Raw genomic sequence first — 227,211 nt, forward strand, 5'->3', positions numbered from 1 at the left:
CCCCGCCCCCGCGGGCGCACGCTCAAGCGCGCCCTGATCGGCGCCGCGCTCGCCCTCGGCCTCACGGCCGGCGGCGGCTACCTGTGGCTCGACGGCACCTCGGAGGTCAAGGTCACCGGCTCCGCCGCCTGCACGGCCGTCACCGCCACCGGCGCCGGGGGCGTGACGGGCGACCGCGACGCCGTCTGCGGCGTGCTGTCCTCGCTCGCCGGGGCCTGGGGCGCCGCCGACGCCGACGCGTACGGAGCCCACTTCACGCCGGACGCCACGTACACGACGTACGTCGGCACCCACTACCAGGGCCGCGGCGACATCACCGAGGCCCACCGGGCCCTCTTCGGCGGCTTCGTCAAGGGCACGAAGCTGGCCGACTCGATCCTGGGCATCCGCTTCCTCGGCCCGGACGCGGCCGTGGTCACCAGCCGCGGCGACACCTACGAGGGCGGGCGGCCGGCGGGAACTGTCGAAGGTCCAGACGTACACCCTGACCCGCGAGAGCGACGGACAATGGCGGATCGCCGCGTTCCAGAACACCCGGCGGCAGCCGGTCATGGAGCGGGCGTCCTTCCTCCTGTCGCCCGGCACGGTGCCCGGAGCCGAGAAGTGACGGCGCGCACCGCCCTGGTCACCGGGGCCAGTTCGGGTATCGGCCGGGCCTTCGCCCGCGAACTCGCGGCGGCCGGCTGGACCGTGACCCTCGTGGCCCGGGGCGAGGACCGGCTGCGCGCCCTCGTGGAAGAGCTCGGGCCCGGTCACCGCCGGCTGGCCGCCGACCTGTCCACTCCCGAGGGGCAGGGGCTGGTCGCCGCCGAGCTGCGCCGACACCCCGTCAACCTGCTGGTCAACAGCGCCGGCACCGCCCACCACGGGCCCTTCGCCGGGTCCGACCCGCGGGACGCCCTCGCCGCGACGCGCCTGGGCTGCGACGCCGTCGTCACGCTGGCGCACGCCTTCCTCTCCGGGGCCCGCCGCGGAGACGCCCTCGTCAACGTCTCCTCCACCCTCGGCGGCGCCCCGTCCCCCGGCCTCGCCGTCTACAGCGCCGGCAAGGCCTTCGTGACCGCCTTCTCCGAAGCCCTCTGGCACGAGCAACGCCCCCGCGGCGTCCACGTCATGGCCCTCTGCCCCGGCCCCACCGCCGCGGAGCCGGGGCCGCAGCCGGAGTCGACGCCCCCGGCCCAGGCCCCGGCCGGGCGGCACCAGGACGCTCCGGCCGCCCTGGTCCAGAGCCCGGAGGCCGTGGTGCGCGCCGCCCTGCGCGCCTTGGGCCGCCGCACCACCCGGCCGACCGTCGTCCCCGGACGTGCGAACTCCCTCTTCGTCCTCGCCGCCCGCCTGCTCCCGCGCCGCGCTCTGCTGGCGCTGCTCAGCCGCTAGGCCGTCTCTTTCGGATCTTGCCGGGCCCGCGACGCCTGGCACCGCCCCGGGACGCTCCGCTACTCCTCCTGCTCCTGGAAGGCCGGCAGGGCGAAGATCCGCTCCTTCCCCGCCTCCTCCATGAGCTCGACGAGGGGCAGCACCAGCTCCCACAGGTCCTGCTCGCCGACCTCCCGTACGAGCCCTTCGAGCTCCGTGTCGCCCAGCCCGGCGGCGGCATCGGCCACCACCTTGCGCGCCTCCTCGGGCAGTACGCCGACCAGCGGCAGGAAGGCGCCCCAGAGCGCGGTGGCCACGACGGCCCGTACCACTCCGGCCAGCACCAGCGGGTCCCGCAGGGACTCCAGCCGGGCCACCGCGAGCCGGTCCTCCTCGCCGAGCAGCGCCACGAGCGGGAGCAGGGACTCCCACAGGCCCTCGGCGTGCGTCACCCGTACGAGCGAGTCGAGTTCGGCGGCATCGAGGCGGGCGGTGAGCTCGGCGATCCGCAGCCGCTGGTCGCCGCCGACCATCGCGGCGACGCCGAGGGCCTCCTCCCAGAGCCCCTCGGCGGCAGCGGCCCGGACGACCGCGGCGAGCCGGTCGTCGCCCATGAGCTCCAGGATCCGGGGCAGCCGCTCGGGCAGGTCCACGTAGAAGCCGGCGCGCAGCACCGCCGCGTCGTCGACCTGGTCGAGGATCCGGCGGAGCACTTGGTCCCGCATGTGGCCGACGAACCGGCCCATGGTGAGGTGGTCGCGGTTCTCGGCGAGGGTGGTGGCGATGCGTACGACGAGCCCCTCGTCGAGGCGGTCGACGATCCCGGAGATCTTCCGGGGGTCCAGGTGTCCGCAGGCTTCGGCGGTGAAGGAGACGGGCAGTTTCTCGATGATGGCGGCGGCCCGGCCCGCCTCCAGCCGGCCGGCCACGCCGGCGGCCAGCCGGGGCCCGAGCGCCTTCTGCGAGATGGCGGCCGCGATGCCGGCGGGCACCAGTTTGGTCGCGGCGGCGATCCGGTCGAGCATCTCGGGGGCGCCGTCGTTCAGTACGCCGCTGACCTGCTCGCGGAACGCCCGTACGTCCTCGTCCGGCAGCCCGCGCAGGAAGCCGAGCTCTCCGGCGTCCGCGCCCACCAGCCGGGCGATCTTCTCCACTTCGGCGCGGCTCACCGGAACAGCACCTTGCGCACGGCCCCGCGCGCGAGGGCGGGGACCAGCCCCAGCGCCTCCTCGGCGGCCTGGTTCAGGCCTTCGGCTTGGCGCGCCCGCTCCGCTTTGAGCGCCTCGGCGAGCCGCGCGAGCTCTCCGGCGTCCAGCTCCGCGAACGACGCGGGAGGCCGGGCTCCGCCCAACTCCCCGCCCAAACGACCCATTTCCTCATCTGTACGCACGGGACGACCTCCCACACCAGAGACGACACGACGGCTCGCATCGAGCGTGGGCCTGAATTGACTAATAGTCAATACTCGCGGGTAGGGCTGGCGGGAGACATCAACTGCCGCCTCCGGCCAGCTCCTTGAGCACCAGGTCCAGCGGGGTGGCCCGTACGCCGAGCACGGCCTCGGTATCGGAGGCGTCGAGGCGCAGCGCCGCGTCGTACATGTACGCCATCTCCGGGATCTCGGCCATCACCGCGTCCCGGGCGACCTGCTCGGCCAGTTCCCCGGGCGTCATCCGCCGCAGCCGCGGCTCCGGCGCACCCGCGGTCTCGGCGAGCCGGTCGGCCAGTGCCCGCACGGACAGCTCCGAGGTGGACGGCACGTGCCAGGCCCGGCCCCAGGTGTCCTCCCGGCCGCCGACCGCGATGAGGGTGCGGGCCACGTCGTCCACGTAGGACCAGGCGTGCGCCTCGTCCAGGCCGACCGGGAGCAGGGCCTCCGTGCCCGCGAGCACGGCCGGGACGACCGTCCAGGTGAACAGCGAGAGCGCACGGTCCCCGAGGTAGTCACTGGCCCGGACCTCGGCGACGCGCACCCGCCCGGCCTCGTGGGCGGCCAGGGCCTCCTCCCAGATCGCGGCGCGCACCCGCCCCTTGTCCGAGGTCGGCCGCAGGGGCAGCCCGGGGGACAGCGGCCCGTCGACCGGTCCGTACCCGTAGACGTTCCCGAGCATCACGTAGTCCGTGCCGGCCCGCCCGGCGGCGGCGAGCAGGGAGGCCGCCAGGGGCGGGAAGGCGGTGCGCCAGTCCTGATAGGCGGGAGCGGCCGCGTTGTAGAGGGTGCGGGCGCCCCGGAGCAGCTCGGTGAGGCGGTCGCCGTCGGTGATGTCGGCGGCGACCCGCTCGACGAGCGGATGCTCGGGCCCGCCGCCGCCGCGGGTGACGACACGGACCCGTTCGCCGGACGCGGCGAGCAGGCGGGCGGTGGCGGTGCCGATCGGGCCGGCGCCGGTGACGACGTGCACGGACATGGCCGTACTCCCTTGCGGATGGCGCGAGTTGTTCACGCGATGGATCAACTCTCACCCCGGGCAGGCCCGTACAGTAGTGGCCCGAATGTCAGCCGTCCGGAGATTCGAGCCATGACGCCTCCTCGTGCGACCCACCGGCCCGCCCACCGGCCACACCGGGTCGTGGTCATCGCGGTCCCCCCGGTGACCACCTTCGACCTGTCGATCCCGGAGGTGGTCTTCGGCGCGACCCGCATCGGGGAGGACCCGGCCTACGAGGTGACGATCTGCACGCCCGCCCCCGGCATCGTCGAGGCGGCGATCGGCATCGACATCGTCGTGCGCCACGGCCTGGAGGCGATCGATCGGGCCGACACCGTGATCGTGACGGGGACCGGCGCCCGGGTCAGCGGCGACCCGCGGGTACTGGACGCCCTGCGGGCCGCCGCCGCGCGGGACGTGCGCATCGCGTCCATCTGCACGGGCGCGTTCGTCCTCGCGCAGGCCGGCCTCCTCGACTCACGGCGCGCCACGACCTTCTGGAGCATGTCGGAGGAGTTCAGAGAGCGCTTCCCCGCGGTCGACTTGGTGCCGGGCGTGCTGTTCGTCGAGGACGACGGGGTGGTGACCTCCGCGGGGCTCTCCGCGGGGATCGACCTGTGCCTGCACCTGGTGCGCGGCGACTACGGAGCCGCCGTGGCGAACGCCACGGCTCGTCTGGTGGTCGCGGCGCCCGCCCGGCCCGGCGGCCAGGCCCAGTTCATCGAGACCCCGCTCCCGGCCGACCGCGGCAGCTCCCTGGCCGCGACCCGCGCCTGGGCCCTGGCCCGCCTGCACGAACCGACGACCCTGGCCGAACTGGCCCGGCACGCGGGCCTGAGCGTGCGCACCCTGACCCGCCGCTTCCGCGCAGAAACCGCGCTCAGTCCCCTGCAGTGGCTCCTGCACCAGCGCCTCCACCGCGCCCGCGAGATCCTGGAAACGACCGCCCTGCCCGTGGACCAGGTGGCGGCACGCAGCGGTCTCGGCACCGCGGACTCCCTGCGCACCCACCTGGTCCGCTCCACGGGCCTCACCCCGACCGCCTACCGGGCCATGGCACGGGTGCGGCAGCCGTAGGCCCGCGGGCGGCGCGGGCCGGGCACGATCCGAAAGGGACGGCCTGCGGTGGCCGGCGGGCCCGGCGCGATCGGAAAGGGACGGCCTAACCGGTGAGGGCCGCTCCGGCGGCCCGCTCCAGCACCTCCAGCACGGTGTCCCGGAACAGGGTGGTCTTGTAGCCGGTCTGCGGCAGCGGCCGGCAGCGGGCGAGCACCGTGGCGGCCGCGGCCGCGAGCAGCTCGTGGGTGACCTCCCGGCCGATCAGGACGGTCTCCACCTCCGGCAGCCGCAGCGGAACCCGCGCCACGCCGCCCGCCGCGACGGCGGCGTGCGTGACGGTGGCTCCGTCCAGCGCGAGCCGGGCGGTGGCCTCGACCAGGGGCCATTCGCCGTGGGCCCGGCTGGTGGCCCGGTGGCAGGCGGCGCGCTCGCCCGGCAGGGTCGGCGGCAGCAGGACCGCGGTGAGGACGCGGTCCGGTGCCAGCAGGTGGTCGGCGCGGTGGAGCCGGTCGCCGTCCCCGTACAGATCGGCCACCGTGCGCGGTGATTCGCCGTGGATCTCGGCTCCCGCGTCGTAGGTGAGCAGGGCCATCGCGAGGGTCGACGGATGCGGGGCCACGCAGGGGCCGTCGCCGCTGACCACGCCGAAGTGGTGGTCGCCCTCGCGCGCGGGGCAGCCGGAGCCGCCCTTCTGGAGACAGCTGAAGTGCGGATTGCGGTAGTACCAGCAGCGGTTGCGCTGGAGCAGGTTGCCGCCCAGGGTGCCGGCGGAGCGGATCTGCGGGGTCGCCGCGGTCCCGGCGGACACCGCCAGGGCGGGCCAGCCGGAGCGCACCCGAGGGTCGGCGGCCAGCTCGGCGAGCGTGGTCAGGGCGCCGATCCGCAGCCCGCCGCCGGGCAGCGGCGTACAGCCGCGCAGGCTGCCGGCGCCGTCGAGGTCGGTGAACGGACCCGGGGCGATGCCCGCGCGGTACCGGGCGGTGGTGTCGGTGCCACCGGCGCGCAGCTCCCCGCCACGCGCGAGGACGGCGGCCGAGAGATCGGTGAGGGTGGGCTCGGTGCTCACGTACCCAGTCCTTCCAGGAGCCGGTCGGGGCGGATGGGCATGTCGTACGGGCGCCAGCCGGTGGCGTCGTGGACCGCGTTGGCCAGGGCGGCCGCGGTGGGCAGGGTGGAGATCTCCCCGAGGCCGACTCCGCCGCCGGGGACGTGGTCGAAGCCCTCTTGGTGGAAGTGGACGGTGATCTCGGGGGTGTCCCCGATGCCGGGGATGCGGTAGTCCTCCAGGTTGTCGGTCAGCACCCGCCCCGTGGCCGGGTCGGTGCGCCGCTCCTCGAACAGGGCGTAGCCGACGCCCTGGACGACGGCGCCCTCGCACTGGCTGCGGGCGAGCCGTTCCTCGTGGATGCGGCCCGCGGCGATGCCGCTCCACACGCGCAGCGGGCGGATCCGGCCGAGCCGGGTGTCCACCTCCACTTCGGCGACCTGCACCGATCCGGTGAAGCCGCGGCCGATCGCCACGCCGCCCATGGTCAGGTTGAGGGGGGTCACGAAGCCCCGCCGGTCGCGGGGGCGCCGGCCGGTGACCCGTACGCCGTTCGCCAGCCCCAACCGGGAGGCCACGTCGCCGTCGGCGGCGCCGAGCGCGTCGCGCAGCCGTTCGGCGGCGTCCACGGCCGCGGGCACGATCGAGGGCGTGGTGCGGCTGCCGCCGGAGGTGGGCCCGTGGACGGTGTCGCTGTGCCCGACCTCGGCACGCACCCTCTCCTCCGGTACGCCGAGCCCTTCGGCGACGGCCCGGCGCAGTACGGTGCGCGAGCCCGTGCCCATGTCCTGCACGGCGCAGCGGGCGACGACGATCCCGTCCTCGACGGTGAGCTCGACCTCGGTGACGGGGTCGAGGAAGTAGAGCCAGTTGGCCGCTGCCACCCCGACGCCCCGGCGGAACCGCCCGGTGCCGCCGCGGGTCCCCGACCAGGCCGGGAGCGCGGCGGCCAGGTCGTACAGGGCATGGCGTTTCGGATTGCCGTCCCAGCGGCGCCGCAGGGCGATCGGATCCTGCCCGAGCCGGTGGGCCATCTCGTCGACGGCCTGTTCCAGGGCCCAGCACATCGTGGGTCCGCCGGGTCCGCGGAAGGGGGCGCCCGGGGGCCGGTGGGTGACGGTGTCGAAGTCCCGTAGCCGGCGCGGGGCCTTGCCGTACATGAACCGGGCCAGCGCCGCGACGGTGCCGCCCACCGAGACCCCGCCGTCGGTGTCCGCGTCCATGGCCAGCGCGCTCAGCTCCCCGGAGGCGTCGGCGGCCATCGCCAGCCGGATCCGGGTCCCGGGCCGGTACCCGCCGTCGGTGAGCTCCTCGTCCCGGTCCAGCACCACCCGTACGGGGGCGCCGTGCAGCCGGGCCAGCTCCACCGCGGCCACGACGTCGGAGGTCAGCCCCATCTTGCAGCCGAAGCCTCCGCCCACGTGGACGGCCCGGGCCCGCACCCGTTCGACGGGCACGCCGAAGCGCTCGGCGGCGAGTACGGCGACCTGCCTCACCGACTGCGTGGACACCTCCAGGTGGAGGGTTCCGTCGTCCCACCGGGCCAGGCAGGCGTGCGGTTCGAGCGGGGTGTGGGTCTGCGCGGCGGTGGTGAACAACCCCTCGACCACGCGCTCGGGACTCTTCTCGCGCGCCTCGACGATCCGGCGCACGGCCGTGGCCGGCCGCTTGCTCATCGCGGACGGCCCGCGCCGGTTGCCGCGCCAGCGGGCGGGCGTCAGCTGCGGGGCCTCACCGGATCCGGGCGCCAGCTTCCGCGCCGCCTTGTCCTCGTAGACCAGCGGGCCCTCACCGGCCCGGGCCCGGCCCACGTCGAGGGCGGCCGGCAGCACCTCGTACTCCACCGTGACCCGCGCGGCGGCCGCCCGCGCGGAGGCCCGGTCCGCCGCCGCGACCGCCGCCACGGGCTGCCCGACGTACCGCACCACGCCGTCGGGCGGAAGCAGCGGCACCACGGCGACATCCCCGGCCTCAAGGGACCGTACGTACGCGTGCGCGTGCGGCGACCGGATGATCACCCCCTCCAGCAGCCCCTCGGCCCGCTGATCGGTGGTGTACCGCGCCGACCCGTCGACCTTCTCGGGAGCCTCGGCGCGCGGAACGGCGCCCGCCTCCCCGTCGTACTCCCCCGCGCATGCCGCCGCGACGGCACTGAAGATCCCCTCGTAGGCGCCACACCGGCACAGGTGCCCCGCCAGCGCCTCCGCGATCTCCTCCCGCCCCGGCCTGCGCCTTCCGTGCGCGGCCCGCCACCGTTCGAAGAACGCGGCCGCCTCGACCACGAACCCGGGCGTGCAGTAGCCGCACTGGAGCGCGTCCTCCCCGGCGAAGGCACGCCCGACCGGGTGACCGGCCAGCCCCTCCACGGTCGTCACCCGCCGCCCGCCCAGCCGCGCGGCCGGCGTCAGACAGGCCACCCGGGGCTCCCCGTCGACCTGGATCGTGCACGCCCCGCACACCCCGCCGGCGCAGACCACCTTGGTCCCGGTCAGCCCCAACTGCTCCCGCACCACCTCGACGGCGGCCGGATCACCGTCCACGTCCACCGCACACGGGACGCCATTGACCTCGAACTCCACGGGAAGCACTCCTCAGCGTGGGCGGCGGCGACCCCCACACCCACCGGGCTCGCCTTCACCCCCTTGATAACCCGCCCCCACGGTCCCCGCAGCTCGGCGCACCGCCCACCCCGACGAACCGACCCCACCCGGAACGCCACAACGCCCGCCACCCCTGGTCGGGGACGTGGCGGGCGTTGTGTCACCGTCCCTCACCTCACGCCGGGCCCAGCTTGAATCCAGCCCGGATCGTCTTGCCCACCCGCTCGTCGCGGATCTTGAACTCGTCCGCAAGCTCGGCCACCAGCCACAGCCCCCGGCCGCTCGGGGCACCGAGGCCGGGCTGCTGCACGACGGGAGAACCGGGGCCGCTGTCACGCACCTCGATCGCCACGATCTCTCCCTCCCACCCCAAACGCACGGAGAACTCCCGCCCCAGTGGGGCACCGTGCCGAACGGCATTCGTGGCGAGCTCGGACACGCAGAGCCGCATGTCGTCCCGCCGCTCGCACACGCCCCAATCGCCGAGCGTGTCACCTACGAACTGACGGGCCGCGCGCACCGAGGCACGGGCCCGAGGGAACCGCTGCTGCCGGGACAAGGACATAAGCACCCCACCGCCTTAACGCTGAGCTTCCAAGGCCACACAGAACGTATCGCTATTCGCGAAAACCAGCAAGGTTGCAGGCTGGGATCGCACGGAGGCGTCGCCTAACGTGGGCACCGGCAGAGCACGACGGACACTCAGGAGGCAGCGTGAACGGCAGCGGATGGACCAGCACGTCGATGCCGTACCTGACCCCGCGCGCCGACGGGGACTCGGACGCCTGGACCGCCGAGGTCGAGGTAGCAGGCCGTCGCGGCGCGCAGCGCATCCTGCGCGCCGGCGAGGCCGACCCCCCGGCCGAAGTCGCCAGGATGCTCGACCTCACCTCCGGCGAGACCGCCATCGTCCGCCGCCGGATCATCGAACTCGACGGCGAGCCGACCGAGTTGACCGACACCTATTACCCTGCCGATATCGCCGCAGGCACCCCGCTGGCCGGCACGGCAAAGATCCGGGGCGGCGCAGTGACCCTGCTGGCCACGCTGGGACACATCGGCGTACGGGCAGTAGAGAATGTCACGGCCCGGATGCCGGACCCCGAGGAACGGGAGCAACTGCGCCTCGGGCCGGTCGAGCCGATCCTCCGACTCACCCGGACCACTTACGACGCAGCGGGCCGGCCGATCCAGGCCGACGTGATGATCATGCCTGCCGGACGCCAGCAACTGCGGTACGAGATCGACATCGAGGTCGCATGACCCTGTCCCCTTCCGAAGCCGCAGGCCCCGACCCCCGGCCGCTCCACGCCCGCATCGCCGCCGATCTGCGGGACGAGATCATGAGCGGCGGCCTCGCACCCGGATCGAAGCTGCCTTCGACCGCGCGGCTGAAAGCCCGGTTCGATGCCTCCAACGCCACGATCCAGAAGGCCGTCCAACTCCTCAAGGACGAGGGACTGGCTCTTGGCCGTGCGGGCTCGGCCGTGACCGTACGGGACACCCGGCAACGGACCGTTCGCCCGGCCGGCTCCCTGACACCAGCTGTGGACGGGGCCGCCTACCCATGGCTCGCCGAAGCATCGGAACCGCCCCGCGCGGCTCACAGCACCCTGCTGGCGGTGGAAGAGGTCCCGGTCGTCGGCGACGTCGCTGCCGCGCTCGGCCTCGCGGTGGGCAGCCCCGCCGTGTGCAGGCACCAACTCCTGAGCATCGACGGGGAACCCGCCGAGCTGGTGAGCTCGTACTACCCGCCCGACCTCGCACGCGGCACCGCCCTGGCCGAGCCCCGCCGAATCCGTGGCGGTACTCCGACCCTCCTGGCCGAGCTCGGCTTCCCACCCCACCGCAGCGTGGACCGGCTCTCCGCCCGCGTCGCGACCCAGGAGCAGTACACCGCCCTACGGCTGCCCGGCGACCTGCCCGTCCTGCGGACCCTTCGTACGGTGTACGGAGCAGAGGCGCAGCCGATCGAGGTCACCGTGATGGTGAAGGCGGGCCACCTGTACGAGCTCCAGTACGAGTTCACGCCCGAAGCCTGACCGCCCCGGAACGCCACAACGCCCGCCACCCCTGGTCGGGGACGTGGCGGGCGTGGTGTCAGAGTCCCGTACACCGTTGTACGGACCGTATGAGGGGTCCCGGCCGGGGCCGGGGGTACCGCGGAGACCTCAGCCGCCACGGTGCGAGCACGGCGTCCGGAATCAGACGGTGATCGAGCGGTCCGTCGGCTTGACCGGGTACGGGAGGGCGCTGGTGCCGGTCAGGAAGCGGTCCACGCCGCGGGCGGCCGAGCGGCCTTCCGCGATGGCCCACACGATGAGCGACTGGCCGCGGCCTGCGTCGCCGGCGACGAAGACGCCGTCGACGTTGGTCGCGTAGGAGGCGTCGCGCTCGATGTTGCCGCGGGCGTCCATCGCCAGGCCGAACTGCGCCGTGAGGCCGTTCTCCTGGTCGGTGCCGGTGAAGCCCATCGCCAGGGTGACCAGCTGCGCGGGGAGGACGCGCTCGGTGCCGGGCTTCTGGACGAGCTTGCCGTCCTCGAAGGCGACCTCGACGAGGTGGAGGGCCTTGACGTTGCCGTCCTCGTCGCCCTCGAAGTGGGTGGTGGAGACGGAGTAGATCCGCTCGCCGCCCTCCTCGTGAGCAGAGGTGACCTTGTACAGCATGGGGAAGGTCGGCCAGGGCTGGCCGGCCGGCCGGTCCTCGGAGGGACGCGGCATGATCTCCAGCTGCGTGACCGAGGCCGCGCCTTGGCGGTGGGCGGTGCCCACGCAGTCCGCGCCGGTGTCGCCGCCGCCGATGACGACCACGTGCTTGCCCTCGGCCGTGATGGGGGGCGCCATGAAGTCGCCCTCCTGCACCTTGTTCGCGAGGGGGAGGTACTCCATCGCGAAGTGGATGCCGTTCAGGTCACGGCCCGGGACCGGGAGGTCGCGGGAGATCGTCGCGCCCGCCGCGATGACGACCGCGTCGAACCGCTTGCGCAGGTCGGTGGCGGTGATGTCGCGGCCGACCTCGACGCCGGTACGGAACTTGGTGCCCTCCGCGCGCATCTGCTCGATGCGGCGGTTGATGTGCACCTTCTCCATCTTGAACTCGGGGATGCCGTAGCGCAGCAGCCCGCCGATGCGGTCGGCGCGCTCGTACACCACCACGGTGTGGCCGGCCCGGGTCAGCTGCTGGGCCGCGGCGAGACCCGCCGGGCCGGAGCCGATGACCGCGGCGGTCTTGCCCGACAGGCGCTCGGGCGCCTGCGGGGTGACGTCGCCGTTGTCCCACGCCTTGTCGATGATCGAGACTTCGACGTTCTTGATGGTGACGGCCGGCTGGTTGATGCCGAGCACGCACGCCGACTCGCAGGGAGCCGGGCACAGCCGCCCGGTGAACTCCGGGAAGTTGTTCGTCGCGTGCAGACGCTCCGAAGCCGCGGTCCAGTCCTCGCGGTACGCGAAGTCGTTCCACTCGGGGATCAGGTTCCCGAGCGGGCAGCCGTTGTGGCAGAACGGGATGCCGCAGTCCATGCAGCGGCCGGCCTGCTTGCTGATGATCGGCAGCAGCGAGCCCGGAACGTAGACCTCGTTCCAGTCCTTGAGGCGCTCGGCCACAGGACGGGTGCAGGCGGTCTCGCGGGGGGTGGTGAGGAAGCCCTTCGGGTCAGCCATTGGTCGCCGCCTCCATCATCTTCTCCGTGGTCTCGGACTCGGAGAGTCCGGCGAGCTCAGCGGCGTCCTTGGCGGCGAGCACTGCCTTGTACGTGGTCGGGATGATCTTGCTGAAGCGGGCCGCCGAGGCGGTCCAGTCAGCCAGGAGCTTCGCGGCCACGGTCGAGCCGGTCTCCTCCTCGTGGCGGCGCACCACATCGTGCAGCCACTGGGAGTCGGTGTCGGAGAGGGCTTCGACCGCGCCCGTGTTGCCGACGTTGACGTTGGCCGGGTCCAGGTCGATGACGTACGCGACGCCGCCCGACATGCCCGCCGCGAAGTTGCGGCCCGTCTCGCCGAGGACGACCGCGGTGCCGCCGGTCATGTACTCGCAGCCGTGGTCGCCCACGCCTTCCGAGACGACCAGGGCGCCGGAGTTGCGGACGCAGAAGCGCTCGCCGGTGCGGCCGCGCAGGAACAGCTCGCCGCCGGTGGCGCCGTAGCCGATCGTGTTGCCCGCGATGGTCGAGTACTCGGCCAGGTGGTCGGCGCCGCGGTCCGGACGGACCACGACACGGCCGCCGGAGAGGCCCTTGCCGACGTAGTCGTTGGCGTCGCCCTCCAGGCGCAGGGTCACGCCCTTGGGGAGGAAGGCGCCGAAGGACTGGCCGGCGGAGCCGGTGAAGGTCAGGTCGATGGTGTTGTCGGGCAGGCCCGCGCCACCGAACCTCTTCGTGACCTCGTGGCCGAGCATGGTGCCGACCGTGCGGTTGATGTTGCGGATCGCGACCTGGGCGCGGACCGGCTGCGCGGTCTCGGCCGAGTCGGCGTTCAGCGCGTCCGCCGCGAGGCGGATGAGCTCGTTGTCGAGCGCCTTCTCCAGACCGTGGTCCTGCTCGATCAGGGCGTGGCGGACCGCGCCCTCGGGCAGCTCCGGCACGTAGAAGAGCGGCTCCAGGTCGAGACCCTGCGCCTTCCAGTGCGTGACGGCCTTGCTGGTGTCGAGGAGCTCGGCGTGGCCGACGGCCTCCTCGATGGTGCGGAAGCCCAGCTCGGCGAGGAGCTCGCGCACCTCCTCCGCGATGAACTCGAAGAAGTTGACGACGAACTCGGGCTTGCCGGAGAAGCGGTCGCGCAGGACCGGGTTCTGGGTGGCGATGCCGACCGGGCAGGTGTCCAGGTGACAGACGCGCATCATGACGCAGCCGGAGACGACGAGCGGCGCGGTCGCGAAACCGAACTCCTCCGCGCCGAGCAGCGCGGCGATGATGACGTCGCGGCCGGTCTTGAGCTGGCCGTCCGTCTGGACCACGATGCGGTCGCGCAGCCCGTTGAGCAGCAGGGTCTGCTGGGTCTCGGCGAGGCCGAGCTCCCAGGGACCGCCCGCGTGCTTCAGCGAGGTGAGCGGGGAGGCGCCCGTACCGCCGTCGTGGCCGGAGATCAGGACGACGTCCGCGTGGGCCTTGGAGACACCCGCCGCGACCGTACCCACGCCGACCTCGGAGACCAGCTTCACGTGGATGCGGGCGACCGGGTTGGCGTTCTTGAGGTCGTGGATCAGCTGAGCCAGGTCCTCGATGGAGTAGATGTCGTGGTGCGGCGGCGGGGAGATCAGGCCGACACCCGGGGTGGAGTGCCGGGTCTTGGCGACCCACGGGTAGACCTTGTGGCCGGGCAGCTGGCCGCCCTCGCCGGGCTTGGCACCCTGCGCCATCTTGATCTGGATGTCGTCCGCGTTGACCAGGTACTCGCTCGTGACACCGAAGCGGCCGGAGGCGACCTGCTTGATGGAGGAGCGGCGCGCCGGGTCGTACAGGCGGTCCGGGTCCTCGCCGCCCTCACCGGTGTTGGACTTGGCGCCCAACTGGTTCATGGCGATGGCGAGGGTCTCGTGCGCCTCCTTGGAGATGGAGCCGTACGACATGGCGCCGGTGGAGAAGCGCTTGACGATGTCGGCGACCGACTCGACCTCGTCGATGGAGATCGACGGACGTGCCGCCGGACCGTCCGTCTTGAAGCCGAAGAGCCCGCGGAGCGTCATCAGGCGCTCGGACTGCTCGTTCACCCGGTCCGTGTACTGCTTGAAGATGTCGTACCGGCGGTTGCGCGTGGCGTGCTGCAGGCGGAAGACCGTGTCCGGGTCGAACAGGTGCGGCTCGCCCTCGCGGCGCCACTGGTACTCGCCGCCGATCTCCAGCGCGCGGTGCGTGGCCGCGATGCCGGAGGCCGGGTACGCCTTGGTGTGGCGCGCGGCCACCTCCTTGGCGATGACGTCCAGGCCGGCGCCGCCGATCTTGGTGGCGGTGCCCGCGAAGTACGCGGCGACGAACTCCTCGTTCAGGCCGACGGCCTCGAAGACCTGCGCGCCGCGGTAGGAGGCGACGGTGGAGATGCCCATCTTGGACATGACCTTCAGGACGCCCTTGCCGAGCGCGTAGATCAGGTTCTTGATGGCCTGCTCCGGCTCCAGGCCGGACAGGAAGGTACCGGCGCTCAGGAGGTCCTCGACGGACTCCATGGCGAGGTACGGGTTGACCGCGGCGGCGCCGTAGCCGATGAGCAGCGCGACGTGGTGGACCTCGCGGACGTCGCCGGCCTCGATCAGCAGACCCACCTGGGTGCGCTGCTTGGTGGCGATGAGGTGGTGGTGCACGGCCGAGGTGAGCAGCAGCGACGGGATCGGCGCGTGCTCGGCGTCGGAGTGACGGTCCGAGAGGACGATCAGGTGAGCGCCGTTCGCGATGGCCGCGTCGACCTCGCCGCGGATCTCCTCGATGCGGGCGGCCAGCGCCGCGCCGCCGCCCGAGACCCGGTACAGGCCCGAGAGGGTGGCGGCCTTCATGCCCGGCATGTCGCCGTCGGCGTTGACGTGGATGAGCTTGGCCAGCTCGTCGTTGTCGATCACCGGGAACGGCAGCGTGACGCTGCGGCAGGAAGCGGCCGTCGGCTCCAGCAGGTTGCCCTGCGGGCCGAGCGAGGACAGCAGCGAGGTGACGAGCTCTTCGCGGATGGCGTCCAGCGGCGGGTTGGTGACCTGCGCGAAGAGCTGGGTGAAGTAGTCGAAGAGCAGCCGGGGGCGCTCGGACAGGGCCGCGATCGGGGAGTCCGTGCCCATGGAACCGAGCGGCTCGCCGGCGGTACGGGCCATCGGCGCGAGGATGACGCGGAGCTCTTCCTCGGTGTAGCCGAAGGTCTGCTGGCGGCGGGTGACCGAGGCGTGGGTGTGCACGACGTGCTCACGCTCGGGCAGGTCCGTCAGCTCGATCTCGCCCGTCTCCAGCCATTCGGCGTACGGGTGCTCGGCGGCCAGCGCGTCCTTGATCTCGTCGTCTTCGATGATCCGCTTCTGGGCGGTGTCGACGAGGAACATCTTGCCGGGCTGCAGGCGGCCCTTGCGGACGACCTTGGCCGGGTCGATGTCCAGGACGCCGACCTCGGAGGAGAGCACGACGAAGTCGTCGTCGGTGACCCAGTAGCGGCCGGGGCGCAGACCGTTGCGGTCGAGGACCGCGCCGACCTGGGTGCCGTCGGTGAAGGTGACGCAGGCGGGGCCGTCCCACGGCTCCATCTGCGTGGAGTGGTACTTGTAGAACGCGCGGCGGGCCGGCGACATGGAGGTGTGGTTCTCCCACGCCTCCGGGATCATCATCAGCACGCTGTGCGGCAGCGACCGGCCGCCGAGGTGGAGCAGCTCCAGGACCTCGTCGAAGGAGGCCGAGTCGGAGGCGTCCGGGGTGCAGATCGGGAAGATCCGCTCCAGGGCGCCCTCGCCGAAGAGGCCGGAGGCCAGCTGGGACTCGCGGGCCCGCATCCAGTTCCGGTTGCCCTTGACCGTGTTGATCTCGCCGTTGTGCGCGACGAAGCGGTACGGGTGGGCCAGCGGCCACGACGGGAAGGTGTTCGTCGAGAACCGGGAGTGGACCAGGGCGATCGCGGAGGCGAAGCGGCGGTCGGAGAGGTCCGGGAAGAAGGGCTCCAGCTGGCCGGTGGTCAGCATGCCCTTGTAGACGATCGTGCGGGCGGAGAGCGACGGGAAGTAGACCCCGGCCTCGCGCTCGGCGCGCTTGCGCAGCACGAAGGCCTTGCGGTCCAGCTCGATCCCGCTCGTCCCGTTGCTCACGAAGAGCTGCGAGAAGGCCGGCATGGTGGCGCGGGCGCCGTTGCCGAGCAGGTCGGGGGTGACCGGAACCTCGCGCCAGCCGAGAACGGTGAGGTTCTCCTCGGCGGCGATGGCCTCGATCTGCTCCACGGCGACGGCCTGTGCGGTGCCGTCGGCGGGGAGGAAGGCGATGCCGACGGCGTACGCGCCGGCCTCGGGAAGGTCGAAACCGGCCACGTCGCGCAGGAACGCGTCCGGGACCTGGGAGAGGATGCCGGCGCCGTCGCCCGAGTCGGGCTCGGATCCGGTGGCGCCTCGGTGCTCGAGGTTCCGCAATACGGTCAGCGCCTGCTCGACCAGCGTGTGGCTGGCCTCGCCGGTGAGGTTGGCCACAAAGCCGACGCCACAGGCGTCGTGCTCGTTGCGCGGGTCGTACATGCCCTGCTGGGCGGGGCGACCGTCCATGGGCGACCAGGCGGTGTTGCTGAGGCCGGTCGCGGAGTGCGTGGATGCGGAACGCATCGGCTCTCCCGTCGTCGTCGTGGCATATGTGCATAGCCGAGGGACGACGTTGGCCCTCTGCGAAATTTCGTGCAGATTACATGATGACGACAATCCCGAGAAGCGGATACGTCATTCCAGCATGCGGACACTGCACGGGGCAGGCAAGAGGGGACTTTCGCAGGTGCCCTGCCATCGGGACACGGGACGAAGGTCCCGGTACGGGGCGGGCCTCATTGCCCGGCGCCCAGGGTCTGATGCCCTGCGGTCACAGGATCGAAACCGCCGAGTAACTGACTACTTATGTTGCCTACTGCATAGTGTCTCACTCCCTGCACGGTCAGCCTACGGCTCCGCCGATCCAGGTTCCCAGGATGTACGTCACACCCGCGGCCGCGCCACCCAGGACGAGCTGACGCAGCCCGCTGTACCACCAGGACCGGGCCGTGACCCGGGAGACCACCGCGCCGCAGAGGAAGAGCCCCACCAGGGCCGCGAGCACCGCGGGCCACAGGACGCTCACGCCGAGCAGGTAGGGCAGCAGCGGGACGAGCGCGCCGAGCGCGAACGATCCGAAGGAGGACACGGCCGCGACCATCGGCGACGGCAGGTCGTCCGGGTCGATCCCGAGCTCCTCGCGGGCGTGGATCTCCAGCGCCTGCTCCGGGTCGCGGGACAGCTGCATGGCCACCTCGCGGGCCAGCGCCGGCTCGACGCCGCGCGAGACGTAGAGCTCGGCCAGCTCCTCCATCTCGTCGATGGGGTGCTTGTGCAACTGCTGGCGCTCTATGTCCAGTTCGGCGAGCACGAGCTCACGCTGCGAGGCGACCGAGGTGTACTCCCCCGCCGCCATGGAGAAGGCTCCGGCGGCGAGGCCGGCCAGGCCGGTGACCACGATGACGTGCGGGGCGACGGCGCCGCCGGCCACGCCCGTCATGAGCGCGAGGTTGGAGACGAGCCCGTCCATCGCACCGAAGACCGCCGGGCGCAGCCATCCGCCGTTGACGTCACGGTGGGTGTGGTTGTCGCGGTGGGCGGTGTGAAGCGGTGCTTCGATATCGATGATGGACATGTCGACGTATCTCCCCTTTTGTACGAATGGGTGCGCAGAGCTGTGCCATGGACGACGCGCGGACACCCACTCCCCCTGAACACCTCGAAACTACGCACGATTTTTGCCGCCCGCCAGCAAGGAAGGCCGTACTTACCTGGGGTTTTGGGGATCGGCGACCGGGTGACGGCGGTGCGCGGCGGGTGTTTCGCGACGAGCGACAAACCACATGCCATGGCACAAATCCCCCAAGGGCTCAATATGAGTCCCATCAAGTGGAGAGGCGCGCCATGGAGCTGATTGCATGCAATCCGCAGGTCCTCCTCGAACGGGCCCGGGGCGCTCTTCTCGGACTCGCGGTGGGTGACGCGCTGGGCGCCCCCGCGGAGAACATGAAGCCGTCGGAGATCCGGGCGAAGTGGGGCCGGATCGAGGGCTTCGTCTCGGACGACCCGGCGGGCACGGACGACACCGAGTACGCGATCTTCTCGGGGCTGCTGCTGGCCCGCCACGGATCGGCGCTGACGGTCGCGCACGTGGAACGGGCGTGGCACCACTGGATCGCGGACCTGGACGAAGGCCCGTTCCGCGGCGCGGGCTTCTCGGAACGCGGCACCCTGGAGAACCTCCGCCGGGGCCTGGCGGCCCCCATCTCCGCCCAGCACCGGCACGCCTGGTCGGACGGTCTGGCCATGCGGGCGGCCCCCTTCGGCGTCTTCGCGGCGGGCCGGCCCGCCGAGGCCGCCCGGCTGGTCGCCATCGACGGCTGCGTCAGCCACGACGGCGAGGGCATCTACGGCGGCCAGGCCGTCGCGGCGGGGGTCGCGGCGGCGATGGCCGGGGGCTCGGCGGCCTCCGTCATCTCGGCGGCCCTCTCGGTCATCCCCTCGGACTCCTGGACGGCCCGCTCCCTGCGCCGGGCCGTGACGGCCGCCCCGCGCGGCGAGCGGGCGGTGCGTTCGGCGGTGGTCATCGGCGGCTACCCCTGGACGGACCTGGCCCCGGAGGCGGTCGGCCTCGCCTTCGGCGCGTTCGCCGCGTGCGGCGGCGACTTCGCCTCCTCCGTCCTCATGGCGGTCAACATGGGCCGCGACGCGGACACCACGGCCGCCGTCGCGGGCGCGCTCGCCGGCGCGATGTCCGGCGCCCCCGCCATCCCGGCCGCCTGGTCCTCGGTGATCGGCCCGGTCCGCGGCAGCTGCCTCCCCTCGATGCGCGGCTACCACGTCCTGGACATCGCGGACCTCCTCACCCCGGAAACCGAGGCCCCCCGATGACCCTGACCCCGACGCCCCCGTCCACGAAGACCCCGCCCCAGGAACCCGGCCCCCTCACGAACCCACAGGGCCCGCCCCCACGGAACACCCCCGAGGCCGAGCACCCCCGAAAGGCCGACCCCCTGACCGGCCCCAACCCGGCCGAGGCACTGACCGGACCGGACCCGGCCGACACCCCCACCGAGCCGGACCCGGAGGGCGACACCCCTGCCGTGCCGAACCAGGCCGACGCTCTCAGCGGGCCGGACCCCGAGCGCGACACCCTGACCGGGCCCAACCCGGCCGACACCCCCACCGAGCCGGACCCGGCGCGCCACACCCTGACCGGGCCCAACCCGGCCGACACCCCCACCGGGCCGGACCCGGAGGGCCACACCTCGGCCGGGCCGAACCCGGCCAACGCCCCCACCGGACCGGGCCCGGAGGGCCACACCTCGGCCGGGGAGACCCCGCGAGGCGGCGCCCCGACCTGCTCGGCCCTGGGCCGGGGGGCCGCCGGCACGCCGGTGCCCGAGTTCCTCCGGTCCGCTCCCGCGGTACGGGGCCACGCCGCTCCCGGGGCGGCGGGGACGACGGCCGCCCCCGTCCGGGGGCCCGGGGGCCTGCCCCCGGTTTCGGGAAGGGGCGGGTACGGGGAGAGTCCCCCCGCCCCGGAGCCGGCCCCGGCCGGGCACGACGCCCCGCCGCGCACGCAGGCCCGTACCGCCGGCGCGGTGGACGCGCCCGGCCGGGGAACCACGGGCGGCACCCCGCCGCTGCGTGCCGCGACCGGGCCCGGACGGCCCCACACCGCCCCGGCCGAGGTCGCGGGCGGCCCGCTCACCGCCCCGTCGGGACCCGCACCGCGGGACGCGCAGCCCCGTACGGCCACGGCCAAGGCCACGGCCACGGCCCCCCGAACCGAGGCCGACCCCGTCGGCCCCCGCCGGATCGAAGGGCTCCTCCTCGGGCTCGCCGCCGGCGACGCCGCCGGCTGGCCCGCGGCCCGCCACCGCGCCAGCCGGATGCCCGAGTGGACCCGCCGCCTCACCCGCGAGCTCGACACCTTCGCCGAGCAGAACGCCACCACCACCCTCCCCGTCCCCATCGCCCTCAACCAGCCCCCGGAGCCGCTGCGCCTCGGCCCCTCCGACGACGCCGAATGGGCCGCCTTCGCCGCCGAGTCGGTCCTCACCGCCGCCGGGGTGCTGCTCAGCGACCTCTCCCGGTCCCGCCGCATGCGCGCGGCCATCGACCTCGCCTGGAACGCCCTGGCCAGCGAGGTCGCCGCGGCGGCGGAACGCGCGCCCGAGGTGGAGTCCGCCGTCCTGCCCCTCCGGGCCCGGATCTCCGTCCGGGCCGGCCTCGGCAACCTCGCCGCCGGCCTGCGTCCGCCCGCCACCGGACACGACAACCCGCACTACTTCGACGACGCCGCCTGCATCCGAGCCTGCGTCCTCGCCGTCGTGCATCCCGGGGACCCCGAAGCGGCCGCGGACCTCGCCGAGTTCGACGCCCGCTACACCCAGGACGGCGACGGGGTCCACGGCGCCCGCGCCATGGCCGCCGCCATCGCCACCGCCCTCGCGAGCACCGGGACCTGCACCGCGGCGGATACGGACGCCGCCGTCGACGCCGCCCTCGCGCAGCTCCCCGAATCCACCGAGATCGGCCGCAACGCCCGGCACGCGGTGAAACTCGCCCGCGCCGAGAGGGGCGCGGCCGGCGGGGCCTTCGCGATCGTCCCGCTCCTGGAGCACCAGATCGTCGACCACGTCTACAGCTACGGCATCGCCGCCGCGGAAACCGTCCCCGTGGCCCTGGCCCTCGCCACCGCCGCCCGCGGCCGGGTCGGCGAGGCGGTCCCGGCCGCCGCCTGCCTGTCGCGCGTCGCGGACTCCGCCCCCGCCCTCGCCGGCGCGCTGACCGGCGCGCTCGGCGGCGGCGACTCGCTCCCCGCCGCTTGGCGCGAAGCGTGCCGCGTCCTCTCCGGCTGCGCCCTCCCCCGCCTCGCGGGCACCGACCTCGTCGAATTGGCCGCGCTGCTCACCCGTACGGAACTCACCTCACCCAAGCCCCAAGGAAAGCCCCGCACATGACGACCCTGACCCCCGTGGACCCCACGCCCCACACCCACACCCCCTCCCCCACCCTGGACGACCGGATCACCGGCGCCCTCGTCGGCGCGGCCGTCGGCGACGCGCTGGGCGGCCCCGTGGAGGGCTGGACGCCGGAACAGATCGTGGAGCGGCACGGCGGCCGGGTGCGCGGCATCGTCGGCCCGTGGCACGAGGACTGGCGTACGGCCCGCCCGATCGCCCCGTACCACAAGGGCGACGGCCACGTCACCGACGACACCCTGATGACGCACGCGCTGGTCCGCGTCTACGAGGCCGTACGGGACCACCTGGACGCGTACGCGATCGCCGAGCACCTGGTCCCCGATCTGATGACGGTCCCCCGCTGGATCCCCGAACTGGAGGCGGACGCCCTCCCCCTCCAGCGGATCTTCCTCGCCGAGAAGTGGATCGTGACCCGGCTGCACTACGCGCACGCGGACCCGCGGGAGGCGGGCACCGGCAACATCGTCAACTGCGGCGCGGCGATGTACATGGCGCCGGTCGGCCTTGTCAACGCGGGCAATCCGGCCGGAGCGTACGCGGAGGCGCTGGACGTCACCGGCGCGCACCAGTCCTCGTACGGCCGGGAGGCTGCGGGGGTGTTCGCGGCGGCGGTCGCGGCGGCGTGCGTGCCGGGCGCGACGGCCACCTCGGTCATCGACACCGCCCTCTCCCTGGCCAAGGACGGCACCCGCGAGGCCATCGCGGCGGTCTGCGAAGTCGCGGCCCGCCACCGGGACTTCGAGTCGGCCCTGTCGCCGCTCCGGGCGGCGGTCGCCCCGTACGACTCGGTCGGCCCGGACTACCGCGCCCCGTCCCTGGGCGCGCGGCGCCCGTCCCGCCTCCACTCCATCGAGGAACTCCCCATCGCGCTCGGCATGCTGCTCGTGGCCGACGGCTGCTACGAGACCTCCGTGCTCGGCGCGGTCAACTACGGCCGGGACTGCGACTCCATCGCGACCATGGCCGGTGCGATCGCGGGCGCCCTGTCGGGCGAGGCGGCCGTCCCGCCCGCCTGGACGGACCGGGTCGCGGAGGCCAGCCGCCTGGACCTGCGCGCCCCGGCGATTTCGCTGGCCGCGATCACCCGGGAGGTCTTCGCCCGCGACGCCTCCCGGCGCCGCACCCACGAAGCCGCCTTCGCCACCCTGACGACCCCCCGATGACCCTCCCCGAGACGAGGGACGAGCGCCTGACCCCCGGGCACCCGGAGCGGTCCGCCCCGGGCGGCGGAACGGCCCCGCCGCCCGGCTCCGGGCACGGCGCGCCCGTCCGGCTGACCTGGGTGCAGCCCGAGGATCTGGTCGGCCACGAGTTCCGGCAGGCCGCCGAGGACGGCCGCGGGGAGGCCGCGGAGCCCCTGCTGCGGGTCTGGCTCGCGGCGGGCGGCCACCTCGCACCGGCCCGGGCGGGCGCCTCCCCCGCCCCGGCCCCGCCGGAACTCCGAGCCCTGGCCACCGACCTCCTGACGGCCCTGGCAGCCCTCCCCACCCCCACCGAACCGTCCCCGTGGCCCGCCCCCCAGAGCCACGGCCCCGCCCACCCCCCGGGGCCCGGGGGCGTGCCCGGAGCCGAGGCCGAGGCCGTGCCCGGAACCAAGAGCCTGCCCGGGGCCGAGGCCCCGGCCACGCCCCGGACCGGGGCCTCCACCGAGGCCGGGGCCGTGCCCCGGACCGGGGCCGGGGCGGCCGCTCCCGGCTCCGGGCTGCGCCGGAGGCTGGAGGCGGCCTGGGTCGGCCGGGCCGTCGGGTGCGTGCTCGGGAAGCCCGTGGAGAAGCTGCCCCTGCACGGGATCCGGGCCCTGGCCCGGGCCGCCGGGAACTGGCCCCTCGCCGACTGGTTCACCGAGCGCGGCGTACCACCGGAGGTGCTCGCCGCCCACCCCTGGAACCGCCGCTCCGCGCCCACCTCCCTCGCCGAGAACATCGACGGCACACCCGAGGACGACGACCTCAACTACCCCCTCCTCGGCCTGCTCCTCCTCCAGCGCCACGGCAAGGGCTTCACCACCGCCGACGTCGGCCGGCTCTGGCTCGACGAGCTCCCGGCCGGCCGGACCTTCACCGCCGAACGGGTCGCCTACCGCAATCTGCTCCAAGGGCTGGAGCCCCCCGCCACCGCCACCCACCACAACCCCTTCCGCGAGTGGATCGGCGCCCTGATCCGCGCGGACGTCCACGGCTGGACCAACCCGGGCGACCCGGCCGCCGCCGCGGCCCAGGCGCACCGGGACGCCGCGCTCACCCACACCGGCAACGGCGCCCACGCCGCCGCGTTCGTCGCCGCCGCCACCGCCACCGCGGCCACCGGCCGGGCCGACGTGCACACCGCGCTCCGGGCCGGCCTGGCCGTCGTACCGCCCCGCTCCCGCCTCGCCGAGGCCGTCGGCTACGGGATCCGGGCGGCCTCGGACGCACACCGCACCGGCGCCGACTTCGATACCGTCGTCGACCTGCTCCACGCCCGCTACGGCCACTACCACTGGGTCCACGCCATCCCCAACGCCGCCGTGATCGCCGCCGCCCTCACCCACGCCGACGGGGACTTCACCCGTTCCGTCTGCCGCGCGGTGTCCGGCGGCTGGGACACCGACTCCAACGGCGCCACCGCCGGCGCCCTCGCCGGACTGCTCGCCGGCTCCCCCGACGCCATCGCGCACCGCTGGACCGCCCCGTTGAAGAATCGCCTCGCCACCAGCGTCCCCGGCTTCGACGGCATCGGCTTCGACGCCCTCGCCCACCTCACCGCACAGGAGGCAGCCCGCTCATGACGGCCATCGCCGTGCTCGGCAGTACCAACATGGACCTCGTCGCCTACGTCTCCAAGGCCCCCCGCCTCGGGGAGACCGTCACCGGCCGCGACTTCCGCACCGTCCCCGGAGGCAAGGGCGCCAACCAGGCCGTCGCCGCCGCCCGCTGCGGCGCGGAGGTGGTGATGATCGGCGCGGTCGGGGCCGACGAGTTCGGCGTACGGCTGCGCTCCGCGCTCACCGGCGCCGGGGTCGGGACGGCGGCCCTGCGCACCGTCGAGGGCGCCAGCGGCACCGCGCACATCACCGTGGACGACGAGGGCGGCAACAGCATCATCGTCATCCCCGGCGCCAACGCCCTGGTCACCTCCCTGGAGCCCGGCGACGCCGCCCGGATCGGCGCCGCCGACTCCCTGCTCCTCCAGCTCGAACTGCCCCTGGAGGCCGTGCTCGCCGGCGCGCTGGCCGCCCGTGACCACGGCGTACGGACCATCCTCACGCCGGCCCCGGCCCAGCCGCTGCCCGCCGAACTCCTCGCCGCCACCGACCTGTTGGTGCCCAACGAGCACGAGGCCGCCGCCCTCACCGGGCTCACCGACGTGCACCTGGCCGCGGCCGCCCTGCTCCAGGACGTGCCGGAGGTGGTCATCACCCTCGGCGCGGCCGGGGTCCTGTACGCCGCCCGCGGCCGCGCGTCACTGACCGTGCCCGCGCCGCGCGTACGGGCCGTGGACACCACCGCCGCCGGGGACACCTTCGTCGGCGCGCTCGCCGTGGCCCTGGGCGAGGGCCGGCCGATGCCCGAGGCGCTGCGCTGGGCCTCGGCGGCCGCCGCCCTGTCCGTGCAGCGCCCCGGCGCCCAGGACTCGATGCCGACCCGCGACCAGACCGACGCCTTCGCCCGCTCCGGAGCCGCCTCATGACGCCCGCCGACCGGGACGCCGCCCCCGCCCCGCCCCTGCGAGGGCTCCGCGTCCTCGACCTCGCCACCCTCTTCGCCGGTCCCCTCGCCGCCACCCTGCTCGGCGACTTCGGCGCCGAGGTCGTGAAGGTGGAACACCCGACCCGGCCCGACCCCTCCCGCGGCCACGGCCCCGCCAAGGACGGCATCGGCCTCTGGTGGAAGCTGCTCGGCCGCAACAAGCGGACGATGACCCTCGATCTGTCCAGCCCCGGCGGCCGGGACACCCTGCTGCGCCTGGTCGCCACCGCCGACGTGGTGATCGAGAACTTCCGCCCGGGGACCCTGGAGCGCTGGGGCCTGGGCTGGCCCGAGCTGTCCGCCGCGAACCCGCGGCTGATCCTGACCCGCGTGACGGCCTTCGGCCAGGCGGGCCCGTACGCCCACCGCCCCGGCTTCGGCACCCTCGCGGAGGCGATGAGCGGCTTCGCGGCGATCACCGGGGAGCCGGAGGGGCCGCCGACCCTGCCGCCGTTCGGGCTCGCGGACTCCATCGCCGCGCTGACCACCGCGTACGCCGTGATGGCCGCGCTCGCCGGCCGCGACCGCACCGGGCACGGGCAGGTGGTGGACCTGGCGATCATCGAGCCGATCCTGACCGTCCTCGGGCCGCACCCGCTCTGGTACGACCAGCTCGGCTACGTCCAGCCGCGCACCGGCAACCGTTCCACCAACAACGCGCCCCGCAACACGTACCGCAGCCTGGACGGCCGCTGGCTGGCGGTCTCCACCTCCGCCCAGTCCATCGCCGAGCGGGTGATGCGGCTCGTGGGGCGGCCCGAGCTGATCGCCGAGCCGTGGTTCGCCACGGGCTCCGGGCGGGCCGGTCACGCGGACGTGCTCGACGAGGCGGTCGGCGGCTGGATCGCCCGCCACAAGGCGGACGAGGTGACGGCCGCCTTCGAGGAGGCCGAGGCCGCGGTCGCGCTGGTCTACGACGTACGGGACGTCATGGCCGATCCGCAGTACGCGGCCCTGGACACGATCACCGAGGTCGAGGACCCGGAGCTGGGCCCGATCCGCATGCAGAACGTCCTCTTCCGGCTCTCGGAAACCCCGGGCTCCATCCGCTGGGCGGGCCGCCCGCACGGCGCGGACACCGATGCCGTACTCGCCGAGATCGGCCTCACCCCGGCCGAGATCACCGCACTGCGCACGGAAGGGGCCCTGTGATCCTGACCTGGCTCTACGTACCCGGCGACCGCCCCGAGGTGGTGTCCAAGGCACTGCACGCCGGGGCCGACGCCGTGATCGTGGACCTGGAGGACGCGGTGTCGGCCTCCCGCAAGGAGTACGCCCGCGCCGCCACGGCCGAACTGCTCCGCGAACGGCACCCGGTCCCCGTCCATGTACGCGTCAACGCCCTGGACTCCCCCTGGGGCGGCGCCGACCTCAGCGCGCTGGGCGGGCTCCACGGCCTCGCCGGGCTGCGCCTGCCCAAGATCTCCTCCCCGGAGCAGATCGTCTCCACCGCCGACCGCGCCCCCGGGGTGGCCCTGTACGCCCTGCTGGAATCGGCGATCGGCGTGGAACGGGCCTACGACATCGCCCGCGCGCACCCCGCCCTGCGCGGGCTGTCCCTGGGCGAGGCGGACCTGCGGGCCGACCTCGGCGTCACCGCGGAGTCGGGCCTGGACTGGCCGCGCTCCCGGGTGGTGGTCGCGGCCCGCGCGGCCGGGCTGGCGCCGCCGGCCCAGTCGGTGTTCCCCGACATCCGGGACCTGGAGGCACTGGCGGCCTCCTGCGCCCGGGGCCGCGCCCTCGGCTTCCTGGGCCGCGCGGCGATCCACCCGCGCCAGCTCCCGGTGATCGAGCGGGCCTACCTGCCCGGCCCGGCGGAGGTCAGCGCCGCCGCGGAGATCGTGGCCGCGGCCCGCCGCACCCCGGGCGCGGTGGCCCTGCCCGACGGCCGCTTCGTCGACCCGGCGATGCTGGCGGGCGCGGAACGGGTGGTGGCCCTGTCCCGCAGGGTCGCGCCGGTCGCGCCGGTCCTCTCCTGACCCGCGGGGCGCCCGGCCCGCGCACGGGAGCCCGTACGCCCGCCCGCCGTACCGGTGGACGCGAGACGGGAGGGGCGCCGCGCGATGTGCGCGGCGCCCCTCCCGTTTCGACCGTCGCTCCGGTCAGAGCTTCTTGGCCCCGGGGACCTCGGCCTTGTCCTTGCCGTCGGCTTCGCCCTCGGCGTCCACCGGCTCGGCCCCGGCCCCGGCGTCGGCCGTGATGTCGTCCTCGGCCTCCGCGGTGACCTCGCCCGCGGGCTTGTCCCCGGCGTTGTCCTTGGACTTGGACTTGGCCTTGTCCTTGGTCTGGTCGCCCTCGGCGCCGGCCTCCCCGGCCGGGGTGTCCCCGTCCTTGGCGCCGGCCACGGCGTCAGCGTCGGCGTCCGGCTCGACGACCTCTTCGCGGCCCGGCCGCAGCTTCGCCGACAGCACCAGGTACACCACGGCGAGCACGAAGACGATGATCGAGGTCCAGACGTTGAGGCGCAGACCGAGGATGTGGTGGGCCTCGTCGACCCGCATGTACTCGATCCAGCCGCGCCCCACGCAGTACGCCGCGACGTACAGCGCGAACGCCCGCCCGTGTCCGAGCTTGAAGCGGCGGTCGGCCCAGATCACCAGCAGGGCGACACCGACGCACCACAGGGACTCGTAGAGGAAGGTCGGGTGGTAGGTCCCGGCGACCCGGTTCGGGCCGTCGCTGATCTTCACCGCCCACGGCAGATCGGTGGCGCGGCCGTACAGCTCCTGGTTGAACCAGTTGCCCCAGCGTCCGCAGGCCTGGGCCAGCGCGATGCCGGGGGCCAGGGCGTCGGCCCAGGCCGGCAGCGGGATGCCGCGGCGGCGGCAGCCGATCCAGGCACCGACCGCGCCCAGCGCGATGGCGCCCCAGATGCCGAGGCCGCCCTCCCAGATCTTGAAGGCGTCGACCCAGTCGCGGCCCTCGCCGAAGTAGAGCTGGTAGTCGGTGATCACGTGGTAGAGGCGACCGCCGACCAGGCCGAACGGCACCGCCCACACGGCGATGTCCGCGACCGTGCCCGGCTTACCGCCGCGCGCGATCCAGCGCTTGTTGCCGAGCCAGACGGCGACGAAGACGCCGATGATGATGCAGAACGCGTAGCCGCGCAGCGGGATCGGCCCGAGATGGAGCACGCCCGTCGACGGACTGGGAATGAAGGCAAGGTTCATGGCAAGAGCCGACGCTACCTTGCCGGACGGTGGTGACCGCAACCCGTCCGGCAAGCTGCTGCCGAATCGAGACGGCCGTCAGTGCCCCATGGGCATCCCGTCGTGGTCCGGGGAGGCGTCGGCGGAGCCCGAACCGCCCGTGCCCGACCGTCCCGCCGAGCGGGCCGAAGAGGACGGGGAGGCCTTCGCCGAGCCCGACGCGGAAGCGGAGGACGACGGCGATCCGGACTTCGACTTGGACTTGGATCCGGACGCCGACGCCGATGCCGACGCAGACGATGACGGCGACGCCGACGGCGAGCCCTTCACCCCGCCCGGGCCGCCCTTGCCGGCCGCCTCCACCTTCTCCTTCAGCTTCTGCGGGGTCAGCGGGTTGGCCTGGTCCGCGAAGATGTCCTTGCCGTCGAGCAGCACGGTCGGGGTCCCGCGGAACTTGCCCGCGCGGAAGGCGTCCTGCGACTTGTTCACCCAGCTGTCGTGCGTACCGTCCTCGACGCAGGTGCGGAACGCGGGGGTGTCCAGCCCGTCGACCTTCCCGGCCAGCTCCAGCAGCTTGGCGTTCTTGCCGTAGGCGTCGTTGGTCTCCTCGGGCTGATTGTCGAAGAGCACGTCGTGGTACGAGGAGAACTTCCCGGCGTCCTGCGCGCAGGCGGCGGCGTTGGCGCTCTTGAGCGAGCCGGTGCCGCCCATGTTCCCGTCGATCAGGGTGACGAGGTGGTACTCGACCTTGAGGAGGCCCTTGGCCTCCAGCTCGTGGACGGTGTCCCGGTAATTGGTCTCGAAGGCCTTGCAGGCCGGGCAGCGGAAGTCCTCCCACACGGTCAGCGTGGAGGGGGCCTCGTCCTTGCCGGCCTGGATGGCCAGCGCGTCCTTGCCCGTGGCCCCGGAGGGGGCCACCAGCGGGCCGCCCTTGGCGGAGGATCCGCCCTTGCCGGTGTTCGCCGCGATCAGGCCGACGACGGCCGCCAGCCCGAGTACGCCGACCACCGCCGCCGACACGACGAGGGTCCGCCGTCGCTTGTCCCTCGCCTTCTGCTTCTCGCGCTCCACCTGGAGTCGCTCGCGGGCCGATCGTTTCGTCGCATCGCGGTTCGCACCGTCGTTCATGTCGCTCACGTTCGGCCAAACGAAGCAGGGAGGCACTCTCGTGCCTCCCTGCCCCTACTTCCACCCGATCGGGCTACAGAACCCGCTCAGGGGTCCGGCCGCGCGATCGAACGCGCCGCCCGTCGGTGTCCCGCGTACGCCTCAGCTCCGGCGCACTCCCGCGGCGAGCTCGCCCGCCAGTGCCTCGACGGCGGCCAGCCCGGCGGTCAGGTCCGGCGCGTCGAGCAGCAGCTTCACGAAGGCCGAGCCGACGATGACGCCGTCGGCGAAGCCCGCGACCTCCTTGGCTTGGACGGCGTTGGAGACGCCCAGTCCGACGCAGACCGGCAGGTCGCTGGTGGCGCGGGTGCGGCGGACCAGGTCGGCCGCCTGGTTGCCGACCGACTCGCGGGTGCCGGTGACGCCCATGAGGGAGGCGGCGTAGACGAAGCCGGAGCCGGCCGCCGTGATGGTGGCGAGCCGCTCGTCCTTGCTGCTCGGCGCCACGACGAAGACGGTCGCCAGACCGTGCTTCTCGGCGTGCTCGCGCCACAGCGCGGACTCCTGGACCGGCAGGTCGGGCAGGATGCAGCCCGCGCCGCCGGCCTCTGCGAGCTCGGCGGTGAACCGCTCGACGCCGTAGCGGTCGATGGGGTTCCAGTAGGTCATGACGAGGATCGGGGCGCCCGTGGCCTCGTACGCCTCGCGGACGGTCCGCAGGGTGTCCGCGATCTTGACCCCGCCGCGCAGGGCGATGTCGTCGGCGGTCTGGATGATGGCGCCGTCCAGGACCGGGTCGCTGTGCGGGAGGCCGATCTCCACCACGTCCGCGCCGCCGGCGATGACGGCCTTGACGGCTTCGATGGCCCCGTCCACGGTCGGGAAGCCGGCCGGGAGGTAGGCGACGAGGGCCGCGCGGTCCTCGGACTTCGCCTTCGCGAGGGTGGCCGAGAGGAGTTCGATGGTGCCGCTCACTTGGTCTCCCCCTCGGAGGCGTCGTACAGGTCGAAGTAGCGGGCGGCGGTGTCCATGTCCTTGTCGCCGCGGCCGGACAGGTTGACGACGAGCAGCCCGTCCTTGCCGAGCTCCTTGCCGAGGTCCAGCGCGCCCGCGAGGGCGTGCGCCGACTCGATGGCCGGGATGATGCCCTCGGTGCGCGAGAGCAGCCGCAGGGCCTGCATCGCCTGGTCGTCGGTGATCGCGCGGTATTCGGCGCGGCCCGCGTCCTTGAGGTACGAGTGCTCCGGGCCGATGCCCGGGTAGTCCAGACCGGCCGAGATGGAGTAGGGCTCGGTGATCTGGCCCTCCTCGTCCTGCAGGACGTAGGAGCGCGATCCGTGCAGGATGCCGGGCTCGCCGGCGGTCAGCGTCGCCGCGTGCTCGCCGGTCTCCACACCGTGTCCGGCGGGCTCGAAGCCGACCAGGCGGACGTCGGCGTCCGGGATGAAGGCGTGGAACAGGCCGATGGCGTTCGAGCCGCCGCCCACGCACGCCGCGACGGCGTCGGGGAGGCGTCCGGCGCGCTCCAGGATCTGGCGGCGGGCCTCGACGCCGATCACGCGGTGGAAGTCGCGGACCATGGCGGGGAAGGGGTGGGGTCCCGCGACCGTGCCGAAGAGGTAGTGCGTGCGGTCCACGTTGGCGACCCAGTCGCGGAACGCCTCGTTGATGGCGTCCTTCAGCGTCCGGGAGCCGGACTTCACCGCGATGACCTCGGCGCCCAGGATGCGCATCCGGGCCACGTTCAGCGCCTGGCGCTGGGTGTCGATCTCGCCCATGTAGATCGTGCACTCGAGGCCGAAGAGCGCGCAGGCGGTGGCGGTGGCCACGCCGTGCTGACCGGCTCCGGTCTCCGCGATGACGCGGGTCTTGCCCATGCGCTTGGTGAGCAGCGCTTGGCCCAGCACGTTGTTGATCTTGTGCGAGCCGGTGTGGTTCAGGTCCTCGCGCTTGAGGAAGATCCGCGCCCCGCCCGCGTGCTCGGCGAACCGCGGCACCTCGGTGAGGGAGCTGGGACGGCCGGTGTAGTTGACCATCAGGTCGTCGAGCTCGGCCGCGAAGGCCGGGTCGCCCTTGGCCTTCTCGTACTCGACGGCGACCTCGTCCACGGCGGCGACGAGCGCCTCCGGGATGAACTTGCCGCCGAAGTCGCCGAAGTAGCCCTCGGCGTTGGGGATGTGACCCTCGGGGTCCGGGATGAAGAAACTGCTGGCGCTGGACATGCCCAGGTACTCCTACGGATGCGACGCGGATGTCTTCACCGTATTGCGCCGTCCGCCCCCGATGCGCACACCCCGCTGGGGCATGGGCGTACGAGGGTCCGGAGCGGCCCGTCCCGGAGCCGGCGGCTCGGGGGGCGGACCGTAAGAGGACGCCGACGGACGCGGGTGTACGACGTACACCGTCCGGCGGGCCTCGTTACGACGCGACTCCGGGTCGCCATCGCATGCCGTTGACCTGACCGGGCTCGGAGCCGATCACGTACCGGACCCGCCGCCCGCGCACGCGCCGGGCCGGGGCGCGGCAGCCGCGAGGGCGGCAGCCGCGCGCCAGGGGCGCGTGCGCCGTCGGCACGCCGGCCAGGCCGGAGCCCGGTCGGGTGCGGACGGAGGGGCGGTTTCGGGCCATGGGTGCGGGTCAGCTCCGCCCGTGGCGCAGGGCGGGGTGGGCTCCGGCGGCGACGAGGTCGGCCACGGCCGCCTTCGGGTCGCGGCCGGTCACCAGGGACTCCCCGACGAGGACGGCGTCCGCGCCCTCGTTCGCATAGGCGATCAGGTCGTGCGGCCCGCGGATGCCGGACTCGGCAACCTTCACGATGTGGGCCGGGATCTCGCCGACGATCCGCTCGAAGGTGGAGCGGTCGACCTTGAGGTCCTTCAGGTTGCGGGCGTTGACGCCGATGATCTTGGCGCCCGCCGCGACCGCACGCTCGATCTCCTCCTCGTCGTGGACCTCGACGAGCGGGGTGAGGCCGATGGACTCGGCCCGCTCGATGAGGGAGACGAGGGCCTCCTGCTCCAGGGCCGCGACGATCAGCAGCACGAGGTCGGCGCCGTAGGCGCGGGCCTCCCACAGCTGGTACGCCGTGACGATGAAGTCCTTGCGCAGGATCGGGATGTCCACGCGGGCGCGGACGGCCTCCAGGTCGGCCAGCGAGCCACCGAAACGACGCTGCTCGGTGAGGACGGAAATGACCGCCGCACCGCCCGCTTCGTAGTCGGCGGCGAGCCCGGCCGGATCGGCGATGGCGGCCAGCGCACCCTTAGAGGGGCTGGAACGCTTGACCTCGCAGATCACCTTGACGCTGTCGCCGCGCAGTGCAGCGACGCCGTCCTTGGCCTGGGGCGCCTTGGCGGCACGCTCCTTGAGCTCGTCGAGGCTGACGCGCGCCTGCCGTTCGGCAAGGTCTTCGCGGACCCCTTCGATGATCTCGTCGAGCACACTCACGCGAGCGGCCCCCTTCCGGGTCGATGACGGTCGGCCGCCTTGCAGACACGTACAACTGCAAGGTCAGCAGTTCAAATGGTATCCGCAGGACGCCTTGCCCTCCGCACGCGGTTGACGGCGTCCCATTAAATGGACATCCGGAATATTTACTTCAGCTATACCTCAGGGCGCCAGGAAAGAGCCCATGGGCAGGTTCCGGACAACGGAGAAGACCAGGGCCGCCCCACCGATCCCCCACCAGTACAGCGGCCTTACAACGAGCCTCGGAGCCCCTACCCCCCGATAGGCCCGAACCAGCCACAGGACCATGAAACCGGCGAAGAAGAAGTAGCCCGCGACCGCCAGGGCATTTGCCCCGATAGCCGTCACGAGATCGCCGTGGGCGAACGCGTGGGCACTGCGCAGCCCGCCGCAGCCGGGGCACAGGACCCCGGTCAGCCGGAAGAGCGGGCAGACCGGATAGTGGCCGGGCTCGTTCGGGTCCACGGTCCCCACGTACGCGAGGGCCGCGGCGGCCGCGGTCAGCGTGAGCGCCGGACGCACCAGCCGGCCGGCCCGGGACACGGGCGCGGGAGGCGGCGCGAGATCGGTCGTTCCAGAGGAGGCGTCCACCCGCTGATTCTCTCCGCTCATGACAAAAGGCGCAGCCCGACAGGGCCGCGCCTTTCGAAAACCGGCGTACCGGCTACCGCCCGGTCGGCCCGTCAGACCTTCGCGGCGACGCGGTTCGCGGCGATGACCTCGGCGAGGTCCTGGTGCGCGGACTTGGGCGCGCCCATGCCCGCGGCCTTCATCGCCATGCCCACGACACCGCCGATGACGACGACGACGAGACCCGCGTAGAAGCCCAGCGGGTTCGCCAGCACCATGAAGGCACCGGAGATGCAGAAACCGATGACCGCGATGATGACACCGGTCCAGGCGGCCGGGGTGTGTCCGTGGCTAGTGCCCGCCATGAGTTGCTCCTCGTACTCGGGTGTGCTCTGTCGCACGCCGCACATGCTGTGTGAACGGTGATGTGGTCAACGCTCGGTGGTCATTCTCCCGCACCGGGCCGCGACCTCGTTCACGGGGTCGGGTCCGGGTTCACGCGCCGGATCGCGGGTTCAGCGGGTCGGGTCCGGGCCGGTGGGGTCCTCGCCCCGGTCCAGAGCCTTCCACAGGTCCTCCGGCCGGTCCGGGTCCACCACGGCCGCCTTGCGCGGTCGCGGGCTGCCGTCGCGCTCGTAGCGGCCGCCCATCGCGGGCCAGGCGCTCCCGAAGCGCAGCGCGAGCAGTCCCGCCAGCAGGATCAGCGCCCCGCCGGCCGCCGTCACGTAGGGCCAGGCGGTGTGGGTCAGGCCGGCCACGCGGGCCGCGGCGTCGGCCGTCGTACGGGCCGCCTCCGCGTCCAGCGCGCCACGGCCGTCCGCGTTGGCCAGCGCGGCCAGCGCCGCGCCCAGGCCGCTCAGCGCGAGCAGCCCCGAGACCAGCAGGCGGCTGCGGCCGCGTACGGCGAAGACGGCGACCAGGGCGGCGAGCCCGACGATGGCCAGGGCGGCGGGCAGGCCGGTGACGGCCCGCCCGTCCGCGGTCACCGGCAGCGAGCCGCCGCCGACCGCGGCGACGCCCCGGGCCCAGACGCGGCCGGAGGCGAGCAGGACGACGGTGGCGCCGAGCGCGCCGAACAGCAGGGCGACGGCCACGCTGCGGCGGCCGCCGCGGCCCGAGGGGGCCTCGGGTTCGGCGGCGGCATCGGCGTGTTCGGTTCGGGGCGGGGGTACGGCACTCACGTACCCCACTATCCCCTACCGGCTCAGGCGCCGTGGAGGCGGTTCGCCGCCGCCACCGCGCGGAGCACCGCGGCGGCCTTGTTGCGGCACTCGGCGTCCTCCAGCTCGGGCACCGAGTCGGCGACGACACCGGCGCCGGCCTGCACGTACGCCTTCCCGTCGCGCAGCAGCGCGGTGCGGATGGCGATGGCGGTGTCGGAGTCCCCGGCGAAGTCGAGGTAGCCGACGCAGCCGCCGTAGAGCCCGCGGCGGGTGGGCTCCAGCTCCTCGATGATCTGCATGGCGCGCGGCTTGGGCGCACCGGACAGGGTGCCGGCCGGGAAGCAGGCGGTGAGCACGTCGAAGGCGGTCTTGCCCTCGGCGACGCGCCCGGTGACGGTGGAGACGATGTGCATGACGTGCGAGTACCGCTCGATGCTCATGAAGTCGACGACCTCCACCGATCCCGGCTCGCAGACCCGGCCGAGGTCGTTGCGGCCGAGGTCGACGAGCATGAGGTGCTCGGCGCGCTCCTTGGGGTCGGCGAGCAGCTCGTCGGCGAGCTCGTTGTCCAGCTGCGGGGTGGCGCCCCGGTGCCGGGTGCCGGCGATGGGGTGGACCATGGCCCGCCCGTCCTCGACCTTGACCAGCGCCTCGGGGCTGGACCCGACGACGTCGAAGCCGTTCTCGAAGCGGAAGAGGTACATGTACGGGGAGGGGTTGGTGGCCCGCAGGACCCGGTAGACGTCGAGCGCGGAGGCGCTGCACGGGGTCTCGAAACGCTGCGAGGGCACCACCTGGAAGGCCTCGCCGGCCCGGATCCGCTCCTTCACGTCCTCCACGGCGGCCTGGTACTTCTCGCCGCCCCACAGGGCCGAGTACTCCGGGAGCTGCGAGTCGGGCAGCGGCATCGGCGCGTACGGGGCGGGCCGCGCGAGGTCGGCCTCCATGGCGTCGAGGCGGGCCACGGCGTCCGCGTAGGCCTCGTCCACGCCCGCGGCGAGGTCGTTGTGGTTGATGGCGTTGGCGATGAGCTGGACGGTGCCGTCCCAGTGGTCCAGGACCGCCAGGTCGGAGGTGAGCAGCATGGTCAGCTCGGGCAGGTGCAGGTCGTCCTCGGTGTGCTCGCCGATGCGCTCCAGGCGGCGCACGATGTCGTAGCCGAGGTAGCCGACCATGCCGCCGGTGAAGGGAGGCATGCCGGAGGCGAGGTCCCGGGGGGTGTGCAGGGCCTCCACGGTCTGCCGCAGGGCCTCCAGGGGGTCGCCCGAGGTCGGGACGCCGACGGGCGGGGTTCCGATCCAGTGGGCCTGGCCGTCCTTGACCGTGAGCGTGGAGGCGCTGCGGACGCCGACGAAGGAGTAGCGCGACCAGGAGCGGCCGTTCTCGGCGGACTCCAGGAGGAACGTCCCGGGGCGTTCGGCGGCCAGCTTGCGGTAGAGCCCGACGGGCGTGTCACCGTCCGCGAGCAGCTTGCGGCTGACGGGGATGACGCGGCGGTCGGCCGCGAGCTTGCGGAACGTCTCAAGATCCATGGCGTGGGACCTTACTCGTGATCGGCTTCGGCTATTCGGCTTCGGCGGTGGGGCCGGAGGGACCGGCCAGAGGGAGGACGTCGGCGTCGAAACACGTCCGGGCACCGGTGTGGCAGGCCGCGCCGACCTGGTCCACCTGGACGAGCACGGTGTCGGCGTCGCAGTCGAGCGCGACGGACTTCACGTGCTGGAAGTGGCCGGAAGTGTCGCCCTTGACCCAGTACTCCTGACGGCTTCGCGACCAGTAGGTGCACCGGCCGGTGGTCAGGGTGAGGTGCAGGGCCTCGTCGTCCATCCAGCCGAGCATGAGCACCTCACCGGTGTCGTACTGCTGGGCGATGGCCGGGACCAGACCGTCGGCGGAGCGCTTGAGGCGGGCGGCGATGGCGGGATCGAGGGAGGACGTACTCATGGAGCCATTGTGCCGGGCCCAGGGGACGATCAAGGATCCCTGTCCGCCTGATGGGCAGGCACGGGGCGGGTTCCAGCCGTAGGCTGGCCCGCATGTCTACCCATGCGAAGCGTGAACGACTGCTGCTGGCCGATCTGTTGGAGTCGGCGGGCCCGGAGGCGCCGACGCTGTGCGAAGGCTGGCGGACGCGGGAGCTCGCCGCGCACGTGGTGGTCCGGGAGCGTCGCCCGGACGCGGCGGGCGGACTGCTGCTGAACGCGCTGAAGCCCCGCCTGGACAAGGCGATGGAGGAGTACGGGGCCAAGCCGTACGAGGAGCTCATCCAGCTGATCCGCACGGGCCCGCCGAAGATGTCCCTCTACTCGCTGAAGCAGATCGACGAGCTGGCGAACGCGGTGGAGTTCTACGTCCACTCCGAGGACGTCCGCCGCGCCCAGCCGGACTGGTCCCCGCGCGTCCTGGACCCGGTCTTCTCCGACTCCCTGTGGTCCCGCCTGGAGAAGCTGTCCCGCCTGACGGGCCGCCGCTCCCCGGTGGGCCTGGTCCTGCGCCGCCCGAACGGCCAGACGGCGGTGGCCCACAAGGGTGCGCCGGTGGTGACGGTCACGGGCGAGCCGGGAGAACTGACCCTGTTCTGCTTCGGCCGCCAGGACGCCGCCGCGGTGGAACTGGACGGCCCGAAGGAAGCCATCGCGAAGCTCACGGTGGCCCGTCTGGGGATGTGACCCCTCGGGAACCCCGCGGGGCCCGGCCCCTCAGGCGAAGGCCAGTTCCGCGCGGCGGACCGCGGGGGCCGAGGTCCCCACGATCGCGCCCGCCATGCTCACCGCCGCCCCCGCCAGGAAGACCGGGGTCACGCCCCACGCGTCCGCCGCGAAGCCGAAGACGGGATAGGCCAGCGGGGCCAGGCCGACCGCCGTGAAGGCCATCACGGAGCTGACCCGCCCCAGGTACGAGGGGTCCGTGGCCGTCTGGATGAGGGCGATGGCCAGGCCGCCGCAGACCCCGCAGACCAGGCCGGTCAGCACCGCCAGCGCCACCGCCAAGGGCAGGCTCGGGGCCAGCACCAGCCCGCCGATGCCCGCGGAGCCGATGATCAGGGTGAGGTTCTGGATCGCCCCGGCCCGGGGGAACCTAGGGATCAGGGTGAGCACCAGCGCGCTCGACGCCGCGCCCACACCCATTCCGCCGATGATCCAGCCGACCCCGGCGGGCCCCCAGCCGCGCTCCTCGGAGACGAGGATCAGTCCCAGCGTCATCGGCGCGGAGGTGCCGAGCTGGCTCAGCGCTCCCGACAGCACCAGGGGGCCTATCAGCCCGTGGCGCCGGATGTAGCCGAGCCCCGAGCGGAGCTGCCGCCAAGGGGTCTCGGGGGTGGAAGCCGCGACGGGTTCCGTGGGAGCCGGCAGCGGGGCGATCCGTACCGCCACCAGCAGCACCAGCGAGACCCCGAACAGCACCGACGCCACCGCGAAGGCCGACGCCGGCCCGCCCAGTCCCATCGCCAGCCCCGCCACCGGCGGCCCGGCGGTGTGCCCGACGCGTTCCGCGAGGCTGCGCAGCCCCTGGACCCGTACGAGCTGCCCGGGCCCCGCGATCCGCGGCGGCAGCGCGCCGACGGCCGGCATGAACAGGGCGTCCACGATGCCGAAGACCAGCGCGACGAGCACCAGGACCCACAGGCCCGGGGAGCCGAGGGCCAAGACGAGCGCCAGTCCCAGGACGACGGCGCAGCGCACCGCGTCGGAGGAGATGACCACCAGCCGGGGCCCGAAGCGGTCGGCGACCACCCCGCCGCCCAGCATGAGCAGCGCCCTCGGTATCGCGCCGACCGCCATGACCAGGCCGACCTCGGCCGGGCCGGCGCTCTGGGCGGCCGCCCAGCCGAGGGCGAGGAAGTAGACCCCGTCCCCGACGAGCGAAGCCCCGTAGGCGGCCAGCCAGCGCAGGACATTGGCGTCCCGCCAGACGTTCCCGTTCACGACCAGCCCCCCACGGGCGAAGCGAACCTCAGCGGACCGGGTGGCCCGCTTCCCTCAGCGCGTCCTTGACCTGCCCGATGCGCAGGTCTCCGAAGTGGAACACCGACGCCGCGAGCACCGCGTCGGCGCCCGCCGCGATCGCCGGCGGGAAGTGCGCGAGCTTGCCCGCGCCGCCCGAGGCGATCACCGGGACCGTGACGTGCTTGCGCACGGCCGCGATCATCTCGGTGTCGTAGCCGTCCTTGGTACCGTCCGCGTCCATCGAGTTCAACAGGATTTCCCCGGCGCCCAGTTCGGCCGCCCGGTGCGCCCACTCGACGGCGTCGATGCCGGCGCTCTGCCGGCCGCCGTGGGTGGTCACCTCGAAGGAGCCGGAGGCGGTGCGGCGGGCGTCGACGGACAGCACCAGCACCTGCCGGCCGAAGCGCTCGGCGATCTCCTGGATGAGCTCCGGCCGGGCGATGGCGGCGGTGTTCACGCCGACCTTGTCGGCGCCGGCCCGCAGCAGCTTGTCCACGTCGTCCGCGGTGCGGACGCCGCCGCCGACGGTCAGCGGGATGAAGACCTGCTCGGCGGTGCGGCGCACCACGTCGTAGGTGGTCTCCCGGTTGCCGGAGGACGCGGTGATGTCGAGGAAGGTCAGCTCGTCGGCGCCTTCGGCGTCGTAGAGCTTGGCCATCTCGACGGGGTCGCCGGCGTCGCGCAGGTTCTGGAAGTTGACGCCCTTGACGACCCGGCCGTTGTCCACGTCCAGGCAGGGGATCACCCGTACGGCGAGGGTCATGCGGAGCCTCCGGCGACGGGGCCGAAGGCCTCGACCTCCACCTCGACGACCATGCTCGGGTCCACGAACCCGTTGACGATGATCAGCGTCGAGGCGGGGCGGATCTTGTCGAAGAGCTCGCTGTGCGCGCGGCCGACCTCGTCCACGTCACGGGCGTGCGTGAGGTAGAGGCGGGTGCGGACCACGTGCTCGGGGCCGAGCCCGGCCTGCTCCAGCGCGTTGAAGGCCACGGAGAAGGCCTTCTTCGTCTGGTCGTACGGGCCGCCCGCGTCGGCCCCGGTGCAGCCGGAGACCAGGACCAGCCCGTTGGGGAGCTGGACGGCGCGGGAGTAGCCGAGCACGTCCTCGTAGGCGCCGCCGGAAGAGATGCGCCGGACGTCGGAACTGTTCGCGGACGTGTGCGCGGAACCGTTGTCGGAACTCATGCGGAGACCACCTTCAGGGCTTCTTCGAGCGTGAACGCCTTGGCGTACAGGGCCTTGCCTACGATGGCGCCCTCGACGCCGGCCCCGACGAGCCCGGCCAGTGCGCGCAGGTCGTCGAGGGAGGAGATGCCGCCGGAGGCCACGACGGGCCGGTCGGTGGCGGCGCAGACGTTCTTCAGCAGCTCCAGGTTGGGGCCGGTGAGGGTGCCGTCCTTGCCGATGTCGGTGACGACGTACCGGGCGCAGCCCTCGGAGTCCAGGCGCGCGAGGGTCTCGTAGAGGTCCCCGCCCTCGCTGGTCCAGCCGCGGCCCTTGAGGGTGGTGCCGCGTACGTCGAGGCCCACCGCGATCTTGTCGCCGTGCTCGGCGATGGCCTTGGCGGCCCACTCGGGGGTCTCCAGGGCGGCGGTGCCGAGGTTGACGCGGGTGCAGCCGGTGGCGAGGGCCGCGGCGAGCGTGGCGTCGTCGCGGATGCCGCCGGACAGTTCGACCTTGATGTCCATGGCGCCGGTGATCTCGGCGACGAGCGCGCGGTTGTCACCGGTGCCGAAGGCGGCGTCCAGGTCGACCAGGTGGAGCCATTCGGCGCCGGAGGACTGCCAGGCCAGGGCGGCCTGGAGCGGGGAGCCGTAGGAGGTCTCGCTGCCGGAGACGCCGTGCACGAGGCGGACGGCCTGGCCGTCGCGGACGTCGACGGCGGGGAGCAGTTCGAGCTTCTTCGACGTCGTCATCACAGGGTCTCGATCCAGTTGGTGAGGAGCTGGGCGCCGGCGTCCCCGGACTTCTCGGGGTGGAACTGCGTGGCCCACAGGGCCCCGTTCTCCACCGCCGCGACGAACCGCTCGCCGTGCGTGGCCCAGGTGACCTTGGGCGCCTTGATCAGCGGGTTGGTGACTTCCAGCGACCAGTCGTGGGCCGCGTAGGAGTGCACGAAGTAGAAGCGGGCGTCCTCGTCCAGGCCGGCGAAGGCCTGGCTGTCGGCCGGCGCGTCCACGGTGTTCCAGCCCATGTGGGGGACGATCGGGGCCTGCAGCGGGCCGACCGTGCCGGGCCACTCGTCGAGCCCTTCGGTCTCCACGCCGTGCTCGATGCCGCGCTCGAAGAGGATCTGCATGCCGACGCAGATGCCCATGACCGGACGGCCGCCGGAGAGCCGGCGGCCGATGATCCAGTCGCCGCGGGCGTCCTTGAGCCCCTGCATGCAGGCGGAGAATGCGCCGACACCGGGGACGAGGAGTCCGTCGGCGTCCATGGCCTTGTCGTAGTCGCGGGTGATCTCCACGTCCGCGCCGGCGCGCGCGAGGGCGCGCTCGGCGGAGCGGACGTTGCCGAAGCCGTAGTCGAAGACCACGACCTTCTTCGTGGGGGTCAAGGTGCTCACTCCCAAATTCCCTGGATCCGCAGCACTCCGGCGACCAGGCACATCACGGAGCCGATGGCGAGCAGGACGATGACCGAGGCCGGCATCTCCTGTTTCTTGAAGGAGTAGACGCCGCCGGCCAGAAACAGGCCGAGGACGATCAGGATCGTGTTGAGCCCGTTCACGCTAGAGGGCGCCCTTCGTGGAGGGCAGGATCCCGGCGGCGCGCGGGTCGAACTCGGCGGCGTAGCGCAGGGCCCTGGCCAGCGCCTTGAACTGGCACTCCACGATGTGGTGGGCGTTGCGGCCGTACGGCACGTGGATGTGCAGGGCGATCTGGGCCTGCGCGACGAAGGACTCGAAGATGTGCCGGGTCATCGTCGTGTCGTACGAGCCGATCATCGGCGCCATGTTCTCGGGCTCGGTGTGCACGAGGTACGGGCGGCCGGACAGGTCGACGGTCACCTGGGCGAGGGACTCGTCGAGCGGCACGGTGCAGTTGCCGAAGCGGTAGATGCCGACCTTGTCGCCGAGGGCCTGCTTGAAGGCGGCGCCCAGCGCGAGGGCGCTGTCCTCGATGGTGTGGTGGCTGTCGATGTGCAGGTCGCCCTCGGTCTTGACCGTGAGGTCGAAGAGGCCGTGGCGGCCGAGCTGGTCGAGCATGTGGTCGTAGAAGCCCACGCCCGTCGAGACGTCGACCTTGCCGGTGCCGTCGAGGTTTATCTCGACGAGGACCGAGGTCTCCTTGGTGGTCCGTTCGACCCGTCCGATGCGGCTCATGCGTGCTGCTCCTTGTTCAGTGCGCGAACCGCTTCCAGGAACGCGTCGTTCTCGGCCGGGGTGCCCGCGGTGACCCGCAGCCATCCCGGTACGCCGTTGTCCCGGACCAGGACGCCCTGGTCGAGGATCTTCTGCCAGGCGGTGTGGGAGTTTTCGAACCGGCCGAACTGTACGAAGTTCGAGTCGGAGTCGGTGACCTCGAAGCCGATCCCCCGCAGCTCGGTGACCAGGCGGTCGCGCTCGGCCTTGAGCTGCTCGACGTAGCCGAGCAGGGTGTCGGTGAACTCCAGGGCGGCCAGCGCGGTCGCCTGGGTGACGGCCGACAGGTGGTACGGCAGGCGTACGAGCTGTACGGCGTCCACCACGGCGGGGTGCGCGGCCAGGTAGCCCAGGCGCAGGCCCGCGGCGCCGAAGGCCTTGGACATGGTCCGGGAGACCACCATGTTCGGGCGGCCCTCGATGAGCGGCAGCAGCGAGTCGCGGTGGCTGAACTCCACGTAGGCCTCGTCCACGATGACGAGCGACGGCTTGGCCGCCTGCGCCGCCTCGTAGAGGGCCAGGACCGTCTCGGCCCCGACCGCGGTGCCCGTGGGGTTGTTGGGCGAGGTGATGAAGACGACGTCGGGGGCGTGCTCGGCGATGGCCTGCTCGGCCGCCGCCACGTCGATCGTGAAGTCCTCGTTCCGCGGGCCGGAGATCCAGTCGGTCCCGGTGCCGCGCGCGATCAGCGCGTGCATCGAGTACGAGGGCTCGAAGCCGATCGCGGTGCGGCCGGGCCCGCCGAAGGTCTGCAGCAGCTGCTGGAGTACCTCGTTGGAGCCGTTGGCGGCCCATACGTTCTCGCGCGCGACCGGGTGCTTGCCGGTACGGGTGAGGTAGGCGGCGAGCTCGGTGCGCAGCTCGACGGCGTCCCGGTCGGGGTACCGGTTGAGGGTGCGGGCGGCCTCGGCGACGCGCTCGGCGATGCGCGCGACGAGCGGCTCGGGCAGCCCGTACGGGTTCTCGTTGGTGTTGAGCTGGACGGGCACGTCCAGCTGCGGGGCGCCGTACGGGGTCTTGCCGCGCAGCTCGTCCCGGATGGGGAGGTCGTCGATGCCGATGGTGCGGGTCATGCCTGCGGAACCTTCCAACCGAATCGTGCCTTCAGAGCCGCGCCGTGCGCGGGCAGGTCCTCGGCCTCGGCCAGGGTCACCACGTGGTGGGTGACCTCGGCGAGGGCGTCGCGCGTGTAGTCGACGATGTGGATGCCGCGCAGGAAGGACTGCACGGACAGGCCCGAGGAGTGGCAGGCGCAGCCGCCGGTGGGCAGCACGTGGTTGGAGCCGGCGCAGTAGTCGCCGAGCGAGACCGGGGACCACGGGCCGACGAAGATCGCTCCGGCGTTGCGCACGCGGGCGGCCCAGGCGGCCGCGTCGGCCGTCTGGATCTCCAGGTGCTCGGCGCCGTACGCGTCGACGACCTTGAGGCCGTCCTCCAGGGTGTCGACCAGCACGATCGCGGACTGGCGGCCGGCCAGCGCGGGCTTGATCCGGTCCTCGATGTGCTTGGTGGCCGCGACCTGCGGCTCCAGCTCCTTCTCGACGGCGACCGCGAGCTCCTCGGAGTCCGTCACCAGGACGGCGGCGGCCAGCGGGTCGTGCTCGGCCTGGCTGATCAGGTCGGCGGCGACGTGCACCGGGTCGGCCGTGGAGTCCGCGAGGACCGCGATCTCCGTCGGGCCGGCCTCGGTGTCGATGCCGATCTTGCCGGTGAAGTAGCGCTTGGCGGCGGCGACCCAGATGTTGCCGGGGCCGGTCACCATGTTCGCCGGTGCGCACTCCTCGGTGCCGTACGCGAACATCGCGACGGCCTGGGCGCCGCCGGCCGCGTACACCTCGTCCACGCCGAGCAGCGCGCACGCGGCGAGGATCGTCGGGTGCGGCAGGCCGCCGAATTCCTTCTGCGGCGGGGACGCGAGCGCGATGGACTCGACGCCCGCCTCCTGGGCCGGGACCACGTTCATGACGACGGAGGACGGGTACACCGAACGGCCGCCCGGGGCATACAGCCCCACGCGCTCCACCGGCACCCACTTCTCGGTCACCGTGCCGCCGGGGACCACCTGGGTGACGTGCTCGGACCGGCGCTGGCTGCGGTGCACGATCCGGGCGCGCCGGATCGACTCCTCCAGGGCGGCGCGGACGGCCGGGTCGAGCTCGTCGAGGGCGGTCTTGAGCGCCTCGGCGGGCACCCTGACCTGCTCCAGCTCGACGCCGTCGAACTTCCGCGCGTACTCGATCAGCGCCGCCGTTCCACGATGGTGGACGTCCTCGCAGATGGGCCGCACCTTCTCCAGGGCGGCTTCCACGTCGAACTCGGCACGGGGCAGCAGATCGCGCAGGGCGCCACCCTCGGGGAGGGTGTTGCCGCGCAGGTCGATACGAGAGATCACCCGCCAATTCTCTCAGACCGTTTCACGCCGCCGTCCGTCCGTATCACTGGCTGATACAGGCCACGGACGTTTTCCGATGTCACAGCGGCCCTCTAGCGTGCGGGTAGGCGCGGTGGTCGTCCGCGCGGACGAGCGGAGGGGGGCCGCCATGGCCGAAGCACGCCCGGACGGGGAACCCGAGGATCTCACGGGCCCCGAGCGGCTCATGTGGGACGCGTACCGGACCGGCAGCGTCTGTGATCTCAGCACCCGCACCGCCGAGCGGGACGATCCGCACGCCGCCCGGGTCTGGGGCCCCGAGCGCAGCGTCCGCGCGGCCGTGGTGGCCCTGCTGCTGCTCCACGGGCCGGGCCCGGTACGGGGCCGGGTGGCCTCCCTGAAGCTGCGCGGCGTCCGGATCACGGGCCGCCTCGACCTCTCCGGGGGCACGGTCACCCCGTACGTGGAGCTCCAGTCCTGCCGCTTCGACGGCGAGGTGCAGCTCTCCGAGACCCGTTTCGGCACCCTGCGCCTGGTCAACTGCGCGATACCCCGGCTGGACGCGGCCCGGCTGCACACCGAGGGCGATCTGCACCTGGCGCGCTGCCGGGTGGCGCGCGGGATCCGGCTGACCGACGCGCAGATCGGCACCGACCTGCTGATCAGCGAGGCGGTGCTGCAGCGCGACGCCAAGGGCCGGGCCCTGGCCGCCGACGGCATGTCGGTGGCCCAGGACTTCCAGGGCGAGCTGCTCCAGACCTACGGGGAGCTGAGCCTGCGCGGCGCCAAGGTCGGCGTGTCGATGAGCCTGCGCGGGGCCCGCCTGAGCAATCCGGCCGGGAAGCGGGCGCTGAACGCGCCGCAGCTCACCGTCGAGCGCACGCTCTACCTGACCTCCATCGCCCTGGACTACGCCTCGGGCGGCTCCGGCTCCTCCACTCCCCCCTACGGGCTGGGCCACACCCCGCTGCGGGGCCGGCCCGCGCAGCACTTCGAGTGCCGGGGCGGCCTGCGGCTGGACGACGGCCGCTTCGGGGACGCCGTGGACTTCTACGGGGCCCGGTTCAGCCTCGCGGAGGACCAGGAGGTCTCGCTGCGCCGCATCCACACCCCGGAGCTGCGGTTCGTGGGCGAGCGCCCCGAGCGGGGGCGGGTGGTGCTGTCGGGCTCGCGGGTGGTCAAGCTCGTGGACACGGCCACCAGCTGGCCGGCCCGCCCGGGCGGGCTGTCCATCGAGGGCTTCGCCTACGAGAACCTCGCGCCCCGGGGCGACTTCCCGCCGGCCCGACGGCTGGAGTGGATCGAGGCGGCCACCCCCGAGTACTCCCCGGAACCGTACGAGCGGCTCGCCGCGGTCCTGCGGGCCTCCGGCGAGGACTCGGACGCCCGCGGGGTGCTGCTGGCCAAGCAGCGGCGCCGGCGGGCGACGCTGCCGCCGGCGCTGCGCGCGTGGGGCCACCTCCAGGACTGGACGGTGGTCTACGGCTACCGGCCGGGCCGCGCGGCGCTGTGGATGGCCGTGCTGTGGGCGGCCGGGGCCGTGCTCTTCGAGGTGCACGGCAAGCCCCCGCCGCTCAAGGCGGAGGAGCACCCGGACTGGAACCCGGTGCTGTTCGCCCTGGACCTGCTGCTGCCGGTGGTCGACCTGGGCCAGCAGGACCAGTGGATTCTGCGGGGCGCCTGGCAGTGGGGCACGGCCGCCCTGGTCATCCTGGGCTGGATCCTGGCCACCACGGTCGCGGCGGGCGCCTCACGCGTCCTGAGGCGGGGGTGACCACCCCCCGGCCCCGGCCATTACCCTGTGCCTCGTGACCACCGTTCGCCTGCCCCTCTTCCCGCTGAACTCGGTGCTGTTCCCGGGACTCGTCCTCCCGCTGAACATCTTCGAGGAGCGTTATCGCGCCATGATGCGCGAGCTGCTGAAGGCGGGAGAGGACGAGCCCCGCCGTTTCGCGGTCGTCGCGATCCGCGACGGCCGGGAGGTCGCCCCGACCGCGCCCGGCCTGCCCGACCAGACGGCCGTGCCCGAGCGCGGCCCGGCCGCCGGTTTCGGAGCGGACCCGGTCCAGGCCTTCCACCGGGTGGGCTGCATCGCGGACGCGGCCTCCATCCGGGAGCGGGAGGACGGCAGCTTCGAGGTGATGGCCACCGGCACGGTCCGGGTCCGGCTGCTGTCGGTCGACGCGTCCGGCCCGTTCCTCGTGGCGGAGCTGGAGGAGCTCCCGGAGGACGCGGGCGACGGCGCGGGCGCGCTGGCCGAGGGCGTGCTGCGGGCGTTCCGCACCTACCAGAAGCGCCTCGCAGGGGCCCGCGAACGGTCCCTGACGGGCATGGACCTCCCCGACGAGCCGTCGGTGGTCTCGTACCTGGTCGCGGCCGCCGCGGTGCTGGACATCCCGGCGAAGCAGCGCCTCCTCCAGGCCCCGGACACGGCGACCCGCCTCGCGGAGGAGCTGAAGCTGCTGCGCACCGAGACGGCCGTCATCCGCCACCTCCCCTCGCTCCCGGCCGTGGACCTCACCCGCGCCCCGACGAGCCCCAACTGACGAAGGACCCATGGCGAAGAAGAAGCCGGCGGGCACTCCGGCGATCGTGGCCCTGACGGCGGCCGGCGCCGATTTCACCGTGCACGCCTACGAGCACGACCCGGCCCACCCGTCCTACGGCGAGGAGGCGGCCCAGGCCCTCGGGGTCTCCCCCGCGCAGGTCTTCAAGACGCTCCTGGCCGACGTGGACGGCTCCCTGGTGGTCGCCGTGGTTCCGGTCTCGGGCAGCCTCGACCTGAAGACCCTGGCCGCCGCGGTGGGCGGGAAGCGCGCGGCGATGGCCGACCCGGCGCTGGCGGAACGCACCACGGGCTACGTCCTGGGCGGCATCTCCCCCCTGGGCCAGCGCAAGCGCCTGCGCACGGTCCTGGACGCCTCCGCTTCGGCCTTCCCCACGATCTGCGTCTCGGCGGGCCGCCGCGGCCTGGAGGTCGAACTCGCCCCGTCCACCCTGGCCGCCCTGACAACGGCCGAACTGTCCCCGATCGCCCGCGGGTAGCGCCGGCGAGGCCGAACTTTCCCGGCGGAGCCGGAAGATCCAGCCCGCCCGGCGTTTGAGGACCGGGTCCGGGCAGCGCCCGGGGAACGGTGGCAGGGCGGGTAGGGGACAGCCCCGCAGGGCCCGCCCCCAGCCGGGGCTACGGGCGCGGAGGCTCCGTACCGGACGGGTCCGAGAACGGGGCCGGGGCGGCGGAGTCCACCGGGGCCTGGTAATACCCGGAGGGCCACAGCGCGAGCTCCGGCGCCGGATCCCGCGTCCCCCACAGGGCGGTCAGCGCGAGGTGGACGACGACCGCGGCCATCGGCCACCCGAGCAGCGCGCCGTGCGCGAGCAGCTCCAGCGGAGCATCGAAGGGCACGCCCTTCCCCGCCTTCCGGGCGACCGCCACCAGGTCCGAGGACGGCCCCAGCCACAGACCCACCCGCCAGCCGACCAGCGCGGCGAAGACCGATCCCACCGCGAGCCCGACGACCTGCGCCGCGCCCCCGCTCCGGCGCCACAGGAACACGGCCACGGCGCTCAGCACGCCGAAGCCGACGGACAGCAGAAGGAAGGTTCCGTCCGCCCCGATCCGCGCCTCGCTCTCGGTGTCCCGCAGGAACACCGCCTCGCCGTTGGAGACGTACTGGACGCGCGGCGCGAGCCAGACCCACAACAGCCCGAGGAGCACGCCCGCCACGCCGAGCACGAGGGCGATGGCGGCCCCGTCGCGGATGTCGGACGGGGAGAAGGCGGGCTCGGACGCGGGCTCGGCGGCCGGGGCGGAAGACGACTCCGACGGCGGCTGGTCGGGCTTGTCATAGGGGGTCACGGCTTCGGTCACCCCCACATCGTGCCAGGAAGTGTTTGATTTAACGATCGGCGCCGCCCGGCCCCCGGCGGGGGTCAGCGGACCGCTGCCCGCCGGTAGGCCCAGGTCGCGACGGCGAGGGACAGCACGCCCACTCCCGCGCACACGCCGAGGTCGAGGAGGACCGCCGTCCAGTCGGGGTGCGGCTCGAAGGTCCGGGCGAACGCCTCCACGCCGTACGTGGACGGCAGCAGGTCCCGCGCCCAGACGATGACGTCCGGCATCCGCTCGGGCGGCAGCACGCCCAGCAGCAGGGCCGCCGACATGCCGAGCTGTCCGGCGAGGGTGGCCAGCTCCTGCCGGGGGGCGAGCAGGCCCAGCGCCGCGCCGAGCCCGGCGAGGGCGGCGCCGGCCAGCGGCACCACGGCGGCCAGGATCCACAGTCCGCCCATCGGCAGCCCGAACAGCACGCTGCCGAAGACGGCCGTCACCAGCGTGCCGGGCAGCGTGAAGGAGGCGTACGCGGCGGCCGCGCCCAGCACCACCGACGCGGGCGGCACGGGCAGGGTGGCGTAGTGGTCGAGCCCGCCGCTGGCCCGGAGCTGGCCGAAGTACTGGGCGAGCAGGTTCAGCGCGACGAAGGCGACGACCAGCACCGAGGAACCGGCGACGACGGCCCGCGCCTCGGAGCCCCCGTCGACCACGCCCCGCATCAGGATCATGATCCCGACGGACTGGAAGGTGGCCACAAACAGCAGCGGGATCCGCGAGACCCGCGCGCGGGACAGCTGGGCCCGGTAGACGGCGGCCAGCGCCGGGAAGAACCGGGCGCGGGGTGCCAGCGGCGCGAGGGCGAGTGGACGGACCGCGTGCGGCGAGGCGGCGCCCTGCCCGGCGGTCGCGGGCTCGGTCGGCACGCCGTGCGCGGGCGCGCCGACCATCGACGCGGCCCCGATCGGCGCGAAAGCGCCTGCCGGACGGTCGCTCACGACTTCACCAGCCCCTTCGTCTTTCCGCCCAGCGCGAGGTACACGTCCTCCAGGCTCGGCGTGGCCAGTGTGAAATCGTCAAGGGCGGCGAAGGCCGGGCCGCCCGTCACCGCGGCCACCGCGACCCGCGCCTCGTCGGGCCGGAGCCGCAGCACCCAACGCCGCCCCGTCTCCACTGCGAACTCGCGCAGCTCCGCGACCTCCGGAAAACCCAGCGGAGCGGACTCGCGCCAGACGAGTTCGAGCCGGACCTCGCCGGACACCCGCGCCTTGAGCCCGGCGGGGGTGTCGCAGGCGATGACCCGGCCCTGGTCGATGACGGCGACCCGGTCGAGGACGGTCTCGGCCTCGATGACGTTGTGGGTGACCAGCAGCACGGTGGCCCCGGTCTCGGCGCGGCGGCGGTCGACGGCGGCCCAGACGGCCCGCCGGGCCACCGGGTCCATGCCGGTCGTGGGCTCGTCGAGCACCAGGACGGGCCGCTCCCCCACCAGCGCGGCGGCGAAGCACGCGAGGCGCCGCTGCCCGCCGGACAGCTTCTTCAGGGGGCGTCCGGCGATGCCGGTCAGGCCGAGCTCTTCCAGTACGGAGTCCCGGGCGGCCCGGGCCTCGCGCAGGCCGAGGCCCCGCAGCCGGCCGGTCGTCTCGGCGGCCAGCGAGACCGTGAGCTCGTCGAGGGCGGTGGATTCCTGCCCCAGGTAGGAGAGCAGCCGGGCGGAGCGGTCGGGGTGGCGTACGAGGTCGTGGCCGAGCAGGGTCACCGAGCCGGAGTCGGGCCGCAGCAGGCCGGTCAGCTGGCGGACCAGGGTCGATTTGCCGGCGCCGTTGGGGCCGAGCAGCCCGAAGATCTCGCCGCGCCGCATGTCCAGGGAGATCCCGTCGGTGGCACGGGTCTCGGGCAGGGCCGGGGCCCCGCGCCGTCCTCGTACCGCGGGATACGTCTTGACCAGGTCGCGTACCGCGCAGACCACGTCGGAAGCCGTTCCCGCGGGCCCTGCCGTGTCCGTATCCGCCTGTGCTGTCCCCGTACTCACGAGGGAGCAGCCTACGGGGTTGCGGCCCCTACTCGGCTGCCGGGGCCGCCTGGGCCACCGCCACAGGGGCGGCCACGGGGGCCGCGGGAGCTCCGGGGGTGGCGGCCGGACCGCCGCCGGCCACGTGTTCCGCGGCCGCCCGTACGTCGATCTCGCGCCAGAAGCCGGCCCGGATGGCGTAGCGGTCGTGCTCGTCGATCTGGTCGTCCTTGTGCGCGAGGAGCCCGAAGCGGGCGGCGTAGCGCAGCAGCTCCCCGTCGATCCGGTGCGGGATCCGCGGGTACATGGTGGCGAGCTTCTGCAGGTGCACGGTCTCCGGGAGCCGTTCCATCCAGCGTCGGGCGAACACCTGGCCTACCTCGAAGGGGTCGCCGCCGACGGTGGTGATGTCCTCCTCGCGGTCCGCCCAGCGCTGCTCGGCGGAGGTGAGCTGGGCGAGGGTGGGCAGCGAGGCGGTCTCGGCGGGCTCGCCGAGCGGCCCGGCGCGGTCGACCCACCCTTTGTCGGAGGACCACCGCAGGGCGCTGCCCGCCGGGGGCCCGCCGAGGGCCTGGCCGGGTGCGGGGGCGGGTGCGGCGGCGCCGGGGGCGCGCAGGGCGCCCGCGAGGTCCTTGGGGGTGGGGACGGTCTTGCCGTTGGCGGTGGCGGCCCCGGAGGCAGCCGGTACGCCGCCCTCCTCGGGCTCCACGGGGGCCGCGGGCCGGGTTCCGTTGCCGCGGGCGGCCTCGGCGAGGGCGGCCTCGGGCAGCGGCGCGGAGAGGATGGCGGCGATCTCGGGGCGCGGGGCGGGCGCGGGGGCGCAGAGCCCGGTGAGGTCGCGGGCGCGGACGGCGCGGGTGATCCAGGTGCGGTCCAGGACCCGGCGTTCGTCGGCTTCGGCGACGAGGTCCTCGGACTGGTTGTAGTCCCCGTCGGCGGCCTGGACGGCCCACAGGTGGACGGCGACCCCGTGTTCCTTGGCGGACATCAGGCCGGGCAGCAGGTCTCCGTCGCCGGTGACGAGCACGACGTCCGAGCAGGCCCGGTTGCGGGCGAGCTCGGTGAGCTCGGCGTGCATGGCCGCGTCGACGCCCTTCTGGGCCCAGCGGCCGTCGCTGCGGGTCAGGGCGCCGAGGCGGACGGTGACGCGGGGCATGACGCGCAGTCGCCGGTGTTCGGGCTGGGGGACCCGGTCGGGTGCGCCGTCGAACCAGTAGATCCGCAGGAGCGGCTGTTCGGTGTCGGCTTCGGCGCGTTCGCGCAGGCCCTGGATGAGCGCCGCATGGTCGACGGTGATCCGGGAGCGGGACGGCTCTCCTGCGAGGAGGCTCGCGGCGGCGCCCAGCAGATAGCCGGCGTCCACCAGGACGACGCAGCGGTCCACGCGTACCACCCTCTTCCCCTGGGGGTCCTCTGTGTCTTTCGCGGTTTCCACGAGTCTGCCCGACGGCAACGGCCTTGACGGCCGGAACTCGATCATCGGCGTGGCGTATCTCCGGGAGTCCCCCGGCAGGAGCCCCGACTACGCGCGGTAATGATCCAAAATGCGCCGTTTACGGCGCTGTGTGAGTGTGAAGGCGGCCCTGGCCCCTACACCCCCCACGGAGGCATCCCATGGCCAAGAACAAGAACCGCCAGCAGCCCGCCAAGTCCGAAGAGCGCTCGGCCGCACAGGATCCGGCCAAGAGTTCGATGGACTCCTCGTCCTCGTCCTCGACCCCGGCGGCCCCGAGCCCGCTGCAGATGGCCGGCAAGAAGAGGGAAAAGAAGTTCGGCCACAACTGACGCCTCGCCCGGCGCCTCACCCGGCGCCGCTTCCTCATGCGCGAAGGCCCGCCCCCCGTCGACAGGGGCGGGCCTTCGCGCGTGGCCGCGCGACGGGCGTGGTGAACGTGCCTAGCCCGGTGACCGTGCCTAGCCCGCCAGGCAGGACGGGCCGAGCAGCACCTTGAGGTCGCCGAAGAGCGCCGGGTCCGGCTTGACCCGGTGCTTGTCGAGCCGGAGCACGGTGGTGGTGCGCGGCCCCTGGAGCTTGATGCGGACCTCGCTGTTGCCCTGGTGGTGGCGCAGGATCTCGCCGAGCCGGGTCACCATCGGCGGGGTGACCTTGACGGTGGGGATGGTGAGCACGACGGGTGCGTTGGTCCCGGCGTTCGAGACGTCGGGGACCATCATCTCCATGGCGACCAGCCGGGGGACGTCCTCGCGCTTGTCCAGGCGGCCCTTGACGAAGACGACGGTGTCCTCGACCAGCTGCGTGGAGATGAGCTGGTAGGTCGCGGGGAAGAACATGCACTCGATGGAGCCGGCCAGGTCCTCGACGGTGGCGATGGCCCAGGCGTTGCCCTGCTTGGTCATCTTGCGCTGGAGGCCCGAGATGATGCCGCCGATGGTGACGACCGCGCCGTCGCCGTGCTCCCCGCCGGTGAGCTGGGAGATGCCGGCGTCCGTCTTGTCGGACAGGACGTGTTCCAGGCCGAAGAGCGGGTGGTCGGAGACGTAGAGCCCGAGCATCTCGCGCTCCTGGGCGAGCAGGTAGGACTTCTCCCACTCGACGTCGGAGAACTCCACGTCGAGGCCGAAGCCGGGCTCGTCGCTCGCGTCCTCGTCACCCATTCCGCCGAAGAGGTCGAACTGGCCCTCGGCCTCCTTGCGCTTGACGGCGACCACGTTGTCGATCATCGGTTCGTGGTGGGCGACCAGGCCCTTGCGGGTGTGGCCCATCTCGTCGAAGGCGCCGGCCTTGATCAGGGACTCGACCGTGCGCTTGTTGCAGACGACGGCCTCGACCTTGTCCAGGAAGTCGGGGAAGGAGGAGTACTTCCCCTTCGCCTTCCTGCTCTTGATGATCGACTCCACGACGTTGGTGCCGACGTTGCGCACGGCCGTGAGGCCGAAGAGGATCACGTCGTCGCCCTGGGCGGCGAAGTTGGGCTCCGACTCGTTCACGTTCGGCGGGAGCACCTTGATGCCCATCCGGCGGCACTCGTTCAGGTAGATCGCGGACTTGTCCTTGTCGTCCTTGACCGAGGTGAGCAGGCCCGCCATGTACTCGGCCGGGAAATTGGCCTTGAGGTAGGCGGTCCAGTAGGAGACCAGGCCGTACGCGGCCGAGTGGGCCTTGTTGAAGGCGTAGCCGGCGAAGGGGACCAGGACGTCCCACAGCGCCTTGATCGCCTGGTCGCTGAAGCCCTTCTCCTTGGCGCCCGCCTCGAAGATGACGAAGTTCTTCGCCAGTTCGTCGGGCTTCTTCTTGCCCATCACGCGGCGCAGGATGTCGGCCTCGCCGAGCGAGTACCCGGCGATGATCTGGGCGGCCTTCTGGACCTGCTCCTGGTACACGATGAGGCCGTAGGTGACGCCGAGGATCTCCCTGAGCGGCTCCTCCAGCTCCGGGTGGATCGGGGTGATCTCCTGCTGCTTGTTCTTGCGCAGGGCGTAGTTCGTGTGCGAGTTCATGCCCATCGGGCCCGGCCGGTACAGGGCCGAGACGGCGGAGATGTCCTCGAAGTTGTCGGGCTTCATCAGGCGCAGCAGGGAGCGCATGGGCCCGCCGTCGAACTGGAAGACGCCGAGGGTGTCACCGCGGCCGAGCAGTTCGAAGGTCTTGGGGTCGTCGAGCGGCAGGCCGAGGAGATCGAGGTCGATCCCCTTGTTGGCCTTCACCATCTTGACGGCGTCGTCCATGATCGTGAGGTTGCGCAGGCCCAGGAAGTCCATCTTGATCAGGCCGAGGGACTCGCACTGCGGGTAGTCCCACTGCGTGATGGTCACGCCGTCCGTGTGCCGCACCCAGACCGGGGCGTGGTCGACGATCGGCTCGCTGGACATGATCACGCCGGCGGCGTGCACGCCCATCTGGCGGACCAGGCCCTCCACGCCGCGGGCGGTGTCGATGACCTTCTTCACGTCCGGCTCGTTCTCGTACATCGCCCGGATCTCGCCCGCCTCGCCGTAGCGCGGGTGCGAGGGGTCGGTGATGCCGTTGAGGTCGATGCCCTTGCCGAGGACGTCGGCGGGCATGGCCTTGGTGAGCCGGTCGCCCATGGCGTACGGGTAGCCGAGGACCCGGGCCGAGTCCTTGATGGCGTTCTTCGCCTTGATCTTTCCGTACGTGCCGATCATGGCGACCTTGTCGTCGCCGTACTTGTCGGTCACGTACCGGATCACTTCGACGCGCCTGCGCTCGTCGAAGTCGATGTCGACATCGGGCATGGAGACGCGCTCGGGGTTCAGGAACCGCTCGAAGATCAGGCCGTGGGTGATCGGGTCGAGGTCGGTGATGCCCATGGCGTACGCGACGATCGAGCCGGCGGCGGAGCCACGGCCGGGGCCCACGGCGATGCCCTGGTTCTTGGCCCACATGATGAAGTCGGCGACGACGAGGAAGTAGCCCGGGAACCCCATCTGGATGATGACGTCCAGCTCGTAGTCGGCCTGCCGCTGCCGGTCCTCGGGGACCCCTCCCGGGTAGCGGCGGGCCATGCCGCGCCGCACTTCCTCCTTGAACCAGGTGATCTCGGTGTAGCCGTCTTCGGGGATCTCGAACTTCGGCATGAGGTTCTTGGCCTCGAACATGCCGGTGGTGTCGATCTGCTCGGCCACCAGGAGGGTGTTGCGGCAGCCCTCCTGCCAGGCGTCCGAGGAGTCGACGGCGTACATCTCCTCCGTGGACTTCAGGTAGTAGCCGGTGCCGTCGAAGCGGAAGCGGTCCGGGTCCGAGAGGTTCTTGCCGGTCTGGATGCAGAGCAGGGCGTCGTGCGCGGCCGACTCGTGGGCGTACGTGTAGTGCGAGTCGTTCGTCACCAGCGGCGGGATGCCGAGCTTCTTGCCCACTTCCAGCAGTCCGTCGCGGACCCGGCGCTCGATCTCGATGCCGTGGTCCATCAGCTCCAGGAAGTACCGGTCCTTGCCGAAGATGTCCTGGTACTCGGAGGCGGCCTTCAGGGCCTCGTCGAACTGGCCGAGGCGCAGCCTGGTCTGCAGCTCGCCGGACGGGCAGCCGGTGGAGGCGATCAGGCCCTCCGACCACTGGGAGATGGTCTCCTTGTCCATGCGCGGCCACTTCGTCAGCCAGCCCTCGGCGTACGCGTCGGAGGACAGCCGGAAGAGGTTGTGCAGCCCGGTGGAGTTCGCCGCCCAGATCGTCTTGTGCGTGTAGCCGCCGGAACCGGACACGTCGTCGCGCTTCTGGTGGGGCTGGCCCCACTGGATGCGCCGCTTGTTGCGCCGGGACTCCGGAGCGACGTACGCCTCGATGCCGATGATCGGGGTGACCCCGGCCTTCTTCGCCGTGTGGAAGAAGTCATACGCCCCGTGCAGATTGCCGTGGTCGGACATGGCGATGTGCGTCATGCCCATCTCGTTGCACGCGTTGAACATGTCCTTCAGCCGCGCGGCACCGTCCAGCAGGGAGTACTGGGTGTGGACGTGCAGGTGCGTGAACGGCGTCTTGGTCACGGTGGGGGCCTCCGGGCGGGAGAGAGGGGCGGCAGCTATGAATCCTACGTGGCCCCAGTGACAGAACACGGGCACTGACGGGTACGGTCATGCGTTGCACGACCCAACGGCAGTGTCCGAAATGCGATCCACCCCGCACCACCTGGAGGCACCCGCCATGGCGGTTCCCGAGACGACCGACGAGCAGCGCGCCGAGCAGATACTCGACGTGTTCGACATCGCCTTCGGCGAGCTGATCACCGCCGACCCCGCGGCCTTCCGGGTCAAGTTCCGCAAGATGGCGGCCTCGGCCTTCGCCTTCTACCGGGGCACCGCCTGCCTCTTCTACGCCGACCTGGAGCGCGAGCGGCACGGCGGCCCGTACCTGGACGAACGCACCGGCCGGGTGTGGATCCACGGCGATCTGCACGCCGAGAACTTCGGCACCTACATGAACGCCCAGGGCCGGCTGGTCTTCAACGTCAACGACTTCGACGAGGCCTACGTCGGCCCCTTCACCTGGGACCTGAAGCGGTTCTCCGCCTCCGTCGCCCTGCTCGGCTACACCAAGGCGCTCAGCGACGACCAGATCAGCGAGCTGGTACGGATCTACGCGGCCGCCTACCGGGAGCGCATCCACGCGCTGGCCACCGGGGCGAAGAACGACGAGGTGCCCGCCTTCACCCTGGACACCGCCGAGGGGCCGCTGCTGGACGCCCTGCGCCACGCCCGCCGCCGTACCCGTTTCTCGCTCCTCGACTCGATGACCGAGATCCGTGACTTCGAGCGCCGCTTCTCCCCCGGCCCCGGCACCATCGAGCTGGACGCGGCCACCCGGTACAAGGTGCTCGCCGCCTTCGACGGGTACCTGGAGACCCTTCCCGACGAGTCCCTGGTCCGCCCGGACTCCTACCGGGTCAAGGACGTGGTGGGCCGCCGCGGCGTCGGGATCGGCTCGGCGGGCCTGCCCTCGTACAACATCCTGCTGGAGGGGCACAGCGACGCCCTGGAGAACGACGTCGTGATCTACCTCAAGCAGGCGCAGACCCCGGCCGTCTCCCGGCACATCACGGACCGGGCGGTGCGGGAGTACTTCCGGCACGAGGGGCACCGCACCGTGATCTCCCAGCGGGCCCTGCAGGCGCACGCCGACCCGTGGCTCGGCTGGACGGAGCTGGACGGGGCCGGGCAGCTCGTCGCGGAGGTCTCCCCGTACGCGGTGGACCTGGACTGGTCTGACCTGGACGACCCGGAGGAGATCGCGGCCGTGGTCGCGGACCTCGGCCGGGCCACGGCGACCATGCACGGAGCGGCGGACGAGCAGGAGAGCGGCCAGACGCTGGTCCCGTTCTCCACCGAGCGGGCCATCGACGCGGCCATCGCCGCCGACGAGGAGGGCTTCGCGGACCTGCTGGTGGACTTCGCCCACGCCTACGGCGCCCGGGCCCGCGCCGACCACCAGATCTTCGTGGACCTCTTCCGCAACGGCCGGATCCTCCCCTAGACAGGGACCTAGGGCCCGCTCTCACAGGGACGCGTGGCACACTCGCGACGATGGACATATCCGGGGTGGGTCTCCGAGGGCTACGGGCCGCGCTGTTCAGCGCGGTCGTCGTGCTGCTCTCGACCGGCTCGCACGTCCTGATGTCCCGGGCGCCGCTGCCTCCCGCCCTGGTGGGAGGGGCCTTCGCCGCGGTGTTCGCGATCGCCTTCGCCCTGGCCGGACGCGAGCGGGGCCTCGGTCACATCGCCGGGCTGCTCGTTCCCCTGGAGCTGGCCGCCGACACCGTCCTGACCTCCGGCCAGCACCTCTGCTACGGCCCCGCGGGCGGCCCCGTCTCGGGTCCGCTGCGCGCCATGGGGCTCGCCGACTTCTGTGGCGGCAGCCCGGTGGGCGCCGCGCTGGCCGAGGTCGGCGGGCCCGCCGGCCCGGCCGCGCTGCTGCCCGCACCCGGACCGTGGACGCCCTGGCTGCTGCTGGGCGCGCACGTATCGGTCGGGCTGCTCGCCTCGCTGTGGCTGCACCGCGGGGAGCGGGCGCTCGGCCGGCTGCTGCGCGCGGCGTCCGCCTGCGCCTTCCGCCCGCTGCGGATGGCCGGGGCCCGCGCCGCGCGGACCCTGGCTCCGGTACGGCTCTCGCCTCCGGCCGCCCTGCGGAGCACGGTGGCCCGTACCCGCTTCCCCGCGCACTCCGTGGGACGGCGGGGACCTCCTCGCGCACACGGCGCCTTCGCCGGCGCCTGACGTACGAGGACAGTCCCCCCTTCCAGCCGGCTCCACCGCGGAGCCACACCCCACGGAGACCATGATGAGCGCACGCAACAGCCAGGCGAACAAGGCGGCGGCCCGCGAGAAGCTGCGCGTCGAGCGCGAGCAGCAGGCCAAGAAGGCCAAGATCCGCCGGCAGGTGTTCGTGGCCGGCGGCGTCGTGGCCGCCCTCGCCCTGGCCGGCGGCGTCGGCTACGCCGTCGTCCAGTCGAGCAAGCCGAGCGCCTGGGAGAAGGCCGCCGACGCACCCCTGGTCGCGCCGAAGAACACCTCGGGCGAGAACAACACGACGGTGGTCATCGGCAAGGCCGACGCCAAGAAGACCCTGGAGCTGTACGAGGACGCGCGCTGCCCGGTCTGCGCGAGCTTCGAGCAGGCCGTCGGCCCGCAGGTCAAGAAGGACGTCGACGCCGGCAAGTACAAGATCCAGTTCATCGGCGCCACCTTCCTGGACAAGGGCTTCCCCGGCACCGGTTCGAAGAACGCCCTGAGCGCGCTGGGCGCGGCCCTCAACGTGAGCCCCGAGGCGTTCCTGGAGTACAAGACGGCCCTCTACTCCGCGGCGAACCACCCGGAGGAGAAGGACGACAAGTTCGCCAAGGACGACTACCTGCTCTCGGTCGCCGATCAGGTCCCGGCGCTCAAGGGGAACGCCGAGTTCAAGAAGGCGGTCGAGGACGGCACCTACGACCGGTGGGCGCTGGAGATGTCCAAGACCTTCGACAAGAGCGGCGTGACGGGCACGCCGACGCTCAAGATCGACGGCAAGAAGATCGACCCGCTGCCGCAGTCGCCCGAGGCGTTCACGACGGCGATCGACAAGGCCATCGCCGGCTGACCCCTCCTCCTCGCGGCACCCCCGACGGACGGGCGAACTCCCAGAGTTCGCCCGTCCGTTGCTTTCACGGGTCTGGAACGAACGCGATACCCGTCGGTAATATCATCGTCCGTGACCAGTCAACTCTCCCCTTCCGCCCAGGAATCGGCGACCGTGCCGACTCCCCGCCGCCGTACGGTCGTCCTGGCCGCGGCGGCCACGGCGGCACTCGTCCCGATCGCCGCGCTGGGCGCCGAAGCCGCCCACGCCGCCACCGGCGCCACCGGCGCCACCGAGGACGCCCCCTCCTTCCTGCACGGCGTCGCCTCGGGCGACCCGCTCCCCGACGGGGTCCTGCTGTGGACCCGCGTCACCCCGACCGCCGCGGCCGTACCGGGCTCCGGCGCGGGCCCGGCCGTCGCGGTGGGCTGGGAGGTCGCCGAGGACAAGGCCTTCTCCCTGATCGTCGCGAGCGGCACCGTCACCGCGAGCGCGGCCGGCGACCACACCGTCAAGGCCGATGTACGGGGCCTGCGGCCGCAGACGGCGTACTGGTACCGGTTCACCGCCGGCGCCGCCGTCTCTCCGGCCGGGCGCACCCGTACCGCCCCCGCCGCCACCACCGCTCCCGCCGGGGTCCGCTTCGGCGTGGTCTCCTGCGCCAACTGGGAGTCCGGTTACTTCTCCGCGTACCGCCACCTGGCCGCGCGGGCCGATCTGGACGCCGTCCTGCATCTGGGCGACTACATCTACGAGTACAAGAGCGGCGGCTACCCGGAGGCGAAGTACGTCGTACGGCAGCACGAGCCGCTCCACGAGATCCTCACCCTGGCCGACTACCGCACCCGGCACGGGAAGTACAAGACCGACCCCGACCTGCAGGCCCTGCACCAGGCCCACCCGGTCATCGCGATCTGGGACGACCACGAGATCGCCAACGACACCTGGTCCGGCGGAGCCGAGAACCACGACCCCGCCACCGAGGGCTCCTTCGCGGCCCGCGCGGCCGCCGCCCGCCAGGCGTACTTCGAGTGGATGCCGGTGCGCACCTCCACCGAGGGCACCGTCTACCGCAGGCTGCGCTTCGGCACCCTCGCCGACCTGCACCTGCTGGACCTGCGCACCTTCCGCTCACAGCAGGCGGGCATCGGCAGCGGCGCCGTGGACGACCCGGAGCGCAGCATCACCGGGCGCGCGCAGCTGGACTGGCTGAAGGCCGGGCTGGCCGGCTCGCAGGCCACCTGGAAGCTGGTGGGCACCTCGGTGATGATCTCGCCGGTGGCCTTCGGCTCGCTGCCCGCGCACCTGCTGGGGCCCCTCACCGAGCTGCTCGGACTGCCCGCGGGCGGCCTCGCGGTCAACGTGGACCAGTGGGACGGGTACACGGACGACCGCCGGGAGCTGCTGGGGCACCTGACGGACCGTTCCGTCCGCAACACCGTGTTCCTGACCGGCGACATCCACATGGCCTGGGCGAACGACGTCCCGGTGACGGCGGCCACCTACCCGTGGTCGCGGTCGGCGGGCGTGGAGTTCGTGGTGACGTCGGTGACCTCCGACAACATCGACGACCTGCTGCACGTGCCGGCGGACACGGCCTCACTGGTGGCCGAGACGGCGATCAAGGCGGCCAACCGGCACGTGAAGTGGCTGGACATGGACGCCCACGGCTACGGCGTGCTGGACGTGACGGCCGAGCGCTCCCAGATGGACTACTACGTGGTTTCGGACAAGCGCCGCCAGGACGCCACGGCCGCCTGGGCCCGCTCGTACCGCACGCTGAACGGGACCCAGAAGGTCGAGCGGGCGGACCGGCCGGTGCGCTGACATTCGGCCAGATTTCCCGTTTGGAGGGGCACTTGGCGTAGACCAGGTGCCCCTTCGTCATCAGAAGCAACAAATCTTTTACGTAGACCACTTGACCTGTTTATGACATGCGCACGTAAGATTCCCGCCAGCTGAGGAGATCCCTCCCGCTCAACCCCCCACTCGCGAGGAGCACACGTGCGCGCTCTTGCCCGCATATCCCCCCTTCTTCGCCGCCGCCTGATGGGTGCCGCCGTACTCACCGGCACCCTGGCCTTCACCCCGCTCGCCGCCCCCACCACGGTCGCGGCCGCCAAGACCGGCGCGGAGGTGTGCGCCGAGGACGCCTCCGGCGCCGCGGCCAACGCCCGTGTGGCGCGCCCGAAGGACCAGCACGCGGCCGAGCCGAACGAGGTCACCGAGGCCCAGTCGAAGGCCATGGACGCCGAGCTCAAGGCGAAGCTGGACAAGATCTCGAAGGAGCCCCGCAGCCTGCGCGCCGCCGAGGCCGCCACGAGCATCCCGGTGTACTTCCACGTCATCCACTCCGGCACCACCGGAAAGCTGACGGCCACCGACATCAGCAAGCAGCTGGCGGTCCTGAACGCGGCCTACGCCGGCCAGGGCACCGGAAACGTCGACACCACCTACCAGTTCACCCTGGCGGGCACCGACTACACGGACAACGCGAGCTGGTACAACCTGGCTTCCGGCTCCACGGCCGAGAAGACCATGAAGAACACCCTGCGCAAGGGCGGCAAGAACGCCCTCAACTTCTACACCGCCAACCTCTCCGGCGGGCTGCTGGGCTGGGCCACCTTCCCCAGCTCCTACGCCTCCCAGCCGAAGATGGACGGCGTGGTCGTCCTGGACACCTCGCTGCCGGGCGGCTCCGCCGCCAACTACAACGAGGGCGACACCGCGACCCACGAGGTCGGCCACTGGATGGGGCTCTACCACACCTTCCAGGGCGGCTGTAACGGCGCGGGCGACTCCGTCTCGGACACCCCGGCCGAGAAGAGCGCGGCCTTCGAGTGCCCGACGGGACGGGACACCTGCGCCAGCAAGGCGGGCGTCGACCCGATCCACAACTTCATGGACTACACGTACGACTCCTGCATGTACCAGTTCACCGCGGGCCAGGTGACCCGCATGAAGAGCATGTGGACGGCGTACCGCGCCTGACGCACCGGCGTTCCGGCACACGCATGACGAAGGGGCCCCGCGAGCGGGGCCCCTTCCGCGCGTCCGCGCCCGAATGCCGCCACGTACCGCTAGATACCGTCGAGGAAGGCGAGGGCGACCGCCCAGGCCTGCTCCGCGGCCTCGGCGTCGTAGTCGTCCAGCCCCGGGTCGGTGAACAGGTGCCCGGCCCCCGGATAGCCGTGGACCTCCACGTCGGCCCCGGCCTTGCGCATCCGCAGGTACCAGGCCGTCAGCCAGTCGTGCGGCTCGAAGGGGTCCGGGTCGGCGATGTGCAGCTGCACCGGCAGCTCGTCGACGTACGTGTTCTCCTCCAGGTCGGCCGTCCCGTGCAGGAGCAGCAGCCCGCGCGCCTTCTCGTCCGCGAGCGCCAGGTGCTGGGCGACGGAGCCGCCGAAGGAGAAGCCCGCGTAGACCAGGCCCTGGTCGGAATAGGGGGCCGAGGCCAGGACCGCCCGCTTGAGCAGCTCGTCGCGGCCGATCGCGTCCCGGTGGGCCATGCCCTCCTCGACGGTCTCGAAGGTGCGTCCCTCGAAGAGGTCCGGCACCTGGACCTGGTGCCCGGCCGCGCGCAGCCGGTCGGCCGCCTCCCGCACGGCGGGCCGCAGCCCGTAGGTCGAATGGAAAAGCATGATGTTCATGCCCCCATCGTGCCAGTTTCGGGCGACCCCCTCCGGTTACGTTGGCCTGCATGGACACGGACTCCTTCCTGCGCCCGATCGCGGCCGTCGCCGGCACCCTGGCCATCACCCTGCTCGCGGGCTGGCTGCTGGACCTGCTGCTGCGCCGCGCCGACGCCCGGCACAGCGAGACCCCGCTGTGGGGGCTGCTGCGCCGCTGCCGCCCGCCGTTCCTGGTGGTCCTCGCCGCGTCCCTGCTCCAGGCCGTGCGCCGGCGCGCGGACGGCCCCGGGCACGTGCTGACCCTGGTCCTGATCGCGGCGGCCGCGTGGCTGCTGATCCGGATCACGACGGCGATCGTGGACTCCACGTACGCCCGCTACGCCGCCGACGCCTCCGACCAGGCCCGGGTCCGCCGGGTCCGTACGCAGGTCACCCTCATCCAGCGGGTGGTCACGGCGGTGGTGATCGTGGTGGCCCTCGGCGCGATGCTCCTGACGTTCCCCGAGATGCGGACGGTCGGCACCTCGATGCTGGCCTCGGCGGGCGTACTCGGCATCGTGGCGGGCATCGCGGCGCAGGCCGCCCTCGGCAACCTCTTCGCCGGACTCCAGATCGCCTTCGGCGACACCGTCCGGATCGGGGACACGGTGGTGGTGGACAAGGAGTGGGGCACGGTCGAGGAGATCACCCTCACCTTCCTCACGGTCCGCACCTGGGACGAGCGCCGGATCACGATGCCGGTCTCGTACTTCACGAGCAAGCCCTACGAGAACTGGTCGCGCGGTGGCGCGCAGATGACGGGCACCGTGTTCTGGCACCTGGACCACAGCGCCCCGGTGGACCTGATGCGCGAGCAGCTCCAGCGGATCCTGAAGGACATCCCGGAATGGGACGGCCGCACCGGCTCCCTGGCCGTCACCGACACCACCCCGCACACCATCCAGGTCCGCGCGGTGGTCACGGCGAAGGACGGCGACGCCGTCTGGACCGTCCGCTGCGCGGTCCGCGAACGCCTGATCACCTGGCTCACGACCCACCACCCGTACGCCCTCCCCCACATCGCCACGACTCAGGCGGCGCTCCCGCCGGGCCCGTAGCCGCCGGGGGTCTTCTTTTCAGCCGTCCGGCGTTTGAGGACCGGGTCAGGGCCGGCCCTGGGAACGGTGGAAGGGCGGGTAGGGGAACTCCGCCCCGCAGGGCCGGGGCCCGCCACCCCTCAGCCCCTGGCCGCGAAGGTCAGCCGGAACAGCGCGCCCCCGCCGGGGGCGGCTTCGGCCACGAGCTCCGCCTCGTGCGCCCGCGCGATCTGCCGGGCCATCGCCAACCCGAGCCCGGACCCCGGCAGGGCCCGCGCCGCGCCGGCCCGGTAGAACCGGTCGAAGACGTACGGCAGATCCTCCTCCGAGATCCCCGGCCCGTGATCCCGTACCGTCACCTCCGCGGCCCCGTTCCGGACCGCCAGCCCGACCTCCACCTCCGCCCCACCGGGGCTGAACTTCGCCGCGTTGTCCAGCAGGTTCCCCAGCAGCCGGCTGAGCCGGGCCGGCACCCCCGCCACCACCACCGGCTCCTCCCCGGAAGGCCCCCGTACCCGGAACGCCACCCCCGGCCAGTGCGCCCGCGCGGCCCCCACGCAGTACTCCACCAGCGGAGCCAGCCGCACCTGTTCCACCAGCAGCTGCGGCTCCTCGTCGCGGGCCAGCTCGATCAGGTCGTTCACCAGCCCCGTCACCTCCCGCAGCTGCCTCCCGAGCGCCAGCGAGGCCCGTTCCCGCTGCTCCGCCGTCAGCCGGTCACCCCGCGCCAGCAGCTCCGCGTTCGTGCGCAGCGCGGTCAGCGGGGTCCGCAGCTCGTGCGAGGCGTCCGCGACGAGCCGCCGCTGCGCGGTGACGGACTGCTCCAGCTCGCCGAGCATGGTGTTGAAGCTCCCGGCCAGCCGGGTGATCTCGTCCTCGCGGCCGTGCCCGGGGGCCGGCAGTTCGATCCGGTGCCTCGGGTCCCGGGTGGCGGCGATCCGCTCGGCGGTGGCGGTGAGCCGGGTGACCGGCGCCAGACCCGTCCGCGCGACCCAGTACCCGAGCAGCGCGGCGAGCAGCACTCCGCCCGCGGCGGTGACGGCGAGCCGGCGGGCGGCCCGGTCGATGCCGGTCTCCACGGAGTCGGAGCGCACCGCGACCTGGAGGGCCCGGTCCTTGAGGAAGTCGGTGGTGAGCATCCGCGCGGGATGTCCCTCGACGACGATGTCCGTGTAGAAGGGGGCCCGTTCCCGCGCGGCCACCAGCCGGGTCGCCGGGGCCACCGGCATCCGGTAGGCGTTCTCCCCTCCCCGCGGGTCCTTGCGCGGGTCGACCGGGACGATCTGGACACAGGCGGGCGCCGCCAGGTACCGGCAGTCCCAGGCGGCGGTTCCGGGCGGGGAGTCCCCGTACTGCTTCGCGGCGAGCCGGGCGGCCTGGGTCAGGCTCAGGTCGAGCTGCTGGTAGAGCGCGGCCCGCCCTTCGAGGAAGGCGGCCGTGCACATGCCGAGGGCCACGAAGGCCACCGCGGCGGTGACGGCCAGCGCCAGCCGGGTCCGCAGCGGCCACCTGCGCCGCCACACCGCACCGGCCCCGGACCCCCCGCCAGGTCCCCCGCCGGATCCCCGCCCGCTCACGCGGCGTCCAGCCGGTAGCCGACCCCGTGCACGGTGTGCACCAGCCGGGGCTCGCCGCCCGCCTCCAGCTTGCGGCGCAGGTAGCCGACGTAGACGGCCAGGGAGTTGGAGTCCGGCCCGAAGTCCCGGCCCCACACCAGTTCCAGGACCAGCTCGCGCGGCAGCACCTGCCCGGGGTGGCGCAGCAGCAGTTCGAGGAGTGCCGACTCGGTGCGGCTGAACTCCAGCGGCCGTTCGCCGCGCCGCCCGGTGCGGGTGGCGGGGTCGAGGACGAGGTCCCCGTACGCGAGCACGGGCGCGCCCCCGGCCGGATCGTCGGGGGCGGCCCGCCTCAGGAGGGCCCGTACCCGGGCCACGAGCTCGTCGAGCGCGAACGGTTTGACCAGGTAGTCGTCGGCGCCCGCCTCCAGCCCGTCGACCCGGTCGCTCACCGCGTCCAGGGCCGTGAGGACGAGGACGGGCGTCCGGTCGCCCACCGCCCGCAGCTGCCGGCAGACGGCGAGCCCGTCCAGCACCGGCATCATCACGTCGAGGACCACCGCGTCCGGCTGCCAGAGGGCCACCTCGGACAGCGCGGCCAGCCCGTCGGCCGCGCCGCGCACCTCGTACCCCTCGACGGCGAGGCCGTCCTCGACGGCGGCCCGCACCTCGGGCTCGTCGTCCACCACCAGAATCCGCTGCATGCGGCAAAGCCTCCCAAATGCTCCGGGAGAACCTCTTAGAACCTTCTTAGGGCGCACCGGAAGTCTGCGTCCATGACCTCCTCATCCTCCCCCTCAGCGCTCTCCGTCGTGATCGGCGCGGGCGGCACCGGCGGCCACATCTATCCCGGCCTCGCCCTGGCGGAGGCGCTGCGCGCCGCCGTCCCGGGCGCGACGATCTCGTTCATCGGCACCGAACGCGGGCTGGAGACCGAGCTGATCCCGGCCGCCGGCTACCGCCTGCACACCGTGGACATGATCCCCTTCGACCCGGCGCTGGGCGCCAAGCGCTTCTTCCTCCCGGCGGCGCTGCTGCGCTCGGCCGGGCAGGCGCGGGCCGTGATCCGGGCCCAGGGCGCGCACGTGGCCGTCGGCATGGGCGGCTATCCGAGCGCGCCCGCCGTGCTCGGGGCCCGGCTGGCCGGACTGCCGGCGGTGATCCACGAGTCCAACGCGGTACCGGGCCGGGCGAACCAGTTCGCGGCCCGCCTCACCCCGCACATGGCGGTGGCCTTCGACCGCAGCCGGGAGCACCTGGCGGGCGGGGCGCGGGCGCTGACCACCGGAATGCCCATCTCCGCCGCGCTGTCGGGCCTGGCCGAGCTGTCCCGCCCCGAGCGGGCCGCCCTGCGCACGCGGGCCCGGCGGGAGCTCGGGGTGCCGGACGGTCGGCGGCTGGTGGTGTTCAACGGCGGCAGCCTGGGCGCCGTACGCCTGACCTCGGCCGCGGCCGGGCTGGCGGCCGCCTGGCAGGCGCGAGAGGACATACAGCTGCTGATCAAGACGGGTCCGGCGACGCTCGCGGACACGGTGGCCGCCCTGTCCGCCTCCGGCGGGGGGCGGATCGCACGGGCCGTGGCGTACCTGGACCGGATGGACCTGGTCTACGCGGCCGCCGATCTGGTGGTGTGCCGGGCGGGCTCGGCGACGGTGGCGGAGCTCGCCGCGACCGGGGTCCCCGCGGTCCTGGTCCCCTACCCGCACGCCCCGGGCGACCACCAGACGCACAACGCCCGGGTGCTGTCCGACGCGGGCGCCGGCCTGCTGCTGGCGGACGCCGAGGCCACGGCCGAGCGCCTCGCGGAGCTGCTCGCCCCGCTGCTGGCCGACCCGGCGCGGCTGGCGGCGATGGCCGGCGCCGCCGACCCGGGCCCGCACGCACGGGCCGCCGAGCTGCTGGCCTCGCAGGTCCTGCGGGTCGCCGGCTTCCCCTCCTTCTCCCCCACTCCCCTGGAGCTCGTATGACCACGCACACCCCCACGCCCGGGCCCACCCCCACGCACGCCCCCACGCCCGAGCCCACTCCCACGCTCGCCCTCACCCCGGCGCGCACTCCCGCCGACTGGAGCGGCCGTACGGTCCTGGTCACCGGCGCCGAGGGGTTCATCGGCTCCACGCTCGTCGACCTGCTGGTCGCGCGGGGCGCGAAGGTGCGCGCCTTCGTGCACTACAAGCCGTACGCCGAGAAGGGCCACCTGGCCCGGTACCTGGCCGACCCGGGCGGCCCGGTGGAGATCTGGGCCGGCGACGTCCGCGACGCGGGCCGGGTCAGCGACGCGGTGGCCGGCTGCGACACGGTCTTCCACCTGGCGGCGCTGATCGGGATCCCGTACAGCTACGCCTCGCCCGGCGCGTACGTCCAGACCAACGTCACCGGTACCGAGAACATGGCCGAGGCCTGCCGCCGCCACGGCGTGCGCCGGCTCGTCCACACCTCCACCAGCGAGGTCTACGGCACGGCCCTGACGGCTCCGATCTCCGAGAGCCACCCGCTCCAGCCGCAGTCCCCGTACTCCGCGTCGAAGATCGGCTCGGACATGATGGCGCTCTCCTTCCACCACGCCTTCGAGCTGCCGGTGACGGTGGTCCGGCCGTTCAACACCTACGGTCCCCGCCAGTCGGCCCGCGCGGTCATCCCCACCATCCTGGCCCAGCTCCACTCGGGCGCCCGCGAGGTCCGCCTCGGCTCCCTGACACCCACCCGGGACTTCACCTACGTCACCGACACCGCCGCGGGCTTCCTCGCCGTCGCGGAATGCGACCGGGCCCTGGGCGAGGTGGTCAACCTCGGCACCGGGGAGGAGATCTCCATCGGCGACCTGGCCCGCGCCCTGATCACGGCCTCGGGCCGGGACGCGGAGGTGGTCGTCGACCCGGCCCGGCTGCGTCCCGCGGGCAGCGAGGTGCAGCGGCTGCTGTCGGACAACACCCGGGCCCGCGACTGGGCCGGCTGGAAGCCCGAGGTCTCCCTCCAGGAGGGCCTGACCCGCACCTCGGAGTGGATAGCCGCCCACCTGCACCTCTTCGCCCCGGACCGCTACCAGGTCTAGGCCGTCCGGGCCGGCTCCCTCGGATCCCGCCGATCGGGCCCGGTCCCCGGACCGGGCCCGGTCGCGGAACCGGATGGCCGTCCTACGGGTTGCGCAGGCTGCGGACGTCCAGGTGCCGGAGCACCCGGTCGACGATCTCCGGATCGGCGCCCGGTTCGCTGCGCGCGGCCAGCACCTCGTGCCGGGCGGCGGACATCATCTCCCGCTGGATGCGCTGCACGTCGCGGATCCGCTCCACCCGCTTCGCGTACGCCTCCCGCCGCTCCTCGTCCACCATGTCCGGGCTGATCCTGGCGCCCACGTCGTAGGCCCTGCGGTAGAGCACCTCCACCAGGTCCTCGGGCAGGTCCTCCACTTCCTCGATCTCCTTCAGCCGCCGCTTCGCGGCCTTGGCCGCGCGGATGGCGAGCGCGCGGGCGATGTCCGCCTCCGCGTCCGTGTCGGCCTCCACGCCGAGCCGGCGCACCAGCCACGGCAGGGTCAGCCCCTGGACCACCAGGGTGCTCATGATCACGGCGAAGGCGATGAAGACGATCTCCTGCCGGGCGGGGAAGGGATCGCCCGCGTCCGTCTCGAAGGGGATGGCGAGCGCGAGCGCCACCGAGGCCACGCCCCGCATGCCGGCCCACCACATCACCACGGACTCCCGCCAGCTCAGCGGGATCTCCTCCTCGTAGTCGCGCCGCGAGTGGAGCCGTTTCGCGAGCCAGCCGGCCGGCAGCAGCCACACCAGACGTACGCCGACCACCACCGCGACCACGGCCGCCGCCCACCCGGCCATCTCCCAGCCCCGCCCCTGGGCCGCCCCGAACACGTGGTGCAGCTCCAGCCCGATGAGCCCGAAGGCCACACCGGTGACCAGCATGTCGACGACCTCCCAGAAGGTGTGCCCGGCGAGCCGGCCCAGCACGTCGTCGGCGTCGGTCGCGTACTCGGCGAGGAACAGCGCGGTGGTCAGCACGGCCAGCACGCCGGAGCCGTAGAACTCCTCGGCCACCACGTACGCCACGAACGGCACGAGCAGGGTCAGCCCGATCTGGAGCGTGGCATCGCCGAGCCGCCCCATGAGCCGGTTGGCGGCCCAGCCGAGCCCGAGCCCCACCGCGACGGCCACGACGGCCGACAGCACGAACTCCCCGAGCGCCCCGGGCCAGGAGAAGCTGCCGCTGACGGCGGCGGCGATGGCCACGTGGTAGAGCACGATGGCGGTGACGTCGTTGAAGAGCCCCTCGCCCTCCAGGATCGACACCATGCGCCGGGGCAGCCCGAGCGACCCGGCAACGGCGGTGGCGGCGACGGGGTCGGGCGGGGCGACGAGCGCCCCGAGCGCGACGGCCGCGGCGATCGAGAGCCCCGGCACGAGGGCGTGCGCGGTCCAGGCGACGGCCACGGTGGTCACGAAGACGAGGGCGACGGCCAGCAGCAGGATGGGCCGTACGTTGGCGGCGAACTGCCGCCAGGAGGTCCGCTGCACGGAGGCGTACAGCAGCGGGGGCAGCACGAGCGGCAGGATGTACTCGGGCGGGATGTCGACATTGGGCACCACGGGCACCAGGGCGAGCACCACCCCGGCGAGCGTCATCAACACCGGCGAGGGCAGCCCCAACCGGTCCCCGAGCGGCACCGTCACCACGGCCCCGAGCAACAACACGAACAACAGCAGGAGCTGATCCACTCCCACACACTGCCAGCCCGCCGGGCTTGGCGACGGGGTTGAGGCGGCGTGCCGCACCGTGTCCTGGGGCTCCGCCCCCACAGCCCGCGATCCGGGGCGGAGCCCCAGGGTCTTCTCAGCCCGTCCGGCGTTCGAGGACCGGGTCCGGGCCGAGCCCGGGGAACGGTGGAAGGGCGGGCAGGGAACGACCCCGCAGGGCTGCGTTCACCCAGCCGGCCAGGGGCAGGGCCGCGTTCGCCCACCCGGCCGGGGTCAGGGCTACGGCAGGGCTCGCCGCATGGACCGGTGCGGAATCCTCGCGTCCTCGAACTCCGGCCCGTAGGCCACGTACCCGAGCCGCTCGTAGAACCCCATCGCATGGGTCTGCGCCCCGAGGTCGACGGCCGCGAGACCGAGCCGAACCGCCTCCGCCTCGATCGCCCGCACCAGCGCGACCCCGACCCCCAGTCCGCGCGCGGACTTGCTGACGGCCAGCCGTCCGAGCGAGCCGACCTCCGGGGAGCCCGTCTTGCCCAGGGCCCGCGGCCCGTACAGCAGCCGGCCGGTGCCCAGCGGCGCCCCGTCCGGCCCCTCGGCCAGCACGTGCACCGCGATCTCGTCGTACGCGTCGTACTCGATCGACTCCGGCACCGACTGCTCGACCACGAACACCTCGGTCCGCACGGCGAAGCAGGCCTTCAGGTCCTCGTCCGTGACGACGACCCGTACGGCGACGCCGCCGGCGCCGCCGCCCGCGGTCACTCGCTCTCCTTGCGGATCACGTCCAGCGCGTTCTGCAGGTCCGCCGGGTAGGTGCTCGCGAACTCGACCCACTGGCCGTCCGAGGGGTGCTCGAACCCGAGCCGCACCGCGTGCAGCCACTGCCGGGTGAGCCCGAGGCGCTTGGCGACGGTCGGGTCGGCGCCGTAGGTCAGGTCGCCGACGCAGGGGTGCTTGTGCGCGGCCATGTGCACGCGGATCTGGTGCGTGCGGCCGGTCTCCAGCTTGATGTCCAGCAGCGAGGCGGCGCGGAAGGCCTCGATCAGGTCGTAGTGGGTGACGGAGGGCTTGCCCTCCTGGGTCACGGCCCACTTGTAGTCGGCGGTGGGGTGGCGCCCGATCGGCGCGTCGATCGTGCCGCTCATCGGGTCCGGGTGACCCTGCACCAGCGCGTGGTAGCGCTTGTCGACGACGCGCTCGCGGAACTGGTTCTTCAGCGAGGTGTACGCGCGCTCCGACTTCGCGACGGCCATCAGGCCGGAGGTGCCGACGTCGAGCCGGTGCACGATGCCCTGGCGCTCGGAGGCACCGGAGGTGGAGATGCGGTACCCGGCGGCGGCCAGGCCGCCGATGACGGTGGTGCCGGTCCAGCCGGGGCTGGGGTGCGCGGCGACGCCGACCGGCTTCATGATGACGACGATGTCGTCGTCATCATGGACGATCTCCATGCCGGGAACGGGCTCGGCGACGAGCTCGACCTTCCGCGGCGGTTCGGGCATCTCGACTTCGAGCCAGGCGCCACCGTGCACACGCTCGGACTTCCCGACGACACTGCCGTCGACCAGCACCTTTCCCGCGGCCGCGAGTTCGGCCGCCTTCGTCCGGGAAAAACCGAACATACGGGCGATGGCGGCGTCGACGCGCTCGCCCTCGAGGCCATCGGGAACGGGCAGGGTGCGGATCTCGGGAATCGTACTCACCTGTCGAGTATGCAGGACTCGACAGAAGACCATTCCCGCGATCAGTCCTTGTGGACGGTGCCGTCCGGGTCCAGGCCCTTGAAGGACAGCAGCACGATCAGGATCCCGCCGCACACGATCGCCGAGTCCGCGAGGTTGAAGACGGCGAAGTGGGCGGGTGCGATGAAGTCGACCACCGCTCCGCGGAAGACGCCCGGCGAGCGGAAGATCCGGTCGGTCAGGTTGCCCAGCGCCCCGCCCAGCAGCAGGCCCAGCGCGATCGCCCACGGCAGGCTGTACAGCTTCCGCGCGAGCCGCACGATCACCACGATGACGGTGGCGGCGATGCAGGTGAAGATGATCGTGAAGGCCTCGCCGAAGCCGAAGGCGGCTCCGGGGTTGCGGATCGCGTCGAACTTCAGCAGGTCTCCGATGACCTGGATCGACGGCTGGTGCTCCAGCTTCGCGACGACCAGCATCTTGCTGCCGAGGTCGACCAGGTAGGCGAGAAGCGCCACGACGAGCAGCGCGACGATCCGCCGCCGCCCCTTGGGCGCGGCGGATTCGGGCTGGGTGCCGTCTTCCCCGACCTCCGGCGTACCGATGATGCGCTCCGCCTCTGCCACGTGAGTCCCTCGAACTAGCTCGAACCAGGTTGTAGGACGGCACCGCGCCGACCGACACGAGAGTACGTCAGGGCACCCTTCCGCCGCCGCCCCGGCGTCCGCCCCGGCCGGACCCCTCCCCGAGCCCGCCGACGCGGGCCCGGGGCCCGTGACGCCCGCCCAGGGCCCTCCGGCGCCCGATCGGGGCCCGCCCGGCCCGCGCTCAGTGCCGCCGCTCCTGCTTCTGCTTGCAGTCCACGCACAGCGTGGCCCGCGGGAAGGCCTGCATCCGCGCCTTGCCGATGGGCTGTCCGCAGTTCTCGCAGAGGCCGTACGTGCCCGACTCCAGCCGTTCCAGCGCGCGCTCGGTCTGCTCCAGCATCGAATTGGCGTTCGCGGCGAGGGCGAGCTCGGACTCCCGGGTGATGTTCTTGGTCCCGGTGTCGGCCTGATCGTCGCCGGCGCCGTCGCCGGAGTCCCTCATCAGCCCGGAGATGGCCGCGTCGGAGGCCTGGAGCTCGGCGCGCAGCCGCAGCACCTCGCTCTCCAGCTCGGCCCGCGCGTCGGCGACCTCGTCCGGGGTCCAGGGATCCTCGCCCGGCCGTACGGCGAGCTCGCCGGGGGCCAGACCCGCGGTGCCCCGCGCCTTCGGCAGCCCGCTGGTCGCGGCCGTGGCCGTCTTCCTGGCCGTGCCGGTGCTCTTCTTGGCAACCACTTTCCGGGCTCCCGTCTCGTGCGCGGCCTGCGCCGCCCCCTCGGCCCCGGCCGTCTTGGCCGCGGCCTTCTTCGCGGCCGTCTTCGTCGTGGCCGTCTTCGTCGTGGCCGTCTTCGTCGTGGCGGTCTTCTTCGCGACCGTCTTCTTCGTGGCGGCCTTCTTCGTGGCGGCCGCCTTCTTCCCGGCGGCAGCACCTTCCACCGGTCCGGCCTCCGGATCCGGGGCCGCCACCTCCGTCACCGACTCCTGCGCCGGCTCCTCCGCAGCCTTCCCGACAGCCTTCTTGGCAGTACTCCCGGCGGTCTTCTTCGCCACCATGGCCGCGGCCCCTTCACATACTGTGATCATTGCTCGCGAATCGTGCCGGAACGATAAATCGGCTCCGGCCCCGCGGCAACGGGGCACGCGTCCATCGAGGTCAACCTGCATCCGTTGTGCCCAGCGGGGAGCCCGGTAATCCGCCCCACCCGCCCCGCCGCACCCCGGAGCGTCCCGTCGGCCCATTCGGGTCAATCGGCTCTCGGATCCGGGCCCGGTCCGGTCCCGGATCCGAGACCGGTGCCGGCCCCCGGCGAGGACCCCGGCGCGGACCCCGGCCCGGACCCCTGTCCGCGCCCCGCCCGGACCCCCGCGCCACGCCCCGTAAACCGGTCTGCCGAGCGGCCGCCCGGCCCGTACACTGGGCCCAGCGAGAGGCATGGATGGGGACGAGTAGCGTCGGACGCAGCCAGGAGCGACCCGGGGACGGTGAGAGCCCGGGGGCGAGCGCGATGCGAAGGATCACCCCGGAGCCGCCGGAAGAAAGCCCACCGGGATTCCCGTAGGGCGAGTAGAACCGGCTTCGCACCCCAATGAGGGGGCCGACGGACCACAGGTCCGCAGGCCAAGGAGGGTGGTACCGCGGGAGCAGCAGGTCCTTCGAAACGAGGGCGGCTCTCGTCCCTCCGGACGGAAGTGACACCCCGCCGGAGGAAGAGTTCAGCCTCATGACCACACCGCCGCAGTACCGCCCGGTACCCGCCCAGGTCGACCTGCCTGCCCTCGAGCACGCGGTCCTCGACTTCTGGCGCGAGAGCAAGACCTTCGCCAAGACCCTGGAGCAGTCCGAGGGACGCCCCGAGTGGGTCTTCTACGAGGGCCCGCCCACCGCGAACGGCATGCCCGGCGCGCACCACATCGAGGCCCGCGTCTTCAAGGACGTCTTCCCCCGGTTCCGCACCATGCGCGGCTACCACGTGGCCCGCAAGGCCGGCTGGGACTGCCACGGCCTGCCCGTCGAGCTCGCCGTCGAGAAGGAACTGGGCTTCAACGGCAAGAAGGACATCGAGGCGTACGGCATCGCCGAGTTCAACGCCAAGTGCCGCGAGTCGGTGACCCGCCACACCGACGCCTTCACCGAGCTCACGAACCGCATGGGCTACTGGGTCGACCTGGACGACGCCTACCGCACCATGGACCCCGAGTACGTCGAGTCCGTGTGGTGGTCGCTGAAGGAGATCTTCAACAAGGGCCTGCTCACCCAGGACCACCGCGTCGCCCCCTGGTGCCCCCGCTGCGGCACCGGCCTCTCGGACCACGAGCTGGCCCAGGGCTACGAGACGGTCGTCGACCCCTCGGTCTACGTCCGCTTCCCGCTGACCTCCGGCCCCCTCGCGGGCGAGGCGGCGCTCCTGGTCTGGACGACCACCCCCTGGACCCTGGTGTCCAACACGGCCGTGGCCGCGCACCCGGACGTCACGTACGTGGTGGCGCGCCGTACCGGCGTCGAGGACTCGGAGAAGGTGGTCGTCGCCCAGCCGCTGCTGGAGAAGTCCCTCGGCGAGGGCTGGGAGGCCACCGGCGAGTCCTTCACGGGCAAGGAGATGGAGCGCTGGACGTACCAGCGCCCCTTCGACCTGGTCGAGTTCCCCGCCCCCGCCCACTACGTCGTGAACGCCGAGTACGTCACGACCGAGGACGGCACCGGTCTGGTCCACCAGTCCCCCGCCTTCGGCGCCGACGACCTCGCGGTCTGCCGCGCGTACGGCCTGCCGGTCGTGAACCCGGTCCGCCCCGACGGCACCTTCGAGGAGGAGGTCCCGCTCGTCGGCGGCGTCTTCTTCAAGAAGGCCGACGAGAAGCTGACCGCCGACCTCGACGCGCGCGGCCTGCTCTTCAAGCACATCGCCTACGAGCACAGCTACCCGCACTGCTGGCGCTGCCACACCGCCCTGCTCTACTACGCGCAGCCGTCCTGGTACGTCCGCACCACCGCCGTCAAGGACGCGATGCTGCGGGAGAACGAGAAGACCAACTGGTTCCCGGACTCCGTCAAGCAGGGCCGCTTCGGCGACTGGCTGAACAACAACATCGACTGGGCGCTGTCCCGCAACCGCTACTGGGGCACCCCGCTGCCCATCTGGCGCTGCGAGGAGAACCACCTCACCTGCGTCGGCTCGCTGGCCGAGCTGAGCGACCTGACGGGCACGGACCAGTCGAACCTGGACCCGCACCGCCCGTACATCGACGAGGTCACCTTCCCCTGCACGGCCGAGGGCTGCGAGCTCACCTCCGTCCGCGTGCCGGAGGTCATCGACGCCTGGTACGACTCGGGTTCGATGCCGTTCGCACAGTGGGGTTACCCGCACAAGAACAAGGAGATCTTCGAGAAGCGCTACCCGGCGCAGTTCATCTCGGAGGCCATCGACCAGACGCGCGGGTGGTTCTACACGCTGATGGCGGTCGGCACCCTCGTCTTCGACAAGTCCTCCTACGAGAACGTGGTCTGCCTGGGCCACATCCTCGCCGAGGACGGCCGCAAGATGTCCAAGCACCTGGGCAACACCCTCGAACCGATCCAGCTGATGGACACTCACGGCGCGGACGCCGTGCGCTGGTTCATGGCGGCCGGCGGCTCCCCGTGGGCGGCGCGCCGCGTCGGCCACGGCACCATCCAGGAGGTCGTCCGCAAGACGCTCCTCACGTACTGGAACACGGTCGCCTTCCAGGCCCTGTACGCCCGCACGTCGAACTGGGCCCCCTCGGCCTCCGACCCGGCGCCCGCTGACCGCACGGTCCTGGACCGCTGGCTGCTCTCGGAGCTCCACACCCTCACGACCGAGGTCACCGAGGCGATGGAGTCGTACGACACCCAGCGCGCCGGCAAGCTGCTCTCCTCCTTCGTGGACGACCTCTCCAACTGGTACGTACGCCGCTCGCGGCGCCGCTTCTGGCAGGGCGACGCGGCCGCGCTGCGCACCCTGCACGAGGTGGTGGAGACGGTCACCCGCCTCCTCGCCCCCCTCACCCCCTTCATCACGGAGCGGGTCTGGCAGGACATGGTCGTCCCGGTCACCCCGGACGCCCCGGAGTCGGTGCACCTGACCACGTGGCCGGTCCCGGACGCCTCGGCGATCGACCCGGAGCTGTCCCGGCAGATGCTGCTGGTGCGCCGCCTCGTGGAGCTGGGCCGCGCGACGCGCGCCGAGTCGGGCGTGAAGACCCGCCAGCCGCTGTCCCGCGCGCTGGTCGCCGTATCGGGCTTCGAGACGCTCTCCCCCGAGCTGCACTCGCAGATCACGGAGGAGCTGAACGTCTCCTCGCTGGCCTCCCTCTCGGAGGTCGGCGGCTCCCTGGTCGACACCACGGCCAAGGCGAACTTCCGTGCGCTGGGCAAGCGGTTCGGCAAGGGCGTGCAGGACGTGGCGAAGGCGGTGGCCGCGGCCGACGCGGCGGCGCTGTCGCTGGCCCTGCGCTCCGGGGAGGCCTCGGTGGAGGTGAACGGCGAGACCGTCACCCTCACCCCCGAGGAGGTCATCATCACGGAGACCCCGCGCGAGGGCTGGTCGGTGGCCTCCGACTCCGGCGCGACGGTCGCCCTGGACCTGGAGATCACCCCGGAGCTCCGGCTGGCGGGCCTGGCCCGTGACGCGATCCGCCTGATCCAGGAGGCCCGGAAGAACTCCGGCCTGGACGTCGCGGACCGGATCGCCCTGCGCTGGTCCTCGTCGGACCCGGAGCTGGTGACGGCCCTGACGGACCACGCGACGCTGATCGCGGACGAGGTCCTGGCCACGGACTACGCCTCCGGCGAGGCGGACGCGTCGTACGGCGACCCGTTCACGGACGAGCCCCTCGGCCTCACCTTCCGCCTCCGCAAGGCGTAGCTTCTCCGGCCCGAGCGGCCCGCGCCCCCTCCCCGGGGGTGCGGGCCGCTTCGCGTTTCCCCTACCCGCCCTTCCACCGTTCCCCGGGCTCCGCCCGGACCCGGGCTGGATACATCCAGCCTCGCCGGCGTTTGAGGCGCGGGGTCTGGAGTGGAACCAACACCCTGGGTTCTACTCGGTAGCGGGCCGTTTCCGCAGGTCACAAAGGCTTTCGCATGTCTACGAGCACGCTCGCACGTTCTGCTAGGCAAGTTCTGCCCTCCCCGGAGGGTATGAACGAGACTACTGACGGGCTGTGCCCGTGCCACGGACGGCCGTGGGTTGACCTCTTGCTCCGCAAGTCCAAGGTTGTCCGCGAGGGCGAGCGTGCGCTGTCCATCCGGGCACAGGAGGAGCGGGGCCGGGCGTGGGCAGACGAGCACGGATATTGCGTGCGGAAAGTATGGCGCGAGAACCTGTCCGCCTGGTCGGACGTACAGCGCCCGAAGTACGACGCTGCCATGTCTGCCGTCCTTGCCGGCGAAGTGCCCGCACTCTGGGTGTACGCGCTCGACCGTTTCAGCCGCAAGGGTGCCGAAGCGGTAGTACCAATCCTCGGCAAGGCACGCGTCATCTTCGACTATGAGCGTCTTGACTCGCTGGACGAGCGGGATCGCCGTTGGATCATCGACCGGGCCGAGAACGCACGCGAGTACTCACAGCGGCTGTCTCACAACGTGCGTGGCACCAAAGCACGACAGCGCACCGAGGGCCGTTGGTTGTCCAAGGCTCCGTTCGGGTTGGTCGCGGTACCCGGTACGCGGAAGCTCGTCCCGGATCTGACCCCGTACATGTGCACCGTTGCCGACCGACGCGAGGTCACCCCGTGGGAGATCGTGCAGCGGGTATTCAAGGCCATTGCTGATGGTGTCTCCTCCCGCGCGCTGACCCGCCAACTCAACAGCGAGGGTCTGCGGACCGGGACGGGCGTCCCGTGGCGTGCCGATGCGGTCCGGGCGATCATCATTCACCCCGTGTATGAGGGGTGGCTCACGCACTGCCCCGGCGGGAAGGCTCACCGAGACCGTGTGCCGTTCCTGAACAGCGAGGGTGAGCGGATTCGTGTCGTCACGGACGAGACGCTGCCGAACATGATCCCGTCCGAGCTCGCCGAGCGTGCCCGCCGTGTGCTGTCCGGGAACCAGACCATCAGCAAGGCTGCCCCGACTCCGGGCCGCGCTGTCCGGGCACTGACGAGCCGCATGCGCTGCGCCACCTGCAAGAGCGCCATGACGCTGGAAGGGACGTCGTACGCGTGCAGCCGCTACGGCGACGGAGCCGAAGCGTGCGCCGATCCCGCGTTCGTCACCCGTAAGGCCATCGAGAAGTACGTAGTACGGGAGTGGTCGGAGCGGCTGCGGCACACGGACGACCATGACCCGTTGTTGGTCGCCGTGGCGGACCGGTGGCACGCACTGACCCGCCCCCAGGAGTCGCAGGAGATCGCCGACGCACGGGCCGAACTGAAAACCGCACAGGCCAAGCTCGACAAGTTCCACGCGGACGATGCAGCCGACTTCTACACGGGCCGCTCCGCCCGGTACCGCATCCCGCACAAGACTGCCGCAGAGTCCCGAATCGGCAAGGCGGAAAGGCGGCTCGCCGAACTGGTCGGCAACGGCGAACCCGTAAGCCTGTCGTTCCTGCTGAACGGCCACGGTGAGGCGTACTGGAAGACGGCCGAACCGCAGATGCAGCGGGATCTACTCGGGCTCGCCATAGACACCGTGACCGTGACCAAGTCTCCGGGGCAGGGAAAGCGCTTCAACGGGGACGCGCGCGTCACCATCGCATGGGCCACCCCCGAGGATGCCGAGCTCGATGCGGACAACTACAAGCAAGCCGCGTAGCGGCCCTGTACGGCTAGAACAGCCCCGGACGGTCCCCGTGACTGACCGGGGCTTTCTGGGTACCCCTCGCGGCCCGGTAGGCTCTCCGCACTCCGCACCGACATGGGTGTGCGGATAGGGCTGGTGCCTTACAGGTTCGTCCTGGAAGCAGTACGACCGGCCCGCCTCGCCCCGGTAGTCCCCTCGGACCGCCGGGGCTTTCCCATGCCCGCAGACGGGCGGACACAGCCTCGCTCGCCGGCTCCGACTCCGGAGCCTGGCCTGACTGCTCTACAGCGGGACGAGCTGTGTTGAAGTGACGGTTACAACCGGTTTTTTTAAAACACGTAAAAAAATATAGAAGAAGAGAGATAGCCGTCTCGTTCGGCACCGCATCACCAGACCGGCCGTAGGCAAGGGTTGCTCTCCCCATATACCGAGAGAGAAACCAGCTACCCCGTACAGGGGGCAGGCAAGGACTGCTCTCCCCATATACCGAGAGAGAAACCAGCTACCCCGCACACGGGGCAGGCAAGGACTGCTCTCCCCATATACCGAGAGCGGGATTACCGCGCACCCACCCAACGGGGGAATCGGGCGGACTGAGTGCCCGCTCTCGGATACAGCGTTGCCCGTGCTACACCGCATCCCGCGTTACCGGGGTGGCCAGGAGTCGACGTGTGGCAGCGCCTGCGGGGACCACACCGCCCATGAGTAACCCACCCTCCGGGGTGCGCCGAAAGGGGTTGTAAGCGCGTGTGGTCCCCCACTCGTCTGGACCGGTTCGCCGGCGAGGACATCGAGCACCAGGCGCACGGCGAGCACCAGGCCGTGTCAACCAAAACTGACGCTACCTGGTAGCGCGCTTTCCGCCCGCTGACCCAACGGCCAGAGGTGCGCGGTACCGGCCCCGTCGGGATATCGGCCGCAGAGTTCCCCGGTTCAAGTCCGGGGGCGGGCACGCAACAACAACGACCATCAGGGGGCAGCACATGCGCTGTATCGACTGCACTGAGCCTGCGACCCATCGGGGCCGCTGCAAGCCGCACCACGGGGCCTACGAGGACCGAGCCACGGTCCGCACCCGACGAGCCCGGAGCCGACACCGTGCGGCCCGCTATGACGCTGCTGCGAGGCTCCGCCGGCTCGTGACGGATCGGGGCTCGGGATGGTGCGACTGGTGCCTGAACGACTTCCCCGCGAACGGGGTGGACGTGGATCACGTGCGTCCGCTGTCTCTCGGTGGCGAGGACGTTGACGGGAACGTGCAAGTGCTGTGCCGCGAGTGTCACGGGCTCAAGACGCGTACAGAGTTTGGGGCCGCTGGTGCCCGTACCTGACGCGTACGGGGCCGCTCTCGCTGGTCTGCTGCCGGAAGGGTTCGCCCCTGCCGAGCACGCGACGAGCACCGCAGCGATGCGCCCCACTCAGGACTACCTAGAGCGGGTCCATGCTCGGCACCGTGCCGCATGGGAACCGATCCTTGCCGCTGCTGTGCGGTTCTGCGAGGGCACCCCTGCCCCTGGTGCTGGTGTCCCCCATGCCCCGTAAGCCCCGCCCCCCGTGCTCGGTACCCGGCTGCCCTGAGCTCACCCGAGCCGGCGGACGCTGTGCCGAGCATGAGCGCGAGGCGAACGCGGACCGTGCTTCACGTGGTGGCGCTGTCTATGACACGCGTTGGCAGCGCATACGACGTGCCTACCTCTACAAGCACCCGTGGTGCGTGTTGTGCGGCCGACTGGCCAACGTGGCCGACCACTTCCCGTTGTCCCGACGCGAGTTGATCGCACGGGGCGACGCGAACCCTGACGCTGCGGGTCATCTTCGTCCGCTGTGCGTCGCGTGCCACAACCGAGAGACAGCACGCAATCAACCGGGTGGGTTCGCTGCTGAGGCTCGTTCACGGCGCGAATCGCGCGAGCTCCCGCCGTTCTGACCAGGGGGAGGGGGTCAACCCCTCTCCTTCCCGAGCGGCAGGGAGGCAAAAAACTCCCATGGCTAATTAGACCGCTTTCGCGGAGGTGAATCCAAATGGCTGTCCCCGGACAGAAACCCAAACCGCATATTCAGGCTGTCCGGGAAGGCACGTTCCGCCCGGACCGCAATTCCGAGGGCGCCCGATTCGCCCCGACGGCTCCGGTTGAGCCTGACTGGTCGGACCGGTTGCCCGGTACCGGCTCCGCTGATGTGCGCCGCATGGCCGCTGATGTCTGGGCACGGACGATTCCGGCCCTGGTGCACTCAGCCGGCCTGACAGACCCACAGCGGGAAACCGCTATCGAGTATTGCGTGACAGCGGCTCGCCTATGGCAGGCAGAGCGGGAGCTGTCTCGTAACGGCCTAGTAGTCGAGACAGAGCGCGGGAATGTGAAAAGTCCATGGGTGACAATTGCCCACCAGTACCGGAGTCACTTCCGTTCGCTGGTCGGCGAGTTGGGGTTGAGCCCCGCATCGGCCACTCGGATCACCCCGCCGGAATTCAGCGGGGGCGACGATGACGGGATCTTTGACTGATGGGCTTCCTGTCCCCCTGGACGCGCTGTACGAGCTTGGGCTTACCGATGACGAGATAGCCGATGCACTGCGCTCCCGCCCACTCGTTACGGCCGTACAGGCCTCGCAGGCTCCGGGCGCGTTCTTTGACGTTGAGTCCGCCCGTCGAGCCATCGGCGCTATCCAGACGTTCAAGCACACAAAGGGCCGTTGGGGCTCTACACCGCTCAAGCTCTCGCCGTGGCAGGTCGTTTGGGTCATCGCTCCAATTTTCGGATGGCTCGCCTACTCGGAGGAGCTTGGCCGCGCTGTTCGCGTGGTCCGCTCGGCGTGGATTGAAGTGCCGCGTAAGAACGGTAAGTCCACTCTGTCCAGTGGTATCGGGCTGGTGTTGCTCCTCGCCGACCGCGAGATTGGCGCCGAGGTTTATGCGGCCGCTGGTTCCCTCCCGCAGGCCGAACGCGTCTTTGATGACGCGAAGCGCATGGCGCTCACTAGTAGAGCCGTACGGGGCCGCGTAGAGGTTCTCAGGGGCCTTATTCGCGTGCCGAGGACCGGCGGTGTCTTCCGGGCCCTTTCGAAGATTGCCGAGACCGCACACGGGCTGAACGTGTCCGGGGCCATCGTGGATGAAGTCCACGTGCATAAGCGGCGTGATCTTATCGACGCTATCGAGACCGGTACGGGTGCCCGTGATCAGCCGCTCGTCATCTTCATTACGACTGCCGATGAGGGTACCGAGGGCAGTATCTACGACGAGAAACACACGTACACCCGCAGGTGCGCTGACGGCGTCGTCGATGACCCCGGACACTACGGCGTCATTTGGGCTGCCGAGGAGTCCGACGACCCGTTCAGTGAAGACACATGGCGTAAAGCCAACCCTGGATTGGGTGCGTCTCCCTCGCTCGCCTACATGCGGCGTGAGGCTGCAAAGGCCAAGTCCACGCCGAGCTACTTCCCCACGTTCTGCCGGCTGTCCCTCAACCGTCGAATGCGTGCCGCCTCACGGTGGCTACCTATCGCGCTGTGGGACGAGAACGCCGGAGAGGTCAATGACAAAGCATTTCGATACCGGCGGGCATGGGGCGGCGTGGACCTTTCGGCGGTCTCTGACCTTTCCGCATGGGTCCTCGCTGTTGAGTCCCGCGTACCCGGGGTCGAGCTGGAACTAGTCGCCCGTTTCTGGCTGCCGGAAGAGCGCGTAGACGAGCTAGAGCAACAGCTACAGGTACCGCTGCGGCAATGGGTGGCGGACGGATTGCTCACGCTCACCGAGGGCGACGCAATCGACTATGACGCCATCGAGAGACAGATCATCGCCGACTGCCGCAGGCTGGACGTTCAGCGAATCAGCTATGACCGGATGTTCGCCGGACAGCTCGTCCAGCGCATCGAAGCGAAAACGCGCGGCGTTGACGTGGTGCCCATCGCTCAGACCTATCTAGGAATGTCGCCCGGCTCGAAAGAGCTTGAACGGCTACTGCGCGAGGGACAGATACGCCACGGCGGTAACCCTGTGCTCCGCTGGAATGCATCCGTTGTCGAAGTCTACCGAGACGGAAATGACAACCTTAGGCCCGTCAAGCCCGACCGGGGCAAGTCATCAGCTCGCATTGACGGCATTGCCGCTGCGGTCATGGCATTGGACGGGTACGTACGTAGACCGCTTAAGCGCCCTCGCGCTGCGAGTGCCTAATGCCCCGCTCGGGAACAGCCGGCCGGGGTTTCTTTATGCCCGAGGGGGGTTCATGGCGGAGACACCGCTACAGATGACAGAACGGCTGTACGCCAAAGTGCAGCGACGTAAGGCAGCCGCTAAGAAGTGGTCAGACGCCTACGAGGGTAAGCGGCCCCTCCTGTTTTCCTCGCCGGAGTTCAGCACGCAGACGGGCGGGCTCTTCGATGAGTTCTCCGATAACTGGTGCGCTGTGGTGCCGGATGCCACGGTTGAACGACTGGTGCCGATTGGGTTTCGGCTGGAAGACGGTTCGGTTGACGATGCCGCCGGTAAGGCGTGGCGCCGCTCGGAATGTGACGTAGAAATCGGTCTGGCACTACTTGAAGCCCTGATTACCGGGCGCTCGTATGCGCTGGTTTGGGGCAACGATGAGCGTTGAAATTACCTTTCAGCACGCGTCCAGCGCCGTTGTCGAGTACGTGCCGGGACGTCGCCGCGCCCGTTCAGCCGGCCTGATCACGTGGCGGGACTCCGATACGGAATTCTCAACGCTGTTCACGCCCAAGATGGTGTACCGGTGGCAGCGTCCGAACCGCGAGGGCGGGGCATGGACCGGGCGTACTGCGGGGCTTTCCCGTGGCGAGCCGAGCCATATCCCTAATCCGCTTGGTGTGGTGCCGCTGGTCGAGTTGCAGAACCGTTCTCGGCTGCATGGCTCGCCCCGCAGTGAGCTTGCAACGGTGCTGCCACTACAGGATGCGGTGAACACCCTTTGGGCTCACCTGATGACCGCGTCAGACGGTCTCGCTCTTCCCGCTCGCGCTGTGCTCGGAATGGATCGCCCCGTTCGGGAGATCACCGATGACACGGGCGAAGTGGTCGGCGAGGAAGATTTGCCGCTCGACAAGTTCCGGTCGGACCGTCTGCTGTGGCTAGAGAAGGAAGGCGCATCCATTGCCGAATTCTCCGCCGCTGATCTCGATAACTACTTGCGGGTTATTGATAAGGCGGTCGAGCACATCGCGGCGCAGACACGCACACCCGCTACGTACTTGACGGGTGCCCTGATTCAGGTGAGTGCCGATGCTCTCGCGGCAAGTGAGGCCGGTCTAGTCGCAAAGGTGACGGAGAGGCAGCGTCATTTTGGCTCCGCGCTCCGCGAGATCATGCGGCTTGAAGCTCTTGCGAACGGTGAGCCGGAACGGGCGGAGTCGCTTGCGCTCGGTGGTGTCATTTGGCGGGACCCGCAGTTCCGAAGCGATAGTCAGTATTCCGATGCGCTGGTCAAGATGAAGGCTATCGGGGTACCGGATGAGGCCCTTTGGGAGCGAATCCCTGGAGTTACGCCCGAAGTCATCAACCGATGGAAGAGCATGCGGGATGACCAGGCTTCGGCGATCCTCGGGGGCGGCATGGCCGATCTCTTCGGCCCCAAGCCGGACCAGGACCAGGCCGAGGGGCCGCCCGTAGAGGCTGCCTGATGGCCCTTGTAGACGATTTGGCAGGCGCACGGTACACCCAAGCCCAAAGCATTTCCCGAGCCGTCGTAGCGGCCATCCAAGGGCTTTGGCGGGAGGTGCCTGCGGACCGGATTCTGTCGGCCATGCAGGGTGAGACGGGAGCGCAGATTCTCCGCGCTGTCCTGGCGGGGCAACTCTCCGCAACTCAGGGCGCCCAACTATTCGTTGGCGCGTCTATGGCCGCTCAGGGGGCCGCAGCGGCACCCCTCGGAACGGTCAACCCTTCCGGCCTGGTCGGCATTGCGTCCGACGCTCGTCCGCTCGCCTCACTGCTGTACCTGCCGAGTATCACAACGGCGCAGAGTCTGGCAGCCGGCGAGAGCGCAGAAGTGGCCGCGCTACGGGGTCTTTCGCAGATGTCCATGATGGTGAGTACTCAGATTGCCGACACCGTGCGTGCTGCCAACTCCATAGCCATGGCTGCCCATCCACGCTGTGTGTCCTATGTTCGCGTGGTCAAGTTGCCCGCTTGTGCGCGGTGCATCATCCTCGCCGGTCGTCAGTACAGCTACAGCACAGGTTTCAAGCGTCATCCCAAATGCGACTGCGGCATGCAGCCGATGACCAATGACGAATGGAAGGCGAGCAAGAGCCCCGAGGACTTGTTCCGAGAGATGAGCCCCGAGGAGCAGCGCAAGCGGCTCGGCGAGGCAGGAGTCAAGGCACTTGCAGCCGGGGCGGATCTCGGGCAGATCATCAACGCTCGCCGAGGAATGGCCACCGCCCTAACTGGCCATGGCCGTATGGCAGTTACGACCGAGGGTGTAACGAAACGTGGGCTCGGGTCGCAGGCTATGCGCTCCGATTTTCAGAAGGTTCCGGGCAAGCGCTACGAGCGAGCCAAAGAGGCACGGCTCATGCCCGAAACGATATTCAAGCTCGCTGGTGAATCCCGCGAGCACCAAATAGCCATGCTCAAGAAACACGGCTACATCACCTAGGGGGACCTCATGGCGGATACGCCGAACACGAGCGCAGCGGACGAGCCGAAGATCGGCGAGGACGAGCACCAGGGCGCGAAGGCCGAGGGCGAACAGCCGGCCGAGGGTGCCGAGCCCAAGGAGCTGACTGCCGAGCGCACTGCCCGAGAGGCTGCCGAGAACCGCGCCACGGAGGCTGAGGCGGAAGCGGCTCGGCTGCGCCGCTCGAACGCTGCACAGAAGCCGGATGACGTGGCCGCTCTGCGAGCCGAGATCCGCGCAGAGTTCACGGTGCAGCTCGTCCGGGCGGAGATTCGAGCGGCTGCGGCGGGCCGACTGCGGGACCCTGCCGACGCGCTCGCCCTGGTCGACGCTGCCGCGCTCACCGGTAAGAGCGGGGAGGTCGACGTCAAGGCGGTATCGGCTGCCGTCGAAAAGCTGATCAAGGACAAGCCGTACCTTGCCGCCGCGCTGGACCCGAACCGACAGGCCCCGATGTGGGGCGACGTAGGCGCGGGTCAGCGCGAGTCTGCCGAGCCCGAGCCCGCTACCCCGCAGGACCGTTTGCGGCGTGCTTACCGCACGGACTGACCTTTCACCGCTTTACCCATTCCAGGGGACGCACTCAATCCGAGTGCCGTCCCTTTTTTCATGCCCAAAATCAGGGGGATTTACTAAATGGCACTGACCCTTCCCGAGGCTGCGAAGCTCTCGACCACGGATCTCCAGCGCGGAGTCATTGAGACTTTCGTGCAGGAATCCAGCATTCTGGACCGCATTCCGCTGCTGACCATTCAGGGCAACGCGTACGCCTACAACGAGGAAGGCACGCTTCCGGGCGTTCAGTTCCGAACGGTTAACGAGGCGTACGCCGAGAGCACGGGCACTGTGAACCAGAAGAGCGAGTCTCTCGTGATTCTGGGTGGTGACGCGGACGTGGATAAGTTCATTGTCCAGACGCGCGGCAATCTGAACGACCAGCGCGCTATTCAGACGCGCATGAAGATCAAGGCAGCGTCCTACAAGTTCGCCGATACCTTTTTCAACGGCGACACCGCGACGGACGCTAAGTCCTTTGACGGTCTGCGGAAGCGTCTGACCGGTGGGCAGGTACTGAGCGCGGGCACGAACGGTGCCCCGATTGTGGGCGCTGGTGCTGACGACTCCCACAAGTTCTTCGACCTTATGGATCAGCTCGTTGCACAGGTTCCGGGCCTGAACAGCACTAACGGAGCGCTGTACGCGAACCGTCAGGTGATCGCGAAGGTGCGTTCTGCGGCTCGCCGGATCGGCGGTTTCGAAATGGTTCGCGAGGCTCTTACCGGAAAGCTCGTAGCGACGTACAACGGCATTCCGATCCTTGACCCCGGCCAGACTGCGGCGGGTGCGGACATTCTTCCGCAGACGGAGACTCAGGGTTCGGCAGTCGACGCGTCTAGCATTTACGCCGTTCGCTTCGGTCAGTCTGAGGATGACCGCGCGGTTACCGGTCTGACCAACGGCGGAATTCAGGTCACGGACCTGGGCGAGCTTGAGACCAAGCCTTCTTACCGGACGCGAATCGAGTTTTACACCGGACTCGCGATCTTCGGCGGCCGTGGTGCCGCGCGTCTTAACGGCGTCCTCGCCAAGTAATCCGAAGGGGGTACGGAATGCCACCGCGTAAGCGGGCAGCGTCCGCCCCTCAGATTCCGCACACGGATTCTTGCGGTGCCCCGGAACGAGTCGAGTCCTTCCCGGTACTCGATTCCTCCGGGGCCCCGCGAACCGTGGCGCGGTGTCTGGCGTGCGGCGCTCAGACAGTTACATAGCAAGGGGAGGTAACGCGTAATGGCACTCCCCGCATTGGCCACAGTTGAAGAGCTCGCAGCGTGGATGCAGCGAGAGCCGGCCGAGATGCCCGGGGGCGCTGCCCTGGTGCTCGACACCGCGTCGGCCATCGTCCGCAGCGAGGCACGGCAGAGATTCACCAGGGGAACGAGCACGGTAGCCGTGGCCACACACGGCCAGTACGCCCCGCTACCCCAACGACCGGTTGTCTCGGTCCAGCGGGTACGGCGCGGGGGGACGGACCTGCCGCCCGAGGACTACCGGCTGTGGCGGGACGAGCTCCATTTCCGGCAGCTCGGGACCGGCCCCGTCTACGTCACCTACACACACGGATACGCGACCGTCCCGGCGGACGTACGAGCCATCGTGCTCACGCTCGCCGGCCGTGTGCTGACCAACCCAAGCGATCTACGGCAAGAGAGCGTCGGGTCCGTCTCGGTGACCTACGCGGCCGAGACCATCGGCGCTTCCCTCGCCCCCATCGAGCGTGACCAGCTCGCCCGGTACCGCCCTCGCGCTGCCGTGGTTGGTCTCGGGAAGGGGGCGCCCTGGTGACCCTCCACTACGGACAGACGGTCGTAATCCTCCGGGCGCCATTCGTGGTGGACCGGTACGGCAACGAGACGAGTGAGCGGGATTGGTCGAGCGCGACCCGCACCACGGTTCGCAGCGTGTCGGTACAGCCCGACTCCTCGACCGAGGAAGACGGGGACCGTCCCACCGTGACCAGTGGGCTCCGGCTGACGACCCGACGCGGGGTCGATATCGACCTAGTGCCCGGAGACCGCGTGATTGCCCTCGGTCGGCTCCGGGAGACAGACGGGGACGTTGCGCGATGGGTCGTCGGGGGGCGACTGCATCACGCCGAAGCGAGGCTAAAGGAGGTGATCGGCTGATGAGATTCCGGCCCAATCGGAGTGGCATTAACTCCCTGATGAAGACACCCGAGACCGGTCGGGAAGTCGAGCGGACGGCAGCCCGTATCGCTGCGGCAGCCGAAGGAGACTTCCGCACCGACTCCGCTCTAGGGGCTCGTCGTTGGCGTGCCGCAGTGATCGGCAACTACGCCAAGCACGGGGATGCTGCGGGCACCAGGGCCGCTCTGCTGAGGCATCTGCGGGGTGGCGGGTGAACCTGCCCGTGCTCGTCATGCCGGACGCTGTGGCGGTGGCTACGGGCTATCTCCGTACCGCCCTCGCGGCAGCCGGCGAGCCCGTACCCGTGGTCTCCCGCATCCCCTCTCCTCGCCCCGCGCGCTTCGTTCAGGTGCAACGGGTCGGGGGCACCAGGGCCACGCCGGTAAGCGACCGGGCCCGGCTCGACTTCCACGTGTGGGCCGTCTCGGAAGCGGCTGCGCATGACTTGTGCGCCCTGGTGCGCGGGCTCATCGGGGCCATGCCCGGAGTCCGTGGCGGGGTGACGGTCTACAGCGTGACCGAAGTAGGGGGCCCGCAGTGGCTACCCGACGAAAAGACCAGCTCGGCGCGGTTCGCGTACGCCGCTGACATCCATATGCGTGGCCGAGTGCTCGACACTTCGAAGCCCGCCTAGAAATCAAATCCATTTACGTTCAAGGGGACACCCATGCCACTTTCCGCTAATGCGGTTCGCGTTGCCATTACCGGCGCCGCGTATGTTGCACCACCTAAGACCGCTGGTCCGGTCGATGCGGTGGCCGCTTGGCCTGCCGCTTTCAAGGATATCGGCTGGATTTCTGATGACGGAATCACCGAATCCAACTCGACGGACACCACGGAAATTAAGGGCTGGCAGGGCGGGCAGACCGTCCGCAAGGTCATCAGTTCTTCCGAAGTGACGTTCTCCTTTACGGCCATCGAGTCGAACAAGACCGTTCTAGAGCTCTATCACAAGGGTTCCAAGGTCGTTACCACGACTGGCAAGTCGGTACTTGCGATTAAGGCACCCGGTCCAGACCGGCGCGCTTTCGGTTTCGATCTGGTTGACGGCGACGCACACATTCGCATCGTCATTCCGGACGGCGAGGTAACCGAAACCGGCGAAATCACTTACAAGTCTGACGAAGCGATTTCGTACGAGCTCACCATCACCGCTTACCCGGACGCTTCCGGCACGGTCGCAATCAAGTATTCCGATGACCCCGCGTGGGGCGTGTAGCAGAAACGTTCCGCCTGATCTATCAGCACAGCACAACCCACGGGGGAATTATCAATGAGCATGGCTTTTAATCTCGACCTTTGGGTCCGTGAGGCACGGCGCGAGCCTTTCCGTTTCACCCTTGCCGATACCGAATACACGATGCCGTCTGCGGGCGAGATCGACAAGAGCATTCTTGAAACCGTCAACGTCGTGAATCCGTCCACGGCGGATATTACGACGCTGCTGCGGACCGGTCTGGGCGACCAGTGGGAACGCTTTAACGCGCTGCCCCTGCCCCTTGCCGCTGTAGGCGAGCTGTTCCGTCAGTGGCAGAACTACGAGGGCGCTCCGCTGGGGGAATCTCCGGCCTCTGCCGACTCCTGAGTGAGCACGGGGAGGCCATAGAGAGCGATCTACAGCGCTACTACGCCACGGATATCCGGGACGTTCACCGCCCTGATTCGGGGCTCACGTGGCGGCGTGTACGGGCTCTGATTACCCATCTGCCTGCGGACTCCGCCCTTGCCCGGTCGATGGCCGGCCAGGACGCGGGTTGGTCCCTGGAAACGCATCTTCTCGCGGCAGTTCATGACCGTCTCGCCGAAGCGAATTGGCAGCGTGGCAACGCGGGCTCTAAGAGTCCGTCCCGTCGCCCCACTCCGATTCCCCGCCCTGGCCTAAGGCCCGATCGGATCGGCGGAACGCGTCGCACCCCGCAGGAAGTCGCAGAGTTCCTTGTCCGCCTGCAACCCGGGGCGGGTGACGAGTAATGGCCGTCGAAGTAGGCATGGGCTATGTGTCCATCGTCCCCGAAGTCGAAGGGTTCGCAGGCGAGCTTGACCGGGCGGTTACCGGGCCTGCGGAATCGGCTGGGCAGGAAGCTGGACAGACAGCCGGCGAGGGCTTCACGGGCAAGATGGGTGGCATTCTAAAGGGCGGCCTCGCTGCGGTCGGCATTGCTGCTGCGGCAGTCCTCGCCAAGGGCTTCATGGATGCGCTGGATCAGACCGCTATCAACGGAAAGATTCAGGCACAGCTCGGCTCGACCCCGGCGGAAGCGGCTCGCTACGGAAAAGCTGCCGGACAGCTCTATGCGCACGGTGTCGGGGAAAGCGTTGCGGAAGCTGCGGACGCGATATCCGGCGTTATGCGAGCGGGCATCCTCCCGCCGGATGCAACCAATGCCCAAATCGAAGCGATCACCGGGAAGGTCAAGAACCTTTCCGACACGTTCGAGCTCGACCTAGGCCAGACGAGCAATGCCGTTGGGCAGATGCTCAAGAACGGTCTAGCCAAGGATGGGGCGGAAGCGCTCGACATCCTGACTGCCGGAATGCAGAAAATGGGTCCGCGTGCCGATGACATGGCGGACACGTTCAACGAGTATTCCACGAAGTTCCGGGATCTCGGTCTGTCCGCTGCGGACGCCATGGGGCTCATGTCCCAAGGAATGCTTGCAGGTGCCCGAGACACGGACACCGTTGCCGACGCTCTGAAGGAATTTCAGATCAGGGCGACGGACGGCAGCAAGGCAAGTACCGATGCGTACGTAGCTATCGGACTCAATGCCGCTGAAATGACCAAGAAGATTGCGCGAGGCGGGCCCGAAGCCAAGGCCGGTTTGCAGCAAGTCCTAGACGGTCTCAAGGCCATTCAGGACCCTGCCGAGCGGAGTGCGGCAAGCGTCGGGCTTTTCGGTACGAAGTCCGAGGATCTCGGGCAGGCCCTTTACGCACTGGACCCCAAGACTGCCGTTAAGGCCATGGGGGACACTGCGGGTGCTGCCGACAAAATGGCGGACGCACTCCACAATAATGCGTCGGCCAGGATTGAGCAGTTCAAGCGCACAGCCGAAGTAGCGGTTACCAACTTCATTGGCGACAAGGTGTTGCCGCCGCTCATCAGCTTTGCAAGTACGGCAAAAGATGTTCTCGGTCCGGCGCTCGGAACGGCCCGCGACGTAGTCGGAGGATTTCTTTCGGCTTTCTCGTCCGGGGCCGGCGGCTCGTCCATTGCGACTTTCGGGCAAACTCTGCTCGGTCTCGGAACGACAATCCGTGACGCGGTATCCCCGAGTGTGAGCGCTCTGGTTACGCAGTTTCAGACCAGCGTACTTCCCGCCCTACAGGGTGTTTGGTCGGTTGTCTCAGGGCAGGTCATTCCCGCTTTCATGGCGTTCTACAGCGCTCTTTACAGTTCGCTGGCGCCCATCGTCACGCGGATAGTCCTGATCTTTACTGAGACCGTGATACCGGCCCTGATGCGGATATACGCGACCGTCTACGAGAAGGTGCAACCGGTCCTTGCGGCGCTTTCTGAGTTCATCACCTCGCGGGTTGTGCCTGCGGTGCAGATGATCGGCGGAAAGCTGCAAGAGCTGTTCGAGAAGGCGCAGCCGGTCATTTCGGTTGTCGTGACCGTGATCGAATGGCTTGCCAAGCTCGCCGCGAGCATCCTTAGTGTCGTCATTCCGGTCATTCTGCAACTCGCAGGGCCGATTTTTTCGGGGCTGTTCTCGGCAATCGGTACAGCCATCGGCTGGATTGGCAATGTCATTGGATGGCTCGGCAGTCTCGGACAGGCCTTTGTCGGGGCTGTCCGTTGGGTGGCCGACTTCGGCCGGAACGCGATAGCGAAGCTGGACGAGTTCGCGCGTTGGATGGACGGGCTAGGCCCGAGAATTCGCGACGGGCTGGGCGACTTCGGAAACTATCTCGTCGGCAAGGGCGCGGATTTGGTGCGGGGCCTTTGGTCGGGTGTTCAGAGTATGGGCGCCTGGCTCCGAGACAAGCTTATCGGCTGGGCTCGCAACACGATTCCCGGTCCCATTGCCGATGCGTTGGGTATTCATTCTCCTTCCCGTCTGATGCGGGACGAAATCGGCCGTTGGCTTCCCGCCGGTATTGCCGAGGGGATCGACGACGAACAAGCGTCTCTAGACGCACGCCTACAGGCAATGGTCAAGGTTCCCGATATCGGCTCGGTACGGGCAGCCGGCCCGGTTCGTCTCGCCAACGAGTCCAGCGCAAAGGACAGAGCCCTTGTGGCTGTCCTGCGGGCTCTGGAAGCGGACCAGGGCCGCGAGATCGTCGTCAGGGTCGGAGAGCAGGAGATAGCCCGCGCAGTGGAGTACGGGCAGCGTCAGCTAGCTAGGAGGTGACATTTTGAGTTTGTGGATCGGGCGCCTGGGTGCGCTACGTGAGATCACTGATGGTGCTGAAATGGACCGGAGCCCCGAGCTAGGGGTGAAGGAATTCCGTTCGCTCGGCGGTGGCGTGACCACCTGGGCGCCCCCCACACAGCCGCGCCGGCTGTCCCTCTCATGGGACGCAATGCAGTCCGAGGACGCGTATCACGTCGATCGTCTCGCACGTCGCGTAGACGGTCCGGGACCCATTCACGTGGTGGACCCGGGCTCGGACAACTGGCTCACTGCCACACAGGGTGCGGGTCGAATCATGCTGTCCACACAGGATGAATGGGTTCATGATCCGGCCGTGATCTTCCCTCCGGCCTCGCTGGATTGGGACATCCTCAGGATTTCCATGCCGGTATCCGGCGGCAGCATGCGCATTCAGTACAAGAGACCGGACGGGACATCGTATCCGGTAGCCCCGGGAATGCAGGTCAGCTTTTGGGTCCCCGGCATGGTCGGAGCGGCCAACGAATGGCGCTACTACTTTCAGACCACTACCGGAGCGAGTGTTTCTTCAACGGGCAGCACCAGCGCGAGAATTGACCGTCCGTTCATTGCTACAGCCCCGGAGGGAGCCGCGTATGTCGTACCCGTGATGTGGTTCAACAAGCCGTTTGTAGACCTCCCCATGACCGGGGCGGTACTGCGCGAGGCACACCCCGAGGACGTGACTGCTCGTACGGTCAAGCGGCAGGGATTCAGTACGGCCGTACAGGGGGGTACGGCACCGGTCGGGGACTTCACCCCGGGGACTGGAGTCACGCTGTCCGTGAGCGGCGGTAAGACGATGCTCGTCAGCTCGGGCGCGAATTCAAGTCTGAGCTTTGGTACGGCCACCCGCTTCGCGGTCAACCCGGGCGAGCTGGTGAGTCTGACGCACGTGGTACCCGGAGCGACCACAAGCGCACTGCTCTGGACGGACAGTGACGGAGCGATCGTCAGTCAGTCCCGGGATACCACCATTGGCAGGGCCCCCGCCGGAGCGTCCTACGTGTGGCCACGGGTCGAGCTCGGGGCAGTCACTCCGGCTACAGCCATCGGGGCCGCTTCGCTGGAGATCTACGCGGCTCCGAGCGTGCCCCCGGGCGAGGCAATGCGGCCCTACTCGGTCACGGGCTACTCGCAGAGCTCGGCGGCCGGCTCGGCAGACCTGCGGTCCGTCTCGCTTGAGCTGGTCGAGGTGACCACATGAAGATGACGATGCCGCTCGTCACGGCCGCGCTGTCCGAGGGCGAGCGCACCGCTTCGCACTCTGTTCGCCTCGCCGGTCGTGAGCTCGGGCCGCAGGTACGCAACTGGTCGTTGGACCGGGCGTACGCAACCGACTTGCCGGCGAGCATGCGGGCTTTCAGCGGGAGCTCGTCCGCACAGCTCGACGTGACGCTGTCCGGGGCCGCAGGAAAGCCCGCACCCGCTCTCTACGGCCCGTGGGCTCCGAGGGCTACCGGGGACATCGTCCGCCCGAGTCAGTCAGTGGTGCACGCGTGGGGAGTCGGTGGATATCCGCTCGACACGTTCCGGGGCACCGTACGCACTCGCTCGGGAAGTTCGGGCGAGGATGCAGTCAGGGTCTCTGCACTGGACGGAGCCGAACGGCTGCGCTTTCCTGCCCGACTTCCGCGCCCTGACAGAGTGCTCGCGAACGAGCTGACTTTCGGAGTGGCTACGAGTTGGGCCGCTTCCCCTGTGTGGGTTGTGGACCATCTGCTACGGCTCGGCGGTATTCACACCTGTCCGCCCCCGCGCTCTACGGCGATTCTCTATGCCTCGCTGCATGGCGGAGTCGCCCCGAACATCGGCTACTTGGAGGACACTTCGGGGCTGTGGGCCTATTGGACCGACTATAAAGCACCCTGGGAATCAGCCGCACTCGGCGATGACCGCATATCGGATGCGGACTATATTCCGCGAACCAAACCCGTAAACCGGCGCTCCGATGGGCTGTGGCTTGAACACTGGCTCGACACCACGGGGAACACGACGTCCGATGAGGGCATTGCCCGCATCCATACAACATGGATCGCCAATGGCCTATACCGCTGCTATGTCACCATGGAAGCAAATTTCCAGTCGGGGAAACTCACCGTCTGGAACGGGACGAACGCCGACTACAACGCTAACCAAGCTCTTCAATGGACGTTCGACCAGCTAAAGGCCCCGGGGCTCTGGCACATCGGATGGTGGCTTTCCTGGTCTACCACTGGAGTGCCCACCCTTTCGCCGGTAGTGACCAATCAAATCGGCGTAGCGCAGACATTCAGCGATGCGGTATTGAGCGCTACGCCGGTACCGCCCGCAAATCTGGATCAGGTCCGACTGTCCATAAAGCAGATACGGGCTGAATGCTTCCAAGTTTCACAGCAGACCAGCCGGCCCAACTCGCCTGCCGAATTCAGTCAGGCCGGAACGTGGAAGCGCGGGGCCTCTCTCAGTAAGCCCCGGTTCCCACTGGAGAATATTCCACGAGTCGAAGGAAGCGCGTGGGATGTCATCACACAGATAGCCAAGACCACACTTGCGACGGCCGAATTCGACAGTAACGGATTCTTCCGATGGCGAGACCATACGCGATGGGAAACAGTCCCGACGCAACCCGCTCTAACCGTATCGTCCACTCGCGAATTGGCATCGCTTACGGTGGGCGAGGAGATCGACGCTTGCCGGAACTATGTGGCCGTGAAATGGTCCAACTGGGGGCGCGTTAAAGGTGACCAGCTAACCCCGGTAGCCGAAGCGCGCACGGGCACGGCAATTGCAGCCGGAGCCACGTTGACGCGAGTATTGCCAATCGGCGAGGACCAATGGGACCCGCGCACGCCCAATGTCTATGTGGACCGGCTGCCTGACTGTGTTTCGATCAAGGCGACGGCAGACAGTGACTCTGCGGGGGTGTACGGCGCGGTAGAGGTGACGCTTACCCGCGACGGTGGACAGGTCACCCTGTCTATGCGCAATAGAGCCTCGTACACGGTGTATTACCACGGTGTCAGTGCCTTTGCCCGGACCACTTCGTCAGACAGTCCAGCCGGCCCAACGGACACGCTGACTACGGTACAAAGCTCAGCCTCACAGCGGGCTTACGGCGTGCAGGTCTACGAGCACCAGGGCACGGAATGGGTGCAGTACCGGGACTCTGCCGCTGAACTGGCGAGCGCCATTCTGGCAGCCGGACAGTACCCGATTCCATCGCTGCAATCCGTCGAAATTCTCGCCGACCCTCGCCTAGAACTAGGTGACGTGGTGCGAGTTGTGGACCGCACGGGGGCAGCACTCGACACCCTCGCATGGGTCGTCGGAATCAAAACCAACGGGGGCGACGACGGACGCGTAACGCAAATTCTTACGCTCCGGGGAACCAAAGCCAACGGGATTCCGGCCGATACAGGGCTCGTACCTGATCCGCCGACCAACCCGAACGCGCCCCCGCCATAACCAGGGGGATGAATGGCAGAGCGTGAAGCGGAAAACCGGCTCGGCGTAGTCGAGATCGGCGCGCGAGAAATCTATGACGAAGTGGTCGGGCTCCGCGAGGACATGCGATCCGTTGCCGAAAAGGGCGAAGAGCTGCGGGCCGACGTGGACGACCACGAAACCCGAATCCGGGACCTTGAACGGTGGCGGTACGCGCTGCCCGTTGCCGCAGCCTCCGGAGTCGTAGCCGCTGGTGTGGCCGTAGCAAAGGCCACCGGCAAGGCTTAACCAAACAGCAGTACATCGAGCCCCGTTCCGGGGATACCGGGCGGGGCTTTTTCATGCCAAAAAATCAGGGGGAACTGTGGGAACCGTAGACGCGATGATTAGTGCCGCAACGGCTGCACTCGGATACAAGGAAGGACGCAACAACGACACGACTTATGGCCGCTGGTACGGGCTGAACTACAACCCGTGGTGTGACATGGCGGTTTCGAAGTGGGCCGAGGAGAGCGGTAACGCGGGTACGGTCGGCCACTTCGCCTACTGCCCGAGCCACGTGAATTGGTTCAAGGCGCGCGGCCAGTGGACCGGCAAGAACAGCCCCGCGAAGCGCGGAGACATCGTGTTCTTCACGTGGGACGGGGGCCCGGTCGCCGATCACGTCGGCGTGGTCACCGAGGACTCCGCCCCGGGCTCGACGGTTCGCAGCATCGAGGGCAACACCAGCTCGGGCGCTGCGGGCTCGCAGGACAACGGGGACGGCGTATACCGGCGTACCCGGAATCGGTCCGTGATCCTCGGGTTCGGCCGGCCCGTGTACGACCAGCCGCGCGGGCTCGCTCCGTTCCCGGGAGCCGCGTGGTTCAAGGCCTCGCCCCGTAGCCCGCTGGTCACTGCCATGGGTATTCGGCTCGCTGCCGAGGGATGCGGTCGGTACACGTCCGGTCCCGGTCCGCAGTGGACCGACGCGGACCGACAGAGCTACGCGGCATGGCAGCGCAAGCGGGGCTACAGCGGCTCCGACGCGGACGGCTGGCCCGGTCGCACCACGTGGGACGCGCTCCGCGTTCCTGCGGTCTAAGTCATCACACCCCGTAGCGGAACGGGGGTTCGTATGTCCGATCCGGGCGATTCCGCAGCTGGCTGCAGCCCGGTCGGTACTCACTTTCGGCAACAACTAGGGGGATTTTCAATGCAGTTCGTCAAGGCTCATCCGGCCCGGATCTACGCGGTACTCGTTGCCGCGCTCGCCCTGGTCGTCCACTACGTTCCGGCGCTGCCGTCGGCCCTGATTCTTGGTCTCGCTGCGGCGGTGCTCGGTATCGGCGAGGCGGTGCAGCGGACCGAGGACGGTAAGACCGCCGTAGCCGGCGAGCTCGGCGAGCACCAGGCCGTGACCGAGGAGTGAGCTACAGGCATGTAGCCCTGATGGGTCGGGCGGGGGCCGGGAAGGATGCGGCTGCCGCCCGGCTCGTTCAGCGCTACCAGTTCACGCGGGTGGCCTTTGCCGATCCGCTGCGGAATGCCGCACTCGGGCTTGACCCGATCATCGGCAGCGAGCCGACCGGTTACGGCCCGATCCCGCTCCGCCTGTCTGACGCTGTACGGCGTCATGGGTGGGACCGGGCCAAGGGGGCCCCGGAAGTTCGGCGGACGTTGCAGCGGCTCGGGGAGTCAATCCGGGCCCATGACCCCGAGCACTGGATTCGCCTCGCCCTCGCCAAAATCGACGTGGCGGATAGGTGGGGACTGCCCGTGGTCATCACGGACGTACGGCACGACAACGAAGCTCGGGCGCTTACTCGCCGGGGCTTCCTGCTCGTCCGTGTGGTCCGTCCCGGGCACCAGGGTCCAGCCGGCGAGGACCAGCGGCAGCACGTGAGTGAGACCGCCCTAGACGGCTTTCTCGCCGATGCCGAGCTCGTCAACGGCGGGACGCTCGCCGAGCTGCACAGCGCAGCCGACCGCCTCGCGGTACGGCGCTGATCTACCAGCGTTACGGGGTGGCGAGAGTGACCCTTCTTCCCCTTCTTTCTTATTTTTTCTTGTGATTCAAAAAATAGGAAAGAACCGTCACTCTGCCACCCCTCCCAACCCACTAACCCCCGAGGGGATACCTATGCCCGGACAGATCCGGACTATCAAGCGCAGTGGCTCGCGCTACTACATCAGCCCTGAGACCGCCGAAAAGGTCCCCGGAGTCACTTCCGTTGTCGGCATGCTCCCAAAGCCCTTCTTGACCTTCTGGGCGGCTCGCATGACCGCAGAGACGGCAGTTGAGAACCTGGACGCCGTACGCGCTATCGCTGAACGCGACCCTGCCGGAGCAATCGACTTCCTGCGGAACTCCCACACCCGGTACACCAGCCTGCGGGCAAAGGTTGGATCGGACGCGCACGATCTCTTTGAGCGCATGATCCGGCTGGAGGAGATCGGGCGGGTGCATCCGGACCTTGAACCGTATCGGCTCGGCTTCGCTGAATTTTTGCTCGCTGTGCGTCCGCAGCTTATTCGGGCCGAGGACGTGTGTTGGTCCGACGAGCACGCTTATGCGGGCTCCTTTGACGCGATCATCCGTGTCCGGCTCGGCGAGGACGGAAAGCCCGATCACGAAAACGGCGAGTGGCACACGCTGCTAGTGGACTGGAAGACGTCCAAGTCTGCTTACCCGGATGTGGCGCTACAGCTTTCCGCGTACGCCCATGCTGACCGGATTGTTTCGCCCGACGGAACTTCGGAGCCTATGCCGAGGGTGGACGGTGCGGCAGTTCTCCACATCACTCCGGAGGGTTGGGTGTTCAAGCCCGTCCGGATTGACGAAGAGATCTTCAATGTCTTTCTGACGCTGCGGCATGTTTTCCAGTGGGACCGTGAGATTTCCAAGACGGTGTTCGGCAGCCCGATTGCGCAGAGCGTCCGCCGGCTCATCACTGGCACACAGCGCCGAGCGAGCTAACACCCGCAGTACCCGACACCAGGCGACCCGCGAAGAACGCGGCTCGTCTTTTTTCATGCCCAAAATCAGGGGGATTTCAACACATGGCAATTCGCATTTTCGAGACCGACCCGAACGCCAAGCCCAAGGGTTCGTTTTCGGATGACACCGTTGGCCGCTTCCACGGTGGAAAGCAGACGGACGGCATTCCCGTTGCGCTGTCCGAGTGGCGTGTGACTACCGGAGATCCGGAAGTTGCCGACGCTATCGCACAGCTCATGGGCGGACAGGCGGTAGAGACCGATTCCACGTCGGAAAACTTCATCGAGGTTCTGACGACCACCAATAAGGTCAAGGTCGTTCTCTCCGGCCCGGCCGCTGTTACGTCCGATCTCAAGCTGTGGAACGGCTCGCAGCTTATCCACCACTGCGACGGGGTGGAGTTCCTTTCCCCGGATGAGGATCGGGGTATGCCGTGCCGCTGCCCCGCTCTGATGGAGGACCGGAAGGCCGCTGCAAAGACGAAGCGGGGTCCGTCTCCGTCGATCTCGGTTCTGTTCCGCCTCGCCGAAGATTACGATCTCGGGCTGTTCCGATTCCAGACGGGCTCTTGGAAGCTCGCGGAAGTTCTGCACGAGGTTGAGAACGCGCTCGAAAAGGTCGGGGGCGAGGCCCTGGCGACCATTGAGCTTGAGCTCGTCGAGTACACCACAAAGACGGGCCGGGACGTTTCGTACCGGAAGCCCGTAATCAAGGTTCTCAAGTCCTGGTCGGACGCTGTGGCCGAGCCGACTTTCTAGCCGGCCGAGGGGTCCCGGCTGACCCCCGGGGCCCCTCTACGAACGAGGGGGAAGCGCAATTCCGATCCTGGAACTCTGCGCGGGATACGGGGGGATCGGCCGAGCCGTTGAGGCTCTGACCGGGGACAGGATCAGGTACGTAGCGGAAGTAGACCCGTACGCGTCCCTGATCCTGGCAACCCGATATCCGCACGCGCCGAACATCGGCGACATTACACAATTCGATTGGTCCACGCTGAAAGATCAGGTGGACGTCATTACGGCAGGTTTTCCCTGCCAGGACATCAGCAATGCGGGGAAGCGGGCGGGGATTCATGGCGAGAGGTCGGGTATTTGGGAAAGCGTCCTCGGGGCCGTTCGCGTTCTTCGACCACGGCTCGTTTTCTTGGAGAACGTATCCGCCATCCGAAACCGAGGCTTGGCGCACGTACTCGGGGGCTTGGCCGAGAGCGGGTATGACGCGCGCTGGTGTTGCTTCCGAGCGTCCGCTACTGGAGCCCCCCACATGCGAGATCGCTGGTTCTGCATCGCCACCCCTATTGCCGACTCCGACAGCCTCCGACGCATCGCGCGGACCTGATTTCGCAAAAGCGGACCGGGCCGGAGCCGGCGGGGACGATCTGGTTACCGCAGTGGCCCGGATCTTCGACAAGGACCGGGCGCACAAGTTGTTCAAGACTCCTACGGCGAATCTCGGATCGAACGGGGCGGCACAGCATCCCGATAAGCGGCGTGCGGGTGGGCACGGACCGAATCTCGATGACGAGGTTTCGTTCTTGCTTCCTGTCGATCCCGAGATTGCGGAAGAGACCCCGGGGGCCTTTCACAGCCCGCCGGAATGGTGGGCAGAGTTCGCACCCGCTGTGCACCGTTGGGAAACCCTGATGGGCACTCCGGCACCCATTCCAGTCGAGTTCGGGCCCCGTGGTGGACGTCGTCTCGCTTCGGTATTCGCCGAATGGCTGATGGGACTTCCCCGGGGGTGGGTCACCCATATTCCGGGACTCAATCGAGCGAGGCAGCTTAAGGCGGCCGGTAACGGCGTCGTATCACAGCAGGCTTTTACGGCCTATCTGCATCTACTGAACTACAAGGGGGATACGAACAATGGCTAAGAGGGGTGTAGTCACTGACTATGCGGGCGAGGAGCTTTACAAGGGTGACCTAGTCGCCTATGCGGCTCGGCAGGCCAATCGAGTGCGTATGGCTGACGCAATCGTGGACAAGGTAACCGCGCGTCTTGTTGACGGGCGTCTCCGGCCGATGCTGCGAATCAGCCCGACCGGCACAGAGTCCGGATTCGCGAAGCGGCGCACGCTCCGAAAGGAATGGATCGGCTCGGAACACGTGCGGCTGATCATTCCGGGCGAGCGAAACCAGTAAGAGGACTACGAGAGGGCCGGAGAAACCTTACGGGGTGACTCCGGCCCTTTCGCATGGGGGGGGGACATGAAGCTTGCAGTAACAGAACACCAGGCACCCGCACTCGGTGAAATCCGGGCACTCAAGTCCGGGGATGAGCTGCACCTGTTTACGGGGTGGAAGCAGCGTAAGGACTGGATTCGCATCCTCGCTGCGGCAGCACACGCGATGGCACGGGGCGCGCAGATTCGTCAGGGGGCCGACCATGGCTAACCCCAACAAGCAGCGTGGCACCGCGTGGGAGAGCGCCGTAAGAGACCACCTAAACCGATTCCTCGGGCTCGTGGACGGCTCCGGGGCGTTCCTTGACCCGTTCCATCCGGGCAACGTGCGCAGGGCCGCACAAGAGGGCGCTAAGGACGTTGGGGACGTTCACGCACCGCCGTTCATCCTGGAATGCAAGGACGTGAAAAGTCCGGCCGTCCCCGCGTGGATTCGACAGGCAGAGATTGAAGCGGTGCACGCGGGATTCCCGTATGGGCTCGCGGTGCGGAAGGTTCGGGGGGCGAGCGTCGAAATGGGACGTGTTCATGTGTCGGTTAGGACGTGGACGCGTATCCGCCTCGCCCTTGGAATGCCGACGAACGAGTTTGCGGCGCTGTACGGCTGGTCTGTCTCGCTGCGGGGCCACGACTCCGGCCGCTGGTACATGACGACGACAGTGCGCGAGCTCGGGCACCTGATCGGCGACTACCGCCGGAACGTCACCGAGCCGGGGGTGTTCCGTGATCTTCGCTGACCTACTCAAACGCTTCACGGAGGTAAGCGAGGAGGCCGACGGAGGGTACGCCGCACGATGCCCCGCACATCCCGACTCCCGCCCGTCTCTCCGTATCTGGCGGGGTACCAACAACAAAGTTCGGATCACGTGCCGCGCGGGCTGTGAGACCGCCGACGTGATTGCAGCGGTCCGGCTCACGTGGGGCGACCTTTTCGACGTGAGCGGCCCCGGGGCCGTAGTGCCCGCTGAACGCCCCAAGCTCGTTCCCGTCGCGCTGACTGCTGCTCTTGCTGCCTACGCGGACCGGGCCTCGCTCGCCCTCGCAGACTTTGCCGGCGACTGGCCGCAGCGAGCTCGTACCTACCTCGCAGACCGCTTCGGGCTCGACCTAGAGACTGCTGCGGATCTCGGGCTCGGCGTGGACCACGGACACCAGGCCGAGGGCTTCCCGTACGTGTCCCGTGCCTACCAGGCCTACCCCCGTCTTACGGTCCCGCTGGTCGGATTCGACGGAGTGACCAGGGGCCTACAGGGACGGGACCTGACAGGCGAGTGTCCGGGCCGATGGCTGTCCCTCGCCAACCCTCGCGGGCACAGGTGGGCCACCTATGGCGTGATGCGGGGGCAGGGCGGTTACAGCACGGTCCTGATCACCGAGGGGCCCGGAGACGCACTAACGGCCGTGGCGGTCGGCTATGACGCGGTGGCCGTGCGCGGTGCCTCGCTCGCCGGCTCGCCCGAGCTGGTTGCCGAGCTCGCCGAGGGTCTGCGCGGACAGCTCGTCATCATCTGCGGTGACAACGACAACGCCGGATCGGGATTCTCTACCCGCCTCGCCGAGGGACTAGCCGCACACGGCGTAGACGCGCTCAAGCTCCAAATACCTGTGCCCGATTGGGACTTGACCGACTGGCGCGAATCGGCTCCCGAGCGGTTCGCCGCTGATCTACACCGTGCGGTCAAGGCAGCTCGTCCCGTGCGGGATACCGCAGAGCGAGAGAGGGAAGCACGCTCCGCCGAGCTTGCCGACCGCACCGGAGCCGACACCGTGACGCGGGACCAGGGCGCGGAAGCGGCAGAGATCCTGTCCAAGCTCGTATCCACGCTCGGTGAGTCCGACGCGATGAACGCACACGCGTTGGTCGCGTGGTCCGGGGGCCGAATCCGCTACGCATCCGGGCTCGGATTCCACACGTGGGACGGACGGGTTTGGGTCCGCTCCGACATGCGCGTACGGCAGGAAATCCATCGTATGGGGGCCGCGCTCGTCCTCGCCGGACAGAACCAGCTCGCACGCGGTTTCACCATGACGTCGCGCATCGACGCTCTTCTAACCGAGCTCTGTTCGGTCCCCAACGTCAGCATCGAAGCCACGGACTTTGATGACCGCCCCGACGTACTCAACTTCCGTAACGGGACAGTCGATTTGAAGACGGGCCGGCTGGACCCGCACGACCAGGCGGACCTACTGACGTACACGCTTGACGTGGATTACGTCCCTGATGCTCAGTGCCCCCGCTGGGAATCCTTCCTCGCCGAAGTCTTTCCCGACATGCCAGAGATGCCCGCCTACATTCAGCGGCTCATCGGCTACGGGATTACCGGGCACACCACAGAACAAGGATTCGGAGTGCTCTGGGGGAAGGGGGCGAACGGTAAAAGCGTGCTCGTGGACACCATAACGTCAGTGTTCCGCAGCATCACCCGCACGACTCCGTTCAGTACGTTTGAAGAGCGGAAGAGCGGCGGCATTCCCAACGATGTTGCCGCACTACGCGGATCGCGTCTTGTCATGGCATCCGAGGGCGAATCGGGCAAGGCCATGTCGGAATCAATCATCAAGCGGGTCACCGGTAAGGACATGATCGCAGCGAGATTCCTGCGGCAAGAATATTTCGAATTCAAGCCCTCGTTCCTACTGTTGCTCGCAACGAATCACAAGCCAAAATTCCGGTCGCAGGACGAGGGGTTGTGGCGAAGGGTCAAGCTGATTCCGTTCAAGCGCTGGTTTGCGCCGCACGAGCGGGACCCTGACTTGGACGCAAAGCTACTGCGCGAGGCTGAGGGTATTGCGGCATGGGCCGTGCGCGGGGCTGTGGATTGGTACCGGGGCGGGCTCCGGGACCCACAGCTCATCACGAGCGCAAGCCAGGAGTACCGCGAGACGTCAGACCCGCTCGCCGGCTTCCTACCCGGAGTGCTTGATTGGGCAGACGAGTCCGCTGTCATGAACGGCACTGACGCGTTCAACTTCTATTTGGACTGGTGCCAGGAAGAGAACTTGCCCGCAAAGGAACAGTGGACCCGCCGCGCCTTTTACGACGCCATGGAAGAGCGCGGAGCCGTGCGCAAGCGCACCAACAAGGGAATCTCACTAGCGGGACTCCGCCTTGCCGATGCGAGTCCCGAGGCGATCGGGCCGGGAATTTTCGGCAAATAGACACAGCACAAGGGGGCTGCTCACCTTAACCGGTGGGCGGCCCCCTTTTTCGTTTCACGGGGGAGACATGATCACCTATCGACACCAGCTAGCCGGCGAGCCTGTCACGGTCCGCGTACCCGAGACAACGGAGGATCTTGGAGAATTCTGGGAGTGGTTCTACCAGGCACGGGCGCGCGGCCCTATCGCCGTAGATACAGAGACCACAGGTCTCGACGTATTTAGTCCATCGTTTCGGCTCCGCACGGTGCAATTTGGCGACGAGCGGGACGCTTGGGTACTTCTGTACGAGTGGGGCGGATATCACGAGTCGTATGCACGTGATGCCCTCTTGCGTGCCCGAGAAATCCTGATTCACAACGCGTCTTATGACTGGCTCGTCCTCGGACAGTGCGCGGGAATCCCGCTGGAAGAGCTCGCACCGCACACCACGGATACTCGCATCCTCGCGGCCCTTTGCGACCCTAGGCAGCCGCAAGAGGGCGGCATAGGAACCGCGTTGAAGCCGCTTTCGGCGAAGTGGGTAGACCCTGCCGCCCCGGACACTCAGGGCGGGCTCACGGCGGTATTTAGGTCCCTCGGACTGACCAAAGAGACGGGATGGGCGGGAATCCCGCTGACCAACCCAACCTATCTGCTGTATGCGGGACTTGACGTACTGCTGACAGCTCGACTCGCTCCAGTCCTGCGGCGGGAGCTCGCGCGGCTCGGAGTACGTGACGAGCTGGTGACGTACGAGCACCAGATAGCCGAGCTGTGCGCGGTCATGCAGCGGACGGGACTACTCGTTGACCAGGACTATGCGGCCCCGCTCGCTCGCCGGCTCGCCGAGGAGGCAGCCGAGCACAGCACCATAGCGGCCCGGTACGGCGTGTCCGCAGTGGGCAGCCCCGCACAGGTAGCCGAAGCGCTACAGGGCATGGGGGAAACGCTCACCGAGCGAACCGACTCCGGGGCGCTCAAAGTGGATAAGGCCGTACTGCTGCCCCTGGCGGACCTTGACCGGGACTGGCAGCGGATCGGCGCGCGGACCCCAAATCCGGTGGCGCATGCGGTACTTCACGCGAAGCGTGCCAACAAGTGGGGCACGTCGTACGCCGAGCGGTTCATGTCCAAGCTCGATGCTGCGGGACGAATCCACCCGGTGATTTCGCCTCTCGCTGCACGCACTGGCCGCATGTCTGTCACGGACGGGCTGCACCAGCTCCCGAGCTCGGACCATGTGATTCGCCGCGCCATTCTCGCCGAGCCCGGACACGTCATGATCTCGACTGATTTTCAAGCAATTGAGATGCGCGTGTTGGCGGCCCTCGCCGACGTCAAGGCCATGAAATCCGGATTCATCAACGGTGGCGACGAGTTCGATATCCACGCCTACACCGCACACCTGATTAAGGGCGACGCGGCCACCCCGAAGGATCGGAAGGTGTTCAAGGGGGCTGGATTCGGCAAGGTTTACGGGGGTGGAGTCGCCACCATTGCGCGGCAAACGGGCGCCCCGGAATCGGAGATTGCGCAAGCGGTCGCCGCCTACGACCGGGCCTTTCCAGAGATCAAACGGTCGTCCGCGCGGTGGCAGCGGCAGGCATTCCAGAACCGCATGGTGTTCATTTCTGCGACCGGTCGAAGGCTTCCACTGGACCGGGACCGCACTTACGCCGTGGTCAATTATGCCTGCCAAAGTGCGGCCCGGGATGTCCTCGGAATGGCCATGCTGAATGTGCAGTCGGCTGGTCTGCTCGACTACTGCCGCCTGCCGATTCACGACGAACTGTTGGCATCAGCACCAGCCGGCGAGGCCAAAGAGATTGCCCGAGAGTTCGAGCGGTGCATGACCTTTCCCCTGTACGGCGTACCCATCGTGGCGAGCGCCGAGGTTGGCGGACGGTCCTGGGGCTCGCTGTACGGAGCGGACTACTAGCCCGTTACCTGCACGTGATCTTTGGTCGCACATGTCATCCCCAAGGAGGAGACGACGTGTAGGCCACTCCTCCCCAAGGGCGACCGTCGCTACCTCAGCGCTACCAAGCGAGAAACGGCCATTGATTGGATAAAAGACAAGCAGTCTTATTGCAAATGTGAGTCGTGGCTGTCACCCGCTTTTCGAACTTGAGTGGTGCGCAGCAACGACGAAAGGCAATGCGCAAGCCCCGTCCTGCTAATCCGGGACGGGGCATTTTTGTGCCCTTTTTTAAGCGCATTGATTAACGACCGCCGCCCCTTTGGCGACCTCGCACGCCCCGTTCCGGGCAAGCCCTGCTCTCCCCAGAGAGCAAAGCCACCCGAAACCGGAGCGATGCTCAATGACGTACCTGACCACGGAACAAATAGCCGCCGCGAAGGAAAACAACCTTGACGCGGTGACGGCCGTAATTGCCGAAACGGAAACTCTCGTAGTTCAGCGATCCGAGCACTACGCCACTCGCGGCGGACATCTGGATGCCGATTTGGCCGAGGATCTCGCGCAGGCCGGACGAATTCGGGTCTGGGAATCCCTCTCGGCTTTCGAGGGGGAGAGCTTCGGTGAATTCATGCGGTACATGGACAGGGCCCTTCACTCGGCCATGAGCGAGCACCGCCGGCAGGTTCTGCATCCTGGTGTTACCGCGACGGCCGCTAAGGACTTCGAGCGCGCTTTGGCCCTTGCCTCTGGTGATCCGTACGAAGCGGTTCGAATGGCGAGCACTGCCGAAATGGGACCCCGCAAGATGAGCCCCGAGCACGCTAGCGCCGCATTGCTTGCCTGGCTTGGGACGGACTCCTTTGACCGCCCGCTGAATGACGACATGTACGGCGAGGCAATCACCCTGGGCGATGTGATTGCAGGCCAGTGCGGCATTCCAGTTGATCTACTCGACCCGAGCGACTACGCGAGCGCCAGGCGCAAGACCATCCGTGATCAAGTGCACCGCACGCTAGGCCTGTTGGGCGAGCGACAGCGGCACGTCCTCAAAGCAGACCACGGGGTTTCCCCGGTACAGGACTACGGCCGCTACGAGTCAGACGTCGAGCTCGCCGAGGACATGGAAGCCACCCCAAAGCAGATTCAGGAAGCACGGAGCAAGGGGCAGAAACGATTCCGCGAGCTCTACCAGGCTGGTGCACGCACGTGGTGACCCTGCCGACCCGCGAGGGCGGGACAGTCGAGATCACCCGCGTTGGCGCACTAGTCGACGTTCACGTCAAGGATGCCGAAGGTCGGAGCGTCGCAACCGTGACCCGCGCAGCCTGCGATCCGCTGCTAGCCCTCGCTGCGCCGTACCATCTGATCAGGTAGCCCCACAAAGAAGCCCCCGCCAATGGCGGGGGCCTTTTTGCGTTTAAGTGGCCTGTCATCGGTCCTTCTCGCGTTCCTGGCGTGCTTGCTCGGACGTAGTCCACCAAATGGCTAGCTGGAACTCGGTAGTTGTGTTCGTCGCTGCATACAGAGCGTTCCGGTCCGCGTAGAGCGTCGACACGGAGACATCGAGCTCGGCAGCGATGGCTTTGATGTTCCTGCCCTCGGACAGCCGCCGAAGCATGCGCCGGCTACGTGGCGTGGTGATCAGGTCCGCAGGCCGGGGCTCGCCCGTCCACGGCTCGGCTCGATCCCACTGCTGCCAGAAGACGTTTACGAAGAGCTTGACCAGACTCGGGTGCGTGACCATCAGGGCCGGTACGCGCTTCGGGTCCCCGAGATGGTCTGAGAGAAAGGCGATGCGCTCGTCAGCGATGATCATGCGCTCGAAGCCCGGCAGCGCTGTACGGATCTGCGCACCGGCTGCTGTCATCGCGGCCGCGTAGCCTTGCTCGGGCAACCGACTCCGCGCGTTGTCCAGATAGATCGTGCGGAAAGTTACCCCGCGTGCCAGCATCGCGAGGTCTGTAGGTAGAGCACGGTCCAACGTGTCTTGCTTTCGGATTTTCGGGTGAGCTGTGAGGACGCTGAACTTAGCTGAGCCCGCGACCCGTCCGAGCGCAACGGTCACTTCGCGGGTGTCTTCGATGACCTGTACGCCACCGTCGCCCGCGCCCCCTTCGATCGTCCGCAGATCATCGGCAAACGCGTGCATGGACTCGATGCGGTGCAGTGCTGACCGAATCTCCTGAGCCATGTTCTGCGTGTACGCACGCTCGGCATCCCGAGGGTCCGTAGCGATGTATGCCGCCGCGAGCGTGCTCCACTTGGCTAGGCCAAGGGGGAGCAACTCGTCAAGGGCGGGCTCGTCCTTGCACACGGCGCGGCCCCCGTGCATCTCTCGGAGCAGATCACGCGCTCGATCCGATATGAACGGTTTCCGGTGCCCCTCATTCGAGATGTCCACTTTTACCCCCCTGAAAATTTTTCGGCTGCGAAGCCTCCACCCTCATTCGCTTGCCGCGTCGTACCCGCACCCGGCAAGCTACACATAGTGATTCGAAGGCATATGCGAATCGCATATGCCAGGACACTTGAGCAGGTCAAAGGGTTGCACTGCTGATGCGTTGGGGATCGCCGTTCAGCAGTCTGATCACGTTAAGTCATGTGAACGATTTGTCAAGGGAGTGCCTTATGAAAAGATTTCAACCACGCTTCCACGTACGGAAGTTGATAGCCGCCGTGGTCGGTAGCGCGGTTCTTGTCCTCGGCGGTGCAGCATTCGCCAGTGCGGACACCCGATGGGATGCCGTGCCCACCTCGCCGACTCCTGCGGAGACAGTTGCCCCGCAAGACACTCAGTGGGACTAAGCCACTGACTGACACACCACGGGGCCGGACTTGCACGGGAGGTAGGTTCGGCCCCTTCTGTCTGGCCGGGGGGTTGGAATGGAGCACATAGCGGTACCTACCGCACTGCTAGCGGTACAAGTTTTTGTTCCACGGGGCGCTAGGTGGGAATGGCGCCCGGTTGGGCCGTACATGGCAGACACGCACGACTACATCACCAGCGGGGCGCAGCTACTTCGCGCACTCTGCACGTACACGACGATGGCCGCGCGCTTGCTCAAAGGTCACCGGGCGCAGAGGTTTCGGGTCCTCGTTCGGGCCGTGCCTTCGGGTGAGCTCATCGGCCACTACGAGTGGGCGCAGTCGCAGGAATCCGGCAGGTTCATCCCGACTAGCGAGCCGTGGACGCATTGGCCGGCGGACGTGCCCACGGTGGCCGCGTAGCAAAGAAGCCCGACCAGGACACTTGCGATGCCCTGGTCGGGCGTTCTTGCACAGGTTGCCAGACAGGTTCAAAGGGATACAGGGGGTAAGGGTGGACCTACACCAAAGCGAAACCGAAAGTTCGCATCGCGAGACTGAGGCTCCCCGGCGTGTGTTCGTCATCGGGCACCAGGAGCGGGACTCTGCCACGGCGGACATGTTCAGGCTCGCCGCTTTGCTCGTCCGTGCGGGAGTCACCGAGCGGTACGGCGTCAGCACGCGCCGGATCGTTGGCAGCCGTGGCGATGACGGTTGGGGCGTGTACCTCACGGACCGAGCCCCCGACCAGGCTCCGCCGGCTGGTCTGTCGTTCGTCTCGCGCGCTGCCTGACACAGCAAAGCCCCGCCGCTCCGAAGGGGGTGGAGTGGCGGGGCCTGGTGCGCGAAGTGGCGGGACGGGGTCAGATGGTGCCGACGTCGCCACGCTTGACGCCATCCACAAACGCGGAGAAGGCGGCGGCAGAGAAATCGAGCACGGGACCGGTGAGGGACTTGGAGTCTCGGACCGGGACCACACCGTGCGAGCCGGCGAGGCTCGTGGCGACCTCGATGCACGCGCCGCCGTTGTTGCTGTAGGAGGACTTGAACCAACGGGGGGTCTCGGTCACGACGTGCCCTCTCGTATCTGTTTGATCATGGCTGCGGAGTCCGGTTGTGACAACGCATCAGCCTGCAACTGATAGTAGGTCCCCAGTATGGGCGCAACGAGCATCCCATCGCGCTGTAGATGTCCCTGGGTGGCAGACTCGGCGTAAGCCACGATGGAACGATCTGGCATCGTCAGGATGTACAGCGGTAGGTCGACGGTACGGCGTACGCCCATGCTGAACGGGGCAATTTGGAGCACAGTGTGAGGCTGCTCGGCGAACTCCAGCAACCGGGATAGCTGCGCGCTCCACTCTGCGGCGGTGCCGATGGGACGCCGGACACAGCTCTCATCCAGCACAGCCATGATCAAAGGAGCGGGTGTGCGCCGCAGAGCCTTTTGACGCTCCGCAACAACGGCCGTTCGCTCGCGTGCCTGATCTGCGGTGATAGAGCCTCGCCGGAGCGCACTCTCTGCCAGCGCTCCCGCGTAGGCCTCGGTCTGTAGCAAGCCCGGAATGATGCCTGTTTCGAAGTAGCGAACCTCTACCGCCTTGCCCTCGGAGGCGACGTACTCAGGGAAGCCTTCCAACAGGGAACCGCTCCTGATCCGCTGCACGTCATTCGTGAGCGTCCCGTCCGTTCCGTCGAGCCCAAACGCTAGGTCAGCACGTTTCGCAAATTTGGGAGTTGCAGCGCGGGTAGCATTTTCAACCCCGGAAATATGCGAGGCGGAGTATTCGGTTCGCGCCGCAAGATCGTCCAGAGTCCAGCCTCGGTCATCGCGCAGCCTGCGTAAACGCACGCCGAACGCTGCACCCGGGCCCGCGTCGGGGTCTAGCTCGTTCCTGTACATCGGGGCTTCCCTCAACTCTCAGTCAGCGAACGGGAAGTTGATACCTCCGCGAGCCTAGGTCACGCTGTGGCTCCCCGGTAGTGAAACGGCTACGGAGAGGCAGCCATGCGCCCGACCCTCGCACCGCACGTCCCGGTACGCCTCGCCCTCGCTGTGGGGGCCGCAGAAACCCGCTTGCACCAGCACTTCCCCCGGATCATGCGGACGCTCATCCGGTTCTCGCCGGCTCGGGCCGCTCCGTTCGCGGAACTCCAGCGGCTGGAGACAGACCCCGCGTTCCGCGCGCTGTTCCGGGCCGAGCTGTCCGCCTGCATCGTCCAGAACGCGGAAGCGGCAGTGACCGAGCTGCAACACGCAATCCGACCCGACTCCGAGGAGCGTGCGGCGTGAGGCGGGTGTTCGGACTGGTGAACCACCGCATCCGTAGGCACCCCGGGACGGTCCCGCTCGTCGGGGCACGCTGTGTCGCTCTGGACTGCGGATGGCTGACGCGACCGGGGCTTACCGAGGCTGAGTGCGACCTCGCGTGTATCGGGCACTCGGGCACTTCGAAGCATCGGAGCTTTCAGCGGACGTTCACGGACATGGCCGTTGTGGAGCGCGTCCAGTGAGCGACGACAACGAGCACCAGGCGCACGCACAGCACACCCGCGCAAGCGTCACTCTGACGGTTGTCGGAACGGCAATTTGGGTCACCACGGTAGCTCTGGTGGTTGCTCGCGGGTGGGGCGCGTGACCGTGGTGGATCTCCCCTAGATTCCCGCTCTCGCCGAGTTGATACCGCTCGCCCCCTAGCGGCAGTCCTCGGCGAGGGCGGGGCACGATCCCTGTCCGTTGCTCGGGCAGGTCTGCACTGTCCCTCGTACATCCGACACAAGGAGACAAGCAAATGACCGCTGTAGCGAATGATCTGCGGACCGGCCGGAGCCTGGTCGAGCCCGAGCTGTTCGACAGCATCACTCAGTTCGTGCTCGACCACTTCGGCGAGACCGAGCGTGACCGCGCCGAACGGATCACGGACCAGGCGATTGCGTTCCTGGCCACGGTCGGCACGGCCACGGTCAAGATGGTGCCCTCGGACGACGTGGACAAGGGAGTGCACGCGTTCACCCTGCACACCCGGGACATCGACGCGTTCGCCGAGATCCACGCGGGCGGCAGGCTGCACCACAACCCGCGCCCCGGTGGCGGACCCCGCACCCTGGAGGACGTACAGGGCACCGCGCACGCCATGAAGTCGGCAGGGTTCATGGTCATGGATGACGTGTGGACCGTGAACGGCGAGAACGCCGCTCAGTGCGACTCGGATTGTGGCCGGGACTACCGGGCCAACTGACGGCACCCGCCCCACCTGTGAGACCTGCGGAGCCGGCTGCCGGGCCTGGTAGTCGGCTCCGCCATAGGAGGACCAACCCATGTCAACCCCAACCCGACCGCGCGAGCTGCCCCCCGAAGTACTGGACGTGGTCACCCCGCACACACAGCGGCTCGTACTCAACCGCCGAGGATCAACGGTCTGGCACATCGAAACCGAGGACCCCGAGACCGGAAAGACTGCCGCCTACGCGGTCAAGCTCGGCTACATCAGCGAATCGCACGCCTGGACGGCCGACGCTCCGGGCCGCGAGGCGTACGTGTTGCGGACCCTCCGCCCCGAGCCGATCCACTCCGGCGAATGGGGCCAAGGGACGTGGAACATTCAGCCGTGGCACTCGGGCCCGAGCCTGTACGAGAAATGGGAGCCGTACCGGGCCCCGGAAAGCTCGGCGCTGCCGGATGCTGTGGATGCTCTGTCCTGTGCCGAGGCTCTGTCCGCGCTGCACCGCACGGGTTGGGTCCACGGGGACGTTCAGCCCGCGCACCTGATCATGGGCGATCCGGGTGTGACGTTGATCGACCTTGCGTTGGCCCGAGGGCGCAGTGTCCCCGAACGGTACGACTTTGCCTATAGGGGCTGCCTGGTGCACTACGAAGCGCCCGAGATCTCCCGCAGCGTTCTGGAGTCCGGGACCGCCGTACCGACGCGCGAGTCGGACGTGTACGCGCTCGGGGCCTCGCTGATGATCAGCGCGACCGGTTGGCGTCACGTCGCCTATCCGGACGACGCCCCGCGCGACGTTCAGCGGCAAGCAATCGTGGACGGGCCGCACCGTCCGGTCACGATTCCTGGTGAGCTTGGCCAGTTGGTCAACGCCATGTTGATGCCCTCGCCGGCGGACCGGCCTACGGCTGCCGAAGCCTGCGAAGCGCTCTGTCTCGCGCTCTGACCACAGCGGCCCCGTCCGTTCCGGCGTCCTCCTCCTCCGGACCGGGCGGGGCTCTGCTGTTCCCAGACAAGGAGCATCACGTGTTGCAGTGCACTGCCATAGCCCGGATTCCCACACGGGATGCGCTTGTTGCCCTCACGCAAATGGAGCACGGTCCCGACAACGCGGCGCTGTGGCTCTACGAGCTCGGCGAGTACCAGTTGTGCGAGCTCGCTGGCGACGGGCACGCCGAGCACGCATCCATGCTGTGCAACGACGATGCGCGGCCCCCGCAAGACCTGTGGCTCCTCTGGACCGGCGAGGACGAACCCCGGAAAACCCGTATTGCGGAACTGCCCGCATGCCCCGCAGCCATCAACCGGGGCCGCACGAATGCTTGGCACTGCATCCTGTTCGCCGAGCACCCCGCCGTGCACTCATGGGAGATCTCAGACCCGCTCGGGGACCTGATCAAACAGCAAGCCAAAGAAGAGGCCTACCGCCGATTCGACCAGCCCGACCAGGACCCGGACTAGTCGCCCTGGTGCTCGCGCTCGCCGGAGCCGGCGGGGTCCACTACGCGGCTTCCCTTGCCCCACTCGGTGACGACGAGCCCGCGTTCCCGAAGCACAGCCACAGCTCGGCGTGCGGTCATCCGGGCAACCCCGTGCGTCTCGCAGAGTTCAGCCTCGCTCGGCAGCCGAGCCCCCGCAGGAAGCTTCCCCGAGCGCATGTCGGCTAGGAGCGCGTCCAGTACCCGCATGTACGGCGCGTATGGGCGGGACGGGTCGGGCGAGCTCTGCGGCATGGGGGAGAGCGTAGACAACGGGCCAAAGGTAGGCGACTTAGACAGGCAGATGACTTAGACAGGTAGACGAGTTAGACGTGTTGCCTTAGCGTGATTCCGCGAACACGAAAACGCCCCGGAAGACCGCTGTAACGGTCCGCCGGGGCTCCGCCGAACCAGCTATCAGAGAGCTGAAACGACATGCGCGAGCTTATCGCCCCCATGGTGCTCGGACTCACGTCCCTCACTGCCCTACTCCTCGTACTACTGCCGAGCCGGCAAGCCCCCGGAAAACACTCCAGCGGCTACCGCCCCGAGCCTGCCCCCGCCGTAAGCGTGAGCCCGTGGTCTCGCCCGTGGACCGGGCCTAGCAGTTCAGACGCGCTCAGGATCTTCCGGCCCGAGACCGACGCGGAAAGCACCCTCGAACTCTCCCCGGTCCAACGGGAGCGACGCTATGCGGCAGAGTTCGCAGCCATCGGCGTGGACTACCCGTACACGTACAAGGGGGCACCCTTCCCGCGCTCCGCGTTCGCCGCATCGGGGATGAACGCATGACCACCAAGGAGCCGTTCCCGCTCGTCCTGCCCGAGCGCGTCGCGCTGTGCATCCTCTGCAAGACGCTCACCAGCGCCCCCGTAGCGGTACGTGAGATCCACAGCTCCAGCGGCCCCGGAACGACGCTGTGGGCCTGTCCCGAGCACGCCGTAACCCTTGGAGCGGGACCGACGTCGGAAGACGTGCACCGTGCCAGCTAGGCGGTCAAAGCACGTGATAGGTATGAGCGATCTTGCAAGACAAGTGGGGGGAACCACCATGGAACGTAAGACGTGGATCATCGTTGGTGCGGCAGTACTCGCGTTCGGCGGAGTGCTGTCCCTCTTTGAGGACGAGCCCGCCACGGCCAAGCCCGAGAGCAAGCCGAGCGCCACAGCGGCAGCCAAGCCCACAGACAGGCCGAGCCCGGAAGCGTCAAAGCCCGCTGCGATCCCGTCGCCCGACGCTGCGCAGACGGCAGCCTTGATAGCCGCTCTGCGGGCCGTAGACCCCGGTCTAGTGGCCAAGGAAGACAAAGCCGTTGATCGGGCGCGGAACGTCTGCCAGGAGATCAAGGCGGACAAGCCCGCTGCGACCGTCCAGACCAACGCAAAGGCGCGGTTCGCAGGGGGCACCGTGCCGAGCCTCACGGACGACCAGGCGGCAGCCATCGTGACCGCCGTGAAGTCCTCGTTCTGCGGCTGATCACCCCGCAGGCACGGCATTCTTGCTTGCACCATCGGATGTGACACGGAAGGGAGGGGCCGACGATGGCCCTTGCATCACGCGAGCGGCAGTACCTGCACCAGGAACTCACCGAGGAAGTATCGGCGACGTACGCGGACATCCTGTGTGACGCGTGGGGGCTGTTCCTCCGCTCGGAGCGGGACAACAAGCCCGCCCAACACAAGACGGTGCGGCAGACCGTTGCGGGCATGGAACGCGCGGCCCTCTTGGCGCTCAAGCGGGCGGAGTACCTGGAAGACGACATGGCCCCGGAGAAGCGTCTCAAGCGCGACAGGGAGCGCTACGAAAAGGCGTGGCGAGCGGATCAGGCAGACATCGACACTGCCCTGTAGCCGAGCCTCAGACAGTACGACGAGCCCCGTCCGACCACGTGTCGGGCGGGGCTTTTCGCATACCCGGACCTGGTGTTTTTCTAGGTCCCGGGGTGTAGGGTCCACCGGGGCGGAGCCCCAGGGAACGGTGGAAGGGCGGGTAGGGACCTCGCCCCGCGCAGCGGCACACCCGCAGCCGGGCCCGGGTACGGAAAACGGGCCGGGCCCGGTGCCCCCGAAGGGGAACCGGGCCCGGCCCGTGCCGTCTGCCGACGGATACCGCTTAGTTGTCGTCCTCGTCGATCAGGAAGCCCCGCATGGGAGACGGCGCCTGCTGCATCGGCTGCGGAGCAGCCGGCCGCACCGGAGCCATCGGCTGCGTCATCGCCGGGGACATCTGCTGCTGGCCGCCACCGTAGGAGGGGGCCATCGGGGACGGACCACCCATCGGGGAGGGGCCGCCACCCATGGACGGACCGCCCATGGAGTGCATCGCACCGGCCGGAGCCATCGACGGGGTCGGCGACGGCGGCAGCGCGGGACCGGCGGGGTTCCGCGGCGGAGCCAGCGAGTCGTCGGCCTGCGTCTCCAGCTGGCGCAGCTGCGATTCCAGGTAGGACTTCAGACGGGTGCGGTACTCACGCTCGAAGCCCCGCAGGTCCTCGACCTTGCGCTCCAGCGTGGCGCGGGCGGACTCCAGGGAGCCCATCGCGACGCGGTGCTTCTCCTGCGCGTCCCGCTCCAGCGCGTCGGCCTTGGCGCGGGCGTCCCGCTCCAGGCCCTCGGCGCGCGACCGGGCCTCGCCGACGATCTTGTTGGCCTCGGAGCGGGCCTCCGCGATCGCCTGGTCCGCGGTCTGCTGCGCGAGCGACAGGACGCGGGCGGCGCTGTCGCCACCGGGACCCTGCTGCGGGAGCTGCTGCGGCTGCTGGTGCATCTGCTGGCCCATCGGCTGCATCTGCTGCCCCATGGGCTGCATCTGCTGGCCCATCGGCTGGCCCATCTGCTGGCCGAGCGGGTTCTGGCCACCCATGGACTGCTGCTGCTGTCCCTGCATCGGGCCGCCCATCAGGCCGGGGCCCTGCTGGCCCATGCCCTGCTGACCCATCTGCTGCTGGCCCATCTGCTGCTGCCCACCCATGGTGTGCTGCTGCATCGGGTTGCCCATCGGGCCGGGGCCCTGCTGGCCGTGCCCACCGGGGCCGGCCGGAAGCTGGGGCGGGCCGCCCGGAAGCTGCGGCTGACCCATCTGGGGCTGCTGCTGCGGGGGGCCGGATATGGCCGCGGGCACAGGGGCGCCGGGGCCGCGCTGGCCTCCACCGTCCTGGGGGTCCGGCTTGCGCATGCCCTGCTGCTGGTTCTGCGCGGCGGCACGCGTGGCGGCCGCCAGCTTGGCGCGCAGGTCCTCGTTCTCGCGCAGCAGGCGCGTCAGTTCGGACTCGACCTCGTCGAGGAAGGCGTCGACCTCGTCCTCGTCATAGCCCTCTCGCAGGCGGACGGTCGTGAACTGCTTGTTCCGCACGTCCTCGGGAGTCAGCGGCATGTCTTCTTCACCTCTACGTAGTCGTCGGCAGTCGGCAGGACCGTATCGGGACTGTCCCCGCGCCTGCGGGGAAGCTCATCGTTCACACGCTTCTCGCAGCGGTGCTCACGAAACTGATGAGGATGTAAACGATGATCATCAGAACGAAGAAGGACAGGTCGAGTGCCACGCCCCCGAGACGCAACGGCGGGATGAGCCGCCGAAGGAGCTTGAGCGGTGGATCGGTGACAGTGTAGGTGGCCTCCAGAACGACCACCATCGCCTTGCCGGGTGTCCATGAACGTGCGAACTGGAACACGTAGTCCATGACCAGTCGGAAGATCAGCACGATGAGGAAGCACATCAGCGCGATGTAAACCACTTCGAGTGCGACGCCCATCCCGCGCTTCCCTCTCCCCTGCTTCCGCCCTGTACCCGGTCCCGTTTCTGACGGATCGGTCTAGCTTTGGTTGAAGAACCCGCCCTCCGCGATGCGGGCCTTGTCCTCCGCCGTGACATCGACGTTAGCAGGAGACAGCAGGAACACCTTCTGTGTCACGCGTTCAATGCTGCCGTGCAGACCGAAGACAAGACCGGCGGCGAAGTCCACCAGACGCTTCGCGTCGGTGTCGTCCATCTCCGTGAGATTCATGATCACCGGAGTGCCCTCACGGAAGTGTTCCCCGATGGTACGGGCCTCGTTGTAGGTCCGGGGGTGCAGCGTCGTGATGCGGTACGGCTCCCGCTCGGAGACGACCTTGGGCATGATCACGGGGGCGTTCTTCTCCAGATTCGAGCGATCGGGTGTGATGGACGCCACGGGGGCGATTCGCGCAGGACGTCCGTTTTCAACCGGCATTGAGAGGGGTTCTCTTGGCGCCGGAGGCTGGGCAACTCGTACCGGTTCGTCCGATACGGGCGTTTGATGCGAAACGGGCTGCTGCCGGCGGTCCCGCTCGCGCGGCCGCTCCGGCTCCGGCTCGGGTTCGAACTCGTCGTCGGGGTCGTACCCCGGGTTGTCGTACCGGTCGTCCTCCACGAGGCCGAGGTAGACCGCCATCTTGCGCATCGCGCCGGCCATTCTCTGAGTCCTCCGCTCTGTGGTGGATCGCCCTGTCGCAGGTGTCTCGCCGTGTCACGAATGTCACCAACTGCCCGCGATCCACGTGGCCTGTCCGCTCATCAGCGGAAATGACCATATTTTCTGCTGTGGTCCGACTTTCTTCGCGACGTTACCCGAGCCGGGGTCTCGCGCCGAGTACCGCAGTGCCGACGCGTACATGTGTCGCACCGGCCGCAACGGCCTGTTCCAGGTCTGCGCTCATCCCGGCCGAGACCATCGTGGCAGTCGGATGGTCCGCGCGCAGGCGGGATGACAATTCCACCAGCCGCTCGAAGGCCGCTTGTTCGCGTCCCGCGTAGTGCCCGGCCAGCGGAGCGACCGTCATGAGGCCCTCGATGCGCAGTCCGGGGGCCGCCGCCACGAGGTCCGCCAACTCGGCGAGCTGCTCGGGCGCCACTCCGCCGCGGGCCCCCCGTTCGCCCGACTCGGCGTCGAGGGCGATCTGCACCAGGCAGCCCAGTTCCCGTCCGGCGCCCTCCGCGGCCGCCGAGAGGGCGGTGACGAGCTTGGGGCGGTCGACGGACTGCACGAGGTGCGCGTATCCCGCCACCGAACGGACTTTGTTCGTCTGCAACTGGCCGACGAAGTGCCAGGTGAGGGGCAGATCCGCACAGGCCGCGGCCTTGGGGGCCGCATCCTGGTCCCGGTTTTCCGCCACGTGACGGACACCCAGGTCCGCCAGCAGTCGTACGTCGCTCGCCGGGTAGGTCTTGGTGACCACGATGAGGGTCACTTCTTCCCGCTTGCGGCCGGCGGCCGCGCAGGCGGCCCCGATCCGCCCCTCCACCCGCGCGAGGTTCTCGGCGAGCTCGGACTTACGATCCGTCATTCTTCAGTCCAACCAGACATATCCGGCAAGCCGCCCGGTCATCCGGTCGCGGCGGTACGAGAAGTGGTCCCGCGACTCCAGTGTGCAGAACGGGGAACGGCCCAGGTCGGCCACCCCCGCCTCCGCGAGCTGCGCGTGCACCCCGGCCACCACGTCGACGGCCGGTGTTCCCCAGCTCGTCTCGGCGTACGCGGCCGGCACCACCTCGGCGACCGCCTCCCGCATCTCGGCGGGAACCTCGTAACAGCGTCCGCACACCGCCGGCCCGGTTCGGGCCACCATGCGCGCGGGGTCGGCTCCGAGCGAGACCATCGCCTCGACGGCGGCGCCCACGACTCCGGCGACCAGTCCGGGCCGCCCGGCGTGGGCGGCTCCCGCGATGCCGGCGACGGGGTCGGCCAGCAGGACGGGCGTGCAGTCGGCGGTGAGGACCGCGAGGGGGAGCCCCCGACGGGCTGTCACCACGGCGTCCACCGCGGGGACCGGCAGGTCCGGCCCCCACGGGCCGTCGACCACGGCCACGTCCCTGCCGTGCACCTGGTTCATCCAGACCACCCGGTCCGGCGCGATGTCCAGCGCCTTCGCCGCGGCGGCCCGGTTCGCACGAACGGCGGCCGGGTCGTCTCCGACCGCGCCGCCGAGATTGAGCTCCTCGTACGGAACGGCGCTCACCCCGCCCCACCGGTCGGTGAAGGCGAAGTGGGCGCCGCTCTCGCTGTACTGCTCCAGGGTCACTTCAAGAAGTCCGGGACGTCCAGTTCCTCGGCCGGGCTGTCCTGGTACGGCCGGGCCGTCGGGACCTGCGGGGCCGGAGCCTCCGCGACCGGGACCGGCTCGCTGCGGACCGGCTCCTCGCGCGGGGTGACCGAGCCGAGTCCGCCGAAGGCCGGACGGGCCGGCTCGGCGGAACGGACCGGAGCCGGGGCCGGCTCCTCGCGCTTGGTGGAGGCCGCGCCGATGACGTTGTCGCGGCGGGCCGGGGGCTGTCCGCCGTCGAACCCGGCCGCGATGACGGTGACCCGTACCTCGTCGCCGAGCGCGTCGTCGATGACGGCTCCGAAGATGATGTTCGCCTCGGGGTGCGCGGCCTCGCTCACCAGCTGCGCGGCCTCGTTGATCTCGAAGAGACCGAGGTCCGAGCCACCGGAGATGGAGAGCAGCACGCCGCGGGCGCCGTCGATGGACGCCTCCAGCAGCGGCGAGGAGATCGCCATCTCGGCGGCGGCCACCGCGCGGTCGTCGCCGCGGGCCGAGCCGATGCCCATCAGGGCCGAGCCCGCCTCGGACATCACGGACTTGACGTCCGCGAAGTCGAGGTTGATCAGACCCGGGGTCGTGATGAGGTCGGTGATGCCCTGGACGCCGGACAGCAGGACCTGGTCCGCCGACTTGAAGGCGTCGAGCACGCTGACCTGGCGGTCCGAGATGGACAGCAGGCGGTCGTTGGGGATGACGATGAGGGTGTCGACCTGCTCACGGAGCTGGGCGATGCCGTCCTCGGCCTGGTTCGCGCGGCGTCGGCCCTCGAAGGTGAACGGCCGGGTGACCACACCGATCGTCAGGGCGCCCAGCGAACGCGCGATGTTGGCGACGACGGGTGCGCCGCCGGTTCCGGTGCCGCCGCCTTCACCGGCGGTGACGAAGACCATGTCGGCCCCCTTGAGGACCTCCTCGATCTCCTCGCGGTGGTCCTCCGCGGCCTTGCGGCCGACATCGGGGTTGGCGCCTGCGCCAAGGCCCCGGGTGAGTTCGCGGCCGACGTCGAGCTTGACGTCGGCGTCGCTCATCAACAGCGCCTGGGCGTCTGTGTTGATGGCGATGAACTCGACGCCCTTGAGACCGACCTCGATCATTCGGTTGATGGCATTGACACCACCGCCGCCGACACCGATGACCTTGATGACTGCGAGGTAGTTCTGCGGTGCTGCCACGTCGAAGGCCTCTCGCCTCGAGTTACGTGTCGTTCGCCTCGCGGGCCTGCGGTGCGACGACTGATGCCGAAATTGGGACGGTTCGTACACGCCGACCCGAACCCTAACCCTGAAGTTTAGGGTTATGAGTGTGTCTGTTCCTTGGACTCTTCCGAACAGGACACTAAGTCGACAAGTAGCGCGTGTTCAACGAACACGCCGAACCTCCCGTTTTTCTTTTCACCCTATGTGATCACCCGTATCGGTGGCCAACCAGGGTGCGACGCTGTTCGACCGGACGTCAACTACCGGACACCGCCGGGGCGGTGGGGACGCTCACGTCGAATCGGTCAGCCTTGGGCGAGGCCTTCAGGAGCGCTGTCAGCGCGCGGCCCTTCGCCTCGCCCTGTTCGCCGCTCCCCCACACCACCGACCGGCCGCCGCTCAACTCCAGTACCACCGAGTCGTAGGACCGGACCTTGACCTGCGCGGTCTCCTTGCGGACGGATTCCGGGAGGACTCCGGCGATCTGGACGGCCTCGCGCAGCAGCCGTTCCTCGTCGAAACGGCGGCCGCTCGGAGACTGCTTGGAGCTCAGTTCGAGGAGCGGAACACCCGCCGGCGCCTGTCCGACCGTGTCGAATCGCACACCGGAAGCGTCCACTTCCACGAACTGTGCGCCCTTCTTGATGAGCAGAACAGGTTTGCGTTCCGTCACCTTCAAACCGATTCCGTGCGGCCAGGCCCGCACCACATCGACCGAATCGATGCGGGGCAGGCGGCCGCGGAGCCGGGCTTCGATCTCATCGGTGTCCACGGACACCAGGGGGGCGCCGACGGGGACGGCCGCCGCCGCCAGCACCTGCTCCCGGGTCAGGACCTCGGCGCCGGTGGCGGTGACCTTCTCGACCCGGAGCCAGGAGGAGCCGTAGAGCACCCAGGTGCAGCCGGCGGCCAGGAGCAGGGCGAGGAGCACCCCGGCGACCACGAGGGGCCCCCGGCGCAGCCCTCCCGGGAGCCCGCCGGGGCGCGGCCCGCGGGGTCCCCCGGGGCCGGAGCCCTTGGGCGGCTTCGGCGGCTTGGGGGCCTTGGGGGTCCCCAGCCGCTTGAGGGGGCCGGAGCCCTTCCCGGCGGCTCCCGGACCGCCACGCTGCGCGGTGCTCGCTCCGGCCACTCCTGTGCCTCCTGCGTCGGTGCTTCCCGCGTCAGCGGGCTCTGTTGGCTGCGATCGCCTCGTACACCATGCCGACGAGCAGCTCGTCGGCGTCCCGCCGGCCGAACTCGGCGGCGGCGCGGGACATCTCGTACAGCCGGTGCGGGTCGGCGAGCACCGGGAGGACCTGGCTGAGCACCCACTGGGGCGTCAGTTCCGCGTCGTCCACGAGCAGGCCGCCGCCGGCCTTGACCACCGGCTGGGCGTTGAGCCGCTGTTCGCCGTTGCCGATCGGCAGCGGGACGTAGGCGGCGGGCAGCCCGACGGCGGACAGTTCGGCGACGGTCATCGCGCCCGCGCGGCAGAGCATCATGTCGGCGGCGGCGTACGCGAGATCCATCCGGTCCACGTACGGTACCGGCACATAAGGCGGCATCCCGGGCATGTTGTCGACACGCGGCAGTTCGTTCTTCGGGCCGACCGCGTGCAGGATCTGGACCCCGGAGCGCTGGAGGGTCGGCGCGACCTGCTCGATCACCTCGTTGAGGCGCCGGGCGCCCTGCGAGCCGCCGGAGACCAGCAGCGTCGGCAGGTTGGGGTCCAGGCCGAAGGCGGCGCGCGCCTCCGGGCGGACCAGCGCCCGGTCGAGGGTGGAGATGGAGCGGCGCAGCGGGATGCCCACGTAGCGGGCGCCGCGGAGCTTGCTGTCGGGCGTGGAGACCGCGACGGCGAAGGCGTACCGGGAGCCGATCTTGTTGGCCAGTCCGGGCCGGGCATTGGCCTCGTGGACGATGATCGGCACCCCGAGGCGCTTGGCCGCGAGGTAGCCGGGCAGGGCCACGTAGCCGCCGAAGCCGACGACGCAGTCGGCCTTGGTGCGGATCAGGATCTCCTCCGCGGCCTTGATGGTGCCGCGCAGCCGTCCTGGGACGGTGATCAGCTCGGGCGTGGGCCTACGGGGCAACGGAACGGCCGGGATGAGTCCCAGCTCGTAGCCGCGCTCGGGCACCAGGCGGGTTTCGAGTCCGCGTTCGGTGCCGAGGGCGGTGATGCCCACGGAAGGGTCCTGCCTGCGCAGGGCGTCCGCGAGGGCCAGCGCCGGCTCGATGTGGCCGGCGGTCCCCCCACCGGCGAGTACGACATGCACCGAAATTCACCGCTCTCCGGACGGACGCTTCTTGACGCGCCGTCTCATCGACTTCCATCTCTGCCCGGTCCGCGGCCGGCCGTTCTTGGGCCTTCGCATCGCGAGCGCCGCCCGTGCCGCCGGCTCCTCACGCGCGAAGGCGATGAGCAGTCCGACCGCGAACATGGTCGGCAGCAAGGCTGACCCACCGTAGGAGAACAGCGGGAGCGGGACACCGGCGATCGGCAGCAGGCCGAGCACCGCACCGATGTTGATCACGGCTTGCGCCGTGATCCAGGTGGTCACGCCTCCCGCGGCAAACCGTACGAAGGGGTCCTCCGTGCGTCCGGCCACGCGGATACCCGCATAGCCTAGGGCCGCGAACAGGGCGAGCACCGACAGAGTCCCCGCCAGCCCCAGTTCCTCGCCGGTGATGGCGAAGATGAAGTCGGTATGGGCCTCTGGCAGTTGCCCCCATTTTTCCACACTGGCACCCAGTCCGGAACCGAACCATCCGCCCGATGCGAGGGCGTAGATTCCGTGGACGGCCTGCCAGCACAGCCCGTTGTCGGGCAGTTCGGAGACTCCGATGCACTGGAGCCGGTCCATGCGGTGCGGGCTGGTCTTGATCAGCAGGGCCACGAGCACGCCCACGAAGGCCAGGACCGCCGCGAACATCCGCGTCGGGGCCCCGGCCAGCCACAACAGCCCGAACAGGATGGCACCGAGGATCATCGCGGTGCCCATGTCCCCGCCGAGCATGATCAGCCCGAGCAGCAGGAAGGTGACCGGGACCAGCGGCACCAGCAGGTGTTTCCACTGGCTCAGCAGGTCCTTGTCGCCCTTGCGCGCCAGCAGGTCGGCGCCCCAGAGGATGAGGGCCAGTTTGCCGAACTCACTGGGCTGCAGCATGAACGGACCGCCAAGGGAGATCCAATTCTGGTTGCCGTTGATCGACACTCCTATCCCGGGGACCTGGACCAGGACCATCAGGAACAGCGTGCCGGTGAGCACCGGATAGGACAGGGCCCGGTGGAGCTTGACGGGCATCCGGGAGGCGATCAGCAGCAGTCCGGTGCCGATCGTGGCCGCCAGGAACTGCTTCTTGAAGAAGTACGCGTCGCCCAGCCCGAGCTGGAGCGCCTTGATCATGGAGGCCGAGTAGACCATCACCAGGCCGAGCACGGTGATGAGCAGCGCGCTGCCGAAGATCAGGTAATACGCCGTGAGGGGCCGGTCCCAGGCCCGGCGCAATTGCCGTTGCGTACGCCGCAGCCGGGTCAGCGGCCCGCCCCCGGCGGGCCTCCCGGGACGCGCCGCGGGGCGCCCCCGGCCCAGCACTCCCCGGCCGGCCCTGAGCGCCCTCGGCGCACCGGCTTTGGCGCCCCTGCCCTCTTTGGCGGTCTGGGCGGTCCTGGCCGTCTTGTCCGCGGACGGCCGCCGCCCCGGCAGCACTTGCTTGGCCGGCATCTGTGATCTTCCCCTCCAACTCGTACGAGGCGAGCAGCCGGTCGGCCGGAGGGAACCTGCCCTGGATCGAGCCGGACCTAGGCCTGCTCGGCGGCCAGTTCGCGCACCGCGTCGGCGAACGCGTCCCCACGCTTGCTGTAGTTCGCGAACATGTCCATCGAGGCACAGGCGGGGGCCAGCAGAACCGTGTCGCCGGTTTCCGCGAGCCGGGCCGCTTCCCGGACCGCCGCGAGCATCGCCCCAGTGTCGGTCCGTGCGAGGTCCACGACCGGGACCTCCGGGGCGTGTCGCGCCAGCGCCTCGGCGATCAGGGCCCGGTCGGCGCCGATCAGGACGACGCCCCGCAGGCGCTTCGCGGCCTTCTGCACGAGCTCGTCGAAGGTCGCGCCCTTGGCGAGGCCGCCGGCGATCCAGACCACCGGTTCGAAGGCCGCCAGGGAGGCTTCCGCGGCGTGGGTGTTGGTGGCCTTGGAGTCGTCCACGTACGTGACCCCGGCGACCTCGTCCACGTGGCTGACCCGATGGGCGTCCGGCCGGAAGTCGCGCAGTCCGTCGCGGACGGCGCGCGGCTCCACGCCGAAGGCGCGGGCCAGGGCCGCGGCCGCGAGGGCGTTGGCGATGTTGTGCGGGGCCGGCGGGTTGACGTCCGCGACCTCGGCGAGCTCCTGGGCGTTCTTCTGCCGGTTCTCCACGAAGGCCCGGTCGACGAGGATCCCGTCGACGACGCCGAACATGGAGGGGCCGGGGGCGCCGAGGGTGAAGCCGATGGCCCGGCAGCCCTCTTCCACGTCCGCCTCGACGACCAGGTCCTCGGTGGCCTTGTCCGCGGCGTTGTAGACGCAGGCGACCGTGTTGCCCTCGTAGATCCGGCCCTTGTCGGCGGCGTACGCCTCCATGGAGCCGTGCCAGTCGAGGTGGTCCGGGGCCAGGTTCAGGACGGCCGCGGAGTGCGGGCGCACCGAGGGCGCCCAGTGCAGCTGGTAGCTGGAGAGCTCGACGGCGAGGACGTCGTACCGCTCCTCGCCGAGCACCACGTCGATGATCGGGGTGCCGATGTTGCCGACGGCCGCGGTCTTGAGGCCGGCGGCCTTCAGGATCGAGGCGAGCATCTGGGTGGTGGTGGTCTTGCCGTTGGTGCCGGTGATCGCCAGCCAGGGGGCCGGCTCCCTGCGGGGCTCACCGGACCGGGCGGCGCGCAGGTCCTCGGCGATCTCGCGCAGGAGCCAGGCGATCTCGACGTCGCCGACCACGTCCACGCCGGCCGCGGCGGCTGCCGCGAACAGCGGGCTGTCGGGCTTCCAGCCGGGCGAGGTGACCACGAGGTCGGTGCCCTCGGGCACGGTGTCGCCCGCCCGTACGCCGCCGTCCAGGAGGCCGAGACGGACCTCGATGCCCTGCTCCGCCAGTTCGGCGGCCCGGGCGCGCAGCGCGTCGCCGTCGCCGTTGTCGACGACGGTCACCCGCGCGCCGAGCCCGGCCAGGGCCTTCGCCGCACTGATGCCGCTCACGCCGAGGCCGGCGACGGTGATGTTCTTGCCGTGCCAGGCGGTCACTTGTCGGCTGCCCATCCCGCGTAGAAGACTCCGAGGCCCACGATCACGCACATGCCCTGGATGATCCAGAACCGGACGACGACCAGGACTTCCGACCACCCCTTGAGTTCGAAGTGGTGCTGTAGCGGTGCCATCCGGAAGACGCGCTTGCCGGTCAGCTTGAAGGAGCCGACCTGGATGACGACCGACATGGTGATGAGGACGAAGAGGCCGCCGAGGAGCGCCATCAGGAACTCCGTGCGGGAGCAGATCGCCAGACCGGCGAGCGCGCCGCCGAGGGCCAGCGAACCGGTGTCGCCCATGAAGATCTTGGCGGGCGAGGTGTTCCACCAGAGGAAGCCGAAGCAGGCGCCCATCAGGGCGGCCGCGACGACCGCGAGGTCCAGTGGGTCTCGCACTTCGAAACAGGCGTTCGGGTTGGTCAGGGTCTGCGCGTTGGCGCAGGACTCCTGGTACTGCCAGACGCCGATGAAGGTGTAGGCACCGAAGACCATCACGGCGGCGCCGGTGGCCAGACCGTCGAGGCCGTCGGTGAGGTTCACGCCGTTGGACATCGCCAGGATCATGAACAGCGCCCAAACCACGAACAGCACCGGGCCGATCGACCAGCCGAAGTCCGTGACGAACGACAGCTTGGTGGAGGCCGGGGCGAGCCCGCGCGCGTCCTTGAACTGCAGGGAGAGCACCGCGAAGGCGATGCCGACGATGAGCTGGCCGGCCATCTTGGCCTTGGCCCGCAGACCGAGCGACCGCTGCTTGACGATCTTGATGTAGTCGTCGAGGAAACCGACCACGCCCATGCCCGCCATCAGGAAGAGCACGAGGAGGCCCGAGAAGGTCGGCTGGCTTCCGGTGATCACCTTGGTCAGGGCGTACGCGATCAGCGTGGCCAGGATGAAGGAGATGCCACCCATGGTGGGCGTGCCCTTCTTCCCGGCGTGACCGCGCGGCCCGTCGTCCCGGATGAACTGGCCGTAGCCCTTGCGGGCCAGACCCTTGATCAGCAGCGGGGTGCCGATGAGCGTGAGGAAGAGTCCGATGACTCCGGAGAACAGGATCTGCCTCATCGGCCGGCGACCTCGCCGTCGAGCAGGGCCTGGGCCACCCGCTCCAGGCCGGCTGACCTGGAAGCCTTCACCAGCACGACGTCACCCGGGCGCAGTTCACTGCGCAACAGGTCGACCGCCGCCTGTGCGTCGGACACGAGCACCGACTCCTCACCCCACGAACCCTCGTTATATGCGCCCAGTTGCAGCCAGGAGGCTTCCCTGCCCCCGACCGCGACCAGCTTGCTCACGTTGAGCCGGACGACAAGCCGCCCGACCGCGTCGTGCTCGGCGAGCGCGTCGTCTCCGAGCTCGGCCATCGGGCCGAGCACCGCCCACGTGCGACCCCCGTTCGCCTTGGCGCCGCCGCCCATCGCGGCAAGTGCGCGCAGTGCGGCCCGCATGGACTCGGGGTTTGCGTTGTAGGCGTCGTTGACGATCGTCACGCCGTCCGCCCGCTCGGTGACCTCCATCCGCCACCGGGACAGGCTGCCCGCCCCGGAGAGCGCGATGGCGATCTCCTCGGCGGACATGCCCAGCACGTGGGCGACGGCGGCCGCGGCGAGCGCGTTCGACACGTGGTGCTCACCGTACAGCCGCAAGGTCACGTCGCTGCACCCGGTCGGTGTTCGCAATGTGAAGGAAGGCTGTCCCCTGTCCGTCATCCGGACCTCGGTGGCCCGGATGTCGGCGTCCTCGGCCTCGCCGAACAGCACCGTACGGGCCTTCGTGCGCCCGGTCATGGCACGTACCAGCAGGTCATCGGCGTTGAGGACGGCGATGCCGCCCTCCGCCTCGGACGGCAGGGACTCGACGAGTTCGCCCTTGGCCTGCGCGATCTGCTCCCGGCCGCCGAACTCCCCGATGTGCGCGGTGCCGACGTTGAGGACCACGCCGATCCGCGGGGGCGTCAGTCCGGTGAGGTAGGCGATGTGGCCGATGCCGCGGGCGCCCATCTCCAGGACCAGGTGCTGCGTCTCCTCGGTGACCCGCAGCGTCGTGATCGGCAGGCCGATCTCGTTGTTGAGGTTCCCGGGGGTCCACACGGTCGGCGCGTGGTGCTGGAGGACCTGGGCGATCAGGTCCTTGGTGGAGGTCTTCCCGGCGGAACCGGTGAGGGCCACGACGTCGGTGCCGAGGCGTTCGACGACGGACCGGGCGAGCGCGCCGAGGGCGGCCACCACGTCGGGGACGACGATGGCCGGGACGCCGACGGGCCGGGTCGCGAGGACGCCCACGGCCCCGGCGGCCAGGGCGCGTTCCGCGTAGTCGTGGCCGTCCACGCGCTCCCCGACGAAGGCGGCGAACAGGCTGCCGGCCTGGACCTCGCGGGAGTCGTAGACGACGGGACCGGTGACCGTGACGGACGGATCCGGTATGTCGTGGGGCTGCCCGCCGGTGATCTCGGCGATCTCGGCGAGGGAAAGGGCGATCACTGGTTCACCTCGGCCTGTCGGGGACGCTGGCGTGCTTGGGTCTCGATGGCCGCGCGCAGGACCGCCCGGTCGTCGAAGGGGCGTACGACGCCCGCGATGTCCTGGCCCTGCTCGTGGCCCTTGCCGGCCACCAGCACGGTGTCTCCCGCCTCGGCGCGCGCGACGGCGGTGGCGATGGCCGCCGCCCGGTCGGCGTCGACGAGGACGGTGCCCCGCTCGGCGGGCGGCACGGACACGGCGCCGCGGAACATCGCGGCGAGGATCCCGAGGGGGTCCTCGGAGCGGGGGTTGTCGGAGGTCAGTACGGCGGTGTCGGCGAACCGGGCGGCCGCCGCGCCCATCGGGGCCCGCTTGGTGGTGTCGCGGTCGCCGCCGCAGCCCAGTACGACGTGCAGCTTGCCGGTGGTGACCTCGCGCAGGGCCCGCAGGACCGATTCGACGGCGTCCGTCTTGTGCGCGTAGTCCACGACGGCCAGGTACGGCTGTCCCGCGTCGACCCGCTCCAGGCGGCCGGGCACCCCGGGGACCGCGGCGACGCCGTCGGCGGCGGTCTGCGGGTCGAGGCCGGCGGCGGCGAGCGTGACGACGGCGGCCACGGTGTTGGCCACGTTGAACGGGCCGGGCAGCGGGGCGGTGGCCCGGACCCGCTCGCCCGCGGGACCCACCAGGGTCAGGGTCGAGTCCATGTGGCGCGAGACCACGTCCTCGGCCCGCCAGTCGGCGGCCGGGTCGCCCGCGGCGGAGAAGGTGACGACCGGGATCGGCGACTCCTTGGCGAGGCGACGGCCGTACTCGTCGTCGATGTTGACCACACCGAGGCGGGCGCGGCGCTCGGTGAAGAGCTGCGCCTTGGCCTGGAAGTAGTCCTCCATGTCGGAGTGGAACTCCATGTGCTCCGGGCTCAGGTTGTTGAAGACGGCCACGTCGAAGACGCAGCCGTCGACCCGGCCGAGCACCAGGGCGTGGCTGGAGACCTCCATGGCGACGGCCTCGACGCCGCGTTCGCGCATGACCGCGAAGAGCGCCTGCAGGTCGGTGGCCTCGGGGGTGGTGCGCTCGGACTTGATGCGCTCGTCGCCGACGCGCATCTCGACGGTGCCGATGAGCCCCGTCTTGCGTCCGCCGCCGCGCAGGCCGCCCTCGACGAGGTACGCCGTGGTGGTCTTGCCGGAGGTGCCGGTGATGCCGATCTGGAGCAGGTCCTCGCCCGGCCGTCCGTAGACCGCGGCGGCCAGGGCGCCCATCCGGCCGCGCGGGTCGGCGACGGCGAGGACCGGGAGTCCGGTGGCCGCGGCGCGCTCGGCGCCGGCCGGATCGGTCAGCACCGCGGCGGCGCCGAGGGCGGCCGCCTGCGCGGCGAAGTCCGCGCCGTGCAGCTTGGCGCCCGGCAGGGCCGCGTACAGGTCTCCGGGGCGCACGGCACGCGAATCGTGCGTGATGCCGGTGATCCGCGTCTGCGCGCCGGGGACTTCCACCCCCAGCAGCTCCGCCAGCTCGCCCAGAGGGGTCGGGCGGACGGACAGGGGACGTGGCGCTCCCGGCGGCGCTGCCGGTGCGTCGTTCTGGGTGGTTCTGGGCTGATCAGCGTGGGGCACGGCGGTGAGCGTACCGGGCGCGGCGGGCCGCTCGCGAAGCGAGGGCCCGGCCTGGGGCTCGACGGACGCGTGGTTCCCGGATTCGGGGGTGATCGTTGTCACTGATGGTGCCTCACGCTTTTCTGGGGCTGGCCGTCCGGGCGTCGGTCACTGACCCGGCTGCGGGCTCGGCTGGGAGCCGGGCCGCGCGCCGGGTTCGTAGGTGACCGGGAGTCCGGCGGGGGCGGTTCCGGTGGGAGCGATCTGGAGGGTTTTAAGGGCGAACTCCATGACCTTCTTGTAGATGGGCCCGCAGATCTGGCCACCGAAGTAACTGCCCTTGGTGGGGTTCTGGATGGCGCAGTAGACGGTGATGCGGGGGTTGTCCGCGGGTGCGAATCCCGCGAACGAGGCGGTGTAGCCCTTGTAGCGGCCGGTGGCCGGATCCACCCGGTTGGAGGTGCCGGTCTTGCCGCCGACCCGGTAGCCGGGAATGCGGGCCTTGGTGCCGGTGCCCTCCTGGTCGTCGACCACCGACTCCAGCATTTCCGCGAGGGTCTTGGCGGTCTCCTCGCTGACCACGCGGTTCTTCGCGGGCGCGGGCGCCGGGGTGAAGCGGCCGTCGGGGCCCTTGGTGCCGCGGACCAGGGTCGGGGCGACGCGCACCCCGCCGTTGGCGATGGTCGAGTACACGGAGGCCGCCTGCATGGCGTTGAGGGACAGGCCCTGGCCGAAGGGGATCGTGTACTGCTGGGAAGTGGACCACTTCTCCGGCGGGGCGAGGATGCCGCGGGACTCGCCCGGGTAGTTCAGGCCGGTGGGCCGGCCGATGCCGAACTTGTCCAGGTACGAGAACAGGACCTTGTTGGACTCGGGCTGCGTCGGGCCGAGCTGGCCGGTGGCCAGGATGGTGCCGATGTTGGAGGACTTGGCCAGGACCCCGTTGAGGGTCAGGTACCAGGTCGGGTGGTCGATGTCGTCCTTGAAGAGCCGGTCGCCGCGGTGCAGCCGGTTGGGGACCTCGACGTGGGTGTCGGGCTTGGCCTTCTTCTCCTCCAGGACGGCCGCCATCGACATGACCTTGGCGGTGGAGCCGGGCTCGTACACGTCCTGGAGCGCGGCGTTGCCCATGGCGGCGGAGCTGGCCTTGGAGAGGTCGTTGGGGTCGAAGCCGGGGGCGTTGGCCATGGCGAGGACCTCGCCGGTGGCCGTGTCCTGGACGATGACGTACCCGCGGTCGGCCTCCGACTTGGCGACCTGCTCGGTGATGGCGCTCTGCGCGGCCCACTGGATGTCGCGGTCGATGGTCAGTTCGATGTCCTCGCCGGGCACGGCGGGCTTCTCGCTGGACCCCGCGGTCGGCACGCGGCGGCCGCCCGACTGGGCGTACGTGAGCTCGCCGTCCTTGCCGGACAGCTTCTTGTCGAGGGAGGACTCCAGGCCGCCGCCGCCCTTGCCCTCGGCGTTGACGTAACCCAGTATCCCGGCGGCGAGGTCGCCGTTCGGGTACACGCGCTTGCTGCTGTTCTCGTTGAACACGCCGGCCAGGACGTTGGCGCCGGGGCCGTTGTTCTTCTTGTCCGCGGACGCCTTCTCGGCGAAGACCTTCTTGAGGCCCTTGATCTGGTTCCAGACCTGGGGGGTCTGGCGGCGGGCGAGGACCACGTAGCGGGTGTTCTTCGTCTTCAGGCGAGCGGTGAGCTCCTTGGCGTCCTTGCCGAGGATCGGCGCGAGGAGGGCCGCGGCCTGCTCGGGGGCGTCGGGAGCCTTGCTCTCCTGCACGGTGAACATGTGCGGGTCCGCGGTGATGTCGTACGCGTCCACGCTGGTGGCGAGCGCCACGCCCTTGCGGTCGGTGATCTCCCCGCGCTCGGCGGCCAGGGTGTAGCTGGCGAAGCGGTTCTCGGAGGCCTTGGCGGAGTACGCGGACGCGTCGACGGCCTGCACCTGGAGCAGCCGTACGACGAACACCAGCATCACCATCGTCAGGCCGACGCTGACCAGCCGCAGCCGGGGCTTGGGGGCGCCGAGCCGGATCGTGTGCGGTTTCCTCGCGGGGGCGGGGCGTCGGGTGGCGGGCCTGGCGGCGGGCCGCGCCGCGCCCCGCGCCCGTTCCGCCCCGGGCCGTGGCCGCCCGGGCCCGGGCACCCGCCGCCGCGGCGGCTCCTGGGGGCTCATGCCCGGCCTGCCGGCGCCGACGGGACCGACTCCGGCCGGGGGTCACCCCAGCCGGAGGTCGGGGGATGGTGGAAGGGCGGGTAGGGGACCAGCCCCGCAGGGGTACGCGTCACTACGTCACCGTCCAGGGGTCTGGGAGGGCTGAGCGGCTCCGCCCGGCGGGGCGGCGGGGGCGGCGGGGGCCTGGCCCGAGGGGGCCGGGGCGGCGCCGCCCGAGGGGGCGGCGGCCGGGGAGCCGGCCGGGCTCGGCACGGCCCCGCCGGGGGACGCCGAAACGGGCGGCGCGGCGGACACCGGCGCGGCCGGCGGCGACGGGGGCGGCGGCTCGGCGGCCGGTGAGGCGGTCCCGGCGACCTTGCCGTCGGGGCCGATGAAGACCGGGCTGCCACCGGGGACCAGACCCAGCTCGTGCGCCCGCCGCTGCAACGCGTCGGGCGCCGAGTAGCCGTCCACGTCCCGCTGCAGCGCCTGTTCCTCGTCCGTGACCGCGGTCGTCTCCCGCTTCAGCTTGCTCAGCTGGAAGGAGCCCTGGTTCAGCGCCGAATTCAGCAGCAGCAGGCTGATCAGCCCGCCGCCGAGCAGCGCCACGACCAGCAGGACGAACGGGGTCCGCGCCGCCTGTCCGGCGACCGGCCCCCCCAGCACCCGCCCCAGGCGTTTCACAGCCGCGCCTCCCGGATGCGCTCCACCCCGCGGCAGCGGGCCGGCGCCGCACGCCGGTTCTCCGCGATCTCCTCCTCCGTCGGCAGCTCGGCGCCGCGCGTCAGGAGCTTCAGCTTCGGCTGGTACTTCTCCGGTACGACCGGCAGCCCGGGCGGGGCCGTCGAGGTCGCGCCGGCGGCGAAGGCCTGCTTGACGAGGCGGTCCTCCAGCGACTGGTACGAAAGCACCACGATCCGGCCGCCGACCGCGATCCGGTCCACGGCCGCGGGGATCGCCCGCTCCAGTCCGGACAGCTCGCCGTTGACCTCGATGCGCAGGGCCTGGAAGGTGCGCTTGGCCGGGTTGCCGCCGGTCCGCTTGGCCGCCTGCGGCAGGGAGTCGCGGATCAGTTCGACGAGGCGCGCGCTGTTGGTGAAGGGGTCCTTGTCCCGCTCGCGCACCACCGCGGACACGATCCGCTTGGCCTGCTTCTCCTCGCCGTACTGGCGCAGGATGCGGACCAGCTCGCCGGGCGCGTAGGTGTTGAGGACCTCGGCCGCGCTGATGCCCGTCGTCTGGTCCATCCGCATGTCGAGCGGGGCGTCCTGCGCGTAGGCGAAGCCGCGGTCGGCCTCGTCCAGCTGCATGGAGGAGACGCCGAGGTCGAAGAGGATGCCCTGCACGGCGGGGATGCGCAGGCCGTCCAGTACCTCGGCCAGGTCGGCGTAGATGGCGTGGACGAGGGTGACCCGGTCCCCGAAGGGCGCGAGGCGCTCCCCGGAGAGGCGCAGGGCTTCCTTGTCGCGGTCCAGGCCGATCAGGTGGGCCTCGGGGAACCGGGTGAGCAGGGCCTCGCTGTGCCCGCCGAGGCCGAGGGTGCAGTCGACGACGACGGCCCCGGGCCTCTCCAGGGCCGGGGCCAACAGGTCCAGGCACCGCTGGAGCATCACCGGGACGTGTCGGGACTCGCTAGTCAAAGCGCCCTCTCAGATAACGGCGCGGCAGGCATACGCCGCGCCGCGCACGCGGAGTCTTACCAAAGGGCCGGGCGGCCGGTCAGGGCCGGGCTCCGGCCGGTTCGCGTCACTTTAGTGCAACGGTCGCCGCGGTCAACGAACCGCCCCGCGCGCCGTGCGCCCCGGTGCGACCGAAGCCGCAAAAGCCGCGAATCACTCGGACGGCCGCGTGCGCCTCACCCCTGTGGGTTAGCTCACAACTTGATCAGGTGACCTTCTTTGTCCAGCCTCACTCGATGCCCACACGGCCTGTGACCACTAACGTCGTATCCATGACGACTTCCGTACCCCTGCCCGCCGCCTCCGCGCCCCAGGCCGCCGAGGAGCTCTCCGTCACCGACCGCCTGGTCGACTCGAACCGCGCCTACGCCGCCAAGTTCGCCGACCCCGGCATGGACGCCCGTCCGGTCCTCCAGGTGGCCGTCGTGGCCTGTATGGACGCCCGCCTCGACCTGCACGCCGCCCTCGGCCTGGAGCTGGGCGACTGTCACACGATCCGCAATGCCGGCGGGGTGGTCACCGACGACACCATCCGCTCCCTCACCATCAGCCAGCGGGCGCTCGGCACCCGCACGGTGATACTCATCCACCACACCGGATGTGGTCTCGAAAGCCTGACCGAGGACTTCCGGCACGAGCTGGAGGACGAGGTCGGTCAGCGTCCCGCCTGGGCCGTCGAGGCCTTCCGTGACGTGGACCAAGACGTCCGCCAGTCCATGCAGCGGGTCCGTACGAACCCCTTCCTGCCCCACAAGGACGATGTGCGAGGCTTCGTCTTCGACGTGCACACCGGGCTCCTGCGGGAGATCGATCCCACCTCTTGAGTGACACCAGGGCCAAGGGCCGTCAAGAATGCGGGGAGACGTCACCCGGAAGAGGTTTCCGGGCCGGTGATCGCGACGTTCTTGATTGCTCTTGATTTCTGAGGTGTTTCGGGGTGGGCCGGTCATGCGCGATGGTGCGCCGGCCCTGGGAAAGGGTCGAGGAGAACCAGGTGACCACGTATGACGACCGAGCGAGCCTCGCGGATCTGACCAGCACGGCGCAGCAGGTGCGGGAATCGATCGAGAGCGTGATCGAGGGCAAGCCGGAAGTGGTCCGCCTCGCGCTGACCGTCCTGCTCGCCGAGGGCCACCTGCTGATCGAGGACGTTCCCGGCGTCGGCAAGACGATGCTGGCCAAGGCACTCGCCAAGTCCATCGACTGTTCGGTCCAGCGGATCCAGTTCACCCCGGACCTGCTGCCCTCGGACATCACCGGCGTGAGCATCTACGACCAGCAGCGCCGGGAGTTCGAGTTCAAGCCGGGCGCGATCTTCGCGCAGATCGTCATCGGCGACGAGATCAACCGCGCCTCCCCCAAGACCCAGTCCGCGCTGCTGGAGTCGATGGAGGAGCGCCAGGTCACCATTGACGGCACCACCTACACGCTGCCGAGCCCCTTCATGGTCGTCGCCACCCAGAACCCGGTGGAGATGGAGGGCACCTATCCCCTCCCCGAGGCCCAGCGCGACCGCTTCATGGCCCGGGTCTCGGTGGGGTACCCCAGCCCCGAGGCCGAACTGCGGATGCTCGACGTGCACGGCGGGCTCTCCCCGCTCGACGACCTGACGGCCGTCGCGCACGCCCACGACATCGGCAAGCTCATCGAAGCCGTCCGCGAGGTGTACGTGGCCGCGCCCGTCCGGCGCTACGTCGTCGACCTGGTCTCCGCCACCCGCAGCCACCCCGACCTGCGCCTGGGCGCCTCGCCCCGCGCCACCCTGCACCTGCTGCGCGCCGTCAAGGCCTCCGCCGCCCTCTCCGGGCGGGACTACGTCCTGCCCGACGACGTCCAGGCCCTGGCCGGACCGGTGCTCGCGCACCGGCTGCTGCCCACCGCGCAGGCCCAGCTGAGCCGGCGCACCGCCGAGCAGGTCGTCGCCGACATCCTCCAGCGCACCCCCGTACCGGCCGCCCCCTCGCGCGGCGAGATCCCGCCCGGCGCGGGCATCCGGGGCTTCTGATGAGCGCCGGCGCCCCGCACGGCGCGGGCGGCCGGAGTCCGCAGGAGGGTGGCGGGCTGCGCGCCTCGCTGGCCGGCCTGACCACCCGCGGCCGCTCCTTCCTGGCCGCCGGGATCGCCGCCGGGCTGTGCGCGTACGTACTGGGCCAGTCCGAACTGCTCCGGGTCGGACTGCTGCTCGCCGTGCTCCCGCTGCTCTGCGTCCTGGCCCTGCACCGCACCCGCCACCGCGTCTCCGGCAATCGCCGGCTGACCCCGGTGCGGGTGCCCGCCGGCTCCGAGGCCCGGGTGCAGCTGCGGCTCGACAACACCTCCCGGATGCCGACCGGGCTGCTGATGCTCCAGGACCGGGTGCCGTACGTGCTGGGGCCCCGGCCGCGCTTCGTCCTGGACCGGGTGGAGCCGGGCGGCCGCCGCGAGGTCTCGTACCGGGTCCGCTCCGATCTGCGCGGCCGCTACCCGCTGGGCCCGCTCCAGCTGCGGCTCACCGACCCCTTCGGGCTGGTCGAGCTGACCCGCTCCTTCTCCGCCTACGACACCCTCACCGTCATCCCGCGCACCGAGGCGCTGCCCTTGGTGCGCTTCACCGGCGAGTCCTCCGGCTACGGCGACGGCAGCCGCCGCTCGCTGGCCCTGGCCGGCGAGGACGACGTGATCCCGCGCGGCTACCGGCGCGGCGACGACCTGCGCCGCGTGCACTGGCGCTCCACCGCCCGCTACGGCGAGCTGATGGTGCGCCGCGAGGAGCAGCCGCAGCGCAGCCGGGCCACCGTGCTGCTGGACACCCGGCGCCTCGCCTACGAGGGCGCCGGCCCCGACTCCGCCTTCGAGTGGGCCGTCTCCGCCGCCGCGTCGACCCTGGTGCACCTGCTGGAGCAGGGCTTCTCGGTGCGCCTGCTGACCGACACCGGGGACTGCGTGCCCCGCGAGGGCGGCGGCTTCACCTCCGGCGGGCAGGACTCCGCGGAGGCGGCGGGGCTCCTGATGGACACCCTCGCGGTGATCGGACACTCCGACGGCGCGGGCCTCTCGCGGGCCTGCGACGCGGTACGCAGCAACGGCACCGGCAGCGGCTTCGGCGGAGCGGGCGGCGACGGGCTCCTCATCGCCTTCTTCGGAGACCTGGACGACGTACAGACGGGACTGGCGGCCAAGATGTGCCGGCGCGGCGGAGGGGCCGTGGCGTTCGTACTGGACTCCTCGGACTGGTCCGGGCGGCCCCAGGGCCTGGCTTCGGTGATGTCGGCGATGTCGGGGGGAGCGCCCCCGCTGGAGGAGCGCCTGGCCGGGCTGCGCGACGCGGGCTGGACGGCGCTGGCCGCCCCGCCCGGGGTGGCCTTCGGGGAACTGTGGCGGCAGGCGGGCAACGCGCCGATCGGCGCGGCGGGCGGTTCGGGTTCGGCGGGGGGCTGGGGATGAGCGGACGGGCGAGACTGACGGTCTTCGCGGCCCTGGCGACGCTGTTCACCGCCTGGTCGCTGAACCCGCTGGTGGAATCGGGCGGCTGGCTGCCGCAGGCGGCGCTGCTGCTGGCGCTGCAGAGCGCGGTGGGCGCGGGCGCGCGGCGGGTGCCGCTGGCCCGGACGCTGACCGTGGCCTCGCAGGTCCTCGTATCGCTGCTGGCACTGATGCTGGTGTTCGGCGGCAAGATGCCGTCCGCCGCCGGCGAGGGGCTCCTGGACTACCTCGTCACCGACTTCGGCGCGCTGTTCCGCCAAGGCGTGCAGGACGTGAACGAGTTCGCGATGCCGGCCCCCCTGACGGACGGGATCCGGCTGCTGCTGGTGTCCGGGGTGCTCCTGATCGGGCTGTTGGTGGACCTGCTGGCGGTGACCGTACGCACGGCCGCCGCGGCCGGGCTCCCGCTGCTCGCGCTGTACTCGGTCGCGGCGGGCCTGTCGGGCGCGGCCACCGGCTCGGGCGGCGCCTCCTGGACCGCCTTCCTGCTGGCGGGCTGCGGCTACCTGCTGCTCCTGCTCGCCGAGGGCCGCGACCGGCTCGCGCAGTGGGGCCGGGTCTTCGGCGCCGCTCCGCGCGGCAAGGTGGCGGCCGGATACGCGGGCGGCGGCCAGGCCCTCGCCCCGGTCCGCACCGGGCGGCGGATCGGCGCGGTCGCGCTGGGTCTGGCGCTGGCGGTGCCCGTGGTGCTGCCCTCCATGGGCAGCGGACTCCTGGGCACGGGCGGCGGCGTGGGCGACGGCGAGGGCAACGGCCTCGGCCCGTCGATCCAGGCGGTCAACCCGCTGGTCTCCCTGCAGAGCAGCCTGAACACCCAGGACAACCGGGTCGTGCTGCGCTACCGCACGGACAGCCCGCAGCTCGGCGAGCAGTACCTGCGGATCCTGGCCCTGGACGAGTTCAACGGCGTCAAGTGGGAGGCGTCGGGGCGGGCCCTGACGGACGTCCCCAAGCGGATGCCGAACCCTCCCGGGGTGAGCGAGAGCGTGCTGAACGGCGCGACCGAGGTGCAGACCTTCATCTCCTCGGCGCAGACGTACGCCCAGCGCTACCTGCCGATGCCCTATCCCGCGACGGGGGTGGACATCGCCGGGAAGTGGCGGTTCGAGCCGGCCGGGCGCACGCTCGTCGGGGACCAGCTGGGCAAGGACAAGTTCCAGAACGCCCAGGGCGTGCAGTACTCGGTGCGGAGCCTGTTGCTGAACCCGACGGCGGAGCAGTTGCGCCGCGCGCCGGCGGCGGATCCCGAGATCGCGGCCGAGTACACGAAGGTGCCGGACAACCTGCCGGCGGTCGTCGTCCAGACGGCCCGCGAGGTCACCCGCGGCACCAAGGACGACTACTCGGCGGCGGTCAAGCTCCAGGACTACTTCGCGGTGAGCGGCGGTTTCCGCTACGACACGAAGGTCTCCTCCGGTACGGGTGCGCAGGCCATCGCCAAGTTCCTCGCCGACAAGGAGGGCTTCTGCGTCCACTTCGCCTTCTCGATGGCCTCGATGGCGCGCACCCTCGGGATCCCGGCGCGGGTCGCGGTCGGGTTCACGCCCGGGGTGAAGCAGGCCGACGGCGTCGTCAACGTCTCGATGCGGGACGCGCACGCCTGGCCCGAGCTGTACTTCGAGGGCGTGGGCTGGACCCGCTTCGAGCCGACGCCCCGGTCGGGCATCACGGTGCCGGAGTACAGCCGGCCCGCCACCCCGCAGACCCAGCCGAGCGCGCCGACGGCGGCCCCGTCCGCGAGTGCGGCGCAGCCGTCCGCCGGGCCCTCGACGGCGGACGACTGCCCGCCGGACCAGAAGAAGCTGGGCGAGTGCGGTCCGGCCGCGGGGCAGCGGAACGCGGGCGCGGGCGGCGACGGCCCCTCCGCTGCCACGGTCCTGGCCTGGACGGCCGCGGGCATCCTGCTGCTGGCCCTGCCTCTGCTGCCGTTCCTGTGGCGCGGCCGGCTGCGGGCCCGGCGGCTCGGCTCGGGGCGGGTCCTGACCGCCTGGCGGGAGCTGGGCGACGCCGCGTGGGACGTCGGGATCCTCCCGGACGAGGCACTGTCCCCGCGGGGGGCGGCGGACCGGGTGGTGTCCCTGGGCCGGCTGGACGCCTCGGCGGCCGATGCCGTACGCCGGGTCGCGGGCGCGGTGGAGCGGGAACTGTACGCACCGCCGGGCGCGGCGCCCCCTGACGCGGAGCTGGCCGAGGACGTCCTGCTGGCCCGCGCCGGGCTCCTCGCCGGGGTGTCCCGCCGGTCCCGGCTGCGCGCGGTGCTCTTCCCCCGCTCGGCGGCGCGGGTCGGCTGGGCCGCCTCGGCCCGCTGGGCTTCGCTGACCGGCCGCCTGGCCGACGCCGCCGCCCGGGCCCGGACCCGAATCCCACTGCGCGGCCGCGGCTGACGCCGGGTCGGGTCCCGCGCGGCGGCGAAGGTGGGGCAGGGCCCGGGGCGGGACACGGCTGAGGCCGGGGCTCGATCCCCCCGAGCCCCGGCCTCAGCCTTGTTCCCACCCCGTCGGCCGGAGAGACCCGGTCCGCACCTGCCGCCCCGTGTCGGCGGTGCGCGCCGGGTCCCTGTCCGTCGCCCCCAGTCTGGCGTGCCGACATCCCGCACCCCATCCGCGCAGGTACTCATTTCCGCGCCTAGGTACGGATACTCACCCGCCCCACCAGTTCTACGCGGCCCCGCCGCCCCCGCGGCACCGCCGATCGGGGGTCACCCGCCACCGGCCCCGCGTCAGCGGTTCCCGCTCACCCTGCCCCGCAGCAGCAGCGACAGCGCCGAGTGCACGTCGTCCAGCGACCGCTCGCTCTGGAAGGACTGCCAGTCCAGCGCCGCGACGAGCACCATTCCCACCATCGCCGCGGCCGTCAGCGGCACGTCGATCTCCGCGCTGAGCTCGCCCCGTTCCACGCCCTCGCGCAGCACCGTTTCCACGACGGCGACGGCCTCCCGCCGGACGACCATCAGCGTGGACTGCCAGGTCCGGTTGGTGCGCCACAGCTCGGCGACGTAGAGCTGGGTGAAGGCCGGGTAGCGGTCGATGAAGACCAGTCCGGCCCGGATCATCTCGTCGAGCGCCTCGACCCGGGTCCCGCCCCTGGCCTCGGTGGATTCCGCCGCCGTGCGCAGGGACTCGGTCAGGAGTCCGACCCCGTGCCGCAGCAGCTCCTCGAAGAGGTCGTTCTTGCTGGCGAAGTTGTAGTAGACGGTGCCCTTCGCCACGCCCGCCCGCTCGGCGATCTCCTCGACCGTCGTCGCGGAGAAGCCCTGCTCCGCTATGAGGGTGACGGCTGCTTCGTAGAGCTTCTGCCGTGTGGCCGCGCGGCGGCCGCCGCCCCCGGCCGTACCGGTGCTGCTGCTTTCCATGGCGCTGATTCTCACAGGTCAACCTGTCCGTCCGGGCTACAGGCTCAGTTCCGGGCGCAGCCGGTCCATCGTCCACACCTGCTTGCCGCGGGCGGCGAGGGCGGTGAGGGCGAGGGCTCCCGCCGTGAAGGCGGTGAGGACCAGGCAGCCCTGCCAGACCGGGGCGAGGTCGCCGCCGGTGATGAGCCGGCGCAGGCTCTCGACCACGTAGGACATCGGCAGGTAGGGGTGGATGGCGTTGAAGAAGCCGGGGCTGGTCTGGACGGGATAGGTGCCGCCGGCGGAGGTGAGCTGGAGCATCAGGACGGCCAGGACCAGGATCCGCCCGGCGGCGCCGAACTTGGCGTTGAGCCACTGGACGATCGCGGCGAAGCAGGCGGTGACCAGGACCAGGAAGCCGACGGTGAGCGCCGGCCGGGCCATCTGCAGGCCGAGTCCCCAGTGCAGTACGGACATCAGTGCGCCCACCTGCGCGGCGCCGATCCCCACCACGGGCAGCCAGCCCGCGAGGGCGATCCGCCAGGGCGAGGCTCCGGTGGCGAGCGCGCGCCGGTTCAGCGGCGCGATCAGCATGTAGGCGACCATCGCGCCGACCCAGAGGGAGAGCGGGATGAAGTACGGGGCGAAGCCGGTGCCGTAGTTGGGCGCCTTGTGCAGGGACTGGTTGGCGAGGCGGACCGGGTCGGCCATGACCTCGGTGCGGGCGTCGCGCTGCTGCTGGTCGTAGGCCGGGATCTTGCCCGCGCCGTCGTGCAGGCCGCCGGCGAGGTCGCCGTTGCCGTCGACGAGCTTGACCAGGCCGCCGTCGAGGTCGTGCGCGCCGGCGCCGAGCTTGCCGACGCCCGCGCCGAGCGCGCCGGAGCCCTCGGTGGCGGAGCCGATGCCGGTGTGCAGCTTGACCATGCCGGCGGAGACCTTGTGGGCACCGTCGTTGAGCGCGTTCACCTGGGTGACCGCGGATTCCAGGTCCGCGGAGAGGCCGGGGGCCTTCGTGACGAGGAGGCGGGCTTCGCGCTCCAGGTCCGCGAGCTGCTTGTGGAGGGTGGCCAGGTCCCCCTTCGAGTTCCCCAGCAGGGTGTCCACGTCACCGGCGAGTTCGGCGGCCTCGGCCGCGTCGTCCTTGAGCCGCTTCAGCTGCGGGCAGGTCTCGGGGAGCGGCTTGGCGCCGGTGGTGCAGGTCTTCGCGTAGACGTCGGCGGCGCCGGTGGAGACGCGCTGGGTGACGGTCGCGGCGGCCGGGGCCGCCTTGGCGAAGGCTTCGAGGTGCTTGTTGACCACCTGGGCGGTGTCGGCGACGAGTTCGGCGCTGTCCGCGAGGCTCTTGGGGTCCTTGAGGAAGGGGCGGGCCTTGTCGGCGACTCCCCCGACCTTGTCGGCGAGCGTCTGGGTGCCGGCCGCGACGCCCTTCGCACCCGTTTCCAGCTGTCCGGCGGCCTCGTTCAGCTTCTTCAGTCCGCCGGTGAGCTCGCCGTTCTTCTGCTTCGCCGTGTCCAGGCCGTCGGCGAGGTCCTTGGCGCCCTTCTGCGCCTTGCCCGCACCGTCCGTGAGCTTGTCGGCTCCGTCGGCGGCCTGGGCGGTCTTGTCGTGGAGGTCGGAGAAGTTGACGAAGATCTTGTCGAGGAAACCGCGGGAGGCGTTGGTGGACGCCGCCGAGCGGACCTCGGAGAAGACGGTGCGCGAGATCGAGCCGACGATGTAGTTGTTCGCGTCGTTGGTGCGGACCTGGAGCGCTCCGGTGGCGGGGTCCTCACCGGAGCTGGAGGCGATCTTCGTGCTGAAGTCGGCGGGCATGGTGAGGGAGAGGTAGTACGTGCCGTTCTCCAGCCCCTCGGCCGCCTCCTCGGCGCTGACCTCGCGCCAGTCGAAGGTCTTGCTGTCGTGCAGCTTGCGGGTGATCTCGTCGCCGGCGTCGATCCGCTTCCCGTCGACGGTGGCGCCGCTGTCGGAGTTGACGAGGGCGACCGGCACCTTGTCGAGGCGGCTGTAGGGGTCCCAGAAGGACCACAGGTACAGGGCTCCGTAGAGGAGCGGCAGCAGGAGCAGCGCGACGAGGGCGGCCCGGGGCAGCTTCCCCCGCCCGAACCGCTTCAGCTCAAGCGCGGCCAGCTTCGGCGAGCGCATCGTCGTCCCCCTTCGTGTCGTGCGGGTCGTCCTGGGCGGCGGCCGGGATGCCGGCGCCGTCGGAGTCGGTGGTCTCTTCGGAGCCGGTGGTGTCGTCCGAGTTGGTGGTCTCGTCGGTGCCGTCGGAGTCGTGCGGGGTGGTGGCCCGGCCGCCCCAGCTGACCTTGGAGTCCATGGGCCGGGGCACCGGGGCGGAGCCCGCGGCCGGTGTGGCGGCCGGGTCGGTGGTGGCCGCGGCCGCCACCGGGACCGTGCGCACGACCGTCACGTCGGACGGGGCCTCGCTGCACACCGCGAGGACCGTGGTCCCGCGGGCGGCGAGGGAGCGCAGCAGGTCCCAGGCTTCGGCGCGTTCGGCGTCCGAGAGCTTGAGGTCCAGGTCGTCCAGGGCGAGCAGGCGGGGCGCGCCGAGCAGCGCGATGGCCACCGACAGCCGTACGGATTCCAGCCGTTCCAGGTCCCGTACGGAGGTGCGCGGACCCTTCGGCAGGGTCCCGAGGTCGAGTCCGGCGGCGGCCAGCGCGGCGTCGATCCGGGCCGCCGTGGAGGTGCGGCGCTCGGCGCGCGGGCGGAGCAGGGCGCGGACGGGGCCGTCGTAGCGGCGCTGGAGCAGGGCGCCCTCGCGCAGTTGCTCGGCGACGGTGAGGGCCTGGTCGAGGTCGTTGACCCCGGGCACCGGGCCGAGGGCCGCGATGCGGCGGACCGCGGCCATCTTCTTCGGCAGCCGGTGGCGGCCGATCTCGGCGTGGCCCTCGGTGGCCTTCATCCGGCCCGTGAGGGCCAGCAGCAGGCAGGTCCGGCCGCTCCCGGAGGGGCCTTCGACCGCGATGAGCGAGCCGGGCGCCGCGTCGATCCCGATCCCCCGGAAGACCCAGCCTCGCGGGCCCTTCACTCCGAAGTCCTCGGCTTTGACGGCCGCGCCGTGCGGGCTGTCCACGCCGTCCCCCTCCTTTTGAACTGACCGGTCAGTTCAAAAACTAGCATCCCCGGCGGCATCCACGGCGCGCGGGGCGGCAGTTGCCCGGACGCGATCCCGAGTTCGGGGACGAACCCGCAGGTCAGCGCGATTGTCAGTGGGGGCCGTCACGATGGGGACACGCAAGAACAGCTCGACCCGTAGGAGCTCGACCAGGCAGCGCGATGCGCACGCGATGACAGGAGGTTCGTCATGGCCACACCGTCCCCGTCCCCTGTCCACCCCGTCCCCCGGAAGTCGGCGGCTCCACCCGCCGCCCTCGACCTGCTCACCAAGGCCCACGAGGGCCTGGCCGAAGCCGCCTTGCTGACCCGGCCCAACGAGCGGTACGCCACCGCCCATCTCGCCGCGCTGCGCGCCGCCGCGGCCGTGCTCGCCGCGCGCGGGCGGCCCGAGCCGGTGCACCCCCGGCGCAGGCCGCGGATCCGCAGCGCGTGGGAGGTGCTCCCGGAGATAGCGCCCGAACTGGCCGAGTGGAGCGCGCTCTTCGCCTCCGGCGCGGCCCGCCGGGCGCGGGCGGAGGCCGGCATAGCGGGAGCGGCCACCGGCCGGGACGCGGACGATCTGGTGCGTGCCGTCGCGATGTTCCTGCGTTTGGTGGAGCGGATGCTCTCGCTCCACCCGCCGGCGGCGGCCGCCCCGGCGCAGGCCCTGCCGCCACCGCGTACGGGGCGTCCGGACGTGGGATGACCTGCCCGGCAGCCCGAGGCCATAGGGTGGGCAGCGACCACTCACCAACGCGCCGAGGAGCCATCAGCCGTGTCGGACACTTCCCGCCCCCGCGCCTCCCTCCGCACCGCCGTGGTGTGGGAGGTCCTCAAGGAGGCGCTCGACCGCCGGGTGAAGGCGACCGGGCGGGACGTGCTGGACGTGCTGGACACGGGTGGCGGTACGGGCAAGTTCGCGGTGCCGGTGGCCCACCTCGGCCACCGGGTCACCGTGGTGGACCCGAGCCCCAACGCGCTGTTCGGTCTGGAGCGACGCGTCGCCGAGGCCGGCGTGGCCGATCTGGTCCGCGGGGTGCAGGGCGACGCCCAGGGTCTGCTCGATGTCGTCGAGCGCGATTCCTACGACGTGGTGATCTGCCACGGCGTGCTGGAGTACGTGGACGACCCGGCCGAGGGCGTCGCCAACGCGGTGGCCGCCCTGCGCCCCGGCGGCATCCTCAGCCTGCTCGGCGCCGGACTCGGCGGGGCCGTCCTGGCCCGCGCCCTGGCCGGGCACTTCACGGAGGCCCGTACGGCCCTGACCGACCCGGCCGGCCGCTGGGGCACGGGCGATCCGGTTCCGCGCCGCTTCACCGCCGAGCAGCTCTCCGCGCTGGTCTCCGAGGCGGGTCTGACCGTGGGCGCGGTGCACGGCGTCCGGATCTTCGCCGACCTCGTCCCGGGCGTCCTGGTCGACACCGAGCCGGGTGCCGTCGAGGCCCTGCTGCGGCTGGAGGAGGCCGCGGCCGAGCTCCCGGCGTTCCACGCGGTCGCCACGCAGTTGCACGTCCTGGGCGAGAAGCCCGCCTGATCTGCGGAGCTTCGGGGCACGCGGTGCGCCACTCACCCTCCGAACCGGCGTCGTGACCCGTATGATCGGGGTCAGCGCCCGGCATGACGAGCGGACCTCTGGGGAATAACGCCCTCAGTGAGCCGTTCAAGACGGCGCTGAGCATTCCCCAAGCGGTACTTTTTACGGGCAGTGTTTTTTTAGAACGTGGCGTAGAGGGCGGGTATCACGGGGGCGATTCCCCGCCTATCCTGAAGGGGACCCCTGGTCGCTACCCCCCGCGACCGACGGATGAGGAGGACTCCCGTGCCGCTCTCGGAGCACGAGCAGCGAATGCTCGAGCAGATGGAGCGAGCGCTGTACGCCGAAGATCCCAAATTCGCTACAGCGCTTGAGGGAAGCGGACTGCGCACGTACACCCGGCGACGGGTCTACCAGGCAGTCGCAGGCATTGTGGTGGGTATCGCGCTCCTCATGACCGGTGTGATCGTGCCGAACGTACTGTGGATCAGCGTGGTGGGATTCCTCGTCATGCTGGGCTGTACGGTGCTCGTGGTCACCGGTTGGCGCAAGGCACCCAAGCCTGGTGAGCAACCCGCCTCCGGAAGTGCAGGCGGTTCGCCCCAAGGGCAGAACCGGCAGCGTCGGTCGATGATGGGCCGCATCGAGGAACGGTGGCAGCGCCGCCGTGACGAACAGGGGCAGTAGACCGGCCCCACAGACAGACTCGGGTGAGGGGACGGCCGCCGGAAGGCGGCCGTCCCCTCACTGCTGTGCCGCGCCGGTCGGCCCCCGGATCCGCTCATCTCCCGATTCCGCGCCGGATCGCGGCTTCTGGGCCATGATGACCAGATGAGTGTGCTCCCCCTGGTCTTCACCAGCGGCTGGGCCAGTGGGATCAACGCATACGCCGTGGTCCTCCTGCTCGGCATCTTCGGCCGGACCGGACTGACCGATGAGGTCCCCGCGTCCCTGCAACGCACCGACGTGCTCATCGTCGCGGCCGTCCTCTTCCTCTGCGAGGCCGTCGCCGACAAGATCCCGTACGTGGACTCCCTCTGGGACACCGTGCACACCGTGATCCGCCCGGTGTCCGGAGCGGTGGTCGGCGCACTGCTGGCCGGGCAGAGCGGCTCCCTCTCCGACATCGCCGCCGGCGCGGTCGGCGGCACCACCGCCCTGGCCAGCCATTTCGTCAAAGCCGGCACCCGCATGGCGATCAACACCTCGCCCGAACCCTTCAGCAACGTCGCGATGAGCACCGCCGAGGACCTCGGGGTGGGCGGCATCGTCACCTTCGCGATGTTCAATCCGGAGGCCGCCGCGATCATCTGCGCCGTCCTGCTGATCATCGGACTCGCCCTGCTGATCTACCTCTGGGCCAAGATCCGCCGCTACCTGCGCCGCCGCGCCCAGCGCCGCGAGGAGAAGAGGCTCGCCGACGAGGTGGCCCGGGTCGCTCGATAGGCTCAGCCGCATGGCACGAATTGCGGTGATCGGCGCCGGGATGGGCGCGATGGCTACGGCGGCACGGCTGGCCGTGGCCGGACATCAGGTGACGGTCTACGAGCGCGGGGCGACCTACGGCGGAGCCGTCGGCCGGTACGCCCGCGACGGCTTCGTCTTCGACACCGGCCCCGGGCTGGTGCACCTTCCCGCCGTCTACCGCGATCTGTTCGTCAAGACCGGCAAGCGCCCCCTGGAGGAGTGCGCGGAGCTGGTCCAGATCGACCCCGCCGTCCGCTACGTCCTCCCGGACGGCCGTACGCTCACCTTCCCCGGTGGCTCGCACGGCGGCGCCGCCGCCGCCGTCGACGCGGCCTTCGGACCCGGCTCCGGGGACCGCTGGAGCGCGGTCCTGGGCCGTGCCCGGGACGCCTGGGACGCCACCCGCCGGCCGCTCCTGGAGGAGCCGCTGAAGCAGGACCCGTCCGCCCTGGGCCGCGACCCGTACCCCGCGCTGCGCGGGAGCGGACTGCTGCGCCGCCGCCCGCCGACCCTGGCCGAGGTGGCCGCCCGCGAGCTCGGCGGCGGCGGCTTCGACGAGCTGCTCACCGCGCGGGTACGGGCGTACGGGGTCGATCCGGCGACCGCGCCCGCCTCGGCGGCGGTGCTTCCCTACATGGAGCAGACCTTCGGCAGCTGGTACGTGCGCGGCGGGGTCCGCGAGCTGGCCACCGCCGTGTACGAGCGGTGCCTGGAGCGGAAGGTCGCCTTCGAGTTCGGCGCCGAGGTGCGGGAGGTCCTCGTACGGGAGGGCCGGGCGGCCGGGCTGGTGACGGCCGACGGCGCCGAGGTCGCGGCCGACCACGTGGTGTGCGCCGCCGACCCCGGCGGGCTGCGGATCCCGCTCGCCCCGGACTCCGCGTCCACCCGTACGGCGGAACCCGCCCGCTGGTACACCCTGTTCGCCGCGCTGCGCGGGGCCCGGGACGCCGAGGCCGCGCACCGCACGCTGGTGGGCCCGGTCACCGTGCTGCGCCCCGACGACCCCGCCACCCGGCCGGACGCGGAGCACGAGGCGGTCACCGTGCACGCGGTGCTGACCGGGGGGGCGGAGCCCGCCCCGTCCGCCGAGGACCTGCTGACGGCGGCCGAGCGGGCCGTCCCCGGACTGCGCGGGCGGCTGCTGTGGCACGAGCTGCGCACCCCGGCCGACGTCGAGGCGGCCACGGGTGCGGCGGGCGGCCGGGTGCCCGCGCCCGCGCTGGCCGGGGCCGGGGGCCGGTTGCTGCGCCCGGCGAACACCACCGCGGTGCCCGGGCTGTACCTGGCGGGCGGCTGGGCGCACCCGGGCGGCGGACTGGCGCACGCCGGGATGACGGGGGCCCTGGTGGCCGGGCTGATCGTGGAGGGCGCGGACTTCCGCGGCTCCCGCTAGCCCGGCGGGCGGCCGGGGAGACGGCCTAGTAGCGGTACTGCTCGTACTCGCCCGTGCCCTGGTACGGATACGGGTACGGCTGCTGCTGCGGCTCCTCCGCCGGGTAGGGCTGGTTCACGTCGCGCTGCTGCGGGACCCAGACCCCGCCGGGCGGGGTGTCCATGGAGTACTGCTCCTGCTGCCCGGCCGCGTACGGGTCCGGGGCGTAGCCGCCGTAGGTGTCCGGGTAGCCGTACGGCTGCTGCGGGGCGACGGCTCCGCCGGTGCCGATGTACGGATCCGAGTAGGCGGCGTAGACCTGCTGCTCGCCCGGGGCCGGATAGCCGGTGGTGTAGTCGTAGCCGCCCTGGCCCTGCGGGTCGTAGTACGCCGCGTACTGGTGGGCGTCCTGCTCGGCGGCCGGGGCGAACCCGGTGAACGGGGAGGCGAAGGAGTCGCTCTCGCCGGGGCCCCCGTACGGACCGGTCGCGCCGGAGGCCGGCTGCGCGGGGTAGAACCCCTGGACCTGTTCGCGCACGGCGCCCCCGCTGAACGCGCCGGAGTCCTCGTCCGCTTCCTCGGCGTACGCGTCGTCCCCGGCCGGGTCGGGCCCGTACTCCAGGGCCGTGACCTCGAGGGCCGGCTCCGGGCGCGGTGCGCCCCCGGCCCGCCGGCGCCGGCTCTGCGGGAGCTCGGGCTCGGGGGCCTTGCCCCGGCGCAGCGCCCAGCCGGACACGAAGCCCTTGCGGAAGGAGAGGGTCACCAACGTCTGGCCGACCGCGAACGCGACGGCTCCGGCCCCGATGACGAGCACCGAGGGCAGCACGACACCGGCGACCACGCCGACGAACCCGGCGAACGCGAGCAGGCGCCAGCGCAGCCGGGCCTTGTACTGCATCAGGACCTCGGCAAGCAGCCACAGCGCGACGAAACCGAACGCGATGTAGAGGACCGTCATTCCCATGCGGGGCACCTCTCGGTACGGCCGCCCGCGCGGGGGAACGGTACGGCCGGTCAGGCCCGCTGGTGCAGGCCCAAGTTCTCGTAGATCTCCAGCGTCGCCGTGGAATTGTTCAGCGTGATGAAGTGCAGCCCCGGGACACCCTCGGACAGCAGCCGCGCGCAGAACTCCGTGGCGAACTCGATGCCAATGGAGCGTACAGCGGCCGCGTCGTCCTTGACCGCGAGCATGCGCTCTTTCACGGCCGCGGGGAAGACCGCGTTGCTGAGTTGCGGGAGCCGGTCGAGCTGCTTGATGTTCACAACAGGCATGACCTCGGGGATGATCGGGGTCTCGCAGCCCGCCTTCTCGACGCTGTCGCGCATCCGGAGGTAGTGCTCCGGATCGAAGAACATCTGTGTGATCGCATAGTCGGCGCCCGCGCGGCACTTGTCCACGAAGTGCCGGATGTCCGTGTCCCAGTCCGAGGAGCGCGGGTGCATCTCGGGGAAGGCCGCGACGCCGACGCAGAAGTCGCCGGACTCCTTGACCAGCCGGACCAGGTCCGCCGCGTAGTGCACGCCCTCGGGGTGCGGCACCCACTCGCCCATGGGGTTGCCCGGCGGGTCTCCGCGCACGACGAGCATGTTCCGGATGCCCGCGTCGGCGAACTGTCCGATGACGTTGCGCAGCTCGGCGATCGAGTGGTCGACGGCGGTGAGGTGCGCGACCGGGGTCAGCGTGGTGTCCGCGGCGATCTGCTCGGTGGCCCGGACGGTGCCGCCCCGGGTGGAGCCGCCGGCCCCGTAGGTGACGGAGACGAAGCTCGGGGCCACCGCCTCGACCCGGCGGAGCGCGTTCCAGAGGTTGCGCTCGCCCTTCTCCGTCTTGGGGGCCCAGAACTCGAAGGAGTACGAGCGCCCGGACGCGATGAGGTCGCGGACCGTGTGTGCACGGTCCGACCAGGTGGAAGAGGTACCAAGGGCCATACGGGGAGGTTAGACGCGGTCCGGTGTCCGTCGAAGCGTTGTCCACGGATTGGACGCGGAAATGAGACGGCGGGGCGGCGCGAGCGCGGGCGGCCGGGGGGCGGCCGCTGCCGGCCGCTGCCCTCGAGGGGCCCGCTAGCCGAGCCGGGCGCGGACCCGCTTGGCGAGGTCGGAGGCGGCGGCGCCGGGGTCGGAGGCCTCCGTGAGCGCCCGTACGACCACGACGCGGGAGGCACCGGCGTCCAGGACCTCGTCCAGGTTCCCGGCGTCGATCCCGCCGATGGCGAACCAGGGCCGGTCCTGGGCGAGGGAGGCCGCGTGCCGGACGAGGCCGAGGCCGGGGGCGAACCGGCCGGGCTTGGTGGGGGTGGGCCAGCAGGGGCCGGTGCAGAAGTAGTCCACGCCGGGCTCGGCGGCGGCCGCGTCGACCTCCGCCTCGGAGTGGCAGGAGCGGCCGATCAGGATCTCCCTGCCCAGGATGGCGCGGGCGGCGGGCACCGGGATGTCGCCCTGGCCGAGGTGCAGCACGTCCGAGCCGATGGCGTGCGCGACGTCGGCCCGGTCGTTGACGGCGAGCAGCTTGCCGTGGCGGCGGGCCGCTTCGGCGAAGACCTGGAGGTGCTCCAGCTCCTCGCCCGCCTCCATGCCCTTGTCGCGGAGCTGGACGATGTCCACGCCGCCGGCGAGGACGGCGTCCAGGAACTCGGGGAGGTCGCCCTGCCGCTTGCGGGCGTCCGTGCACAGGTAGAGCCGGGCATCGGACAGCTGGGCGGCGATGGCGGACATGGGTACCCCCGGGGTGGTGTGTCGTACGGACGTCCGGACGCACGTACGCGGTGTGCGGGACCCGGACGGGCCCGCACACCGCGCGTACGGCGGATTCAGGTCAGATGGCGAGCGCCTGAGCGCGGCGCTTCACCTCCGTGCCGCGATTCTCGCTCAGTGCCTGCACGGGGGTGCCGGGCAGGGTCTCGTCGGCGGTGAAGAGCCACTCCAGGATCTCCGCGTCGGTGAAGCGGTCGTCGCGGAGCACGGTCAGCAGACCGACCAGCCCCTTGACGATCTTGTCCCCGTCGAGGAAGGCCGCGGGGACCTGGAGGGAGCGGTTCTCGCCGCGGCGCACCGCGAGCAGCTGCCCCTCCTTGACCAGCTGGCGAACCTTGGTCACTTCGATGTCGAGCATCTCCGCGATGTCGGGGAGGTACAGCCAGGCGGGAACAAGGGCATCGATCTTTGCGTCAATCTCGGTCACGAGCACAAGCCTGCCATCTCGGACTGCCCGCCGGTACCCGAGCGACCCCGTCCGGGGCGGGGGCCCCGTAGCCGGGGCCGGAAACGGGGCCGGAAACGGGACCGGCCACGGGGCCCGAGCGGACCGGAAACAGGACCCCGGGCCCGGGGTCCCGGGGGCGCAGCTCCGGGACGGGCCCGGGACGGACGCCCGCGGGTCAGGCCAGGAGGGCCGACTTCAGTGCGGTCCCCGGGTCCGCGACCTTCGCCGGGTCGACCGGGGCGCCCGACTCGATGAGCCGGCGCCCCTGCGCCAGATCGCGCGGCCGGCCCACCGCGAGGACCGCGGCCAGCCGGCCTTCGCGCAGCCAGCACACCGACCAGGTGTCGTCCGCCGGGTCGCCGCGCCACACCATCGCGTCCGCGGAGCCGTGGTGTCCCGCGTACTGCACGAAGCGGCCGAACTGCTCCGACCAGAAGTACGGGACCGGGTCGTAGACCTGCTCCCCGGAGCCCCCGGCGAGGATGTCCGCCGCGACCACCCGGGGCCCCTGGAGCGCGTTGTCCCAGTGGTGCACCAGCAGCCGCGACCCGTAGCGCCCCGACGGGAACGAGGCGCAGTCCCCCACCGCGTACACCGCGGGCACCGAGGTGCGCAGCCACTCGTCGGCGGCCACCGCCCCGTCCGCACCGAGTTCCACGCCGGATCCCGCCAGCCATCCGGTGGCCGGGCGGGCGCCGATGCCCACCACCACCGCCCCGGCCGGCAGCTCCCGCCCGTCGGCCAGCAGGACCCGGCCCGGCTCCACGGAGGCCACCCGCGCGCCGGTCAGCAGCTCGGCGCCCGCCTGGGCGTACCAGCGCCCCATCGGCTCGGCGACCTCGGCGGGCAGCGCGCCCGCCAGTACCCGGTCGGCCGCCTCGACCACCGTCACCGCGCAGCCCGCCTCGCGGGCGGCGGTGGCGAACTCGGCGCCGATCCACCCGGCCCCGACCACCACCACCGCGGTACCGGCCGCCAGGACGGGCCGCAGCCGGGCCGCGTCGTCCAGGGTGCGCAGCAGGTGCACCCCCGGGACGCCCTCCGCGCCGGGCAGGGTCAGCGGGAGGGCGCCGGTCGCCAGCACGAGGACCTCGTACGGGACCGGGCCCGCCTCGGTGTCCACCTCCCGGTCGGCGGCCCGCAGCCCGGTGACCTCGACCCCCAGGCGGAGCTCGATGCCGAGCTCCTCGAAGTCGACGTCGAAGGCCGAGTCCTCCGCCTTGCCGAGGAGCACCGCCTTGGACAGCGGGGGCCGGTCGTAGGGCTGGTGGGGTTCGGCTCCCAGCAGGGTGACGGGGCCGGTCCAGCCCTGCTCCCGGAGGGCGACCGCGGTCTGGACCCCGGCCATTCCGGCGCCGACGATCACCACGCCGCGCCGAGTGTCTTCCGCCTGTTGCGTCTGCTGTTGCGTCTGCTCGCTCACGCGGCCCAGCCTAATCAACTGACGGTCCGTCAGGAATAGCGGGATGGCGACCGGCCGGGATCCGGGCGGACACCGGCACGACACCGCCTCCGGGGAGGCAGCCTTACCGGCCGTCCGCCTCACCGTTACTCTGGCACGGAACCTATCGCGGGAGTCCGGGCGTACCGGGCTGAGAGGGAGGCTGGCCGGCCTCCGACCGTACGAACCTGATCCGGGTCATGCCGGCGAAGGGAGGGGCTGGACGCCCATGCATTCATCCAGGAACAGCCGGAGTCCCGGCTACGACGTCCTCGTCATCGGGGGCGGCATCATCGGCCTGGTCACCGCCTGGCGGGTGGCCCGGCGCGGGCTGCGCACCGCGCTGGCCGATCCGGCCCCCGGCGGCGGCGCCGCCCAGGTCGCGGCCGGCATGCTGGCCGCCGTCACCGAGCTGCACTACGGCGAGGAGACCCTGCTCGGGCTCAACCTCGCCTCCGCCGCCCGCTACCCCGAGTTCGCCGCCGAGCTCGCCGAAGCCAGCGGCGGCATGGACATCGGCTACCGCGCCTGCGGCACCCTCGCCGTCGCCCTCGACGCCGACGACCGGCTGCACCTGCGCGAACTGCACGCCCTCCAGCGCCGCTGCGGCCTGGAGTCCGAGTGGCTGACCGGCCGCGAGTGCCGCCGCCTGGAGCCGATGCTGGCTCCGGGCGTCCGCGGCGGCCTGCGCGTGGACGGCGACCACCAGGTCGACCCCCGCCGCCTCGCGGCCGCCCTGCTGGCCGCCTGCGAACGGGCCGGCGTCGCCCTGCACCGCGCCGGTGCGGCCCGGCTGCTGACCGCCGCCGACCGGGCCTGCGGCGCGGTCCTCGACGACGCGGACGGTACGGAGCTGCGCGCCGACCAGGTGGTACTGGCCGCGGGCTCGCTCAGCGGCCGGCTGGACGGCGTACCGCCCGAGGCCGTGGCCCCCGTACGGCCGGTCAAGGGCCAGGTCCTGCGCCTCGCGGTGCCGCCTTCGTACGCCCCGTTCCTGTCGCGGACCGTACGGGCCGTGGTGCGCGGCAGCCACGTCTACCTCGTCCCCCGCGAGAACGGCGAACTCGTCCTCGGCGCCACCAGCGAGGAACTCGGCTGGGACACCACGGTCACCGCGGGCGGGGTCTACGAACTCCTGCGCGACGCCCACGAACTGGTCCCCGGGATCACCGAACTCCCCCTGGTCGAGACCCGGGCCGGACTGCGGCCCGGGTCGCCGGACAACGCCCCCCTCCTCGGCCCGACCGAACTCCCGGGGCTGCACCTGGCCACCGGGCACTACCGCAACGGCGTCCTGCTGACCCCGCTGACCGGGGACGTGATGGCGGACCTGCTGACCACCGGCGAACTCCCGGAGATCGCCCGCCCCTTCACCCCACGCCGCTTCACCCCCACCTCCACCGCCACGTCCCCCCTCACGCGACAGGAGTCGTTCGCATGACCATTTCCGTCAACGGCGAGCCGCACGAGATCGCGGACGGGACCATGCTCGCCACCGTGATCGCCACCCTCACCGAGGCCACCAAGGGGGTCGCGGCCGCCCTCAACGAGACCGTGGTGCCGCGCGGCCAGTGGCCCTACACCTCCGTGACCGACGGCGACCGCGTCGAGGTCCTCACCGCGGTCCAGGGGGGCTGAACACCATGGCGGACACCTCCGACGACGTATTCACCCTCGCCGGCCGGACCTTCTCCTCGCGCCTGATCATGGGCACCGGCGGGGCCCCGAGCCTGGACATCCTGGAACGGGCGCTGGTCGCGTCCGGCACCGAACTCACCACGGTCGCGATGCGGCGCCTCGACCCGACGGTCCAGGGCTCGGTCCTGTCCGTCCTGAACCGCCTGGGCATCGCGGTCCTCCCCAACACCGCGGGCTGCTTCACGGCGGGCGAGGCCGTACTGACGGCCCGGCTGGCCCGGGAGGCCCTCGGGACGGACTGGATCAAACTGGAGGTCGTCGCGGACGAGCGCACCCTCCTGCCGGACGGCGTTGAACTCCTCGACGCGGCAGAGATCCTGGTCGACGAGGGCTTCACGGTCCTCCCGTACACGAACGACGACCCGGTCCTCGCCCGCAAACTGGAGGACGTGGGCTGCGCGGCGATCATGCCGCTCGGGTCCCCGATCGGCTCCGGCATGGGCATCCGCAACCCGCACAACTTCGAGCTGATCACCGAGCGGGCCGGGGTCCCGGTCATCCTGGACGCGGGAGCCGGAACGGCCTCGGACGTGGCCCTGGCCATGGAACTGGGCTGCGCGGCGGTCATGCTCGCCTCGGCGGTGACCCGGGCGCAGCTCCCCGTCCTGATGGCCGCGGCCATGCGGGACGCGGTATCGGCGGGCCGCCTGGCCCACCGCGCGGGCCGCATCCCCCAACGCCGCTTCGCGGAAGCCTCCTCCCCGGTGGAAGGCCGGGCCACCCTGGACCCGGAACGCCCGGCGTTCTGAGGAGACGGTACGGGGCCCTGCGCGCGCGGCCCCCGACACCGGCGCGGCTCAGCGGCCGGCCGCCGCCCGGACCTCCCTCGTCATGAACGCGCTGTTGGGGTCGGGCCGGTAGTCGGCGAACGGGGCGCAGGGGACGAACCCGAACTTCTCGTACAAGCTCCTGGCCGGCAGGAAGAACGCGGCCGAGCCGGTCTCCAGGCTCAGCCGCGTGAACCCCATGCGCGCGGCCTCGGCGATGATGTGCTCCAGCAGCAGGGACGCGATGCCGCTCCGCTTGCGTATCGGCGCGGTGCGCATGGACTTCAGCTCCGCGTGGCCCGGATCCAGCCTCTTGATCGCACCGCAACCCACCAGGACGTCGCCGTCCCTCACCGACCAGAACGTGATCCCGGGCTTGCGGAGGGCATCGAGATCGAGGGCGTGCTTGCTCTCCAGAGGCGTGATGGACCGCATCTGCTGGACGTGCTCGTCCAAGAACACGGCGATCTCAGGGCCGGAGAGGTCGTCCACCACGATCTTCACTGCGCTCGTCCTCCATCTGGTCACTCGAAACCGCGGGGTGCCCGACGAGTCTGTCACCCTCGAACAGCGCACCCGCGCGGACAGGGTCACGTCATCCGGCCGATCGGGCCCGGCCCCGCTCCCCGCCCGAAGGGGCGAGGGCCCCGCCCACGTCACAGCTGGGCTGCAACCCCCCACCACCCGGGACGGGGGCGCGGGCGGCCCTCGTAGAATCGGCGGGTGGACACGACCCTGGATGACCCCCTCGTCGGGCAGACGCTCGACGGCCGCTACCGCGTGGACGCCCGTATCGCGGCCGGCGGCATGGCCACGGTCTACCGGGCCGTCGACACCCGGCTGGACCGGGTCCTCGCGCTGAAGGTGATGCACCCGGCCCTCGCCGCCGACCCCGGCTTCGTCGACCGGTTCATCCGTGAGGCGAAGTCCGTGGCCCGCCTGGCGCACCCCAACGTCGTGGCCGTCTTCGACCAGGGCACCCACGGCCCGTACACGTACCTCGCCATGGAGTACGTGTCCGGCTGCACCCTGCGCGACGTGCTCCGGGAGCGCGGCGCGCTCCAGCCCCGCGCGGCCCTCGACATCCTCGAACCCGTGCTCGCCGCCCTCGGCGCCGCGCACCGCGCCGGTTTCGTACACCGGGACATGAAGCCCGAGAACGTGCTGATCGGGGACGACGGCCGGGTCAAGGTGGCCGACTTCGGGCTGGTGCGGTCCGTGGACTCCGTGACCAACACCACCGGATCCGTCCTCGGCACCGTCTCCTACCTCGCCCCCGAGCAGATCGAGAACGGCGTCACCGACACCCGCGTGGACGTCTACGCCTGCGGGGTCGTGTTCTACGAGATGCTCACCGGCTCCAAGCCGCACACCGGCTCCAATCCCGCGCAGGTGATCTTCCAGCACCTCAACGAGGACGTCCCGCCGCCGTCGGCCGCCGTCCCCGGGCTGCCCGCCGCGCTCGACGAGCTCGTCGCCCAGGCCACCGCGCGCAACCCCGATCTGCGCCCCTACGACGCGGCCGCCCTCCTCGGGCTGGCCATAGAGGCCCGCGTCCAGCTCGCCGACTCCGAGCTGGACGCCGTCCCGCCGCAGGCGCGGGCCGCGGAGCGGACCGCCGCCGAGGACCGCACCAGCGTGATCCCCCGCCCGGTGACCACCCCGGCCGCACACGCCTCGCGCTCCTCACACGTCACGCACGCCTCGCACGCCGAGCCCATGTCCCACACCTCCCGGCTCGCTGCCCCGCCGCTACCCCCGACATCGGCATCGGCGCCGCCCGCCGCGCGGATCCGGCGCCCCGGACCGCTGCTCGTCGTGATCGGGGTCCTGCTCTTCCTCGGCCTCGGTACGGGCGTCTGGTACATCAGCTCCGGGCAGTTCACGAAGGTCCCCAACCTGCTCGGCAAGACCGAGGCGGAGGCCAAGGCCCAGCTGTCGGCGTCCGGGCTCGGGGTGAAGCGGGTCGACCGGAAGTTCAGCGCGGCCTTCGACAAGGGCACCGTGATGAACACCGACCCCGCCGGCGGCAAGCGCATCCGCGGCAACGGCGCCGTGACGCTCACCATCTCGCGCGGGCCCGAGGTCGTCGTGGTTCCCGACCTCAAGGGCAAGCCCCTGGAGGCCGCGAAGGCCGAGCTGACCTCGGCCGGGCTGACGCCGGGGGCCGTCACGCAGGCCTTCAGCCAGGACGTCGCGCAGGGCTCGGTGATCAGCACGAACCCGGGCGGCGGCCAGAAGAGGTCCCTCGACACCGTGGTCGCGATGGTGGTCAGCAAGGGCCGTGCGGTGCCGGTCCCGCGCGTCACGGGCATCTCCCTCGACCAGGCCCGTTCCACCCTGGAGGGCCTCGGCCTGAAGGTGGAGACGGCCCCCGAGGAGGTCAACTCCCCCTCCCCCGCCGGTACGGTCGCCAACCAGTCGATCGGCGCCGGAAGCCAGGCCGCCGCAGGCGACACCGTCACCCTCACCGTGTCCAAGGGCCCCCGCCAGATCCCGGTCCCGGACGTCACCGGCCAGGAGGCCGACGCGGCCCGCGCGACCCTGGAGGGACTGGGCTTCAAGGTCAAGGTCGACAAGCCCTTCCTCTCCTTCAGCAACACCGTCGACTCCCAGTCGGTCCCCGCGGGCCAGAACGCCGCCGAGGGCAGCACGATCACCATCAGGACCAAGGGGCTGTAACCGCACGCCATGAACAACGACTCGATGAGCCGCAATCCAGTGGGCGGGCACGTGCCCGTCGCGGGCGGGCTCGCCTCGGTCGGGCTGACGTACGCCCGCGAGATGGGCGCCGAGGCCGTGCAGGTCTTCGTCGCCAATCCGCGCGGCTGGGCCACTCCGGTCGGCAATCCGGCCCAGGACGAGCTGTTCCGCGAGGCCTGCGCGGCGGAGGGGATCCCGGCGTACGTCCACGCGCCCTACCTGATCAACTTCGGCTCGCACACCGAGGCCACCGTGGAGAAGTCCGTGGAATCGCTGCGGCACTCGCTGCGCCGGGCCCGGGCGATCGGGGCGCTCGGGGTGGTCGTGCACACCGGCTCGGCGACCGGGGGCCGGCCGCGCGAAGCGGCGTACGCGCAGGTCAGGGAGCACATGCTGCCGCTGCTGGACGAGCTGACGCACGACGACGACCCCTTCCTGCTGCTGGAGTCCACGGCCGGGCAGGGGTCCTCGCTGTGCTCGACCGCCGAGGAGTTCGGCCCGTACTTCGACGCCCTCGACCGGCATCCGATGCTCGGGATCTGCCTCGACACCTGCCACGTCTTCGCGGCCGGGCACGACCTGGCCGAGCCGGGCGGCACGAAGCGGACGCTGGACCTGCTGGTGGACACGGTGGGCGAGGGCCGGCTGAAGCTGGTGCACGCCAACGACTCCAAGGAGGGCGTGGGCGCGCACAAGGACCGGCACGCGAACATCGGGCAGGGCCACATCGGCCGGGACGCCTTCGCGGAACTGTTCACGCATCCGGCGATGGAGGGCGTCCCCCTGATCACCGAGACGCCGGGCGGCAAGGATGGGCATGCCGCGGACGTGGCGCTGCTGAAGGAGCTGCGCGAGCTCGGATGATCCGTTGAGGAATACCCCTGGGGGGTATACGGTTCTGTCATATCGACCGACAGAGCCGCTATCCGGCGTTCCTCGCCAGGGGGTTGTCATGGAACACCCGCACGAGCAGCAGCACGAGCACCACCACGAGCACGCCCACGGCCCCCACCACACCGCCGCCGGCGGAAAGGTCACCTGGGCCGCCGCCGCACGGGCCACGCTCCACTGCCTCACCGGGTGCGCCATCGGCGAGGTGCTCGGCATGGTCATCGGCACCGCGCTCGGCTGGGGGAACGGCCCGACGATGGCCCTCGCGATCGCCCTCGCGTTCTTCTTCGGCTACGCGCTCACCCTGCGCGGGATCCGCGCCGCCGGCCTGGACTTCCGTACGGCCATTCGGGTGGCGTTGGCGGCGGACACCCTTTCCATCGCCGTCATGGAACTGATCGACAACGGGGTGATCCTGCTCTGGCCCGGAGCCATGGACGCGACGCTGTCGGACGCGCTCTTCTGGACGGCGCTCGGGATCGCGTTGGCGGTGGCCTTCGTCGTCACGACGCCGGTCAACAAGTGGATGATCGGCCGCGGCAAGGGTCACGCGGTGGTCCACCGGTACCACCACTGAGCCATCGAACCGATGAGCTACAGCTCGGGGCCGTCGCCCGGCTCCTCCTGGTACGAGTAGCGCTGCTCGCGCCAGGGGTCGCCGATGTTGTGGTAGCCGCGCTCCTCCCAGAAGCCGCGGCGGTCGGCGGTCATGTACTCGACGCCGCGGACCCACTTGGGGCCCTTCCACGCGTAGAGGTGCGGTACGACCAGCCGGAGCGGGAAACCGTGCTCGGCGGTGAGCAGTTCACCACCTTGGTGGGTGGCGAAGACGGTCCGCTCGGAGGCGAAGTCCGCGAGGCGCATGTTGGAGCTGAAGCCGTACTCGGCCCACACCATCACGTGCGTGACCTGCGGGGACGGCGGAGCGAGGGCGAGGACCCTACGGGCGAGCACGCCGCCCCATTCGGCGCCGGTCATGCTGAACTTCGTCACGCAGTGCAGGTCCGCCTCGACGGAGTCGAACGGCAGGGCCGCGAACTCCTCGTGGTTCCAGCAGTGCTTCTCGCCGTCGGCGGTCGCGCCGAAGACGCGGAACTCCCAGCGCTCGGGCTTGAACTTGGGTACCGGCCCGTAGTGGGTGACCGGCCAGCCTCGCTGCAACCGCTGCCCCGGGGGAAGCTCCAGTTGCTCTGATCCCGGAGATTCCCGGCTTTCCGGCTGACCCATGTCTCCATGGTGACAGACTTGGCGGGGTGGTCATGACCAGCTTCGCCCGGATTCGGGCAAGTCACGGCAACTCCCACTAAGGAGGCACTTACTGGACGGCCTCCGGCGGCGGTGCAAGGATGCGCGCACCTGCCCCGTCACATTGCTGTGACATTGCTTTGGAAGGAGCCTCTGCGATGCAGGGCGACCCCGAGGTCCTTGAATTCCTCAACGAGCAGCTGACCGGCGAGCTCACGGCGATCAACCAGTACTGGCTCCACTACCGGATCCAGGACAACAAGGGTTGGACCAAGCTCGCCAAGTACACCCGCGAAGAGTCCATCGATGAGATGAAGCACGCGGACAAGATCACCGAGCGCATCCTGATGCTCGACGGTCTGCCGAACTACCAGCGCCTCTTCCACGTCCGCGTGGGCCAGACGCTGACGGAGATGTTCCAGGCGGACCGGCAGGTCGAGGTCGAGGCGATCGACCGCCTCAAGCGCGGCATCGAGGTCATGCGCGGCAAGGGTGACGTCACCTCGGCGCGGCTCTTCGAGGAGATCCTGGAGGACGAGGAGCACCACATCGACTACCTCGACACCCAGCTGGAGCTCATCGAGTCCATCGGCGAGGCGCTCTACATCGCGCAGCTCATCGAGCAGCCGAGCTAGTTCGCGGCCTTACTCAGTACTCCGTACGGGGGAGTCCCGCGCGGGAGTCCTACGCGGCTTCGGCGAGCTCCGCGCCCGCGGGTACCAGCGGGTCCGCGGCGAGCACGGCGGCGGCGTTGCCCTTGTCCATCAGCTCACGGCGCGGGCATGCCCCGCGGCCCAGGAGCCCCTGGATGGTCCGCACGCAGGAACCGCAGTCGGTGCCGGCCTTCGTGGCCGAGGCGATCTGGCGGGGAGTACAGGCCCCGGCAGCCGCGTGGTCCTTGACCTGCTTGTCGGTGATCCCGAAACAAGAGCAGACGTACACGCGGTTCACCTCCCTGACAGGAACGGTTCGGCCAGCCATCCCCTATTCGGTGAGGCTTACCTAACCCTACCCAAACTTAGGGTTCCCTAAAAGAGCTGGGAACGACGATGGGGCGCGGATCACATTCGATCCGCGCCCCATCGTCATGAAGTGCTCACACTGCGCTGTGCGCCGGCGTTCCTACTGGTCGCGGTACATCTCCGCGACGAGGAACGCCAGGTCCAGGGACTGGCTGCGGTTGAGGCGCGGGTCGCAGGCCGTCTCGTAGCGCTGGTGCAGGTCGTCGACGAAGATCTCGTCGCCGCCGCCCACGCACTCGGTGACATCGTCACCGGTGAGCTCGACGTGGATGCCGCCCGGGTGGGTGCCGAGGCCCTTGTGGACCTCGAAGAAGCCCTTGACCTCGTCGAGCACGTCGTCGAAGCGGCGCGTCTTGTGGCCGGAGGCCGCCTCGAAGGTGTTGCCGTGCATCGGGTCGGTGACCCAGGCGACGGTCGCGCCGGAGGCGGTGACCTTCTCGACGAGCTCGGGGAGCTTGTCGCGGACCTTGTCGGCGCCCATGCGGACGACGAAGGTCAGCCGGCCCGGCTCGCGGTCGGGGTCGAGGCGGTCGATGTAGGTGAGCGCCTCGTCCACCGTGGTGGTGGGGCCGAGCTTGATGCCGATCGGGTTGGCGATCTGCGAGCAGAACTCGATGTGCGCGTGGTCGAGCTGGCGGGTGCGCTCACCGATCCAGACCATGTGGCCCGAGGTGTCGTACAGCCGGCCCGTGCGGGAGTCCGTACGGGTGAGGGCTCCCTCGTAGTCGAGGAGGAGCGCCTCGTGGGAGGCGTAGAACTCGACGGCCTTGAACTCCGCCGGGTCGGTGCCACAGGCCTTCATGAAGTTCAGGGCGTTGTCGATCTCCCGCGCGAGCTGCTCGTAGCGCTGCCCGGACGGGGAGTTCTTGACGAAGTCCTGGTTCCAGGCGTGCACCTGGCGCAGGTCGGCGTAGCCGCCGGTGGTGAAGGCGCGCACCAGGTTCAGCGTGGAGGCCGACGCGTGGTACATGCGCTTGAGGCGCTCGGGGTCCGGGACGCGGGACTCCTCCGTGAAGGCGAAGCCGTTCACGGAGTCGCCGCGGTAGGTCGGCAGGGTGATGCCGTCGCGGGTCTCGGTGTCCTTGGAGCGGGGCTTGGAGTACTGGCCGGCGATGCGGCCGACCTTCACGACGGGCACGGAGGCCGCGTACGTCAGGACGGCGCTCATCTGGAGCAGCGTCTTCAGCTTGGCGCGGATGTGGTCGGCGGAGACCGCATCGAAGGCCTCGGCGCAGTCGCCACCCTGCAGCAGGAACGCCTCGCCCTTGGCGACGGCTCCCAGGCGGGCGCGCAGCTGGTCGCATTCGCCCGCGAAAACGAGGGGAGGATACGACTCGAGGTCCGCGACAACAGCGCGCAGGGCCTCGGCATCGGGGTACGAAGGCTGCTGCGCCGCGGGAAGGTCTCGCCAGGTCGCCTTGGAGGCGGGGGCTTGGGTTTCAGCGTTCACGGTCACCCCACACACATTACGTCGTCACACCGCGCCTCCCGATCGACGACCACTACGTGAGACGGAAGTCTCTCGCTGTGTTACTCACCCGTTCGGTTCACCATTCGCCGGCCCTCCGCCTGACCGGTGGGCTAGGGTCGGAGCATGTACGCGCACTCGAACCAGAACTGGTGGTGGCCCGCTCCCGGCGGCCCACTTCTCGCGCGTACCTGAAGACACGAGCGAAACGAAGGCCGCCCCGAGGGGCGGCCTTCCGCGTTCTGCGAGGCAACACAGTCGCTGGACATACGGGCCGCCCCACCCTCCGAAACCGGATAGGACGCCCACTCCATGCACGCCCACGCGAATCCGCTCCCGCAAACGCCCCCGCACGCGCACCCGCTCCTGAGCCGCCTGCTCGACGACTCCTGCCCGCCCTTCGCGCTGCTGCGCCGCCGCACGCCCGGCCGCGACCACGACACCGTCGAGCTGCTGATCGGCCCGGTCCACGAGGCCGAGCACCTGGCCGACCTGCCCGTCGGCGAACGGCCCGCCCTGGCGCTCGTCCCCTTCCGCCAGATCCGGGAGCGCGGGTTCGACGTGCGCGACGACGGCACGCCGCTGAGCGTGCTGGTCGCCGAGGAGACGTACGAGATTCCGCTCGCCGAGGCGCTGGCCGCGCTGCCGGCCCACGCCGTACGGGTCGACGACGGCGGCTTCGACGTCCCCGACGAGGAGTACGCGGACACCGTCCGTCGGGTCATCGAGGACGAGATCGGCCGGGGCGAGGGGGCGAACTTCGTCATCCGCCGCACCTACCGGGGCCGGATCGACGGCTTCGGCCGCGCCGACGCCCTCGCGCTGTTCCGGCGACTGCTGGAGGGCGAGCGGGGCGCGTACTGGACGTACGTGGTCCACACCGGGGACCGCACCCTCGTCGGGGCCAGCCCCGAAGTACACGTACGGATGACCGGCGGCACGGTCGTGATGAACCCGATCAGCGGTACGTACCGCTACCCGGCCGGGGGGCCGACGGCCGACTCCCTCCTCTCCTTCCTCGGGGACCGCAAGGAGACCGAGGAGCTGTCCATGGTGGTGGACGAGGAGCTCAAGATGATGTGCACGGTCGGGGACATGGGCGGGGTGGTCGTCGGCCCCCGCCTCAAGGAGATGGCGCACCTCGCGCACACCGAGTACGAGCTGCGCGGCCGGTCCTCGCTGGACGTGCGCGAGGTGCTGAGGGAGACGATGTTCGCGGCGACGGTGACCGGATCGCCGGTGCAGAACGCCTGCCGGGTCATCGAGCGCTACGAGCCCCTCGGGCAGGACGGGGTCGGCCGCGGCTACTACGCGGGGGCGCTGGCCCTGCTGGGCCTGGACGCCTCGGGCGCGCAGACCCTCGACTCCCCCATCCTCATCCGGACGGCGGACATCGGGCCGGACGGCGCGCTGCGGGTGCCCGTCGGGGCCACCCTCGTACGGCACTCCGACCCGGCGGGCGAGGTGGCGGAGACGCACGCGAAGGCGGCCGGGGTGCTGGCGGCGCTGGGCGTGCGCCCGGCGGCGGTGCGGCCCTCCTTCTCCGGTCCGCGACTGACCGACGACCCCCGGGTCCAGGCGGCCCTGGCCGCACGCCGCGAGGACCTGGCGCCGTTCTGGCTGCGGATGCAGGAGCGGCCGGCCGAGGTGACGGGCCACGCGCTGGTGCTGGACGGGGAGGACACCTTCACCTCGATGCTGGGCCACGTCCTGCGGGTGGCCGGGCTGGAGGTGACCGTACGCCGCTACGACGACCCGGGGCTGCGGGCGGCCGCCCTGGCCTGGGACGGGCCGATCGTGCTCGGCCCGGGCCCCGGCGACCCGGCGGACTTCGGCGACCCGAAGATCCGGATCATGCGCGAGCTGGCGGCGGAGCTCCTGGCCTCGCACCGGGGCGGACTGCTCGGGGTGTGCCTCAGCCACCAGCTGCTCGCCGCCGAGCTGGGGCTCCCGCTGGTCCGCAAGGCGGAGCCGGCGCAGGGGGCGCAGACGCGGATCCCGCTGTTCGGGGCCGAGGAGGTCGTCGGCTTCTACAACACGTACGCGGCGCACTGCTCGGCGGAGCGGGAGCGGTCCCTGGCCCTGCGGGGCATCGAGGTCTCCCGTGATCCCGCCACGGGCGAGGTGCACGCCCTGCGCTCCGCCTCCGGCGGCTTCGCGGGGGTCCAGTTCCACCCGGAGTCGGTCCTGACCCTCCGGGGCGCGGAGCTGGTCCGCGACCTGATCGCCGGAATCCGCACGACCGCCGTCCGCGGCTAGCCGCGGGACCGCTGCGCGGGGAAGCCCGCGCAGCGGTGCGAGGGATGCGAGGGATGCGAGGGGCGCATCAAGCAGGGCCCGGCACCAGGGTGTTCTCCGAGCGTCGGCCCGCCAGGTAGTCCGCGACGTTGGCGACGGTGGTGTCGATGATCTGGCCCACCGCGTCGTGGGTGTAGTACGCCTGGTGGGACGTGACGACCACGTTCGGGAAGGTGATCAGTCGGGCCAGGGTGTCGTCCTCGACGACCACCAGGGACTTGTCCAGGAAGAAGAGCCCAGCCTCGGCCTCGTACACGTCCAGGCCCACCCCCGCGAAGCGGCCCGTCCGCAACTCCGTGACCAGCGCGTCCGTGTCGATCAGGCCGCCGCGGCTGGAGTTCACCAGGATGGCGTCGTCCTTCATCAGCTTCAGCGCCTCGGCGCCGATGATGTGGTGCGTGGAGTCCAGCAGCGGAACGTGCAGGCTGATCAGGTCCGAGGAGGCGAACAGCGTGTCCTTGTCCACGTACTTCATGCCCAGCTCCACGCACGCCGGGTTCTGCGCCACGTCCCAGCCCAGCAGGTTCATCCCGAAGCCGTGGGCGATCCGGGTGAACGCCTCCCCGATCTTGCCGGTGCCGAGCACGCCCACCGTGCGGCCGCGCATGTCGCGGCCCATCAGGCCGTTCAGCCGGAAGTCGAAGTCCCGCGTGCGGTTCGAGGCCCGGACGATCCGCCGGTTCACGGCCATGGCCAGGGTCCACGCGAACTCGGCCACCGAGTACGGGGAGTAGTACGAGACCCGCCCGACCGTCAGGCCGAGCTGCCGCGCGACCTCCAGGTCGATGTTGTTGAAGCCCGTGGAGCGCTGGGCGATCATCTTCGTCCCGCCCGCCGCCAGGGTGCGCAGCACCCGGCCGTTCAGGTCCGCGTTGACGCTCGACGAGACGATCTCGTACCCGGCCGCGATGGGGGCGGTGTCCTCGCTGAGGAAGACGTCCAGGCAGCGCACCTCGTGCTGGCCCGCGAAGGCCTTCTCGATGAGCGGCTTCTCGTCGGCCGTCACCCCGAATGCCAGGATCTCCACGTTTACTCCCGTACTGCGCCAAAGGATCGGACCATGGGTCGTTTGTCACCTTACGACCCATGCCCCGCGCCCGCGCCGCGGCTCAGCCACTCAGCCGAAGAACACTCCGGCCTCCTCGTACAGCGCCGGATCCACCGTCTTCAGCTTCGCCGTCGCCTCGGCGATCGGCACCCGCACGATGTCCGTCCCCTTCAGCGCGACCATCTTCCCGAAGTCCCCGTCGCGCACCGCGTCGATCGCGTGCAGTCCGAAGCGGGTGGCCAGCCACCGGTCGAACGCGCTCGGGGTGCCGCCCCGCTGGATGTGCCCGAGTACGGTCGTACGGGCCTCCTTGCCGGTCCGCGCCTCGATCTCCTTGGCCAGCCACTCGCCCACGCCGGACAGCCGCACGTGCCCGAAGGAGTCCTTGGTCGCGTCCTTCAGCACCATGTCCCCGTCCTTGGGCATCGCACCCTCGGCGACGCACACGATCGGCGCGTAGCTCGCCTTGAAGCGCGAGCTCACCCAGGCGCAGACCTGGTCCACGTCGAAGCGCTGCTCCGGGATGAGGATGACGTTGGCGCCGCCCGCGAGGCCCGAGTGCAGGGCGATCCAGCCGGCGTGCCGGCCCATCACCTCGACGACCAGGACCCGCATGTGGGATTCGGCGGTGGTGTGCAGCCGGTCGATGGCCTCGGTCGCGATACCGACGGCGGTGTCGAAGCCGAAGGTGTAGTCGGTGGCCGACAGGTCGTTGTCGATGGTCTTCGGAACCCCGACGCAGGGGATGCCGTACTCCTCGTAGAGCTTCGCGGCCACGCCGAGGGTGTCCTCGCCGCCGATCGCGACGAGGGCGTCGACCTCGTACTTGGCGAGGTTCTCCTTGATCCGGCGGACCCCGTCGTCCAGCTTGAACGGGTTGGTGCGCGAGGAGCCGAGGATGGTCCCGCCGCGGGGCAGGATCCCGCGGACGGCGGGGATGTCGAGCGGGACGGTGCGGCCTTCGACCGTTCCGCGCCAGCCGTCCTTGAAACCGATGAACTCGTAGTCGTACTCCTGGACGCCCTTGCGCACGACACTGCGGATCACCGCGTTGAGCCCGGGGCAGTCGCCGCCGCCCGTCAGCACTCCGACCTTCATGGAATTTCCCTTCGCCACAGGGCCCGCTGAGGCCGCGGGGCCCGCATGACGGTCACGCTAGTGGTGACTCAGGTCACAGCAAGATGCCGGGAAGGGTCAATTCCGGGGGAATTGCGGGGCGTTGCATCCGCCCGTTCACTCGTACGAGCGGTGGCCTCGCCCCTCGTCGGCCTTACGCGTCGTCGAGGCCGCGCTCGATCGCGTACCGGACGAGCTCCACGCGGTTGTGCAACTGGAGCTTGCCCAGGGTGTTCTGCACGTGGTTCTGCACCGTGCGGTGGGAGATCACGAGCCGTTCCGCGATCTGCTTGTACGAGAGCCCCTTGGCCACCAGCCGCAGCACCTCGGTCTCCCGGTCGGTGAGCTGCGGGGCCTTCGGCTCGTCGGAGGCGGCGGGCGCCGGATCGGTGGCGAGGCGCCGGTACTCGCCGAGGACCAGGCCGGCCAGGCCCGGGGTGAAGACGGGGTCGCCGGCCGCCGTGCGGCGCACGGCGTCGATGAGCTCTTGGGCGCCCGCGGACTTCAGCAGGTAGCCGGTCGCGCCGGACTTCACGGCTTCCAGGACGTCGGCGTGCTCGCCGCTCGCGGAGAGCACGAGGACCCGCAGGGCCGGGTTGGCTCCGACCAGTTCCTTGCAGACCTGCACGCCGGGCATGCCGGGGAGGTTGAGGTCGAGGACCAGGACGTGCGGGGCCGCGGCGTGGGCCCTGCGCACCGCCTCGGGCCCGTCGCCCGCGGTGGCCACCAGGTCGAAGCCGGCCGCGGCGAGGTCGCGGGCGACCGCGTCCCGCCACATCGGGTGGTCGTCGACGACCATGACCTTGATGCCGCCGAGGCCGTTCTGGCCGTTCTGGTCGCCCGGCCCGTTCTGCCCGTGACCGCTCGGCTGGTTCGACTCGTTCACTTGGTGCTCCCCCTCGGTACTTTCAGTTCCACTTCGGTGCCCTGCCCCGGGACGGACACCAGCTCGGCGCTGCCGCCGAGGTCGCGGAGGCGGCCCCGGATGGACAGTGCCACTCCCATCCGGCCCTCACCCTCGGCCTGGTCGAGCCGGCCGGCCGGGATGCCCGGACCGTCGTCCCGGACGGTCACGATCACCTCGTCGCCCCAGTCCTCGACCAGGATCCAGGCGCTGGCCCCCTCGCCCGCGTGCTTGCGCACGTTGTCGAGGGCGGCGCCGACCGCCGCGGCCAGCTCCCTCGCGGCGGGCACGGGCAACGGCACCGGGGTGCCCGGTTCGGCGAAGCTCACCCGCGAGCCGGCGTGCGGGGCCAGGAGGGCCCGCAGATCGAGCTCGCCCTCCTCCTCGCCGGGTTCCTCCACCTCGAAGGCGGCCACGATCGCGCCGAGCGCCTCGTCGCGGGAGATCCGGGAGGGGCGCGCCAGTCCGCTGGAGACCAGGGTGCGCAGCGCGACCTCCTGCTCCCCCGCCATCCGGCCGAGCTCGGCGGCCTCCCCGCCCAGTTCGGTGCCGCGCCGCTGGACCATGGCGAGGACCTGGAGGACCCCGTCGTGGATGTCGCGGGCGAGGCGTTCGCGCTCGCGGGTGGCGGCCTCGATCTCCAGGGCGCGGGCGAGGGTGGCCTCACTGGCCCGGGCGACCTCGACGACGTAGCCGATGGCGACGGAGGCCACCCAGACCAGGAGCACGTTGTGCAGGGTGTCCCGGGTGGGCTCGCCGCGCTGTACGAGGTTGGCGGCGGCGACGAAGGTGGAGGCGAAACAGGCCCAGCGCCAGCCGCCCTTGATGGCGAAGGCGAGGACCGCGCCCGCGGTCCATATGGAGGGGAGGGTGGGACCGCCGCCCGTGACCCGTGCGTGGCTGTCCGCGAGCGGGGTGAGCAGGATCCCGACGCAGGCGACGGTGAGGTCGGCGCACAGGAACCGCTTGGTGCAACTGGCGGCGTTGGCCACCTTGGGGAGGGTGACCAGGGTCCAGCCGGCCAGGAAGGCCAGGTAGGAGGCCGCGATCCAGGGGCGGTCGAACTTCTTGTAGGCGGAGGCGAACAGCAGGGCCGCGTAGACCATGGTGAGCAGCCGGTAGGCCGTCAGGGCACGCCACAGCGGCTGCTCGACCGACATGCGTACGACGCGCTCGCGCTTCGCCATCTCCCCCACCCCGTACGGGCGGTCCCGCCCGTGTGCTGCTACTTGTCGGTGTCCGAGACGGCCGGTTCGGCCTTCTCGCTCCTCGCGGCGGCCTTCTCCGCGTCCGCGATCTGGCGCTTGGCGGCCGTCGCGTAGATGTCGACGTACTCCTGGCCGGAGAGCTTCATGATCTCGTACATGACCTCGTCGGTCACCGAGCGGAGGATGAAGCGGTCCCCCTCCATCCCGTGGTAGCGGCTGAAGTCCAGCGGCTTGCCGATCCGGATGCCCGGGCGCATCAGCTTGGGCACCACCTTTCCCGGCGGCTGGATCTTCTCCGTGTCGATCATCGCGACGGGGATCACGGGCGCTCCGGTGGCCAGGGCCACCCGGGCCAGACCGCCGGGCTTCCCACGGTAGAGCCGACCGTCGGGTGAACGCGTCCCTTCGGGGTAAATACCGAACAGCTCTCCGCGTTCGATGACGTCGATGCCGCTCTTGATGGCGGCCTCGCCGGCCCCGCGCGCACCGGAACGGTCCACCGGGAGCTGGCCGACGCCCTTGAAGAAGGCGGCCGTCAGCTTGCCCTTGACGCCCGGGGAGGTGAAGTACTCCGCCTTCGCGATGAAGGTCACCTTGCGGTCCAGCACGGCCGGGAGGAAGAAGGAGTCGGAGAAGGACAGGTGGTTGCTCGCGAGGATCGCCGGCCCCTCTGCGGGAATGTTCTCGAGGCCCTCCACCCACGGCCTGAAGGCGAGCTTCAGGGAACCGCCGATCGAGAACTTCATTGCGCCGTAGATCAACTCGAAAGCCTTCCTGTGTCTGTCGAACAGACCTTATCCCCTGGTCGTACCGGGAGCCGTCCGACGACCCTGGTCGGTGCCACCCCCGTCGCGTACGGTGAAGTCACACAGCGCTACGCACCCCACACCCCCCTCGAAGGAGACCCTGGTGCCCGTCCTCCCTGGAGCCGAGCCGTTCCGCCACGAGGGCGGAAAGGTCGGCGTCCTCCTCTGCCACGGCTTCACCGGTTCCCCCCAGTCGATGCGGCCCTGGGCCGAGCATCTGGCCGCGCAGGGACTGACGGTGTCGCTGCCCCTGCTCCCCGGGCACGGGACGCGCTGGCAGGACATGCAGCTCACCGGCTGGCAGGACTGGTACGCCGAGGTCGACCGCGCGCTGCGGGAGCTGCAGGGCAGCTGCGAGCAGGTGTTCGTCTTCGGGCTGTCGATGGGCGGCGCGCTGACCCTGCGGCTGGCGGCGAAGCACGGGGACGGTATCAGCGGCATCGTCCTCGTCAACCCGGTCAACAAGATCCACGACCCGCTGGCCGTGGCCCTGCCGGTCGTCAAGCACTTCGTCCGCTCGACGCCGGGCATCGCGAGCGACATCGCCAAGCCGGGCGCGGTCGAGGTCGGCTACGACCGGGTCCCGACCCGGGCCGCGCACTCGCTGCGCACGTTCCTGCAGATGCTGGACACCGAACTGCCGCAGGTGACGCAGCCGCTGCTGCTGTTGCACAGCCCGCAGGACCACGTGGTGCGGCCGGCGGACTCGACGCGGATCCTGGCGCGGGTGTCCTCCACGGACGTCACCGAGACGCTGCTGGAACAGAGTTACCACGTCGCGACGTTGGACCATGACGCGGAGCGGATCTTCGCGGACAGCTACGCGTTCGTCGGCCGGCTGTCGGAGAGCTTGGGCAGGGAGGGGGCGGCCAGCGGTGGCTGAGCACGAGGAGTCTTCGGGGGGTGTCCCCCCGCTGGACGAGGAAGCGGCGTGGGCGGCGATCGTGGCCGGCTACGGGCAGGAGCCCGCGGACCCGCCGGGCGCGAGACCGTTCCGGCCGATCGAGAACCTCCTCCTGCCGGAGGAGGACGTGAAACCGGCCGGCCCCGCGCCGACGGCCGACCCGGCGAGCCCGGCGGCCCCGGCCGGCCCGGCCTCCCCGGAGCCGCCGTCGGCGGCCCTGGGCAGCTCGGTGGTGTTCGCCCCGGGCGTGGGCGGCGCGGTCGGGCCGGGTCCCCGGGACCACTCCCTGGCCGAGCCCGACGACTCCCCCGGGGCCGCGAAGGACGAGGGGCACTTCGTACCCCCCGAGCCGGAGCTGCCGGAGGCGGACGCGACGTCGAAGTTCGCCTGGCTGGCGGTGGTGGGCGGACCGGTCCTGCTGCTCCTGGCGGTGCTGCTGCAGTGGGAGATGACCTGGTGGCTGACGACGCTGGGCGTCGGCGGCTTCCTGGGCGGCTTCGCGACGCTGGTCGCGCGGATGTCCACGGACGAGGACGATGACGACGACCCCGGTCGGGGCGCGGTGGTGTAGCCCGCGGCCCTGACGGCTCCGCCGTCGTGGTGGGCCGTCGGTGGGCGGGTGCGGGTGGCTTTGCCCTGCGGGCGAAGCCACCCACCCTCCCCCAGACTCCGTCCGGGGGAGGACCCCCGGTTCCACCGTTCCCAGGGCTCCGCCCTGACCCGTCGGGCCCCGCGCCTCACACGCCGGCGCGGCCGGATGTGCGCAGCGGTGCGCGGAGTGCGTCAGGAGGGTGCTGCCGGCAGCCTGAGGGTGGCCAGGACCGGGAGGTGGTCCGTGGCGGCGGCCAGGTCCTCGGGGGTGACTCCCGGGAGCCCCTCGGGAACGCCGCAGGCGAGGACCTGCACCCCCGCGCTGGCGAAGACCGCGTCGATCCGCCGCGGCGGCGACGACCGCACCCACGTGTGCTCCCCACCCCACGGCGCCGCCACCCGGCAGTCCTGCAGGGCCCCCGCCAGCCGGCGGAAGGCGGGCCCCGAGGGGCCCTCGTTGATGTCCCCCGCGGCGATCGCGTACGGCACGTCCATCCCGGCGAGCCGGTCCAGGAGCAGTTCCGCCTGGGCGAGGCGTTCCGGGCCGTCCAGGGAGAGGTGCGTGCTCAGGACCCCGACCCGGACCCCTCCCAGCCGTACGACCGCCGTGGCGAAGCCCCGCCGGTGGCGGCCCGGGGTCAGCGGCAGCAGGACGTCCTCGGTCCGCTCCACGAAGGCCCGTAGGGAACACAGGAGCAGCGGGCCCGCCGCCGTCGCACCGCCCGACAGGACCACCAGGTCGCACTTCGAGGCCAGTCGCGCCGCGTGCTTGCGCCACCGGAAGAACCGCGGCGCCTCCTGGACGCACACCAGGTCCGGTGCGCACGCGCGGATGACCCGTGCCAGCGCGTCCTCGTCGTCGCGCAGGGAGCGGACGTTGTAGGAGAGCACCCGGATCACGGCGGAACCATCGGCTTCGGTAAGGGAGTTCGGCAGCTCGGCGGGTTCGTGTTCCATACCCGGCAACATAACGAGACTGCCCGCCGCGCCCCAGGGGGCGCGGCGGGCAGTTCCACCGATACGGGTTCCCGCGGGGCGGGCTTCAGCCCTGGCGGGCCAGGTCCGCCGCGCCGACCAGGCCGGCCTTGCCGCCGAGCTGCGCCGCGAGCACCTGCGCGTGCGGGCGCCACGCGCCGCCGATCAGCCAGCGCTTGAAGGACTTGCGGATCGGGTCGAGGACCAGGTCGCCCTCGTCCGAGACGCCGCCGCCGACGATGAACGCCGACGGGTCGAAGAGCGAGGCCAGGTCCGCGAGGCCGGCGCCCGCCCAACGGGCCAGCTCGCGGAAGGAGTCGATGGCCACCAGGTCGCCGGCGCGGGCCGCCTCGCTGATGTGCTTGCCCTCGATGCCGTCGGGGGTGCCGTCGCCGAGCGCGAGGAGTGCCTTCGCGTTCTCGGGGGTGGCGTTGGCGCGCTGCTTGGCGTACCGGACGAGCGCGCGCCCGGAGGCGTACTGCTCCCAGCAGCCCTGGCTGCCACAGCCGCACAGCAGGCCGTCCGGGACCACCCGGATGTGGCCGAACTCCGCGGCCACGCCGAAGCGTCCGCGCCGGAGCTTGTTGCCGATGATGATGCCGCCGCCCAGGCCCGTGCCGAGCGTGATGCAGATGACGTCCTCGTGGCCCTGGCCGGCGCCGAAGCGGTACTCGCCCCAGGCGGCGCAGTTCGCGTCGTTCTCGACGACCACGGGCAGGCCGATGCGCTGCTCGACCTTGTCCTTGAGCGGCTCGTGCCGCCAGTTGATGTTCGGCGCGAAGAGTACGGTCGCGCGCTTGTCGTCGACGTATCCGGCGGCGCCGATGCCGACCGCGTCGATGGTGTGGCTGGCGCTGACCTCGGAGACGGCGGCGCAGATCGCGTCCGTCACGCCGTCCGGGGTCGGCGGCGTGGGCACCTTGTACGTCTCAAGGATGGTGCCGTCTTCGTCGACCACGCCGGCCGCGATCTTCGTGCCGCCGATGTCGACGCCGATGGTGAGTCCCATTAGTCCCTCGGTTTCCGGTCAAACCCCGCCGCTGTCAACCGTACCCGAGGGAGGGCGGGGTTCAGTCGAGATCGATCCGCTCGGTCGGGCCGTCGCCGTCCTCGTCACGGGGGTCCTTCGCGTTTCCGGCGGCGTTGCCGGTGGGGTCGGCGCCGGTCCCGCCGCCCCGTCCGGGGGCCGGTTCGTCGCGCGTCCAGCGGCGCTCGTGGCCCTCGACCGCGGAACGGTAGGCGGCGAGCAGCTCCGAGCCGGCCGCCGCCAGGTGGTCGAAAACCTCGGGGTTGCGCTCGACGACGGGTTTGGCGGCGGTCTTCGCCTGGTTGACGAACTGCCGTACGGCGCCCTGCGCGGCCACGCCGAACAGCGGGTTGTTCAGCGCGGAGACCTTGTCGGACACCTTGTCCGCGACGGCCTCGAAGAGCTTGAACAGCTCCTCTGCGGCGGTCCCGGTGCCCGCGCTCCCGGAGGCGCCCTGCTCGGACCTGCGGCGCTCCCGCTCGGAGGCGAGGTCCTCGGCGCAGGCCTCGGCCCAGGCGTCGTCCCGGGAGGAGGGATCGGTGGGGCGGTCGGTGGCCTCGCTCATGGCGGACTCTCCTGCTGCGGCGGGCGTGCGGTGCGGATTCCTGCTCCTACTCCCTCCGACGGTACCCGAACGGCGGTACGCCCCCCAGGCCGCCGGGACCTCCGGGACCGCCCGCTACGCCTTTCCCCCGCTCCGGGGCCACAGCTCCGGGTCCGGGGTGAAGCGGATGCGGAGCTCGTCGTCGGCGAGGGCGGCGCCGGAGACGGTGCAGCGGCGCAGCGCGGCGGGCAGCGGAACGATCCTGCGGTACGGGCCCACCGTGAGCAGCAGCTCGTCACCGCGCCGGACCAGGCCGAGCTCGCGCTTCTCCGCACGGGGCAGCGGGACCCGCCACAGCAGCACCCCGTCCTCGGCGATCCGGTCCTCGACGGTCCAGGCCGGGCGGGGCGCGGTCGCCGGGGCGGGTGCCGGGGCCAGCTCCGCGAGGTCCTCGGGACCGTGCGGGTCCCGGCCCAGGTGGGGCACGGGGAGCACCGGGAGGCTCTCGTCGCCGGCCCACTGGGCGGCGTACTTCTCCTGCTGGGCGGCGAGCCCCGCCAGCCAGGGGTCGGGGGATCCGGCGGGCAGCATCCGGTTGGCGACGAGCGCCGAGACGGGCAGCCGGTACAGGGCGAGCCCGAGCATGCCCAGGCGCAGCGCGGCGTCGGCGCCGGGTCCCGGCTCGGCGACGAGCCGTACGGAGGTGGTGGGGGCCTCCAGCACGTCCTGGACGGCCGCCAGGTCCTCGTCCCAGCGGGCGGCGGCCTCGTACAGCCACTGTGCGGGCATGGGGACGCCGGCGAGCTGGGCCAGTACGGGGCGCAGGGCGCGGGCCGCCTGGCGCTCCGCGGGGAGCAGCCGGGCGAGGTAGCGGCGGAGCTGCGCGGGGAGGGCGAGGGTGGTGATCGCCTGGTGCAGCGGGGGCAGGTCGACCACCACGAGGTCGGTGCCGGGCTCGTCCGCGGCCCGGCGCAGGGCGCGGAGCAGGGCGAACTGCTCGGCGCCGGGCAGTTCGGTGATCTCGTCGGTGTGCAGCGGGCGGGCGCCGAGCATCCCGAGGACCGCGGAGCCGCGCTCCTGGAGCTCGACGAGCTCGCGCCGGAACTCCTCGCCGGAGTCGACGCGGGCCACCCTGAGCGTGCCCTGCGGGGTGACCGGCGGATCGGCGGGGCCGGCGCAGAGCAGGAGCACCCGGTGCCCCTGGCGTGCGGCGGCGAGTGCGGTGGCCGCCGCGACGGTGCTCCGCCCGGCGCCGCCGGGGCCGGTGACGAGAAGGGTGTGCATGCTGCTCCTAGCTCCGCGGGTGCCTGGCCCCGGATCCCGGTGGGACCGCAGGCCGGCCGCTGCCAGCCTCGCACGCCCCCGGGACCCACCCGGGCCCCGGTCCCCACCGCCGGACGCGGTCCGGCGCAGCGGCGCGTCAGGAGGCTTCAGGCTCCGGGTGGCTTTCCACGCGCTTCTTCAGGCCTGCCAGGGCCCGGTCGATGATGACCTTCTCCGCCTTGCGCTTGATCATCCCGAGCATCGGGATCTTGACGTCCACCGTCAGCGAGTACGTCACCTCGGTGCGCGCACCGCCCGCGACCGGCGCCAGCTGGTAGGACCCGTCCAGCTGCCGCAGCATCTGGGACTTGTCCAGGGTCCAGCTGACCGTGTTCTCCGCCGGCCAGGTGTAGGCCAGCGTGTGGTCGTCCTTGATCGCGCCCGCGTCCAGCAGCAGCCGGACGCGCGAGGCCCGGCCGGCGTCGTCCTTCGCCAGTACCTCGGCCTCCTTCACCTCGCCGGTCCACTCCGGGTAGCGGGCGAAGTCGGCGATCACGGCCATGACGTCGGCCGGGGACGCCTCGATCATGATGCTCGAGCTGGTGTGTTCCGCCATCGCGGTCGCTCCTCCGGGGGGAGTTCGAGGAAAGTGCGGACGGCCTGGGCCGCCGCGTGAAGGCTATCGCGCGTCAGGAGCTCACCACTCCAGGGCCCACGGCCTTCCGGTGGCGGCGAAGTGCCCGACGTTCACGCACTCGGTGGCGCCGATCCGCATCCGCCGGGCGAGCGGCTGGTGCACGTGGCCGAAGAGCGCGTACCGGGGCCGTACCCGGCGGATCGCGGCGAGCAGGGCCCCGCTCCCCCGCTCGAAGCGCCGCGCCACGGTGTCGTAGCAGAGCTCCGGGACATCCGGCGGGATGTGCGAGCAGAGCACGTCGACCTCGCCCAGCGCCTCCACCTTGGCCGCGTACTCCTCCTCGGGCACCTCGTAGGGCGTGCGCATCGGCGAGGGCAGTCCGCCGCCGACGAAGCCGAAGACCCGGCCGCCGATCTCGGCGCGCTGCCCGTCGAGCACGGTCAGGCCCGGGCCCGCGTACTCGGGCCAGAGCCCGGGGATGTCGACATTGCCGTACGTGGCGTACGTGGGCCGGGGGAAGGCGGCGAACATCTCGGCGTACTGGCGCCGGACCGCGCCCTCGACGAGCCGTTCCCGGTCCAGCCCGGCCCACAGCCCGCGGGCGAAGTCCCGGGCCTCCTCGAAACGGCGGGCGGTGCGCAGCTCCACGATGTGATCGGCGTTCTCGACGCCGAAGAGGTCGGGGAAGATGCCGCGCGAGTGGTCGGCGTAGTCGAGGAAGAGAACCAGGTCACCGAGGCAGATCAGCGCGTCGGCGCCCTCCCCGGCCCGCGCCAGGGCCTCGGTGTTGCCGTGGACGTCGCTGACGACGTGGACGCGTGTCCGGTTCTTCGTGCCACCCATAGAGCCACCCATGCGGCCACCCTAGGCGCGCTTGGGCACCGCAGGGAGGGAATCGGCTCAGGCGGCCGGACCTGCGGTTACTTCCGAGTCGCAAACCGGGTCGACTAATGTCGGCAGGACACGGCCGCGACATGTGACGCAGGGAACATCTGGCCGGTTCCCTCTATCCGGAACCCCCTACCGGTGGGTAACGTCCGGTCGGTCCACATGGTGGCGATGGCGCCCAGAGGAGCAGCAGTCTTGCGCGAGTTCAGCCTTCCGGCCCTGTACGAGGTCCCGTCGGACGGGAACCTGACGGATCTCATCCGCCGCAACGCCGCTCAGCATCCCGACACCGCCGTCATGGCCCGCAAGGTCGGCGGCGCGTGGCAGGACGTCACCGCGACCGAGTTCCTCGCCGAGGTCCGCAGCGCGGCGAAGGGCCTGATCGCGGCCGGCATCAAGCCCGGCGACCGGGTCGCCCTGATCTCCCGCACCCGCTACGAGTGGGTGCTGATCGACTTCGCGATCTGGAGCGCGGGCGCCGTCACGGTCCCCGTGTACGAGACCAGCTCCCCCGAGCAGATCCAGTGGATCCTCGGCGACTCCGGCGCCGTCGCCGTCGTCGTGGAGTCCCCCGCGCACGCCGCGTCCGTGGCCGCCCTGCGCGACCGGCTGCCGGAGCTGCGCGAGGTCTGGGAGATCGAGCAGGGCGCTCTGGAGACGCTGCGGGCCGCCGGCGCCGGGATCTCCGACGCCGAGGTCGACGAGCGCAGCGCGCTGGCGGGCGCCGACGACCCGGCCACCATCGTCTACACCTCCGGCACCACCGGCCGCCCCAAGGGCTGCGTGCTGACCCACCGCAGCTTCTTCGCCGAGGTCGGCAACATCGTGGCCCGGCTGCACCCGCTCTTCCGGACCGGCGAGTGCTCCGTGCTGCTCTTCCTGCCGGCCGCGCACGTCTTCGGCCGCCTGGTGGAGGTGGCGGCCGTGCTGGCGCCGATCCGGCTGGGCTGCGTACCGGACATCAAGAACCTCACCGACGAGCTGCAGTCCTTCCGGCCCACGCTGATCCTCGGCGTGCCGCGCGTCTTCGAGAAGGTCTACAACTCGGCCCGCGCCAAGGCCCAGGCCGACGGCAAGGGCAAGATCTTCGACGCGGCGGCCGAGACGGCGATCGCGTACAGCCGCGCGCTGGACCTGCCCGGCGGGCCGTCCCTCAAGCTGAGGCTGAAGCACAAGCTCTTCTCCAAGCTGGTCTACAGCAAGCTCCACGCGGTCCTCGGCGGGCGCGGCGAGTACGCGATCTCCGGCGGGGCCCCGCTGGGCGAGCGGCTCGGCCACTTCTTCCGCGGCATCGGCTTCACGGTGCTGGAGGGCTACGGCCTGACCGAGTCCTGCGCCGCCACGGCCTTCAACCCGTGGGACAAGACGAAGATCGGTACGGTCGGCCAGCCGCTCCCCGGCTCCGTGGTGCGCATCGCCGACGACGGCGAGGTGCTGCTGCACGGCGAGCACATCTTCAAGGAGTACTGGAACAACCCGACGGCCACCGCCGACGCGCTGACCGACGGCTGGTTCCACACCGGCGACGTCGGCACCCTCGACGAGGACGGCTACCTGGCGATCACCGGGCGCAAGAAGGAGCTCATCGTCACGGCGGGCGGCAAGAACGTCGCCCCCGCCGTGATCGAGGACCGGATCCGGGCGCACGCGCTGGTCGCGGAGTGCATGGTGGTCGGCGACGCGCGGCCGTTCGTGGCCGCGCTGGTCACCATCGACGAGGAGTTCCTGGGCCGGTGGGCCGCGGAGAACGGCAAGCCGGCCGGCGTGACGGCGGCCCAGCTGCGCGAGGACGCGGATCTCGTCGCCGCCGTCCAGAAAGCCGTGGACGACGGCAACGCGGCGGTTTCCAAGGCGGAATCGGTGCGGAAATTCCGCATTCTGCCCTCCCAGTTCACGGAGGAGTCCGGGCACATCACGCCTTCGCTGAAGCTGAAGCGGAATGTGGTGGCGAAGGACTTCGCGGACGAGATCGAAGCCCTCTACCGGGGCTGACGGGTCTAGCGCCCCCCCGCCGGAGGCCGCTGATTAGCGCGGGTCCTCTGCGAGGACCCGCGCCATGTTCCGTTCCGCGAGCGCGGTGACGGTCACGAAGGGGTTCACCCCGAGCGATCCGGGGATCAGCGAGCTGTCGGTGACGTAGAGGCCCTGGTAGCCCTTGACGCGGCCGAAGTCGTCGGTCGCGTCCCCGAGGACGCAGCCGCCCAGCGGGTGGTAGGTGAAGTTGTCGGCGAAGTTCTTGTTGTCGCCGAACAGGTCGTAGCGGTAAATGGTGAAGTTGGCCCGGTTGATCCGGTCGAAGAGGCGCTTGGCCGCCTGGACGGACGGGGTGTTCTGGTCCCGGGTCCACTGGAGCTTCGCCGAGTCGCTGGCGGCGTCGTAGGTGAAGTGCCCGCGCTCCGGGTTCTTGGTGATGGCCAGGTACATCGAGATCCAGTGCTCGAACCCCATCGGGAGCGGGGCGATCTCGGCGAAGACCGGGTTCGAGGCGTTGTCCCAGTCGTCGATGCCGAGGGCCGGCATGGTGGCCTGGTGCGCGCCGACCGTGTCCCAGAGGTGGTTGGCCCGGGCGGTCATGACGTTGCCGTTGTGGCCCCAGCCGAGGCCCACCTTGTCGTTGAGCGCGGGCAGGGTGCCGGTCTCCCGGGCGCGCAGCAGGATCTCGGTGGTGCCGAGGCTGCCGGCGCCGAGGAAGAGCTGCTTGCAGCCCAGTTCGCGGACCTGGGTGACCCGGCCGGTGAGGTCGCTGGTCTGGACGGTCAGGACGTAGCCGCCCGCCGGGTCCTGCCGTACGCCGACCACGCGCTGCATGGTCTCGATGGTGACGTTCCCGGTGCCCAGGGCGGCGGCGAGGTAGGTCTTGTCCACGCTCTTCTTGCCGTGGTTGTTGCCGTAGATGACCTCTCCGGCGAGCGCGGACTTGGTGGCGGTCCCGGCGGCCTCGCGCTTCATGTACTCGAAGTCGTAGACGTTGGGGACGAAGGTGGTCTTCAGCCCGGTCTTCTGGGCGTGCTTTCGGGAGATCCGGGCGAAGCGGTACCACTCCGTGGACTCGAACCAGGCCGGGTCGATGTCGTTGACCCCGAGCATGGCGCGGGCCCGGGGGTAGTAGGTGCCGTACATCTCGTCGGCGTCGACCCGGGGCAGGATCTCGGTGAAGTACGAGCGCTTCGGGGTGGGCGCCATACCGCCGTTGACCAGGGAGCCGCCGCCGACGCCGCGACCCACGTACACCGACATGTCCCCGTAGTTCACCCGGTCCAGGACGCCGGGGTACGGGCTGATGTTGCGGTTGACCACGTCCAGCCAGAGGAACTGGGCGAGCGGGGCCTCGGTCCGGTTGCGGAACCACATCGAGCGCTGGTCGGGGGCGGAGGTGGAGGGGAAGACCTTCCCGTCGGCTCCCGGGGTGTCCCAGAGCCGTCCCATCTCCAGGACGACGGTGCGCACGCCGGCCTGCCCGAGGCGGAGCGCGGCGACGGCGGATCCGTAGCCGGAGCCGACGACGATGGCCGGGGCGTACGTGGCCGCCGCGGGCTCGGCGGCGGCCGCGGACTGCAGCCCGATCCGGGTGAAACCGAGGGCCGCCGCGGTCTGCAGGGCGCCGAGGCCGAGAACATGACGACGTGTCAGGTTTGGTGTCATGGCCGCATCATGAGCGGATTCCGCCCAACCAGCCATAACCCGGACTGACACGCTTCTGAGTAACAGTCAGACATGGCTCGACCGTAGGCGGGCCCCTCCCCGGCCCGAGCGGTTTGATCGACTCTGCCCGGTCTCTTTCGGATCTTGCCGATCGGGCAAGATCCGAAAGGTACGGCCTACAGCAGCTCGCGCAGGCGCTCCGCCAGCGAATCCCAGCGCCACTTCTCCTCGACCCAGGCGCGGCCGCGCTCGCCCATGCGCGCGCGCAGGGCCGGGTCCCGGAGCAGGGCGACGACGCGCTCGGCGGTCTCGGCCGGGGCGCCTCCGGGCACCACCCAGCCCGTCTCCCCGTCCAGTACGGCGTCGGGGGCGCCGCCGGAGTCACCGGCGATGACCGGGAGGCCGGTGGCGGAGGCCTCCAGGTAGACGATGCCGAGGCCCTCCACGTCGAGCCCGCCGCGACGGGTGCGGCAGGGCATCGCGAAGACGTCCCCGGCCCCGTAGTGGGCGGGGAGTTCGGCCCACGGGACCGCGCCCGTGAACACGACGGACTCCGCGACCCCGGCCTTGCCGGCCAGTGCCCGCAGGTCGGCCTCGTAGGGGCCGCCGCCCACGATCAGCAGGACGGCGTCCGGCACCCCCGCCAGGATCCGCGGCATCGCCTCGATCAGCGTGTCCTGCCCCTTGCGGGGGACGAGCCGCGAGACGCAGACGACCACCGGCCGGTCCGTCAGCCCCAGCTTCGCCCGGACCTCCGCACCGCCCGACGCCGGGTGGAAGGTCTTCTCGTCCACGCCCGGCGGGAGCTGCGTCATGCGCGCCGCGGCCCGCTCCGTCAGCGCCGGGGCGATCCGCGAACGGGTGTACTCCCCCAGGTAGGTCAGGGTGTCCGTACCCTCGCCGATGCGCCGCAGCAGTTGGCGCGCGACCGGCAGCTGCGCCCAGCCCGCCTCGTGCCCGTGCGTGGTCGCCACGATCCGGCGCGCGCCGGCCCGGCGCAGCGCGGGTCCCATCAGCCCCAGCGGGGCCGCCGCGCCGAACCACACCGACGAGCAGCCGTGTTCGCGCAGCAGGCCGACGGCCCGGCGGGTGACCCGGGGGGTCGGCAGCAGCATCGTGGTGCGGTCGCGGATCACCTGGAAGGGCTGCTCCGCGTCGAAGGCGGCGGTGGCGGCCCGTCCCTCGGCGGAGCGCTTCCAGGTGGAGGCGTAGACCACGACTTGGTCGGGGTCGAGTCGCAGCGCCATGTTGTGCAGGAAGGCCTGGATGCCCCCCGGCCGCGGCGGGAAGTCGTTGGTCACGATCAGCGTCTTGTCCATCGCCTGCCGACCCTACCGGAGGCCCGGGAAAGCGCCCCGCGGGGCAGGAACGTACGGGACGAAGAGTCCCCCGCTCCGCCCTTTTGCCGCGGCGCGTCCCGGCTTCCCCGCTGCGACCCGCACCGCTGCGCGGGGCGAAGTCCCCTGCTGCCACCGTTGCCGCGGCGCGGGGCAGAGTTCCCCGCTGCGGTCCTTTGCCGCTGCGCGGGGCCGAGAGTTCCTTGCCGCGACCTTGCCGCTGCGCGGAGTTCCCCTACCCGCCCTTCCACCGTTCCCAGGGCGCTGCCCTGACCCGGTCCTCAAACGCCGGACGGGCTGGAAGGGATACCGGGCTGCGCCCGGACCCCCTGGGGCTCCGCCCCGGACCCCGGTCCTCAAACGCCGGACGGCTGGGAGAGGCAAGGGTCCCGGGCTGCGCCCGGAGCCCCCAGGGCTGCGCCCCAGACCCCGCGCCTCAAACGCCGGACCGGCTGGGAAAGGCAAGGATCCCGGGCTACGCCCGGACCCCCCGGGGCTGCGCCCCAGACCCCGCGCCTCAAACGCCGGACCGGCTGGGAAAGGCAAGGATCCCGGGCTTCGCCCGGACCCCCCGGGGCTCCGCCCCAGACCCCGCGCCTCAAACGCCGGACCGGCTGGAGTGGCGCGGGGCGGGCCGGAAAGGGGTCCCGGGCTTCGCCCGGACCCCTGGGGCTCCGCCCCAGACCCCGGTCCTCAAACGCCGGACGGCTGGAGTGGCGCGGGCGGGCCGGAAAGCCCATCCCCGACCAACTGAAAGCAGCCCGGCCGGGTCTGAACGTCCCCCCAGCCCCGGTCGGAGGCTGCGTACCGGGGTCGGTGCCGGGGGCGGGGTGGGGTGTTGGCCTGGACGTAAAACGTGATTTGTGGCGCTAGAACACGCCGCACCCTGTCGGAGTAGGAGGCAGGGCGCCTAAATCATGCAGTCCAGGCCAACACCCCACCCCGCCCCCGGCACCGACCCCCACCCGCAGCAAGCCCCACGCCGGGGCTCCGGCTAGCGGAACTCCCGGGCCAGATCCTCTCGCCAGGCCCGGGTCAGCCCGGCGGCATCCGTCCCGAGGGTGTCCGCCAGCGCCGCGGGCAGGGAGTCCCGGCCGGAGCTCTCGTACAGCGAGAGCAGCGCCGCCTCCCCCCACCGCCGGGCGATCAGCCGGCAGGCCAGCCAGGAGCCCTCGTAGGCCCGCGCCAGCGCCTCCGCGTCCCCACCGAAGGCGAAGGCGGCGGCCGTGGGGAGTTCCCCCGGCAGATCGCCCCGCCGCACCGCGCGGGCGAGGGCCGGGGCGACCTCGGCCGGGGTGCGGTCGCTCTCGCGGTACGCGGCCCAGTCCGCGAAGCCCTCGGAGAGCCAGAGCGGGGTCCGGGAGGTGGTCGCCGCCCGGGTGGCCACGTGGGTGTTCTCGTGGGTCAGGATCACCTGGCGGCCCTCCGCCGAGAGCTGTCCGTACCCCTCCGGGTTGACCACGACCCGGTCCGCGGGGGCGGGACCCGCGCCGGTCCGCCCGGTGGTGACGGCGCCCAGGCCCCGGTACTCGTCCGCGGGCCGCCCCAGCAGCGCGGCCATCGCGTCCAGCGAGGCCGGCACCAGCACCACCACCCGGCCCGCCCACGGCCGCGGCCAGGCCGCGCTCGCCGCGGGCACCGCTTTGTCCGCCTCGGCGGCGATCGCGGAGAGGGAGCCGGAGCTCTGGCCGGAGCCGCCGAGCACCAGTGCGTGCTCCCCGCGCTCCACGGACACCGGGCCCTGGTCCCACAGCTGGGGCAGCGCTCCGGGGGCGGGCCGGTCGGCGGTCACCGCCCAGGAGCCGCCGGCCCGGGTGAGCTCCACCTCGCGGGCGGAGCCGGCCGGGGCGGCGTCGTAGCCGGTGAGCCGGTAGCGCAGCTGGGCGCGCGCGAAGGCCCGTACGCCGTCCACCCGGACCGCGGAGACCTCGTACGACCAGCCCTCCAGCGGGATCGCCGCGAGGGCCGCGGGCGGGGCCGCCGACCAGTCGGCGACCGCCCGCCGGACGTCCCGTGCCACGGGATCCGCCGAACCCGAAGCCGAAGCCGAGGGGGCCACGGATCCGGCAACGTCCCCGGCCCCGCACCCCGCGAGCGGCACGCACAGCAGCAGCAGGCAGAGCAGCACCGACGCGCGCGAGCGCCGACGCGCGGTACCGCCCAGAACCGGGAACATCACCCGATCGTACGCAGCGCCGCCCTCAGGGCCGGGTCACCGAGGACACCGGCATCATCCCGACGGGGTCGTACCGCACCCGCGCCCCCGGGTACGGGGCGTGCACCACCTGGCCGTTGCCGACGTACATGCCGACGTGGCTGGCGTCCGAGCGGTACGTCACCAGGTCCCCCGGGCGCGCCTCCGACAGGGAGACCCGCCGGCCGGCGTGCCGCTGCGCCTGCGAGGTGCGCGGCAGGGCGACGCCCGCCTGCCGGTACGACCACACCATCAGCCCGGAGCAGTCGAAGCCGGAGGGACCGGTGGACCCCCAGACGTAGGGCCGCCCGACGGCCGACCGGGCCGCCATCACGGCGGTCATCGCGCGCCCGGACGAGGGCCCGGAGGCTGCGGCGTCGGGGAGGTCGGGCAGGGCGTCGGGGCGGCCGCCGGAGCGCGAGGCCCGGTCGAAGTCGGCGCGCTCCTGGGTGGGCATCGCGTTCAGCAGCCGGCGCGCGGCGGCGAGCTTGGCGGTGACGGCGCGCTTCTCCCTCGCCACGTCGGCGCGCAGGGCGTCGAGTTCGGAGAGCTTGCGGGAGGCTTCCCGGCGTTCCTGGCCGAGCCGGCCCTGCTCGAAGCGCAGTTCCTCGAGCTGGCGGGCCTGGCGGCCGGACAGCCGGGTGAGGGCGGAGGCCTTGGCGAGGTAGTCGTCCGGGTCGTCGGAGAGCATCAGCTCGACGGCGGGGTCCATGCCACCGGCCCGGTACTGGGCTCCGGCGTAGGCGCCGAGCACCCCGCGCATGGTGTTGATGCGGTCCTGTCCGCGGGCCACCGCGTCCTGGATCCGGTCGACTTCGGTGCGGAGCCGGCCGGCCCGCTCGCCCGCCTGGTTGAAGCGCTCGGTGGCCTGCTCGGCCTCTTCGAAGAGCCGGTCGACCTGGGCGCGGGTGCCCGCGGAGGGCTCCTGCGGGAGGCCGGGGGCCGCACCGGCGGGTGCGCCCGACATGACGACCGCCGCTCCCGCCGCCGCGGCGGTCAGGACGGTGACCTTGGTGTTCCGGTCGAGGGCGCTGGGCCCGGACCGGCGATGGGACGCCACGTGAAACCGCTCCCTCCTGCTGAGCGGGACCCGGGTCCGCCCTCCGTGGACGGCCGTGTGCCGGGGTTCCGCGCTGGCAGACAGTAGCCGCGCGGAAGGGCACCGGCCAACGACCGCCGGTGGGCACGCACAGTGACGCCCCGTCGGAGACGCAGGTCACCGGCGGGGCGTGTGGTCAGAGCGGGGCTTCGTAATTCGCCCGGATGGGCGGTGTTCGGCGCGTCCGGTCGGACCCTGTGTGGCGGAGGGGGCGTCAGCCGACGCGCACGCCGAACTGGAACGGCATGTTGTCGATCGATTCGTACTTGACGCCGCTGCGCGGGTTCGAGGCGTGCAGCACCGTGTTGCCGCCCGCGTACAGGCCGACGTGGTGCAGGTCGCCGTAGAAGAACACCAGGTCGCCCGGCTGGAGCTGGCTCCTGCCGATCCGGGTGCCGTCGTTGATCTGCGTGAAGGTGGTGCGCGATATCGACACGTTGGCCTGCTTGTACGCCCACTGGGTCAGACCCGAGCAGTCGAACGTGTTCGGGCCTTCGTGCCCGGATATGTACGCACTGCCGATCTTGGTCTTCGCAGCGGCGAGGGCGGCTCCGGCCCGGCCGGAAGGCTTCACGTTGCCGAGGTTGGGAACGCGTTGGCCGGCGCCGCGGCTGGCGCGCGAGTCCTCGTCCTTGATCTGCGCCCGCTCCTGGGCGGTCAGGGTGTTGAGGAGCGCCTGGGCCTCGGCGAGCTTGTCCTGGGAGGCCTTCTTCTTGTCGCCGAGCTCCTTGCGGGTGGCGTCGAGGTCGGTGAGCTTGCCCGCGGCCTCCTGGCGCTGCTGCGCGAGGGTGCGCTGCTTGGCCTGGATCTTGTGGACCGCGTCGACCTGCTGACCGCTCAGCTGCTCCAGGGTGGAGGCCTTGTCGAGGTAGCTGTCCGGGTCCGCCGAGAGGAAGAGCGCGAGGGACTGGTCGATGCCACCGCTGCGGTACTGGGCGCTGGCCATCGAACCGAGCGTGCCGCGCAGGGTGTTGAGGTCGGCCTGGCCGCGGGCGACCTGGTCCTGGAGCTGCCCGATCTCGGTTTCGAGCTTGTCCTGGTGTTCCTTGGCCGCGTTGAACTTCTCGGTGGCCTGCTCCGCCTCTTCGTAGAGGGCGTCGACCTTGGCCTTGACCTCGTCCTTGGTCGGCTTGGCGGGGGCGGCGTTGGCGGCCTGCCCCGAGAGGACCACGGCGGCTGCCGCGGTGACGCCGAGCACGGTCGTGCGCATGCGGGTCGGCTGCTTGGGTCGACGGTGGGACGCCACGAAGGCGAGCTCCTTCTTCCTAGAGCCGCCGAAGAACGCAATCCGTCCAAGAAAAACTCGGCGACACCTTCGCCATCACCCCGAATGAGTGAACTACCGCACGAAGGTTTGACTGACCCTAGTGACCCTTCTGTGATCAGTTCAAATCCTGTCGGCAAAAAAATCGCTCTCCGACCAGGTTCTTTACCTACAGTACACGCTCCGTGTCGGCGACTTGACGGTCCGTCCCCCCGATCACATGCCAATTCCGGCATATGCGCCAGCAGTTACGAAACGCGCGAAAGCCGCTTCAGCAGCAAGGCGGACGCCACGGGCCGGGCCCCGACCTTGGCCACCCCGTCGGCGACTTCCCGGTCCGTGGAGACCACGACCACCGGACGGCCGGACGGTTCGGCGCGCACCAGCTGGCGGATCAGCTCGTCCGCCGTCACCCCCGCCTTCGAGAACAGCACCCGCACTCCGCGCGGCGGTGCGAGCAGCACGGGGGCCGCCAGCTCGGCCCCGTCGAAGACACAGGTCATCTCGGCGCCCGTCTGCGCGGCGAGCATGGACAACCCGCCCAGCAGCCGCAGCCGCTGCTTCTCCAGCGGCATCGTCGGGTAGCCGGTCTTGGTGACGTTGTAGCCGTCCACCACCAGATGGGCCTGCGGGAGCGCCAGCAGCTGGTCCAGCAGCGCCGGGTCGGTCTCCGACAGGGCGCGCGCCGCGATGTCCTTGGGGGTCATCCGGCCCGGCTCCACCGCCTCCACCGTGTCGGCGGGCCGGGTGGAGACCGGCGGCAGCGCGAGCTCCCGGCGCAGTCCCGCGGCCGCGTCCAGCACGGTGTCCAGCAGCAGCCGCAGCCGCATGTCCTCGATGCTGCGCCCCTCGCGGGTGGCCCGGCGGGAGGTCTCCAGCGCCGATTCCACCTCCGCGAGGCGGGACTTGAGCCGCCGGGTCTCGCTCTCGGCGGTGGTCACCTGGGCGGCCGCCTCGGCGCGGATGCCGTCGACCTCCGCGTTGATCTTGCGCAGGGCGGCGTCGCCCCGCTTGACGTCGCTCAGGGCGCTGCGCAGCTTGCGCTGAAGCGATTCCGCTTCCTTGCGCGCCGCGTCCAGCTCGGCCCGCACCTGGTCGACACCCGTGCGCTGCAGTTCCCGTACGTGGGCCAGCTCCTCGCGGAGCCGCCCCATCTCGCGGCGGGCCTCCTCGTCGACCCGCTCGGCGTCGGCGCGCTGCGCCTCCTCGCCCGCGGCGGCGACCAGCTTGACCCAGCCGGCCGGCCGCAGCACGTACGCGGCGGCCGCCACGTCCAGCGGATCGGCGGCGGCGGGCGGGGCGCCCGTGTCCAGCGCGGAGGCCAGGTCGGCCTGCGCCTCGCGGAACTTCTCGGCGACCCGGCCCCGGAAGACGGGGTCGCTCTCCACGGCCGCGGCCATGGCGTTGCCCGCGAACTTGGCGCGCCGGGACGGGGTGAAACGGGCGTACTGGCGCAGCTGCGCCGGGAGGTCCGCGACCGTCAGCCCGCCGAAGGCGTCCGAGACGAGCGCGACGACCCGGCGCCGCACGCCTTCCGGCAGCGGGCGGTCGAGCACCTCGGCGGCGTCACCGGCCGCGTCGGCCGGCTCAGCGCCGCTTGCTGGCTCCACAATCCGTCACCCCTACCGTCATTCACCTGCGGGCGGGGCTCCTTCAGGAGTCCGCGCCCGGCCTGTCCACGAGCTCGATCTGGTCCACCGCGTTGCACCAGCGGCAGCGCACCGACTCGATGGTCTCATTGACCACCTCGCGCTCCTCGACCTTGGGCTCCCCGGCGAGGTCCAGGTGGACGTACTCCACGACCTTCGACGAACGGGTGACGTCGAAACGCGTGAGGTTGCCGCACAGGGTGCAGCGCCACCGGGTGGTGTCGGTCGGCAGGGGAACCGTCATCAGGCCGCTCTCTCCTTCTATCCTTCTATCGCTTACACGAACGCGCGCGGTACACCCGCCCGTGTCGTCACGGGTACGTGCGTGCGTGCGTAGCTCGTAACCCTACGGCCTGCCGCACCCGCCGGTGGGCCCGGCTGGGTCATGCTCGGTCGCATGATCGTAAGGTGGCAGGCCGTACGCGAGGCCGCCCGGGGCCCGGTGATCACCCATGCGCTGATCGCGGGCTGCTGCGTGGTGTTCATCCTGAGCCCGGCGTCGGGGCTGAACCCGGTCTACGGGACGGGCGACCAGCTGCTCGCCAACGGGACGGCGTACTTCCGGCGCTGGGGCGTGGTCCCCGACGAGCTGTTCACCGGCTCGGGCCGGGCGGCGCTCACTCCCCTGACGGCCCTGTTCGTGCACGGGAGCTGGCTGCACCTGCTGGGCAACATGCTCTTCCTCTACGTCTTCGGGGCGATGACGGAGCGACGCATGGGCCGGGCGGTGTTCCTCTGCTTCTACGTCTGTACGGGCTACCTGGCCCTGGCGGCGTACGCGGCGGCCTACGCCTCCTCCGACCAGACCCTGGTCGGGGCCTCCGGGGCGATCTCCGCGGTCCTGGGGGCCTTCCTGTACCTCTTCCCCAAGGCACGCGTGACGAGCCTGTTCCCGTTCCTGTTCTTCCTGCCGCTGCGCTTCCCCGCGTGGATCGTGCTGATGTTCTGGTTCGGCCTGCAGTGGCTGGCGGCGCACCGGGCGGCGAGCGGGCCCGGAGTCGCCTATCTGGCCCACGTCGTGGGCTTCTCGGTGGGCTTCCTCTACGCGTGGGTCCGCTACCGGGGTGGGACTAGAGTGGGCCGACCAGTGACTGCCGTCGAGGGAGACAGCCAACCGTGATCACCGCACTCGTGCTCATCAAGACCAGCGTGGACCGGATCCCCGAGATCGCCGAGGCCATCGCCGCGCTGGAAAACGTCAGCGAGGTCTACTCCGTCACGGGTACGTACGACCTCATCGCGCTGGTCCGGGTGTCCCGCCACGAGGACCTGGCCGACATCATCCCCGGCCGCATCAGCAAGATCCCGGGCGTGGAGGCCACGGACACGCACGTGGCGTTCCGCACCTACTCCCAGCACGACCTGGAAGCGGCGTTCGCGATCGGCCTGGACGCCTAGTTACCCGGCCGGCCGGGGACCATCGGCAGGGCCCGGGCCACCGCCCCGGGCTTCGGCCGGCACCGGGCCCGGGCGCGCCTATCCATCCGGCCCCGGGGCCCGTCAGACGGCCGGGACGCAGCGGCCCTCTTCGGTGCGGTACTGCCACTTGGCGCCGTCCGCGACGAGCTCCTTGACCGCGCGGACGAAGCGCTCGACGTGCTCGTCGGGGGTGCCGGCGCCGAAGCTGACGCGGATCGCGTTGAGCGAGCGCTCCCCCGGGGCCGCCTCCGGGGCTCCGCACTCGCCCTGGGCCTGCGGCTCGCTGCCGAGCAGGGTGCGGACCAGCGGGTGGGCGCAGAACAGGCCGTCGCGGACGCCGATGCCGTACTCGGCGGACAGCGCGGCGGCGAAGTGCGAGCTGTTCCAGCCGTCGACGACGAAGGAGATGACGCCGACGCGGGGGGCGTCGTCGCCGAAGAGGGACAGGACGCGGACCGCCGGCACCTCGGCGAGGCCTTCGCGGACCGTGGCGATGAGGTGCTGCTCGCGGGCGACGAGGTTCTCGAAGCCGGCCTCGTTCAGCGCCTTGCAGGCGGAGGCGATGGAGTAGACGCCGATGACGTTCGGGGAGCCGGCCTCGTGGCGGGCGGCGGTGGTGTGCCACTCGACGTCCACGCCGCCGTCCTCGCGGCGGGCCACCTTGCGGGAGGCGCCGCCGCCCGCGAGGTACGGCTCGGCCTCCTGCAGCCAGTCCGCGCGGCCTGCGAGCACGCCCGAGCCGAAGGGCGCGTAGAGCTTGTGGCCGGAGAAGGCGACCCAGTCCACGTCGAGGTCCTGGACCGAGACGGGGTGGTGCGGGGCGAGCTGGGCGGCGTCCAGGACGATCCGGGCGCCGTGGGCGTGCGCGGCGGCGGCGAGCTCCTTGACGGGCCACAGCTCGCCGGTGACGTTGGAGGCTCCGGTGACGCAGACCAGCGCGGGGCCGTAGGGGTCGCGGTCTGCCAGGGCGCGCTCCAGGGTGGCGACGGCCTCGTCCGGGGTGCGGGGGGCGTTGAGGTAGGTGACCTGCGCGTTCGTCCACGGGAGCAGCGAGGCGTGGTGCTCGGTCTCGAAGACGAAGACCTGGCAGCCGGCCGGGAGCACGGCGGCGAGCAGGTTGAGCGAGTCGGTGGTGGACCGGGTGAAGACCACCTGGTCGGAGGGCCGGCAGTCGAGGAACTCGGCGACGGTGACCCGGCTCTGCTCGAACAGGTCGGTGGAGAGCTGCGAGAGGTAGCCGGCGCCGCGGTGGACGCTGCCGTAGTACGGGGCGTACGCGGCCACGTCGTCCCAGACCCGCTGCAGCGCCGGGGCACTGGCCGCGTAGTCGAGGGCGGCGTAGGTGACCTCGCCGCCGGTGACGAGCGGGACGGTGACGTCACGGCCGAGGACCGCGAGCGGCTCGGCACAGCCAGGGCCCTCGGCCGGAGAGGTGACGGTGGCGGCGGTGACGGTGGCGGCGTTCAGGGTTGCGGACATGGCGGAATCTCCCGGCAGGCAGGTGTGAATGGCTTCGGTGGGCCCGTCCGCCGACACGGCTCTGCGGCCGTTCGGGGTACGGGAGTGCCCCGGAACGCGGATCGGCCGGCGTAGGCGGCAGCTGGGCTGCGGGTACGCGGAAGTGACCCTGTTCCGAGGGGTGAAGAAGGGGCGGATTCGCCCTATCGCATTCGCTTGCTCACGGAAAACGCTCCTCAGAAGACCAGGACCCCTGGTGTTCGAGGGATCCGCGCTTGCCGTAGACCTCACTGCCTACGACCTGGTCATCACCCGGGGCACCCCGCCACGGAAGGAGGGTTGCCGGACAGCAAGCCGGGGCCTAAACGCTGTCACTCGTGACCTGAGGAGCATCCTGCCACACGATCATCCGAACGCAAGACCCCGGTCCACATGGCGGACCGGGGTCGTGCTGGATCTTGGCCGGATCCCGTCGGAACGGCCCGGACCCGTATCCGCTAGGCGTTGCTCGCCGCCACCCAGCGGGCCAGCGCGTCCCGGGCCGCGCCCGAGTCCACCGACTCCGCCGCCCGTACGACACCGGCGGCGAGCTGCTCCTCCAGGGTGCCCGTACCCGGGTCCAGCGCGACCAGCGCCGCCGCCGAGTTCAGGAGCACCGCGTCCCGCACCGGGCCGGTTTCGCCGGCCAGCAGGCGCCGGGCCACGTCCGCGTTGTACGAGGCGTCCGCGCCTCCCAGCGCCGAGACGTCCACCAGCGGGATGCCGATGTCGCGCGGGTCGAAGCCCTGCTCCCGGACCTCGCCGTCGCGGACCCACCAGACCCGGGAGGTCGCCGTGGTGGTGAGCTCGTCGAGCCCGTCGTCGCCGCGGAAGACCAGCGCCGAGGAGCCCCGCTCCGCCAGGACGCCCGCGACGATCGGGGCCACCCGCGCGTCGGCCACACCGGTGGCCTGCGCGCGGACCCGCGCCGGGTTGGTCAGCGGGCCGAGGAAGTTGAAGGTGGTGCGGATGCCGAGCTCGCGGCGGGCCGCCGCCACGTGCCGCAGGGCGGGGTGGAACTTGACCGCGAAGCAGAAGGTGATCCCGGCTTCCTCGGCGACCTCCACGACCCGCGCGGGGGTGAGGTCGAGGTTGACGCCCAGCTTCTCCAGGACGTCCGAGGAGCCGCTCGCGGAGGACGCGGCCCGGTTGCCGTGCTTGACCACCTTGGCGCCCGTACCGGCCACCACGACGGCCGACATCGTGGAGATGTTCACCGTCTTGGCCCCGTCGCCGCCGGTGCCGACGATGTCCACCGTCCGGCCCGGCACCTCGATCAGGTTGGCGTGTTCGTACATGGCGCGAACCAGGCCGTTGATCTCGGCCACGGTCTCCCCCTTGGCCCGCAGGGCGACGGCGAAGCCGGCGATCTGGGCGTCGGTGGCCTCCCCGCGCATGATCCGGTCCATGGCCCAGGCCGTGTCGTCGGCGCCGAGGTCCCGGCCGGTCAGCAGGGCGTCCAGAAGGCCCGGCCAGCCGCGGGCCGCCACGCTGTCGCCGCCTGCCGGGGTCACCAGGTTCATGGTCCGCTCCTGCTGCTCGTGAAGGATTCCACGTGGAATGGGAAGGGCTTCAGCCTATCCAGCCCCAGGGACGGCAAAGAGCCCCGTCCAGACACTGGACGGGGCTCTCGCCGTGGCGACACCAGGACTGACCGAAATCAGTCCCTCAAGCAGTCATGCGTGGTGCGTTGTGCGTCATGCGTGAAGCGTGTGAAGCCGTGTTGCGGGAGATCAGTGGTGGCCGTGGCCGCTCTGGATCTCCTTGTACTCCTCGACCGTGGGCTTCGGGATCTGGTTGTTCTCCCCGTAGTAGCCCTTGCTGAGCTTGGCGCGGAGCTTCTCCAGCGGCTTCACCTTGCGCTCGACACCGTTCTCGTCGACCGTGGGGCCGATCTCGGCGGGCTCGTACTGCTCGTACGAGGTGAGCGTGTGCAGCTTGCCCTGCGAGAGCGGCTCGTGGACCTCGACGAACTCACCGTGCGGCAGGCGCTTGATGACGCCGGTCTCGCGACCGTGCAGCACCTTGTCCCGGTCCCGGCGCTGGAGGCCGAGGCAGATCCGCTTGGTGACGATGAACGCGATGACCGGACCGACGAAGAAGGCGATGCGGGCGAACCACGTGATCGAGTTGATCGACAGGTGGAAGTACTGCGCGAACATGTCGTTTCCACCGGCGATCAGCAGGATGACGTACCACGTCAGCCATGCCACACCGAAGCCCGTACGGGTCGGGACGTTGCGCGGGCGGTCCAGAATGTGGTGCTCGCGCTTGTCGCCGGTGACCCAGGACTCGATGAACGGGTAGACCGCGATCACGACGAGGACCAGCGGGAAGATGACCAGCGGGATGAAGACACCCAGGACGAGGGTGTGGCCCCACAGGTTGATCTCCCAGCCGGGCATGGCACGGATCAGGCCCTCGGAGAAGCCCATGTACCAGTCGGGCTGCGCACCGGTGGACACGTGGTCCGGGCGGTACGGGCCCAGCGCCCAGATCGGGTTGATCGAGGCGATCGCCGAGACCGCCGCGATGACACCGAAGACCAGGAAGAAGAAGCCTCCGGCCTTGGCCATGTAGACCGGGAGCAGCGGCATGCCGACGACGTTCTTCTCCGTCTTGCCGGGGCCCGCGAACTGGGTGTGCTTGTGGTAGAAGACCAGGATCAGGTGGGCCACCAGCAGGCCCATCATGATGCCGGGCAGCAGCAGGATGTGCACCGAGTAGAACCGGCCCACGAAGTCGCCGCCGGGGAACTCTCCGCCGAAGAGGAAGAACGACAGGTACGTGCCCACGATCGGCACGGACAGCATGGCGCCTTCCATGAAGCGGACACCGGTGCCCGAGAGCAGGTCGTCCGGCAGGGAGTAACCGGTGAAACCGGTGAACATGCCGAGGACCAGCAGCAGGAAGCCGAAGACCCAGTTGACCTCGCGCGGCTTGCGGAACGCGCCGGTGAAGAACACGCGCATCATGTGCACGAGCATCGCCGCGATGAAGATCAGCGCCGACCAGTGGTGGATCTGCCGGATGAGCAGACCGCCGCGGACGTCGAAGCTGATTTCCAGGGTCGACTTGAAGGCCTCCGACATCGCCACACCCTGCATGGGGATGTAGGAGCCGTCGTAGTGCACTTCGTTCATGCTCGGGTGGAAGAACAGCGTCAGGTACACACCCGTGAGGATGAGGATGATGAAGCTGTAGAGGCAGATCTCGCCCAGCATGAAGGACCAGTGGTCCGGGAAGATCTTGCGCATGTTGGCCTTGGCGAGGCTGTAGATGCCCAGCCGGCCGTCGGCCCAGTCGGCTACGCGCTCGCCGGCCGGAGCCTTGCGCTCTTTGGTCTGTGTGGCAGTGCTCATCCGCGCTCCCAGAATGCAGGACCGACGGGCTCTTCGAAGTCGCCGAGCGCCTCGAGGAAACCTTCGTCATTCACGCCGATCCGCAGCTGCGGGAGCGCGTGACCAGCCGGGCCGAAGATGACTCGGGCGCCGTCGGAGAGGTCGAAGGTGGACTGGTGGCACGGGCAGAGCACGTGGTGCGACTGCTGCTCGTACAGGCTGATCGGGCAGCCGACGTGGGTGCAGATCTTGGAGTAGGCCACGATCCCGTCGTGGGACCACTCCAGTTCCTTCTTGTCCTTGATGTTCTCCGGCTGGATGCGGACGATCATCAGGGCGGCCTTGGCGATCTGCGTCTGGAAGTCGTGCGCGTCCTCCTCCAGGCCTTCCGGCATGGCGAAGGTCAGCGACCCGACGACGATGTCCTCGGGACGGAGCGGCTCCATCGTGTTCTGGTTGATGAGCATCTTGCCCTTCGCCCAGATGGTCTTGCGCAGCTTGTCCTCGGGCAGCGGGCCCAGGTCGCGCAGGATCACGACGGCGGAGAGCGGCAGCAGGGCCAGCGCGCCGAACATCGTGTTGCGGATCAGCGGGCGGCGGCCGATGGCCGACTCGCGCGCGCCGTCCGCGAAGTCCTGCAGGACCTGCGCCTTGACCTCGGCCGGGGCCGCGATCTCGTGACGCTCGGCGGCGACCTCCACGTCGGACATCAGGGTGCGGGCCCAGTGGACCGCGCCCGCGCCGATGCAGAAGAGGGCCGCGCCGAGGCTGATGCCGAGGGCGAAGTTGAGAGCGCTCACCTTCCCGATGGGGAAGATGTAGACGATCTTGTCGACCGGCAGGGTCACGAACGAGGCGATGAAGGCGATCGTCGCCAGCATCGACAGCGTGAACAGCATGGCCACCGTGCGCTCGGAGCGCTTCGCGGCCCGCTCGTCGATGTCCTGGATCCGCGGCCGGTGGACCGGCAGGCCGGGGTCGGCGAACGGGTCGCTGTCCGGAACCGCTACGTCACCGTGGTGCGCGTCGCCCTGCTCGCTCGGCAGGTGCTTCTCTTCGGGAATGTCTTGGCTACTCATGACTTCTTGGCCTTAGCGGTGTGGGCCGCGACCCAGACGGCGACAGCGATCAGCGCACCCAGTCCGAAGATCCAGCCGAAGAGACCCTCGGAGACGGGGCCGAGGCCACCGAGCTTCAGGCCACCGGGGTTGGTCGACTTCTCGCCGTTCACGTGCTGGAGGTACGCGATGATGTCCTTCTTCTGCTTCTCCGGCATGGTGCTGTCGGGGAAGGAGGGCATGTTCTGCGGGCCGGTGAGCATGGCCTCGTAGATGTGCTTCGGCTCGACACCCTCAAGGTTGGGGGCGTACTTGCCGTTCGTCAGTGCGCCGCCCTCACCGGTGAAGTTGTGGCACTGCGCGCAGTTGTTGCGGAACAGTTCGCCACCCTTCGCGATGTCGGCACCCGCCGGGTCGTACTGCTTCTCGGTCGGCGTGATCGGGCCGGCTCCGAGGGACGCGATGTACGCGGCGAGCTGGTCGGCCTGCGCCTGGGTGTAGATGATGGGCTTCTTCGGCACCTGGGCGCCGGGCTGCTGGGCGGGCATACGGCCCGTCATGACCTGGAAGTCGACGGCAGCGGAGCCGACGCCAACCAGGCTGGGGCCGTCAGAGGAACCCTGACCGCCGGTCCCGTGGCAGCTTGCGCAGCCGACGGCGTAGAGCTTCTGGCCCTCCTCGATGGCGAGGGACTGGACGGTTTCGTCGGCCTTCGCATTGCCCGCGGGCGCGAAGGCGCTGTACAGCCCCCCGGTAACCGCCAGCGCGAAGAGTAGAACGACGACCGCCGCCAGCGGATGGCGTCGTCGTGCGGAGAGCTTTTTCACGGATTACCCCGGTGTCAGGATCTTCTGCGTCGGTGTGTCTGGATGGAGTGCCGGGACGGGCCCGGCGACGTGTTCGCTACTTGATCAGGTAGATCGTTGCGAAGAGGCCGATCCAGACGACATCGACGAAGTGCCAGTAGTAGGACACGACGATGGCCGACGTGGCCTGTTCGTGGGTGAACCTCTTGGCCGCGTACGTCCGGCCGAGGACCAGCAGGAAGGCGATGAGACCGCCCGTCACGTGCAGCCCGTGGAAGCCGGTGGTCAGGTAGAAGACCGAGCCGTACGGACCGGACGAGAGGCTCATGCCCTCGTGCTTGACCAGCTCGGTGTACTCGAACACCTGGCCGCCAATGAAGATCGCACCCATGACGAACGTGATGATGAACCACGTCCTGAGCTTCTTCACGTCACCGCGCTCGGCGGCGAATACGCCGAGCTGGCAGGTGAGCGAGGAAAGCACCAGGATCGTCGTGTTCGTCGCCGAGAAGGGCAGATTCAAGGCCGAAGCCTGTTCTGTCCAGTACTCGGCGCCTGTCACGGATCGCAGGGTGAAGTACATCGCGAAGAGGGCCGCGAAGAACATCAGCTCGGAACTCAACCAGATGATGGTTCCCACGCTGACGAGGTTCGGCCTGTTGACCGTCGGGTGCGCGTGCCCGGTATCTACTGTCGTTGCTGTCGCCACGACCGACATTATGTCGGTCCCTTATCCCGCCCTCACCCCGGGGGGTGCCGTTCGGAGTGTCAGGGGCGTGTGCAAGGCCCGAACGGCCCATCAGATCGCCCTGCGGGAGCCCGCGGGCGATCCCGGGGCGAGGCTGCGCGAACCGATGTTGACACCGGGTCGGACGGAGTAGCATCCCGCGCAACATCAACGTGATTCACGGGACACGTGGAGGAACGAAATGCGGGCGACTGCGCGGGTTCTGGTCTACAGCGACGACGCGGGCACCCGGGAGCAGGTGCGGCTGGCTGCCGGGCGCAGGCCGGCCTCGGACCTGCCGCCGGTCGAGTTCCTGGAGTGCGCCACGCTGCCGGCCGTCCTGAAGGAGCTGGACGCGGGCGGCATCGACGTCTGCGTGCTGGACGGCGAGGCGGTTCCGGCCGGGGGCATGGGGGTGTGCCGGCAGATCAAGGACGAGATCTTCCAGTGCCCGCCCGTCCTGCTTCTGATGGGCCGTCCGCAGGACGCCTGGCTGGCCACCTGGAGCCGCGCGGACGCCGCGGTCACCCTTCCGGTTGATCCGGTGGACTTCGCGCAGGCCCTGGCGGGTCTGCTGCGCGCGCGGCTCTCGCCGGCGGCGTAGTGGGGCTTACGGGGCCCGCGGAGCCTCACGGGGCCCGTGCGGCCCCCCGCGGGCCCGCACGGGCCCGTGCAGCCCTGTACCGGCGCATACCGGGGCACGGGGGCCCGTACGGTCCGTACGGGTGCCCGTGCCCCGGCTGCGTCCTCTCCCGGCGCTTCCGGCCCGGTGGTTACACCTGCGGGCGCAGACGGGCCTGGTCGACCGGGCTGCGGCCCTCCTGGGTGCCCTTGAGGAGGGCGCTGCCCTCGCGCCAGTCCTTCCAGTCCATGTTCCAGTCGCCGTAGCCGTTGCCGAAGGTGTCCATGTCGTCGCCGATGCTGTTGATGACGCGGACGATGTCGCCTTCGCTGATGTTCTCGTAGAACCAGGCGGCGTTGCCCGTGCTCATTCCGGTGCAGCCGTGGCTGACGTTCTCGTACCCCTGGGAGCCGACGGACCACGGCGCGGCGTGGACGTATTCACCGCTCCAGGTGACGCGGGTCGCGTAGTAGACGGGCAGGTTGTAGTACTCGCTGCCGCCGATGCCCACGGTGTCCCCGCGCATCTGGACGTAGTACTGCTTGCCGAGGACCACCTTGACGCCGTTGCGGGTGGAGAAGCCCGGCTTCCCGGTGGTCACCGGGATGGAATTGATCACTTCCCCGTTGCGCTTGAAGGTGAGCCAGTGCGAGGAGGCGTCCGTGGTGACCTCCACGCGGTCGCCGATCTCCAGCTTCAGCGGCTTGGAGGCGGCGCCGTGCAGGTCGTCGGAGATCTTGACGCCCTCCAGGTTGCTCCGTACGGAGACCGTGGTGTTGGCGGGCCAGTACTCCTTGGGCCGGTAGTGGAGCTTCTTGTCGTCCACCCAGTGCCAGGCGCCCACGGCTTCCGGCGGGGCGTCGACGACCAGGCCCCGTTCGATGACGGCGCGGGCGGCCTTGTCCTTCACGGGTTCGTTGAGTTCGGCCGTGAGGGGCTGTCCGACGCCGTACTTGCCCTCGTCCGGGCCGAATTCCACCTTGAGGACCTTCTGGGCCGGGGTGGTGTCGAAGGTGAGCGTGCGCTGCCCGGGGGCGCCCCGCTCGTCCTCGGTGCTCACGAGGACGGTGTAGCGGACGCCGGCGGCCATCGGGACGGTGCTGTGCCAGCGGTCGCCGGAGGCGGACAACTCGCCCGCCAGGCGGCGTCCGTGGGTGTCCACGGCGCTCACGTCGGTGATCCGGCCGTCCCCGCTCTTGGCGGTGACTTCCAGGGGCCGGTCCGGATCGACCGGGCGACTGCCGGAGGGCTGGTTGAGGGCGACTTGGTCGCCCGCGTCGTAGGGGCGGGCGGACAGCGGGTTGTCGTCGCCCGACCCGCATGCGGTGGCGCCGGCCCCGAGGGACGCGACCAGCAGGGAGCAGCCGATAACGGTCCAAAGACGCGGTGACTGGTTCATGGAGCCAACGCTATGAAGATATGACAATTACGGCGCGCGGGGTGACTGCAAACGAGGGGCCCGGACTCCTCCATTGGAGGTGTCCGGGCCCCTGGTCTCACGCTGCGACCGCTCCGGGGAGCGGCTCCGCGGGTGCGGCTACTGGTTCTGGTTCTCGCCGCGGTAGTACTCGTACACCCAGCCCCACAGACCCACGAGGATCAGCGGCGCCGAGAAGTACATCAGCCACCAGCCGAAGACGACGCCCATGAAGGCGAAGGCGCCACCGATGGCCAGCGAGAGCGGCTGCCAGCTGTGCGGGGAGAAGAACCCCAGCTCGCCCGCCTCGTCGGCGACGTCGGCCTCCAGGTTGTCCTGGGCCATCTGGTCCACACGCGCGGCCGTGAAGGCCAGGTAGTAGCCGATCATGGCGCTCAGGCCGAAGGCCAGTGCGAGCGCGGTGGTGCCGACCGGCTCCTTCGACCACACGCCGTACACGACGGTCATGATCAGGATGAAGGCGGCGAGCCACAGGAACATCCTGCCCTGGATCTTCACTTGCCGGCCTCCTTGCCACCAGCGACGGCCTTGGCGGCCACGGAGTGGTCCTCAAGGTGGTCGAGGGCCGCGATCTCGGGGTGGTGCAGATCGAATGCCGGGGATTCGGACCGGATCCTCGGCAGGGTGAGGAAGTTGTGCCGCGGCGGCGGGCAAGACGTCGCCCATTCGAGCGAACGGCCGTAGCCCCACGGGTCGTCGACCTCGACCTTCTTGCCGTACTTCGCCGTCTTCCAGACGTTGTACATGAAGGGGAGCATCGACAGGCCCAGGACGAACGAGCTGATCGTCGAGATGGTGTTCAGCAGCGTGAATCCGTCCGCCGCGAGGTAGTCCGCGTAACGACGCGGCATGCCCTCGGCGCCCAGCCAGTGCTGCACCAGGAAGGTGCCGTGGAAGCCGATGAACAGCGTCCAGAAGGTGATCTTGCCCAGGCGCTCGTCCAGCATCTTGCCCGTGAACTTCGGCCACCAGAAGTGGAAGCCGGCGAACATCGCGAAGACCACGGTGCCGAAGACGACGTAGTGGAAGTGCGCGACGACGAAGTACGAGTCGGAGACGTGGAAGTCCATCGGGGGCGAGGCCAGGATGACACCGGTCAGGCCACCGAAGGTGAAGGTGACCAGGAAGCCGATCGTCCAGAGCATCGGGGTCTCGAAGGACAGCGAGCCCTTCCACATGGTGCCGATCCAGTTGAAGAACTTCACACCGGTCGGAACCGCGATGAGGAACGTCATGAAGGAGAAGAACGGCAGCAGTACACCGCCGGTGACGTACATGTGGTGGGCCCACACGGTCACCGAAAGGCCGGCGATGGAAATCGTCGCGGCGATCAGACCGATGTAACCGAACATCGGCTTGCGCGAGAAGACCGGAATGATTTCGGAAACGATTCCGAAGAATGGCAACGCGATGATGTACACCTCTGGGTGTCCGAAGAACCAGAAGAGGTGTTGCCATAGCAGCGCGCCGCCGTTCGCGGCGTCGAAGACGTGCGCACCGAACTTGCGGTCGGCCTCCAGCGCGAAGAGCGCGGCGGCGAGCACCGGGAAGGCGAGCAGGACCAGGACACCGGTCAGCAGCACGTTCCAGGTGAAGATCGGCATGCGGAACATCGTCATGCCGGGGGCGCGCATGCAGATGATCGTGGTGATGAAGTTGACCGAACCGAGGATCGTGCCGAAGCCGGAGAAGGCCAGACCCATGATCCACATGTCGGCGCCGATGCCCGGCGAGCGGACGGCGTCCGACAGCGGGGAGTAGGCGAACCAACCGAAGTCGGCGGCACCCGAGGGGGTGATGAAGCCGGCCACCGCGATGGTCGAACCGAAGAGGTACAGCCAGTACGCGAACATGTTCAGCCGCGGGAACGCCACGTCGGGCGCGCCGATCTGCAGCGGCATGATCCAGTTCGCGAAGCCCGCGAACAGCGGGGTGGCGAACATCAGCAGCATGATCGTGCCATGCATGGTGAACGCCTGGTTGAACTGCTCGTTCGACATGATCTGCGTACCCGGACGGGCCAGCTCGGCGCGCATGAAGAGCGCCAGGAGACCGCCGATGAGGAAGAACACGAACGACGTCAGCAGGTACATCGTGCCGATGGTCTTGTGGTCGGTGGTGGTCAACCACTTCACGACCACGTTGCCCGGCTGCTTGCTCCGCACCGGCAGCTCGTTCTCGTACGAGTCCGCCTCGGCACCCTGAGGCTGGTTGAGGATGCTCACAGTTTGTTCACCTCAGCATTGCGGGCCGGGTCGGTCTGCTTGATGCCGGCCGGGAGGAAGCCGGTCTGACCCTTCTCCGCGAGCTCCTTCAGGTGCGCCTTGTACGCCTCCGGGGAGACGACCTTGACGTTGAAGAGCATTCGGGAGTGGTCGACACCGCAGAGCTCGGCGCACTTGCCCATGAAGACGCCCTCTTGGGTCGGGGTGACCTCGAAGACGTTGGTGTGGCCCGGAATGACGTCCTGCTTGAACAGGAAGGGGACCACCCAGAAGGAGTGGATGACGTCGTTCGACGACAGGATGAAGCGGACCTTCTCACCCTTCGGCAGCCAGAGCGTCGGGCCCGGGTTGCCGGTCTCCGCGTTCCGGTCGCTCGGGACGCCCTTGGTGTAGACGCCTTCGGCGCCCGCCGGGAAGTCCTTGGTGTAGCGGTCCGGGAGGCTGGCGAGTTCCTTGGGAACCTCGCCCGCCTTCGGGGTCGCCGCGTCGCCGTCGACGTCCTCGACGTAGTTGAAGCCCCAGCTCCACTGGTAGCCGATCACGTTGATCGTGTGCGCCGGCTTGGCGGAGAGGGAGAGCAGCTTCGACTCGTCGCGCGCGGTGAAGTAGAAGAGCACCGAGACGATGATGAGCGGGACCACGGTGTACAGCGCCTCGATGGGCATGTTGTACCGGGTCTGCGGGGGAACCTCGACCTTGGTCCGGCTGCGCCGGTGGAAGATGACGCTCCACATGATCAGGCCCCACACGAGGATGCCGGTGATCAGAGCGGCCGCCCAGGACCCCTGCCACAGCGAGAGGATGCGAGGCGCCTCTTCAGTGACCGGGGTGGGCAATCCGAGGCGGGGGAAGTCTTTCCATGTATACGAGCAACCAGTGGCGGTCGCCAGGACCACGCCCGCAGTCAGCGCCTGCAGCAGCTTCCGCCGCATCGGGCGCCGCGGCGAGCGGTCGGAGCCGTAGGGACTCACGTAGCGCCTTCCCGAGAGTCTCGGCCCGCGCGGCCGGCCGCGGCCGCATTCGGGTCGGTCGCCGGCCCTGACGCAGGCAGGGGTTTGGATGTTTATGCGGACCAAACCCTACTGGACGCTATTTGGGGTCGCGCGGGGAGGGTGCCCAACGCGCCGTTACTGACCCCGAAGGGATGGATCCGCCGTACGGGGGACGGCCCAATCGACCCCGAATGGCAGCATCCTGACCCCTTCTGACGACCCCTGACCTCGTCCGATCGCCACGCCGGCGCGGCGGCCGGTTAGCGTGACCGGATGCCGTACTTCGACACCGCGTCCGCCGCCCCGCTGCACCCCGTGGCCCGGCAGGCGCTCCAGGCCTCCCTTGACGAAGGCTGGGCCGATCCGGCCCGGCTGTACCGCGAAGGGCGCCGGGCCCGGCTGCTGCTGGACGCGGCGCGGGAGGCCGCGGCGGAGGCCGTGGGCTGCCGCCCCGACGAGCTCGCGTTCACTCCTTCGGGGACGCACGCGGTTCACTCGGGCATGGCCGGGGTCTTGGCGGGGCGTCGGCGCGTCGGCGGGCATCTGGTCGTATCAGCGGTGGAACACAGCTCCGTACTGCACGCGGCGGAGGTCCACGCGACGGCCGGCGGGCGGGTCGAGGAGGTCCCGGTGGACCGCTTCGGCCGGGTGTCCGCCTCCTCCTACGGGGAACGGGTGGGCTCCTCCACCGCGCTGGCCTGCCTCCAGTCCGCCAACCACGAGGTCGGCACCGTCCAGCCCGTGGCCGAGGTCGCCGAGGTGTGCGCCGCCGCCGGGGTCCCGTTGCTGGTGGACGCCGCGCAGTCGCTGGGCTGGGGGCCGGTCCCCGGGAACTGGTCGGTGCTGTGCGCGAGCGCCCACAAATGGGGCGGCCCGCCCGGGATCGGCCTGCTGGCGGTCCGCAAGGGAGTGCGCTTCGCCCCCCAAGGCCCCGCCGACGAAAGGGAGTCGGGGCGCTCCCCCGGTTTCGTCAACCTGCCCGCGGCCGTCGCCGCGGCGGCCTCCCTGCGGGCGGTGCGGGCCGAGGCGGACGCGGAGGCGGCCCGCCTGCGGATCCTGGTGGACCGGCTGCGGCGCCGGGTGGCCCGCCTGGTGCCGGACGTGGAGGTGGTGGGCCATCCAGACCTCCGGCTCCCGCACCTGGTCACCTTCTCCTGCCTGTACGTGGACGGGGAGACCCTGCTCCACGGGCTGGACCGGGCCGGCTACTCCGTCTCCTCCGGGTCCTCGTGCACCAGCTCGACGCTGACGCCCAGCCATGTCCTGCGGGCCATGGGGGTGCTGTCGGAGGGGAACGTACGGGTCTCCCTGCCGGCCGGTACGACGGCGGCGGAGGTCAACGGCCTCCTGGAGGTCCTGCCGGGGCTGGTGGCGGGAATCCGCGAGCAACTCGGCGCGGTGGAACCGGCTTCGGCCGCCGATCCGGAGGCGGAATCCCTGGAACTGGACACCCTCGGCCTGCGGTGTCCGCAGCCGGTGATCGAGCTGGGCCGGGCGATCGGGCGGGTGCCGGTGGGGGGGACGGTGACCGTCCTGTCGGACGACGAGGTCGCGCGGCTGGACATTCCGGCGTGGTGCGCGATGCGGGGGCAGACCTACGTGGGCGAAGCCCCGCGTCCCCTCGGTACCGCGTACACGGTCCGCCGGGCGGTCTGATCCGGCCCGCGGCCGTGGCCGGCGTGCGGCCCCTGTGACGGGGCCGCCCTGCGGGGCGGAGTTCGCCTACCCGCCCTTCCACCGTTCCCCGGGCTCTGCCCGGACCCGGTCCTCGGGGTCTGGGGCGGATCCCCGGGGAACGGGCGAAGGGCGGGCAGGGGACTTCGCCCCGCAGGGCCCATCACCCGCACCCGCCCCCGGGCGGCGGCCGGACCTGGCCCGTGAGGGCTACGCCGGGAGGTGGGACCGGACTTCCGCCGCGGCCTCGTCGCCGTAGGCCTTCGTGAAGCGCTCCATGAAGTGGGCCCGGCCCAGGGTGTACTCCTGGGTGCCGAGGGTCTCGATGACGAGCGTGGCCAGCATGCAGCCGACCTGCGCGGCCCGCTCCAGGCCGACGCCCCAGCCCAGGCCCGTCAGGAAGCCCGCGCGGAACGCGTCGCCGACGCCCGTCGGGTCGACCTTCGCGGTCTCCTCCGGGCAGCCGACCACGATCGGGTCGTGGCCGACCCGGTCGATGCGGACGCCGTTCGAGCCGAGGGTGGTGACCCGGGTGCCGACCTTGGCCAGGATCTCCGCGTCGGTCCAGCCGGACTTCGCCTCGATGAGGCCCTTCTCGTACTCGTTCGAGAAGAGGTACGTCGCGCCCTCCATCAGGGTGCGGATGTTGTCGCCGTCCATCCGGGCGATCTGCTGCGAGAAGTCCGCCGCGAAGGGGATCTCCCGCGTACGGCACTCCTCCGTGTGGCGCAGCATCGCCTCGGGGTCGTCCGCGCCGATCAGGACGAGGTCCAGGCCGCCGACCCGGTCCGAGACCGACTTCAGCTCGATCAGGCGGGCCTCGCTCATCGCGCCCGTGTAGAAGGAGCCGATCTGGTTGTGGTCGGCGTCCGTCGTACAGACGAAGCGCGCGGTGTGCAGCACCTCGGAGATCCGTACGGACTGGGTGTCGACGCCGTTGCGGTCGAGCCAGGCGCGGTACTCGTCGAAGTCGGAGCCGGCGGCTCCGACGAGGATCGGCCGGGCGCCGAGCTGCCCCATGCCGAAGCAGATGTTCGGGCCGACGCCGCCGCGCCGCACGTCGAGGTTGTCGACGAGGAAGGAGAGGGAGACCGTGTGCAGCTGGTCCGCGACCAACTGGTCGGCGAAGCGGCCGGGGAAGGTCATGAGGTGGTCGGTGGCGATGGAGCCGGTGACTGCGATACGCACGGCGTGGACGCTCCTGCGGGGGAAGGCAAGGGGACAGTCAAAACTACCCTTTCGGCGGGCGGACGGCCGACCGGCCGAAACTACCCCGTAGTAGCTCTTTCTTCACCCGCGGTGGCGTGCCTACCGTGCCCCATGACCTACACCGATGGCTTCGGGCACGTCCGGACCTCCGAGAACACGGCGGGCACCCCCTTCGAACAGTTGCTGGGCGACTGCGCCCGGATGGCCCCGCACTGGCCCGTTCCCGCCGATCGTCGGCCGGATCGGGTGGTGGCGCCGTCGCAGATCAACGGGATCCGCGTCCCGGCGGCCTCGGCCCGCCTGATCGCCTCCACGGCGGTCTACGGCTACTAGGCCGTCTGGACCGTCCGGCCGGCCCCGGCGGAACCGGATCCGCGTCTGTTCCGTCACACCCGCATCACCCCATGCGGGACGGGCAAAGGAGCGATGCGGTGACCAGCGAACACTCCGATGGACTGGAAGCACCCGAGGGAGCCGGGGCGGCCGAGGGTCTCGGCGCCCCCGATTCGTCACGTGTCACACGACGGCGGCCGGTCTGGGTCGTCGGTTCGATCGCGGCCGCCGTCCTGCTCACCGGCGGCGGCACCGCGTACTGGGCGTCGGTCGCCCACGGCGAGGGCCGTGCGAGCGAGGCGCGTACGGCGGACAGCGCGGCCTCCGCGCCCCGTACGGCCGCCTCCGCGCCGACTCCGCCCGGGCCCGGCATCGCCCCCGGCGAGCCCGACCCCTCCGGCGGCGGGGTCACCTACACCGCGGACGTCCCCCTCCCCGACGGCCCCGCCACGGCGCCGGCCTTCGTGGCGAGCGGCGAGGTGACCTCCGCGGAGGTCGCGCGGCTCGCCACGGCGCTCGGAATCTCCGGCGCGCCCCGGCTCGCCGGGGAGACCTGGCAGGCCGGGGAGGCGGCCGACGGCTCCGGGCCCCGGCTCACGGTGAACCTCAAGGCCCCCGGGACCTGGAACTACTCCCGTTTCCAGGTCGGCGGCACCGGCGACGACTGCGTCCGCGGCAAGGACACCTGCGGCCCGGCCACCCTCCCCCAGGACCTGGGCCGGGAGCACGGCGGCACCGGGGGCACCCCCGTGTCCGAGGCCGCCGCCAGGGCCGCCGCCGCGCCCGTGCTGACGGCCGTGGGACAGGGCTCGGCCGCGCTCGACGCCCGGATCACACAGGGCTCCGTACGTCTGGTGACGGCCGACCCGGTGATCGGGGGCTCGCGCACGCAGGGCTGGTCCACCCGGATCGGCGTCGGGGTGGACTCCCAGGTGGTGTCGGGCAGTGGCGAGCTGAAGGTTCCGGTGCGGGCCGCCACCGAGCAGCCGGTGATCGGGGCCGTCGACGCGCTGGCCCGGCTGAACGACAAGTCCCGGGGCTCCGGCGCCACGGACCCGGGCCCCAGCGGCTGCGCCACGAGCGTCCCGCTGACTCCGGACTCCCCGGACGGCGCCACGGACACGCTGCCGTGCAACCCGGAGCCCCGGCCGATGAAGCCGACGCGGACGGAGTCGGTGCGGGGCGCCGAGCTCGGGCTGGTCCCGGGCACAGTCGACGGGGCCCGCGGCCTGGTACCGGCCTGGCTGTTCGAGGTGGCCGGCAAGAACGGCGGCCCAGGGCACACGGTGGCCCAGCCGGCGGCCCTGACCGGGGAGACTCCCCCGGTGGACCTGCCCACCCCGGTCGACCCGCCCGCGAAGGGGCAGAGCGTGCCCGGTTTCTCGTACGCCTCGGCCGACCGGACGCTGACCGTGAACTTCTGGGGCGGGGTGTGCAGCACGTACGCCCTGGAGGTCCGGGAGCAGCCGGAGACGGTGATGGTGAAGATCACGGACACCCCGAACAAGCCGGGGCAGTCCTGCATCCTGATCGCGAAGGAGATGACGGTGACGGCCACGCTCCAGCAGCCGCTCGGCGACCGCAAGGTGATCGACGCGACGAACGGCAAGGCCGTCCCCCGCCAGTAGGCGCGGCCGTCCCCCCCGCCCCTGGGCGCCGGGACGTGCGAGAGGGGCCCGCCCGCGGATGTCCGCGGGCGGGCCCCTCTCGTCGGGCCCTGCGAGCTCAGCCGGGCCGTGAGGCCCCGCCGGGCCTAGTTGAAGGAATCGCCGCAGGCGCAGGAGCCCGTGGCGTTCGGGTTGTCGATCGTGAAGCCCTGCTTCTCGATGGTGTCGACGAAGTCGATGGACGCACCGTGCAGGTACGGGGAGCTCATCCGGTCGGTGACGACCTTCACACCGTCGAAGTCCTTCACGACGTCGCCGTCGAGGGAGCGCTCGTCGAAGAAGAGCTGGTAGCGCAGGCCCGAGCAGCCACCGGGCTGGACGGCGACGCGCAGCGCCAGGTCATCGCGGCCTTCCTGCTCCAGCAGGGTCCTGACCTTCTCGGCGGCGGCGTCGGACAGGAGGATGCCGTCGCTCACGGTGGTCTTTTCGTCCTGTACGGACATCTGCATTCACTCCCGAAGTGGGCGGCTCCCCGCCGGGAGCGGGGAAACGTCGGACTCTTGCCGTCGGTGGCAACGAGCGGGACCGCGGATTCATTCCGGGACCCGACGCGTGTTTCAGAAATTCCATGCTCGCACACCACCGCGCGGTGGTGGGTCCCCGCGAGGCACCCGCGACGGGCGGGCGAATTCGTCACATCGACACTATCGGCATCGTCAAAGTGACGTGAAGCAGTTATGATAGATAGCGTCAAATAGACGAGAAGTCGAAGCGATGGCTTCAGAGTGGCTTCAGAAGTCCCTTGTCGCAGAACAGAAAGGGTGCGTGTCGTGACCACCGCCCAGCCTTTGGACAACCAGCCTTTGGACGTCCAGCCGACGCCCCTCGCCCTGCTGCTGCTCGGCCGCGAGGCCGACCCCAAGAGCGAGCGCGGGGTGGAGTGCCCCGGCGACCTGCCCTCGCCGTCGGACCCGGACCTCGTGGCGCGCGCCCGTGCCGCCAAGGAGAAGCTCGGGGACAAGGTCTTCATCCTCGGCCACCACTACCAGCGTGACGAGGTCATCGAGTTCGCCGACGTCACCGGTGACTCCTTCAAGCTGGCCAAGGACGCGGCCGCCAAGCCGGAGGCCGAGTACATCGTCTTCTGCGGCGTCCACTTCATGGCCGAGTCCGCGGACATCCTGACCTCGGACGACCAGAAGGTCGTCCTGCCGGACCTGGCGGCGGGCTGCTCGATGGCCGACATGGCCACCGCCGAGCAGGTCGCGGAGTGCTGGGACGTGCTGACCGACGCCGGTGTCGCCGGGGTCACGGTGCCCGTCTCGTACATGAACTCCTCGGCCGACATCAAGGCCTTCACGGGCAAGCACGGCGGCACGATCTGTACGTCGTCCAACGCCAAGAAGGCCCTGGAGTGGGCGTTCGAGCAGGGCGAGAAGATCCTCTTCCTGCCGGACCAGCACCTGGGCCGCAACACCGCCGTCCGCGACATGGGCATGTCCCTCGACGACTGCGTGCTGTACAACCCGCACAAGCCGAACGGCGGCCTGACCGTCGAGCAGCTGCGGAACGCCAAGATGATCCTGTGGCGCGGCCACTGCTCGGTGCACGGCCGTTTCTCGGTCGACTCGGTCAACGACGTGCGCGCCCGCATCCCCGGCGTCAACGTCCTGGTCCACCCGGAGTGCAAGCACGAGGTCGTGGCGGCCGCGGACTACGTCGGCTCCACCGAGTACATCATCAAGGCGCTGGAGGCGGCCCCGGCCGGCTCCAAGTGGGCCATCGGTACCGAGCTGAACCTCGTCCAGCGTCTGGCCAACCGTTTCGCCGCGGAGGACAAGGAAGTCGTCTTCCTCGACAAGACGGTCTGCTTCTGCTCGACCATGAACCGCATCGACCTCCCCCACCTGGTGTGGACCCTGGAGTCCCTGGCCGAGGGCAACCTCGTCAACCAGATCCAGGTCGACAAGGAGACCGCGGACTTCGCCAAGCTCGCCCTGGAGCGGATGCTCGCGCTTCCGTAGGACCCGTGAGCACGACCGAAGGGCCGCCCCTCCTGTGAGGGGCGGCCCTTCGGCTTGTACGGGTCCTCCCGCGGGTCAGACCTTGACCGGGCTCTCGTCCGCGGAGGACGCCGGGGCCGGGACCACGGTCAGGCGGGCCCTCTTCTTCGCGCTGCGGCGCTCCTTGCGGAGCTCCAGCATCGTGTAGAGGGTCGGCACCAGGAGCAGGGTCAGCAGGGTGGAGCTGATCAGGCCGCCGATGACGACCACCGCGAGCGGCTGCGAGATGAAGCCGCCCTCGCCGGTGACGCCCAGCGCCATCGGGAGCAGCGCGAAGATCGTCGCCAGTGCCGTCATCAGGATCGGGCGCAGCCGGTGGCGGCCGCCCTCGACGACCGCCTCGATCACGCCGTAGCCCTGGGCCCGGTACTGGTTGACCAGGTCGATCAGGACGATCGCGTTGGTCACGACGATGCCGATGAGCATCAGCATGCCGATCATCGCCGGGACCCCCAGCGGGGTGCCGGTGACCAGGAGCAGGCCGAGCGCGCCGGTCGCCGCGAAGGGGATCGAGACCAGCAGGATCAGCGGCTGGACCAGCGAGCGGAACGTGGCGACCAGCAGCATGAACACGATCGCGATGGCCGCGAGCATGGCCAGGCCCAGCTGGCCGAAGGCCTCGCTCTGGTCCTGTCCGACGCCGCCGATGGTGGCCGTGGCGCCCTCGGGCAGGTCCAGGGCCTTGATCTTCGTCTGCAGGGTGGAGCTGACGGCGCCGGTGTTGTCGCCGACCGGCTTCGCGCTGATGGTCGCGGCGCGGGCGCCGTCGATCCGGGTCATCGCGACGGGGCCGGGGACCTCCTTGACCTCGGCGATGTCGCCGAGCTTCACGGGGCCGACGGGCAGCGCCCGCAGCTGGGCCAGGGTGGTGGCCGGCTGCGCGGACTTGATGACGATGTTGCGCTCGGTGTCGTCCAGTACGGCCTTGCCCGCCGGGTTGCCGCGTACGGCCTGGCCGACGATGGCACCGAGCGCCGCCTGGTTCAGGCCGAACTCCGCCGCCTTGGGGGTGGCGATGACCGAGATCCGGGGCACGGACTGGGACAGGTCGCTCTGGACGTCGGTGACGTCCTCGATCTTCGCCACCTCGGCGCGGACCTGCTCGGCGGCCTTGGCGAGGACGGCGCCGTCGCCCGCCTTGACCACGACGCTGAGGTTCTGGCTGCCGAAGCCGTCGCCGGCCGCGATGGTGGTCTCGCCTATGCCGTCGAGCCCCTTGAGGGCGGTCTCGATGTGCTTCTTGGCGGACTCGGTCTTCCCCGAGTCCTCCAGCGTGACCTGGTACGAGGCCTGGTTGGAGCCCGTACCGCCGCCGAAGGCGGCCAGGAAGCCGGAGGAGCCGACGGTGACCTGGTAGTCCTTGACCCCGTCGGTCCCGTCCAGGACCTTCTCGACCTTGCGGCTCGCCTCGTCGGCGGCGGCCAGCGAGGTGCCGGGCGGCAACTGCTGCTTGATGCTGAGGACTTCCTGCTCGCCCTGGTCGAAGAAGTTCGTCTTGAGCAGCGGGGTCATGCCCAGCGTCGCGACGAGCACCACGACGGCGACGATCAGGGTGGCGACCCGGCGGCGGGTGACCAGGCCCAGCGCCCGTACGTAGAACCGCTGGAGCTTGCTGCGGGACTCCTTCTCCTCGGCCTCGCGGCGGGCCTTCTCGATGCTCGCGGCGTCCCCTTCGCTGACGCCCTTCGGCGCGCGCAGGAACCAGTACGAGAGCACCGGCACGACCGTCAGGGAGACGAGCAGCGAGGCCAGCAGGGCCGCGGTGACGGTGATGGAGAACGGGCCGAAGAACTGGCCGACCATGCCGCCGACGAAGGCGATCGGCAGGAAGACGGCGACGGTGGTGAGCGTGGAGGAGGTGACCGCGCCGGCCACCTCCTTGACCGCGGTGATGATCGCGTGCTGCCGCTCCTCGCCGTAGCCGAGGTGGCGCTTGATGTTCTCCAGGACCACGATCGAGTCGTCGACGACCCGGCCGATGGCGATGGTGAGGGCGCCCAGCGTCAGCATGTTGAGGGAGAGGTCGCGGGTCCACAGCACGATCAGCGCGAGGACGACGGACAGCGGGATGGAGACCGCGGTGACGAGCGTCGAGCGCAGCGAGCCGAGGAAGACCAGGATCACGACGACCGCGAAGACGAGGCCGAGCAGGCCCTCGGTGGTCAGGCCCGAGATGGACTTGGCGACGGCCGGGCCCTGGTCGCTGACCACGGTCAGGCCGGCGCCGGAGCCGAGGGTGGAGCGGAGCTCGGGCAGCTTGTCCTTGACCGCGTCCGAGATGGCGACGGCGCTGCCGTCCTTGTCCATGGTGAGGACGAGGGCGAGGCTGGGCTTGCCGTTGGTGCGGGTGAGGGAGTCGGCCTTGGCCGCCTCCTGCTTCACGCTCGCCACGTCGCCGAGGCGGACGGCGGGCTTGCCCGGTCCGGCGGTGAGGCGCAGGTCCTCCAGCTGGGCGAGCGAGGTGTAGCCCGAACCGACGCGCACGGTGCGGTTCTTGCCCGCCTCGTCGAAGGAGCCGGCGGGGACGGTGGCGCCGCCCGCCTGGAGGCCCTGGGCCAGGGCCGCGCCGTCGAGGCCGGCGGCGGCGAGCTTGGCGTCGTCGGGGGTGACCGTGACCTGCAGGTCCCGTACGCCGTCCACGGTGACCTGGCCGACGCCCGCGATGTCCTGGAGCGCGGGGACCACGGACTTGTTCAGCTGGTCGGCCAGCGCCTGCTGGTCCTTGTCGGAGGTGACGGCGAGGACCACGGTCGGCATGTCGTCGGTGGAACCGGCGATCACCTGCGGGTCGACCTCGGCGGGCAGCCGTACGCGGGCCCGGTTGACGGCCTGCTGGACGTCGGCGACGAGCTGCTTGGTGCCCTCGTCGCCGTAGTCGAAGGTCGCCATGATCAGGGCGTTGCCCTCGCTGGCGGTGGAGGTGACGCCGGTGATGCCGTCGACGCCCTTGAGCATGGCTTCGATCGGCTCGACGACCTGCTTCTCCACCACGTCGGGCGAGGCGCCCTGGTACGGCGCGAGCACGGACACCATCGGCAGGTCGATGGAGGGCAGCAGCTGCTGCTTGAGCTGCGGGATGGCAATGGCGCCGAAGAGGATCGCGACGAGCGACACGAGGCCGATCAGCGCCCTCTGGGCGAGGCTGAAGCGGGACAGCCGGAACATGGCTATGGGGATCTCTCTGCAGGGACGCGGTGACGTCTACGAGGCATGACGGACGGCCGTGCCTTCGGGCACGCGCGGGGCCCCTCAGCCTCTCGTGCGCACGGGCGCGCCGACGTCGCCCCCAGGTCCCGTCCTTATCCAGGGCATACCGCGTTCGCAGTAGGCGGGAGTACTCCGGGATCCCCAGTGACCCCTCCGAACTAGTCCGCCCGGGGCCGGACCAGTCCCGATTCGTACGCGATGACCACCAATTGCGCCCTGTCGCGGGCACCGAGCTTGGACATGGCCCGGTTCACGTGGGTCTTGACGGTGAGCGGGCTGACTTCCAGCCGGCGGGCGATCTCGTCGTTGGACAGGCCCGCCGCCACGAGGACGAGGACCTCGCGCTCGCGTCCGGTCAGCGCGGCCAGGCGCTGCACGTGGGCCGCGGCGGGGGTGGCCCCCTCGCCGCCGCCCTGCGCGAGGAAGGTGGCGATGAGCCCCTTGGTGGCGGCCGGGGAGAGCAGCGCGTCGCCGGCGGCCGCGACGCGGATGGCGTTGAGCAGTTCCTCGGGCTCGGCTCCCTTGCCGAGGAAGCCGGAGGCGCCCGCCCGCAGGGCCGCCGCCACGTACTCGTCCACCTCGAAGGTCGTCAGCATCACCACGCGGACCTCGGCCAGTTCGGCATCGGCGCTGATCAGCCGGGTGGCGGCGAGGCCGTCGGTGCCGGGCATCCGGATGTCCATGAGCACGACGTCGGGCCGGAGGGTGCGCGCGAGCTCGAAGGCCTGCGCCCCGTCGGAGGCCTCCCCGACGACGCACATGTCGGCCTCGGAGTCGACGAGCACCTTGAACGCGCTGCGCAGCAGGGCCTGGTCGTCGGCGAGGAGCACCCGGATGGGCGTCGGGGCCTGGTTCGGGGTCTGTTCCACGCCCCGACCCTACGTCGTCCCGCGCGGCCCGGGATCGCCAGGCCTGGGCCGTCTCCTTCGGATCTCTCCGGTCGGGCCTGATCCGAAAGAGCCGGTCGGGCTCGATCCGAAAGAGACGGTCTAGCCCAGGGCCAGTACGACCAGGGCGGCGGTCGCCGAGACCTCGGCCAGGGCTCCGAACACGTCACCGGTGACCCCGTCGAAGCGGCGTACGCAGCGGCGGAGCAGGGCCTCCGCCGCCAGCAGGGCGACCAGGACGGCCGCCGCGTGCTGCGCGGCGGCCGGCAGGCCCAGCGGGAGGGCGGCGGCGGCGGACAGGAGCACGACGAGTGCGGCGACCGCGACGGCCGCCTCACGCGGGACGACTCCGGCGACGGCCGCGCCCAGCCCCTCCGGGCGGGCCGGCGGGATCCCGTCGCGGGAGGCGAGGGTCATGGCGAGCCGGGCGGTGACGGCGGCGACCACGGCGGCCAGGGCGCCCCGGTTCCAGCTGTCGGCGTACACGTTCGCCAGCGCCGCGACCTGGACCAGCAGGAGGAACACCAGTGCCACCACACCGAAGGGCCCGATGTCGGACTGCTTCATGATGCGCAGCGCGGCGTCGGCGGGCTTGGCGCTGCCCAGGCCGTCCGCCGTGTCGGCGAGGCCGTCCAGGTGCAGGGCTCGGGTCAGGGCCGCCGGTACGGCGACGCTGACGGCGGCGGCGAGCAGCGGACCTCCGCCGCACAGCAGGAGGACCACCCCGGGCGCGGCCGCGAGGAGCCCCACGACGAGCCCGGCGAGCGGGGCGCAGGCCATGCCGGTGCGGGCGGCGGGGCGGTCCCAGCGGGTGATGCGCGCGGGCAGCACGGTGAGCGTGCCGAAGGCGAAGCGCACCCCGTCGAGCAGCGAGGCGCGCTCCGGGGGCGGGGTCGGGGACGGGCCGTCGTACGAATCTGTCATCGGCGCGAACGCTACCCGCTCGACAGGACCGGTAAGTTACCCAATACACCCCAAATCGGGAGGTGGTGGCATGGGTCACTGGTGGTATCGCAACATCGTGGAGCCGGGGAAGCTCCCGCTGCTCCTCGCGCTGGTCTCCTTCGTCCTGTCCTTCCTGGTCACGCGCATGATCACCCGGATGATCCGGGCGGGGCGCGGGCCCTTCAAGAACGTCACGCCGGGCGGGATGCACATCCACCACGTGGTCCCGGGCGTGATCCTCGTGATCATCGGCGGTTTCGGTGCGATCGGCAGCGCCCGGCACAGCTTCGGGGCGGGCCTGTCGGCCGTGATCTTCGGGCTCGGTGCGGGGCTGGTGCTGGACGAGTTCGCGCTGATCCTGCACCTGGACGACGTCTACTGGAGCGAGCAGGGCCGCAAGAGCGTGGAGATCGTGGTCCTGACGGCGGCGATCGTGGCGCTGGTACTGGGCGGCTTCCTGCCCTTCGGGGTCAACGACCTCACCGAGGACGAGCGGCACAACCGCGGACTGGTCGCCATGAACACCGCGACCAACTTCTTCCTCGCCCTGATCGCCCTGTGGAAGGGCAAGGCGCGCACCGCGTTCTTCGGCACGGTCATCCCCTTCGTCGCACTGATCGGCGCGATCCGGCTCGCCCGGCCCGGTTCCCCGTACGCGAAGAAGTTCTACGCCAACCGCCCGAAGGCCCGCGCCAAGGCCCAGCTGCGCGCCTTCCACCACGACCGCCGCTGGTCCTCGCCGCGGCGCAAGTTCGAGAACTTCATCGGCGGGACCCCGGACGGGGAACACGCTTCCGAGAAGGAGCTGCACTAAGGCGCCGCGCTGACAGAGAAGGGAGAAGGGCCCGTCCCCCATGGGGGACGGGCCCTTCTCTTCTTCCCGTCTGCGCGCGGTCGGCCGGGGACGGACAGGGATCAGCCCGGGATCAGCCCGTCGTCGCGGAGCATCTCCCGCACCTCGTCCAGCGTGGCGTCGGGGGCGGGCAGGATCAGCTCGGACGGCTCCAGCGCCTCGTCGGGCAACGGCTCGCCGAGCCGTCGTACGGCGGCGAGCAGCTCGCCCAGCGTGCGCCGGAAGCCCTCCTCGTCACCGCTCTCCATCTCCGCGAGCAGTTCGTCGTCCAGCTTGTTGAGCGCGGTGAGGTGGCCGTCCGCCAGCTCCACCTGACCTTCCCCCATGATGCGGACAATCATGACGGGCCCCGTCCTACTGCTTGTCGAACCGGTTCTGGGTCTGCGACGGCTGGCCGGTGCCCGGAGCGCCGCCCTCGATGGCCGGATTCTGGGCGGAGGGGCCGCCCGCCAGCTCGGCCTTCATCCGCTGGAGCTCCAGCTCCACGTCCGAACCGCCCGAGATACGGTCCAGCTCGGCCTGGAGGTCGTCCTTGGCGAGCCCGCTCGCGTCGCTGAGCGCTCCGGAGGCGAGCAGCTCGTCGATCGCGCCGGCGCGGGCCTGGAGCTGCGCCGTCTTGTCCTCGGCGCGCTGGATGGCGAGGCCGACATCGCTCATCTCCTCGGAGATGCCGGAGAAGGACTCGGCGATCCGCGTCTGCGCCTGGGCGGCCGTGTACGTGGCCTTGATGGTCTCCTTCTTCGTGCGGAAGGCGTCCACCTTGGCCTGGAGCCGCTGCGCGGCGAGGGTCAGCTTCTCCTCCTCGCCCTGGAGGGTCTGGTGCTGCACCTCCAGGTCGCTGACCTGCTGCTGCAGCGAGGCGCGGCGGGACAGGGCCTCGCGGGCCAGGTCCTCGCGCCCCAGGGCCAGCGCCTTGCGGCCCTGGTCCTCCAGCTTGCTGGACTGGCCCTGGAGCTGGTTCAGCTGCAGCTCCAGGCGCTTGCGGGAGGTCGCCACGTCGGCGACGCCGCGGCGCACCTTCTGAAGCAGTTCGAGCTGCTTCTGGTACGAGTAGTCGAGGGTTTCGCGCGGGTCTTCGGCCCGGTCCAGGGCCTTGTTCGCCTTCGCGCGGAAGATCATCCCCATACGCTTCATGACACCGCTCATGGGCTTCGCGCGCCCCCTTCTAGACGGACTTCGCTCCTGGTCACCAACAAGACCCACAGTACGGGGGCCCTGCCTCTATTACCGCACTGTTCGAGCGGAGATGCGCTCCTCCTCCAGAACGACTGCTCGTCCGCCGTGTAGGGCGTAAGGAGTAGGTGCTCCCCTCAGGAAGGACGCCCGCCGTTGCCGGATCGTTCCCCTCCGGGATGGGGCGCGTGCCCGCAACCACGTACCCTTGGGTTTGTGTTTGGTAGCCGATCCTCCAAGGAAGAGAAGGACGCCGCCACCGACAAGGTGAGCGCCGACCTCTCCCAGTCCCGTGACCCTCAGGCCCCGAAGGGCCGCCCGACGCCGAAGCGTGCTGTGGCCCAGTCGCAGCGCAAGGCAGTGGTGGCTTCGACCGGCAACCGCAAGGAGGATGCCAAGCGGGCTCGTGAGCGCCGCCGGGTCGAGATGACCAAGCAGCGCGAAGCCCTCGCCAATGGCGACGAGCGTTATCTGCCCAACCGGGACAAGGGTCCCGTGCGCCGGTACGTACGCGACTTCGTGGACTCCCGCTTCTCCGTCGCCGAGATGTTCCTGCCGCTGGCCGTGATCATCCTGGTGCTGAGCATGGTGCGGGTGTCGTCGCTCCAGAACATCGCGCTGCTGCTGTGGCTCGGCGTGATCGCGCTGATCCTCGTCGACTCCGTCGGCATGTTCATCCGCCTGCGCAAGGCCCTGAACCAGCGCTTCCCGGACGAGCCCAAGCGCGGCGCCGTCGCGTACGGCCTGATGCGCACCCTCCAGATGCGCCGGCTGCGTCTGCCGAAGCCGCAGGTCAAGCGCGGGGAACGGCCCTGAGCCGAGGAACGCCCGGAGCGTTCGGCGGGGGTGGCTTCGCGGACGGGGCCCGGCTGTGGCTGGAAGGCCTGGGCGGGCTCCGCAACGCGGTGCGCCAGGAGCTCGTCGGCCGTCAGGTCGACGAGCAGATCGCGCACCGCTTCCCCGTGGGGCAGCGGCTGCGCGTCCTCGACGTCGGCATGGGCCAGGGCACGCAGGCACTGCGCCTGGCCCGCGCCGGGCACATGGTGACCGGGCTGGAACAGGATCCGGCGATGCTGGCCGTCGCCCGTGAGGTGCTGGCCGCCGAGCCCCCCGGGATCCAGGACCGCGTCCGCCTCATGGAGGGCGACGGCCGGGAGACGGGCGCGCACTTCCTTCCGGGCAGCTTCGACGTGGTGCTCTGCCACGGCGTGCTCATGTACGTCCCCGAGCCGGACGCCATGCTCGCCGGGCTCGCCCGGATGCTGGCACCCGGCGGACTGCTGTCCCTGCTGGTGCGCAACGGCGACGCCCTCGCCATGCGGCCCGGTCTGCACGGCGACTGGACGGCCGCGCTGGCCTCCTTCGACGGCGTCGACTACACGAACCGGCTGGGCCTGGACGTGCGCGCCGACCGGCTGGCCACGCTGACCGCGACCCTGTCCGGGATCGGCGCCCCGCTGCAGACCTGGTACGGCGTACGCGTCTTCACCGACGGCACCGAGGCCGCGGACGAGCTGCCCGCCGACGCGGAACTGGAGCGGCTGCTCGCCGCCGAGGACCGCGCCGGGCGGACCGACCCCTACCGCGGGGTCGCCGCGCTGCTTCACCTGTGCGGTGTACGGGGCTGAGCGCCCGAGCCCGCTCTTCACACGGCAGAGCCCGGACCCCCCTCGGGGGGTCCGGGCTCTCGCGTACCCGGCCGGCACCGACCGGAACCGACCGGAACCGGTCAGTGCCGGTAGGCGCCGGTTAGAGTTCGGCGGCCTCGCGCAGGCTCATCGTGTAGAGCTGGACCCCGTTGTCGTCGGACAGCTTCACCTGTTCGGTACCGCCCTCCAGCAGGTCCTTCCAGTACTCGCCGATCCACGACTCGGCGTCCCCCTGCGTGGTGAACTCCTCCGGCACCACCGACGGGCTCGTCTCACTGCCGTCGGCCGTCTCGAACCGCCACGTCCACGCCATGTCCGCCTCCGTTGCTCGTCCGCTTCTCACACGCTTGTCGCCTTGAGTGTGCCCGCAGACTAACCGGGCGCGCAGCAGTCCCGGCGACGCGGGAGGATCATCCTGTGGAACTCACTCTGCTCGGCACCGGCACACCCGAAGGACTGCCCCGCCCCGGCTGTCCCTGCGCCGCGTGCGCGCTCTCCGTGGGGCCCCGGGCGCGCGCCGCCACCTCCGTGCTCGTGGACGGGGCGCTGCTGCTGGACCTGACCCCCGGGGCGGTGCTCGCCGGCGCCCGGGCGGGGCATTCGCTGGCCGCCGTACGGCAGGTCCTGCTGACCCACCCGCACGACGGTCCGCCCGTGGAGCTGCCGCCGGGGCTGCCGGCGGCCGGGCGGGTGCCGGACGGGCGGGAGCTCGCGGTGATCTCCGGGCACCGGGTGCGGGCCGTGCCGATGGACGCGCCCGGCACCGGGTACGAGGTGACCGGGCCGGACGGTGCCCGGATGCTGTACCTCCCGCCGGGCGGGGCCCCGGCCGGGACCGCCGGCACCACGGGGCGGCGCCCGTACGACGTGGTTCTCGCGGACGTGCTCGGCCGCCCGGAGGCGCTGGCGCGGCTGCGGGCCAGCGGCGCGCTGGGCCCGGCCACGGACGTGATCGCGGTCCACCTGGACCACGACACCCCGCCGGGAGCGGAACTGGAGCGCCGGTGCGCCGCCGCGGGCGCGCGGACGGTGGCGGACGGGACCACGGTGGCGGCCGGGGAGTACCGGCCGGCGCCCGAGGTGCCGCGGCGGACCCTGGTCCTGGGCGGGGCCCGGTCGGGCAAATCGTACGAGGCGGAGCGCCGGCTGACCGGCTACCCGGAGGTCGTCTACGTGGCCACGGGCGGTACCCGCGAGGGCGACTCGGAGTGGGCCGCGCGGGTCGGGCTGCACCGCGAGCGCAGGGCCTCGTCCTGGCGGACGGTGGAGACCTGCGATCTGGTGCCGCTGCTGGAGCAGGAGGGGCCGGCGCTGCTCATCGACTGCCTGGCGCTGTGGCTCACGGACGCGATGGACCGGGCCGGCGCCTGGGACGACGCGGTGTGGGCCGACAAGGGCGCCGCGGAGCTGCGGGAACGGACGTCATCGCTGGTGGCGGCCGTCCGCGCGACCCGCAGGCCGGTGGTGCTGGTCAGCAACGAGGTCGGCTCCGGTGTGGTCCCCGCGACCGCGTCGGGGCGCCGCTTCCGCGATGAGCTGGGGCGGCTGAACGCGGGGGTCGCCGGGGAGTGTGAGCACGTCCTGCTGGTGGTGGCGGGACAGGCGCTGGTCCTGAAGCAGTAGCCGCGGGGACCGGTGGTGAAAGGTGGTGCACGGGCCGTTCGGGCGCCGCGGGGAGCCGCTGTACCCTCTGGCAAATGACCACGCTGAATCTCGACGACTTCTCCGATCTGATCGAGCGCCCCGACGGGGGCGTCCGGCGTGACGCCGAGGAACGCCGTGAACGGCTGGCCGTGCCGGTCGGGGCACTGGGGCGGCTCGACGAGCTCGCCGAGTGGCTCGCCGCCGCGCAGGGCCGGGTACCGGTCAAGCCGATCGAGCGGCCGCGCGTCGTGCTGTTCGCCGCGGACCACGGGGTGGCCTCCGAGGGAGTCTCCGTACGTCCCGCAGGCAGCGCGCACGAGCTGGTGCGGGCGGTCCTGGACGGGCGCAGCCCGGTGGCGATCCTGGCCGCGCGGCTCGGCGCCTCCGTGCGGATCGTCGACGCCGGCCTGGACTGCCATCTCGACCTGCTGCCCCAGGAGATCACCAAGCACCGCGTCCGGCGCGGCAGCGGGCGGATCGACGTCGAGGACGCGCTGACGACCGAGGAGGCCCGGGCCGCGCTGCGCCTCGGGATGCAGATCGCCGACGAGGAGGCCGACTCGGGGACCGATCTGATCGTCCTCGGCGACCTGAGCGTCGGCGGGACCACCGTCGCCGCGACCCTCGTCGCCGCCCTCTGCGGCACGGACGCCTCCGTGGTCACCGGCCGCGGCGGCATGCCGATCGACGACCTGACCTGGATGCGCAAGTGCGCGGCGATCCGCGACGCGCTGCGACGCGCCCGGCCCGTCCTCGGGGATCAGGTCGCGCTGCTCGCCGCCGTCGGCGGGGCCGACGTCGCGGCGATCACCGGCTTCCTGCTCCAGTGCGCGGTGCGCCGCACCCCCGTGATCCTCGACGGGGTCGTCTCGGCGGCCTGCGGGCTGGTGGCCCAGCGGGCCGCCTTCCGCGCCCCGGACTGGTGGCTGGCCGGACAGGCCAGCGGGGAGCCGGGCCAGGCGAAGGCACTGGACCGGATGGCGCTCAACCCCGTGCTCGACCACGGCGTCACTGTGGGAGAAGGAACCGGGGCGCTGCTGGCTCTCCCCCTCGTCCAGGCGGCCGCCGCACTCGCGGCGGAACTCCCCGAACGAGCGGCCGAGCCGACCGAATGAGTCACCGGGGCCCGCGGCCCTGACCAGGCCGCGGCCCTCAGGGACCCCAGCACGGACCGCGATGCCCCATATCATCGCTTTTTATGGGAGAGGTCCGTTTGACCAGCGCAGAGACCGATCGGAAGACCGACCGAGGAACCGGTGGGGATCCGAACGGCAGAAACAATCCGGCGGGCGGGCGGGGGAACACCCAGGCCGGCACCCCGGCGAACGGCCGGGGGAACGGCCAGGAAGCCGCGTCTCCCGGCCGGGAGAACGGCCGGGAGAACGGCCGGGAGAACGGCCGGGGAAGCGTCCGCTCGCGGCGCAGCGCCACCTTCGCGGTGTGGTATTTGCGCGCCGTCACCTTCGTCAACCTGCTCAGCGCGGTGTGGTTCTCGCTCGGCCAGGACCTGCGCCGGCACAGCACCGCCGATTTCTACACCCCGTACCTGCTCACGGCGGGCTTCGCCTCCGCGGCGTTCTCGCTGCTGCTCACCGTCACCATGGGCCGCCGCAAACGCGCGGCCTGGATCCTGAACCTGGTGCTCAGCGGACTGCTGCTGGCGGCCTTCACGATGGCCGCCGTCGCCTCCTTCACCCCGTGCTCGGGGAGCGGGTACGAGTTCTGCTACCCGGAGTTCCGCGTCCACCCGCAGAACTGGGTGGCCTTCGGGCTGACCGCGCTCTTCGTCGGCGCCCTGCTGCTGGGCCGCCGGGAGTTCTACGCCAAGGGCGACCGCTCCAACCCGCTGCTGGCCAGCCTGGTCGCCTCCGTCGGCCTGCTGGTGACCTCGCTGGTCGCCGCCCTGCTCGTCGGCGCGACCAACACCGACCCGGACGCCGCGGACGCCACGTTCCTGGCCCGCTGGCGGTACGGCGTGATGCGGCTGGTCACCCTGGCCCCGGACGACAAGGCGTACAACACGATCACCACGCCGGGCTGGGTGGACGTGGCGATCAACGTCATGTCCACGCTGCTGCTGCTCGCCGTCCTCTTCGCGGCCTTCCGCTCGCGCCGCGCCGTGGACCCGCTCGGCGAGGAGGACGAGGAGAAGCTGCGCCTGCTGCTCGCCCGGCACGGCGACCGCGACTCGCTGGGCTACTTCGCGCTGCGCCGCGAGAAGTCCGTCATCTGGTCCCCCACCGGCAAGGCCGCGGTCACCTACCGCGTCGTCGGCGGGGTCTCACTGGCCTCCGGCGACCCCATCGGCGACCCCGAGGCCTGGCCCGGCGCCATCGACCCGTGGCTGGCCGAGGCCCGCGAGCACGGCTGGGTGCCCGCCGTGATGGGCGCGAGCGAGGAGGCCGGGCAGATCTACGCCCGGCACGGACTGGACGCGCTGGAGCTGGGCGACGAGGCCATCGTCGAGACCGACGAGTTCACCCTCGAGGGCCGCGCCATGCGCACCGTCCGCCAGGCGTACAACCGCGTCAAGCGGGCCGGATACACGGTCCGCATCCGCCGCCACGCCGACATCCCGGCCGAGGAGATGGACGTACTCCTGCTGCGCGCCGACGACTGGCGCGACGGCGCGACCGAGCGCGGCTTCTCCATGGCACTGGGCCGGCTGGGCGATCCCGACGACGGCCAGTGCGTGATGCTGGAGTGCTTCGACGGCGAGGGCGAGCTGCGCGCCGTGCTGTCCTTCGTGCCCTGGGGACCCAAGGGTCTCTCGCTGGACCTGATGCGCCGTGACCGCGATTCCGAGAACGGTCTGATGGAGTTCATGGTCATCGAACTCCTGGAGCGGTCAAAGGAGATCGGGGTCACACAGGTCTCGCTGAACTTCGCGATGTTCCGTTCCGTCTTCGAGCGCGGGTCGAAGCTCGGCGCCGGTCCGGTGCTGCGTCTGTGGCGCTCGCTGCTGAGCTTCTTCTCGCGCTGGTGGCAGATCGAGTCCCTCTACCGGGCCAACGCCAAATACCGGCCGATCTGGGAACCGCGGTTCATGCTCTTCGAGAAGAGTTCGGACCTGCTGCGGATCGGGATCGCGGCGGGCCGGGCCGAGGGCTTCCTGGAAGCACCCGGGCTGCCGAAGTGGATGCACCGCAGACATCTGGAGAGCAAGCGTTGACCACTGCCTCACTGCGGCGGTTCGCCCGCCGCGAGTGGGGGCCCCTGTACCGGACGATCCGGGACGCGCTCGTCCGCGACAGATGGCGGGCGATCCCGATGACCCTCGGCGCGGTCTGCCTGACGGCCGTCTTCCAGATCGTCCAGCAGACCTCATGGGGCTTCCAGCCGGTGCAGGACCTCGGGTCGGTCAAGGCGGTCGACCCGTTCTGGCTGGCCCTGCTGCGGACCCCGCTGTCGCTGTTCGTCCCCGCGCTGGACCTGCCGGTGTGGGGGGCGCTCGCGCAGATCCTGCTCGTCTTCGGGATCTCGGAAATCTGCATCGGCTGGTGGCGCACGCTGGTCATCGGCTACGTGGCCACCCTGGCCGGGACCACGTACGCGCGGATCGGGCTCTCGCTGGGCCCCGACCACCCCTTCGGCCTGCCCGACTCGGACCGGATCGTCAACGACACCGGGCCCTCGGCGGCGGTGGTCGGGCTCGCCGTGTACGTCTGCTGGCGCTACCGGGCCTACGTGACCGGCTCCCTCGTGATCCTGGTCATGATCGGCGAGCTGCTCTTCAAGGACAACCTGGCGGGCAAGGAGCACCTGGCCGCCATCGCCTCGGTGATGCTGATCTGCCTGGTCCGCGCCAAGTGGGGCCCGGACCGCTCCCGCGCCCCGCTGGGGCGGGCCCCGGCCGGGACGCCGCCCCCGGTCCCGCCCGCTCCCCCGGTCCCGCCCGCTCCCCCGGTCCCGCCCGCTCCCCCGGTCCCGCCCGTGCCTCCGCCGCCGGGCTGAGTCCGCGGGGCTGCCTCCGCGGGTCTGAAAACGTGCGCGGGGCCGTACCGTATCGGGGTGACGACACACCTCGGGCCGCTCGCCCCCACGCGGCAGTGGATGCGGGACCATCCGCTGGCCACCGACGCCGTACTGGCGCTCGGGGCGCTCGTCGCCATGGTCGTCGCGTCCTTCGCCGACCCGCACGGGCAGTACGGGCCGACCTTCGGGACCCGTACCCCCGAGCCGTTCTCGCTCGTCCTCATGGTGCTCGGCGCCGCCGCCCTGGTGCTGCGGCGCCGACGGCCGCGCGCCGTGCTGGCCGTGACCGTCGGGCTCTCCCTGCTGGAACTGACCACCGGGGAACCGCGGGCGCCCGTCGCCATGTGCACGGTGATCGCCCTGTACACGGTGGCCTCCCGCACCGACCGGCCCACCACCTGGCGGCTCGGCCTGCTCACCATGGCCGGGCTGACGGGCGTGGCCATGCTGGCCGGGCCGCTGCCCTGGTACTCCCAGGAGAACCTCGGCATCTTCGCCTGGACCGGCATGGCCGCCGCCGCCGGGGACGCGGTGCGCAGCCGGCGGGCCTTCATCGACGCCATCCAGGAGCGGGCCGAGCGCGCCGAGCGGACCCGCGAGGAGGAGGCCCGGCGCCGGGTCGCCGAGGAGCGGCTGCGCATCGCCCGGGACCTGCACGACGTGGTGGCCCACCACATCGCCCTGGTCAACGTGCAGGCGGGTGTGGCCGCGCACGTCATGGACAAGCGTCCGGACCAGGCCAAGGAGGCGCTGGCGCACGTACGGGACGCCAGCCGCTCGGCCCTGAACGAGCTGCGGGCGACCGTCGGGCTGCTGCGCCAGTCCGGCGATCCGGAGGCGCCGACCGAGCCGGCGCCCGGCCTGGCCGTCCTCGACGACCTGGTGGGCACCTTCCGGCACGCCGGGCTCCCGGTGAAGGTGATCGTCCAACTGGGCCCGGCCGCCGCGGTTCCGCTGCCCGCCGCCGTGGACCTCGCGGCCTACCGGGTGATCCAGGAGGCGCTGACCAACGTCCGCAAGCACGCGGGCCCGGGGGCCGGCGCCGAGGTCAGCGTGGTGCGCGTGGGCGGCTCGGTGGAGGTGACCGTGCTGGACGACGGCGGCTCGGCGGCGGATCCCTCGCCGGAGCCCCGCGACCCCGGCGGCGGGCACGGCCTCCTCGGCATGCGCGAACGGGCCGTGGCCCTGGGCGGCTCCTGCTTCGCCGGCCCCCGCTTCGGCGGCGGCTACCGGGTGCACGCGATCCTCCCGGTGGGCTGAGCGAACGCCCCGGCCCTCCCCCGGCGACCGGTCAACAGGCCTTCCGCCAGGCGCCCAGGTCGTACTTCTTCTCCAGGGAGCTGAGCTTCAGCGCCTTCGTCGTGGCGCAGAAGCGGCTCGCCGGGAGCTCGTACTCCGCGTGGAAGACCGCCTTGCCCGCCGCGATGAAGGGGGTGAGCCGTCCGCACTCGTCGTACTGGGCGCACTGCTCGTTGACCGCGAAGTCGAAGTCCGCCACCAGTTCCGGGATCTGGTCGAGGTCGTTCTTGAGGCCGACCGACAGTCCGCGGTCGTGCGCGAGCCGCGCGATCAGCCGGTTGTACTTCAGCTGGTCGCCCGCGGTGAGCGGGAAGCCGGACCTGTTGCGGTAGGCGTCCATGTTGTCCGGCTCGACCGCGTCGAAGCCCTTGTCCCGGCACATGTCGAACCGCTTGGCGATCAGCGGTTCCAGTTCCGTGAGCCGCCGGATGTCGAGCCAGCGCTCGCCCTCCCAGCCGTTGCCCGCCCCGCGCATCGACGGGGGGAAGGCCGCGGCGTCCGGGCGGAAGTCCTCCCAGGCGCCGGTGGAGAGGTAGCAGATGGTCCGGCGGCCGGCCGCGTTCAGCTCGGCGACCTGCTCCTTGGTGGTGGTGAACCCGTCGATGTCGTAGACCGCCGCCTTCACCGAGGTGTCGAGCTTCCCGGTGAGCTGCCACTGCCAGCCGACCCCGGGGGCCGGCTGCCAGCGCTCCCCCGGCGCGGGGGCGGGTGAGAGGTCGTCGGGCCGGTCCTCCCCCTCGTCCCGGTCCGGGCCGGAGGTGCAGGCCGCGAGCAGCAGGAGGGGTACGAGGACCAGCAGGCGGCGCCGGACGGCCGCGCGGGTCGGCGGGCGGGTGGGCGGGCGTCTCATCCGGTGGCCTCCAGGGCGTACGGCAGGGTCCCCCACGGGTGCGCGCCGGTCCCCGGGACCGCGCAGTGCACCCCCGCCCCGCGCTGGGCGGCGAGCCGTTCGGCGAGTTCGGCGGCCGGGGCGCCCGGCGGGACGGCGTAGACGAGGTGGCAGAACCGCTGGGCGGGATGGTCGGCGGTCCACGGAGGGACGGCCGCGTCCCGGTAGGCGTCCCAGGGCCCCTCGAAGGTGACGAGCAGGTCGGCGAGTTCGGCGTACTCCGGGTGCGGGTGCACTCCGTGGTTGAGGACGACGGTACGGGCTCCGGCGGCCCGCGCCGCGACGGCCAGCCGCCGGTAGTGCGGCAGGAACTCCGGGCCCGACGCGGCCTGGTCCAGGAAGGTCCCGTCGGTGGCGTACCAGTCGCGGTGGCGCAGCAGGTCCTGGACCACGGCGGCGTGCGGGCGGCGCCCGTAGTCGGTGTCGGCGTACCCCAGGACGGGCACGCCGGCCCCGCGCAGCCGCTCCGCCACGGCGGCGAACCGCTCGTCGGGGGCCTCGCCCGGCCCGCTGGCGGGGTTGAGCACCACGGAGTGCAGCCGGCCCGCGGCGCGGATGAGCCGCTCCCAGTACTCGGGGCGGTCGGCGGGGTGCTCGTAGAGGGGCACCAGGAGCATGAGGTCCTTCTTCTCGTACGGGGTCACGTGCGTCGGAGGTGACTCGGTGGGGCGGCCGGGGTCAGCGGTGGGCCGTGGCGCGGCCCAGCAGCAGGCAGACCAGGGTGCCCAGGGCGAGCGCCGCGGCTCCGGCGACGGCCAGTTGCACGGCGCGCGGCTGGCCGAGGCCCAGGAGCAGGGCCAGGCTCTGCGCGACGGCGGCCGAGGCGCAGACCACCGCGGCGGGCCGGACCGCCCCGAAGGACTGCAGGAGCAGCCCGGTCCACATCACGGCGCCGAGCAGCAGCAGGGTGGCGACCCGGACCCCGGTCAGGCCGGGCGCGCCGGGCCAGAGCAGGGTTCCGGTGAGGCCGAGGGCCAGCAGCACCGCCAGGTAGGTGGCGAGGCACCGGGCCAGGGTGGAGAGCATCCGCAGCCAGAACTGCCGCGGCGAGCGGGCCGCGCGCAGCCCGGCGAGGCTGCCGCTGCGGAACCGGTGGAGCAGCCATTCGGCGGGGCCCATGCTGAGGGTGAGCGCCACCGCCGAGGGGGCCGCGACCGCCTCGGCGGGGCCGCCGGCGAGGACCTCCCCCAGGGCGGCGTACAGCACGAGCAGACCGGTGCCCAGGCCGAACACCCCGTAGGGGACGGAGTCCCCGAGCCGGGGTCCGCGCGGCGCGTGCTCCTCCTCGGCGCCGCGCAGCATCTGCCAGCGCACCGGGCCCCGCCGGCCCGGCCGGTGCTCCGTCCAGCCGCGGACGCGGAGCACGAGGGCCCGTACGCCGTCGGCCAGCGGCAGTTCCCGTACGGCCAGGCCACAGGCGGCCAGGAGGGAGGCCGTCAGCAGGAACACCCGGACGGGGACGGGCAGTTCCAGCAGGAGCGAGAGCAGCGCCCCGGCGGCCATCGGCGCGAGCGCGGCCAGCAGCAGGCGCTCCCGCCCGAGGACGAGCAGGACGGTGGCGGCCCCGACGTACAGGGCCTGACCGGCGGCGAAGGCGTAGGAGAAGGGGGGCCCGCCGGGTACCGCCAGCGCGGCGGCGGTGCCCAGAAGGGCCCCCGCGGGGGCTCCGGCGAGCAGGGTCCGCCCGGCGGCGGCCCGGTCGCCGAGGCCGAGCCAGGAGTACGCCCGGTGGGACAGGGTCTGGTCCCAGACCCAGCCGATGAGCGCCCCGGCGAGCAGGGTGAGCGTCCCGGCGGGCAGCCCCAGCCGGTCCTTGGGGCCGTCCAGCAGGGGCGCGCCCAGCAGGTAGGCGAGCCCGGGCAGGGCGAAGATCACCCCGCGCAGGAGGCAGGCG

General features: G+C 70.9%; 206 protein-coding genes, 2 pseudogenes and 2 riboswitches (2 of these 210 cut by a window edge). Of the genes and pseudogenes, 95 read left to right on the plus strand and 113 right to left on the minus strand.

The genetic code is table 11. From position 1 onward, the window contains the following. Window positions 1–1,377 carry the 3' portion of an SDR family NAD(P)-dependent oxidoreductase gene (locus ACFYYB_RS07405; protein WP_389433764.1) on the plus strand. Its footprint begins 102 nt before the window's first position, so 1,377 of the gene's 1,479 nt are visible here — the last part of the coding sequence; its start codon lies off the left edge, out of view; its stop codon occupies window positions 1,375–1,377. A gap of 59 nt (window positions 1,378–1,436) precedes the next feature. On the opposite strand, the gene ACFYYB_RS07410 is transcribed toward ACFYYB_RS07405, so the two are convergent. The 3 genes from ACFYYB_RS07410 to ACFYYB_RS07420 form a co-directional block, all read right to left on the minus strand. Continuing rightward, entirely contained in the window at window positions 1,437–2,525 is a 1,089-nt protein-coding gene (locus tag ACFYYB_RS07410) for a hypothetical protein (protein ID WP_389433765.1), read from the minus strand. Further along, window positions 2,522–2,728 (minus strand): hypothetical protein, encoded by a 207-nt coding sequence (locus ACFYYB_RS07415; RefSeq protein ID WP_389433766.1) that lies wholly within the window; start codon window positions 2,726–2,728, stop codon window positions 2,522–2,524. The genes ACFYYB_RS07410 and ACFYYB_RS07415 overlap by 4 nt, the downstream gene beginning before the upstream one ends. 118 nt (window positions 2,729–2,846) lie before the next feature. Then, the gene (locus ACFYYB_RS07420) at window positions 2,847–3,764 is read right to left on the minus strand and encodes an NAD-dependent epimerase/dehydratase family protein (RefSeq protein WP_389433767.1); all 918 of its coding nucleotides are present in this window, start codon (window positions 3,762–3,764) and stop codon (window positions 2,847–2,849) included. 111 nt (window positions 3,765–3,875) lie between these two features. Here ACFYYB_RS07420 and ACFYYB_RS07425 point away from each other — a divergent pair, with 111 nt between their 5' ends. Beyond that, entirely contained in the window at window positions 3,876–4,862 is a 987-nt protein-coding gene (locus tag ACFYYB_RS07425) for a GlxA family transcriptional regulator (protein ID WP_389433769.1), read from the plus strand. Between the two features lie 85 nt (window positions 4,863–4,947). Here ACFYYB_RS07425 and ACFYYB_RS07430 read toward each other — a convergent pair whose 3' ends face one another. From ACFYYB_RS07430 to ACFYYB_RS07440, 3 genes are all read right to left on the minus strand, one after another. Continuing rightward, window positions 4,948–5,910, minus strand: coding sequence for an FAD binding domain-containing protein (locus ACFYYB_RS07430; protein ID WP_389433771.1), 963 nt, complete (start codon window positions 5,908–5,910; stop codon window positions 4,948–4,950). Next, window positions 5,907–8,468, minus strand: a complete 2,562-nt coding sequence (locus ACFYYB_RS07435; protein ID WP_389433772.1) for a molybdopterin-dependent oxidoreductase — start codon at window positions 8,466–8,468, stop codon at window positions 5,907–5,909. The genes ACFYYB_RS07430 and ACFYYB_RS07435 overlap by 4 nt, the downstream gene beginning before the upstream one ends. A gap of 196 nt (window positions 8,469–8,664) precedes the next feature. Beyond that, window positions 8,665–9,054, minus strand: a complete 390-nt coding sequence (locus tag ACFYYB_RS07440; RefSeq protein ID WP_389433773.1) for an ATP-binding protein — start codon at window positions 9,052–9,054, stop codon at window positions 8,665–8,667. Window positions 9,055–9,203: 149 nt separating this feature from the next. Between ACFYYB_RS07440 and ACFYYB_RS07445 the strand changes: the two genes are divergently transcribed. Both ACFYYB_RS07445 and ACFYYB_RS07450 read left to right on the plus strand, forming a co-directional pair. Continuing rightward, window positions 9,204–9,752, plus strand: coding sequence for a GntR family transcriptional regulator (locus ACFYYB_RS07445; protein WP_389433775.1), 549 nt, complete (start codon window positions 9,204–9,206; stop codon window positions 9,750–9,752). Further along, on the plus strand, window positions 9,749–10,531 hold the full coding sequence (locus ACFYYB_RS07450) for a GntR family transcriptional regulator (protein ID WP_389433777.1): 783 nt from the start codon (window positions 9,749–9,751) through the stop codon (window positions 10,529–10,531). The genes ACFYYB_RS07445 and ACFYYB_RS07450 overlap by 4 nt, the downstream gene beginning before the upstream one ends. A 162-nt stretch (window positions 10,532–10,693) precedes the next feature. On the opposite strand, the gene ACFYYB_RS07455 is transcribed toward ACFYYB_RS07450, so the two are convergent. The 3 genes from ACFYYB_RS07455 to ACFYYB_RS07465 all read right to left on the minus strand — a co-directional run bounded on the left by ACFYYB_RS07455 (window position 10,694) and on the right by ACFYYB_RS07465 (window position 17,805). Continuing rightward, window positions 10,694–12,154 (minus strand): glutamate synthase subunit beta, encoded by a 1,461-nt coding sequence (locus ACFYYB_RS07455; RefSeq protein ID WP_389433778.1) that lies wholly within the window; start codon window positions 12,152–12,154, stop codon window positions 10,694–10,696. Next, window positions 12,147–16,697, minus strand: a complete 4,551-nt coding sequence (gltB, locus tag ACFYYB_RS07460; RefSeq protein ID WP_389434943.1) for a glutamate synthase large subunit — start codon at window positions 16,695–16,697, stop codon at window positions 12,147–12,149. The genes ACFYYB_RS07455 and gltB overlap by 8 nt, the downstream gene beginning before the upstream one ends. Before the next feature lie 376 nt (window positions 16,698–17,073). Then, complete coding sequence (locus ACFYYB_RS07465; protein WP_327307220.1) at window positions 17,074–17,805, minus strand: VIT1/CCC1 transporter family protein; 732 nt, start codon at window positions 17,803–17,805, stop codon at window positions 17,074–17,076. 269 nt (window positions 17,806–18,074) lie between these two features. Here ACFYYB_RS07465 and ACFYYB_RS07470 point away from each other — a divergent pair, with 269 nt between their 5' ends. Genes ACFYYB_RS07470 through ACFYYB_RS07500 form a run of 7 tightly spaced genes read left to right on the plus strand, consistent with a single transcriptional unit; the run spans window position 18,075 to window position 26,870 of the window. Further along, window positions 18,075–19,061, plus strand: a complete 987-nt coding sequence (locus ACFYYB_RS07470; RefSeq protein WP_389433781.1) for an ADP-ribosylglycohydrolase family protein — start codon at window positions 18,075–18,077, stop codon at window positions 19,059–19,061. Beyond that, window positions 19,058–21,139 carry an ADP-ribosylglycohydrolase family protein gene (locus ACFYYB_RS07475; protein ID WP_389433782.1) on the plus strand — a complete coding sequence of 694 codons (2,082 nt, stop codon included), beginning with the start codon at window positions 19,058–19,060 and terminating at the stop codon, window positions 21,137–21,139. Before ACFYYB_RS07470 ends, ACFYYB_RS07475 begins: the two co-directional genes overlap by 4 nt. Further along, on the plus strand, window positions 21,136–22,326 hold the full coding sequence (locus ACFYYB_RS07480) for an ADP-ribosylglycohydrolase family protein (protein ID WP_389433784.1): 1,191 nt from the start codon (window positions 21,136–21,138) through the stop codon (window positions 22,324–22,326). Before ACFYYB_RS07475 ends, ACFYYB_RS07480 begins: the two co-directional genes overlap by 4 nt. Next, window positions 22,323–23,930: an ADP-ribosylglycohydrolase family protein gene (locus ACFYYB_RS07485; RefSeq protein WP_389433785.1), complete on the plus strand. Its 1,608-nt coding sequence runs from the start codon at window positions 22,323–22,325 to the stop codon at window positions 23,928–23,930. The genes ACFYYB_RS07480 and ACFYYB_RS07485 overlap by 4 nt, the downstream gene beginning before the upstream one ends. Continuing rightward, a complete protein-coding gene (gene rbsK / locus ACFYYB_RS07490) occupies window positions 23,927–24,832 on the plus strand; it encodes a ribokinase (RefSeq protein ID WP_389433787.1) in 906 nt (301 codons plus the stop codon). Before ACFYYB_RS07485 ends, rbsK begins: the two co-directional genes overlap by 4 nt. Then, window positions 24,829–26,043 (plus strand): CaiB/BaiF CoA transferase family protein, encoded by a 1,215-nt coding sequence (locus ACFYYB_RS07495; RefSeq protein WP_389433788.1) that lies wholly within the window; start codon window positions 24,829–24,831, stop codon window positions 26,041–26,043. Before rbsK ends, ACFYYB_RS07495 begins: the two co-directional genes overlap by 4 nt. After that, window positions 26,040–26,870, plus strand: coding sequence for an HpcH/HpaI aldolase/citrate lyase family protein (locus ACFYYB_RS07500; RefSeq protein ID WP_389433790.1), 831 nt, complete (start codon window positions 26,040–26,042; stop codon window positions 26,868–26,870). Before ACFYYB_RS07495 ends, ACFYYB_RS07500 begins: the two co-directional genes overlap by 4 nt. 123 nt (window positions 26,871–26,993) lie before the next feature. Here ACFYYB_RS07500 and lgt read toward each other — a convergent pair whose 3' ends face one another. The 11 genes and pseudogenes from lgt to hisI all read right to left on the minus strand — a co-directional run bounded on the left by lgt (window position 26,994) and on the right by hisI (window position 36,292). Then, window positions 26,994–28,061, minus strand: a complete 1,068-nt coding sequence (gene lgt, locus ACFYYB_RS07505) for a prolipoprotein diacylglyceryl transferase (RefSeq protein WP_389433791.1) — start codon at window positions 28,059–28,061, stop codon at window positions 26,994–26,996. Between the two features lie 321 nt (window positions 28,062–28,382). Continuing rightward, window positions 28,383–29,168, minus strand: a pseudogene (locus tag ACFYYB_RS07510) (DsbA family protein); the annotation flags it as partial. Between the two features lie 141 nt (window positions 29,169–29,309). Beyond that, window positions 29,310–30,122 (minus strand): tryptophan synthase subunit alpha, encoded by an 813-nt coding sequence (trpA, locus tag ACFYYB_RS07515; RefSeq protein WP_389433792.1) that lies wholly within the window; start codon window positions 30,120–30,122, stop codon window positions 29,310–29,312. Next, complete coding sequence (trpB, locus tag ACFYYB_RS07520; protein WP_327307211.1) at window positions 30,119–31,369, minus strand: tryptophan synthase subunit beta; 1,251 nt, start codon at window positions 31,367–31,369, stop codon at window positions 30,119–30,121. Before trpB ends, trpA begins: the two co-directional genes overlap by 4 nt. A 196-nt stretch (window positions 31,370–31,565) precedes the next feature. Beyond that, window positions 31,566–31,775: a tryptophan biosynthesis modulator TrpM gene (trpM, locus tag ACFYYB_RS07525; RefSeq protein ID WP_250743802.1), complete on the minus strand. Its 210-nt coding sequence runs from the start codon at window positions 31,773–31,775 to the stop codon at window positions 31,566–31,568. Between the two features lie 9 nt (window positions 31,776–31,784). Further along, window positions 31,785–32,594: an indole-3-glycerol phosphate synthase TrpC gene (trpC, locus tag ACFYYB_RS07530; RefSeq protein WP_250743801.1), complete on the minus strand. Its 810-nt coding sequence runs from the start codon at window positions 32,592–32,594 to the stop codon at window positions 31,785–31,787. Window positions 32,595–32,756: 162 nt separating this feature from the next. Further along, window positions 32,757–33,227 carry a DUF2752 domain-containing protein gene (locus ACFYYB_RS07535; protein ID WP_389433794.1) on the minus strand — a complete coding sequence of 157 codons (471 nt, stop codon included), beginning with the start codon at window positions 33,225–33,227 and terminating at the stop codon, window positions 32,757–32,759. A 71-nt stretch (window positions 33,228–33,298) separates the two neighbouring features. After that, window positions 33,299–33,550: an HGxxPAAW family protein gene (locus tag ACFYYB_RS07540; RefSeq protein WP_389434944.1), complete on the minus strand. Its 252-nt coding sequence runs from the start codon at window positions 33,548–33,550 to the stop codon at window positions 33,299–33,301. A gap of 150 nt (window positions 33,551–33,700) precedes the next feature. Then, window positions 33,701–34,375, minus strand: coding sequence for a TIGR02234 family membrane protein (locus ACFYYB_RS07545; RefSeq protein ID WP_389433795.1), 675 nt, complete (start codon window positions 34,373–34,375; stop codon window positions 33,701–33,703). A gap of 14 nt (window positions 34,376–34,389) precedes the next feature. Next, window positions 34,390–35,880 carry an anthranilate synthase component I gene (locus ACFYYB_RS07550; RefSeq protein WP_389433797.1) on the minus strand — a complete coding sequence of 497 codons (1,491 nt, stop codon included), beginning with the start codon at window positions 35,878–35,880 and terminating at the stop codon, window positions 34,390–34,392. Window positions 35,881–35,911: 31 nt separating this feature from the next. Beyond that, a complete protein-coding gene (hisI, locus tag ACFYYB_RS07555) occupies window positions 35,912–36,292 on the minus strand; it encodes a phosphoribosyl-AMP cyclohydrolase (RefSeq protein ID WP_327307206.1) in 381 nt (126 codons plus the stop codon). 92 nt (window positions 36,293–36,384) lie between these two features. Here hisI and ACFYYB_RS07560 point away from each other — a divergent pair, with 92 nt between their 5' ends. Beyond that, window positions 36,385–37,017, plus strand: coding sequence for a TIGR03085 family metal-binding protein (locus ACFYYB_RS07560; protein ID WP_389433799.1), 633 nt, complete (start codon window positions 36,385–36,387; stop codon window positions 37,015–37,017). On the opposite strand, the pseudogene ACFYYB_RS07565 reads toward ACFYYB_RS07560, so the two are convergent. The 9 genes and pseudogenes from ACFYYB_RS07565 to hisD all read right to left on the minus strand — a co-directional run bounded on the left by ACFYYB_RS07565 (window position 36,992) and on the right by hisD (window position 44,054). Further along, window positions 36,992–38,274, minus strand: a pseudogene (locus ACFYYB_RS07565) (MFS transporter). The gene ACFYYB_RS07560 and the pseudogene ACFYYB_RS07565 sit on opposite strands and share 26 nt — an antisense overlap. A 28-nt stretch (window positions 38,275–38,302) precedes the next feature. Then, window positions 38,303–39,058 (minus strand): imidazole glycerol phosphate synthase subunit HisF, encoded by a 756-nt coding sequence (gene hisF, locus ACFYYB_RS07570; protein ID WP_266909499.1) that lies wholly within the window; start codon window positions 39,056–39,058, stop codon window positions 38,303–38,305. After that, window positions 39,055–39,483 (minus strand): RidA family protein, encoded by a 429-nt coding sequence (locus ACFYYB_RS07575; RefSeq protein WP_389433801.1) that lies wholly within the window; start codon window positions 39,481–39,483, stop codon window positions 39,055–39,057. Before ACFYYB_RS07575 ends, hisF begins: the two co-directional genes overlap by 4 nt. Next, the gene (gene priA / locus ACFYYB_RS07580; RefSeq protein ID WP_389433802.1) at window positions 39,480–40,214 is read right to left on the minus strand and encodes a bifunctional 1-(5-phosphoribosyl)-5-((5-phosphoribosylamino)methylideneamino)imidazole-4-carboxamide isomerase/phosphoribosylanthranilate isomerase PriA; all 735 of its coding nucleotides are present in this window, start codon (window positions 40,212–40,214) and stop codon (window positions 39,480–39,482) included. The genes ACFYYB_RS07575 and priA overlap by 4 nt, the downstream gene beginning before the upstream one ends. Beyond that, window positions 40,214–40,855: an imidazole glycerol phosphate synthase subunit HisH gene (gene hisH, locus ACFYYB_RS07585; protein WP_250743832.1), complete on the minus strand. Its 642-nt coding sequence runs from the start codon at window positions 40,853–40,855 to the stop codon at window positions 40,214–40,216. The genes priA and hisH overlap by 1 nt, the downstream gene beginning before the upstream one ends. Window positions 40,856–40,860: 5 nt before the next feature. Continuing rightward, window positions 40,861–41,028, minus strand: a complete 168-nt coding sequence (locus ACFYYB_RS07590; protein ID WP_250743789.1) for a hypothetical protein — start codon at window positions 41,026–41,028, stop codon at window positions 40,861–40,863. A 1-nt stretch (window position 41,029) separates the two neighbouring features. After that, window positions 41,030–41,623, minus strand: coding sequence for an imidazoleglycerol-phosphate dehydratase HisB (gene hisB / locus ACFYYB_RS07595; protein ID WP_215035049.1), 594 nt, complete (start codon window positions 41,621–41,623; stop codon window positions 41,030–41,032). Next, a complete protein-coding gene (locus ACFYYB_RS07600; protein WP_389433804.1) occupies window positions 41,620–42,735 on the minus strand; it encodes a histidinol-phosphate transaminase in 1,116 nt (371 codons plus the stop codon). Before ACFYYB_RS07600 ends, hisB begins: the two co-directional genes overlap by 4 nt. After that, on the minus strand, window positions 42,732–44,054 hold the full coding sequence (gene hisD, locus ACFYYB_RS07605; protein ID WP_389433806.1) for a histidinol dehydrogenase: 1,323 nt from the start codon (window positions 44,052–44,054) through the stop codon (window positions 42,732–42,734). The genes ACFYYB_RS07600 and hisD overlap by 4 nt, the downstream gene beginning before the upstream one ends. Window positions 44,055–44,202: 148 nt before the next feature. Between hisD and ACFYYB_RS07610 the strand changes: the two genes are divergently transcribed. From ACFYYB_RS07610 to ybaK, 3 genes are read left to right on the plus strand one after another with little or no spacing between them, the layout of a single operon-like run. Next, window positions 44,203–45,807: an oxidoreductase gene (locus tag ACFYYB_RS07610; RefSeq protein WP_389433808.1), complete on the plus strand. Its 1,605-nt coding sequence runs from the start codon at window positions 44,203–44,205 to the stop codon at window positions 45,805–45,807. A gap of 34 nt (window positions 45,808–45,841) precedes the next feature. Continuing rightward, on the plus strand, window positions 45,842–46,579 hold the full coding sequence (locus ACFYYB_RS07615; RefSeq protein ID WP_327307196.1) for an LON peptidase substrate-binding domain-containing protein: 738 nt from the start codon (window positions 45,842–45,844) through the stop codon (window positions 46,577–46,579). Between the two features lie 10 nt (window positions 46,580–46,589). Then, window positions 46,590–47,078 (plus strand): Cys-tRNA(Pro) deacylase, encoded by a 489-nt coding sequence (gene ybaK, locus ACFYYB_RS07620; RefSeq protein WP_389433809.1) that lies wholly within the window; start codon window positions 46,590–46,592, stop codon window positions 47,076–47,078. 139 nt (window positions 47,079–47,217) lie between these two features. Here ybaK and ACFYYB_RS07625 read toward each other — a convergent pair whose 3' ends face one another. From ACFYYB_RS07625 to ACFYYB_RS07640, 4 genes are all read right to left on the minus strand, one after another. Next, a complete protein-coding gene (locus tag ACFYYB_RS07625; protein WP_389433811.1) occupies window positions 47,218–47,904 on the minus strand; it encodes a hypothetical protein in 687 nt (228 codons plus the stop codon). Window positions 47,905–47,966: 62 nt separating this feature from the next. After that, the gene (locus ACFYYB_RS07630; RefSeq protein WP_389434947.1) at window positions 47,967–48,812 is read right to left on the minus strand and encodes an ABC transporter permease; all 846 of its coding nucleotides are present in this window, start codon (window positions 48,810–48,812) and stop codon (window positions 47,967–47,969) included. A gap of 44 nt (window positions 48,813–48,856) precedes the next feature. Next, complete coding sequence (locus ACFYYB_RS07635; RefSeq protein ID WP_389433812.1) at window positions 48,857–49,894, minus strand: ABC transporter ATP-binding protein; 1,038 nt, start codon at window positions 49,892–49,894, stop codon at window positions 48,857–48,859. A gap of 28 nt (window positions 49,895–49,922) precedes the next feature. After that, window positions 49,923–51,257 carry an NYN domain-containing protein gene (locus ACFYYB_RS07640; protein WP_389433814.1) on the minus strand — a complete coding sequence of 445 codons (1,335 nt, stop codon included), beginning with the start codon at window positions 51,255–51,257 and terminating at the stop codon, window positions 49,923–49,925. A 230-nt stretch (window positions 51,258–51,487) separates the two neighbouring features. On the opposite strand from ACFYYB_RS07640, the gene ACFYYB_RS07645 reads away from it, so the two are divergent. Further along, window positions 51,488–51,658, plus strand: coding sequence for a hypothetical protein (locus ACFYYB_RS07645; RefSeq protein ID WP_389433815.1), 171 nt, complete (start codon window positions 51,488–51,490; stop codon window positions 51,656–51,658). 129 nt (window positions 51,659–51,787) lie between these two features. Here the strand turns inward: ACFYYB_RS07645 and dnaE are convergent, their stop codons facing one another. Next, window positions 51,788–55,333, minus strand: a complete 3,546-nt coding sequence (gene dnaE, locus ACFYYB_RS07650) for a DNA polymerase III subunit alpha (RefSeq protein WP_389433817.1) — start codon at window positions 55,331–55,333, stop codon at window positions 51,788–51,790. Window positions 55,334–55,490: 157 nt separating this feature from the next. Here dnaE and ACFYYB_RS07655 point away from each other — a divergent pair, with 157 nt between their 5' ends. The 5 genes from ACFYYB_RS07655 (at window position 55,491) to ACFYYB_RS07675 (ending at window position 61,388) form a co-directional block, all read left to right on the plus strand. Next, on the plus strand, window positions 55,491–56,816 hold the full coding sequence (locus tag ACFYYB_RS07655) for a DUF2252 domain-containing protein (RefSeq protein WP_389434949.1): 1,326 nt from the start codon (window positions 55,491–55,493) through the stop codon (window positions 56,814–56,816). A gap of 50 nt (window positions 56,817–56,866) precedes the next feature. Next, window positions 56,867–57,556, plus strand: a complete 690-nt coding sequence (locus ACFYYB_RS07660; RefSeq protein WP_389433818.1) for a hypothetical protein — start codon at window positions 56,867–56,869, stop codon at window positions 57,554–57,556. 64 nt (window positions 57,557–57,620) lie between these two features. Further along, window positions 57,621–58,418 (plus strand): DsbA family protein, encoded by a 798-nt coding sequence (locus tag ACFYYB_RS07665; protein WP_389433820.1) that lies wholly within the window; start codon window positions 57,621–57,623, stop codon window positions 58,416–58,418. 111 nt (window positions 58,419–58,529) lie between these two features. Next, on the plus strand, window positions 58,530–60,224 hold the full coding sequence (locus tag ACFYYB_RS07670) for an alkaline phosphatase D family protein (protein ID WP_389433822.1): 1,695 nt from the start codon (window positions 58,530–58,532) through the stop codon (window positions 60,222–60,224). 222 nt (window positions 60,225–60,446) lie between these two features. Further along, window positions 60,447–61,388, plus strand: coding sequence for a zinc metalloprotease (locus tag ACFYYB_RS07675; protein ID WP_389434951.1), 942 nt, complete (start codon window positions 60,447–60,449; stop codon window positions 61,386–61,388). A gap of 89 nt (window positions 61,389–61,477) precedes the next feature. Here ACFYYB_RS07675 and ACFYYB_RS07680 read toward each other — a convergent pair whose 3' ends face one another. Next, window positions 61,478–62,047, minus strand: a complete 570-nt coding sequence (locus ACFYYB_RS07680; RefSeq protein ID WP_389433823.1) for a dienelactone hydrolase family protein — start codon at window positions 62,045–62,047, stop codon at window positions 61,478–61,480. Window positions 62,048–62,097: 50 nt separating this feature from the next. Between ACFYYB_RS07680 and ACFYYB_RS07685 the strand changes: the two genes are divergently transcribed. After that, window positions 62,098–63,126: a mechanosensitive ion channel family protein gene (locus ACFYYB_RS07685; RefSeq protein WP_389433825.1), complete on the plus strand. Its 1,029-nt coding sequence runs from the start codon at window positions 62,098–62,100 to the stop codon at window positions 63,124–63,126. Window positions 63,127–63,245: 119 nt separating this feature from the next. Here ACFYYB_RS07685 and ACFYYB_RS07690 read toward each other — a convergent pair whose 3' ends face one another. Then, window positions 63,246–64,628 carry a sensor histidine kinase gene (locus ACFYYB_RS07690; protein WP_389433827.1) on the minus strand — a complete coding sequence of 461 codons (1,383 nt, stop codon included), beginning with the start codon at window positions 64,626–64,628 and terminating at the stop codon, window positions 63,246–63,248. Window positions 64,629–64,678: 50 nt separating this feature from the next. Beyond that, entirely contained in the window at window positions 64,679–65,365 is a 687-nt protein-coding gene (locus ACFYYB_RS07695) for a response regulator transcription factor (RefSeq protein WP_327307184.1), read from the minus strand. Window positions 65,366–65,437: 72 nt separating this feature from the next. Here ACFYYB_RS07695 and ACFYYB_RS07700 point away from each other — a divergent pair, with 72 nt between their 5' ends. After that, window positions 65,438–66,628: a glycosyltransferase gene (locus tag ACFYYB_RS07700; protein WP_389433829.1), complete on the plus strand. Its 1,191-nt coding sequence runs from the start codon at window positions 65,438–65,440 to the stop codon at window positions 66,626–66,628. After that, a complete protein-coding gene (locus ACFYYB_RS07705) occupies window positions 66,625–67,713 on the plus strand; it encodes an SDR family NAD(P)-dependent oxidoreductase (protein WP_389433831.1) in 1,089 nt (362 codons plus the stop codon). The genes ACFYYB_RS07700 and ACFYYB_RS07705 overlap by 4 nt, the downstream gene beginning before the upstream one ends. A gap of 82 nt (window positions 67,714–67,795) precedes the next feature. On the opposite strand, the gene ACFYYB_RS07710 is transcribed toward ACFYYB_RS07705, so the two are convergent. The 5 genes from ACFYYB_RS07710 to ACFYYB_RS07730 all read right to left on the minus strand — a co-directional run bounded on the left by ACFYYB_RS07710 (window position 67,796) and on the right by ACFYYB_RS07730 (window position 72,684). Next, window positions 67,796–69,388 carry a Na+/H+ antiporter gene (locus ACFYYB_RS07710; protein ID WP_389433833.1) on the minus strand — a complete coding sequence of 531 codons (1,593 nt, stop codon included), beginning with the start codon at window positions 69,386–69,388 and terminating at the stop codon, window positions 67,796–67,798. Window positions 69,389–69,646: 258 nt separating this feature from the next. Beyond that, window positions 69,647–70,129 (minus strand): GNAT family N-acetyltransferase, encoded by a 483-nt coding sequence (locus ACFYYB_RS07715; RefSeq protein ID WP_389433834.1) that lies wholly within the window; start codon window positions 70,127–70,129, stop codon window positions 69,647–69,649. Then, window positions 70,126–71,067, minus strand: a complete 942-nt coding sequence (locus tag ACFYYB_RS07720) for an RluA family pseudouridine synthase (protein WP_389433835.1) — start codon at window positions 71,065–71,067, stop codon at window positions 70,126–70,128. Before ACFYYB_RS07720 ends, ACFYYB_RS07715 begins: the two co-directional genes overlap by 4 nt. A gap of 41 nt (window positions 71,068–71,108) precedes the next feature. Beyond that, window positions 71,109–71,672 carry a signal peptidase II gene (gene lspA / locus ACFYYB_RS07725; RefSeq protein WP_243330189.1) on the minus strand — a complete coding sequence of 188 codons (564 nt, stop codon included), beginning with the start codon at window positions 71,670–71,672 and terminating at the stop codon, window positions 71,109–71,111. Between the two features lie 202 nt (window positions 71,673–71,874). Beyond that, window positions 71,875–72,684, minus strand: coding sequence for a TraR/DksA family transcriptional regulator (locus ACFYYB_RS07730; protein WP_389434953.1), 810 nt, complete (start codon window positions 72,682–72,684; stop codon window positions 71,875–71,877). Window positions 72,685–73,352: 668 nt separating this feature from the next. Between ACFYYB_RS07730 and ileS the strand changes: the two genes are divergently transcribed. From ileS to ACFYYB_RS07875, 29 genes are all read left to right on the plus strand, one after another. Beyond that, complete coding sequence (gene ileS / locus ACFYYB_RS07735) at window positions 73,353–76,511, plus strand: isoleucine--tRNA ligase (protein WP_389433836.1); 3,159 nt, start codon at window positions 73,353–73,355, stop codon at window positions 76,509–76,511. A 329-nt stretch (window positions 76,512–76,840) separates the two neighbouring features. Next, window positions 76,841–78,400 (plus strand): recombinase family protein, encoded by a 1,560-nt coding sequence (locus ACFYYB_RS07740; protein WP_389433837.1) that lies wholly within the window; start codon window positions 76,841–76,843, stop codon window positions 78,398–78,400. A gap of 971 nt (window positions 78,401–79,371) precedes the next feature. Next, a complete protein-coding gene (locus ACFYYB_RS07745) occupies window positions 79,372–79,719 on the plus strand; it encodes an HNH endonuclease (protein ID WP_389433838.1) in 348 nt (115 codons plus the stop codon). An 856-nt stretch (window positions 79,720–80,575) separates the two neighbouring features. Next, the gene (locus ACFYYB_RS07750) at window positions 80,576–80,893 is read left to right on the plus strand and encodes a P27 family phage terminase small subunit (protein ID WP_389434955.1); all 318 of its coding nucleotides are present in this window, start codon (window positions 80,576–80,578) and stop codon (window positions 80,891–80,893) included. Further along, window positions 80,874–82,571, plus strand: coding sequence for a terminase large subunit (locus ACFYYB_RS07755; RefSeq protein WP_389433839.1), 1,698 nt, complete (start codon window positions 80,874–80,876; stop codon window positions 82,569–82,571). The genes ACFYYB_RS07750 and ACFYYB_RS07755 overlap by 20 nt, the downstream gene beginning before the upstream one ends. A 52-nt stretch (window positions 82,572–82,623) precedes the next feature. Beyond that, window positions 82,624–82,992, plus strand: a complete 369-nt coding sequence (locus ACFYYB_RS07760) for a hypothetical protein (protein WP_389433840.1) — start codon at window positions 82,624–82,626, stop codon at window positions 82,990–82,992. Beyond that, complete coding sequence (locus ACFYYB_RS07765; RefSeq protein ID WP_389433841.1) at window positions 82,982–84,034, plus strand: phage portal protein; 1,053 nt, start codon at window positions 82,982–82,984, stop codon at window positions 84,032–84,034. The genes ACFYYB_RS07760 and ACFYYB_RS07765 overlap by 11 nt, the downstream gene beginning before the upstream one ends. Before the next feature lie 122 nt (window positions 84,035–84,156). Next, complete coding sequence (locus ACFYYB_RS07770; protein ID WP_389433842.1) at window positions 84,157–85,014, plus strand: hypothetical protein; 858 nt, start codon at window positions 84,157–84,159, stop codon at window positions 85,012–85,014. 9 nt (window positions 85,015–85,023) lie between these two features. After that, a complete protein-coding gene (locus ACFYYB_RS07775; protein ID WP_389433844.1) occupies window positions 85,024–85,584 on the plus strand; it encodes a hypothetical protein in 561 nt (186 codons plus the stop codon). An 87-nt stretch (window positions 85,585–85,671) separates the two neighbouring features. Beyond that, window positions 85,672–86,628, plus strand: coding sequence for a major capsid protein (locus ACFYYB_RS07780; RefSeq protein WP_389433846.1), 957 nt, complete (start codon window positions 85,672–85,674; stop codon window positions 86,626–86,628). 240 nt (window positions 86,629–86,868) lie between these two features. After that, a complete protein-coding gene (locus tag ACFYYB_RS07785) occupies window positions 86,869–87,378 on the plus strand; it encodes a hypothetical protein (protein WP_389433847.1) in 510 nt (169 codons plus the stop codon). Continuing rightward, window positions 87,375–87,719, plus strand: coding sequence for a hypothetical protein (locus ACFYYB_RS07790; RefSeq protein ID WP_389433849.1), 345 nt, complete (start codon window positions 87,375–87,377; stop codon window positions 87,717–87,719). The genes ACFYYB_RS07785 and ACFYYB_RS07790 overlap by 4 nt, the downstream gene beginning before the upstream one ends. A 688-nt stretch (window positions 87,720–88,407) precedes the next feature. After that, complete coding sequence (locus ACFYYB_RS07795; protein WP_389433850.1) at window positions 88,408–88,959, plus strand: hypothetical protein; 552 nt, start codon at window positions 88,408–88,410, stop codon at window positions 88,957–88,959. 54 nt (window positions 88,960–89,013) lie between these two features. Continuing rightward, window positions 89,014–89,325 carry a hypothetical protein gene (locus ACFYYB_RS07800; protein ID WP_389433853.1) on the plus strand — a complete coding sequence of 104 codons (312 nt, stop codon included), beginning with the start codon at window positions 89,014–89,016 and terminating at the stop codon, window positions 89,323–89,325. A 385-nt stretch (window positions 89,326–89,710) separates the two neighbouring features. Then, on the plus strand, window positions 89,711–92,101 hold the full coding sequence (locus tag ACFYYB_RS07805) for a phage tail tape measure protein (protein WP_389433855.1): 2,391 nt from the start codon (window positions 89,711–89,713) through the stop codon (window positions 92,099–92,101). A 298-nt stretch (window positions 92,102–92,399) separates the two neighbouring features. Continuing rightward, entirely contained in the window at window positions 92,400–93,329 is a 930-nt protein-coding gene (locus ACFYYB_RS07810) for a hypothetical protein (protein WP_389433857.1), read from the plus strand. Then, complete coding sequence (locus ACFYYB_RS07815) at window positions 93,326–95,569, plus strand: hypothetical protein (protein ID WP_389433858.1); 2,244 nt, start codon at window positions 93,326–93,328, stop codon at window positions 95,567–95,569. Before ACFYYB_RS07810 ends, ACFYYB_RS07815 begins: the two co-directional genes overlap by 4 nt. A gap of 12 nt (window positions 95,570–95,581) precedes the next feature. Next, entirely contained in the window at window positions 95,582–95,836 is a 255-nt protein-coding gene (locus ACFYYB_RS07820; protein WP_389433859.1) for a hypothetical protein, read from the plus strand. Window positions 95,837–95,930: 94 nt separating this feature from the next. Beyond that, window positions 95,931–96,632 carry a peptidoglycan-binding protein gene (locus ACFYYB_RS07825; RefSeq protein ID WP_389433860.1) on the plus strand — a complete coding sequence of 234 codons (702 nt, stop codon included), beginning with the start codon at window positions 95,931–95,933 and terminating at the stop codon, window positions 96,630–96,632. A gap of 111 nt (window positions 96,633–96,743) precedes the next feature. Then, window positions 96,744–96,959 (plus strand): hypothetical protein, encoded by a 216-nt coding sequence (locus tag ACFYYB_RS07830; RefSeq protein ID WP_389433861.1) that lies wholly within the window; start codon window positions 96,744–96,746, stop codon window positions 96,957–96,959. Then, window positions 96,956–97,537 carry a hypothetical protein gene (locus ACFYYB_RS07835; protein ID WP_389433863.1) on the plus strand — a complete coding sequence of 194 codons (582 nt, stop codon included), beginning with the start codon at window positions 96,956–96,958 and terminating at the stop codon, window positions 97,535–97,537. Before ACFYYB_RS07830 ends, ACFYYB_RS07835 begins: the two co-directional genes overlap by 4 nt. Window positions 97,538–97,670: 133 nt before the next feature. Further along, a complete protein-coding gene (locus ACFYYB_RS07840; protein WP_389433865.1) occupies window positions 97,671–98,507 on the plus strand; it encodes a hypothetical protein in 837 nt (278 codons plus the stop codon). 83 nt (window positions 98,508–98,590) lie between these two features. Continuing rightward, on the plus strand, window positions 98,591–99,286 hold the full coding sequence (locus ACFYYB_RS07845; protein ID WP_389433866.1) for a hypothetical protein: 696 nt from the start codon (window positions 98,591–98,593) through the stop codon (window positions 99,284–99,286). 67 nt (window positions 99,287–99,353) lie between these two features. After that, complete coding sequence (locus ACFYYB_RS07850) at window positions 99,354–99,866, plus strand: DNA cytosine methyltransferase (protein ID WP_389434957.1); 513 nt, start codon at window positions 99,354–99,356, stop codon at window positions 99,864–99,866. Between the two features lie 52 nt (window positions 99,867–99,918). Further along, window positions 99,919–100,401, plus strand: a complete 483-nt coding sequence (locus ACFYYB_RS07855; protein ID WP_389433867.1) for a DNA (cytosine-5-)-methyltransferase — start codon at window positions 99,919–99,921, stop codon at window positions 100,399–100,401. A gap of 512 nt (window positions 100,402–100,913) precedes the next feature. After that, window positions 100,914–101,447, plus strand: coding sequence for a hypothetical protein (locus ACFYYB_RS07860; protein WP_389433868.1), 534 nt, complete (start codon window positions 100,914–100,916; stop codon window positions 101,445–101,447). 157 nt (window positions 101,448–101,604) lie between these two features. Next, window positions 101,605–103,869 carry a phage/plasmid primase, P4 family gene (locus ACFYYB_RS07865; protein WP_389433869.1) on the plus strand — a complete coding sequence of 755 codons (2,265 nt, stop codon included), beginning with the start codon at window positions 101,605–101,607 and terminating at the stop codon, window positions 103,867–103,869. Window positions 103,870–103,936: 67 nt separating this feature from the next. Further along, window positions 103,937–105,790, plus strand: a complete 1,854-nt coding sequence (locus ACFYYB_RS07870; RefSeq protein ID WP_389433870.1) for a DNA polymerase — start codon at window positions 103,937–103,939, stop codon at window positions 105,788–105,790. A gap of 382 nt (window positions 105,791–106,172) precedes the next feature. Further along, a complete protein-coding gene (locus ACFYYB_RS07875; RefSeq protein WP_389433871.1) occupies window positions 106,173–106,985 on the plus strand; it encodes a hypothetical protein in 813 nt (270 codons plus the stop codon). Between the two features lie 216 nt (window positions 106,986–107,201). Here ACFYYB_RS07875 and ACFYYB_RS07880 read toward each other — a convergent pair whose 3' ends face one another. The 3 genes from ACFYYB_RS07880 to ACFYYB_RS07890 all read right to left on the minus strand — a co-directional run bounded on the left by ACFYYB_RS07880 (window position 107,202) and on the right by ACFYYB_RS07890 (window position 110,480). Then, window positions 107,202–108,173 (minus strand): helix-turn-helix domain-containing protein, encoded by a 972-nt coding sequence (locus ACFYYB_RS07880; RefSeq protein ID WP_389433872.1) that lies wholly within the window; start codon window positions 108,171–108,173, stop codon window positions 107,202–107,204. A 1,267-nt stretch (window positions 108,174–109,440) separates the two neighbouring features. After that, window positions 109,441–109,647: a DUF397 domain-containing protein gene (locus ACFYYB_RS07885; RefSeq protein ID WP_389433873.1), complete on the minus strand. Its 207-nt coding sequence runs from the start codon at window positions 109,645–109,647 to the stop codon at window positions 109,441–109,443. After that, window positions 109,644–110,480 (minus strand): helix-turn-helix transcriptional regulator, encoded by an 837-nt coding sequence (locus ACFYYB_RS07890; protein WP_389433875.1) that lies wholly within the window; start codon window positions 110,478–110,480, stop codon window positions 109,644–109,646. Before ACFYYB_RS07890 ends, ACFYYB_RS07885 begins: the two co-directional genes overlap by 4 nt. A 105-nt stretch (window positions 110,481–110,585) precedes the next feature. Between ACFYYB_RS07890 and ACFYYB_RS07895 the strand changes: the two genes are divergently transcribed. The 4 genes from ACFYYB_RS07895 (at window position 110,586) to ACFYYB_RS07910 (ending at window position 113,262) form a co-directional block, all read left to right on the plus strand. Beyond that, window positions 110,586–110,870, plus strand: a complete 285-nt coding sequence (locus tag ACFYYB_RS07895) for a hypothetical protein (protein ID WP_389433877.1) — start codon at window positions 110,586–110,588, stop codon at window positions 110,868–110,870. A gap of 499 nt (window positions 110,871–111,369) precedes the next feature. Continuing rightward, the gene (locus ACFYYB_RS07900) at window positions 111,370–111,816 is read left to right on the plus strand and encodes a hypothetical protein (RefSeq protein ID WP_389433878.1); all 447 of its coding nucleotides are present in this window, start codon (window positions 111,370–111,372) and stop codon (window positions 111,814–111,816) included. A 79-nt stretch (window positions 111,817–111,895) separates the two neighbouring features. Next, the gene (locus tag ACFYYB_RS07905; protein ID WP_389433879.1) at window positions 111,896–112,747 is read left to right on the plus strand and encodes a protein kinase; all 852 of its coding nucleotides are present in this window, start codon (window positions 111,896–111,898) and stop codon (window positions 112,745–112,747) included. 143 nt (window positions 112,748–112,890) lie between these two features. Beyond that, window positions 112,891–113,262 carry a hypothetical protein gene (locus tag ACFYYB_RS07910; protein WP_389433880.1) on the plus strand — a complete coding sequence of 124 codons (372 nt, stop codon included), beginning with the start codon at window positions 112,891–112,893 and terminating at the stop codon, window positions 113,260–113,262. On the opposite strand, the gene ACFYYB_RS07915 is transcribed toward ACFYYB_RS07910, so the two are convergent. After that, window positions 113,259–113,534: a GntR family transcriptional regulator gene (locus tag ACFYYB_RS07915; RefSeq protein ID WP_389433881.1), complete on the minus strand. Its 276-nt coding sequence runs from the start codon at window positions 113,532–113,534 to the stop codon at window positions 113,259–113,261. The two genes, ACFYYB_RS07910 and ACFYYB_RS07915, sit on opposite strands and share 4 nt — an antisense overlap. A gap of 533 nt (window positions 113,535–114,067) precedes the next feature. Between ACFYYB_RS07915 and ACFYYB_RS07920 the strand changes: the two genes are divergently transcribed. The 3 genes from ACFYYB_RS07920 (at window position 114,068) to ACFYYB_RS07930 (ending at window position 115,129) form a co-directional block, all read left to right on the plus strand. Next, entirely contained in the window at window positions 114,068–114,271 is a 204-nt protein-coding gene (locus ACFYYB_RS07920; RefSeq protein WP_389433882.1) for a hypothetical protein, read from the plus strand. A 58-nt stretch (window positions 114,272–114,329) separates the two neighbouring features. Then, the gene (locus tag ACFYYB_RS07925) at window positions 114,330–114,755 is read left to right on the plus strand and encodes a DUF732 domain-containing protein (protein WP_389433883.1); all 426 of its coding nucleotides are present in this window, start codon (window positions 114,330–114,332) and stop codon (window positions 114,753–114,755) included. Between the two features lie 65 nt (window positions 114,756–114,820). Then, on the plus strand, window positions 114,821–115,129 hold the full coding sequence (locus tag ACFYYB_RS07930; RefSeq protein ID WP_389433885.1) for a hypothetical protein: 309 nt from the start codon (window positions 114,821–114,823) through the stop codon (window positions 115,127–115,129). A 262-nt stretch (window positions 115,130–115,391) separates the two neighbouring features. On the opposite strand, the gene ACFYYB_RS07935 is transcribed toward ACFYYB_RS07930, so the two are convergent. The 16 genes from ACFYYB_RS07935 to rsmH form a co-directional block, all read right to left on the minus strand. Continuing rightward, a complete protein-coding gene (locus ACFYYB_RS07935; RefSeq protein WP_389433887.1) occupies window positions 115,392–116,651 on the minus strand; it encodes a DivIVA domain-containing protein in 1,260 nt (419 codons plus the stop codon). Between the two features lie 82 nt (window positions 116,652–116,733). Continuing rightward, the gene (locus ACFYYB_RS07940; protein WP_327307175.1) at window positions 116,734–117,030 is read right to left on the minus strand and encodes a YggT family protein; all 297 of its coding nucleotides are present in this window, start codon (window positions 117,028–117,030) and stop codon (window positions 116,734–116,736) included. Between the two features lie 60 nt (window positions 117,031–117,090). Continuing rightward, window positions 117,091–117,711 (minus strand): cell division protein SepF, encoded by a 621-nt coding sequence (locus tag ACFYYB_RS07945; RefSeq protein ID WP_327307174.1) that lies wholly within the window; start codon window positions 117,709–117,711, stop codon window positions 117,091–117,093. A gap of 151 nt (window positions 117,712–117,862) precedes the next feature. Then, complete coding sequence (locus ACFYYB_RS07950) at window positions 117,863–118,582, minus strand: YggS family pyridoxal phosphate-dependent enzyme (protein ID WP_389433889.1); 720 nt, start codon at window positions 118,580–118,582, stop codon at window positions 117,863–117,865. Window positions 118,583–118,585: 3 nt separating this feature from the next. Next, window positions 118,586–119,317 carry a peptidoglycan editing factor PgeF gene (gene pgeF / locus ACFYYB_RS07955; protein ID WP_389433890.1) on the minus strand — a complete coding sequence of 244 codons (732 nt, stop codon included), beginning with the start codon at window positions 119,315–119,317 and terminating at the stop codon, window positions 118,586–118,588. Beyond that, window positions 119,314–120,513, minus strand: coding sequence for a cell division protein FtsZ (gene ftsZ / locus ACFYYB_RS07960; RefSeq protein WP_389433891.1), 1,200 nt, complete (start codon window positions 120,511–120,513; stop codon window positions 119,314–119,316). The genes pgeF and ftsZ overlap by 4 nt, the downstream gene beginning before the upstream one ends. A gap of 280 nt (window positions 120,514–120,793) precedes the next feature. After that, a complete protein-coding gene (locus tag ACFYYB_RS07965; RefSeq protein WP_389433893.1) occupies window positions 120,794–121,666 on the minus strand; it encodes a cell division protein FtsQ/DivIB in 873 nt (290 codons plus the stop codon). A 31-nt stretch (window positions 121,667–121,697) separates the two neighbouring features. Beyond that, window positions 121,698–122,792 (minus strand): undecaprenyldiphospho-muramoylpentapeptide beta-N-acetylglucosaminyltransferase, encoded by a 1,095-nt coding sequence (gene murG, locus ACFYYB_RS07970; protein ID WP_250743753.1) that lies wholly within the window; start codon window positions 122,790–122,792, stop codon window positions 121,698–121,700. 6 nt (window positions 122,793–122,798) lie between these two features. Then, entirely contained in the window at window positions 122,799–124,241 is a 1,443-nt protein-coding gene (gene ftsW, locus ACFYYB_RS07975; RefSeq protein ID WP_389433894.1) for a putative lipid II flippase FtsW, read from the minus strand. 77 nt (window positions 124,242–124,318) lie between these two features. Beyond that, a complete protein-coding gene (gene murD / locus ACFYYB_RS07980) occupies window positions 124,319–125,809 on the minus strand; it encodes a UDP-N-acetylmuramoyl-L-alanine--D-glutamate ligase (protein ID WP_389433895.1) in 1,491 nt (496 codons plus the stop codon). Then, the gene (gene mraY / locus ACFYYB_RS07985) at window positions 125,791–126,861 is read right to left on the minus strand and encodes a phospho-N-acetylmuramoyl-pentapeptide-transferase (RefSeq protein ID WP_389433896.1); all 1,071 of its coding nucleotides are present in this window, start codon (window positions 126,859–126,861) and stop codon (window positions 125,791–125,793) included. The genes murD and mraY overlap by 19 nt, the downstream gene beginning before the upstream one ends. Continuing rightward, window positions 126,858–128,276: a UDP-N-acetylmuramoyl-tripeptide--D-alanyl-D-alanine ligase gene (gene murF, locus ACFYYB_RS07990; RefSeq protein WP_389433897.1), complete on the minus strand. Its 1,419-nt coding sequence runs from the start codon at window positions 128,274–128,276 to the stop codon at window positions 126,858–126,860. Before murF ends, mraY begins: the two co-directional genes overlap by 4 nt. Next, window positions 128,273–129,973, minus strand: coding sequence for a UDP-N-acetylmuramoyl-L-alanyl-D-glutamate--2,6-diaminopimelate ligase (locus ACFYYB_RS07995; RefSeq protein WP_389433898.1), 1,701 nt, complete (start codon window positions 129,971–129,973; stop codon window positions 128,273–128,275). Before ACFYYB_RS07995 ends, murF begins: the two co-directional genes overlap by 4 nt. A gap of 45 nt (window positions 129,974–130,018) precedes the next feature. After that, entirely contained in the window at window positions 130,019–132,028 is a 2,010-nt protein-coding gene (locus ACFYYB_RS08000; RefSeq protein WP_389433899.1) for a peptidoglycan D,D-transpeptidase FtsI family protein, read from the minus strand. Window positions 132,029–132,145: 117 nt separating this feature from the next. Continuing rightward, window positions 132,146–132,691 (minus strand): hypothetical protein, encoded by a 546-nt coding sequence (locus ACFYYB_RS08005; protein ID WP_389433900.1) that lies wholly within the window; start codon window positions 132,689–132,691, stop codon window positions 132,146–132,148. Next, complete coding sequence (gene rsmH, locus ACFYYB_RS08010; RefSeq protein ID WP_389434958.1) at window positions 132,688–133,617, minus strand: 16S rRNA (cytosine(1402)-N(4))-methyltransferase RsmH; 930 nt, start codon at window positions 133,615–133,617, stop codon at window positions 132,688–132,690. Before rsmH ends, ACFYYB_RS08005 begins: the two co-directional genes overlap by 4 nt. A gap of 341 nt (window positions 133,618–133,958) precedes the next feature. Here rsmH and ACFYYB_RS08015 point away from each other — a divergent pair, with 341 nt between their 5' ends. The 4 genes from ACFYYB_RS08015 (at window position 133,959) to ACFYYB_RS08030 (ending at window position 139,532) form a co-directional block, all read left to right on the plus strand. Continuing rightward, window positions 133,959–134,510, plus strand: coding sequence for a beta-class carbonic anhydrase (locus ACFYYB_RS08015; protein ID WP_383950543.1), 552 nt, complete (start codon window positions 133,959–133,961; stop codon window positions 134,508–134,510). Between the two features lie 170 nt (window positions 134,511–134,680). After that, entirely contained in the window at window positions 134,681–135,691 is a 1,011-nt protein-coding gene (locus ACFYYB_RS08020; protein WP_327307163.1) for a MoxR family ATPase, read from the plus strand. Next, a complete protein-coding gene (locus ACFYYB_RS08025; RefSeq protein ID WP_389433901.1) occupies window positions 135,691–137,109 on the plus strand; it encodes a DUF58 domain-containing protein in 1,419 nt (472 codons plus the stop codon). The genes ACFYYB_RS08020 and ACFYYB_RS08025 overlap by 1 nt, the downstream gene beginning before the upstream one ends. Further along, window positions 137,106–139,532, plus strand: coding sequence for a transglutaminaseTgpA domain-containing protein (locus ACFYYB_RS08030; protein ID WP_389433902.1), 2,427 nt, complete (start codon window positions 137,106–137,108; stop codon window positions 139,530–139,532). Before ACFYYB_RS08025 ends, ACFYYB_RS08030 begins: the two co-directional genes overlap by 4 nt. A gap of 335 nt (window positions 139,533–139,867) precedes the next feature. On the opposite strand, the gene ACFYYB_RS08035 is transcribed toward ACFYYB_RS08030, so the two are convergent. Genes ACFYYB_RS08035 through ACFYYB_RS08045 form a run of 3 tightly spaced genes read right to left on the minus strand, consistent with a single transcriptional unit; the run spans window position 139,868 to window position 143,558 of the window. Continuing rightward, window positions 139,868–140,515, minus strand: coding sequence for a helix-turn-helix domain-containing protein (locus ACFYYB_RS08035; RefSeq protein WP_327307159.1), 648 nt, complete (start codon window positions 140,513–140,515; stop codon window positions 139,868–139,870). A 21-nt stretch (window positions 140,516–140,536) separates the two neighbouring features. Beyond that, window positions 140,537–142,621: a YhgE/Pip family protein gene (locus ACFYYB_RS08040; RefSeq protein WP_389433904.1), complete on the minus strand. Its 2,085-nt coding sequence runs from the start codon at window positions 142,619–142,621 to the stop codon at window positions 140,537–140,539. Then, window positions 142,593–143,558, minus strand: coding sequence for an ATP-binding cassette domain-containing protein (locus ACFYYB_RS08045; protein WP_389433905.1), 966 nt, complete (start codon window positions 143,556–143,558; stop codon window positions 142,593–142,595). Before ACFYYB_RS08045 ends, ACFYYB_RS08040 begins: the two co-directional genes overlap by 29 nt. 231 nt (window positions 143,559–143,789) lie before the next feature. Here ACFYYB_RS08045 and ACFYYB_RS08050 point away from each other — a divergent pair, with 231 nt between their 5' ends. The 5 genes from ACFYYB_RS08050 (at window position 143,790) to ACFYYB_RS08070 (ending at window position 147,975) form a co-directional block, all read left to right on the plus strand. Further along, window positions 143,790–144,287, plus strand: coding sequence for an SAV_6107 family HEPN domain-containing protein (locus ACFYYB_RS08050; protein WP_389433907.1), 498 nt, complete (start codon window positions 143,790–143,792; stop codon window positions 144,285–144,287). A gap of 69 nt (window positions 144,288–144,356) precedes the next feature. Next, a complete protein-coding gene (locus ACFYYB_RS08055) occupies window positions 144,357–145,115 on the plus strand; it encodes a class I SAM-dependent methyltransferase (RefSeq protein WP_389433908.1) in 759 nt (252 codons plus the stop codon). A 285-nt stretch (window positions 145,116–145,400) separates the two neighbouring features. Continuing rightward, window positions 145,401–145,802 (plus strand): DUF3040 domain-containing protein, encoded by a 402-nt coding sequence (locus tag ACFYYB_RS08060; RefSeq protein WP_266877102.1) that lies wholly within the window; start codon window positions 145,401–145,403, stop codon window positions 145,800–145,802. 144 nt (window positions 145,803–145,946) lie between these two features. Beyond that, window positions 145,947–146,561 (plus strand): DUF4126 domain-containing protein, encoded by a 615-nt coding sequence (locus ACFYYB_RS08065; RefSeq protein WP_389433909.1) that lies wholly within the window; start codon window positions 145,947–145,949, stop codon window positions 146,559–146,561. A 10-nt stretch (window positions 146,562–146,571) separates the two neighbouring features. Further along, window positions 146,572–147,975, plus strand: coding sequence for a phytoene desaturase family protein (locus ACFYYB_RS08070; RefSeq protein ID WP_389433911.1), 1,404 nt, complete (start codon window positions 146,572–146,574; stop codon window positions 147,973–147,975). A 25-nt stretch (window positions 147,976–148,000) separates the two neighbouring features. On the opposite strand, the gene ACFYYB_RS08075 is transcribed toward ACFYYB_RS08070, so the two are convergent. The 5 genes from ACFYYB_RS08075 to ACFYYB_RS08095 all read right to left on the minus strand — a co-directional run bounded on the left by ACFYYB_RS08075 (window position 148,001) and on the right by ACFYYB_RS08095 (window position 152,579). After that, the gene (locus tag ACFYYB_RS08075; protein WP_389433913.1) at window positions 148,001–148,918 is read right to left on the minus strand and encodes a hypothetical protein; all 918 of its coding nucleotides are present in this window, start codon (window positions 148,916–148,918) and stop codon (window positions 148,001–148,003) included. Window positions 148,919–148,968: 50 nt separating this feature from the next. Further along, window positions 148,969–149,883 (minus strand): methylenetetrahydrofolate reductase [NAD(P)H], encoded by a 915-nt coding sequence (gene metF, locus ACFYYB_RS08080; protein ID WP_389433915.1) that lies wholly within the window; start codon window positions 149,881–149,883, stop codon window positions 148,969–148,971. A gap of 135 nt (window positions 149,884–150,018) precedes the next feature. Continuing rightward, entirely contained in the window at window positions 150,019–150,669 is a 651-nt protein-coding gene (gene thiE / locus ACFYYB_RS08085; RefSeq protein WP_389433917.1) for a thiamine phosphate synthase, read from the minus strand. A 100-nt stretch (window positions 150,670–150,769) separates the two neighbouring features. Further along, window positions 150,770–151,135, minus strand: a complete 366-nt coding sequence (locus ACFYYB_RS08090) for an Rv2175c family DNA-binding protein (protein ID WP_389433919.1) — start codon at window positions 151,133–151,135, stop codon at window positions 150,770–150,772. A gap of 196 nt (window positions 151,136–151,331) precedes the next feature. Then, window positions 151,332–152,579, minus strand: a complete 1,248-nt coding sequence (locus tag ACFYYB_RS08095) for an NAD(P)/FAD-dependent oxidoreductase (protein WP_389433921.1) — start codon at window positions 152,577–152,579, stop codon at window positions 151,332–151,334. A gap of 137 nt (window positions 152,580–152,716) precedes the next feature. After that, window positions 152,717–152,829: riboswitch (TPP riboswitch) on the plus strand. Here ACFYYB_RS08095 and thiO point away from each other — a divergent pair. The 3 genes from thiO (at window position 152,827) to ACFYYB_RS08110 (ending at window position 155,044) form a co-directional block, all read left to right on the plus strand. Then, window positions 152,827–154,038 carry a glycine oxidase ThiO gene (gene thiO / locus ACFYYB_RS08100; RefSeq protein WP_389433923.1) on the plus strand — a complete coding sequence of 404 codons (1,212 nt, stop codon included), beginning with the start codon at window positions 152,827–152,829 and terminating at the stop codon, window positions 154,036–154,038. It overlaps the preceding riboswitch by 3 nt. Beyond that, entirely contained in the window at window positions 154,035–154,235 is a 201-nt protein-coding gene (gene thiS, locus ACFYYB_RS08105; RefSeq protein ID WP_389433924.1) for a sulfur carrier protein ThiS, read from the plus strand. Before thiO ends, thiS begins: the two co-directional genes overlap by 4 nt. Window positions 154,236–154,240: 5 nt before the next feature. Beyond that, window positions 154,241–155,044, plus strand: a complete 804-nt coding sequence (locus ACFYYB_RS08110) for a thiazole synthase (RefSeq protein WP_389433926.1) — start codon at window positions 154,241–154,243, stop codon at window positions 155,042–155,044. Window positions 155,045–155,092: 48 nt separating this feature from the next. Here ACFYYB_RS08110 and ACFYYB_RS08115 read toward each other — a convergent pair whose 3' ends face one another. After that, complete coding sequence (locus ACFYYB_RS08115) at window positions 155,093–155,566, minus strand: GNAT family N-acetyltransferase (protein ID WP_389433928.1); 474 nt, start codon at window positions 155,564–155,566, stop codon at window positions 155,093–155,095. Window positions 155,567–155,785: 219 nt separating this feature from the next. Between ACFYYB_RS08115 and pknB the strand changes: the two genes are divergently transcribed. The 3 genes from pknB (at window position 155,786) to ACFYYB_RS08130 (ending at window position 159,233) form a co-directional block, all read left to right on the plus strand. Continuing rightward, entirely contained in the window at window positions 155,786–157,744 is a 1,959-nt protein-coding gene (gene pknB / locus ACFYYB_RS08120; RefSeq protein WP_389433929.1) for a Stk1 family PASTA domain-containing Ser/Thr kinase, read from the plus strand. A 24-nt stretch (window positions 157,745–157,768) separates the two neighbouring features. Then, window positions 157,769–158,629: a deoxyribonuclease IV gene (locus tag ACFYYB_RS08125; RefSeq protein WP_389433931.1), complete on the plus strand. Its 861-nt coding sequence runs from the start codon at window positions 157,769–157,771 to the stop codon at window positions 158,627–158,629. A gap of 88 nt (window positions 158,630–158,717) precedes the next feature. Then, window positions 158,718–159,233 carry a DUF4396 domain-containing protein gene (locus tag ACFYYB_RS08130; protein WP_389433933.1) on the plus strand — a complete coding sequence of 172 codons (516 nt, stop codon included), beginning with the start codon at window positions 158,718–158,720 and terminating at the stop codon, window positions 159,231–159,233. 17 nt (window positions 159,234–159,250) lie between these two features. On the opposite strand, the gene ACFYYB_RS08135 is transcribed toward ACFYYB_RS08130, so the two are convergent. Then, a complete protein-coding gene (locus ACFYYB_RS08135; protein ID WP_389433935.1) occupies window positions 159,251–159,883 on the minus strand; it encodes a sulfite oxidase-like oxidoreductase in 633 nt (210 codons plus the stop codon). Between the two features lie 176 nt (window positions 159,884–160,059). On the opposite strand from ACFYYB_RS08135, the gene bfr reads away from it, so the two are divergent. Next, entirely contained in the window at window positions 160,060–160,536 is a 477-nt protein-coding gene (gene bfr / locus ACFYYB_RS08140) for a bacterioferritin (RefSeq protein WP_112446344.1), read from the plus strand. Between the two features lie 49 nt (window positions 160,537–160,585). Here bfr and ACFYYB_RS08145 read toward each other — a convergent pair whose 3' ends face one another. Together ACFYYB_RS08145 and ACFYYB_RS08150 are read right to left on the minus strand one after the other, a co-directional pair. Next, on the minus strand, window positions 160,586–160,852 hold the full coding sequence (locus ACFYYB_RS08145; RefSeq protein WP_327307141.1) for a (2Fe-2S)-binding protein: 267 nt from the start codon (window positions 160,850–160,852) through the stop codon (window positions 160,586–160,588). A 171-nt stretch (window positions 160,853–161,023) separates the two neighbouring features. Then, complete coding sequence (locus ACFYYB_RS08150) at window positions 161,024–162,388, minus strand: class II 3-deoxy-7-phosphoheptulonate synthase (RefSeq protein WP_389433937.1); 1,365 nt, start codon at window positions 162,386–162,388, stop codon at window positions 161,024–161,026. Window positions 162,389–162,703: 315 nt separating this feature from the next. Here ACFYYB_RS08150 and ACFYYB_RS08155 point away from each other — a divergent pair, with 315 nt between their 5' ends. Next, on the plus strand, window positions 162,704–164,650 hold the full coding sequence (locus ACFYYB_RS08155; RefSeq protein ID WP_389433939.1) for an anthranilate synthase family protein: 1,947 nt from the start codon (window positions 162,704–162,706) through the stop codon (window positions 164,648–164,650). Window positions 164,651–164,717: 67 nt separating this feature from the next. Here ACFYYB_RS08155 and ACFYYB_RS08160 read toward each other — a convergent pair whose 3' ends face one another. From ACFYYB_RS08160 to ACFYYB_RS08180, 5 genes are all read right to left on the minus strand, one after another. Beyond that, window positions 164,718–165,716: a 2-hydroxyacid dehydrogenase gene (locus ACFYYB_RS08160; RefSeq protein WP_389433940.1), complete on the minus strand. Its 999-nt coding sequence runs from the start codon at window positions 165,714–165,716 to the stop codon at window positions 164,718–164,720. 90 nt (window positions 165,717–165,806) lie between these two features. Next, window positions 165,807–166,835 carry a 6-phosphofructokinase gene (locus ACFYYB_RS08165; protein WP_389433942.1) on the minus strand — a complete coding sequence of 343 codons (1,029 nt, stop codon included), beginning with the start codon at window positions 166,833–166,835 and terminating at the stop codon, window positions 165,807–165,809. Window positions 166,836–167,007: 172 nt separating this feature from the next. Next, the gene (locus tag ACFYYB_RS08170; protein ID WP_389434959.1) at window positions 167,008–167,652 is read right to left on the minus strand and encodes a response regulator; all 645 of its coding nucleotides are present in this window, start codon (window positions 167,650–167,652) and stop codon (window positions 167,008–167,010) included. An 83-nt stretch (window positions 167,653–167,735) separates the two neighbouring features. Next, a complete protein-coding gene (gene macS, locus ACFYYB_RS08175) occupies window positions 167,736–168,944 on the minus strand; it encodes a MacS family sensor histidine kinase (RefSeq protein ID WP_389433944.1) in 1,209 nt (402 codons plus the stop codon). A gap of 38 nt (window positions 168,945–168,982) precedes the next feature. Continuing rightward, window positions 168,983–169,711 (minus strand): lysophospholipid acyltransferase family protein, encoded by a 729-nt coding sequence (locus ACFYYB_RS08180; protein ID WP_389434960.1) that lies wholly within the window; start codon window positions 169,709–169,711, stop codon window positions 168,983–168,985. A 163-nt stretch (window positions 169,712–169,874) separates the two neighbouring features. On the opposite strand from ACFYYB_RS08180, the gene ACFYYB_RS08185 reads away from it, so the two are divergent. Next, on the plus strand, window positions 169,875–170,654 hold the full coding sequence (locus tag ACFYYB_RS08185; RefSeq protein ID WP_389433946.1) for an alpha/beta hydrolase: 780 nt from the start codon (window positions 169,875–169,877) through the stop codon (window positions 170,652–170,654). Beyond that, window positions 170,647–171,246: a hypothetical protein gene (locus ACFYYB_RS08190; protein ID WP_389433948.1), complete on the plus strand. Its 600-nt coding sequence runs from the start codon at window positions 170,647–170,649 to the stop codon at window positions 171,244–171,246. The genes ACFYYB_RS08185 and ACFYYB_RS08190 overlap by 8 nt, the downstream gene beginning before the upstream one ends. A gap of 212 nt (window positions 171,247–171,458) precedes the next feature. Here ACFYYB_RS08190 and ACFYYB_RS08195 read toward each other — a convergent pair whose 3' ends face one another. From ACFYYB_RS08195 to ACFYYB_RS08220, 6 genes are all read right to left on the minus strand, one after another. Continuing rightward, window positions 171,459–172,223, minus strand: a complete 765-nt coding sequence (locus tag ACFYYB_RS08195) for an endonuclease/exonuclease/phosphatase family protein (protein ID WP_389433950.1) — start codon at window positions 172,221–172,223, stop codon at window positions 171,459–171,461. An 85-nt stretch (window positions 172,224–172,308) separates the two neighbouring features. Continuing rightward, on the minus strand, window positions 172,309–173,250 hold the full coding sequence (locus tag ACFYYB_RS08200) for an ROK family glucokinase (RefSeq protein WP_250743712.1): 942 nt from the start codon (window positions 173,248–173,250) through the stop codon (window positions 172,309–172,311). A 61-nt stretch (window positions 173,251–173,311) separates the two neighbouring features. Then, entirely contained in the window at window positions 173,312–173,833 is a 522-nt protein-coding gene (locus ACFYYB_RS08205; RefSeq protein ID WP_389433952.1) for a DUF5304 domain-containing protein, read from the minus strand. Between the two features lie 114 nt (window positions 173,834–173,947). Next, complete coding sequence (locus ACFYYB_RS08210; RefSeq protein WP_389433954.1) at window positions 173,948–175,096, minus strand: ArsA family ATPase; 1,149 nt, start codon at window positions 175,094–175,096, stop codon at window positions 173,948–173,950. Window positions 175,097–175,232: 136 nt separating this feature from the next. Then, window positions 175,233–175,691 carry an SRPBCC family protein gene (locus tag ACFYYB_RS08215; RefSeq protein WP_389433955.1) on the minus strand — a complete coding sequence of 153 codons (459 nt, stop codon included), beginning with the start codon at window positions 175,689–175,691 and terminating at the stop codon, window positions 175,233–175,235. A gap of 81 nt (window positions 175,692–175,772) precedes the next feature. Further along, the gene (locus ACFYYB_RS08220) at window positions 175,773–176,567 is read right to left on the minus strand and encodes a metallophosphoesterase (protein WP_389433956.1); all 795 of its coding nucleotides are present in this window, start codon (window positions 176,565–176,567) and stop codon (window positions 175,773–175,775) included. A 228-nt stretch (window positions 176,568–176,795) separates the two neighbouring features. Between ACFYYB_RS08220 and ACFYYB_RS08225 the strand changes: the two genes are divergently transcribed. Continuing rightward, on the plus strand, window positions 176,796–178,592 hold the full coding sequence (locus ACFYYB_RS08225; RefSeq protein WP_389433958.1) for an AMP-dependent synthetase/ligase: 1,797 nt from the start codon (window positions 176,796–176,798) through the stop codon (window positions 178,590–178,592). Between the two features lie 33 nt (window positions 178,593–178,625). Here the strand turns inward: ACFYYB_RS08225 and ACFYYB_RS08230 are convergent, their stop codons facing one another. From ACFYYB_RS08230 to ACFYYB_RS08260, 7 genes are all read right to left on the minus strand, one after another. Continuing rightward, entirely contained in the window at window positions 178,626–180,242 is a 1,617-nt protein-coding gene (locus ACFYYB_RS08230) for a GMC oxidoreductase (RefSeq protein ID WP_389433960.1), read from the minus strand. 176 nt (window positions 180,243–180,418) lie between these two features. Further along, on the minus strand, window positions 180,419–181,561 hold the full coding sequence (locus ACFYYB_RS08235; RefSeq protein ID WP_389433961.1) for a glycosyltransferase family 4 protein: 1,143 nt from the start codon (window positions 181,559–181,561) through the stop codon (window positions 180,419–180,421). Between the two features lie 1,012 nt (window positions 181,562–182,573). After that, window positions 182,574–183,755 (minus strand): hypothetical protein, encoded by a 1,182-nt coding sequence (locus ACFYYB_RS08240; RefSeq protein WP_389433963.1) that lies wholly within the window; start codon window positions 183,753–183,755, stop codon window positions 182,574–182,576. Window positions 183,756–183,780: 25 nt separating this feature from the next. After that, window positions 183,781–184,833 (minus strand): NlpC/P60 family protein, encoded by a 1,053-nt coding sequence (locus tag ACFYYB_RS08245; protein WP_389433964.1) that lies wholly within the window; start codon window positions 184,831–184,833, stop codon window positions 183,781–183,783. Between the two features lie 253 nt (window positions 184,834–185,086). After that, window positions 185,087–186,118, minus strand: a complete 1,032-nt coding sequence (locus ACFYYB_RS08250; protein WP_389433966.1) for an NlpC/P60 family protein — start codon at window positions 186,116–186,118, stop codon at window positions 185,087–185,089. A gap of 266 nt (window positions 186,119–186,384) precedes the next feature. Then, entirely contained in the window at window positions 186,385–187,749 is a 1,365-nt protein-coding gene (locus ACFYYB_RS08255) for an NYN domain-containing protein (RefSeq protein WP_389434961.1), read from the minus strand. 40 nt (window positions 187,750–187,789) lie between these two features. After that, on the minus strand, window positions 187,790–188,029 hold the full coding sequence (locus ACFYYB_RS08260; protein WP_008738811.1) for a hypothetical protein: 240 nt from the start codon (window positions 188,027–188,029) through the stop codon (window positions 187,790–187,792). Between the two features lie 153 nt (window positions 188,030–188,182). Between ACFYYB_RS08260 and ACFYYB_RS08265 the strand changes: the two genes are divergently transcribed. After that, on the plus strand, window positions 188,183–188,905 hold the full coding sequence (locus ACFYYB_RS08265; protein WP_389433967.1) for a rhomboid family intramembrane serine protease: 723 nt from the start codon (window positions 188,183–188,185) through the stop codon (window positions 188,903–188,905). After that, complete coding sequence (locus ACFYYB_RS08270; protein ID WP_389433968.1) at window positions 188,902–189,183, plus strand: Lrp/AsnC family transcriptional regulator; 282 nt, start codon at window positions 188,902–188,904, stop codon at window positions 189,181–189,183. Before ACFYYB_RS08265 ends, ACFYYB_RS08270 begins: the two co-directional genes overlap by 4 nt. 102 nt (window positions 189,184–189,285) lie before the next feature. Here the strand turns inward: ACFYYB_RS08270 and ACFYYB_RS08275 are convergent, their stop codons facing one another. From ACFYYB_RS08275 to ACFYYB_RS08300, 6 genes are all read right to left on the minus strand, one after another. Continuing rightward, the gene (locus ACFYYB_RS08275) at window positions 189,286–190,683 is read right to left on the minus strand and encodes an aminotransferase class V-fold PLP-dependent enzyme (RefSeq protein WP_389433969.1); all 1,398 of its coding nucleotides are present in this window, start codon (window positions 190,681–190,683) and stop codon (window positions 189,286–189,288) included. 245 nt (window positions 190,684–190,928) lie between these two features. Then, window positions 190,929–191,045, minus strand: a riboswitch (SAM riboswitch). A 114-nt stretch (window positions 191,046–191,159) separates the two neighbouring features. Then, complete coding sequence (gene trpD / locus ACFYYB_RS08280; RefSeq protein WP_389433970.1) at window positions 191,160–192,224, minus strand: anthranilate phosphoribosyltransferase; 1,065 nt, start codon at window positions 192,222–192,224, stop codon at window positions 191,160–191,162. A 210-nt stretch (window positions 192,225–192,434) separates the two neighbouring features. After that, complete coding sequence (locus tag ACFYYB_RS08285) at window positions 192,435–194,063, minus strand: cytochrome bc complex cytochrome b subunit (protein WP_389433971.1); 1,629 nt, start codon at window positions 194,061–194,063, stop codon at window positions 192,435–192,437. After that, a complete protein-coding gene (locus ACFYYB_RS08290; RefSeq protein ID WP_389433972.1) occupies window positions 194,060–195,121 on the minus strand; it encodes a Rieske 2Fe-2S domain-containing protein in 1,062 nt (353 codons plus the stop codon). Before ACFYYB_RS08290 ends, ACFYYB_RS08285 begins: the two co-directional genes overlap by 4 nt. Then, entirely contained in the window at window positions 195,118–195,927 is an 810-nt protein-coding gene (locus ACFYYB_RS08295; protein ID WP_389433973.1) for a c-type cytochrome, read from the minus strand. The genes ACFYYB_RS08290 and ACFYYB_RS08295 overlap by 4 nt, the downstream gene beginning before the upstream one ends. A 76-nt stretch (window positions 195,928–196,003) precedes the next feature. Beyond that, on the minus strand, window positions 196,004–196,624 hold the full coding sequence (locus ACFYYB_RS08300; RefSeq protein WP_008738823.1) for a heme-copper oxidase subunit III: 621 nt from the start codon (window positions 196,622–196,624) through the stop codon (window positions 196,004–196,006). Between the two features lie 211 nt (window positions 196,625–196,835). On the opposite strand from ACFYYB_RS08300, the gene ACFYYB_RS08305 reads away from it, so the two are divergent. Beyond that, complete coding sequence (locus ACFYYB_RS08305; protein ID WP_389433974.1) at window positions 196,836–197,237, plus strand: hypothetical protein; 402 nt, start codon at window positions 196,836–196,838, stop codon at window positions 197,235–197,237. 169 nt (window positions 197,238–197,406) lie between these two features. Here the strand turns inward: ACFYYB_RS08305 and ACFYYB_RS08310 are convergent, their stop codons facing one another. The 4 genes from ACFYYB_RS08310 to coxB all read right to left on the minus strand — a co-directional run bounded on the left by ACFYYB_RS08310 (window position 197,407) and on the right by coxB (window position 201,889). After that, window positions 197,407–198,654: an Ig-like domain-containing protein gene (locus tag ACFYYB_RS08310; protein ID WP_389433976.1), complete on the minus strand. Its 1,248-nt coding sequence runs from the start codon at window positions 198,652–198,654 to the stop codon at window positions 197,407–197,409. Window positions 198,655–198,792: 138 nt separating this feature from the next. Beyond that, window positions 198,793–199,191, minus strand: a complete 399-nt coding sequence (locus ACFYYB_RS08315) for a cytochrome c oxidase subunit 4 (RefSeq protein WP_389433978.1) — start codon at window positions 199,189–199,191, stop codon at window positions 198,793–198,795. Beyond that, window positions 199,188–200,918, minus strand: a complete 1,731-nt coding sequence (gene ctaD / locus ACFYYB_RS08320) for a cytochrome c oxidase subunit I (RefSeq protein ID WP_327307112.1) — start codon at window positions 200,916–200,918, stop codon at window positions 199,188–199,190. Before ctaD ends, ACFYYB_RS08315 begins: the two co-directional genes overlap by 4 nt. Continuing rightward, window positions 200,915–201,889, minus strand: coding sequence for a cytochrome c oxidase subunit II (gene coxB, locus ACFYYB_RS08325; RefSeq protein WP_389433979.1), 975 nt, complete (start codon window positions 201,887–201,889; stop codon window positions 200,915–200,917). Before coxB ends, ctaD begins: the two co-directional genes overlap by 4 nt. A 294-nt stretch (window positions 201,890–202,183) precedes the next feature. Between coxB and ACFYYB_RS08330 the strand changes: the two genes are divergently transcribed. Then, a complete protein-coding gene (locus ACFYYB_RS08330) occupies window positions 202,184–203,566 on the plus strand; it encodes a cysteine desulfurase/sulfurtransferase TusA family protein (RefSeq protein WP_389433980.1) in 1,383 nt (460 codons plus the stop codon). A 228-nt stretch (window positions 203,567–203,794) separates the two neighbouring features. On the opposite strand, the gene ACFYYB_RS08335 is transcribed toward ACFYYB_RS08330, so the two are convergent. Beyond that, the gene (locus ACFYYB_RS08335; RefSeq protein ID WP_389433981.1) at window positions 203,795–204,772 is read right to left on the minus strand and encodes a carbohydrate kinase family protein; all 978 of its coding nucleotides are present in this window, start codon (window positions 204,770–204,772) and stop codon (window positions 203,795–203,797) included. Window positions 204,773–204,904: 132 nt separating this feature from the next. Between ACFYYB_RS08335 and ACFYYB_RS08340 the strand changes: the two genes are divergently transcribed. Together ACFYYB_RS08340 and ACFYYB_RS08345 are read left to right on the plus strand one after the other, a co-directional pair. Beyond that, window positions 204,905–205,126, plus strand: coding sequence for a hypothetical protein (locus ACFYYB_RS08340; RefSeq protein ID WP_389433982.1), 222 nt, complete (start codon window positions 204,905–204,907; stop codon window positions 205,124–205,126). Window positions 205,127–205,224: 98 nt separating this feature from the next. Further along, entirely contained in the window at window positions 205,225–206,754 is a 1,530-nt protein-coding gene (locus ACFYYB_RS08345; RefSeq protein ID WP_389433984.1) for a hypothetical protein, read from the plus strand. A 125-nt stretch (window positions 206,755–206,879) separates the two neighbouring features. Here ACFYYB_RS08345 and erpA read toward each other — a convergent pair whose 3' ends face one another. After that, window positions 206,880–207,236 carry an iron-sulfur cluster insertion protein ErpA gene (erpA, locus tag ACFYYB_RS08350; protein ID WP_243330017.1) on the minus strand — a complete coding sequence of 119 codons (357 nt, stop codon included), beginning with the start codon at window positions 207,234–207,236 and terminating at the stop codon, window positions 206,880–206,882. 318 nt (window positions 207,237–207,554) lie between these two features. Between erpA and nadA the strand changes: the two genes are divergently transcribed. Further along, window positions 207,555–208,757 (plus strand): quinolinate synthase NadA, encoded by a 1,203-nt coding sequence (gene nadA / locus ACFYYB_RS08355; RefSeq protein WP_389433986.1) that lies wholly within the window; start codon window positions 207,555–207,557, stop codon window positions 208,755–208,757. A gap of 75 nt (window positions 208,758–208,832) precedes the next feature. Here nadA and ACFYYB_RS08360 read toward each other — a convergent pair whose 3' ends face one another. From ACFYYB_RS08360 to cobS, 3 genes are all read right to left on the minus strand, one after another. Further along, window positions 208,833–211,961: an efflux RND transporter permease subunit gene (locus ACFYYB_RS08360; RefSeq protein WP_389433988.1), complete on the minus strand. Its 3,129-nt coding sequence runs from the start codon at window positions 211,959–211,961 to the stop codon at window positions 208,833–208,835. 200 nt (window positions 211,962–212,161) lie between these two features. After that, window positions 212,162–212,872, minus strand: a complete 711-nt coding sequence (locus ACFYYB_RS08365) for a response regulator (RefSeq protein ID WP_389433989.1) — start codon at window positions 212,870–212,872, stop codon at window positions 212,162–212,164. 120 nt (window positions 212,873–212,992) lie between these two features. Further along, a complete protein-coding gene (gene cobS, locus ACFYYB_RS08370) occupies window positions 212,993–213,814 on the minus strand; it encodes an adenosylcobinamide-GDP ribazoletransferase (protein ID WP_389433990.1) in 822 nt (273 codons plus the stop codon). A 70-nt stretch (window positions 213,815–213,884) separates the two neighbouring features. On the opposite strand from cobS, the gene ACFYYB_RS08375 reads away from it, so the two are divergent. Continuing rightward, entirely contained in the window at window positions 213,885–214,649 is a 765-nt protein-coding gene (locus ACFYYB_RS08375; RefSeq protein ID WP_389433992.1) for a hypothetical protein, read from the plus strand. 101 nt (window positions 214,650–214,750) lie between these two features. Here the strand turns inward: ACFYYB_RS08375 and ACFYYB_RS08380 are convergent, their stop codons facing one another. Together ACFYYB_RS08380 and ACFYYB_RS08385 are read right to left on the minus strand one after the other, a co-directional pair. Continuing rightward, complete coding sequence (locus ACFYYB_RS08380; protein ID WP_389433994.1) at window positions 214,751–215,029, minus strand: hypothetical protein; 279 nt, start codon at window positions 215,027–215,029, stop codon at window positions 214,751–214,753. Window positions 215,030–215,042: 13 nt separating this feature from the next. Beyond that, window positions 215,043–215,834: a PspA/IM30 family protein gene (locus ACFYYB_RS08385; protein WP_389433996.1), complete on the minus strand. Its 792-nt coding sequence runs from the start codon at window positions 215,832–215,834 to the stop codon at window positions 215,043–215,045. Between the two features lie 243 nt (window positions 215,835–216,077). Between ACFYYB_RS08385 and ACFYYB_RS08390 the strand changes: the two genes are divergently transcribed. Both ACFYYB_RS08390 and ACFYYB_RS08395 read left to right on the plus strand, forming a co-directional pair. Continuing rightward, a complete protein-coding gene (locus ACFYYB_RS08390) occupies window positions 216,078–216,677 on the plus strand; it encodes a DUF3043 domain-containing protein (RefSeq protein WP_389433997.1) in 600 nt (199 codons plus the stop codon). Window positions 216,678–216,766: 89 nt separating this feature from the next. Then, window positions 216,767–217,489: a class I SAM-dependent methyltransferase gene (locus ACFYYB_RS08395; RefSeq protein WP_389433998.1), complete on the plus strand. Its 723-nt coding sequence runs from the start codon at window positions 216,767–216,769 to the stop codon at window positions 217,487–217,489. 121 nt (window positions 217,490–217,610) lie between these two features. On the opposite strand, the gene ACFYYB_RS08400 is transcribed toward ACFYYB_RS08395, so the two are convergent. After that, entirely contained in the window at window positions 217,611–217,823 is a 213-nt protein-coding gene (locus ACFYYB_RS08400) for a hypothetical protein (RefSeq protein ID WP_250742535.1), read from the minus strand. 104 nt (window positions 217,824–217,927) lie between these two features. Between ACFYYB_RS08400 and ACFYYB_RS08405 the strand changes: the two genes are divergently transcribed. The 5 genes from ACFYYB_RS08405 to ACFYYB_RS08425 all read left to right on the plus strand — a co-directional run bounded on the left by ACFYYB_RS08405 (window position 217,928) and on the right by ACFYYB_RS08425 (window position 224,389). Further along, entirely contained in the window at window positions 217,928–219,133 is a 1,206-nt protein-coding gene (locus ACFYYB_RS08405) for a bifunctional adenosylcobinamide kinase/adenosylcobinamide-phosphate guanylyltransferase (protein ID WP_389433999.1), read from the plus strand. Between the two features lie 74 nt (window positions 219,134–219,207). Then, the gene (gene cobT, locus ACFYYB_RS08410; protein WP_389434001.1) at window positions 219,208–220,269 is read left to right on the plus strand and encodes a nicotinate-nucleotide--dimethylbenzimidazole phosphoribosyltransferase; all 1,062 of its coding nucleotides are present in this window, start codon (window positions 219,208–219,210) and stop codon (window positions 220,267–220,269) included. A gap of 83 nt (window positions 220,270–220,352) precedes the next feature. Continuing rightward, window positions 220,353–222,326 carry a phosphatidylglycerol lysyltransferase domain-containing protein gene (locus ACFYYB_RS08415; RefSeq protein WP_389434002.1) on the plus strand — a complete coding sequence of 658 codons (1,974 nt, stop codon included), beginning with the start codon at window positions 220,353–220,355 and terminating at the stop codon, window positions 222,324–222,326. Next, on the plus strand, window positions 222,323–223,108 hold the full coding sequence (locus ACFYYB_RS08420) for a hypothetical protein (RefSeq protein WP_389434004.1): 786 nt from the start codon (window positions 222,323–222,325) through the stop codon (window positions 223,106–223,108). Before ACFYYB_RS08415 ends, ACFYYB_RS08420 begins: the two co-directional genes overlap by 4 nt. 99 nt (window positions 223,109–223,207) lie before the next feature. Next, window positions 223,208–224,389, plus strand: coding sequence for a histidine kinase (locus ACFYYB_RS08425; protein ID WP_327309476.1), 1,182 nt, complete (start codon window positions 223,208–223,210; stop codon window positions 224,387–224,389). Between the two features lie 31 nt (window positions 224,390–224,420). On the opposite strand, the gene ACFYYB_RS08430 is transcribed toward ACFYYB_RS08425, so the two are convergent. The 3 genes from ACFYYB_RS08430 to ACFYYB_RS08440 all read right to left on the minus strand — a co-directional run. Beyond that, window positions 224,421–225,278, minus strand: a complete 858-nt coding sequence (locus ACFYYB_RS08430; protein WP_389434006.1) for an endo alpha-1,4 polygalactosaminidase — start codon at window positions 225,276–225,278, stop codon at window positions 224,421–224,423. After that, entirely contained in the window at window positions 225,275–225,934 is a 660-nt protein-coding gene (locus ACFYYB_RS08435) for a spherulation-specific family 4 protein (RefSeq protein ID WP_389434962.1), read from the minus strand. The genes ACFYYB_RS08430 and ACFYYB_RS08435 overlap by 4 nt, the downstream gene beginning before the upstream one ends. Before the next feature lie 61 nt (window positions 225,935–225,995). Beyond that, window positions 225,996–227,211: the 3' portion of a hypothetical protein gene (locus tag ACFYYB_RS08440; protein ID WP_389434007.1), read on the minus strand. It continues 437 nt past the right edge of the window; 1,216 of the gene's 1,653 nt are visible here — the last part of the coding sequence; the start codon falls outside the window, past its right edge; the stop codon is at window positions 225,996–225,998.

Source organism: Streptomyces sp. NPDC002886 (assembly GCF_042888445.1).
GTDB lineage: Bacteria > Actinomycetota > Actinomycetes > Streptomycetales > Streptomycetaceae > Streptomyces.

What these genes read in the sequence shown, in the direction of transcription:
- ACFYYB_RS07485 (WP_389433785.1), top strand. Translation starts at nt 22,323, where the DNA reads ATGACCCTCCCCGAGACGAGGGACGAGCGCCTGACCCCCGGGCACCCG.
- ACFYYB_RS07420 (WP_389433767.1), bottom strand. Translation starts at nt 3,764, where the DNA reads ATGTCCGTGCACGTCGTCACCGGCGCCGGCCCGATCGGCACCGCCACC.
- ACFYYB_RS07875 (WP_389433871.1), top strand. Translation starts at nt 106,173, where the DNA reads ATGACGTACCTGACCACGGAACAAATAGCCGCCGCGAAGGAAAACAAC.
- ybaK (WP_389433809.1), top strand. Translation starts at nt 46,590, where the DNA reads ATGGCGAAGAAGAAGCCGGCGGGCACTCCGGCGATCGTGGCCCTGACG.
- ACFYYB_RS08265 (WP_389433967.1), top strand. Translation starts at nt 188,183, where the DNA reads ATGATCGTAAGGTGGCAGGCCGTACGCGAGGCCGCCCGGGGCCCGGTG.
- murD (WP_389433895.1), bottom strand. Translation starts at nt 125,809, where the DNA reads ATGGGCAGCCGACAAGTGACCGCCTGGCACGGCAAGAACATCACCGTC.
- rbsK (WP_389433787.1), top strand. Translation starts at nt 23,927, where the DNA reads ATGACGGCCATCGCCGTGCTCGGCAGTACCAACATGGACCTCGTCGCC.
- ACFYYB_RS08235 (WP_389433961.1), bottom strand. Translation starts at nt 181,561, where the DNA reads ATGGACAAGACGCTGATCGTGACCAACGACTTCCCGCCGCGGCCGGGG.
- ileS (WP_389433836.1), top strand. Translation starts at nt 73,353, where the DNA reads ATGACCACACCGCCGCAGTACCGCCCGGTACCCGCCCAGGTCGACCTG.
- ACFYYB_RS07695 (WP_327307184.1), bottom strand. Translation starts at nt 65,365, where the DNA reads ATGCAGCGGATTCTGGTGGTGGACGACGAGCCCGAGGTGCGGGCCGCC.
- ACFYYB_RS07540 (WP_389434944.1), bottom strand. Translation starts at nt 33,550, where the DNA reads ATGGCGGGCACTAGCCACGGACACACCCCGGCCGCCTGGACCGGTGTC.
- ACFYYB_RS07950 (WP_389433889.1), bottom strand. Translation starts at nt 118,582, where the DNA reads ATGACGGATCGTAAGTCCGAGCTCGCCGAGAACCTCGCGCGGGTGGAG.
- ACFYYB_RS07465 (WP_327307220.1), bottom strand. Translation starts at nt 17,805, where the DNA reads ATGTCCATCATCGATATCGAAGCACCGCTTCACACCGCCCACCGCGAC.
- ACFYYB_RS07915 (WP_389433881.1), bottom strand. Translation starts at nt 113,534, where the DNA reads ATGCCGCAGAGCTCGCCCGACCCGTCCCGCCCATACGCGCCGTACATG.
- ACFYYB_RS08135 (WP_389433935.1), bottom strand. Translation starts at nt 159,883, where the DNA reads ATGGGTCAGCCGGAAAGCCGGGAATCTCCGGGATCAGAGCAACTGGAG.
- hisI (WP_327307206.1), bottom strand. Translation starts at nt 36,292, where the DNA reads ATGAGTACGTCCTCCCTCGATCCCGCCATCGCCGCCCGCCTCAAGCGC.
- ACFYYB_RS08040 (WP_389433904.1), bottom strand. Translation starts at nt 142,621, where the DNA reads ATGCGCTCGCCGAAGCTGGCCGCGCTTGAGCTGAAGCGGTTCGGGCGG.
- ACFYYB_RS08170 (WP_389434959.1), bottom strand. Translation starts at nt 167,652, where the DNA reads ATGGTCGTCGACGACCACCCGATGTGGCGGGACGCGGTCGCCCGCGAC.
- ACFYYB_RS07550 (WP_389433797.1), bottom strand. Translation starts at nt 35,880, where the DNA reads ATGGATCTTGAGACGTTCCGCAAGCTCGCGGCCGACCGCCGCGTCATC.
- ACFYYB_RS08220 (WP_389433956.1), bottom strand. Translation starts at nt 176,567, where the DNA reads ATGGGTGGCTCTATGGGTGGCACGAAGAACCGGACACGCGTCCACGTC.
- ACFYYB_RS08205 (WP_389433952.1), bottom strand. Translation starts at nt 173,833, where the DNA reads ATGAGCGAGGCCACCGACCGCCCCACCGATCCCTCCTCCCGGGACGAC.
- hisF (WP_266909499.1), bottom strand. Translation starts at nt 39,058, where the DNA reads ATGACCCTCGCCGTACGGGTGATCCCCTGCCTGGACGTGGACAACGGC.
- ACFYYB_RS08230 (WP_389433960.1), bottom strand. Translation starts at nt 180,242, where the DNA reads ATGACACCAAACCTGACACGTCGTCATGTTCTCGGCCTCGGCGCCCTG.
- ACFYYB_RS08380 (WP_389433994.1), bottom strand. Translation starts at nt 215,029, where the DNA reads ATGATTGTCCGCATCATGGGGGAAGGTCAGGTGGAGCTGGCGGACGGC.
- lgt (WP_389433791.1), bottom strand. Translation starts at nt 28,061, where the DNA reads ATGAACCTTGCCTTCATTCCCAGTCCGTCGACGGGCGTGCTCCATCTC.
- ACFYYB_RS08415 (WP_389434002.1), top strand. Translation starts at nt 220,353, where the DNA reads ATGGGAGAGGTCCGTTTGACCAGCGCAGAGACCGATCGGAAGACCGAC.
- ACFYYB_RS08340 (WP_389433982.1), top strand. Translation starts at nt 204,905, where the DNA reads ATGACCTACACCGATGGCTTCGGGCACGTCCGGACCTCCGAGAACACG.
- ACFYYB_RS07455 (WP_389433778.1), bottom strand. Translation starts at nt 12,154, where the DNA reads ATGGCTGACCCGAAGGGCTTCCTCACCACCCCCCGCGAGACCGCCTGC.
- ACFYYB_RS07905 (WP_389433879.1), top strand. Translation starts at nt 111,896, where the DNA reads ATGTCAACCCCAACCCGACCGCGCGAGCTGCCCCCCGAAGTACTGGAC.
- ACFYYB_RS07940 (WP_327307175.1), bottom strand. Translation starts at nt 117,030, where the DNA reads ATGGGCGTCGCACTCGAAGTGGTTTACATCGCGCTGATGTGCTTCCTC.
- thiS (WP_389433924.1), top strand. Translation starts at nt 154,035, where the DNA reads ATGACCATTTCCGTCAACGGCGAGCCGCACGAGATCGCGGACGGGACC.
- ACFYYB_RS08215 (WP_389433955.1), bottom strand. Translation starts at nt 175,691, where the DNA reads ATGGCGGAACACACCAGCTCGAGCATCATGATCGAGGCGTCCCCGGCC.
- ACFYYB_RS08260 (WP_008738811.1), bottom strand. Translation starts at nt 188,029, where the DNA reads ATGACGGTTCCCCTGCCGACCGACACCACCCGGTGGCGCTGCACCCTG.
- ACFYYB_RS07535 (WP_389433794.1), bottom strand. Translation starts at nt 33,227, where the DNA reads ATGAGCGGAGAGAATCAGCGGGTGGACGCCTCCTCTGGAACGACCGAT.
- ACFYYB_RS07810 (WP_389433857.1), top strand. Translation starts at nt 92,400, where the DNA reads ATGCTGTCCACACAGGATGAATGGGTTCATGATCCGGCCGTGATCTTC.
- ftsW (WP_389433894.1), bottom strand. Translation starts at nt 124,241, where the DNA reads ATGCCGGCCAAGCAAGTGCTGCCGGGGCGGCGGCCGTCCGCGGACAAG.
- ACFYYB_RS08065 (WP_389433909.1), top strand. Translation starts at nt 145,947, where the DNA reads ATGAGTGTGCTCCCCCTGGTCTTCACCAGCGGCTGGGCCAGTGGGATC.
- ACFYYB_RS08130 (WP_389433933.1), top strand. Translation starts at nt 158,718, where the DNA reads ATGGAACACCCGCACGAGCAGCAGCACGAGCACCACCACGAGCACGCC.
- ACFYYB_RS07750 (WP_389434955.1), top strand. Translation starts at nt 80,576, where the DNA reads ATGGCCGCTGATGTCTGGGCACGGACGATTCCGGCCCTGGTGCACTCA.
- ACFYYB_RS07470 (WP_389433781.1), top strand. Translation starts at nt 18,075, where the DNA reads ATGGAGCTGATTGCATGCAATCCGCAGGTCCTCCTCGAACGGGCCCGG.
- ACFYYB_RS08180 (WP_389434960.1), bottom strand. Translation starts at nt 169,711, where the DNA reads ATGAAGTTCTCGATCGGCGGTTCCCTGAAGCTCGCCTTCAGGCCGTGG.
- ACFYYB_RS07680 (WP_389433823.1), bottom strand. Translation starts at nt 62,047, where the DNA reads ATGAACATCATGCTTTTCCATTCGACCTACGGGCTGCGGCCCGCCGTG.
- ACFYYB_RS07770 (WP_389433842.1), top strand. Translation starts at nt 84,157, where the DNA reads ATGCAGGGTGAGACGGGAGCGCAGATTCTCCGCGCTGTCCTGGCGGGG.
- ACFYYB_RS08195 (WP_389433950.1), bottom strand. Translation starts at nt 172,223, where the DNA reads ATGGAACACGAACCCGCCGAGCTGCCGAACTCCCTTACCGAAGCCGAT.
- ACFYYB_RS08050 (WP_389433907.1), top strand. Translation starts at nt 143,790, where the DNA reads ATGGCCACACCGTCCCCGTCCCCTGTCCACCCCGTCCCCCGGAAGTCG.
- ACFYYB_RS08025 (WP_389433901.1), top strand. Translation starts at nt 135,691, where the DNA reads ATGAGCGCCGGCGCCCCGCACGGCGCGGGCGGCCGGAGTCCGCAGGAG.
- ACFYYB_RS07845 (WP_389433866.1), top strand. Translation starts at nt 98,591, where the DNA reads ATGGCAATTCGCATTTTCGAGACCGACCCGAACGCCAAGCCCAAGGGT.
- ACFYYB_RS07575 (WP_389433801.1), bottom strand. Translation starts at nt 39,483, where the DNA reads ATGAGTTCCGACAACGGTTCCGCGCACACGTCCGCGAACAGTTCCGAC.
- priA (WP_389433802.1), bottom strand. Translation starts at nt 40,214, where the DNA reads ATGACGACGTCGAAGAAGCTCGAACTGCTCCCCGCCGTCGACGTCCGC.
- ACFYYB_RS08310 (WP_389433976.1), bottom strand. Translation starts at nt 198,654, where the DNA reads ATGAACCAGTCACCGCGTCTTTGGACCGTTATCGGCTGCTCCCTGCTG.
- ACFYYB_RS07560 (WP_389433799.1), top strand. Translation starts at nt 36,385, where the DNA reads ATGTCTACCCATGCGAAGCGTGAACGACTGCTGCTGGCCGATCTGTTG.
- ACFYYB_RS07930 (WP_389433885.1), top strand. Translation starts at nt 114,821, where the DNA reads ATGGCCCTTGCATCACGCGAGCGGCAGTACCTGCACCAGGAACTCACC.
- ACFYYB_RS07925 (WP_389433883.1), top strand. Translation starts at nt 114,330, where the DNA reads ATGGAACGTAAGACGTGGATCATCGTTGGTGCGGCAGTACTCGCGTTC.
- ACFYYB_RS08360 (WP_389433988.1), bottom strand. Translation starts at nt 211,961, where the DNA reads ATGTTCCGGCTGTCCCGCTTCAGCCTCGCCCAGAGGGCGCTGATCGGC.
- ACFYYB_RS08210 (WP_389433954.1), bottom strand. Translation starts at nt 175,096, where the DNA reads ATGCACACCCTTCTCGTCACCGGCCCCGGCGGCGCCGGGCGGAGCACC.
- ACFYYB_RS07685 (WP_389433825.1), top strand. Translation starts at nt 62,098, where the DNA reads ATGGACACGGACTCCTTCCTGCGCCCGATCGCGGCCGTCGCCGGCACC.
- ACFYYB_RS08275 (WP_389433969.1), bottom strand. Translation starts at nt 190,683, where the DNA reads ATGTCCGCAACCCTGAACGCCGCCACCGTCACCGCCGCCACCGTCACC.
- gltB (WP_389434943.1), bottom strand. Translation starts at nt 16,697, where the DNA reads ATGGACGGTCGCCCCGCCCAGCAGGGCATGTACGACCCGCGCAACGAG.
- ACFYYB_RS07820 (WP_389433859.1), top strand. Translation starts at nt 95,582, where the DNA reads ATGGCAGAGCGTGAAGCGGAAAACCGGCTCGGCGTAGTCGAGATCGGC.
- ACFYYB_RS07610 (WP_389433808.1), top strand. Translation starts at nt 44,203, where the DNA reads ATGGCCGAAGCACGCCCGGACGGGGAACCCGAGGATCTCACGGGCCCC.
- ACFYYB_RS07660 (WP_389433818.1), top strand. Translation starts at nt 56,867, where the DNA reads ATGGACATATCCGGGGTGGGTCTCCGAGGGCTACGGGCCGCGCTGTTC.
- ACFYYB_RS07765 (WP_389433841.1), top strand. Translation starts at nt 82,982, where the DNA reads ATGAGCGTTGAAATTACCTTTCAGCACGCGTCCAGCGCCGTTGTCGAG.
- ACFYYB_RS07755 (WP_389433839.1), top strand. Translation starts at nt 80,874, where the DNA reads ATGACGGGATCTTTGACTGATGGGCTTCCTGTCCCCCTGGACGCGCTG.
- ACFYYB_RS07825 (WP_389433860.1), top strand. Translation starts at nt 95,931, where the DNA reads ATGATTAGTGCCGCAACGGCTGCACTCGGATACAAGGAAGGACGCAAC.
- ACFYYB_RS07745 (WP_389433838.1), top strand. Translation starts at nt 79,372, where the DNA reads ATGCGCTGTATCGACTGCACTGAGCCTGCGACCCATCGGGGCCGCTGC.
- ACFYYB_RS07805 (WP_389433855.1), top strand. Translation starts at nt 89,711, where the DNA reads ATGGCCGTCGAAGTAGGCATGGGCTATGTGTCCATCGTCCCCGAAGTC.
- ACFYYB_RS07775 (WP_389433844.1), top strand. Translation starts at nt 85,024, where the DNA reads ATGGCGGATACGCCGAACACGAGCGCAGCGGACGAGCCGAAGATCGGC.
- thiE (WP_389433917.1), bottom strand. Translation starts at nt 150,669, where the DNA reads ATGTCCGCCATCGCCGCCCAGCTGTCCGATGCCCGGCTCTACCTGTGC.
- ACFYYB_RS07890 (WP_389433875.1), bottom strand. Translation starts at nt 110,480, where the DNA reads ATGTACAGGAACGAGCTAGACCCCGACGCGGGCCCGGGTGCAGCGTTC.
- ACFYYB_RS08425 (WP_327309476.1), top strand. Translation starts at nt 223,208, where the DNA reads ATGCGGGACCATCCGCTGGCCACCGACGCCGTACTGGCGCTCGGGGCG.
- ACFYYB_RS07675 (WP_389434951.1), top strand. Translation starts at nt 60,447, where the DNA reads ATGGGTGCCGCCGTACTCACCGGCACCCTGGCCTTCACCCCGCTCGCC.
- mraY (WP_389433896.1), bottom strand. Translation starts at nt 126,861, where the DNA reads ATGAGGCAGATCCTGTTCTCCGGAGTCATCGGACTCTTCCTCACGCTC.
- ACFYYB_RS08305 (WP_389433974.1), top strand. Translation starts at nt 196,836, where the DNA reads ATGCGGGCGACTGCGCGGGTTCTGGTCTACAGCGACGACGCGGGCACC.
- erpA (WP_243330017.1), bottom strand. Translation starts at nt 207,236, where the DNA reads ATGTCCGTACAGGACGAAAAGACCACCGTGAGCGACGGCATCCTCCTG.
- ACFYYB_RS08015 (WP_383950543.1), top strand. Translation starts at nt 133,959, where the DNA reads ATGACGACTTCCGTACCCCTGCCCGCCGCCTCCGCGCCCCAGGCCGCC.
- ACFYYB_RS07440 (WP_389433773.1), bottom strand. Translation starts at nt 9,054, where the DNA reads ATGTCCTTGTCCCGGCAGCAGCGGTTCCCTCGGGCCCGTGCCTCGGTG.
- ACFYYB_RS07495 (WP_389433788.1), top strand. Translation starts at nt 24,829, where the DNA reads ATGACGCCCGCCGACCGGGACGCCGCCCCCGCCCCGCCCCTGCGAGGG.
- ACFYYB_RS08430 (WP_389434006.1), bottom strand. Translation starts at nt 225,278, where the DNA reads ATGAGACGCCCGCCCACCCGCCCGCCGACCCGCGCGGCCGTCCGGCGC.
- ACFYYB_RS08070 (WP_389433911.1), top strand. Translation starts at nt 146,572, where the DNA reads ATGGCACGAATTGCGGTGATCGGCGCCGGGATGGGCGCGATGGCTACG.
- ACFYYB_RS07645 (WP_389433815.1), top strand. Translation starts at nt 51,488, where the DNA reads ATGGCCAAGAACAAGAACCGCCAGCAGCCCGCCAAGTCCGAAGAGCGC.
- ACFYYB_RS07730 (WP_389434953.1), bottom strand. Translation starts at nt 72,684, where the DNA reads ATGGTGGCGAAGAAGACCGCCGGGAGTACTGCCAAGAAGGCTGTCGGG.
- ACFYYB_RS07785 (WP_389433847.1), top strand. Translation starts at nt 86,869, where the DNA reads ATGCAGCGAGAGCCGGCCGAGATGCCCGGGGGCGCTGCCCTGGTGCTC.
- ACFYYB_RS08165 (WP_389433942.1), bottom strand. Translation starts at nt 166,835, where the DNA reads ATGAAGGTCGGAGTGCTGACGGGCGGCGGCGACTGCCCCGGGCTCAAC.
- ACFYYB_RS07705 (WP_389433831.1), top strand. Translation starts at nt 66,625, where the DNA reads ATGACCACGCACACCCCCACGCCCGGGCCCACCCCCACGCACGCCCCC.
- ACFYYB_RS07700 (WP_389433829.1), top strand. Translation starts at nt 65,438, where the DNA reads ATGACCTCCTCATCCTCCCCCTCAGCGCTCTCCGTCGTGATCGGCGCG.
- trpB (WP_327307211.1), bottom strand. Translation starts at nt 31,369, where the DNA reads ATGTCCAGCGCCAGCAGTTTCTTCATCCCGGACCCCGAGGGTCACATC.
- metF (WP_389433915.1), bottom strand. Translation starts at nt 149,883, where the DNA reads ATGGCCCTTGGTACCTCTTCCACCTGGTCGGACCGTGCACACACGGTC.
- ACFYYB_RS07945 (WP_327307174.1), bottom strand. Translation starts at nt 117,711, where the DNA reads ATGGCCGGCGCGATGCGCAAGATGGCGGTCTACCTCGGCCTCGTGGAG.
- trpD (WP_389433970.1), bottom strand. Translation starts at nt 192,224, where the DNA reads ATGAACCTGGTGACCCCGGCAGGCGGCGACAGCGTGGCGGCCCGCGGC.
- trpM (WP_250743802.1), bottom strand. Translation starts at nt 31,775, where the DNA reads ATGGCCCGAAACCGCCCCTCCGTCCGCACCCGACCGGGCTCCGGCCTG.
- thiO (WP_389433923.1), top strand. Translation starts at nt 152,827, where the DNA reads ATGCATTCATCCAGGAACAGCCGGAGTCCCGGCTACGACGTCCTCGTC.
- ACFYYB_RS07665 (WP_389433820.1), top strand. Translation starts at nt 57,621, where the DNA reads ATGAGCGCACGCAACAGCCAGGCGAACAAGGCGGCGGCCCGCGAGAAG.
- ACFYYB_RS08285 (WP_389433971.1), bottom strand. Translation starts at nt 194,063, where the DNA reads ATGAGCACTGCCACACAGACCAAAGAGCGCAAGGCTCCGGCCGGCGAG.
- ACFYYB_RS07840 (WP_389433865.1), top strand. Translation starts at nt 97,671, where the DNA reads ATGCCCGGACAGATCCGGACTATCAAGCGCAGTGGCTCGCGCTACTAC.
- ACFYYB_RS07600 (WP_389433804.1), bottom strand. Translation starts at nt 42,735, where the DNA reads ATGACCCGCACCATCGGCATCGACGACCTCCCCATCCGGGACGAGCTG.
- ACFYYB_RS08375 (WP_389433992.1), top strand. Translation starts at nt 213,885, where the DNA reads ATGGGTCACTGGTGGTATCGCAACATCGTGGAGCCGGGGAAGCTCCCG.
- ACFYYB_RS08330 (WP_389433980.1), top strand. Translation starts at nt 202,184, where the DNA reads ATGCCGTACTTCGACACCGCGTCCGCCGCCCCGCTGCACCCCGTGGCC.
- ACFYYB_RS08400 (WP_250742535.1), bottom strand. Translation starts at nt 217,823, where the DNA reads ATGGCGTGGACGTGGCGGTTCGAGACGGCCGACGGCAGTGAGACGAGC.
- ACFYYB_RS08300 (WP_008738823.1), bottom strand. Translation starts at nt 196,624, where the DNA reads ATGTCGGTCGTGGCGACAGCAACGACAGTAGATACCGGGCACGCGCAC.
- macS (WP_389433944.1), bottom strand. Translation starts at nt 168,944, where the DNA reads ATGGCGAAGCGCGAGCGCGTCGTACGCATGTCGGTCGAGCAGCCGCTG.
- ACFYYB_RS07830 (WP_389433861.1), top strand. Translation starts at nt 96,744, where the DNA reads ATGCAGTTCGTCAAGGCTCATCCGGCCCGGATCTACGCGGTACTCGTT.
- ACFYYB_RS07795 (WP_389433850.1), top strand. Translation starts at nt 88,408, where the DNA reads ATGCCACTTTCCGCTAATGCGGTTCGCGTTGCCATTACCGGCGCCGCG.
- ACFYYB_RS07935 (WP_389433887.1), bottom strand. Translation starts at nt 116,651, where the DNA reads ATGCCGCTGACTCCCGAGGACGTGCGGAACAAGCAGTTCACGACCGTC.
- rsmH (WP_389434958.1), bottom strand. Translation starts at nt 133,617, where the DNA reads ATGCTCCAGCGGTGCCTGGACCTGTTGGCCCCGGCCCTGGAGAGGCCC.
- ACFYYB_RS08290 (WP_389433972.1), bottom strand. Translation starts at nt 195,121, where the DNA reads ATGAGTAGCCAAGACATTCCCGAAGAGAAGCACCTGCCGAGCGAGCAG.
- ACFYYB_RS07630 (WP_389434947.1), bottom strand. Translation starts at nt 48,812, where the DNA reads ATGGTCGGCGCGCCCGCGCACGGCGTGCCGACCGAGCCCGCGACCGCC.
- ACFYYB_RS07480 (WP_389433784.1), top strand. Translation starts at nt 21,136, where the DNA reads ATGACGACCCTGACCCCCGTGGACCCCACGCCCCACACCCACACCCCC.
- ACFYYB_RS07800 (WP_389433853.1), top strand. Translation starts at nt 89,014, where the DNA reads ATGAGCATGGCTTTTAATCTCGACCTTTGGGTCCGTGAGGCACGGCGC.
- ACFYYB_RS07655 (WP_389434949.1), top strand. Translation starts at nt 55,491, where the DNA reads ATGGCGGTTCCCGAGACGACCGACGAGCAGCGCGCCGAGCAGATACTC.
- ACFYYB_RS07895 (WP_389433877.1), top strand. Translation starts at nt 110,586, where the DNA reads ATGCGCCCGACCCTCGCACCGCACGTCCCGGTACGCCTCGCCCTCGCT.
- ACFYYB_RS08435 (WP_389434962.1), bottom strand. Translation starts at nt 225,934, where the DNA reads ATGCTCCTGGTGCCCCTCTACGAGCACCCCGCCGACCGCCCCGAGTAC.
- ACFYYB_RS07760 (WP_389433840.1), top strand. Translation starts at nt 82,624, where the DNA reads ATGGCGGAGACACCGCTACAGATGACAGAACGGCTGTACGCCAAAGTG.
- ACFYYB_RS08240 (WP_389433963.1), bottom strand. Translation starts at nt 183,755, where the DNA reads ATGTTCCCGGTTCTGGGCGGTACCGCGCGTCGGCGCTCGCGCGCGTCG.
- ACFYYB_RS07910 (WP_389433880.1), top strand. Translation starts at nt 112,891, where the DNA reads ATGGAGCACGGTCCCGACAACGCGGCGCTGTGGCTCTACGAGCTCGGC.
- cobT (WP_389434001.1), top strand. Translation starts at nt 219,208, where the DNA reads ATGACCACGCTGAATCTCGACGACTTCTCCGATCTGATCGAGCGCCCC.
- ACFYYB_RS07415 (WP_389433766.1), bottom strand. Translation starts at nt 2,728, where the DNA reads ATGGGTCGTTTGGGCGGGGAGTTGGGCGGAGCCCGGCCTCCCGCGTCG.
- ACFYYB_RS07920 (WP_389433882.1), top strand. Translation starts at nt 114,068, where the DNA reads ATGACCACCAAGGAGCCGTTCCCGCTCGTCCTGCCCGAGCGCGTCGCG.
- ACFYYB_RS07870 (WP_389433870.1), top strand. Translation starts at nt 103,937, where the DNA reads ATGATCACCTATCGACACCAGCTAGCCGGCGAGCCTGTCACGGTCCGC.
- ACFYYB_RS08110 (WP_389433926.1), top strand. Translation starts at nt 154,241, where the DNA reads ATGGCGGACACCTCCGACGACGTATTCACCCTCGCCGGCCGGACCTTC.
- ACFYYB_RS07475 (WP_389433782.1), top strand. Translation starts at nt 19,058, where the DNA reads ATGACCCTGACCCCGACGCCCCCGTCCACGAAGACCCCGCCCCAGGAA.
- ACFYYB_RS07425 (WP_389433769.1), top strand. Translation starts at nt 3,876, where the DNA reads ATGACGCCTCCTCGTGCGACCCACCGGCCCGCCCACCGGCCACACCGG.
- bfr (WP_112446344.1), top strand. Translation starts at nt 160,060, where the DNA reads ATGCAGGGCGACCCCGAGGTCCTTGAATTCCTCAACGAGCAGCTGACC.
- cobS (WP_389433990.1), bottom strand. Translation starts at nt 213,814, where the DNA reads ATGACAGATTCGTACGACGGCCCGTCCCCGACCCCGCCCCCGGAGCGC.
- ACFYYB_RS08385 (WP_389433996.1), bottom strand. Translation starts at nt 215,834, where the DNA reads ATGAGCGGTGTCATGAAGCGTATGGGGATGATCTTCCGCGCGAAGGCG.
- hisB (WP_215035049.1), bottom strand. Translation starts at nt 41,623, where the DNA reads ATGAGCCGCATCGGACGGGTCGAACGGACCACCAAGGAGACCTCGGTC.
- ACFYYB_RS08200 (WP_250743712.1), bottom strand. Translation starts at nt 173,250, where the DNA reads ATGGGACTCACCATCGGCGTCGACATCGGCGGCACGAAGATCGCGGCC.
- ACFYYB_RS07860 (WP_389433868.1), top strand. Translation starts at nt 100,914, where the DNA reads ATGGCTAACCCCAACAAGCAGCGTGGCACCGCGTGGGAGAGCGCCGTA.
- ACFYYB_RS08030 (WP_389433902.1), top strand. Translation starts at nt 137,106, where the DNA reads ATGAGCGGACGGGCGAGACTGACGGTCTTCGCGGCCCTGGCGACGCTG.
- ACFYYB_RS07900 (WP_389433878.1), top strand. Translation starts at nt 111,370, where the DNA reads ATGACCGCTGTAGCGAATGATCTGCGGACCGGCCGGAGCCTGGTCGAG.
- ACFYYB_RS07815 (WP_389433858.1), top strand. Translation starts at nt 93,326, where the DNA reads ATGAAGATGACGATGCCGCTCGTCACGGCCGCGCTGTCCGAGGGCGAG.
- ACFYYB_RS07450 (WP_389433777.1), top strand. Translation starts at nt 9,749, where the DNA reads ATGACCCTGTCCCCTTCCGAAGCCGCAGGCCCCGACCCCCGGCCGCTC.
- ACFYYB_RS08155 (WP_389433939.1), top strand. Translation starts at nt 162,704, where the DNA reads ATGCACGCCCACGCGAATCCGCTCCCGCAAACGCCCCCGCACGCGCAC.
- ACFYYB_RS08075 (WP_389433913.1), bottom strand. Translation starts at nt 148,918, where the DNA reads ATGGGAATGACGGTCCTCTACATCGCGTTCGGTTTCGTCGCGCTGTGG.
- ACFYYB_RS08125 (WP_389433931.1), top strand. Translation starts at nt 157,769, where the DNA reads ATGAGCCGCAATCCAGTGGGCGGGCACGTGCCCGTCGCGGGCGGGCTC.
- ACFYYB_RS07780 (WP_389433846.1), top strand. Translation starts at nt 85,672, where the DNA reads ATGGCACTGACCCTTCCCGAGGCTGCGAAGCTCTCGACCACGGATCTC.
- ACFYYB_RS08000 (WP_389433899.1), bottom strand. Translation starts at nt 132,028, where the DNA reads ATGAGCCCCCAGGAGCCGCCGCGGCGGCGGGTGCCCGGGCCCGGGCGG.